General features: G+C 70.1%; 217 protein-coding genes, 4 tRNA genes, 1 other RNA gene and 2 riboswitches (2 of these 224 running past the window's edge). Of the genes, 136 read left to right on the top strand and 86 right to left on the bottom strand.

All coding sequences use genetic code 11. The features are described from left to right. On the bottom strand, window positions 1-616 hold the 5' portion of the coding sequence (locus tag IEX69_RS07190) for a Ppx/GppA family phosphatase (protein WP_085020369.1). 311 nt of this gene lie to the left of the window's left edge; 616 of the gene's 927 nt are visible here — the first part of the coding sequence; its start codon is at window positions 614-616; its stop codon lies beyond the left edge, outside the window. Between the two features lie 40 nt (window positions 617-656). On the opposite strand from IEX69_RS07190, the gene IEX69_RS07185 reads away from it, so the two are divergent. The 5 genes from IEX69_RS07185 to IEX69_RS07165 all read left to right on the top strand — a co-directional run bounded on the left by IEX69_RS07185 (window position 657) and on the right by IEX69_RS07165 (window position 4,558). Continuing rightward, on the top strand, window positions 657-1,100 hold the full coding sequence (locus tag IEX69_RS07185) for an FAS1-like dehydratase domain-containing protein (RefSeq protein WP_085020368.1): 444 nt from the start codon (window positions 657-659) through the stop codon (window positions 1,098-1,100). Then, window positions 1,097-1,549 carry a MaoC family dehydratase gene (locus tag IEX69_RS07180; protein ID WP_373284436.1) on the top strand — a complete coding sequence of 151 codons (453 nt, stop codon included), beginning with the start codon at window positions 1,097-1,099 and terminating at the stop codon, window positions 1,547-1,549. Before IEX69_RS07185 ends, IEX69_RS07180 begins: the two co-directional genes overlap by 4 nt. Further along, entirely contained in the window at window positions 1,549-2,691 is a 1,143-nt protein-coding gene (locus IEX69_RS07175) for a UDP-N-acetylmuramate dehydrogenase (protein WP_085020367.1), read from the top strand. Before IEX69_RS07180 ends, IEX69_RS07175 begins: the two co-directional genes overlap by 1 nt. Window positions 2,692-2,807: 116 nt before the next feature. Next, window positions 2,808-3,803: an ATP-binding cassette domain-containing protein gene (locus IEX69_RS07170; protein ID WP_229756265.1), complete on the top strand. Its 996-nt coding sequence runs from the start codon at window positions 2,808-2,810 to the stop codon at window positions 3,801-3,803. A gap of 2 nt (window positions 3,804-3,805) precedes the next feature. Further along, a complete protein-coding gene (locus IEX69_RS07165; RefSeq protein ID WP_085020366.1) occupies window positions 3,806-4,558 on the top strand; it encodes an ABC transporter permease in 753 nt (250 codons plus the stop codon). A 40-nt stretch (window positions 4,559-4,598) separates the two neighbouring features. On the opposite strand, the gene IEX69_RS07160 is transcribed toward IEX69_RS07165, so the two are convergent. Together IEX69_RS07160 and IEX69_RS07155 are read right to left on the bottom strand one after the other, a co-directional pair. Then, the gene (locus IEX69_RS07160) at window positions 4,599-5,435 is read right to left on the bottom strand and encodes an ABC transporter permease (RefSeq protein WP_085021535.1); all 837 of its coding nucleotides are present in this window, start codon (window positions 5,433-5,435) and stop codon (window positions 4,599-4,601) included. A 68-nt stretch (window positions 5,436-5,503) separates the two neighbouring features. Continuing rightward, on the bottom strand, window positions 5,504-6,442 hold the full coding sequence (locus IEX69_RS07155) for an ABC transporter ATP-binding protein (RefSeq protein WP_085020365.1): 939 nt from the start codon (window positions 6,440-6,442) through the stop codon (window positions 5,504-5,506). 113 nt (window positions 6,443-6,555) lie between these two features. On the opposite strand from IEX69_RS07155, the gene IEX69_RS07150 reads away from it, so the two are divergent. After that, window positions 6,556-7,338 (top strand): alpha/beta fold hydrolase, encoded by a 783-nt coding sequence (locus IEX69_RS07150; RefSeq protein WP_174604480.1) that lies wholly within the window; start codon window positions 6,556-6,558, stop codon window positions 7,336-7,338. An 830-nt stretch (window positions 7,339-8,168) separates the two neighbouring features. Here IEX69_RS07150 and IEX69_RS07145 read toward each other — a convergent pair. From IEX69_RS07145 to IEX69_RS07130, 4 genes are all read right to left on the bottom strand, one after another. After that, entirely contained in the window at window positions 8,169-10,349 is a 2,181-nt protein-coding gene (locus IEX69_RS07145; protein WP_157127243.1) for a hypothetical protein, read from the bottom strand. 52 nt (window positions 10,350-10,401) lie between these two features. Then, on the bottom strand, window positions 10,402-11,601 hold the full coding sequence (locus IEX69_RS07140) for a pyridoxal phosphate-dependent aminotransferase (protein ID WP_085020361.1): 1,200 nt from the start codon (window positions 11,599-11,601) through the stop codon (window positions 10,402-10,404). A gap of 89 nt (window positions 11,602-11,690) precedes the next feature. Beyond that, window positions 11,691-12,323 carry a MarC family protein gene (locus IEX69_RS07135; protein WP_085020360.1) on the bottom strand — a complete coding sequence of 211 codons (633 nt, stop codon included), beginning with the start codon at window positions 12,321-12,323 and terminating at the stop codon, window positions 11,691-11,693. Next, the gene (locus tag IEX69_RS07130) at window positions 12,320-13,354 is read right to left on the bottom strand and encodes an AI-2E family transporter (RefSeq protein ID WP_085020359.1); all 1,035 of its coding nucleotides are present in this window, start codon (window positions 13,352-13,354) and stop codon (window positions 12,320-12,322) included. Before IEX69_RS07130 ends, IEX69_RS07135 begins: the two co-directional genes overlap by 4 nt. A 148-nt stretch (window positions 13,355-13,502) precedes the next feature. Between IEX69_RS07130 and IEX69_RS07125 the strand changes: the two genes are divergently transcribed. The 6 genes from IEX69_RS07125 (at window position 13,503) to IEX69_RS07100 (ending at window position 17,289) form a co-directional block, all read left to right on the top strand. Next, window positions 13,503-13,575: transfer RNA gene (locus IEX69_RS07125), tRNA-Trp, on the top strand. A gap of 27 nt (window positions 13,576-13,602) precedes the next feature. After that, window positions 13,603-13,881, top strand: a complete 279-nt coding sequence (secE, locus tag IEX69_RS07120) for a preprotein translocase subunit SecE (RefSeq protein ID WP_085020358.1) — start codon at window positions 13,603-13,605, stop codon at window positions 13,879-13,881. Next, the gene (nusG, locus tag IEX69_RS07115) at window positions 13,839-14,786 is read left to right on the top strand and encodes a transcription termination/antitermination protein NusG (protein ID WP_085020357.1); all 948 of its coding nucleotides are present in this window, start codon (window positions 13,839-13,841) and stop codon (window positions 14,784-14,786) included. Before secE ends, nusG begins: the two co-directional genes overlap by 43 nt. A gap of 273 nt (window positions 14,787-15,059) precedes the next feature. Further along, a complete protein-coding gene (gene rplK / locus IEX69_RS07110) occupies window positions 15,060-15,491 on the top strand; it encodes a 50S ribosomal protein L11 (protein ID WP_085020356.1) in 432 nt (143 codons plus the stop codon). Window positions 15,492-15,504: 13 nt separating this feature from the next. Further along, complete coding sequence (gene rplA, locus IEX69_RS07105; RefSeq protein WP_085020355.1) at window positions 15,505-16,194, top strand: 50S ribosomal protein L1; 690 nt, start codon at window positions 15,505-15,507, stop codon at window positions 16,192-16,194. Between the two features lie 189 nt (window positions 16,195-16,383). Then, complete coding sequence (locus IEX69_RS07100; protein WP_085020354.1) at window positions 16,384-17,289, top strand: hypothetical protein; 906 nt, start codon at window positions 16,384-16,386, stop codon at window positions 17,287-17,289. A gap of 1,031 nt (window positions 17,290-18,320) precedes the next feature. Here IEX69_RS07100 and IEX69_RS07095 read toward each other — a convergent pair. After that, window positions 18,321-19,706 (bottom strand): L-serine ammonia-lyase, encoded by a 1,386-nt coding sequence (locus IEX69_RS07095; protein WP_085020353.1) that lies wholly within the window; start codon window positions 19,704-19,706, stop codon window positions 18,321-18,323. Window positions 19,707-19,846: 140 nt separating this feature from the next. Continuing rightward, window positions 19,847-19,937: riboswitch (glycine riboswitch) on the bottom strand. Between the two features lie 69 nt (window positions 19,938-20,006). Between IEX69_RS07095 and IEX69_RS07090 the strand changes: the two genes are divergently transcribed. Further along, window positions 20,007-20,543: a GNAT family N-acetyltransferase gene (locus tag IEX69_RS07090; RefSeq protein WP_085020352.1), complete on the top strand. Its 537-nt coding sequence runs from the start codon at window positions 20,007-20,009 to the stop codon at window positions 20,541-20,543. Between the two features lie 275 nt (window positions 20,544-20,818). Here the strand turns inward: IEX69_RS07090 and IEX69_RS07085 are convergent, their stop codons facing one another. After that, on the bottom strand, window positions 20,819-21,847 hold the full coding sequence (locus IEX69_RS07085) for an NADP-dependent oxidoreductase (protein ID WP_373284435.1): 1,029 nt from the start codon (window positions 21,845-21,847) through the stop codon (window positions 20,819-20,821). 139 nt (window positions 21,848-21,986) lie between these two features. On the opposite strand from IEX69_RS07085, the gene IEX69_RS07080 reads away from it, so the two are divergent. The 7 genes from IEX69_RS07080 (at window position 21,987) to rplL (ending at window position 27,265) form a co-directional block, all read left to right on the top strand. Then, window positions 21,987-22,706, top strand: a complete 720-nt coding sequence (locus tag IEX69_RS07080; RefSeq protein ID WP_085020350.1) for a DUF998 domain-containing protein — start codon at window positions 21,987-21,989, stop codon at window positions 22,704-22,706. A gap of 83 nt (window positions 22,707-22,789) precedes the next feature. Beyond that, entirely contained in the window at window positions 22,790-23,431 is a 642-nt protein-coding gene (locus tag IEX69_RS07075) for a YqaJ viral recombinase family protein (protein ID WP_085021534.1), read from the top strand. A 76-nt stretch (window positions 23,432-23,507) separates the two neighbouring features. Further along, entirely contained in the window at window positions 23,508-24,275 is a 768-nt protein-coding gene (locus IEX69_RS07070) for a response regulator transcription factor (protein ID WP_085020349.1), read from the top strand. Beyond that, the gene (locus IEX69_RS07065; protein ID WP_217348614.1) at window positions 24,272-25,762 is read left to right on the top strand and encodes a sensor histidine kinase; all 1,491 of its coding nucleotides are present in this window, start codon (window positions 24,272-24,274) and stop codon (window positions 25,760-25,762) included. The genes IEX69_RS07070 and IEX69_RS07065 overlap by 4 nt, the downstream gene beginning before the upstream one ends. Window positions 25,763-25,845: 83 nt before the next feature. Continuing rightward, complete coding sequence (locus tag IEX69_RS07060; RefSeq protein WP_174604479.1) at window positions 25,846-26,010, top strand: hypothetical protein; 165 nt, start codon at window positions 25,846-25,848, stop codon at window positions 26,008-26,010. Window positions 26,011-26,318: 308 nt separating this feature from the next. Beyond that, a complete protein-coding gene (gene rplJ / locus IEX69_RS07055; protein ID WP_085020348.1) occupies window positions 26,319-26,834 on the top strand; it encodes a 50S ribosomal protein L10 in 516 nt (171 codons plus the stop codon). A gap of 41 nt (window positions 26,835-26,875) precedes the next feature. Beyond that, window positions 26,876-27,265 carry a 50S ribosomal protein L7/L12 gene (gene rplL, locus IEX69_RS07050; protein ID WP_085020347.1) on the top strand — a complete coding sequence of 130 codons (390 nt, stop codon included), beginning with the start codon at window positions 26,876-26,878 and terminating at the stop codon, window positions 27,263-27,265. 113 nt (window positions 27,266-27,378) lie between these two features. Here the strand turns inward: rplL and IEX69_RS07045 are convergent, their stop codons facing one another. Beyond that, a complete protein-coding gene (locus IEX69_RS07045; protein WP_085021532.1) occupies window positions 27,379-28,398 on the bottom strand; it encodes a LacI family DNA-binding transcriptional regulator in 1,020 nt (339 codons plus the stop codon). Between the two features lie 282 nt (window positions 28,399-28,680). On the opposite strand from IEX69_RS07045, the gene IEX69_RS07040 reads away from it, so the two are divergent. The 7 genes from IEX69_RS07040 (at window position 28,681) to IEX69_RS07010 (ending at window position 37,750) form a co-directional block, all read left to right on the top strand. After that, window positions 28,681-30,012 carry an ABC transporter substrate-binding protein gene (locus IEX69_RS07040; protein WP_085020346.1) on the top strand — a complete coding sequence of 444 codons (1,332 nt, stop codon included), beginning with the start codon at window positions 28,681-28,683 and terminating at the stop codon, window positions 30,010-30,012. Between the two features lie 138 nt (window positions 30,013-30,150). After that, a complete protein-coding gene (locus IEX69_RS07035; RefSeq protein ID WP_085020345.1) occupies window positions 30,151-31,281 on the top strand; it encodes a carbohydrate ABC transporter permease in 1,131 nt (376 codons plus the stop codon). Next, complete coding sequence (locus IEX69_RS07030; RefSeq protein WP_085020344.1) at window positions 31,278-32,261, top strand: carbohydrate ABC transporter permease; 984 nt, start codon at window positions 31,278-31,280, stop codon at window positions 32,259-32,261. Before IEX69_RS07035 ends, IEX69_RS07030 begins: the two co-directional genes overlap by 4 nt. A gap of 74 nt (window positions 32,262-32,335) precedes the next feature. Then, entirely contained in the window at window positions 32,336-32,965 is a 630-nt protein-coding gene (locus IEX69_RS07025) for a DUF4232 domain-containing protein (RefSeq protein WP_085020343.1), read from the top strand. 190 nt (window positions 32,966-33,155) lie between these two features. Continuing rightward, window positions 33,156-35,042 carry an ABC transporter ATP-binding protein gene (locus IEX69_RS07020; protein WP_229756415.1) on the top strand — a complete coding sequence of 629 codons (1,887 nt, stop codon included), beginning with the start codon at window positions 33,156-33,158 and terminating at the stop codon, window positions 35,040-35,042. 141 nt (window positions 35,043-35,183) lie between these two features. Beyond that, window positions 35,184-36,554: a cystathionine beta-synthase gene (locus tag IEX69_RS07015; protein ID WP_085020341.1), complete on the top strand. Its 1,371-nt coding sequence runs from the start codon at window positions 35,184-35,186 to the stop codon at window positions 36,552-36,554. A gap of 41 nt (window positions 36,555-36,595) precedes the next feature. Further along, window positions 36,596-37,750 (top strand): cystathionine gamma-synthase, encoded by a 1,155-nt coding sequence (locus IEX69_RS07010; RefSeq protein ID WP_085020340.1) that lies wholly within the window; start codon window positions 36,596-36,598, stop codon window positions 37,748-37,750. A gap of 92 nt (window positions 37,751-37,842) precedes the next feature. Here the strand turns inward: IEX69_RS07010 and IEX69_RS07005 are convergent, their stop codons facing one another. Beyond that, complete coding sequence (locus IEX69_RS07005; RefSeq protein WP_217348613.1) at window positions 37,843-39,540, bottom strand: M1 family metallopeptidase; 1,698 nt, start codon at window positions 39,538-39,540, stop codon at window positions 37,843-37,845. Window positions 39,541-39,923: 383 nt separating this feature from the next. Between IEX69_RS07005 and nrdH the strand changes: the two genes are divergently transcribed. From nrdH to IEX69_RS06965, 8 genes are all read left to right on the top strand, one after another. Next, window positions 39,924-40,160: a glutaredoxin-like protein NrdH gene (gene nrdH, locus IEX69_RS07000; RefSeq protein ID WP_085020339.1), complete on the top strand. Its 237-nt coding sequence runs from the start codon at window positions 39,924-39,926 to the stop codon at window positions 40,158-40,160. Between the two features lie 48 nt (window positions 40,161-40,208). Continuing rightward, window positions 40,209-40,643 (top strand): class Ib ribonucleoside-diphosphate reductase assembly flavoprotein NrdI, encoded by a 435-nt coding sequence (gene nrdI, locus IEX69_RS06995; protein WP_229756262.1) that lies wholly within the window; start codon window positions 40,209-40,211, stop codon window positions 40,641-40,643. Then, complete coding sequence (nrdE, locus tag IEX69_RS06990; protein WP_268235385.1) at window positions 40,628-42,775, top strand: class 1b ribonucleoside-diphosphate reductase subunit alpha; 2,148 nt, start codon at window positions 40,628-40,630, stop codon at window positions 42,773-42,775. Before nrdI ends, nrdE begins: the two co-directional genes overlap by 16 nt. A 39-nt stretch (window positions 42,776-42,814) precedes the next feature. Beyond that, entirely contained in the window at window positions 42,815-43,795 is a 981-nt protein-coding gene (gene nrdF / locus IEX69_RS06985) for a class 1b ribonucleoside-diphosphate reductase subunit beta (protein WP_085020337.1), read from the top strand. Between the two features lie 217 nt (window positions 43,796-44,012). After that, window positions 44,013-44,579, top strand: a complete 567-nt coding sequence (locus tag IEX69_RS06980) for a hypothetical protein (RefSeq protein WP_085020336.1) — start codon at window positions 44,013-44,015, stop codon at window positions 44,577-44,579. Between the two features lie 263 nt (window positions 44,580-44,842). After that, window positions 44,843-47,068: a S8 family serine peptidase gene (locus IEX69_RS06975; RefSeq protein WP_157127242.1), complete on the top strand. Its 2,226-nt coding sequence runs from the start codon at window positions 44,843-44,845 to the stop codon at window positions 47,066-47,068. 5 nt (window positions 47,069-47,073) lie between these two features. Next, entirely contained in the window at window positions 47,074-49,272 is a 2,199-nt protein-coding gene (locus IEX69_RS06970; protein WP_157127241.1) for a S8 family serine peptidase, read from the top strand. A gap of 66 nt (window positions 49,273-49,338) precedes the next feature. Continuing rightward, entirely contained in the window at window positions 49,339-49,725 is a 387-nt protein-coding gene (locus IEX69_RS06965; protein WP_229756261.1) for a four-helix bundle copper-binding protein, read from the top strand. Between the two features lie 122 nt (window positions 49,726-49,847). Here IEX69_RS06965 and IEX69_RS06960 read toward each other — a convergent pair whose 3' ends face one another. The 4 genes from IEX69_RS06960 to IEX69_RS06945 all read right to left on the bottom strand — a co-directional run bounded on the left by IEX69_RS06960 (window position 49,848) and on the right by IEX69_RS06945 (window position 52,890). Next, a complete protein-coding gene (locus IEX69_RS06960; protein ID WP_085020332.1) occupies window positions 49,848-50,249 on the bottom strand; it encodes a ChaB family protein in 402 nt (133 codons plus the stop codon). Window positions 50,250-50,294: 45 nt separating this feature from the next. Then, window positions 50,295-51,488: a baeRF2 domain-containing protein gene (locus IEX69_RS06955; protein ID WP_085020331.1), complete on the bottom strand. Its 1,194-nt coding sequence runs from the start codon at window positions 51,486-51,488 to the stop codon at window positions 50,295-50,297. Further along, window positions 51,475-51,801, bottom strand: coding sequence for a hypothetical protein (locus IEX69_RS06950; RefSeq protein WP_085020330.1), 327 nt, complete (start codon window positions 51,799-51,801; stop codon window positions 51,475-51,477). Before IEX69_RS06950 ends, IEX69_RS06955 begins: the two co-directional genes overlap by 14 nt. Window positions 51,802-51,915: 114 nt before the next feature. Further along, window positions 51,916-52,890 carry a 2-hydroxyacid dehydrogenase gene (locus IEX69_RS06945; RefSeq protein ID WP_085020329.1) on the bottom strand — a complete coding sequence of 325 codons (975 nt, stop codon included), beginning with the start codon at window positions 52,888-52,890 and terminating at the stop codon, window positions 51,916-51,918. Between the two features lie 36 nt (window positions 52,891-52,926). Between IEX69_RS06945 and IEX69_RS06940 the strand changes: the two genes are divergently transcribed. Then, complete coding sequence (locus tag IEX69_RS06940; RefSeq protein WP_085020328.1) at window positions 52,927-54,042, top strand: glycerate kinase; 1,116 nt, start codon at window positions 52,927-52,929, stop codon at window positions 54,040-54,042. A gap of 1 nt (window position 54,043) precedes the next feature. On the opposite strand, the gene IEX69_RS06935 is transcribed toward IEX69_RS06940, so the two are convergent. The 7 genes from IEX69_RS06935 to IEX69_RS06905 all read right to left on the bottom strand — a co-directional run bounded on the left by IEX69_RS06935 (window position 54,044) and on the right by IEX69_RS06905 (window position 61,020). Further along, window positions 54,044-55,129 carry an alpha/beta fold hydrolase gene (locus IEX69_RS06935; RefSeq protein WP_085020327.1) on the bottom strand — a complete coding sequence of 362 codons (1,086 nt, stop codon included), beginning with the start codon at window positions 55,127-55,129 and terminating at the stop codon, window positions 54,044-54,046. A 40-nt stretch (window positions 55,130-55,169) separates the two neighbouring features. Continuing rightward, window positions 55,170-56,057: an alpha/beta fold hydrolase gene (locus tag IEX69_RS06930; RefSeq protein ID WP_174604478.1), complete on the bottom strand. Its 888-nt coding sequence runs from the start codon at window positions 56,055-56,057 to the stop codon at window positions 55,170-55,172. Further along, window positions 56,054-56,800, bottom strand: coding sequence for a 3-hydroxybutyrate dehydrogenase (locus tag IEX69_RS06925; protein WP_085020325.1), 747 nt, complete (start codon window positions 56,798-56,800; stop codon window positions 56,054-56,056). Before IEX69_RS06925 ends, IEX69_RS06930 begins: the two co-directional genes overlap by 4 nt. Then, window positions 56,797-57,432, bottom strand: coding sequence for a TetR/AcrR family transcriptional regulator (locus IEX69_RS06920; RefSeq protein WP_085020324.1), 636 nt, complete (start codon window positions 57,430-57,432; stop codon window positions 56,797-56,799). The genes IEX69_RS06925 and IEX69_RS06920 overlap by 4 nt, the downstream gene beginning before the upstream one ends. Then, on the bottom strand, window positions 57,429-58,781 hold the full coding sequence (locus IEX69_RS06915) for a class I adenylate-forming enzyme family protein (RefSeq protein ID WP_085020323.1): 1,353 nt from the start codon (window positions 58,779-58,781) through the stop codon (window positions 57,429-57,431). The genes IEX69_RS06920 and IEX69_RS06915 overlap by 4 nt, the downstream gene beginning before the upstream one ends. A gap of 133 nt (window positions 58,782-58,914) precedes the next feature. Continuing rightward, the gene (locus IEX69_RS06910) at window positions 58,915-59,862 is read right to left on the bottom strand and encodes an isopenicillin N synthase family dioxygenase (RefSeq protein ID WP_085020322.1); all 948 of its coding nucleotides are present in this window, start codon (window positions 59,860-59,862) and stop codon (window positions 58,915-58,917) included. 135 nt (window positions 59,863-59,997) lie between these two features. Continuing rightward, window positions 59,998-61,020: a LacI family DNA-binding transcriptional regulator gene (locus IEX69_RS06905; RefSeq protein WP_085020321.1), complete on the bottom strand. Its 1,023-nt coding sequence runs from the start codon at window positions 61,018-61,020 to the stop codon at window positions 59,998-60,000. 379 nt (window positions 61,021-61,399) lie between these two features. Here IEX69_RS06905 and mmsA point away from each other — a divergent pair, with 379 nt between their 5' ends. The 10 genes from mmsA (at window position 61,400) to menC (ending at window position 72,876) form a co-directional block, all read left to right on the top strand. Next, window positions 61,400-62,920: a multiple monosaccharide ABC transporter ATP-binding protein gene (gene mmsA / locus IEX69_RS06900; RefSeq protein ID WP_276328900.1), complete on the top strand. Its 1,521-nt coding sequence runs from the start codon at window positions 61,400-61,402 to the stop codon at window positions 62,918-62,920. Next, window positions 62,917-64,269, top strand: a complete 1,353-nt coding sequence (gene mmsB, locus IEX69_RS06895; RefSeq protein WP_085020319.1) for a multiple monosaccharide ABC transporter permease — start codon at window positions 62,917-62,919, stop codon at window positions 64,267-64,269. The genes mmsA and mmsB overlap by 4 nt, the downstream gene beginning before the upstream one ends. 51 nt (window positions 64,270-64,320) lie before the next feature. Continuing rightward, window positions 64,321-65,442: a substrate-binding domain-containing protein gene (locus tag IEX69_RS06890; RefSeq protein WP_085020318.1), complete on the top strand. Its 1,122-nt coding sequence runs from the start codon at window positions 64,321-64,323 to the stop codon at window positions 65,440-65,442. Window positions 65,443-65,578: 136 nt separating this feature from the next. After that, window positions 65,579-66,136 (top strand): PadR family transcriptional regulator, encoded by a 558-nt coding sequence (locus IEX69_RS06885; RefSeq protein WP_085020317.1) that lies wholly within the window; start codon window positions 65,579-65,581, stop codon window positions 66,134-66,136. 41 nt (window positions 66,137-66,177) lie between these two features. After that, window positions 66,178-67,770: a DHA2 family efflux MFS transporter permease subunit gene (locus IEX69_RS06880; protein WP_085020316.1), complete on the top strand. Its 1,593-nt coding sequence runs from the start codon at window positions 66,178-66,180 to the stop codon at window positions 67,768-67,770. Between the two features lie 300 nt (window positions 67,771-68,070). Further along, the gene (locus IEX69_RS06875; RefSeq protein WP_085020315.1) at window positions 68,071-68,604 is read left to right on the top strand and encodes a hypothetical protein; all 534 of its coding nucleotides are present in this window, start codon (window positions 68,071-68,073) and stop codon (window positions 68,602-68,604) included. A 17-nt stretch (window positions 68,605-68,621) separates the two neighbouring features. Continuing rightward, window positions 68,622-69,413 carry a CPBP family intramembrane glutamic endopeptidase gene (locus IEX69_RS06870; RefSeq protein WP_157127240.1) on the top strand — a complete coding sequence of 264 codons (792 nt, stop codon included), beginning with the start codon at window positions 68,622-68,624 and terminating at the stop codon, window positions 69,411-69,413. Window positions 69,414-69,649: 236 nt separating this feature from the next. Then, on the top strand, window positions 69,650-70,426 hold the full coding sequence (locus IEX69_RS06865; RefSeq protein ID WP_085020313.1) for a phosphatase PAP2 family protein: 777 nt from the start codon (window positions 69,650-69,652) through the stop codon (window positions 70,424-70,426). Window positions 70,427-70,465: 39 nt separating this feature from the next. Continuing rightward, window positions 70,466-71,740, top strand: coding sequence for a saccharopine dehydrogenase family protein (locus tag IEX69_RS06860; RefSeq protein ID WP_085020312.1), 1,275 nt, complete (start codon window positions 70,466-70,468; stop codon window positions 71,738-71,740). Between the two features lie 68 nt (window positions 71,741-71,808). Further along, complete coding sequence (gene menC / locus IEX69_RS06855; protein ID WP_217348710.1) at window positions 71,809-72,876, top strand: o-succinylbenzoate synthase; 1,068 nt, start codon at window positions 71,809-71,811, stop codon at window positions 72,874-72,876. Window positions 72,877-72,924: 48 nt separating this feature from the next. On the opposite strand, the gene IEX69_RS06850 is transcribed toward menC, so the two are convergent. The 5 genes from IEX69_RS06850 to IEX69_RS06830 form a co-directional block, all read right to left on the bottom strand. Further along, on the bottom strand, window positions 72,925-73,593 hold the full coding sequence (locus tag IEX69_RS06850; RefSeq protein ID WP_157127239.1) for a hypothetical protein: 669 nt from the start codon (window positions 73,591-73,593) through the stop codon (window positions 72,925-72,927). A gap of 98 nt (window positions 73,594-73,691) precedes the next feature. Continuing rightward, entirely contained in the window at window positions 73,692-74,027 is a 336-nt protein-coding gene (locus tag IEX69_RS06845) for a PRC-barrel domain-containing protein (RefSeq protein ID WP_085020310.1), read from the bottom strand. Continuing rightward, the gene (locus IEX69_RS06840) at window positions 74,014-74,439 is read right to left on the bottom strand and encodes a hypothetical protein (RefSeq protein WP_085020309.1); all 426 of its coding nucleotides are present in this window, start codon (window positions 74,437-74,439) and stop codon (window positions 74,014-74,016) included. Before IEX69_RS06840 ends, IEX69_RS06845 begins: the two co-directional genes overlap by 14 nt. Next, window positions 74,436-75,665 carry an Nramp family divalent metal transporter gene (locus IEX69_RS06835; protein ID WP_085020308.1) on the bottom strand — a complete coding sequence of 410 codons (1,230 nt, stop codon included), beginning with the start codon at window positions 75,663-75,665 and terminating at the stop codon, window positions 74,436-74,438. The genes IEX69_RS06840 and IEX69_RS06835 overlap by 4 nt, the downstream gene beginning before the upstream one ends. Continuing rightward, the gene (locus IEX69_RS06830; RefSeq protein ID WP_157127238.1) at window positions 75,662-76,117 is read right to left on the bottom strand and encodes a hypothetical protein; all 456 of its coding nucleotides are present in this window, start codon (window positions 76,115-76,117) and stop codon (window positions 75,662-75,664) included. Before IEX69_RS06830 ends, IEX69_RS06835 begins: the two co-directional genes overlap by 4 nt. Before the next feature lie 189 nt (window positions 76,118-76,306). Between IEX69_RS06830 and IEX69_RS06825 the strand changes: the two genes are divergently transcribed. Further along, the gene (locus IEX69_RS06825) at window positions 76,307-78,157 is read left to right on the top strand and encodes an amidase (protein ID WP_085020306.1); all 1,851 of its coding nucleotides are present in this window, start codon (window positions 76,307-76,309) and stop codon (window positions 78,155-78,157) included. 94 nt (window positions 78,158-78,251) lie between these two features. Here IEX69_RS06825 and IEX69_RS06820 read toward each other — a convergent pair whose 3' ends face one another. Both IEX69_RS06820 and IEX69_RS06815 read right to left on the bottom strand, forming a co-directional pair. Further along, window positions 78,252-78,497 carry a hypothetical protein gene (locus tag IEX69_RS06820; RefSeq protein WP_157127237.1) on the bottom strand — a complete coding sequence of 82 codons (246 nt, stop codon included), beginning with the start codon at window positions 78,495-78,497 and terminating at the stop codon, window positions 78,252-78,254. 64 nt (window positions 78,498-78,561) lie between these two features. Continuing rightward, on the bottom strand, window positions 78,562-78,819 hold the full coding sequence (locus tag IEX69_RS06815; protein WP_085020304.1) for a hypothetical protein: 258 nt from the start codon (window positions 78,817-78,819) through the stop codon (window positions 78,562-78,564). Window positions 78,820-79,038: 219 nt separating this feature from the next. Between IEX69_RS06815 and IEX69_RS06810 the strand changes: the two genes are divergently transcribed. Then, window positions 79,039-79,311, top strand: a complete 273-nt coding sequence (locus IEX69_RS06810) for a hypothetical protein (protein ID WP_085020303.1) — start codon at window positions 79,039-79,041, stop codon at window positions 79,309-79,311. A 44-nt stretch (window positions 79,312-79,355) separates the two neighbouring features. On the opposite strand, the gene IEX69_RS06805 is transcribed toward IEX69_RS06810, so the two are convergent. Next, on the bottom strand, window positions 79,356-79,511 hold the full coding sequence (locus IEX69_RS06805) for a hypothetical protein (RefSeq protein ID WP_157127236.1): 156 nt from the start codon (window positions 79,509-79,511) through the stop codon (window positions 79,356-79,358). Window positions 79,512-79,718: 207 nt separating this feature from the next. Between IEX69_RS06805 and IEX69_RS06800 the strand changes: the two genes are divergently transcribed. Further along, window positions 79,719-81,212, top strand: coding sequence for an MFS transporter (locus IEX69_RS06800; RefSeq protein WP_085020302.1), 1,494 nt, complete (start codon window positions 79,719-79,721; stop codon window positions 81,210-81,212). A gap of 38 nt (window positions 81,213-81,250) precedes the next feature. Here the strand turns inward: IEX69_RS06800 and IEX69_RS06795 are convergent, their stop codons facing one another. Beyond that, window positions 81,251-81,457, bottom strand: a complete 207-nt coding sequence (locus IEX69_RS06795; protein WP_085020301.1) for a hypothetical protein — start codon at window positions 81,455-81,457, stop codon at window positions 81,251-81,253. 200 nt (window positions 81,458-81,657) lie between these two features. Here IEX69_RS06795 and IEX69_RS06790 point away from each other — a divergent pair, with 200 nt between their 5' ends. Then, window positions 81,658-83,787 (top strand): glycoside hydrolase family 3 protein, encoded by a 2,130-nt coding sequence (locus IEX69_RS06790; RefSeq protein WP_085020300.1) that lies wholly within the window; start codon window positions 81,658-81,660, stop codon window positions 83,785-83,787. Window positions 83,788-84,799: 1,012 nt separating this feature from the next. Here the strand turns inward: IEX69_RS06790 and dacB are convergent. The 3 genes from dacB to IEX69_RS06775 all read right to left on the bottom strand — a co-directional run bounded on the left by dacB (window position 84,800) and on the right by IEX69_RS06775 (window position 87,452). After that, window positions 84,800-86,398, bottom strand: a complete 1,599-nt coding sequence (dacB, locus tag IEX69_RS06785) for a D-alanyl-D-alanine carboxypeptidase/D-alanyl-D-alanine endopeptidase (RefSeq protein ID WP_174604477.1) — start codon at window positions 86,396-86,398, stop codon at window positions 84,800-84,802. Window positions 86,399-86,522: 124 nt separating this feature from the next. Beyond that, window positions 86,523-86,610 (bottom strand) — tRNA-Ser (locus IEX69_RS06780). Window positions 86,611-86,798: 188 nt separating this feature from the next. Further along, complete coding sequence (locus IEX69_RS06775; protein ID WP_085020298.1) at window positions 86,799-87,452, bottom strand: SDR family oxidoreductase; 654 nt, start codon at window positions 87,450-87,452, stop codon at window positions 86,799-86,801. Between the two features lie 72 nt (window positions 87,453-87,524). On the opposite strand from IEX69_RS06775, the gene ffs reads away from it, so the two are divergent. The 5 genes from ffs to IEX69_RS06750 all read left to right on the top strand — a co-directional run bounded on the left by ffs (window position 87,525) and on the right by IEX69_RS06750 (window position 92,624). Next, window positions 87,525-87,621: signal recognition particle sRNA small type (ffs, locus tag IEX69_RS06770), an RNA gene on the top strand. Window positions 87,622-87,668: 47 nt separating this feature from the next. Further along, on the top strand, window positions 87,669-88,376 hold the full coding sequence (locus IEX69_RS06765) for a hypothetical protein (RefSeq protein WP_157127235.1): 708 nt from the start codon (window positions 87,669-87,671) through the stop codon (window positions 88,374-88,376). After that, window positions 88,376-89,101, top strand: coding sequence for a hypothetical protein (locus IEX69_RS06760; RefSeq protein WP_085020296.1), 726 nt, complete (start codon window positions 88,376-88,378; stop codon window positions 89,099-89,101). The genes IEX69_RS06765 and IEX69_RS06760 overlap by 1 nt, the downstream gene beginning before the upstream one ends. A 125-nt stretch (window positions 89,102-89,226) precedes the next feature. Beyond that, on the top strand, window positions 89,227-91,437 hold the full coding sequence (gene pta / locus IEX69_RS06755; protein ID WP_229756260.1) for a phosphate acetyltransferase: 2,211 nt from the start codon (window positions 89,227-89,229) through the stop codon (window positions 91,435-91,437). Beyond that, the gene (locus tag IEX69_RS06750; protein WP_085020295.1) at window positions 91,434-92,624 is read left to right on the top strand and encodes an acetate/propionate family kinase; all 1,191 of its coding nucleotides are present in this window, start codon (window positions 91,434-91,436) and stop codon (window positions 92,622-92,624) included. The genes pta and IEX69_RS06750 overlap by 4 nt, the downstream gene beginning before the upstream one ends. Before the next feature lie 171 nt (window positions 92,625-92,795). Here the strand turns inward: IEX69_RS06750 and IEX69_RS06745 are convergent, their stop codons facing one another. Further along, window positions 92,796-93,218: a GNAT family acetyltransferase gene (locus IEX69_RS06745; RefSeq protein WP_085020294.1), complete on the bottom strand. Its 423-nt coding sequence runs from the start codon at window positions 93,216-93,218 to the stop codon at window positions 92,796-92,798. 84 nt (window positions 93,219-93,302) lie between these two features. Here IEX69_RS06745 and IEX69_RS06740 point away from each other — a divergent pair, with 84 nt between their 5' ends. The 9 genes from IEX69_RS06740 (at window position 93,303) to IEX69_RS06700 (ending at window position 108,438) form a co-directional block, all read left to right on the top strand. After that, on the top strand, window positions 93,303-96,917 hold the full coding sequence (locus IEX69_RS06740) for a DNA polymerase III subunit gamma and tau (RefSeq protein WP_188760940.1): 3,615 nt from the start codon (window positions 93,303-93,305) through the stop codon (window positions 96,915-96,917). A 3-nt stretch (window positions 96,918-96,920) separates the two neighbouring features. Continuing rightward, window positions 96,921-97,520, top strand: a complete 600-nt coding sequence (recR, locus tag IEX69_RS06735; protein WP_085020293.1) for a recombination mediator RecR — start codon at window positions 96,921-96,923, stop codon at window positions 97,518-97,520. A gap of 11 nt (window positions 97,521-97,531) precedes the next feature. Beyond that, window positions 97,532-99,634, top strand: a complete 2,103-nt coding sequence (locus tag IEX69_RS06730) for a bifunctional 3'-5' exonuclease/DNA polymerase (protein WP_373284431.1) — start codon at window positions 97,532-97,534, stop codon at window positions 99,632-99,634. A 117-nt stretch (window positions 99,635-99,751) separates the two neighbouring features. Then, on the top strand, window positions 99,752-101,086 hold the full coding sequence (locus IEX69_RS06725; protein ID WP_085020292.1) for an aspartate kinase: 1,335 nt from the start codon (window positions 99,752-99,754) through the stop codon (window positions 101,084-101,086). Between the two features lie 346 nt (window positions 101,087-101,432). Further along, complete coding sequence (locus IEX69_RS06720; RefSeq protein ID WP_268235384.1) at window positions 101,433-102,521, top strand: aspartate-semialdehyde dehydrogenase; 1,089 nt, start codon at window positions 101,433-101,435, stop codon at window positions 102,519-102,521. A gap of 514 nt (window positions 102,522-103,035) precedes the next feature. After that, entirely contained in the window at window positions 103,036-103,758 is a 723-nt protein-coding gene (locus IEX69_RS06715) for an SGNH/GDSL hydrolase family protein (protein ID WP_229756259.1), read from the top strand. A 127-nt stretch (window positions 103,759-103,885) separates the two neighbouring features. After that, complete coding sequence (locus IEX69_RS06710; RefSeq protein WP_085020290.1) at window positions 103,886-106,357, top strand: putative bifunctional diguanylate cyclase/phosphodiesterase; 2,472 nt, start codon at window positions 103,886-103,888, stop codon at window positions 106,355-106,357. Between the two features lie 4 nt (window positions 106,358-106,361). Continuing rightward, a complete protein-coding gene (locus IEX69_RS06705; protein WP_188760938.1) occupies window positions 106,362-107,351 on the top strand; it encodes a glycoside hydrolase family 6 protein in 990 nt (329 codons plus the stop codon). A gap of 55 nt (window positions 107,352-107,406) precedes the next feature. Then, window positions 107,407-108,438 carry a response regulator transcription factor gene (locus IEX69_RS06700; RefSeq protein ID WP_085020289.1) on the top strand — a complete coding sequence of 344 codons (1,032 nt, stop codon included), beginning with the start codon at window positions 107,407-107,409 and terminating at the stop codon, window positions 108,436-108,438. Between the two features lie 12 nt (window positions 108,439-108,450). Here the strand turns inward: IEX69_RS06700 and IEX69_RS06695 are convergent, their stop codons facing one another. Both IEX69_RS06695 and IEX69_RS06690 read right to left on the bottom strand, forming a co-directional pair. Then, window positions 108,451-108,849, bottom strand: a complete 399-nt coding sequence (locus IEX69_RS06695) for a hypothetical protein (protein WP_085020288.1) — start codon at window positions 108,847-108,849, stop codon at window positions 108,451-108,453. Beyond that, window positions 108,846-110,294 (bottom strand): glycosyltransferase family 2 protein, encoded by a 1,449-nt coding sequence (locus tag IEX69_RS06690; RefSeq protein ID WP_085020287.1) that lies wholly within the window; start codon window positions 110,292-110,294, stop codon window positions 108,846-108,848. The genes IEX69_RS06695 and IEX69_RS06690 overlap by 4 nt, the downstream gene beginning before the upstream one ends. A gap of 190 nt (window positions 110,295-110,484) precedes the next feature. Here IEX69_RS06690 and IEX69_RS06685 point away from each other — a divergent pair, with 190 nt between their 5' ends. Next, window positions 110,485-111,132 (top strand): hypothetical protein, encoded by a 648-nt coding sequence (locus IEX69_RS06685; protein WP_229756258.1) that lies wholly within the window; start codon window positions 110,485-110,487, stop codon window positions 111,130-111,132. 24 nt (window positions 111,133-111,156) lie between these two features. Here the strand turns inward: IEX69_RS06685 and IEX69_RS06680 are convergent, their stop codons facing one another. Both IEX69_RS06680 and IEX69_RS06675 read right to left on the bottom strand, forming a co-directional pair. Next, window positions 111,157-112,347, bottom strand: a complete 1,191-nt coding sequence (locus IEX69_RS06680) for a GGDEF domain-containing protein (protein ID WP_085020285.1) — start codon at window positions 112,345-112,347, stop codon at window positions 111,157-111,159. Between the two features lie 73 nt (window positions 112,348-112,420). Beyond that, window positions 112,421-114,085, bottom strand: a complete 1,665-nt coding sequence (locus IEX69_RS06675) for a sensor histidine kinase (RefSeq protein ID WP_085020284.1) — start codon at window positions 114,083-114,085, stop codon at window positions 112,421-112,423. A 78-nt stretch (window positions 114,086-114,163) separates the two neighbouring features. On the opposite strand from IEX69_RS06675, the gene IEX69_RS06670 reads away from it, so the two are divergent. The 6 genes from IEX69_RS06670 to IEX69_RS06645 all read left to right on the top strand — a co-directional run bounded on the left by IEX69_RS06670 (window position 114,164) and on the right by IEX69_RS06645 (window position 119,661). Next, window positions 114,164-115,363: an ATP-binding protein gene (locus tag IEX69_RS06670; protein WP_157127233.1), complete on the top strand. Its 1,200-nt coding sequence runs from the start codon at window positions 114,164-114,166 to the stop codon at window positions 115,361-115,363. Continuing rightward, the gene (locus tag IEX69_RS06665) at window positions 115,360-116,526 is read left to right on the top strand and encodes a KEOPS complex subunit Pcc1 (protein WP_157127232.1); all 1,167 of its coding nucleotides are present in this window, start codon (window positions 115,360-115,362) and stop codon (window positions 116,524-116,526) included. Before IEX69_RS06670 ends, IEX69_RS06665 begins: the two co-directional genes overlap by 4 nt. A 108-nt stretch (window positions 116,527-116,634) precedes the next feature. Further along, on the top strand, window positions 116,635-117,465 hold the full coding sequence (locus tag IEX69_RS06660; RefSeq protein WP_085020279.1) for a TetR/AcrR family transcriptional regulator: 831 nt from the start codon (window positions 116,635-116,637) through the stop codon (window positions 117,463-117,465). A 94-nt stretch (window positions 117,466-117,559) separates the two neighbouring features. Then, a complete protein-coding gene (locus IEX69_RS06655; RefSeq protein WP_174604579.1) occupies window positions 117,560-118,264 on the top strand; it encodes a DedA family protein in 705 nt (234 codons plus the stop codon). 34 nt (window positions 118,265-118,298) lie between these two features. Then, window positions 118,299-118,868 carry a VOC family protein gene (locus IEX69_RS06650; RefSeq protein WP_085021525.1) on the top strand — a complete coding sequence of 190 codons (570 nt, stop codon included), beginning with the start codon at window positions 118,299-118,301 and terminating at the stop codon, window positions 118,866-118,868. Further along, window positions 118,858-119,661: a MerR family transcriptional regulator gene (locus IEX69_RS06645; protein ID WP_085020277.1), complete on the top strand. Its 804-nt coding sequence runs from the start codon at window positions 118,858-118,860 to the stop codon at window positions 119,659-119,661. Before IEX69_RS06650 ends, IEX69_RS06645 begins: the two co-directional genes overlap by 11 nt. 10 nt (window positions 119,662-119,671) lie before the next feature. On the opposite strand, the gene IEX69_RS06640 is transcribed toward IEX69_RS06645, so the two are convergent. After that, complete coding sequence (locus IEX69_RS06640; protein ID WP_085020276.1) at window positions 119,672-119,923, bottom strand: hypothetical protein; 252 nt, start codon at window positions 119,921-119,923, stop codon at window positions 119,672-119,674. A 91-nt stretch (window positions 119,924-120,014) separates the two neighbouring features. On the opposite strand from IEX69_RS06640, the gene IEX69_RS06635 reads away from it, so the two are divergent. From IEX69_RS06635 to IEX69_RS06625, 3 genes are read left to right on the top strand one after another with little or no spacing between them, the layout of a single operon-like run. After that, the gene (locus IEX69_RS06635; RefSeq protein ID WP_157127231.1) at window positions 120,015-120,893 is read left to right on the top strand and encodes a putative protein N(5)-glutamine methyltransferase; all 879 of its coding nucleotides are present in this window, start codon (window positions 120,015-120,017) and stop codon (window positions 120,891-120,893) included. Then, on the top strand, window positions 120,890-122,161 hold the full coding sequence (locus IEX69_RS06630) for an MFS transporter (RefSeq protein WP_229756257.1): 1,272 nt from the start codon (window positions 120,890-120,892) through the stop codon (window positions 122,159-122,161). Before IEX69_RS06635 ends, IEX69_RS06630 begins: the two co-directional genes overlap by 4 nt. After that, window positions 122,154-123,194: a BtrH N-terminal domain-containing protein gene (locus IEX69_RS06625; RefSeq protein ID WP_085020274.1), complete on the top strand. Its 1,041-nt coding sequence runs from the start codon at window positions 122,154-122,156 to the stop codon at window positions 123,192-123,194. Before IEX69_RS06630 ends, IEX69_RS06625 begins: the two co-directional genes overlap by 8 nt. 3 nt (window positions 123,195-123,197) lie before the next feature. On the opposite strand, the gene IEX69_RS06620 is transcribed toward IEX69_RS06625, so the two are convergent. Beyond that, on the bottom strand, window positions 123,198-123,905 hold the full coding sequence (locus IEX69_RS06620; RefSeq protein ID WP_085020273.1) for a TetR/AcrR family transcriptional regulator: 708 nt from the start codon (window positions 123,903-123,905) through the stop codon (window positions 123,198-123,200). A 124-nt stretch (window positions 123,906-124,029) separates the two neighbouring features. Between IEX69_RS06620 and IEX69_RS06615 the strand changes: the two genes are divergently transcribed. Further along, a complete protein-coding gene (locus IEX69_RS06615; protein ID WP_085020272.1) occupies window positions 124,030-124,989 on the top strand; it encodes an NAD-dependent epimerase/dehydratase family protein in 960 nt (319 codons plus the stop codon). Window positions 124,990-125,325: 336 nt separating this feature from the next. Here the strand turns inward: IEX69_RS06615 and IEX69_RS06610 are convergent, their stop codons facing one another. The 5 genes from IEX69_RS06610 to IEX69_RS06590 all read right to left on the bottom strand — a co-directional run bounded on the left by IEX69_RS06610 (window position 125,326) and on the right by IEX69_RS06590 (window position 129,105). Beyond that, window positions 125,326-126,639: a hypothetical protein gene (locus IEX69_RS06610; RefSeq protein WP_085020271.1), complete on the bottom strand. Its 1,314-nt coding sequence runs from the start codon at window positions 126,637-126,639 to the stop codon at window positions 125,326-125,328. 136 nt (window positions 126,640-126,775) lie between these two features. After that, the gene (locus IEX69_RS06605; protein ID WP_085020270.1) at window positions 126,776-127,159 is read right to left on the bottom strand and encodes a hypothetical protein; all 384 of its coding nucleotides are present in this window, start codon (window positions 127,157-127,159) and stop codon (window positions 126,776-126,778) included. A 276-nt stretch (window positions 127,160-127,435) separates the two neighbouring features. Next, complete coding sequence (locus IEX69_RS06600; protein WP_157127230.1) at window positions 127,436-127,666, bottom strand: hypothetical protein; 231 nt, start codon at window positions 127,664-127,666, stop codon at window positions 127,436-127,438. Between the two features lie 99 nt (window positions 127,667-127,765). After that, window positions 127,766-128,581 (bottom strand): mycofactocin-coupled SDR family oxidoreductase, encoded by an 816-nt coding sequence (locus IEX69_RS06595; RefSeq protein WP_085020268.1) that lies wholly within the window; start codon window positions 128,579-128,581, stop codon window positions 127,766-127,768. 170 nt (window positions 128,582-128,751) lie between these two features. Next, window positions 128,752-129,105 carry a DUF7882 family protein gene (locus tag IEX69_RS06590; protein ID WP_085020267.1) on the bottom strand — a complete coding sequence of 118 codons (354 nt, stop codon included), beginning with the start codon at window positions 129,103-129,105 and terminating at the stop codon, window positions 128,752-128,754. 137 nt (window positions 129,106-129,242) lie between these two features. Here IEX69_RS06590 and IEX69_RS06585 point away from each other — a divergent pair, with 137 nt between their 5' ends. Further along, a complete protein-coding gene (locus IEX69_RS06585; protein WP_174604476.1) occupies window positions 129,243-129,773 on the top strand; it encodes a MarR family winged helix-turn-helix transcriptional regulator in 531 nt (176 codons plus the stop codon). Between the two features lie 13 nt (window positions 129,774-129,786). On the opposite strand, the gene IEX69_RS06580 is transcribed toward IEX69_RS06585, so the two are convergent. Together IEX69_RS06580 and IEX69_RS06575 are read right to left on the bottom strand one after the other, a co-directional pair. After that, window positions 129,787-130,554: an SDR family NAD(P)-dependent oxidoreductase gene (locus IEX69_RS06580; RefSeq protein ID WP_229756256.1), complete on the bottom strand. Its 768-nt coding sequence runs from the start codon at window positions 130,552-130,554 to the stop codon at window positions 129,787-129,789. Next, the gene (locus IEX69_RS06575; protein WP_085020266.1) at window positions 130,551-130,976 is read right to left on the bottom strand and encodes a nitroreductase/quinone reductase family protein; all 426 of its coding nucleotides are present in this window, start codon (window positions 130,974-130,976) and stop codon (window positions 130,551-130,553) included. Before IEX69_RS06575 ends, IEX69_RS06580 begins: the two co-directional genes overlap by 4 nt. A gap of 88 nt (window positions 130,977-131,064) precedes the next feature. Here IEX69_RS06575 and IEX69_RS06570 point away from each other — a divergent pair, with 88 nt between their 5' ends. From IEX69_RS06570 to IEX69_RS06560, 3 genes are read left to right on the top strand one after another with little or no spacing between them, the layout of a single operon-like run. Continuing rightward, complete coding sequence (locus IEX69_RS06570) at window positions 131,065-131,607, top strand: TetR/AcrR family transcriptional regulator (protein ID WP_085020265.1); 543 nt, start codon at window positions 131,065-131,067, stop codon at window positions 131,605-131,607. Window positions 131,608-131,611: 4 nt separating this feature from the next. Further along, window positions 131,612-132,091 (top strand): P-loop nucleotide/nucleoside kinase family protein, encoded by a 480-nt coding sequence (locus tag IEX69_RS06565; protein ID WP_217348612.1) that lies wholly within the window; start codon window positions 131,612-131,614, stop codon window positions 132,089-132,091. Next, window positions 132,081-132,833 (top strand): alpha/beta fold hydrolase, encoded by a 753-nt coding sequence (locus IEX69_RS06560; RefSeq protein WP_085020264.1) that lies wholly within the window; start codon window positions 132,081-132,083, stop codon window positions 132,831-132,833. The genes IEX69_RS06565 and IEX69_RS06560 overlap by 11 nt, the downstream gene beginning before the upstream one ends. Before the next feature lie 37 nt (window positions 132,834-132,870). On the opposite strand, the gene IEX69_RS06555 is transcribed toward IEX69_RS06560, so the two are convergent. The 3 genes from IEX69_RS06555 to IEX69_RS06545 all read right to left on the bottom strand — a co-directional run bounded on the left by IEX69_RS06555 (window position 132,871) and on the right by IEX69_RS06545 (window position 135,327). Further along, window positions 132,871-133,395, bottom strand: coding sequence for a hypothetical protein (locus IEX69_RS06555; protein ID WP_157127229.1), 525 nt, complete (start codon window positions 133,393-133,395; stop codon window positions 132,871-132,873). Continuing rightward, complete coding sequence (locus tag IEX69_RS06550; protein WP_229756255.1) at window positions 133,392-135,002, bottom strand: FAD-dependent monooxygenase; 1,611 nt, start codon at window positions 135,000-135,002, stop codon at window positions 133,392-133,394. Before IEX69_RS06550 ends, IEX69_RS06555 begins: the two co-directional genes overlap by 4 nt. A gap of 91 nt (window positions 135,003-135,093) precedes the next feature. Then, window positions 135,094-135,327: a hypothetical protein gene (locus tag IEX69_RS06545; protein ID WP_085020262.1), complete on the bottom strand. Its 234-nt coding sequence runs from the start codon at window positions 135,325-135,327 to the stop codon at window positions 135,094-135,096. A gap of 487 nt (window positions 135,328-135,814) precedes the next feature. On the opposite strand from IEX69_RS06545, the gene IEX69_RS06540 reads away from it, so the two are divergent. The 7 genes from IEX69_RS06540 to IEX69_RS20850 all read left to right on the top strand — a co-directional run bounded on the left by IEX69_RS06540 (window position 135,815) and on the right by IEX69_RS20850 (window position 143,673). Next, a complete protein-coding gene (locus tag IEX69_RS06540; protein WP_229756254.1) occupies window positions 135,815-136,417 on the top strand; it encodes an arsenate reductase/protein-tyrosine-phosphatase family protein in 603 nt (200 codons plus the stop codon). 159 nt (window positions 136,418-136,576) lie between these two features. Next, window positions 136,577-137,992: a tyrosine-protein kinase domain-containing protein gene (locus IEX69_RS06535; RefSeq protein WP_085020260.1), complete on the top strand. Its 1,416-nt coding sequence runs from the start codon at window positions 136,577-136,579 to the stop codon at window positions 137,990-137,992. A 377-nt stretch (window positions 137,993-138,369) separates the two neighbouring features. Next, window positions 138,370-138,924, top strand: a complete 555-nt coding sequence (locus tag IEX69_RS06530; protein WP_157127228.1) for a hypothetical protein — start codon at window positions 138,370-138,372, stop codon at window positions 138,922-138,924. A 219-nt stretch (window positions 138,925-139,143) separates the two neighbouring features. Continuing rightward, the gene (locus IEX69_RS06525; RefSeq protein WP_229756412.1) at window positions 139,144-140,541 is read left to right on the top strand and encodes a sugar transferase; all 1,398 of its coding nucleotides are present in this window, start codon (window positions 139,144-139,146) and stop codon (window positions 140,539-140,541) included. A 72-nt stretch (window positions 140,542-140,613) separates the two neighbouring features. Continuing rightward, window positions 140,614-141,354, top strand: a complete 741-nt coding sequence (locus tag IEX69_RS21205) for a WecB/TagA/CpsF family glycosyltransferase (protein ID WP_373284429.1) — start codon at window positions 140,614-140,616, stop codon at window positions 141,352-141,354. Between the two features lie 533 nt (window positions 141,355-141,887). After that, window positions 141,888-142,478: a glycosyltransferase family 4 protein gene (locus IEX69_RS06515; protein WP_174604474.1), complete on the top strand. Its 591-nt coding sequence runs from the start codon at window positions 141,888-141,890 to the stop codon at window positions 142,476-142,478. Between the two features lie 208 nt (window positions 142,479-142,686). Continuing rightward, window positions 142,687-143,673 carry a glycosyltransferase gene (locus IEX69_RS20850; protein WP_308420513.1) on the top strand — a complete coding sequence of 329 codons (987 nt, stop codon included), beginning with the start codon at window positions 142,687-142,689 and terminating at the stop codon, window positions 143,671-143,673. A 1,115-nt stretch (window positions 143,674-144,788) separates the two neighbouring features. Here the strand turns inward: IEX69_RS20850 and IEX69_RS06505 are convergent. Genes IEX69_RS06505 through IEX69_RS06490 form a run of 4 tightly spaced genes read right to left on the bottom strand, consistent with a single transcriptional unit; the run spans window position 144,789 to window position 148,433 of the window. After that, window positions 144,789-146,042, bottom strand: a complete 1,254-nt coding sequence (locus IEX69_RS06505; protein WP_085020254.1) for an O-antigen ligase family protein — start codon at window positions 146,040-146,042, stop codon at window positions 144,789-144,791. Between the two features lie 47 nt (window positions 146,043-146,089). Then, complete coding sequence (locus IEX69_RS06500) at window positions 146,090-146,611, bottom strand: serine O-acetyltransferase (RefSeq protein WP_085020253.1); 522 nt, start codon at window positions 146,609-146,611, stop codon at window positions 146,090-146,092. Between the two features lie 19 nt (window positions 146,612-146,630). Beyond that, the gene (locus tag IEX69_RS21200) at window positions 146,631-147,479 is read right to left on the bottom strand and encodes a glycosyltransferase family 2 protein (protein ID WP_085020252.1); all 849 of its coding nucleotides are present in this window, start codon (window positions 147,477-147,479) and stop codon (window positions 146,631-146,633) included. Between the two features lie 27 nt (window positions 147,480-147,506). Next, window positions 147,507-148,433: a polysaccharide pyruvyl transferase family protein gene (locus IEX69_RS06490; RefSeq protein WP_085020251.1), complete on the bottom strand. Its 927-nt coding sequence runs from the start codon at window positions 148,431-148,433 to the stop codon at window positions 147,507-147,509. A gap of 158 nt (window positions 148,434-148,591) precedes the next feature. On the opposite strand from IEX69_RS06490, the gene gmd reads away from it, so the two are divergent. From gmd to IEX69_RS21070, 8 genes are all read left to right on the top strand, one after another. Continuing rightward, window positions 148,592-149,629, top strand: a complete 1,038-nt coding sequence (gmd, locus tag IEX69_RS06485; RefSeq protein WP_085020250.1) for a GDP-mannose 4,6-dehydratase — start codon at window positions 148,592-148,594, stop codon at window positions 149,627-149,629. Beyond that, window positions 149,626-150,600, top strand: a complete 975-nt coding sequence (locus tag IEX69_RS06480; protein ID WP_085020249.1) for a GDP-L-fucose synthase family protein — start codon at window positions 149,626-149,628, stop codon at window positions 150,598-150,600. The genes gmd and IEX69_RS06480 overlap by 4 nt, the downstream gene beginning before the upstream one ends. Window positions 150,601-150,684: 84 nt before the next feature. Beyond that, window positions 150,685-151,998, top strand: a complete 1,314-nt coding sequence (locus tag IEX69_RS06475) for a UDP-glucose dehydrogenase family protein (protein WP_085020248.1) — start codon at window positions 150,685-150,687, stop codon at window positions 151,996-151,998. 251 nt (window positions 151,999-152,249) lie between these two features. Beyond that, window positions 152,250-153,959: a DUF4012 domain-containing protein gene (locus IEX69_RS06470; RefSeq protein WP_174604473.1), complete on the top strand. Its 1,710-nt coding sequence runs from the start codon at window positions 152,250-152,252 to the stop codon at window positions 153,957-153,959. A 100-nt stretch (window positions 153,960-154,059) separates the two neighbouring features. Next, window positions 154,060-154,605, top strand: coding sequence for an LPXTG cell wall anchor domain-containing protein (locus IEX69_RS06465; protein WP_157127226.1), 546 nt, complete (start codon window positions 154,060-154,062; stop codon window positions 154,603-154,605). Window positions 154,606-154,734: 129 nt separating this feature from the next. Beyond that, a complete protein-coding gene (locus IEX69_RS06460) occupies window positions 154,735-156,240 on the top strand; it encodes a malate:quinone oxidoreductase (protein WP_085021519.1) in 1,506 nt (501 codons plus the stop codon). Window positions 156,241-156,246: 6 nt separating this feature from the next. Further along, window positions 156,247-156,942, top strand: a complete 696-nt coding sequence (locus IEX69_RS06455; RefSeq protein WP_157127225.1) for a hypothetical protein — start codon at window positions 156,247-156,249, stop codon at window positions 156,940-156,942. Between the two features lie 202 nt (window positions 156,943-157,144). Next, window positions 157,145-157,270: a hypothetical protein gene (locus tag IEX69_RS21070; RefSeq protein WP_259420893.1), complete on the top strand. Its 126-nt coding sequence runs from the start codon at window positions 157,145-157,147 to the stop codon at window positions 157,268-157,270. Here the strand turns inward: IEX69_RS21070 and IEX69_RS06450 are convergent. Then, window positions 157,267-157,629, bottom strand: a complete 363-nt coding sequence (locus tag IEX69_RS06450) for an SdpI family protein (RefSeq protein ID WP_174604472.1) — start codon at window positions 157,627-157,629, stop codon at window positions 157,267-157,269. The genes IEX69_RS21070 and IEX69_RS06450 overlap by 4 nt on opposite strands. A 40-nt stretch (window positions 157,630-157,669) precedes the next feature. Here IEX69_RS06450 and IEX69_RS06445 point away from each other — a divergent pair, with 40 nt between their 5' ends. The 6 genes from IEX69_RS06445 (at window position 157,670) to IEX69_RS06420 (ending at window position 165,414) form a co-directional block, all read left to right on the top strand. After that, on the top strand, window positions 157,670-158,017 hold the full coding sequence (locus tag IEX69_RS06445) for a GntR family transcriptional regulator (protein WP_085020243.1): 348 nt from the start codon (window positions 157,670-157,672) through the stop codon (window positions 158,015-158,017). Then, window positions 158,014-158,985 carry a hypothetical protein gene (locus tag IEX69_RS06440; RefSeq protein WP_085020242.1) on the top strand — a complete coding sequence of 324 codons (972 nt, stop codon included), beginning with the start codon at window positions 158,014-158,016 and terminating at the stop codon, window positions 158,983-158,985. The genes IEX69_RS06445 and IEX69_RS06440 overlap by 4 nt, the downstream gene beginning before the upstream one ends. 117 nt (window positions 158,986-159,102) lie before the next feature. Continuing rightward, window positions 159,103-159,339, top strand: coding sequence for a DUF805 domain-containing protein (locus IEX69_RS06435; protein ID WP_157127224.1), 237 nt, complete (start codon window positions 159,103-159,105; stop codon window positions 159,337-159,339). 32 nt (window positions 159,340-159,371) lie between these two features. Continuing rightward, entirely contained in the window at window positions 159,372-160,757 is a 1,386-nt protein-coding gene (locus IEX69_RS06430; protein ID WP_174604471.1) for an HNH endonuclease signature motif containing protein, read from the top strand. Window positions 160,758-161,014: 257 nt separating this feature from the next. Next, window positions 161,015-164,398, top strand: a complete 3,384-nt coding sequence (locus IEX69_RS06425; protein ID WP_157127223.1) for an Ig-like domain repeat protein — start codon at window positions 161,015-161,017, stop codon at window positions 164,396-164,398. Window positions 164,399-164,553: 155 nt separating this feature from the next. Continuing rightward, window positions 164,554-165,414 (top strand): DUF2510 domain-containing protein, encoded by an 861-nt coding sequence (locus IEX69_RS06420; RefSeq protein WP_157127222.1) that lies wholly within the window; start codon window positions 164,554-164,556, stop codon window positions 165,412-165,414. 19 nt (window positions 165,415-165,433) lie between these two features. On the opposite strand, the gene IEX69_RS06415 is transcribed toward IEX69_RS06420, so the two are convergent. Continuing rightward, window positions 165,434-166,018 (bottom strand): hypothetical protein, encoded by a 585-nt coding sequence (locus IEX69_RS06415; protein ID WP_157127221.1) that lies wholly within the window; start codon window positions 166,016-166,018, stop codon window positions 165,434-165,436. A gap of 133 nt (window positions 166,019-166,151) precedes the next feature. Here IEX69_RS06415 and IEX69_RS06410 point away from each other — a divergent pair, with 133 nt between their 5' ends. The 3 genes from IEX69_RS06410 to IEX69_RS06400 all read left to right on the top strand — a co-directional run bounded on the left by IEX69_RS06410 (window position 166,152) and on the right by IEX69_RS06400 (window position 167,272). Beyond that, on the top strand, window positions 166,152-166,601 hold the full coding sequence (locus IEX69_RS06410; protein ID WP_085020236.1) for a hypothetical protein: 450 nt from the start codon (window positions 166,152-166,154) through the stop codon (window positions 166,599-166,601). Window positions 166,602-166,707: 106 nt separating this feature from the next. Continuing rightward, window positions 166,708-167,010, top strand: a complete 303-nt coding sequence (locus IEX69_RS06405; RefSeq protein ID WP_085020235.1) for a hypothetical protein — start codon at window positions 166,708-166,710, stop codon at window positions 167,008-167,010. Window positions 167,011-167,041: 31 nt separating this feature from the next. Next, window positions 167,042-167,272: a hypothetical protein gene (locus IEX69_RS06400; protein WP_157127220.1), complete on the top strand. Its 231-nt coding sequence runs from the start codon at window positions 167,042-167,044 to the stop codon at window positions 167,270-167,272. On the opposite strand, the gene IEX69_RS06395 is transcribed toward IEX69_RS06400, so the two are convergent. Beyond that, on the bottom strand, window positions 167,232-167,759 hold the full coding sequence (locus tag IEX69_RS06395) for a VanZ family protein (RefSeq protein ID WP_085020233.1): 528 nt from the start codon (window positions 167,757-167,759) through the stop codon (window positions 167,232-167,234). The two genes, IEX69_RS06400 and IEX69_RS06395, sit on opposite strands and share 41 nt — an antisense overlap. 416 nt (window positions 167,760-168,175) lie before the next feature. Here IEX69_RS06395 and IEX69_RS06390 point away from each other — a divergent pair, with 416 nt between their 5' ends. Next, window positions 168,176-168,643 carry an acetyltransferase gene (locus IEX69_RS06390; RefSeq protein ID WP_085020232.1) on the top strand — a complete coding sequence of 156 codons (468 nt, stop codon included), beginning with the start codon at window positions 168,176-168,178 and terminating at the stop codon, window positions 168,641-168,643. A gap of 10 nt (window positions 168,644-168,653) precedes the next feature. Here the strand turns inward: IEX69_RS06390 and IEX69_RS06385 are convergent, their stop codons facing one another. Both IEX69_RS06385 and IEX69_RS06380 read right to left on the bottom strand, forming a co-directional pair. After that, window positions 168,654-169,835 (bottom strand): sensor histidine kinase, encoded by a 1,182-nt coding sequence (locus IEX69_RS06385; RefSeq protein ID WP_085020231.1) that lies wholly within the window; start codon window positions 169,833-169,835, stop codon window positions 168,654-168,656. Then, on the bottom strand, window positions 169,832-170,482 hold the full coding sequence (locus IEX69_RS06380; protein ID WP_085020230.1) for a response regulator: 651 nt from the start codon (window positions 170,480-170,482) through the stop codon (window positions 169,832-169,834). Before IEX69_RS06380 ends, IEX69_RS06385 begins: the two co-directional genes overlap by 4 nt. Window positions 170,483-170,632: 150 nt before the next feature. Here IEX69_RS06380 and IEX69_RS06375 point away from each other — a divergent pair, with 150 nt between their 5' ends. Then, window positions 170,633-172,915, top strand: coding sequence for a glycosyl hydrolase family 18 protein (locus tag IEX69_RS06375; protein WP_085020229.1), 2,283 nt, complete (start codon window positions 170,633-170,635; stop codon window positions 172,913-172,915). A 68-nt stretch (window positions 172,916-172,983) separates the two neighbouring features. Here IEX69_RS06375 and IEX69_RS06370 read toward each other — a convergent pair whose 3' ends face one another. The 6 genes from IEX69_RS06370 to IEX69_RS06345 all read right to left on the bottom strand — a co-directional run bounded on the left by IEX69_RS06370 (window position 172,984) and on the right by IEX69_RS06345 (window position 179,874). Further along, entirely contained in the window at window positions 172,984-173,187 is a 204-nt protein-coding gene (locus IEX69_RS06370; protein WP_085020228.1) for a cold-shock protein, read from the bottom strand. Window positions 173,188-173,302: 115 nt separating this feature from the next. Continuing rightward, window positions 173,303-174,271 (bottom strand): DUF8686 domain-containing protein, encoded by a 969-nt coding sequence (locus IEX69_RS06365; RefSeq protein ID WP_085020227.1) that lies wholly within the window; start codon window positions 174,269-174,271, stop codon window positions 173,303-173,305. Between the two features lie 2 nt (window positions 174,272-174,273). Next, window positions 174,274-175,776 carry a flavin-containing monooxygenase gene (locus IEX69_RS06360; RefSeq protein WP_085020226.1) on the bottom strand — a complete coding sequence of 501 codons (1,503 nt, stop codon included), beginning with the start codon at window positions 175,774-175,776 and terminating at the stop codon, window positions 174,274-174,276. After that, window positions 175,773-176,429, bottom strand: coding sequence for an alpha/beta fold hydrolase (locus IEX69_RS06355; protein WP_157127219.1), 657 nt, complete (start codon window positions 176,427-176,429; stop codon window positions 175,773-175,775). Before IEX69_RS06355 ends, IEX69_RS06360 begins: the two co-directional genes overlap by 4 nt. Window positions 176,430-176,433: 4 nt before the next feature. Then, complete coding sequence (cofG, locus tag IEX69_RS06350; RefSeq protein ID WP_157127218.1) at window positions 176,434-178,854, bottom strand: 7,8-didemethyl-8-hydroxy-5-deazariboflavin synthase CofG; 2,421 nt, start codon at window positions 178,852-178,854, stop codon at window positions 176,434-176,436. 159 nt (window positions 178,855-179,013) lie between these two features. Next, on the bottom strand, window positions 179,014-179,874 hold the full coding sequence (locus tag IEX69_RS06345; protein WP_162818521.1) for a TetR/AcrR family transcriptional regulator: 861 nt from the start codon (window positions 179,872-179,874) through the stop codon (window positions 179,014-179,016). 250 nt (window positions 179,875-180,124) lie between these two features. Between IEX69_RS06345 and IEX69_RS06340 the strand changes: the two genes are divergently transcribed. After that, window positions 180,125-180,892 carry a hypothetical protein gene (locus tag IEX69_RS06340; RefSeq protein ID WP_085020223.1) on the top strand — a complete coding sequence of 256 codons (768 nt, stop codon included), beginning with the start codon at window positions 180,125-180,127 and terminating at the stop codon, window positions 180,890-180,892. 11 nt (window positions 180,893-180,903) lie between these two features. Further along, window positions 180,904-181,860 (top strand): ThiF family adenylyltransferase, encoded by a 957-nt coding sequence (locus IEX69_RS06335; RefSeq protein WP_085020222.1) that lies wholly within the window; start codon window positions 180,904-180,906, stop codon window positions 181,858-181,860. Between the two features lie 3 nt (window positions 181,861-181,863). Here the strand turns inward: IEX69_RS06335 and IEX69_RS06330 are convergent, their stop codons facing one another. Then, on the bottom strand, window positions 181,864-182,070 hold the full coding sequence (locus tag IEX69_RS06330) for a hypothetical protein (protein ID WP_157127217.1): 207 nt from the start codon (window positions 182,068-182,070) through the stop codon (window positions 181,864-181,866). Window positions 182,071-182,338: 268 nt separating this feature from the next. Between IEX69_RS06330 and IEX69_RS06325 the strand changes: the two genes are divergently transcribed. From IEX69_RS06325 to IEX69_RS06310, 4 genes are all read left to right on the top strand, one after another. After that, window positions 182,339-182,725 carry a VOC family protein gene (locus IEX69_RS06325; RefSeq protein WP_085020220.1) on the top strand — a complete coding sequence of 129 codons (387 nt, stop codon included), beginning with the start codon at window positions 182,339-182,341 and terminating at the stop codon, window positions 182,723-182,725. 54 nt (window positions 182,726-182,779) lie between these two features. After that, entirely contained in the window at window positions 182,780-183,898 is a 1,119-nt protein-coding gene (locus IEX69_RS06320; protein ID WP_085020219.1) for an Rv2578c family radical SAM protein, read from the top strand. Window positions 183,899-183,923: 25 nt separating this feature from the next. Further along, window positions 183,924-184,532, top strand: a complete 609-nt coding sequence (locus tag IEX69_RS06315) for a thymidine kinase (RefSeq protein WP_085020218.1) — start codon at window positions 183,924-183,926, stop codon at window positions 184,530-184,532. A gap of 134 nt (window positions 184,533-184,666) precedes the next feature. Then, the gene (locus IEX69_RS06310) at window positions 184,667-185,092 is read left to right on the top strand and encodes a hypothetical protein (protein WP_085020217.1); all 426 of its coding nucleotides are present in this window, start codon (window positions 184,667-184,669) and stop codon (window positions 185,090-185,092) included. Between the two features lie 76 nt (window positions 185,093-185,168). On the opposite strand, the gene IEX69_RS06305 is transcribed toward IEX69_RS06310, so the two are convergent. The 3 genes from IEX69_RS06305 to IEX69_RS06295 all read right to left on the bottom strand — a co-directional run bounded on the left by IEX69_RS06305 (window position 185,169) and on the right by IEX69_RS06295 (window position 188,744). Beyond that, a tRNA-Pro gene (locus IEX69_RS06305) sits at window positions 185,169-185,242 on the bottom strand. A gap of 68 nt (window positions 185,243-185,310) precedes the next feature. Beyond that, window positions 185,311-186,240, bottom strand: coding sequence for a metallophosphoesterase (locus IEX69_RS06300; RefSeq protein WP_085020216.1), 930 nt, complete (start codon window positions 186,238-186,240; stop codon window positions 185,311-185,313). Beyond that, on the bottom strand, window positions 186,237-188,744 hold the full coding sequence (locus IEX69_RS06295; protein WP_229756253.1) for a transglycosylase domain-containing protein: 2,508 nt from the start codon (window positions 188,742-188,744) through the stop codon (window positions 186,237-186,239). The genes IEX69_RS06300 and IEX69_RS06295 overlap by 4 nt, the downstream gene beginning before the upstream one ends. 52 nt (window positions 188,745-188,796) lie before the next feature. On the opposite strand from IEX69_RS06295, the gene sp36 reads away from it, so the two are divergent. Together sp36 and IEX69_RS06290 are read left to right on the top strand one after the other, a co-directional pair. Beyond that, complete coding sequence (sp36, locus tag IEX69_RS20845; protein ID WP_229756252.1) at window positions 188,797-188,961, top strand: Sp36 family protein; 165 nt, start codon at window positions 188,797-188,799, stop codon at window positions 188,959-188,961. A 2-nt stretch (window positions 188,962-188,963) separates the two neighbouring features. Continuing rightward, a complete protein-coding gene (locus tag IEX69_RS06290; RefSeq protein ID WP_229756251.1) occupies window positions 188,964-189,431 on the top strand; it encodes a RidA family protein in 468 nt (155 codons plus the stop codon). Window positions 189,432-189,453: 22 nt separating this feature from the next. Here the strand turns inward: IEX69_RS06290 and IEX69_RS06285 are convergent, their stop codons facing one another. Then, window positions 189,454-190,284, bottom strand: coding sequence for a DNA-formamidopyrimidine glycosylase family protein (locus tag IEX69_RS06285; RefSeq protein WP_085020213.1), 831 nt, complete (start codon window positions 190,282-190,284; stop codon window positions 189,454-189,456). Window positions 190,285-190,708: 424 nt separating this feature from the next. On the opposite strand from IEX69_RS06285, the gene IEX69_RS06280 reads away from it, so the two are divergent. From IEX69_RS06280 to IEX69_RS06260, 5 genes are all read left to right on the top strand, one after another. Continuing rightward, window positions 190,709-191,689: a TadA family conjugal transfer-associated ATPase gene (locus IEX69_RS06280; protein WP_085020212.1), complete on the top strand. Its 981-nt coding sequence runs from the start codon at window positions 190,709-190,711 to the stop codon at window positions 191,687-191,689. Continuing rightward, window positions 191,686-192,699 (top strand): type II secretion system F family protein, encoded by a 1,014-nt coding sequence (locus IEX69_RS06275; RefSeq protein ID WP_085020211.1) that lies wholly within the window; start codon window positions 191,686-191,688, stop codon window positions 192,697-192,699. The genes IEX69_RS06280 and IEX69_RS06275 overlap by 4 nt, the downstream gene beginning before the upstream one ends. Window positions 192,700-192,922: 223 nt before the next feature. Continuing rightward, window positions 192,923-193,153: a DUF4244 domain-containing protein gene (locus IEX69_RS06270; RefSeq protein WP_085020210.1), complete on the top strand. Its 231-nt coding sequence runs from the start codon at window positions 192,923-192,925 to the stop codon at window positions 193,151-193,153. Then, window positions 193,134-193,508: a TadE family type IV pilus minor pilin gene (locus IEX69_RS06265; RefSeq protein WP_085020209.1), complete on the top strand. Its 375-nt coding sequence runs from the start codon at window positions 193,134-193,136 to the stop codon at window positions 193,506-193,508. Before IEX69_RS06270 ends, IEX69_RS06265 begins: the two co-directional genes overlap by 20 nt. Beyond that, window positions 193,505-193,963, top strand: coding sequence for an Rv3654c family TadE-like protein (locus tag IEX69_RS06260; protein WP_229756250.1), 459 nt, complete (start codon window positions 193,505-193,507; stop codon window positions 193,961-193,963). Before IEX69_RS06265 ends, IEX69_RS06260 begins: the two co-directional genes overlap by 4 nt. Here the strand turns inward: IEX69_RS06260 and IEX69_RS06255 are convergent. Then, the gene (locus IEX69_RS06255) at window positions 193,939-194,169 is read right to left on the bottom strand and encodes a DUF8847 domain-containing protein (RefSeq protein ID WP_085020208.1); all 231 of its coding nucleotides are present in this window, start codon (window positions 194,167-194,169) and stop codon (window positions 193,939-193,941) included. The genes IEX69_RS06260 and IEX69_RS06255 overlap by 25 nt on opposite strands. A 218-nt stretch (window positions 194,170-194,387) precedes the next feature. Here IEX69_RS06255 and topA point away from each other — a divergent pair, with 218 nt between their 5' ends. The 9 genes from topA to IEX69_RS06210 all read left to right on the top strand — a co-directional run bounded on the left by topA (window position 194,388) and on the right by IEX69_RS06210 (window position 204,515). Further along, the gene (gene topA / locus IEX69_RS06250) at window positions 194,388-197,153 is read left to right on the top strand and encodes a type I DNA topoisomerase (RefSeq protein ID WP_085020207.1); all 2,766 of its coding nucleotides are present in this window, start codon (window positions 194,388-194,390) and stop codon (window positions 197,151-197,153) included. Then, on the top strand, window positions 197,150-197,785 hold the full coding sequence (gene tmk, locus IEX69_RS06245; RefSeq protein WP_085020206.1) for a dTMP kinase: 636 nt from the start codon (window positions 197,150-197,152) through the stop codon (window positions 197,783-197,785). The genes topA and tmk overlap by 4 nt, the downstream gene beginning before the upstream one ends. A 50-nt stretch (window positions 197,786-197,835) precedes the next feature. Continuing rightward, complete coding sequence (locus IEX69_RS06240) at window positions 197,836-199,053, top strand: DNA polymerase III subunit delta' (RefSeq protein WP_085020205.1); 1,218 nt, start codon at window positions 197,836-197,838, stop codon at window positions 199,051-199,053. Then, the gene (locus IEX69_RS06235; RefSeq protein WP_085020204.1) at window positions 199,050-200,609 is read left to right on the top strand and encodes an alpha/beta hydrolase; all 1,560 of its coding nucleotides are present in this window, start codon (window positions 199,050-199,052) and stop codon (window positions 200,607-200,609) included. The genes IEX69_RS06240 and IEX69_RS06235 overlap by 4 nt, the downstream gene beginning before the upstream one ends. After that, the gene (locus IEX69_RS06230; RefSeq protein ID WP_174604470.1) at window positions 200,597-201,247 is read left to right on the top strand and encodes a TetR family transcriptional regulator; all 651 of its coding nucleotides are present in this window, start codon (window positions 200,597-200,599) and stop codon (window positions 201,245-201,247) included. Before IEX69_RS06235 ends, IEX69_RS06230 begins: the two co-directional genes overlap by 13 nt. Before the next feature lie 81 nt (window positions 201,248-201,328). Next, window positions 201,329-201,404, top strand: a tRNA-Thr gene (locus tag IEX69_RS06225). Window positions 201,405-201,493: 89 nt separating this feature from the next. Continuing rightward, a complete protein-coding gene (locus IEX69_RS06220; protein ID WP_085020202.1) occupies window positions 201,494-202,492 on the top strand; it encodes a Gfo/Idh/MocA family protein in 999 nt (332 codons plus the stop codon). After that, window positions 202,492-203,907 carry a D-alanyl-D-alanine carboxypeptidase/D-alanyl-D-alanine-endopeptidase gene (locus tag IEX69_RS06215; RefSeq protein WP_085020201.1) on the top strand — a complete coding sequence of 472 codons (1,416 nt, stop codon included), beginning with the start codon at window positions 202,492-202,494 and terminating at the stop codon, window positions 203,905-203,907. Before IEX69_RS06220 ends, IEX69_RS06215 begins: the two co-directional genes overlap by 1 nt. A gap of 20 nt (window positions 203,908-203,927) precedes the next feature. Continuing rightward, a complete protein-coding gene (locus IEX69_RS06210) occupies window positions 203,928-204,515 on the top strand; it encodes an isochorismatase family protein (protein WP_085020200.1) in 588 nt (195 codons plus the stop codon). A 36-nt stretch (window positions 204,516-204,551) separates the two neighbouring features. Here IEX69_RS06210 and trpS read toward each other — a convergent pair whose 3' ends face one another. Together trpS and IEX69_RS06200 are read right to left on the bottom strand one after the other, a co-directional pair. Continuing rightward, complete coding sequence (gene trpS / locus IEX69_RS06205; RefSeq protein WP_085020199.1) at window positions 204,552-205,568, bottom strand: tryptophan--tRNA ligase; 1,017 nt, start codon at window positions 205,566-205,568, stop codon at window positions 204,552-204,554. 44 nt (window positions 205,569-205,612) lie between these two features. Further along, complete coding sequence (locus IEX69_RS06200) at window positions 205,613-206,449, bottom strand: exodeoxyribonuclease III (RefSeq protein ID WP_085020198.1); 837 nt, start codon at window positions 206,447-206,449, stop codon at window positions 205,613-205,615. Window positions 206,450-206,541: 92 nt separating this feature from the next. Here IEX69_RS06200 and IEX69_RS06195 point away from each other — a divergent pair, with 92 nt between their 5' ends. Next, a complete protein-coding gene (locus IEX69_RS06195; protein ID WP_085021516.1) occupies window positions 206,542-207,795 on the top strand; it encodes a YihY/virulence factor BrkB family protein in 1,254 nt (417 codons plus the stop codon). A 1-nt stretch (window position 207,796) separates the two neighbouring features. Here IEX69_RS06195 and IEX69_RS06190 read toward each other — a convergent pair whose 3' ends face one another. After that, the gene (locus IEX69_RS06190; RefSeq protein ID WP_229756249.1) at window positions 207,797-208,921 is read right to left on the bottom strand and encodes an FUSC family protein; all 1,125 of its coding nucleotides are present in this window, start codon (window positions 208,919-208,921) and stop codon (window positions 207,797-207,799) included. A 16-nt stretch (window positions 208,922-208,937) separates the two neighbouring features. Next, a complete protein-coding gene (locus tag IEX69_RS06185; protein WP_229756248.1) occupies window positions 208,938-209,444 on the bottom strand; it encodes a GtrA family protein in 507 nt (168 codons plus the stop codon). A 196-nt stretch (window positions 209,445-209,640) separates the two neighbouring features. Between IEX69_RS06185 and IEX69_RS06180 the strand changes: the two genes are divergently transcribed. The 5 genes from IEX69_RS06180 (at window position 209,641) to ribH (ending at window position 214,209) form a co-directional block, all read left to right on the top strand. Next, window positions 209,641-210,399, top strand: coding sequence for a polyprenol monophosphomannose synthase (locus tag IEX69_RS06180; RefSeq protein ID WP_085020197.1), 759 nt, complete (start codon window positions 209,641-209,643; stop codon window positions 210,397-210,399). 117 nt (window positions 210,400-210,516) lie between these two features. Next, a riboswitch (FMN riboswitch) is annotated at window positions 210,517-210,672 on the top strand. Window positions 210,673-210,740: 68 nt separating this feature from the next. Then, window positions 210,741-211,817 carry a bifunctional diaminohydroxyphosphoribosylaminopyrimidine deaminase/5-amino-6-(5-phosphoribosylamino)uracil reductase RibD gene (ribD, locus tag IEX69_RS06175; RefSeq protein WP_085020196.1) on the top strand — a complete coding sequence of 359 codons (1,077 nt, stop codon included), beginning with the start codon at window positions 210,741-210,743 and terminating at the stop codon, window positions 211,815-211,817. After that, window positions 211,817-212,449 carry a riboflavin synthase gene (locus IEX69_RS06170; protein ID WP_085020195.1) on the top strand — a complete coding sequence of 211 codons (633 nt, stop codon included), beginning with the start codon at window positions 211,817-211,819 and terminating at the stop codon, window positions 212,447-212,449. Before ribD ends, IEX69_RS06170 begins: the two co-directional genes overlap by 1 nt. After that, on the top strand, window positions 212,446-213,675 hold the full coding sequence (ribA, locus tag IEX69_RS06165; RefSeq protein ID WP_085020194.1) for a GTP cyclohydrolase II: 1,230 nt from the start codon (window positions 212,446-212,448) through the stop codon (window positions 213,673-213,675). Before IEX69_RS06170 ends, ribA begins: the two co-directional genes overlap by 4 nt. 27 nt (window positions 213,676-213,702) lie before the next feature. Beyond that, window positions 213,703-214,209 carry a 6,7-dimethyl-8-ribityllumazine synthase gene (ribH, locus tag IEX69_RS06160; RefSeq protein ID WP_085020193.1) on the top strand — a complete coding sequence of 169 codons (507 nt, stop codon included), beginning with the start codon at window positions 213,703-213,705 and terminating at the stop codon, window positions 214,207-214,209. Window positions 214,210-214,302: 93 nt separating this feature from the next. On the opposite strand, the gene IEX69_RS06155 is transcribed toward ribH, so the two are convergent. Next, window positions 214,303-215,115 (bottom strand): ribokinase, encoded by an 813-nt coding sequence (locus IEX69_RS06155; protein ID WP_085020192.1) that lies wholly within the window; start codon window positions 215,113-215,115, stop codon window positions 214,303-214,305. Between the two features lie 171 nt (window positions 215,116-215,286). Here IEX69_RS06155 and IEX69_RS06150 point away from each other — a divergent pair, with 171 nt between their 5' ends. Continuing rightward, the gene (locus IEX69_RS06150) at window positions 215,287-216,636 is read left to right on the top strand and encodes an MFS transporter (RefSeq protein WP_085020191.1); all 1,350 of its coding nucleotides are present in this window, start codon (window positions 215,287-215,289) and stop codon (window positions 216,634-216,636) included. A 115-nt stretch (window positions 216,637-216,751) separates the two neighbouring features. Beyond that, complete coding sequence (locus IEX69_RS06145) at window positions 216,752-218,617, top strand: ABC transporter ATP-binding protein (protein WP_085020190.1); 1,866 nt, start codon at window positions 216,752-216,754, stop codon at window positions 218,615-218,617. A gap of 10 nt (window positions 218,618-218,627) precedes the next feature. Here the strand turns inward: IEX69_RS06145 and IEX69_RS06140 are convergent, their stop codons facing one another. From IEX69_RS06140 to IEX69_RS06100, 9 genes are all read right to left on the bottom strand, one after another. Beyond that, window positions 218,628-219,404 carry a hypothetical protein gene (locus IEX69_RS06140; protein WP_085020189.1) on the bottom strand — a complete coding sequence of 259 codons (777 nt, stop codon included), beginning with the start codon at window positions 219,402-219,404 and terminating at the stop codon, window positions 218,628-218,630. Then, entirely contained in the window at window positions 219,401-220,312 is a 912-nt protein-coding gene (locus IEX69_RS06135; protein WP_085020188.1) for an ABC transporter ATP-binding protein, read from the bottom strand. The genes IEX69_RS06140 and IEX69_RS06135 overlap by 4 nt, the downstream gene beginning before the upstream one ends. Beyond that, window positions 220,309-220,689, bottom strand: a complete 381-nt coding sequence (locus IEX69_RS06130) for a GntR family transcriptional regulator (protein ID WP_085020187.1) — start codon at window positions 220,687-220,689, stop codon at window positions 220,309-220,311. The genes IEX69_RS06135 and IEX69_RS06130 overlap by 4 nt, the downstream gene beginning before the upstream one ends. Window positions 220,690-220,692: 3 nt before the next feature. Then, window positions 220,693-221,568 carry a type IV toxin-antitoxin system AbiEi family antitoxin domain-containing protein gene (locus tag IEX69_RS06125; protein ID WP_157127215.1) on the bottom strand — a complete coding sequence of 292 codons (876 nt, stop codon included), beginning with the start codon at window positions 221,566-221,568 and terminating at the stop codon, window positions 220,693-220,695. A 275-nt stretch (window positions 221,569-221,843) separates the two neighbouring features. Beyond that, complete coding sequence (locus IEX69_RS06120; protein WP_085020185.1) at window positions 221,844-222,611, bottom strand: succinate dehydrogenase iron-sulfur subunit; 768 nt, start codon at window positions 222,609-222,611, stop codon at window positions 221,844-221,846. Continuing rightward, window positions 222,611-224,410 (bottom strand): succinate dehydrogenase flavoprotein subunit, encoded by a 1,800-nt coding sequence (sdhA, locus tag IEX69_RS06115; RefSeq protein ID WP_114704282.1) that lies wholly within the window; start codon window positions 224,408-224,410, stop codon window positions 222,611-222,613. Before sdhA ends, IEX69_RS06120 begins: the two co-directional genes overlap by 1 nt. A 41-nt stretch (window positions 224,411-224,451) precedes the next feature. Then, a complete protein-coding gene (locus tag IEX69_RS06110) occupies window positions 224,452-224,904 on the bottom strand; it encodes a succinate dehydrogenase hydrophobic membrane anchor subunit (protein ID WP_085020183.1) in 453 nt (150 codons plus the stop codon). A gap of 1 nt (window position 224,905) precedes the next feature. Further along, window positions 224,906-225,319 (bottom strand): succinate dehydrogenase, cytochrome b556 subunit, encoded by a 414-nt coding sequence (gene sdhC, locus IEX69_RS06105; protein WP_085020182.1) that lies wholly within the window; start codon window positions 225,317-225,319, stop codon window positions 224,906-224,908. Window positions 225,320-225,515: 196 nt separating this feature from the next. Further along, the gene (locus IEX69_RS06100; protein ID WP_085020181.1) at window positions 225,516-226,670 is read right to left on the bottom strand and encodes a glycosyltransferase family 4 protein; all 1,155 of its coding nucleotides are present in this window, start codon (window positions 226,668-226,670) and stop codon (window positions 225,516-225,518) included. A 101-nt stretch (window positions 226,671-226,771) separates the two neighbouring features. On the opposite strand from IEX69_RS06100, the gene IEX69_RS06095 reads away from it, so the two are divergent. Beyond that, window positions 226,772-227,508: the 5' portion of a mannose-1-phosphate guanylyltransferase gene (locus IEX69_RS06095; RefSeq protein ID WP_085020180.1), read on the top strand. It continues 385 nt past the right edge of the window; the window shows 737 of its 1,122 coding nt (coding positions 1-737); its start codon is at window positions 226,772-226,774; its stop codon lies off the right edge, out of view.

Below are 227,508 nucleotides of genomic sequence, written 5' to 3'. Positions count from 1 at the left end.
GGTCGTAGGGCCCTGTGCCCTCGAACAGCGGGAGCGCATCCGCTCGCATGACCTGCCGCGAGTGCGCCCGCAGCTCGAGCATCTGCTCCGGCGTCGGCGGGTCGGTGGGGAAGAACTGCACGGTCGTGCGCCCGGCGCCGAGCGGCAGCGACACCGCGACCTCGGGGATCTCGTCGCGTCCGGCGGCGATCTCGAGCGATCCGCCGCCGATGTCGAAGAGCAGGATGTTGCCGCTCGACCAGCCGAACCAGCGGCGGATGGCCAGGAACGTCAGTCGCCCCTCGTCGGCGCCCGAGAGCACCCGCAGCTCCACGCCGGTCTCCTCCTGGATGCGCGCCAGCACGGACTCCCCGTTCGCCGCCTCGCGCAGCGCGGACGTCGCCATGGGCAGCAGCTCCTCGATGCCCTCGCGCTCCGCGACCGCGACCGCGTCGGCGATCGCCGCGACGATGGCGGCGACGCCCTCCTCGCTGATCGCGCCGTCGGGCTGCAGGTACCGCATGAGTCGCAGCACGGACTTGTGCTCCGCCGCCGGGACGGGCCGGGCTCCGGGATGGGCGTCGACCACGATGAGGTGGACGGTGTTGGATCCGACGTCGAGGACTCCGAGGCGCACGCTCCGACCGTACCGCAGCGCGCATCCGTAGACTGGACCCGTGCCAGTGAACCCCGATCTGGTCGGTCGCGCCTTCGAGCCGGTCGGCCCCTACCTCGTCGGACGCGAGAAGGTGCGGGAGTTCGCTCGCGCCGTGTTCGCGTCGAACCCCGTTCATGACGACGTCGTCGCGGCCCAGGATGCGGGCTACCGCGACCTGGTCGCACCGCCGACGTTCGCCGTGGTGCTGCAGCAGCTCACGCTCGACCAGCTGCTCGCGAGCGACGACACCGGCATCGACTTCGAGCGCGTCGTGCACGGCGAGCAGCGCTTCACCTCGACCCGGCCGATCGTCGCCGGCGACGAGCTGACGGCGACGCTGGCCGTGACGAGCGTCAAGACGCTCGGCGGCAACGCGATGGTGACGAGCGAGTCCGAGATCCGCGACGCCGACGGCGAGCACGTCGTGACCGCGATCTCGACGCTCGTGGTGCGAGGGGAGTGACTGTGGCCGACGAGATCATCGTGCACCCGTACGGCGTGGGAGACGTCGTCGCGCAGGCGACGTACGAGCTCACCCGCGACTCCCTGGTGCGGTACGCGGGCGCCTCGGGCGACTTCAACGACATCCACTACCGCGACGACGTCGCCGAGCGCGTCGGGCTGCCGGGCGTGATCGCGCAGGGCATGCTCACGATGGGGATCAGCATCCAGCCCGTCGTCGACTGGCTCGGCGACCCCGCGAAGGTGACCGACTACCAGGTGCGGTTCACCCGGCCCGTGGTCGTGCCTGCCGAGGGCGCGGCGATCGTGGAGGTCGTCGCGACCATCAAGGAGATCGACGAGGCCGCGGGCACCGCCCGGGTCGACCTCACCACGACGTTCGACTCCGCCACCGTGCTGGGCAAGGCGCAGGTGCGTGTCGTGCTCCCCGTCGGGCCGTCCCTGTCCTGATGCGGTCGGCCGACGACGCCCCTCTCGCTCCTCTGACCACGATGCGGGTCGGTGGGCCCGCCGCTCGTCTCCTCGAGCCCGAGACCGAGCAGGAGCTGCTCGACGCGGCGCGCGAGGTCTGGGACACGGGGCTCGACTGGTTCGTGCTCGGCGGCGGCTCGAACGTCGTCGCGGGCGACGACGGGTTCGACGGCACGGTCATCCGGGTGGCGACGACCGGCATCGCCCCGGTGATGTCGAAGGTCGGCTCTGTCCGCCTCCGGGTGCAGGCCGGCCACTCGTGGGACGACCTCGTCCGTCACACCGTCGAGCAGGGCCTGGCCGGCATGGAGGCGCTCTCGGGCATCCCGGGATCGGTGGGCGCCTCGCCCATCCAGAACATCGGCGCGTACGGCCAGGAGGTCGAGTCGTCCATCGTCTCGCTCGACTTCCTCGACGCTGCGACCGGCGCGGTGCGACGCATGCAGCGCGACGAGCTCGAGCTCTCGTACCGATCCAGCGTGTTCAAGCGCGGGCTCGAGGGCGTGGTCCTCTCGGTCACCTTCGAGGTGGCGGATGCGGGCGACGGCCTCTCCGGCCCGGTGCAGTACGCGCAGCTGGCGTCGGCGCTCGGCGTGCAGGTGGGCGACCGGGCGCCGCTGTCCGAGGTGCGTGCGGCCGTGCTGGCCCTGCGTGCGTCGAAGGGGATGGTGCTCGATGCCTCCGACCCCGACTCCGTCAGCGCGGGCTCGTTCTTCACGAACCCCATCGTGACCGAGCGGTTCGCCCGGACCCTCCCCGGCGACGCCCCGCGCTGGCAGGTCGAGCCCGAGGAGCCCGCGGTGGTGGTCCCGCTCGGCGAGCTCGTCGACGGGATGGAGATCCCCTCCGTCGACGACCGCTCCGCCGCACCGCCACCGGCGGAGTACCACGTCAAGCTCAGCGCCGCGTGGCTGATCGAGCACGCCGGCATCCGCCGCGGCTTCTCGCTCCCGGGGTCGCGTGCGGCCGTCTCGTCGAAGCACACCCTCGCCCTGGTGAACCGCGGCGGTGCGAGCGGGGACGAGATCGGACAGCTGGCGCGGTACGTGCAGGGCCGGGTGCTCGCCGAGTTCGGCGTGCTGCTGCAGCCGGAGCCGCTGTTCGTGGGGCACTCGCTCTAAGCGTCCTCTCCCTCGCTCTCACGTTCGCACCATCAGGACCGAAACGGACCTGTTGGCGCGACAGGATGTCGGATGTCGGCGGAGACCGACATGATGTCGACGATGAGAGGAGCGCCATGACGTCCGCATCCACGGGGATGATCAGTGCTAGAGGCCTCGCCCGCACCTTCGCGGGTCGGGGGAAGGACAAGACGCCGGTCCAGGCCGTCGTGGGGGTCGATCTCGACGTCGCCGACGGCGAGATCGTCGGCTTCCTCGGCCCGAACGGGGCGGGGAAGACCACCACGCTGCGCATGCTCACCACGCTGCTGAAGCCCACCGCGGGCACGGCGACGGTGGCGGGCTACGACGTCGCCACGCAATCGCACCAGGTGCGCCGCAGCATCGGCTACGTCTCGCAGAGCGGCTCCACCTCGCCCGAGGCGCGAGCCGGCGAGGAGGTCGTCGACCACGGCATGCTCTACGGCATCAGCCAGAGGCAGGCGGAGGCGCGGGGGCGCGAGCTCTTCGATCAGCTCGACCTCGAGGGGCTCTGGGATCGCCAGCCGCGCGCCATGTCGGGCGGCCAGCGGCGTCGCCTCGACATCGCGATGGGGCTCGTGCACGACCCCCGCCTGGTGTTCCTCGACGAGCCCACGACCGGGCTCGACCCGCAGGCGCGGGCCAACCTGTGGACGCACATCTCCGCACTCCGCACCGAGCGCGGGTCCACCGTGTTCCTCACCACCCACTACCTCGACGAAGCCGACGCGCTCTGCGACCGCATCCTCGTGATCGACCACGGCGCGATCGTGGCCAGCGACACCCCGGATGCGTTGAAGCGGCAGGTCTCGGGCGATCTGGTGGTGCTCGCCCCCACCGATCCGGGCCGCGCGGCGGAGGTCGCGGCGCTCATCGACGCCGTCGCCGACGGCGAGGTCGAGGTCGCCGGGGTGCAGGGCGGTACGCACGTCAGCGGCCGCGTGCGCGACGCGGGCCACCAGGTGCCCGGGCTGCTCCGCGCGCTCGACGCCGCCGGCATCGCCCTGGAGTCGATCGAGGTCAAGCGGCCGACCCTCGACGACGTCTTCCTCTCCCTCACCGGTCGATCCCTCCGAGAGGAGAACTCGTAGTCATGTTCTGGAGAGACACCTTCATCGTCTTCCGTCGTCAGCTCCGCATGGCGGTGCGCAACCCGGCCTGGGTGATCATCGGGCTGATGCAGCCCATCCTCTACCTGGTCCTGTTCGGCCCCCTGCTCGAGCCCCTCGCCGGTACGCTCGGCACGCAGAACGCCTACACGCTCTTCGTGCCGGGGCTGCTGGTGCAGCTGAGCATCTTCGGGTCGCTGTTCGCGGGCTTCAGCCTCATCTCGGAGTGGCGCTCCGGGGTGATCGAGGCGGAACGCGTCACGCCCGCCTCGCGTACCGCGCTGCTGCTCGGGCGCATCCTGCGCGATGTGCTGCAGCTGCTCGTGCAGTCGGTCGTGCTGGTCGCGCTCGCGTTCGCGTTCGGGCTCACCGGGTCGGTGCCGGGCATGATCGTCGGGCTCATCCTGGCGGTGCTGCTCGGCGGCGCGTGCGCGGCGGCATCGAACGCGCTCGCTCTCACCACCAAGAGCGAGGATGTGATGGCCCCGCTGCTCAACAGCATCGCCCTGCCCGTGCTGCTGCTGTCGGGCATCCTCCTGCCGATGACGATCGGGCCGCAGTGGCTGCAGACGGTCAGCGACTTCATCCCCACCAAGTACATCGTCGATGCCGTGCGCTCCCTGTTCGTGGGCGACGTCTTCACGCTGACCACGCTGTGGGGTGTGGTGTGGACGGTGATCCTGGTCGTGCTCGGGCTCTGGGTGGGCACGCGGACGTTCCGCAAGGAGAACGCCTAGCGGCCCGCTCGGGCTCGTTGCGCTCGGCGGCGCTTCGTCGTCAGCCGTCCTTGCGGATCCATCGGAACGTGAGGCGGCTGACGACGAGGCCGGCCACCAGCCAGATGCCGAGTGCGATGGCCACGCCCGCCAGGTTCCACGACCCGCCCGCCTCGGCCGACTCGAACGTCTCCGGGAGGAAGACGGCGCGCATCCCCTGGGCGATCCACTTGAGCGGGAAGACACTCGCGACGGTCTGCAGCCAGTCGGGCAGGTTGTTGAAGGGCAGGTAGACGCCCGAGATGAACTGCAGCACGAGCAGCGGTGGGATGACCACCGCGGTGGCGCTCTTCCCGGAGCGGGGGAGCCGCGAGATCGCGATGCCGAGGATCGCCGACGTGACGATGCCGAGGAGGTAGATCCAGGCGAAGGTGAGCCACGCCTCCGCCGTGGTCGGCAGCTCGACGCCGAACGCGAAGCGCGCCAGCAGCAGCAGGATGAGGATCTGCGCCGCCGAGGTGACGAGCACCTGTCCCATCTTCCCGATGAAGTACGACAGCACGGGGAGCGGTGTGCCTCCCAGTCGCTTGAGGGTGCCGTCCCCGCGCTCGACCGCGATGTCGACGCCGAGGTTCTGCACGCCGCTCAGCAGGATGCCCGCCGAGATCATGCCGGGCAGGTAGTACGCCGCCTGGCTGATGCCGCCCGACCCGTCGGGCCCGGCGCCGACGTTCCCCATGCCCTGGAAGGCGACGGAGAAGATCCCGAGCAGCACCACAGGGAACAGGAAGGTGAAGAAGATGGTGTCGCCCTGGCGGAAGTACACCCGCGTCTCGTAGGCGATGCGGGAGGCGCCGAGTCGGAGTGCGTAGCCGAGCCCGAACGACCCGCGCTTCACGGGGGCGGTGGCTCGTGCGCCGGGCTCGCGGGCGTTCCGGACGTCGGCGCCGTTCGTGTTCGTCGTGCTCACGAGCGCGTCTCCTCGGGGCCGTGGTGATGCCGATGGGCGCGTCCTGCTCCCGAGTCGGCCGCGTCGTCGGCCGACCGCTCGGCGTCGTCGGCCTCGGCCTTCTCGACGAGGTCGAGGTAGATGTCCTCGAGCGACGGCCGGATCACCTCGAGATCCTCCGGCTCGCCGGCCGCGGCGAGCCTCGCCACGAGCGTCCCCGGCTCCGTGGTGCGTTCCTCGTGCGCCCCCGAGGCGTCGCGCCAGCGCACGATCGGCACCCGCGCATCCGGCGGCCCGAGCCTGTCGACGGGGCCCATGTCGATCACACGGCCGCGGGCGATCACCGCGGCGCGGTCGCTGAGCTGCGCCGCCTCGTCGAGGTAGTGCGTGGTGAGGAGGATCGTGGTGCCCTCCTTCGCCAGCGAGCGGATGAGCTCCCAGAACTGGCGCCGCGCCTCCGGGTCGAAGCCGGTGGTGGGCTCGTCGAGGAACAGCAGCTCAGGGCGCCCGATCACGCCGAGCGCCACGTCGACGCGGCGGCGCTGCCCGCCGGAGAGGGCGCGGATGCGAGTGTCGGCCTTCTCGGTGAGGCCCACGGCGGCGATCACCTCGTCGACGTCGCGGGGGTTCGGGTAGAAGCCGGCGAAGTGGCGCAGCTGCTCCCGGACGGTGACGTTGCCGCTCTCCCCGGTCTGCTGCAGCACGATGCCGAGGCGCGCCTTCCATTCGAGCCTGCCGTGGTGCGGATCCTCCCCGAGGACCGAGACCTCGCCCGCGGTGCGATCGCGGTAGCCCTCCAGGATCTCGACCGTCGTGCTCTTGCCCGCGCCGTTCGGCCCGAGGAGCGCGAAGGTCTCCCCGCGCTCGATGTCGAAGTCGATCCCGTCGACGGCGGTGAAGGAGCCGTAGCCCTTCACCAGACCGCGCACGGACACTGCGGTGTCGGATGCCCCCATGGGTCCATGGTCTCAGTCCCGAGGCGTTGGCGCGACGGGGAGTTTGCCTGGTCTCCGGCGCTTCGATGGGTCTGCGCTGGATGAGTGATCCTCGGTTCTGCGATACTGTCGTCATGAGGCTGTTCGGGCGGACCCTGCGCGACGCCGCTCCCCGGCTGCACGTCGCGGTCGACGAGGGGGAGGGGCCGGTCGTGGTGCTCGTCCACGGCATCGCGTCCTCGTCGGCCAGCTGGGAGGCGACGATCCCGCTGCTCACCCCGCTCTATCGCGTGATCGCCATCGACGTCCTCGGGTTCGGCGCGTCGGTCGCCCGCCCCGAGACGATGTTCACCCTCGACGAGCATGTCGCGGCCCTGCATCGCACCCTGGTCGGCCTCCACCTGCCAGGGCGCTTCACCCTCATCGGTCACAGCCTGGGAGCGCTGATCTCGGCCCGCTATGCGGCCGTGCACCGGCGTTCCGTCGAGCACCTCATCCTCGCCTCGCCGCCCATCTACCCGCACGCCCGCTACATCCAGGAGAGGGTCGCGCGGATGCGCGTAGGCGGCTACCTGGCGTTCTACCGCTACGTGCGGGAGGACAAGGGTCGCGCGCTCGGCACGCTGGGGCGGGTGCGCGAGCTGCTCCACGTGCGGGGCCCGCAGCTCGACGACGTCACGTGGCAGGCGTTCGCGCTCTCGATGCAGAACTGCATCGAGCAGCAGACGACGATGACCGACGTCGCCCAGGTCGCCGTGCCGGTGGAGATCGTCTACGGCTCGCGCGACCAGGTCATCGTCCCCGGACCGGTCCAGGCGCTGGGCGTGATGCACCACGTCACCCTCCACGAGGTCCGCGGCGCCGACCACTTCGTGCGTCCACCCCTCGCCCGCGAGATCGCCCGCCTCGTCCGCTGACGCTCGCGCTCCGCGGTGTGGTCGTCCTTCCTCGAGCGGCGAGATCCCGCCCTCCCGCGGCGCATCTCAGGGCGCATTCTCTCGACTCGAGGTCGTCCCCATCGAGGCCCTCGTCGAGGCGACATCCTGAGCTCACTTTCGGCGCGGTCTGCCAGCGAACGCGCGCCGAACGTGAGCTCTCGATCCCGCGCCCCCGCGTGCGCAGGTGCCCCCTCGAGTCGCGGGATCCTGCCCTTCGAGGGCCCATCTCAGGGCAGATCCTCGCGACTCGAGGGCGCGTACGCTGCGTGGCCCTCGTCGTCCCTGCATCCTGTGCCCACTTTCGGCGCGATCTGCGCGCGACCGTGTGCCGAAAGTGAGCTCTCGATCCCGCGCCCCCCGCGTGCGGAGGTCCCCCACGAGTCGCGGGATCCTGCCCTTCGGGGGCGCATCTCAGGGCGGATCCTCGCGACTCGCGGGCACGTACGGGGCGTGGTCCTCGTCGTCGCTGCATCCTGTGCTCACTTTCGGCGCGATCTTGGCGCGGATGAATAACGAAAGTGAGCGTTCGAGCCCGCGAGCCTGGGTGCGGACATGTATCCCCCGAGTAGCGAGATTTGGCCCCTCCATGGCGCATTTCAGGGCTGGATCTCGCCACGCGAGGACGGAGGGGGCGTGGTCCACGTCGTTGCAGCATCCTGTGCTCACTTTCGGCGCGATCTGCGCGCGAACGTGTGCTGAAAGTGAGCTCTCGATCCCGCCACCCCTAGGCGCGGGTGGGACCCTCGAGTCGCGAGATCCCGCCCTTCCTCGGCGCATCTCAGGGCGGAAACCCGCCACTCGAGGTCGGGTCAGTGGGCGGGGCGGTGGCGCGGGGTGCGGTGGCGGCCCGCGGGAGCGGTGGTGCGCTCCGGGACGAAGCGGAACCAGCACCACACCGCGGCGGTGAGCGCGGTGACGGCGGCGAACGCGAGGAGCCAGCGCGCGGTGTCGCCGCCCACCGCGTTCCAGGCGGAGGGCAGGGGCGCCAGCGCCGCCATCGCGGCCGCAGCGGTGAGCGCGGCCAGCGCCGCCCACGCCGTGCGCGCCCCGCGCCAGAGCTCCGCTCCGGCGAAGAACCGCAGCGGGATCATCGCGACGACCGCTCCCGTCAGGGCCTCGATTGTCATCGCCGTGAGCACGTCGACTCCGAACGAGCCCCATCCGCCAGCGGCGCTCCCGGCGGGATCCGCGGACTCACCCGCACCCACCGCCGCCAGGAGCGCGGCGTGCGCGAACCACGCTCCCACTCCGGCCACGAGCAGCCCCACGACCCCAGCGGCGGCGACGAGCCTCGACGTGCGCGGGCGCCGGTCGGTCGCCTCTGCTCCGATCGCGACCCCGAAGACGAAGCCCGGCTGCAGCAGCGCGGCTCGCGAGAGGAGCACCGTCAGCGCCGTCACGAACACGGAGCGGCCGTTCGCCGTCACCTCCAGGCGGCTCCCGCTCGCCCGGGCCGCCGCCGCCATCAGGCCGAGCGCCAGCCCGTTCACCCCGAGCGAGGCCAGGACGAAGGCGCCGGCGAGGCGCAGGAAGCCGCCCTCGCTCCCGGCGTCGGGAGCCACGAACGCGCCCAACGCGGCTGTCGCCGTCACGACCAGAGCGACCGAGACCACCGTCCCGGCGCGCCCTCGCGACGGCAGGCGGGGGACGCGGGGGAGGCGCTTCAGCCAGCGCAGCGCGGCACTGCGGCGGAGGCGCTCGGAGTTCGCCTCCAGAGTGGACTCCAGCATCCCCGCGGGCACCATGACCAGGAGGACGAGGCCCAGCGCCGCCGCTCCGGTGAACACGAAGGCCGGTCCGCCGGCCTCGACGAACGCAGCGGGGCCGTGGAGCGAGGAGCCGAAGGTCGTCGCACCTCCGGATTCCGCGGAGAAGGGGCTCTGCACGGGGTTCGCGACCGACGAGGGAGTGGATGCGGACGTCCGCGCCCCGGACGCCCCCGCCCCGAAGGCCCCCGCATTCGAACCCGCACCCGCGATCCGATCACCCGCTGCGCCCCCTGTCGCCGAGGCGGGTGGAGGCACATCGGCGGCCGGGACAGGCGTGAGCCGAACAGCATCGCCGCTGTCGGAGACCCCCGAGGAGGGCGCACCCTCCGCTCCGGGCCCGGCGGCCGGGCTCCCCTCATCGGCCGCTCCGGACTCCCCTCCGTCCGAGACCCCGCCGAGACCTCCCACGGCACCCGCATCCCCACCGGTCGCCGAACCCACCCCGGGATCGCCCCCAGTCCCGGCAGGGCCAGGCGTCTCCGGGTCGCCCGGCGCACCGACCACGGTGCTCACCCCGCTCACCAGCGACACCGGCGTACCCCACGCGATCGTCGCGGGGTCGAGCGCCCAGCTCTGTCCCGCCCGCACGGTCCGGCCCGCAGGCGCCGCACCCGTGGCGAGGTCGCACCCCCAGGCGCCGGATGCGTCGACGGCGGTCGCGCATCCGTCGCCATCGCTCACGTCGACGACCACGGTCGCACCAGGGGTGCCCGATCCGCTCACCCAGGGGGCGAGAGGATCGATCGTCAGCCTCGACGGATCGTCGGCGTCGGCGAGCAGGGACGGTGACGAGATCACGCCAATCGTGACGCTGCCGAAGACGCCGCCGTCGGCCGAGAGCTCGAGCGTCCCGACCAGGTCGGGGAGGGCGGGGAGGTCATCGCACGCCCAGGTGCCGTCGGGCGCGGCGAACACCGCGCACAGCTCGAGTTCGCCGCCCGGCCATGTCAGGCTCGCGTCGATCACGTCGCCCGGTTCGGCGGTGCCGGTCAGCGTCAGCGGGACCGACCCGTCCGACCCGCGTACCAGCACGGTCCCGTCGATAGGACCGGCGCTCGTCGGAGGAGCGGCGGCCGCGGCCGGGACCGCCCCGACGCCGATCGCCGCCACGACACCCGCGCAGAGCAGCAGCGCGGCCAGCAGCGGCGCGCCCAGTGACGGCGCGGCCGCGCCGCCGGACCACCCCGGACGGAGCGGCGACGACCTGAGCCTTCCTCGCATGGCGGAATGCTACGCGAGAACGGCCCTTCTGTGAAGGATCCTCAGGAACGGATCAGGCGAACAGCTGCTGCAGCCGAGCCACGCCCGCGGCGAGGTTCTCGTCGCTCAGCGCGTACGAGAAGCGCAGGAACCCGCTCGGCCCGAACGCCTCACCGGGCACGGCCGCGACCTCGGCCTGGTCGAGGATGAGGTCGGCCAGCTCCAACGAGGTCGTCGGGGTCACGCCGCCCCAGGTGCGCCCGAGCAGGCCCGACACGTCGGGGTACACGTAGAAGGCGCCCTGCGGCGTGGGGGTGACGACCCCGTCGATCGCGTTGAGGCCCGCGACGATCTCGTCGCGACGCCGCGCGTACGTCTGACGCATCGTCTCGACCGTGTCCTGGGGGCCGTTCAGCGCGGCGATGGCCGCCCGCTGCGACACGTTCGACACGTTCGACGACAGGTGCGACTGCAGGTTCGCGGCGCCCTTGATCGCGTCGGCGGGGCCGACCATCCAGCCCACCCGCCATCCGGTCATGGCGTAGGTCTTGGCCACGCCGTTCACCAGGATGGTGCGGTCGGCGAGCGCGGGGACCGCCTCGACGATCGACACCGCGCGCACGCCGTCGTAGACGAGGTTCTGGTAGATCTCGTCGGTGATGACCCAGAGCCCGTGCTCCTCGGCCCAGGCGCCGATCTCCGCGGTCTGCTCGGGGGAGTAGACGGCACCGGTCGGGTTCGAGGGCGAGACGAACAGCAGCACCTTGGTGCGCTCGGTGCGCGCCGCCTCGAGCTGCTCGACCGTGACCAGGTACCCCTGGTCGGCGCCCGCGAACACGTCGACGGGCACGCCGCCGGCGAGGCGGATGGCCTCGGGGTACGTGGTCCAGTAGGGGGTGGGCACCAGGACCTCGTCGCCCGGGTCGAGCAGGGTCGCGAACGACTGGTAGACCGCCTGCTTGCCGCCGTTGGTCACGATGATCTGCGCGGGGGAGACCTCGAGGCCCGAGTCGCGCAGCGTCTTCGCGGCGATCGCCTCGCGCAGCTCGGGGAGCCCGGCGGCCGGCGTGTAGCGGTGGTTCTTCGGATCGTGCACGGCCTCCGCCGCGGCCTCCACGATGTGCGGAGGCGTCGGGAAGTCGGGCTCGCCCGCCGCGAAGCTGATCACGGGGCGTCCGGCGGCCTGGAGCGACTTCGCCTTCGCGTCGACCTTGAGGGTCGCCGACTCGGCGATGGAGGCGATGCGGTGGGAGATCCTGGAGTGCTCGGTCACGCCTCCACCCTAGCGAGCGGATGCTGTGCGCCAGGCTGCGGATGCGGGCGCGGCTGCGATCACGGCACCGAGCTCGCGACGAGGTCGGATCAGGAGGCCGCGGGCGTCCCGGTGAGGACGGGGAACGCATCGCCGAGGGCGGAGAGGATCGACTGGATCGCGATCGAGAGCAGCAGCAGCCCGAACACGCGGGTGACGATGCTCATCGCCGTCGGCTTCACGACCTTCGTGACCTCGGGCGAGAAGTACAGCACCACCGCGATGGCGAGTGAGACCACGAGGATCATGACCACCCCCATCAGCAGGTCGACGAGGCTCGAGTAGGACTCGGAGAACGTGATGATCAGGCTGATCGCCCCGGGTCCGGCGATGATCGGAATCGCGAGCGGCACGACGACGGGGGAGGAGGACGCATCCGTCGTGACGATGTTCTGCTTGGCGGTGAGCATCGCCCACCCGATGCTGGCGACGAGGAGGTTGCCCGCGATGCGGAACGAGGTGATGTCGATGCCGAAGGCCTGCAGGATGTACTTCCCGGCGAACAGCGACACCACGAGCACCGCGAACACGGCGACGCCGACCCAGATCCCGATGCGGCGCTGCCGCTGCGCCGGGAGGTCCTTGGTGAGGTTGAGGAAGATCGGCAGGCTGCCGATCGGGTTGGTGATGGTGAGCAGCGCGATGCCGCTGGCGACCAAGGCGGGGGTCGAGATGTCGCTCACAGCTGCTGCTGCCTCGGCACGACGACCTGCTTGACCACGATGAGCACCGACGCCACGACGGGCACGGCGATGAGGGCGCCCAACACCCCGAGGAGCGTCCCGCCCACGAGCGCGCCGATCACGACCAGGAGGCCCGGCACGTCCACCGCCTTGCTCATGATCCGCGGGCTGAAGACGTAGGCCTCGACCTGCATGTACACGAGGTAGTAGATGCCGATGCCGATCGCCGCCGCCGGGCTCACCGTCAGCGCGACGATGGTGATGATGATCGCGCTGATCACCGTGCCGATCAGCGGGATGAGCGCGAGCAGGAACGCCATCACCGCCAGCGCTCCTGCGTAGGGGACGCCGGCGATGAGCATCGCGATGAAGCCGAACACACCGTTCGTCCCCGCGAGGATCACCTGCCCGCTCACGTACTTGCCGATCGAGCGGACGATCTGCTCCGAGATCGACTCGACCCCCTCGCGGCGCGAGGCGGGGACGAGCACGTACAGGCTGCGCTTGACCTGATCCAGCGAGCCGAGGAAGAACAGCGTGAGGATCACCACCAGGAGGCCTCCGGAGAGCCCGTTCACGATGGCGATGCCCACCTTGAGCACCCCGCCGCTGATGGTGGCGATGTTGCTCGGATCCGACAGGAAGCTCTCGAGGTTCGCCACCAGCGCCTTGGTGTCGACCGAGCCGCCCGTGAGCCGCGTGAACCACTCCTGCTGCGTGATGGTCCGCGCGAACTGCGGGATGTTCGCCACCAGCTGGCTGGTCTGGTCGACCACGGCGGGGATGATGAGGAAGAAGACGCCGACCGCGAAGGCGATGACGAGCACGAACGTGATGACGATCGCCCAGCCCCGGGGGATGCGCCTGCGCTCCAGCCATCGGACGAGCGGATCGAGGCCGAGGGCCAGGAACAGCGAGGCCAGGATGCAGATCATCACGGTCGACAGCTGCGTGAAGGCGAAGCCGAGGGCTATGGCGAGCAGGCCGCCCAGCGTGGCCAGGAACCCGATCCGAAAGGGGTGACCGCGCATCGTGTGAGCCCCCTCGTCCTTTGCGGTGTCCTGGGATGTGACCTACACTGTCTCACGGTGGTCGAATCCGCCAAGCTTTTCTATGCCCGTCGATAGGGCACGTCCTCTGTGAAGTGAGTGTAGCGAAGCCGTGTGATTCGCGATCCATAGGGCGGTGGCTCAAGTGGTAGAGCAGCGGTCTCCAAAACCGCAGGTTGCAGGTTCGAGTCCTGTCCGCCCTGCGCCGGCTTTGTGAAAGGTACGATCCCGTGGCACGAAAAGTGATCGACGAGCCCTCCGAGGACGTCGTCGAGAATGCGAAGAAGGAGCGCGCCGCTCGGCGCAACCCGTTCGCGCGGATCGTGCTCTTCATCAAGCAGGTCTTCACCGAGCTCCGGAAGGTCGTCACGCCGACCAGGCGCGAGCTGATCAACTACTCGCTCGTCGTGCTGGTCTTCGTGGTCATCGTGATGGCCATCGTGGTCGGCCTCGACCAGCTGTTCGGATGGCTCGCCCTCCTCGTCTTCGGAGACGCGAGCGGTTCATAGCGGCCGCGGGCTCACCTCCCGGCCGACGAACGCCGACACCCCCAGAAGAAGGAATCCATCCCGTGTCTGACCCCAAGCCCGACCAGGCCGGCGCTCCCGCCGACCTCGACGCGCTGCTCGACGCGATCGACGCGCCCGCCGACCCCGAGGCCGACGCCGTCATCGACGAGGCGCTCACCATCGACGACTTCGATGAGGCCGCCGCCGTGCTCGACGTGATCGAGGACCCCGACGCAGACAAGGCGAACGAGCCCCTCGACGCCGACGAGGCCGAGGCGGAGGTCGACCCGTACGACGCGTTCCGCAAGGAGCTCCGCGCCCTCCCGGGCAAGTGGTACGTCATCCACTCCTACGCCGGGTTCGAGAAGCGTGTGAAGTCGAACATCGAGAGCCGCAAGGTCTCGATGGGCATGGAGGACTTCATCTTCCAGGTCGAGGTCCCGATGGAGGACGTCGTCGAGATCAAGAACGGCCAGCGCAAGCTCGTCACCCGCGTGCGCATCCCGGGTTACGTGCTCGTGCGCATGTTCCTCAACGAGGACAGCTGGTCGGTCGTGCGCCACACGCCCGGCGTGACGGGCTTCGTGGGCAACGCCCACAACCCCACGCCGCTGCGCTTCGACGAGGCGTTCAACATGCTGAAGAGCCTGGTCGAGGTGCCCGAGGCTCCGGCTGCCGCGAAGGGCGGAGCCGCCAAGGGCGGCAAGGCCGTGGCGCGCTCGCTTCCTGCCGAGGTCGACTTCGAGATCGGCGAGACCATCACCATCAAGGAGGGCTCGTTCGCGGGCCTGCCCGGCTCGATCAGCGAGATCAAGCCCGAGAGCGGCAAGCTCACGGTCCTCGTCTCCCTCTTCGAGCGCGAGACCCCCGTCGAGCTGTCGTTCGACCAGGTCACGAAGCTCTGACCTTTCTGCCGCGCCGCCGCCTCTGCGGCGCGGGTCGTCCGTGCTGGACCACGACGCGGTCGCGGCCCAGCCCGGCAACGGCTTGACGAGACACGTCATCGGCTCGGTCGCACTGCCAACCGGATGCGGACCCCCACCTTCGGGTGCGGGTCCGCTTCCGTTTGGTAAGCTAGTGCGGTTGCCTTTCAGGCGACGTGCCCCACACACCGATTCAGGGATCAGCCCTGCGTCGGGAGCGCTGTCCATCCGGGCGGCTCGAAGAGAGAAGAGAACATGGCACCGAAGAAGAAGGTCACAGGTCTGATCAAGCTTCAGATCCAGGCCGGCGCCGCCAACCCCGCCCCGCCCATCGGCCCGGCGCTGGGTCAGCACGGCGTCAACATCATGGAGTTCTGCAAGGCGTACAACGCCGCGACCGAGTCGCAGCGCGGCAACGTCATCCCGGTCGAGATCACCGTCTACGAGGACCGTTCGTTCACGTTCATCCTCAAGACCCCGCCGGCCGCCGAGCTCATCAAGAAGGCCGCGGGCGTGCAGAAGGGGTCGTCGACCCCGCACACGGTGAAGGTCGCGAAGCTCACCCGTGAGCAGGTCCGCGCCATCGCCGAGCAGAAGCAGGTCGACCTCAACGCGAACGACATCGAGGCCGCAGAGAAGATCATCGCCGGTACCGCCCGTTCCATGGGCATCACGGTCGAGGCATAAGGAGGAGGCTGACATGGCACAGAAGTCGAAGGCCTACCGCGCCGCGGCCGAGAAGATCGAAGCCGGCAAGTACTACACGCCCACCGAGGCCGTCGAGCTCGCTCGCGAGACCGGCTCCAAGAAGTTCGACAGCACCGTCGAGGTCGCGCTGAAGCTCGGCGTCGACCCCCGCAAGGCGGACCAGATGGTGCGCGGCACCGTCATCCTGCCCCACGGCACCGGCAAGACCGCGCGCGTCATCGTGTTCGCGACCGGCCCGGCCGCTGAGGCCGCGATCGCCGCGGGCGCCGACGAGGTCGGCGGCGACGAGCTCATCGAGAAGGTCGCGGGCGGGTACACCTCGTTCGACGCCGCCGTCTCGACCCCCGAGCTCATGGGCAAGGTCGGTCGTCTCGGAAAGGTGCTCGGCCCCCGCGGCCTCATGCCCAACCCGAAGACCGGCACCGTCACCCCGAACGTCGCGAAGGCGGTCGAGGACATCAAGGGCGGCAAGATCGAGTTCCGCGTCGACAAGCACGCCAACGTCCACTTCGTGGTCGGCAAGGCGGGCTTCTCGCAGGAGCAGCTCGACGAGAACATGAAGGCCGCGCTGGAGGAGATCCTCCGCCAGAAGCCGAGCGCCGCCAAGGGCCGCTACATCCAGAAGGGCGCGGTCTCGACCACGTTCGGCCCGGGCATCCCGCTCGACGTCAACGCGATCTGACGCACGCGCCACTCGCGCACTCGCGCCGAAAGGGCTCGAATCCTCCGGGAGCCGGGCCCTTTCCCGTTCTCGGAGTGCTGTCACATCCGTGTTGGGCACTTGTCCTGCACAAGCCGCACGTCGGCCGGCCCGGTCCACGGATGCGCTCACCACCACCCGAGGACACCACCGGTCGTCGACCATGGGCTCATGACCCGGTACCTCGCCCTCCCTCGGCGGCTCGCCGCCCGGCCGTTCCGCGCCTCGACGTCGGGGTTGTCGCGCAGCCGGCTCCGCGCTTCCGATCTCGCGGCGCCCCACCGCGACGTCCGTGTGCCGGCCGCACTCGCCGACGACCTGCTGATGCGCTGTGTCGCGCTCTCGACGGTCCTCCCCGAGGGTGCGTGCTTCAGCCACCGTACCGCGGCGCTCCTCTGGGGGTTGCCGATGCCCGCCTCCGACGGCGACGACCTGCACGTGACGGTGCCTGCACCGGTCCGCGCCCCGCGCATCCGCGGTGTCGTCGGGCATCAGTCGCGCGCGGTCGAGCGCGTGCGGGTACCCGCGGGCCTCTGGGTCAGCACTCCCGGACGCACGATCTGCGACTCCGCACCCGACCTCGACCGGGTGCAGCTCGTGAGCGTCGTCGACCACCTGCTGAGCACGCGCACCGCCGCCGACCTGTCGGAGTCCATCGCCGCGCATCCGCATCCCCAGGCTGCACGGCTCGCCCGTGCGCTCGCCGAGGCGCGTCCCGGTGTCGACTCGCCCCGCGAGACCGCGCTGCGGCTCGCCATCGTCGATGCCGGGTTCCCCGAGCCGGTCGTGAACGGGTACGTCCAGTCGGCCGAGGGCTTCATCGTGGCGAAGGCCGACCTCTCCTATCCCCGGTACCGGGTGGCGATCGAGTACGAGGGCGACCACCACCGCACCGACCGCCGTCAGTGGTTCCGTGACGTCGCCCGCTACCGCGAGCTCGAGTCGCTCGACTGGATCGCCCTCCGTGTCACGACCGCCGACCTCACCCCGAGCCCTCGCGACCTCCTCGCCCAGCTCGCCCTGCACCTCCGCCGCCGCGGCTGCCCTCTCCCCACCCTCCGCCTCCCGCCCCGCTGACCACCCCCGCCCTGCGCCGGGTCTCGGAAGGTCGCCACGAGTGAGGTGGCCGGGCGCCATGGGGGCGAGTAAATCTGACAGTCGTGGTGGGTCCATCGGTCGGCAGGTCGCCACGAGTGTCAGATCGGTGGGGTGTTCTGGTGAGGGTGGGTGTCGCGAGGTTACCGGGCTGGCGGATCTGACAGTTGTGGTGGGTTCATGGGCGGGGACGTCGCCACGAGTGTCAGATCCGTGGCCTGCGCTGGTGGGAAGCGCATCGTGAGGTGATCGGCTGGGCCGGCCTCTTAGATCTGACAGTTGTGGTGGGTTCATGGGCCGGGAGGTCGTCACGAGTGTCAGATCCGTGGGCTTAGCTGGTGGGGGAGCGCGTCGTGAGGTGATCGGCTGGCCCGCCTTCGTGGCTTTGGCAGTTGTGGTGGGTTCATGGGCCGGGAGTCGTCACGAGTGTCAGATCCGTGGGCTGCCCTGGTGGGGGAGTGCGTCCTGGGGTGGTCGGGCCGGAGCGACTTCGTGGATCTGGCAGTTGTGGCGGGTTCACGGGGCGGTAGGTCGCCACGAGTGTCAGATTCGTGAGCTGCCATCGTCCGAGAGGGCGCACGCGGCGCCAGTCGGACAGTGGATCTGACAGTCGTGGTGGCCTCTTTGAGCGCAAGGTCGCCACCAGTGTCATATCCGTGCCCTAGTCGGTCAGGGCGCAGGCGGCGCCAGCCGGGCCGCTGATCTGACAGTAGTGGTGGCCTCCTTGAGTGTGAGGTCGCCACGAGTGTCAGATCCATGGCCTGCCCTGGTGAGGCGCGTCGAGAGGTGGCCGCGTGGGATCGGGCTGTTGGATCTGGCAGTTGTGGTGGGGTCGTCGGGCGGGAGGTCACCACGCGTGCCAGATCCGTTGCTGCTCTCGTGCGAGAGAGCGCAGGGGGTGCCACTCAGGCCGCGGATATGACAGTTGTGGTGGCCTCCGCCAGCGCGAGGCCGCCACGAGTGTCAGATCGGCACTCGCGCCCGCGGACCGCGCCCGCGGGCCGCGGAGGGGGTCAGCACTCGACGACGTGGACGCCGACGGTGAGGGCGAGGCCGCCGCGGGCGGTCTCCTTGTACTTCGAGTGCATGTCCGCGCCGGTGAGGCGCATGGTCTCGATCACCTGGTCGAGCGACACGTGGTGGGCGCCGTCGCCGCGCAGGGCCATGCGCGCGGCGTTGACGGCCTTGCCCGCCGAGATGGCGTTGCGCTCGATGCACGGGATCTGCACGAGTCCGCCGATGGGGTCGCAGGTGAGCCCGAGGCTGTGCTCCATGGCGATCTCGGCCGCGTTCTCGACCTGCGCGGGCGTGCCCCCGAGCACGGCGGCGAGACCCGCCGCCGCCATGGACGCGGCCGATCCGACCTCGCCCTGACAGCCGACCTCGGCGCCCGAGATCGACGCGCACTCCTTGATGATCGAGCCGATGGCGGCCGCGGTGAGCAGGAAGCGGACGGCCGCATCGTCGGGCGAGGCGAGGCCCGCCGGCGTGTAGTGGAGCGCGTAGTCGAGCACCGCGGGGATGATGCCCGCGGCGCCGTTGGTGGGGGCGGTGACGACCCGTCCGCCGGAGGCGTTCTCCTCGTTGACGGCCAGGGCGACGAGGTCGACCCAGTCGAGGGCGAAGGCCGGATCGCGTCCGGGATCCTCCTCCCGCAGCCGGGCGAACCACTCGGCGGCTCGGCGGCGCACCTCGAGCCCTCCGGGCAGCGTCCCCGATCGGGTCATGCCACGCTCGGCCGAGCCGCGCATCGCGTCGCGGATCGCCAGCAGTCGCGCTCGCACAGCGGAGGCGGTGCGCCCGCCCGCGACCTCGACGCCCATCATGACCCCGGCGATCCCGTCGGCGTCCTCCGACGCGCGATCGAGCAACTCCGCGGCCGAGTGGAACCCGACGCCCGTGCTACCGGACGTCACGCCCCGCAGCGGCGCCGCACCGTCCTCGACCACGAAGCCGCCGCCGACGGAGTAGTACGTGCGCGAGGCGAGCATCTCGCCCGACGCGTCGAGCGCCGTGAGCGTGAGCGCGTTCGGATGCTCCGGGAGCATCCGGTGCGTGAGGACGATGTCGCCCTCCGCCAGCGGGAGCGTCGGCCCGCCGGCGAGCCGGATCCGCCCCGACGCCCGCCAGCGAGCGACCCGGTCGTCCTTCTCGTCGGGATCGATCGTCTCGACGTCGTGCCCCTCGAGCCCGAGCATCACCGCGGGCAGCGTCCCGTGACCGCGCCCCGTGGCCGCGAGCGAGCCGAACAGCTCCACGCGGATGCGCGCCACGCGCGACAGCAGCTCCTCCTCGGCGAGGAGGGCCGAGAAGCGCGCCGCGGCCCGCCAGGGCCCGACGGTGTGCGAGCTCGAGGGGCCGATGCCGATCGAGAAGAGGTCGAACGCGCTGATGGTCACGGAGGCTCCTTGATCGGGCCCGGTGTGGCCGGGCGTCGTCGCCTCCCCGCTCTGTCCTGTGACCTGAGAGCCCCGGAGCCCGGGGGCTCCTTCCACCTTCGGTAAGCGCCGTGTCGAACGCCGCTGTTCTCCAGAGTCGCCTCGCCGCCGCGGTGTGGGGCCTGAGAGATTCCCGGGGAGGGTTTGCTCCTACGGCACCTTCTCGGGAGAAGGATCTCCCGCGGCAGGTCGTCAGCGCTCTCAGCTTACTCCGCCGTCCGGCGTGACGAGGGGTCGGATGCGCGCCGCTAGGGTGGAGAGGTGGTCGAGGTCAGGCGTGCGGTGGCGAACGATTCAGCGGCTCTGGCGAGGGTGGCGGCCGCCACGTTCCCGCTGGCCTGCCCGCCCGGATCCGACCCCGCCGACATCGCCGACTTCATCGCCGCGAACCTCACGGAGGAGCGCTTCGCCGAGTACCTCGCCGACCCGGCCAGGGTCATCACGGTCGCCGAGGGGGAGGCCGATCGCTCCGAGTTCGCGGGCTACACGATGCTCGTCGAGGGTGATCCGTCGGATGCGGATGTCGCGTCCGCGCTGCGCCTGCGACCCACGATCGAGCTGAGCAAGGTGTACGTACGCGAGCAGTACCACGGGGCCGGGGTGTCCCGGCGGCTCGTCGACGCGACGATCGCCGCCGCCCTCGACACGACCGCGAAGGGCGTCTGGCTCGGGGTGAACGACCGGAACGCCCGCGCGGTGCGCTTCTACGAGAAGTCGGGGTTCGAGCGGGTCGGCCGCAAGACCTTCCGGCTCGGCTCCACCCTGGAGAGCGACTTCGTGATGGAGCGCCCGCTCTGACCCGGCCGTCCGAGCGGCACGGGCAGCCCGCGCGGCACGGGCAGCGCGAGCGGCGGGGGCATCGCGGTCAGCGCGGAGGCCGCGGAGACGCCGCGAGCGCCTGAGCTCCGCGGGTTCCGCCCGCCGCGAGCACGAACGACTGCGCTCACGCCGTCCTCCCCGCTCGGAGCGGGCGCAACCCGCACCAGGCCGGCGGCGAGCGGCCCACGGCGGCGGCGCGAGCGGCCCGCGGCGGCGCGAGCGGCGCGAAGCCCCGGGACGGCCGCAGCCCGCCCCTAGAGGGGCAGGGCGCCGACCTGCAACACGACCTTGCCGCGCGTGTGACCCGACTCGATCGCCCGGTGCGCGTCCGCGGCCCGGTCGAGCGGGAAGACCTCCTCGACGTGCACTCGCACGTCTCCGGAGTCGAGCAGCCGGGCGATCACGGCGAGCGTCGACGCATCCGGGATGAACTTGTAGGTGGACGAGCGCACCCCGGCGGCCGCCGCGTCCGCGGCGAGCGTGTCCCAGCTCCCCGTGGGCGCGTTGACCAGGAGCCCGCCGGGACGCAGCACGGTGAGCGACCGGGTGCCGGTCTCGTCGTGCACGTTGCCGATGAGGTCGATCACCACGTCGATGCCGGACAGCACCTCGTCGAACCGGGTGCTGGTGTGGTCGATGACCTCCGCGGCGCCCAGCCCGCGGAGGAACGAGAGGTTCCGCGGCGACCCCGTCGCGATGACGTGGGCTCCGAAGTACGCGGCGAACTGGACCGCGAAGTGCCCGACGCCCCCGGCGCCCGCGTGCACGAGCATCCGCTGGCCCTCGTGGGCCTTCGCGACGTCGACGACCATGCCCCACGCGGTGAGCGCCGCGAGCGGCACCCCCGCCGCCTCGACGAGGGTCAGCGCCTTCGGCGCCTTCGTCACCTGCAGCGAGGGCACGGACACGTACTCGGCGTAGGACCCCTGACCTCGCGGCACCGACATCACGCCGAAGACCTCATCGCCCACGCTGAGCGGATGCGCGGCGTAGGGCGTCTCGACGACCACGCCCGCGAAGTCGTAGCCGAGCACGTACGGGTAGCCCTCGATCGCGGCGGACACTCCGCGCCCCGACCGCGTCTTGGCGTCGATCGGGTTCACGCCCGCGGCGGCGACGTGCACCAGCACCTCGGAGTTGATCCGCAGCGGGACGGCGACCTCGGCGACCTCGAGCACCTCGGCGTCGCCCGCATGCGGCATGACGGCGGCGCGCATGGTGGTGGGGACTTCCGGGGCAGGGCTCGGGGCGAGTGTTCCCGATGCGGTCCACTGGTCGAGCATGTGGTGCCTTTCTGGTCGAGCGGTGGCGCGATGGGGCTCGGGCGACCCGCGTCGCTGCGTTGAAGGCCACCGTAACCGGCCAATGATTCGCCGGTGTTACACCGATGTCACTGCGGTGGAAACTCGATAGCCTGGCCCGATGACCCGCACGAGCCTCCGTACCGCGGCGCTCGTGATCGCGGCGGGGGCCGCGCTGACCGGGCTCGTGCTCATCTGGGTGGCGCGACTCAGCGCGACCCGGTTCCTCTACGTCAGCGAGCTCGGCGCCGACGGCGAGCCCACGGCGGTCGTCTTCCGCTGGGCGATGACGCTGGTCGCGGCCTCGGCGGCGATCACGGCCGTCTGGGCGGGCAGCATCCGGCCCGGGGTGCGCTGGATGGCCTCGGTGGCTCCGCCCGTCGTGCTTGCCGTCGCCGCGGTGAGCTTCGGCGTGGCCTCGCAGGTGACGTGCACGAGGTACTGCCCGATCCCGTACGGACCGTCCTTCACCTGGCAGGACTTCACTCACACCTCCTTCGCGGTCGTGGGCTTCGCCGCCGGGTGCTTCGTGATGCTCCAGGTCGCGGTCGACCGCGCGCACCGCACGCTCGCGCGGTTCTCGATCGCGTCCGCGGTCGCGGTGGGCGCCATCGCCGCGACCGGGGGGCTGCTGTCGCTGGCCCGCTTCGCCGTGGAGCTCGGCGGGGTGCTGGAGCTGATCGCCACCACGATCGCTCTCCTCTGGCTGGTGGGGCTCGCCGTGCTCCTGGCCCGCGCGCCCGCTCGCGAGGTCATCCCGGATGCCGAGGCGCGAGGACCGGTGACCGACCGGAGGACGACGGTCACCCGCCGCGACATCCCGCCCGCCGTGTTCGACTGACGGCAGACCGAGCCGACTCTCCGTCCACCGCGCCCCTCATGTCGTCGGCATCGACGACAATGTCAGATGTGAACACGTCGCTGATGCTCTCCTTCCCGTGGGAGGAGGAGGCCGAGCCGGCGACCACCGCGCCCGACGTGCCCCCGCACCTCACGCGGCTCGTGGCACGCAGCTCCGACCGCCGCGGCTGGCTGCGTGCTCGCGCTCGCGGCGTGACGGGCACCGACGTCGCCCGCCTCTCGAGCCGCGACGCCGTGAACTCGGTGGCGTACGAGAAGCTCAACGGCACCGGCTTCTCGGGCAACGTGTTCACCGAGCACGGGAAGGCGCGGGAGCCCGAGATCGCGGCCTGGGTGCTTCAGGAGCACGGCATCGCGGCGAGCGACGGGCTCTTCCACGCCGAGCGCGACGCGCGGCACCTCGCGACGCCCGACGGCATCCGGGTCGACCCGGATGGGGCCCTCTCCCTCTGCGAGATCAAGACGACCAGCAAGTCCTGGCGCAGCATCCCGCGCAGCTACCTCCGTCAGGTGTGGTGGCAGCAGTACGTGCTGGGCGCCGAGCGCACGCTCGTGGTGTGGGAGCAGCACGAGGCGTTCGTGCCGGTGGGTGCGGTGCCGATGTGCCGCTGGGTCGAGCGCGACGAGTCGGAGATCGAGGTGCTGGTCCGCCGCGCCGACGAGCTGCTCGCCGCCATGCGCGAGACGTGGGTGCGCCGCCGCTGACGCGGCTCAGAGCACGCACGGCGGACGTGTGGCGCGTTCATAGGCTTCTCATAGCAGAGCGCGGATACTCGTAGTCGTGACCCTCAACCGCGATCTCCTCGCCGCCTCCGGCACCACGGTGAAGCAGCCCAAGCTCCGCCGGGCCGACGGCACCGCCGTGCGCGCCCTCGTCGTCGACGACGAGAGCACCCTCACCGACCTGCTGTCCATGGCGCTCCGCTACGAGGGCTGGGAGGTGCGCACCGCCTCCGAGGGGCGCGCGGCCATCCAGGTCGCCCGCGAGTTCCGGCCCGACGTCATCGTGCTCGACGTGATGCTCCCCGACATCGACGGTCTCCAGGTGCTGCAGCGGGTCCGCAACGACGGGCACGAGACGCCTGTGCTGTTCCTCACGGCGAAGGATGCGCTCGACGACCGGATCGCCGGGCTCACGGCGGGCGGCGACGACTACGTCACCAAGCCGTTCAGCCTCGAGGAGCTCGTGGCGCGTCTGCGCGGCCTCATCCGCCGATCGACCCTCGTGGTCGCCGACGCCGATGACCCCGTCGTCACCGTGGGCGACCTCCAGCTCGACGAGGACAGCCACGAGGTGTTCCGCGACGGCGTCTCGATCGAGCTCACGGCCACCGAGTTCGAGCTCCTGCGCTACCTCATGCGCAACCCGCGGCGTGTGCTGAGCAAGGCGCAGATCCTCGACCGGGTGTGGAGCTACGACTTCGGGGGCAAGTCGAGCGTCGTCGAGATCTACATCTCCTACCTGCGCAAGAAGATCGATGCGGGCCGGCCGCCCATGATCCACACGGTGCGCGGCGCCGGCTACATGCTGAAGCCCGCCTCCCTGTGACCCTCCGGCGCACGCTGATCCTGAGCGTGCTCGGGCTGATCGCGCTCGCGGGCGTGATCATCGGCGTCACGAGCACCCTCGTGCTCAACGACTTCCTCGTCGACCGGCTCGACAGCCAGCTCAGTGACAGCGCGGTGCGCACCGAGCAGTTCATCCGCGGTCAGGACGGCAACGGCGGCCCGGCCCCGGGCATCCCGCTCGGGCAGGGCGAGGGCACCCTCGCGGCCATCGCCGCGGGCGGCGTGGTCGATAACGGGCTCGTCCTGACCGCGGACGGCCGCTATCAGTACCTCTCCGCGCCCCAGCTCGCGGCGCTCGACGCCACGATCTCCTCCGTCGACGCGGAGAGCGTCGACATCCCGGGGATCGGCGAGTACCGGGTGCTCAGCCGCACCATCGTCGGCGACAGTGCGGTGATCATCGGCCTCCCGCTCGACGACGTGAACGCCACCGTCACGCAGCTCGTGGTGGTGATCGTGATCGTGACGGCGGCCGCGATGGTGGTCGCCGGCCTGATCGGCCTCGTCGTGGTGCGTCTGAGCACGAGACCGCTCGAGCGGATGGCCGCCACCGCGTCGCGGGTCGCCCGGATGCGGCTCGACCGCGGCGAGGTCGCGCTCGCTGAGCGCGTCCCCTCCCGCGACACCGACACGCGCACCGAGGTGGGGCGCGTGGGCGCGGCCCTCAACGGGATGCTCGAGCACGTCGCCGCCGCGCTCACCTCGCGTCAGCGCAGCGAGAACAAGGTGCGCCAGTTCGTGGCCGACGCCAGCCACGAGCTGCGGACGCCGCTGGCCTCCATCCGCGGCTACGCCGAGCTCACCCGGCGGGCCGACGTGGAGCTGCCCGACGACATCCGCTACTCCCTCGGACGCATCGAGTCGGAGGCGACGAGGATGACGACGCTGGTCGAGGACCTCCTGCTGCTCGCCCGCCTCGACTCCAGGCCCGAGCTGGCGATGAGCGACGTCGACCTCTCGCTCGTGCTGGTGGACGCGGTGAGCGACGCCCACGCGGCCGGTCCCGATCACCACTGGGACCTCGACCTCCCGGAGGAGCCGCTCGAGGTCTCCGCCGACCGCCACCGGTTGCACCAGGTGTTCGCGAACCTGCTCGCGAACGCCCGGGTGCACACGCCCCCGGGGACGACCGTGACCGTGGCCGCGCGGGAGGGGCGCGCCGACGACGGCTCGCGCCACGCGGTTGTGACCATCGGAGACGACGGCCCCGGCATCGAACCGGACATGCTGCCGACGCTGTTCGAGCGCTTCGTGCGCGGCGACGCGTCGCGCTCGCGGCACGCGGGGAGCACCGGCCTGGGGCTCGCGATCGTCAAGGCGGTGACGGAGGCGCACGAGGGCACCGTCTCGGTGGAGTCCGCGCCCGGCAGCACGGTGTTCACCCTCACCCTCCCGCTTGCGGGCGATCACTCTACTCCGGTTGAGCAATCGGGACGACCCCTCGCCGAGGGTGACGGCCCGGCGTAGGTTCGAGGGCGGTCGGGACCGCCACGCAATCCGAGTGGCGTCCTGCCAGGATCACCCGATCCCTGAGTGAGGAGAACGACACCATGAACATCCTGCTGATCATCATCGCCGTCATCGCGGTGATCCTCCTGTTCACCGGCGGCTTCGTGAGCTCGCTGAACTTCCTGCTGTGGGTGGGCCTGATCCTCCTGGTCCTCGCCGTCATCGTGTTCCTCGTGCGACTGCTCACCGGGAGCCGCCGCGTCTGACGCGGCCTCTCGGCAGAGCCCTCGACAGGCGGTCGCCGCCTCCGGTTTGCATCGGAGGCGGCGACCGCCTAGTCTTGTCTGAGCCAAAGACCGCCGGTCATCGGTGTGCCCAGAAGGATCCGTCCCGAAGGAAGCACCGATCGAAGGTTCGTGAGAACGACGACCTGCGCAGGTGACGAAGTGAAGACCAAGCGCCTCCGTGCGTGTGTTCTGACAAGCTCCGGCATCTGCGCCGGAGCTTTTTTCATGCGACCTGGCCGCTCCGCGAGGGGCGGGGCCTGCGGCGACAACCACTAATGAGGAGCGCCATGGCGAACAAGGAAGCTTCGGTCGCCGAGCTCACGGACAAGTTCCAGAGCTCGACCGCCGTACTGCTGACCGAGTACCGCGGTCTCACTGTTGCTCAGCTCAAGCAGCTGCGCAAGTCGATCAGTGCAGACGCGACGTACGCCGTGGTGAAGAACACGCTGACCAAGATCGCGGCCAACAACGCGGGCATCACCGTCTTCGACGACGAGCTCGCCGGTCCCTCCGCGATCGCCTTCGTCCACGGTGACCCCGTGGCCGTCGCCAAGTCGCTGCGTGACTTCGCCAAGGCAAACCCTCTTCTCGTGGTGAAGGGCGGGTACTTCGACGGTAACCCGCTCTCGCCCGAAGAGGTCACCAAGCTGGCCGACCTCGAGAGCCGTGAGGTCCTGCTTGCCAAGCTGGCAGGCGCCTTCAAGGCTTCGCTGTTCGGTGCCGCCTATCTCTTCAACGCTCCGCTCTCGAAGGCCGTTCGCACGGTCGAGGCGCTGCGTGAGAAGCAGGAGTCCGCGAACTGACGTTCGCGGTGAGATCAGAAACCACACACAAGGAGAACATCATGGCAAAGCTTTCCACCGAGGAACTGCTTGAGGCGTTCAAGGAGCTCACGCTCATCGAGCTGAGCGAGTTCGTCAAGGCGTTCGAGGAGACCTTCGAGGTCACCGCCGCCGCTCCCGTCGCCGTCGCCGGCCCCGCCGCTGTCGGCGGTGGCGCTGCCGCCGAGGAGGTCGAGGAGAAGGACTCGTTCGACGTCATCCTCGAGGCTGCCGGCGACAAGAAGATCCAGGTCATCAAGGAGGTGCGCGCGCTCACCAGCCTCGGCCTCGGTGAAGCGAAGGCTCTCGTCGACGGCGCCCCCAAGCCCGTCCTCGAGGGTGCCAACAAGGAGACCGCCGAGAAGGCCAAGGCCCAGCTCGAAGAGGCCGGCGCGACCGTCACCCTCAAGTAGTCTCAGCTTCCGCTGAATTCCGGAAGCCCCGGGCCCCTGCGGGCCCGGGGCTTCCTGCGTCCACGGTCCGCGAACGGCGGGCGGGGGCGTCAGCGGACGCGCGGGTGGCCGCGTCAGCGGACGCGCGGGCGGGCGGTCGAGGAGCGCGTCACGAGCGACGCGGGCACGTCGGTGTGGCGCGGGGGAGGGGCCCACCCCGGCTCCTCGAGCTGACGGATGACGAACTCCACCGCCTGAGCCCCCTGCTCCCCGGGACGCTGCCGGATCGAGGTGAGCCCGAACAGCTCGGCCAGCGGATGGTCGTCGATGCCGATGACGGAGAGGTCGTCGGGCACCGAGATGCCGAGCTCCCGCGCGGCGAGGATGATCCCGATCGCGATCTCGTCGGCGGCGGCGAAGATCGCCGTCGGCCGTCGTCGGGGGTCGCCCAACACCTGCTTGCCCACGTGGTATCCGCCGGGGATGTCGAACGCGGTCGCCACGAACGTCGTCTCCGCGGCGGGGATGCCCGCCGCCTCCATCGCCTCGAGATAGCCGGTCAGGCGCTTGGAGTGGACGTGGAAGTCCATCTGCTCGGCGAGGTCGCCGCCGACGTGGAGGATGTCGCGGTGCCCGAGCATCAGCAGGTGCTCGGTCGCGAGCCGGGCCGCGGCCACGTCGTCGATGCTGATCGTCGGGATGCCCTCCAGCGGGCCGCCGATGCCCGCGATCGGCTTGCCCAGGGCGAGCAGCGACCTGGCCTCCTCGGGCGTGATCTCGAGCGTGACCGCGATGATCGCGTCCACGCGCTTGCGCACCAGGAAGTACTCGAAGACGCGGCTGCGCTCCTCGCCGCTCTTGGAGACGTTGTAGAGCATCAGGTCGTAGCCGCGTTCGAGGAGGGCCCGTTCGACCCCGTCGAGGATGCTGCCGAAGAACCACTGGTTGATGATCGGGATGATCACCCCGACGTTGTTGGATCTGCCGGTGACCAGGCTCGAGGCGCTCGACGACACGACGTAGCCCAGGCTCGCGGCGGCCTCGGAGACCCGGTCCCGCGTGGCGGGGGACACGTAGCCTCGTCCGCTCAGCGCCCTCGACACGGTCGCCTTCGAGACCCCGGCGAGCGCCGCGACGTCCTCGATGCCCGTCACCACAGCCTCCTCAAGCCGAGCCTCGTCGCTCGCGCTCGCCAGGCTACCCAATGTGGAAACGCTTGCACAATCACGATTTCGTAACGGTCGTGGGAGCGCTCTCTCGTGATCACCCGGTCGGATGCCCGAAAATCCGTGGGAGCGCTCTCTCGGCGTGGTTCATCACGATCGGATACCGATGCACAGAGTTCTTGTGCTCTCCTGAGACTTATGGAAAGGTTTCCCTAAAGCTCGCACGGCACCACGTTGCGAGAGATCACATTCACTCAATGAGGAGGAGAAATGCGGGCAACACTGCCTCGCCGAATCGGAGTCCCGATCGCGATCGCTGCGGGACTCGGACTCGCTCTCGCCGGCTGCTCCGGCAACGCCGGTGGCGGCAACGCCAGTGGCGGCGGCAACACCGTCGGCGAGGCCGACGGCGTCGTCACGGTCTACGGCACCATCGCCGACACCGAGGCCGAGCTTCTCGAGCAGTCGTGGGCCGACTGGGAGAAGGCCAACAACATCGACATCCAGTACGAGTCGTCGAAGGAGTTCGAGTCGCAGATCGGCATCCGGGCTCAGGGTGGCAACCCGCCGGACCTCGCGATCTTCCCGCAGCCCGGCCTCCTCTCCGACCTCGCCTCGCGCGGCTTCCTGCAGCCGGCACCCGAGGGCGTCGCGAAGAACGTCGACGACAACTGGTCGAGCGACTGGAAGGCGTACGGCACCGTCGACGACACCCTCTACGGCGCGCCGCTGATGGCGAGCGTCAAGGGCTTCGTCTGGTACTCGCCCAAGCAGTTCGCCGACAACGGCTGGAAGGTCCCGGAGACCTGGGACGAGATGCTGACCCTGACCAAGGACATGCAGGCCAAGACCGGCAGCGCCCCCTGGTGCGCCGGCTTCGGCTCCGGTGACGCCACCGGCTGGCCGGGCACCGACTGGGTCGAGGACCTGGTGCTCCGCCAGTCCGGCCCCGACGTGTACGACCAGTGGGTCAAGAACGAGGTCAAGTTCACCGACCAGCCCATCTCCGACGCGTTCACCTCGGTGGGCGACATCCTCCTCAACCCGCAGTACGTGAACGCGGGCTACGGCGATGTCTCGTCGATCAACTCCACCGCCTTCGGCGACGTGGCCACCGCGATGGCGCAGGGCAAGTGCTCGCTGACGCACCAGGCCTCGTTCTTCGACGGCTTCCTCACCGACGCCGGCGCCACCGTCGGCCCCGACGCCGACATCTGGGCCTTCGTGACCCCGCCGGTGACGTCCGGTGAGACCGCTGTCACCGGTGGTGGCGAGATCGTCGGCGCGTTCTCGAACGACGCCGACACCGTCAAGGTGCAGGAGTACCTCTCGAGCGCCGACTGGGCCAACAGCCGCGTCTCGCTCGGTGGTGTCATCTCCGCGAACAAGGGCCTCGACCCCGCGAACGCGAAGAGCCCGATCCTGCAGCAGGCCATCGGCATCCTCCAGGACCCGAACACCACGTTCCGGTTCGACGCCTCCGACCTGATGCCCGGTGCTGTCGGCGCCGGCACCTTCTGGAAGGGCATGGTCGACTGGATCAACGGCACCCCGCAGCCGCAGGTGCTCGAGCAGATCGAGGGCGGTTGGCCGACCGAGTAGGTCGAGCCCGCCGCTGAAGGCGGAGGCCGTCCGGAATCACCGGGCGGCCTCCGCTTCAGTCTCACGGCCTGCTAGGTTCTCCCTACGACGCCGACGCGTCGGGCCGGTTGAGTTCAACGAAGCACTCGAAAGGTTGTCATGTCGGATTTCCTCCTGTGGGTGGGCAAGCTGCCGCCGCTGGCACAGATCCCGATCGTCGTGGTGGCGTTCGCGATCGTCGTCGCCCTCATCCTCTTCTTCATCGAGATCGCCCCGCGCTCGGGTCGGAAGTACACGATCATCCGCCTCGCGGCGTGCGTCGTGTTCCCGGCGCTCGCCTTCTACCTCATCGGATCGGTGTGGTGGGCGATCATCATCGCCGCGGTCCTGGGCGGCCTGTTCTTCATCCTCGACTTCCGGTCCAGGCAGGGGCAGGGCTACCTCTTCCAGCTGGTGGGCTTCCTCGCCCCGGCGCTGATCCTGCTGATCGTCGGCCTGGTCTACCCCACGGTCAAGACCTTCATCGACTCCTTCTTCTCGAGCCGCGGCTCGTTCGTCGCCATCGACAACTACATCTGGATCTTCACGCAGCCGCAGGGCCTTCGCACCGTGATCAACACGATCATCTGGGTGCTGGTCGTGCCCGTCGCGTCCACGATCTTCGGACTCGCCTACGCGGTGTTCATCGACAAGAGCCGCGGTGAGAAGTTCTTCAAGATCCTCGTCTTCATGCCGATGGCGATCTCATTCGTCGGCGCCTCGATCATCTGGCGGTTCGTGTACACGTACCGTCCCGTGGAGGAGAACCAGATCGGCCTGCTCAACCAGGTCGTCGTCTGGCTCGGCGGGCAGCCCGTGCAGTGGCTGCAGGAGGATCCGTGGAACACGTTCTTCCTCATCGTCGTGCTCATCTGGATCCAGACCGGATTCGCGATGGTCGTCCTCTCCGCCGCCATCAAGGGCGTGCCCACCGAGCACATCGAGGCCGCGCAGCTCGACGGCGCCAACGCCTGGCAGCGGTTCATCAACGTGACGGTGCCCGGCATCCGCGCCTCGCTCATCGTCGTGATCACCACGATCTCGATCGCCTCGCTGAAGGTGTTCGACATCGTGCGCACGATGACCGCCGGCGCCAACGACACCAGCGTCATCGCGAACGAGATGTACAGCCAGTTCAAGAACTTCGAGTACGGGCGGTCGGCGGCCTTCGCGGTCGTGCTGTTCCTGCTCGTGCTGCCGATCGTCATCTACAACGCCAGGCAGATCAAGAAGCAGAGGGAGATCCGATGAGCGCCGTCCAGCCGATCGACCTGCCGGTCGACCCGTCCACCCGCAGCCAGCTCCGCGGGGGAGAGGCGGAGATCGAGCGCGAGGAGACGATGGCGAAGCGCACCAAGCGCCGCCTGACCTCGCGCGGGGCCACCATCGCGGCGCTCATCATCGCCGTGCTGTGGACGATCCCCACCTTCGGACTGCTCGTCTCGTCGTTCCGGCCCAACCAGGACATCCAGACCAGCGGCTGGTGGACGATCTTCTCGAACTGGGGCTTCACGCTCGACAACTACTCGGCCGTGCTCGGGGCGGGCAACTCGCAGGTCACGATCGCCTCGTCGTTCATCAACTCGATCGCGATCACCATCCCGGCCACGCTCATCCCGCTGGCCATCGCCTCGCTGGCCGCCTACGCCTTCGCCTGGATCGACTTCAAGGGCAAGGACTGGCTGTTCATCGGCGTCTTCGCGCTGCAGATCGTGCCGATCCAGATGGCGCTGGTGCCGCTGCTCAGCCTGTTCTCGCGCGGTGTGGTCGTCGGCAACGACTTCATCTTCGCGGGCGTGCCCTCCAACGGGACGTTCTCGCAGGTGTGGATCGCGCACTCGATCTTCGCGCTCCCGCTGGCGATCTTCCTGCTGCACAACTTCGTCTCGGAGATCCCGCGCGAGGTCATCGAGGCGGCACGCGTCGACGGCGCCGGTCACGGGCAGATCTTCTTCCGCATCATCCTGCCGCTGACCATGCCGGCCCTGGCGTCGTTCGCGATCTTCCAGTTCCTGTGGGTCTGGAACGACCTGCTGGTGGCGCTGATCTTCGCCGACGGCTCGATCGCTCCGATCACGAAACTCCTCGCGGAGATCACCGGGTCGCGCGGGCAGGAATGGTACCTTCTCACCGCCGGTGCGTTCGTCGCCATCATCGTCCCGCTCATCGTGTTCTTCGCGCTGCAGCGGTTCTTCGTGCGAGGGCTCCTCGCCGGTTCGACGAAGGGCTGATGCTCCTCGGCCGACGCCGCATCTTCATCTGACGCAGGGGGACGATCGTGACCGATCCGCGCACATCCGGGTCCATGCCACAGGGCAACGGGTGGCGGATCGCCACGATCGTCCTCGCGATCGTCGTCGGCCTGGGGATCGTGGTCGCCGCCGTGGGGCTCGTCGTGGTCTCCCTCCAGGGCGGGTCCGCGGCTCCCACGCCGGCGCCCACGACCGCGACTCCGACGCCGTCCGCGACGCCGACACCGACCCCGACTCCGACGCCGACCTCGACCCCCACGGCGGGCGGGGCCTGCACGCCGGAGCAGTTGGCGGTGCGCGCCTCCGACCCGCAGGGCACGGCGGGGTCGACCGTGCTGCAGCTGGTCTTCTCCAACACGTCCTCCACGACGTGCACCATGAGCGGATACCCTCAGGTCATGTTCGTCGGCGACCAGAACGGCACCCAGATCGGCGCCGCGGCGATCCCCGACCCGACCGTCCGGGTCGAGACCCTCACGCTGAACCCCGGCGACTCGGCGTACTCGCTGCTCACGATCGGCGAGGCGGGCAACTACGACGGATGCACCCCGACCGTCGTCGACGGCTTCCGCGTCTACCCGCCCGACGCCTCCGGCGCCCTCTACCTCCCCGACGCCTCCTACGGCGCCTGCGCCGAGTCCGGCATCCAGCAGCTCCGCGTCGGAGCCGTGCAGCAGAACTGACCCCCCCCGGGTTTCGCTGCCTCTCTGACCTTTCGCGCGGTCAGTGGACGCGCGAAAGGTCAGAAAGGCCGCGAAAGCGCGGGGGCCTGTCAGCCCTCGGCGGACAGGGGCCGGGCCGTCGGCGGCGCGGCGTAGGGTGAGCGGCGTGAGTGGCATGGGACGGATGGGCGACATCGCCGCCGCGGGCGGGATGCGCGGCGGATCGCGCCCCGCAGGCGGTGGCGCCGGTGGTGGCGGCGGAGGCCGTGTGTCGAGCGGCGACGCGGCTGCTCAGCGCGCCGCGAACGCCGACGCCCCGCACATCCCGCATCTCTTCCGCCGGATCTCCGAGCTCTTCACCCCCTACCGCGGCGAGCTCATCGTCACGGGCATCCTCGTGCTCGTCACCGCCGGGCTCACGGTGATCCCGCCGCTCCTGACCGAGCAGGCCTTCGACGTGGGGCTCTTCCCCGCGGAGGGCGGTCCCAACCTGCCCGTCCTGCTCGAGCTCGTGGGTCTCATGGTCCTCATCTGGATCGTCGGGGCCGCGCTCGGTGTGTGGCAGACCTTCCTCACCGCGAAGGTCGGCAACCACGTGATGGGCGACCTCCGCGTGCGTCTGTTCACCCACCTGCAGCGGATGGAGCTCGCCTTCTTCACCCGCACGAAGACGGGTGTCATCCAGTCGCGCCTGCAGAACGACGTGGGCGGCGTGGCCAACGTGCTCACCAACACGGTCGCGAGCGTCCTCGGCAACACCGTCACCGTGATCGCGGCCCTGGTCGCCATGCTCCTCCTCAGCTGGCAGCTCACGCTCGTGGCCGTGATCCTGATGCCGCTGCTGGTCTGGGTGCAGCGCCGCGTCGGTCAGGTGCGCGCTCGCATCGCCGGGCAGACGCAGGAGTCGCTGTCGGAGATGACGGCGATCACGCAGGAGACGCTGAGCGTCTCGGGCATCCTCCTGGCCAAGAGCTTCAACCGGCAGAGCGCCGAGATCGGCCGCTACGCCGACGAGAACCGCAATCAGATCGGGCTGGCCATCCGTCAGCAGATGACGGGCCAGTGGTTCTTCGCGATGGTGCAGATCATCCTCAGCATCGTGCCCGCCATCGTCTACGTGGTGTCGGCCTACCTCATCGTCGGCGGCGTCGACATCACCGCGGGCACCATCGTCGCGTTCACCACGGTGCAGGCGCGGCTGATGTGGCCGCTGCTCGGCCTGATGCGCGTGGGGCTCGACCTCCAGACGTCCGGGGCGCTCTTCGCCCGCATCTTCGAGTACCTCGACCTCCGACCGGCGATCGTCGACAAGCCCGACGCGCGCGCCCTGCCGCCAGCCGACGCCGGGCGCGTGGAGCTCCGCGACGTCACGTTCGTGTACCCCGACGGCGAGCGCGAGCATCCCACCCTCGACCGCGTCTCGCTCACCATCGAGCCCGGGCAGTTCGCCGCGTTCGTCGGTCCGTCGGGGGCGGGGAAGACCACCGTCTCCTACCTCGTGCCCCGCCTGTACGACGTGACCGAGGGGGCGGTGCTCGTCGACGGCGAGGACGTCCGCGACGTCACGCACGAGTCGCTCATCGCGCAGCTCGGGGTGGTGAGCCAGGAGACGTACCTCTTCCACGCGACCATCGGCGAGAACCTGCGGTACGCCCGGCCCGACGCCACCGACGCCGAGCTGATCGACGCGGCGACGCGGGCGAACATCCACGAGCGCATCATGAGCTTCCCCGACGGGTACGACACCGTGGTGGGGGAGCGCGGCTACCGGCTCTCCGGCGGCGAGAAGCAGCGGATCGCGATCGCGCGGGTGCTGCTGAAGGACCCGGCCATCCTCATCCTCGACGAGGCGACCAGCGCCCTCGACTCGATCTCCGAGCGGGTGGTGCAGGATGCGCTCGACAACGCCAGCCACGGCCGCACGACCATCGCGATCGCCCACCGGCTCTCGACCATCGTCGGGGCCGACGTGATCTTCGTCGTCGACGGCGGCCGCATCGTCGAGAGCGGCACGCACGGCGAGCTCCTGGAGCGAGGCGGCGCCTACGCGGCGCTGTATGCGCAGCAGCTCGATGTGGTCTCGCCCGCCGTCCGCTAGACTCGACGTCATGTTCGCAGGGTTCCGGTGTTGTCGTCGCTGAGCGACGACCACTCCGACGACCCCGTCACGACCAGCCGCCGCCTCGCAGCCTTCGACGCCGCTTGAGCGTCGCCGCGGCTGCGTGCACCGAAGGACATCATGGAATACGCAGAGAGCGTCATCGACCTGGTGGGCAACACCCCCCTGGTCAAACTGAACCGCGTCACGGACGGGATCGCCGCCACCGTGCTCGTGAAGGTCGAGTACCTGAACCCGGGAGGCTCGTCCAAGGACCGCATCGCGACCCGCATCATCGACGCCGCTGAGCGGGAGGGCAAGCTGAAGCCCGGCGGGACGATCGTCGAGCCCACCTCGGGCAACACCGGGGTGGGCCTCGCGCTCGTCGCGCAGCAGCGCGGCTACCGCTGCGTGTTCGTCCTCCCCGACAAGGTGGGCGAGGACAAGCGCAACGTGCTCACCGCCTACGGCGCCGAGATCGTGGTCACCCCGACCGCCGTCGCGCCCGAGGACCCGGACTCCTACTACTCGGTGTCCGACCGCCTCGCGCGGGAGATCCCCGGCGCGTTCAAGCCCAACCAGTACGCCAACCAGAACGGGCCGCTCAGCCACTACGAGACCACCGGTCCCGAGATCTGGCGCGACACCGACGGCCGCGTCACCCACTTCGTGGCGGGCGTCGGCACGGGCGGCACCATCAGCGGTACCGGTCGGTACCTCAAGGAGGTGTCCGACGGACGCGTCCAGATCATCGGCGCCGACCCGGAGGGCTCCGTCTACTCCGGCGGCACCGGGCGCCCGTACCTCACCGAGGGCGTGGGCGAGGACTTCTGGCCGAGCGCCTACGACCCGAGCGTCGTCGACCAGGTCATCGCCTCCAGCGACGCCGAGTCGTTCGAGATGACCCGCCGGCTCGCCCGCGAGGAGGGCCTCCTCGTCGGCGGATCCTCGGGCCTCGCGGTCTCCGTCGCGCTCAAGGCGGCTGCCGACCTCCCCGCCGACGCGATCGTCGTCGTGCTGCTGCCCGACGGCGGCCGCGGATACCTCGGCAAGATCTTCAACGACAAGTGGATGCGCTCCTACGGCTTCGCACCCGCCTCCGAGGGCGCCACCGTGCGCGACGTCCTCGCGGGCAAGAACGGGGCGCTCCCGGATCTGGTGCACACGCATCCGAGCGAGACCGTGCACGACGCGATCGGCATCATGTCGACCTACGGCGTCTCGCAGCTGCCCGTGCTCTCGGCCGAGCCGCCCGTCGTGCTCGGCGAGGTCGTCGGCGCGCTCTCGGAGGACACGCTGCTCGGACACCTGTTCGCGGGCCGCGCGTCGATGTCCGACAAGGTGGGCGACTTCGTCGACGCCGCGTTCCCGACGATCGGCGCCAACGAGCCCGTCCAGTCGGCCTGGGAGCAGCTCGGCGAGGCCAGCGCGCTCCTCGTCACCGATGACGGCAAGCCCGTCACCGTCATCACCCGACAGGACCTCCTCACCTTCCTCAGCGAAGCGTCCTGACCCCTCCCGACTCTCCGACCTTCAGACCCAGGAGCACGACCATGGCTTCCCCCCAGGGCTTCGAGACCGCGGCGATCCACGCCGGACAGGCCTTCGACCCCACCACCGGCGCGATCATCCCGCCGATCTACCAGACCTCCACCTTCGTCCAGGACGGAATCGGGGGCCTTCGCGGCGGATACGAGTACAACCGCAGCGGAAACCCGACGCGCACGGCGCTCGAGCAGCAGCTCGCCGCGATCGAGGGCGCCGCGCACGCCATCAGCTTCTCGTCGGGCCTCGCGGCCGAGGATGCACTGATCCGCTCCGCGCTGAAGCCCGGCGACCGTGTCGTGCTCGGCAACGACGCGTACGGCGGCACCCACCGGCTGATCGAGCGCGTCCACGGCGCCTGGGGCGTCGAGAACGTGACCGTCGAGATGAGCGACCTCTCGGCCGTGGCGAAGGCGGTGGCAGACTCGAGCGCGAAGGTGCTCTGGGTCGAGACGCCGTCGAACCCGCTGATGAAGATCAGCGACATCGCCGAGCTCGCCGAGATCGGGCACGCCGCGGGCGCGCTCGTCGTCGTCGACAACACCTTCGCCTCGCCGTACCTGCAGCAGCCGCTGGCGCTCGGCGCCGACGTGGTGGTGCACTCGACGACGAAGTACCTGGGCGGTCACTCCGACGTGCTCGGCGGAGCCATCGTGCTGAACGACGACGAGCTCGCGAAGGCCGTGGCGTTCCAGCAGTTCGCGGTGGGCGCGGTGTCGTCGCCGATGGACGCCTGGCTCACCACCCGCGGCATCAAGACCCTCGCGGTGCGCATGGACCGCCACTCCGAGAACGCGCAGGCGATCGCAGAGCACCTGGTCGGCCACCCCGCCGTCGAGGCGGTGTACTACCCGGGCCTGTCCACGCATCCCGGACACGAGCTCGCCGCGCGTCAGATGCGGTCGTTCGGCGGCATGATCTCGGTCGCGCTCCGCGGCGGCCCGAAGGCCGCCCGGCGGTTCGCCGAGTCGACGGAGCTGTTCTCGCTCGCCGAGTCGCTCGGAGGTGTGGAGTCGCTCATCGGCTACCCGACCGAGATGACGCACGCATCGGTGGTCGGCACCCCGCTCGAGGTGCCGGCGAACCTGGTGCGGCTCTCGGTGGGCATCGAGTCGCTCTCCGACCTGCTCGCCGACCTCGATCGAGCCCTCCCGCGCCGCTGACGCGCCGATCGTCGTCGCTTCGACACCGAATACGGCAAAGCCCCGCGATATACGCGGGGCTTTGCCGTATTCGGTGATGAAGCGCGGCCGACTCAGTCCAGGGCGGGCTTCGACGGGGTGTACAGCCACGCGGTGAAGAGGTCGCCGAGGTCCTGCCCCGACACCTGCTCCGCGTAGGCGATGAACTCCTCCGTGGTGCCGTTGCCGCCCGCGTTGCCCGACGCCCAGCCCTGGAGGATGGCGAAGAACGCGTCGTCACCGACCTCGAGGCGCAGCGCGTGCAGCGTCATGGCTCCGCGGTTGTACGTGTAGCCGTCGAAGATCCCTGCCGGACCGGGGTCGGCGACCTCGTGGGCCCAGAAGGAGGAGCTCGCCGACCGCGAGTACTGCTGGTCGAACAGCTGCTGCGCGGTGGAGCCGCCGGTGTGCTCGCTCCACATCCACTCCGCGTAGGTCGCGAAGCCCTCGTTGAGCCAGATGTCCGACCAGCGGGACAGAGACACGTCATCGCCGTACCACTGGTGTGCCAGCTCGTGGACGACCGTGGACTCGTCAGGTGCTCCGGGGTAGATCGGTCTGGTCTGGTTCTCGAGCGCGAAGTAGAGGTTCGGTACGTCCACGGCCAGGCCGCCCGACTCCGCGAAGGGGTAGGGGCCGAACAGCGTCGAGAGGTAGGACACGATCTCCGGCTCCTTCGCGAACACGGCGGCGGCATCAGTCCCCGCCTGGGTGCCCACGAGCGAGTCTGCGATCGCGTCGACGTAGGTGATGCCGTCGACGGTCGTCGTGGTCGTCGTGTAGGCGCCCACGGTCGCGGTGGCGAGGTAGGGCGCCATCGGCTGATCCATCCGCCACTCCCACGTCGAGGTTCCCGCTGCCGCCGGGGTGACTCCGACGAGTCGGCCGTTGCCGACCACCTCGAGCCCGTCGGCGACGGTCATCCGCAGGGTCATGGTCGCCTTGTCGGCCGGGTGGTCGTTCGACGGGAACCAGGTCGCGGCGACGCGCGGCTCACCGACGACGACCATGCCGTCGGCGGTGTGGAAGACGCCCGCTGGTCCGAATGCGTCGTCGATCGTGATCGGGACGCCGGAGTACGCGACCGTGGTGGTGATCGTCGTGCCGATGTCGAGGCCGGCGGAGGGGATCACGGTGAGCTCCGTACGGGGCGGGGTGGCTCCGTCTGCGGGGTCGAGCGCGGGGTCGGGCTGCGCCGTGTCCAGGCTCACCGGAGTGGTGGCCAGGCTCCAGTCGGCGTCCGCGCCGTTCACGGTGATGGCGGAGATGTCGATGGCCTCGCTGCCGTCGTTCGCGATGACGTCGAAGTCGAGGTTGAACGTCGACAGGTTCTGCGTCGCGGTGGCGGTGATGGTTGCCGTGCCGGAGAGCACGTCGGTCGCCGGGTCGTAGGCGAGATCGAGCGCGTAGTCCTGGACGTCGTAGCCGCCGTTGCCGTCGAGCGGATAGTAGGAGTCGCCGATCCCGGCGGCGCCCGGCTGGTAGTCGACGGGCGTCGTGGTCGGGCTGCTCGTGGGCTGCGGCATCGGGGCCGGGGATGCGGTGGTGCCGGCCGGGCACGGCTCGGCAGCGAAGCTCGCGGTCGGCGTGGAGGCGGTGGACAGCACGAGCGCCATGAGGAGGAGCGGGATGAGCGCGAAGGTCGCCGCTCCTCTCCTCCCTCGTCTGATGAAGAGCCATGCCGTGCCCGCGCCGATGGCGAGGAGGCCGGCGGAGGCCAGGATCGGTGCCGCGTCGAATCCGGTCGCGGCGAGAACGCAGGTCGTGTCCACGTTTCCCCCAGGTCGGTGTGCGAGGTCCGTTCCCCGCACGATTGCCTGGACCCTACTAGAGGGACGGCGGGATGACCCAGCCGGACATCTGGTCGAAACACGGCGGCAATCTCGAGCTCGGCGACGTCGGTGGTCGAGGTTATCCTCAGCCGTGGAAAGCCGGTTCTCCACAGTTTCGGGCCCCTGCGCGGAACGGCGCGGAAGTGCATGGGGAGAACCTGTGGAGACACGCCGTGGAATGTGCTCGGGTTGTGGATGACGTGTGGATAATTACACGCGTGTAACACTTGATATAGTGTTCTCCGCGACAGGCCACCCCTAGATGTTGTGTCAGGGCCATTGAGCGACGTAGAATGATATCCCCACGAGAAAGGCGCACCGACATGGCGATCACGGTCTACACGAAGCCCTCCTGCGTTCAATGCAACGCCACGTACCGCGCCCTCGAGAACAAGGGCCTCGAGTACGAGATCTTCGACCTCTCGGTCGACGAGAAGGCACTCGAGACGGTCAAGGAGCTCGGCTACCTGCAGGCTCCCGTCGTCATCACCGACAACGACTCCTGGTCGGGCTTCCGTCCCGACAAGATCGAGGAGCTGGCCCGCCTCGCCGCGAGCTGACCACCGATGCCCGCTCCTGACACACTGACAGGGAGTGCGCGGGCAGGGGTGTCCGAGCCGGACCCGATCGTCGAGACGACGTCTGCAGACCTCATCTACTTCTCGAGCGCATCCGGCAACACCCACCGATTCATCGAACGCCTGGGTCGCCCCGCAGCCCGCATCCCGCTCTTCTCTAAGCGGGAGCGGCTGCGGGCCACCCGGCCCTTCGTGCTCACGCTCCCGACGTACGGCGGGGGAGGGCTCGGCGGAGCGGTGCCCAAACAGGTCATCGCCTTCCTCAACGACCCGGCCAACCGTGCACTCCTCCGCGGCGTCATCGCCGCAGGCAACACCAATTTCGGAGACGCGTACTGTCTCGCGGGCGACATCGTCGCGCGCAAGACCGGCGCTCCCGTCCTCTATCGATTCGAGATATTCGGAACCCAGGACGACCTCGAGGCCGTTCGGAACGGATTGGACACACTGTGGAAGCAACCCTGATCGAGGCGCCGACGGCGGCCCCGGCGCTCGACTACCACTCGCTGAACGCGATGCTGAACCTCTACGACGACGAGGGGAACATCCAGTTCGACAAGGACCGTGAGGCGGCGAAGCAGTACTTCCTGCAGCACGTCAACCAGAACACGGTCTTCTTCCACAACCTCAAGGAGCGCCTCGACTACCTGGTCGAGAAGCAGTACTACGAGCCCGAGGTGCTCGACCAGTACTCGTTCGAGTTCATCCAGAAGCTCAACGACCTGGCGTACTCGAAGAAGTTCCGCTTCGACACCTTCCTCGGCGCGTTCAAGTACTACACGTCGTACACGCTGAAGACCTTCGACGGTAAGCGCTACCTCGAGCGCTTCGAGGACCGCGTCGTCATGACCGCCCTCGGTCTCGCGCAGGGCGACGAGCAGCTCGCGATCAACCTCGTCGAGGAGATCATCGGCGGCCGCTTCCAGCCCGCGACCCCCACCTTCCTCAACACGGGCAAGGCGCAGCGCGGCGAGCTGGTCTCCTGCTTCCTCCTCCGCATCGAGGACAACATGGAGTCGATCGCCCGCGGCATCAACTCCGCGCTGCAGCTGTCGAAGCGCGGTGGCGGCGTGGCGCTGTCGCTGTCGAACATCCGCGAGGCCGGCGCGCCGATCAAGCAGATCGAGAACCAGTCCTCCGGCGTCATCCCCGTGATGAAGCTCCTCGAGGACAGCTTCTCCTACGCCAACCAGCTCGGCGCACGCCAGGGCGCGGGTGCGGTGTATCTCAGCGCGCACCACCCCGACATCCTCCGCTTCCTCGACACCAAGCGCGAGAACGCCGACGAGAAGATCCGCATCAAGACGCTCTCCCTCGGCGTCGTCGTGCCCGACATCACGTTCGAGCTGGCGAAGAACAAGGAGGACATGTACCTCTTCTCGCCGTACGACGTCGAGCGCGTCTACGGCGTGCCCTTCGGCGACATCTCGATCAGCGAGAAGTACCGCGAGATGGTCGACGACCCGCGCATCCGCAAGACCAAGATCGACGCGCGCGAGTTCTTCCAGACGCTCGCAGAGATCCAGTTCGAGTCGGGCTACCCGTACATCGTGTACGAGGACACCGTCAACAAGGCGAACCCGATCAAGGGCCGCATCAACATGTCGAACCTGTGCTCCGAGATCCTGCAGGTGAACACGCCGACCACCTACAACGAGGACCTCTCGTACAAGGAGATCGGCAAGGACATCAGCTGCAACCTCGGATCGCTGAACATCGCCCTCACGATGGACTCGCCCGACCTCGGCCGTACGGTCGAGACCGCCATCCGCGGACTCACCTCGGTGTCGCAGCAGTCGCACATCTCGTCGGTGCGCTCCATCGAGGAGGGCAACGACAAGTCGCACGCCATCGGCCTCGGCCAGATGAACCTCCACGGCTACCTGGCACGCGAGCGCGTGCACTACGGCAGCGAGGAGGGCATCGACTTCACGAACATCTACTTCTACACGGTGCTCTACCACGCGATCCGTGCGTCGAACCTCATCGCGATCGAGCAGGGCTCGGCGTTCGAGGGCTTCGCCGACTCCACCTACGCGTCGGGCGAGTTCTTCGACAAGTACACCGACCAGGAGTGGGTGCCCTCGACGGCACGCGTCGCGTCGCTGTTCGAGGATGCGGGAGTCCACATCCCCACGCAGGACGACTGGCGTGCGCTGAAGGCCTCGGTGCAGGAGCACGGCATCTACAACCAGAACCTGCAGGCCGTGCCGCCGACCGGGTCGATCTCGTACATCAACAACTCGACGTCGTCGATCCACCCGATCGCGTCGAAGATCGAGATCCGCAAGGAGGGCAAGATCGGCCGCGTCTACTACCCGGCGCCGTTCATGACGAACGACAACCTGGAGTACTACGAGGACGCGTACGAGATCGGCCCCGAGAAGATCATCGACACCTACGCCGCTGCCACCCAGCACGTCGACCAGGGCCTGTCGCTGACGCTGTTCTTCAAGGACACCGCCACCACGCGCGACATCAACAAGGCCCAGATCTACGCCTGGAAGAAGGGCATCAAGACGATCTACTACATCCGCCTCCGTCAGCTCGCCCTCGAGGGTACCGAGGTCGACGGCTGCGTCAGCTGCATGCTGTGATGCGGCTCCCTTCATCGGATTCGAACTCGAGAGACTGACATGACCCCTCCGCAGAGCCTCAAGCTCGTCGATCGCGTCCAGGCGATCAACTGGAACCGCATCCAGGATGAGAAGGACGTCGAGGTGTGGAACCGCCTCGTCAACAACTTCTGGCTGCCCGAGAAGGTGCCGCTGTCGAACGACGTGCAGTCGTGGGCCACGCTCACGGCTGCCGAGCAGCAGCTCACCATGCGCGTGTTCACCGGGCTGACGCTGCTCGACACCATCCAGGGCACGGTCGGCGCGGTATCGCTCATCCCCGATGCGCTCACCCCGCACGAGGAGGCCGTCTACACGAACATCGCGTTCATGGAGTCGGTGCACGCGAAGTCGTACTCATCGATCTTCTCGACGCTCTCGTCGACCCGCGAGATCGACGAGGCGTTCCGCTGGTCGGTCGAGAACCCGAACCTGCAGAAGAAGGCGCAGATCGTCCTCGACTACTACCACGGCGACGAGCCGCTCAAGCGGAAGGTGGCCTCGACCCTGCTCGAGAGCTTCCTCTTCTACTCGGGCTTCTACCTGCCGATGTACTGGTCGAGCCGGGCGAAGCTGACCAACACGGCAGACCTCATCCGCCTCATCATCCGCGACGAGGCCGTGCACGGGTACTACATCGGCTACAAGTTCCAGCGCGGACTCGAGCTGGTCGACCAGGCCAAGCGCGACGAGATCAAGGACTACGCGTTCTCGCTGCTCTACGACCTGTACGACAACGAGATCCAGTACACGCAGGATCTCTACGACGAGGTCGGCCTGTCGGAGGACGTCAAGAAGTTCCTCCACTACAACGCCAACAAGGCCCTCATGAACCTCGGCTACGAGCCGATGTTCCCGAAGGCCGTCACCGACGTGAACCCCGCCATCCTCTCGGCGCTGTCCCCCAACGCGGATGAGAACCACGACTTCTTCTCCGGGTCGGGCTCCTCGTACGTGATCGGCAAGGCCGTGAACACCGAGGACGAGGACTGGGAGTTCTAGGGATCCCTGGTCGGGCGCTGATCGCAGCGACGACCTGAACCGACGAGCCCCCGGCTCCGTCGCTCCTCCGAGCGACGAGACCGGGGGCTCGTGCGTGTGCACCCATGCCTCGGTGAAGTCTCGCCGTGGAGTGCGGCGCTACACTCGTTCCCAGAGCACCGGGGGGTGCGCAGTGGGGCTCATCACGAGCAGCACGACCGGCACAGACGGGGGAAGCATGACGATCGACGATGCGGGCACACCTGAGCCGACGCAGCCCGGACCCGACCCGGCTGCGCCAGATGCTCCCGCGGTCACGGATGGAGCTGCTGCCTCGACGCCACGGCTCTCGGCCACCGCGCGCCCGCGACCCTGGCTGCTCCCTCTCCTCACCTGGGTCGGCGGGCTGGTCGTCGGCGCGGCGATCGGAGTCGGTGTCATGGGTGCCGTCGCCGCCGGTGGAACGAACGCAGCAGCGACGCCCACTTCGACCGCCAATCCCGCCGTGTTCGACAACGCCGTGAAGGCCTGTGTCAGTGGGAACAACCGCGGTTCCGCAGAGGTCTCTGACCAGGGTGAGACCCTCACCATCGACAACAAGGGTGAAGAGGACTTCGCCGGCGTCTCCTATACGGAGCTGTCCTGCCTGCTCGAAGCTCTCCACGCTCCCCAGGCCGTCGTCTCGCACATCGAGCAGACCACCTCCATGGACGGCCGCCAGACCGAGGAGTGGGACGACGTCGAGATGCAGTTCACCTACCACCCTGACCGAGGGCTCGACGCCGTCCTGACGCTCAGCGACTAGCCGAGCAGCTGCGATCCCGCGGCTCCACCTGCCTCGCCACGCCATCTCAGTCGGTAGGCGTTCCGGCTGTCTCCGCGGCGTGCCTGGATGTCTTCGCGGATCGCTCGAACATGATGTCCACGCGGTGCCGAGGGCTGGGAGTTCTAGGGATCCCTCCTGAAGCGCCCCGCGTGAGCAGAAGTGCTCGTGCGGGGCGCTTCCGTGGTCGCGGCGCCGATAGCCTTGCCCGGCGGCGCGTGCCGCGTGATGCGAGGGGGCCCGTGGTGGGGACGACGAGGGTGTGGACGGCTGCCGGTGTGGCCGCGCTGGTGATGGCGGCGATGCTGGCGGCAGGGGCCTCCGCGCGAGCGGACGACGGCGGGGCCGAGGAGGACGGCAGCGCCCTCTCGGGGCGGCTGCAGTACATCGCCGAGCTGCCCGACGGGGGTGACGTGGCGGAGCAGATCGCCGCAGCATCCGACGTGCTCGGGACGGTGGCCGACGGGCCGGGCAGCATCGCCGAGTCGGGTGGGCGCCTCTCCGTCACGGTGACCTTCGCGACCCGCCCGGATGCGGCGGCCTTCGACGCGCTCAGGGCCTACGGCGAGGTGACGGCCGCGAGCGAGCTGTTCTCGATGGCGACCGTCCGCGTCGCTCCGGCAGACCTCGAGGCGCTTGCCTCGGTCCCCGGTGTGAGCAGCGTGCGCGAGGACATCGTGCCGCGCACGACCGGCTCGTGGCCGGCAGCGGCCGCCACGCCCGCGGCCGCGACCGGCTCGTGGCCGGCAGCGGCCGCCACGCCCGCGGCCGCCGCCGCCACCACCTCCGCCGCCACCACCTCCGCCGCCGCACCGGCGGCCGACGCCGACGACTGCCGCAGCATCCCCGCCAATCTGCTCGCTCCGCTGAACGTCGAGGGAGCCCGGGACGCCTTCGGCGTGGACGGCATGGGAGTGACCGTGGGGATCATCTCCGACTCGTATGCGAGGCTCCCGGACGCGGCGACGCAGATCGCCGGTTCCGTCGCCCACGGCCTCCTCCCCGGAGCCGGCAACCCCTGCGGCTACGAGACCCCGGTGGAGGTGCTGCGCGAGTCGACCCTCCGCTCCGGCAGCGACGAGGGCCGGGCGATGGCGCAGCTCGTGCACCAGATCGCCCCCGGTGCGCGGCTGATGTTCGCGACCGCGGGCGCGGGCCAGCTCGAGTACTCCGAGTCGATCACCGCGCTCACGGATGCGGGCGCCGACGTCATCGTCGACGACGTCCTGAGCAACGAGCCCTGGTTCCAGGACGGGCCGATCAGCTATCAGGTCCAGCAGGTGACCGACCGGGGCATCCCGTACCTCGCGGCGGCAGGCAACTTCAGCTCCATCGGGGCCCGCGGCTACCCGAGCGCGGGGTATTCGATCAGCGGATGGGAGACGGCGGCCTACCGGCCCGCCGAGTGCCCTCAGGCCGTGCAGGACGAGTTCAGGACGCAGGGTGTCACCGCCGAGATCTCCTGCATGGACTTTGATCCCGGGACGGGAGTCGACACCCTCGATCAGATGGTGTCCAACGCCGGACCCACCCCCTCGTCGAGGCCCACCACCTACGCGCTCCAGTGGGCGGAGCCGTTCGGAGCGGCGACCACCGACATCCGCTTCGGCCTGATCGAGCCGAACGGGAACGTCGCCACGACGCTCGCCCCAGCGCCGGGGATACCTAGTCAGGAGATGGCGGTCCCCATGGTGAGCGGCGACTACCAGTACTTCATCGCGCGCATCGGCTCGGGTGACTCGACTCCTCGCATCAAGACCTGGTTCTACGGACCTGACACCGTCGCCGTCGAGTACTTCCGATCGGCGGGCGACGATGTCGTCGGTCACACGCTGTCGGCCCACGAGGGCGCCCCGCAGACCATCGCGGTCGCGGCCGTCTCGGCCCAGGACACGAGCACCCCGGAGACCTTCACCTCCGCCGGACCCGCCTCGTACTGGTTCGACTGGGACCCGACCGTGTCGCCCATCGCGACCCCTCGGACGACGCCGATCGTGACGGAGGGGCCGGTCATCGCCGGTGTCGACCGTGGCTACACGGACTTCTTCGGAGGCGAGATCTCCACCGGCCTCTACTCCTTCGCCGGCACCTCGGCCGCGGCACCCTCGGCCGCCGCGGTGGTGGCGCTCGGGCTGCAGCGGAACCCGGACGCGACGCCCGCCCAGGTGCGGTCGGCCCTGTCCTCGACGGCGTCGCCGCTGCCCAGCATCTCGCCCGTGTCGCTGACGCCCGAGCAGGTCGCCGGCGCGGGTCTGATCGATGCGCAGGCATTCGTGGGCGCGCTCGCCCCGGCGCCCCAGCCGGTCCCGGTCCCGGTGCCCGTGCCGGCCTCCGTGCCGACCGCGCAGTCCCCGCAGCTCGCGGCCACGGGGGCGAGCGAGGTGCCCTTCCTCGCGCTGATCGCGCTGGGCGTGGCCTCGTTGGGACTCGGCGTCGTCGTGAGGCGACGCGGGAAGGGCCGCCACTCATGATCAGGATGCGGGGACGACAGGGCCGGGTCGCGCTCGTTGCCGTGCTCTGCGTGGTCGGAGGACTCGTCCTGCCCGCCGCCGGAGCGCAGGCTGTCGAGACGGGGTCAGGACACGCCCTGTCCGATCGGTTGGAGCTCATCGCCGGGCTGCCGCTCGCCTCGCGCGCATCCGATGGCGACGGGGCCGATGCGGCGGACGTGGAGACGCAGCTCGACGCGCACGCGGACGACCTCGGGGTCGCCGTCGACGGGCCCGGCAGCCTGCAGGTCATCGACGGGCGGATCGCCGTCACCGTGCGGTACTCCGCTGGTCCCGGCGACACCGACATCCAGCGTCTCAGCGCACTGGCCGAGGTCCAGGCGTCGTCGTCGCTGTTCGGTCTGGCGAGCGCGCTGGTCGCGCCCTCCGACCTCCGCGCCGTGGCCGACCTGCCGGGTGTGGTGGGCGTGGACGAGTCGCCCGAGGCGAATGTGGGATCCACGGAGGCCCCGCTCACCGCGAGGCCCGCGGAGGCCCCGCTCACCGCGGGGCCCGCGCAGTCCGCAGCTGCAGCCGCAGCCGCTGCCGCCGCCGACTGCCGCAGCGTCCCGGCGAACCTCCGCGCCCCGCTGAACGTCGACCTGGCGGCGAGCCTGCACGGCGTCGACGGCACCGGCGTCGTGGTGGGCGTGATCTCGGACTCCTTCGCCACCAGCACGACGGCCGTCACCACCCCGGAGGAGGACGTGCGAAACGGCGTGCTCCCCGGCCCGGGCAACCCCTGTGGATACGAGCAGCCCGTGCGGGTGCTCGCCGACTCGAAGACCCCTCGGTCCGACGAGGGTCGGGCGATGGTGCAGCTCGTGCACCAGATCGCCCCGGGCGCCACGGTCCTGTTCGCCACGGACGGGACCGATGAGATGACCTTCGCGCAGGCCATGAACGACCTCGCCGCGGCGGGGGCCACCGTCATCGTCGACGACGTGATGCAGTTCGGCGACCCGGTGTTCCAGAACGGTCCGCTCGGCTGGACGGTCGACCGTCTCGCGGCGCAGGGCGTGACCTATCTCTCCTCGGCCGGCAACTACACCATCACGGGCGCGGCAGGCACCCCGAGCGCCGGCTACTCCATCGGCAGCTGGGAGGGCGATTACCGGCCCACCCCCTGCCCGGCGGAGGTCGCGGCGGTGTTCCCCGGCCAGGGCATCAGCTCGGGAGACTGCCTGGACTTCGACCCCGGTGACGGCACCGACGCCTACGACCGCCTGCAGTTCTCGGCACCCGACTCGCCGGAGCGCTACGCCACGTTCATCATGAACTGGAGCGAGCCCTACCAGAGCGCCCGAGGGGCGTTCCGGTTCGGTGTGGTCACGCCGGACGGAAAGGCGGACCTCGTCCCCGCGGGCACGCCCGGGATCCCCATCGTCTACGTGACCGATGTCGTCCAGAAGGGCGAGCTGCGGTTCTTCGTGATCCGTGACACCTCGGCGGGCTCCACGGCCGAGGTGACCCCGCGCGTCCGGCTGCTCTATGACGCACGGACTCAGCTGCAGGATGCGCAATGGTTCCTGTCGCAGGGCGGCGACGTCGTCGGCGCCACGCTGGGTGGTCACGCCGCCGCCGCGGGTGCGCTCGCGGTCGCGGCGGCGCCTGCATCGGCGCCCTCGGCGGTGGAGCCGTTCTCGTCGACCGGGCCGACGACGGTGTACTCCGACTACGACCCGACGCGCATCCCCACGTCGGTGCCGTTGCCGGTCCCCGAGCTGCGGCCCAAGCCGGATGTGACGAGCGTGGACGCCGGGTACACCGACTTCTTCGACGACCAGGTCGCGGAGGGGCGCTACGTGTTCTCCGGAACGAGTGCCGCTGCACCCGCCGCTGCCGGTGTGATCGCGCTCGGACGGCAGGCGGCGCCGGGCGCCGACGCAGCCGCGCTCCGCTCGGCGCTGCTCGAGACCGCGCGACCGCTCGACGGGACCCTGCCGGGATTCCGCGCGACCGACCTGTCGGGAGCCGGGCTCATCGACGCGGCCGCCTTCCTCGACACCCTCCTGGCCGACACGCCCTCGCCTTCACCCACTCCGACGGTGAACCCGGTCGCGACGGCGGAGCTCGCCGCGACGGGATCGACGGCCACGCTGCCCGCCCTCGTCTCGACCGGGCTCGCGCTCGCCGCGATCGCGCTCGGGACGATCGGACTCCGGCGGCGCCGTTCGGCGAAATGAGTGCGCTGGAGCCCCCGACCGAATACAAAGGAAGGGGAAGGGAGCACGATGTCGCGAGCCGCTGACATGTTCGACACTCACCCGGGGCATCAGGAAGGGCCCGATCGGGCGCTGATCCTCGAGGTGATCGAGGCCGCGGGGGAGTGCGCTCAGGCGTGCACGGCCTGCGCCGACGCCTGCCTGTCGGAGGAGTCGGTCGACTCGCTCGTGGCGTGCATCCGGTCGGATCTCGACTGCGCCGACGTCTGCGCGGCGACCGCGTCGGTGCTGTCGCGGCAGACCGCCACCGACGAGGCGATCATCCGCGCCGTGGTGGAGGCCTGCCGTGTCGTCTGCGAGCGCTGCGGCGACGAGTGCGAGCGGCACGCCGACATGCACGCGCACTGCCGCGTCTGCGCGGAAGCCTGTCGGCGCACGCAGCGCGCCTGCGACGCTCTCCTCGCCGCGTTCTGATCGAGCCGTCGTCCCTCGACTGCTCACCTTCCGCGCCTGATCCCGAGGGATGGCGCCGAAAGTGAGCAGTCGACGGGCAGAGCGACGAGCGGCGAGCGACGAGCAGTGAGCAGTGAGGCGGGCTAGGAGCGGCGGGCGCGGGCGGTCTCGCGGCGGTTGGCCTTCTTGATGGCCTCGACGAGCTCGTCCTTCGTCATCGTCGAGCGACCGTGGACGTCGAGCCGCCGAGCCACCTGGAGCAGGTGCTCCTTCGTGGCGTTGGCATCGACGCCCTCCTCCGTGCGGCCGGGCGAGTCGACACCGCCCGCCGCCTTCCGATCGCTCGGGCCGGAGGACTCTTTCTCCTCCCAGTGGTCGCCGACCTTCTCGTACTCGTGCTTGACGGCGGCGAAGGCCGTGCGACGGGCTCGCTCGCCGTCGCCGTCGTAGGTCTCCCTCGCGGAGTCGAGGGTCTTCTCGAAGATCTCCTGCGCGTGCTTCGGCGAGCGCTTCAGCGTCGACGGGATCTCGTCACGGGCGGGCATGTCCGCTCCTCTCGATGGTTCAGACGGTGATGGACCGGATGCGCATCACGGATGCGTCGGCTCGGACGACCAGCGGAGCACCGCCGCCACGCCGTCCGCGTGAGCGGGCAGCGGATCGGCGGCCGGGTCGGTCTCGGGGTTCGTCCCGATCTCGAGCACCTCGTCGGACGTGACGGGCACGTCGGCGAAGACCACCTCCGCGTCGGTCATTAGTGCGGCACGGAGGAGCGCCTGCGCGGCGCCGACCGTGACGGGCTCGACACCCTCGCTCAGCGCATCCGACGCGGTCGCGACCCAGGGAGCCTCGCCGAGGGCGAGGACCGTGCGGCCCTCGAGCACGCGGGAGTCGACGAGCAGCGTCTCGACCTGCGCCTGCTGGAGGGCGGAGACCGTCGCGCCCAGACCGACGGCGGCGCGGCCGTCCGCCTCGCCGTCGAACTGCCGCAGGCGCTCGAGTGCACTCGCGCGACGGCTCTCGGCGAGAGCGGCCACGGCCCGCGCCACGCCCGCCGCGAGGGTCTGCTGCGACGCCCCGGGGGCGCCGGCGTTCTCGTCGATCTGGGTCAGGAGGGCGCGGGACTCCTTCGAGAGCGCGTCGACCAGGAGCTCCCTGGCGCGCACGTCACCCGAGACGATGACGAGGTCGGGCCGACGATCGAGCACGAGCCGGTCGACGAACGAGGCGACCTCCGTCTCGTTCTGCTTCCAGATCTCCTCGGTGCGGTGCTGATAGTCGATCTCCGACCATCCGCCCGCGCGGACCTTCGTGAGGTCCTCCTGCCGGCCCTCGATCGTCTCCGACTGCTCCGGAGCGGCGTCGCCGAGGCGGCGCAGGGTGACGGAGGCGGTCCCCCGCTCCGCCTCGACCAGCACGTACGTCGCGGCGTGGGCGAGGTGGGCCAGCAGCGGCACCAGGTCGGGGACCGGTCCGTACGTGTGCACGTCGGGTCGGACCGCGGCCTCCTCGACGACCTGCCGCACGACGACCTGGCCCTCGCGCACGAGGGCGAAGAGCGTCGTCGGGCTCGGCAGGTGGGTCGGCTCCGCGAGCAGAGCCTCGACAGCGGCGACGTCCGCTTCCGGGGCGCCCGCCTGACGGACGCCGTCGACCACGGCGCGGCGACGGAGCGCCTCGGTGCGGCTGGGATCCCCGGTGTCGACGGAGAGGTCGGTGTAGACCGTCGTCCATCCGCCGAGCTGCTCGAGCTCCCGCGCGAGCGCCGACTCAGCGGCCGCCATCGTCGGTCTCCTCGCCGATCGTCTCGCTCAGCGGCGTCTCCTCGGTCGACCCCGCAGCGACGATCTCGCCGTCGAGGTCGTCGACGTCGTCGTCACCGGTCCTGGTCTCGAAGACGACCTCATCGTCGACGAGCGCGCCCGACATCCCCGCGGCCTCGTCGACCTCCTCGGGATCCGTGTCGTCGGGAAAGCCCTCCGTCTGCCTGAACTCCTCCACATGACTGGGGGAGGGATGTCCCTGCACGAAGGCGCGGTCCTCCTTCTCGAGCTCGTCGTCGACGCGTGCGCCGTGGGTGGTGTTTCCCCGTTCCATGAGCGATGCTCCTTCCGGACGGCGGGCACTCACCCGCCTCGGGGGTGAACCTACGCTCGACGTCCGGCGGAGACCACCCCTGTCGGTGACCCCGACGGTCCCCTTGACCGCGCCTCAGCCGACGGGGGTCAGCGCCTGCCCGCCCCCGACGACGGCGACCGCGTTCCGCACGGCCAGGAGGCCCATGTTCGCGCGTGTGGCGCCGCCCGCGCTCCCGATGTGCGGCACGGCCACGACGTTCGGCAGGGTCAGCAGGCCCGGGGTGACGTGCGGCTCCCACTCGAACACGTCGAGCGCCGCGCCCCCGAGTCGACCGTCCTCGAGCGCCTCGAGCAGCGCGAGCTCGTCCACGATGGGTCCGCGCGCGGTGTTGACGAGGAGGGCGCCCGGTTTCATCGCCGCGAACTGCGCCGGGCCGAAGAGGTGGCGGGTCGCCGGCGTGAGCGGGCAGTGGATCGAGATCGCATCGCTCTCGGCGAGCAGCTCCTCGAAGGAGACCGGTCGCACCCCGAGGGCCGCCGCCTCGGGGGAGGAGGCCCGGGAGCCCGTCGCGACGATCCGCATCCCGAAGGCCGCCGCCCGAGTGGCCACGGCCATCCCGATGCGCCCCAGCCCCACGATGCCGAGCGTCGCGCCGGCGCTGACGTCCAGTCCGAGGAAGAGGTCCGGCTCCCACCGCCATTCAGCCCCCGTCCGGAGGAACCGATCCGCCTCGCTCACTCGCCTCGACAGGTCGAGCAGCAGCGCCATGGCGAGGTCGGCGGTGGCCTCGTCGAGCACTCCCGGGGTGTTCGTCACGATCACGCCGCGCTCCGTCGCCGCGGCCACGTCCACGTTGTCGTACCCGACCGCGAAGTTCGCGACCACCTTCAGCGAGGCTCCCGCCGCATCCAGCAGCTCGGCGTCGACCCGGTCGCTCAGCAGGGTGATGAGCCCGGACGCGCCGGCCGCGTCGGCCAGCAGCGACTCGCGCGGCTGCCCGGTCTGCTCGGTGTACGCGGTGACGAGCAGTCCCGAGGCGGCGAGCTCGTCGGCCGCCGGTCCGGGCAGGGCGAAGCTGACGTGGATGCGGGTCTCCGGTGTGTCCATACCGCTACTGTGGCGCATCCGTGGCTGGATGGTCGAGTGGCTCGACGCATCGTCATCGCACCGGACTCCTTCAAGGGCACGATCGACGCCGCGGACGCCGCGCGAGCGCTCGAGGAGGGCTGGCGCACGATCCGTCCGGACGACGACGTCCTCCTGCGGCCCATGGCCGACGGAGGCGAGGGGACGGTCGACGCGTTCGCCGTCGCGCGCGAGGGCGCGGAGCGGCGGCGCGTCACCGTCACGGGCCCCGACGACCGACCGGTCGAGGCGGACTGGCTCCTCTACCGCGACCCCGCCGGACGGCTGACGGGCCTCGTCGAGCTGGCCAACACCAGCGGGATCACCCTGCTCGATCCGCTCCGGCCCTTCACCGCCCACACGCGCGGCTTCGGGCAGGCGATCGCCGCCGCGCTCGCGGCCGGGATCGATCGGCTCGCGCTCGCGATCGGCGGCAGCTCGTCGACCGACGGCGGGGCCGGTGCGCTCGCCGAGCTGGGCGCGAGGCTGCGGGATGCCGATGGCCGACCCGTCCCGGACGGCGCGGGCGGGCTGGGGCTCCTGGCGTCCGTCGACCTCGAGGGGCTCGCGGGGCTGCCGCCCGCGGGGGCGAGCGTGCTCACCGATGTGACCAACCCGCTGCTCGGGCCGCTCGGCGCTGTCGCGGTCTTCGGCCGTCAGAAGGGCATCCTCGACGGCGACGCGCCGCGGGCCGAGGCCGCCCTCGCCCGGTGGGGCGAGCTGCTCGCGGAGGCGACCGGCGTCGACCCCTCGACGCCCGGTGCGGGCGCCGCGGGAGGCACCGGCTTCGGCCTCCTCGCGTGGGGCGCGGAGCTCGAGCGCGGGTCCGCCGCCGTCGGGGCCGAGCTGGGGCTCCCGGATGCGGTGGCCGACGCGGACGTCGTCATCACGGGAGAGGGGCGGTACGACGGCCAGTCCGAGGCCGGGAAGGTGCCCGCCTACGTCCGTGGCCTCGCACAGGCGGCCGGGGCGAGGACGGCGCTGGTCGCCGGCGCGATCGCGGCCGACGCCTCCGCGTTCGACGCGCACGCCTCGCTCACGGCCCTGGCCGGCTCCACCGAGGAGGCGCTGGCCCGCCCCCGCGAGCACCTGGTCGCCGCGGGCGTGGCCCTCGCCCGGTCGCTCGCGAGCTGACTCAGCCCACGGGCCTCGCCGCGAGCTGGGCCTCGAGCACGCGGCGGAAGTCGTCCGGGTGCTCGAGGTGGGGGGAGTGACCGCACGAGGCCCACGCCTCCTCGACGACCTCGCCGCCCGCGGCCTCGTAGCGCCCGAGCACCGCGCGGATCTGCGCCTTCATCGGCTGCGCGGGTGCCTCCTCCTCGCCGGGCCAGCCCGGGATGACCCCGAGCTGTCCGAGGTGGTTGAGGTCGAAGAAGGAGGTGTCGGACACGATGGCGTCGTCGAGACCGTGCACCCACGCGATCCGCGGCTTCGGGTCGACGTCGACGATGCCGGTGAGGTCGAGGTTCTGCGGCGCCATCGTGTTCAGCACGCCGGTGCGGCCGGGCGCGAAGCCGGGCCAGTTCTCGGAGGCGACCGAGTCGCCGGGGTAGTTCCCCTCGGACGTCGACGTCGAGAGCATCGACTCCACCCAGAGGTCCTCGAGAGGACTCCGGTACGCGGCGTGCACGTAGGACGACCGGAACACCGACCGGGGTGACGTCGGCGCCTCCGCGGTGCGATCCCCGGCCTGGAGCCGGGCGACGAAGTCGGGGTTGGCCCCGCCGCCGCCGGAGCCCGCGGCGTCCGGCGTCGTCAGGGACCCGTCGAGCCTCGTGGCCCCGAACCCGTAGGGTGACACGGGGGAGACGAGCGTGAGCGACCGGACGAGCGTCGGCCGGTCGAGCAGCATCTGCATGGCCACGCCGCCGCCCATGCTCCAGCCGACGAGGTGGGCCTCGTCGATCCCGAGCGTGTCGAGCACGCTCTCGACGTCCTCCGCGAAGTCGCGGAGGCCCCGGGTGGCGTCGACGGGCAGCGTCTCGCTGTCGCCGAACCCCCGCAGGTCGACGGCCACCGCGCGGACCCCGGACTCGAGGGCCAACATGGCGGGCTGCCAGAACAGCGACGACGAGACGTTGCCGTGCACGAAGACCACCGGGGTCCCGGTGCCGGGGCGCTCGAGCACGGCGGCGCGGAGCCTCGGCGTCTCGACGGTGTGCTGCACGATGCCGGGCAGGAGGCGCTCGGCGGGGGTCGTGGCGGGGTTCTCGACGGTCATGGGCGATGTCCTCTCGACGGTGAAGGGATCGGGTACGCGGTCAGGATGCGGTGGGGATCGGGGCGTCTCGGACGACGCGAGCGACGAGGGCGGCGCCCGCGGGAGCCATGACGACGGTGTAGTGGTTGGCGTCGTCGGCCTCGACGATCCGCCACCCGGGGAGCTCGCGCCGCCAGGCGTCCACGACGTCGGGGGAGTACAGCGCCTCCGGCTGGTCCAGGAGGCCACGGGGTGCCCGGATGAACGTGACGGGCTGCTCCGCCAGGGATCGCAGGGCGGAGGCGTGCCCGGCATGGCCCAGCAGCTCACGAGCGCTCACGGCGATGGCCTCGGGGTTCGAGCCCGGCCGGAGGTCCGGCCCCTCCCCGACCAGGTCGGCATCGGCGTAGGCCGCGATCGCGTCGCTCCAGGAACCGGCGAACGCGGGATGCGTGCGCCAGAAGTCGTGGTACGCCTCGCGATCGGAGAACGTCATGTCGAGTCGCGCCAGGGCGGGCCCGAGCGTCGCCTGCACCCGCTCCTCCTCGCTTCCCGGGCCGGGAGGGAAGGGGAGCCCGCCGTCGACGAGGACGAGGCTGCGCACCAGATCGGGTCGCCTGGCCGCGGCGAGGACGGCGACGAAGGCGCCCATGGAGTGGCCGACGAGCGTCACGGGAGCGGCGGATGCCGCGGTGATCACGGCGAGGACGTCCTCGGCGTGCTGGTCGAGAGTGTACGGGCCGGGCAGCGCCCGGCTCGACCCGCGTCCGCGCAGGTCGGGGGCGATCAGCCTGACGTCCGGGAGCGCCTCCGCGAGGGCGTGGAACGCCGCGTGGTTCGCGGTGATGCCGTGCACGGCGACCACCGCATCCGGCCCGTTCCCCGGCCACTCGTGGACGGCGAGCGAGCCTCCGTCGACCTCGACCGAGGATCGTCGCGGAGACCTCATCGCGCCGTCCATCCGCCGTCGATCGTGTACGAGGCCCCGGTCACGGAGCGGGCGTGGTCGCTGCAGAGCCACGTCACCAGGGAGGCCACCTCGTCGGGCTCGACGAGCCGCTTGATCGCCTGCTCCGCGAGCATGACCCGTTCGATCACCTCGTCCTCGGGGATGCCGTGGTGCGCGGCCTGATCGGCGATCTGCTTCTCCATGAGGGGAGTGCGGACGTAGGCCGGGTTGACGCAGTTGCTCGTCACGCCGTGCGGGCCGCCCTCGAGCGCGATCGTCTTCGAGAGCCCCTCGAGACCGTGCTTGGCGGTGACGTACGCGGACTTGAAGGCCGAGGCCCGCAGCCCGTGCGCGGACGAGATGTTGACGACGCGACCCCATCCCCGGCGGTACATGCCGGGGAGGGCCGCACGGACGAGGAGGAACGGGGCCTCGACCATGATCGCCATGATCCGGCGGAAGACGTCGGGCTCGAACTCGTGGAGGGGCGCCACCCGCTGGATCCCGGCGTTGTTGACGAGCACGTCGACGTCGAGCGTGAGGTCGTCGAGGTCCCTCGTCGCCGAGAGGTCGACCTCCCACGACTCGCCCCCGATCTCCTCGGCGACGGCGGCCGCGGCGGTGCCGTCCAGGTCCGCGACGACGACGTGCGCCCCCGCCTCCGCCAGCGCGGTCGCGCAGGCCCGCCCGATGCCGCTCGCGCCGCCCGTGACCAGGGCTCGGCGTCCTGATAGATCGCTCATGATCCGTTCTCCTCTCTCGTCGTCGCCGGTGCCGTCCGGCGCCCGATCGCGCCGTCGACCAGCAGGGCCACCTGGTCGAGGACGTGGTCGGGGACCCCGCCCTCCGCATCCCTCTCCCAGAGCACCCAGCGCATCCCGACCAGCTCACCGATGCCCATGAGGGCCCACGCCGCGACGTCCGGGTCGAGGTCGGGGCGCACCTCGCCGTGGCGCTGCGCCTCGGCCAGACCCTCGGCGTAGCCCTCGACGATGCGGTCGTAGTGCCGATGCAGGGCCCGGGGCGAGACGAACTCGGCCGCCCTGATGATCCGGTACAGGGCCGGATGCTCGGCGGTGAAGGCGAAGAAGGCACGGAACCCGGCACGCTCCGCCGACAGGCGGTCGGGTGCCGCCGCGGACGCCTCGCTCATGGCGCGGCGGACCCGGCGGTTGAGGTCGTCGACGAGCTCGTCGAAGAGGTCGAGCTTGCTGTCGAAGTAGAGGTAGAACGTGCCCTGCGCGACGCCCGCGCGCTCGGTGATCCGGACGACACTGGCGTCGGCGTAGCCGAGCTCGGCGAAGACGTGCTCGGCCGCCTCGAGGAGGGCGGCGCGCGTCCTGGCGCCTCGGGCCGTGCGCGGTGCCGAGGTCATCGTCGATCCTCCCTCAGCGCCCGGCGGTCGACCTTGCCCACCGGCGTCCGCGGCAGGGACGGCACGACGTGGAGCCGAGCGGGGAGAGCGTGCCGGGGGAGCTCGTCGGCGAGCCGGGCCCGGACGGTCGCGAGCGAGGGCTCCGCGCCGTGCGCGGCGACCACGAAGGCCGCGCCGACGGACCCGAGGTCGGGATCGGGCACACCGATGACGGCGGCCTCGAGGACACCGGGCAGTCGCAGCATCGCGCGCTCGACGGACGCGGGGACGACGCTCTCGCCGCCCGTGGAGAACACGTCGTCGATCCGGCCCACGATCGAGAACCCGCCGCCCGCCCGCTCCTCGGCGAGGTCACCGGTGTGCAGCCATCCGCCGCGGAACGTGTCGCGCGTGGCCGCCTCATCGTCGAGGTAGCCGGCCGCGAGCGAGGGCGACGAGACGAGGACCTCGCCGTCGTCCGCGAGCCTCACCGTGACGCCGTCGTAGGGATGGAGCGGGCCGCCGGGAACCCGGGCGGCGGCCACGTTGGGCCCCGCCTCGGTCAGGCCGTAGCCCTCGATCAGGCGGATGCCGTGGCACGCCGCCCGCGCGACCAGATCCGGCGGCACGGGGGCGCCGCCCACCACCGCGTGCCGGAGCGCGGGAAAGGGCGCCTCGCCGGGTCTGAGCACCGCGAGGAGACGCGACCAGTGCGTCGGGACGCCCATCATCGCGGTCACGCCGTGCTCGACGAGAGCCTCGCGCGCGGCCGTCGGGTCGAACCGATCCCTCACGATCAGGCGGGCGCCGGACTCGAGCGCGGCGAGCGGGAAGACCGTCCAGCCCCCGGTGTGGTGCTGTGGCATCACGGAGAGCACGGTGTCGGATGAGTCGAGAGGGAAGCGGGACAGCAGGGCCGCATCCGTGGCGGCCACGGCGCGACCGTCGAGGACGACGGCCTTGGGGTCGGCGGTCGTGCCCGACGTGAGGAAGACGAACTCGGCTCCGTCGGGGAGAGGGCGGGTCGCGGTGGCGGCGGCGGGGAACGGGCCGCCGAGGGAGCCGACCGGGGTGCCGCTCGTCGTGGAGTCGCGGGCCGCGGACTCGACCAGGAGCAGCGAGGGCCTGAGCGCATCGACGGCGGAGGAGAGCAGCGCCGGGGGGAGGGCGGGCGACAGCGGGGCCAGCGCCGCGCCGATCCGACGCAACGCCCGGTGGAGGGCGAGGTGCTCCGCTCCGCTGCGCATCGCCGTCGCGATCAGGGCACCTCGGGACACCCCTGCGGTGCGGAGGGCGAGCTCGTGGGCGTCGGCGGCGTCCTCGATGTCGTCGAGCCGCAGCGGTCGCCCGCTCCTCAGCACCGTCTGCATGCCACCGCCTCACCGCGATCCCGCGCCGACCTGACAGGTGATTCAGGTTTCAGCGAGGACCACGGTAGGCCCGCATCCGGACGTCGTCAAGAGCGTCGGGCGGACGAGGGTGGGTCACCGGGCTCGGGTCGGGCTAGGCGACGGCCTTGCGGGTCTTGCCGGCGAGGTGGGGGCCGGCCAGGACGGGCTCGTATCGCGCGCCGTCGCCCACGCAGGTGGGGAGGCACTCGATCACCTGCGAGTAGTCGGCGTTGAAGAAGAACGGCATGCTCTGGCGACGGGCGGACACGGCGGATCCCGCATCCGGATCGATCACCCGGTGGAGGGTCGAGGTCCAGCGGTCGTTCGTCCAGCGCGCCATGAGGTCGCCGATGTTGATGACGTAGGCGCCCTCGACGGGTGGGATGTCGATCCACGAGTCGGTGGCGGCGTCGTGCACCTGGAGGCCCGCGCGGCCGAGCTGCTGCCTGAGGATCGTGAGCGTGCCGTAGTCGGTGTGGGCTCCGGCCCGCAGCTGGCCGTCCTCCGGCGGCGCGGCCTGCTCGGGGTAGTCGATCACGCGGAGCGCGGCCGGGCTCCGGCTCGTCTTGTCGGCGAAGTAGCCGGCGTCGAGCCCGAGCCCCAGGGCGAAGATCGAGAGCAGCCGGTGCGACAGGCGCTGCATCTCGCCGAAGTGCGCCTCGGTGGCGGGGCGCAGCTCAGGCAGCGCGCTCGGCCAGATGTTCGGGGCGAAGAGCGCCGCCTCGGTCTCGTCGGCGTACGGCCCGGGCGGGGGCGTGGGCCATCCGACGTTGATCGACTCCTTGAGGTCGCCCGGCCCCATCCCGTCGAGGGAGTTGGCCAGCGACTCCACTGCCATCGGGAAGTACCCGTAGAGGCCCCCTGGCGCCCGCTCGATCTCCCGCTTGGCCTCCAGGGGCAGGTCGAAGAACGCCCGGGCGGTGTCCCAGCATCCGTCCGCGATCTCGGTCGGCACGCCGTGGCCAACGATCTGGAAGAAGCCCACGCTGCGCAGGGTCTCGTCGATCTCGCGGCCGACGGCGGCGGGATCCCGGTCGATGTCGATGACAGGCACGTCCATCACCCCACGCTAGCGCCCGCCGCCCGCCCCGTGGCGGCGCTGGTTGCGTCCGCGGGGAGGGCGGACGACGCCGCTGAGGCGACGACGGCGCGCGGCGGGGGCGGAACCCGCGGGGTGTCGACCGGCGCGGGTGGCTCAGACCTGGACGGGGATCTCGCCCGAGCCGCGGTGGACCAGGCGGGTGGGGACCTCGATGCGCTGGGTGGGGCCGTCGGGGTACTCGATCCGATCGAGCGCGAGCCGGGCGGCGGCGCGCCCGAGCTCGAGGGTGTCGTACGCGACGACCGAGATGCCCAGCACGTCGGCGAGGTCGAAGTCGTCGAACCCGATCAGGGCGATCGACTCCCGACGGCGCTGGAGCTCGTGGAGGGCGCCGGCCGTCGCGCGGTTGTTGCCCGTGACGATCGCCGTCGGCGGATCGGGGGAGTCGAGCAGCGACCGCACGGACTCCTGCACGTCGACCGACGGGTCGTCGTAGACCCGTTCCCAGCACTGCGTCTCGGTGACGCCGACCTCTCTCAGCGCCTCGCGGTACCCCTCGAGCCGCTCGTCCACCGTGTGGAAGGCCGAGGGGTTGCTGACGAATCCGATGCGGCGGTGGCCCAGCGCCGTGAGCGAGCGCACGGCCTCGGCCATGCCGCTGCGGTTGGCCAGCACCACCGTGTCGGCCACGAGGTCGCGCGGGGGTCGGTCGACGCCGATGATGGGCGTGCCGAGCTGCCGTTCGCCCTCGAGGTAGGACTGGTCGTCGGCGACCGGGATGAGCAGGAGCGCCCGCACCCGCTGGGCGAGGAGCGAGTCGACCACCCGGGCCTCGCTGTCGGCCGAGTCGGCGGTGGTGGCGAGCAGCATGGTGAAGCCGTGCTGCGACAGCTCGCGTTCGATGCCCGCGGCGACGTGGAAGTAGAACGGGTTCTGGATGTCGCCGATGATGAACGCGATCGTGCTGCTGACGCCCCCGCGGCGGAGGTCCCGCGCGAGCACGTTGGGCCGGAAGCGCAGCCGCTTCGCCGCCTCCATGACCTTCTGCTGGGTCTGAGGGGAGACCTTGGACGAATCCGAGAACACGCGTGATACCGTCTTCGCGCTCACACCGGAGAGTCGGGCCACGTCCTCCAGCCGTGCCCTGGCGTGTCGGGTGACGTCTCTGCCATCCATGTCAGCGTTGGAACTCTCTCTTCGTCGAGGTCGCGTCGGCGGTGTCGGGCAGGTCGTCAGAGGTGCCCGAGCGGCGGAAGCGAGCGGATGCGGGGGTGCGACGGTGCTGTCGTCCGCTCTCGCGATCGAGCATCGAGACTAGCAACGATGACGCGGAAGTCAACGTGGGACACATGCCCTTCCGGCACGGCCGCTCAGATCGTGTTCTATTCGTTACCAGCGGATGCTGTCTCAGCTTGACGATGTGACCTAACGTTGCGATACTCGATCCTCGTCGTGCATGACATCGTTGACACGACAGCTCGAGTGGGAAGACCTCCCACCGCGCGCAGGCAAAGGAGCAGATATGCGCCCTGATGGCACGCCGCCCATTCTGGAGATGCGGTCCATCACCAAGGAGTTCCCCGGGGTCAAGGCCCTGGAGGATGTCTCCATCACCGTCCAGGCGGGCGAGATCCACGCCATCTGCGGTGAGAACGGTGCCGGGAAGTCGACCTTGATGAAGGTGCTTTCCGGCGTGTACCCCGCGGGGTCGTTCTCGGGTCAGATCTTCTTCCAGGGGCAGGCTGTGGCGTTCCGCGACATCCGTGCCAGCGAGGATGCGGGGATCGCGATCATCCATCAGGAGCTCGCGCTGATCCCGGAGCTGTCGATCACCGAGAACATCTTCCTCGGCAACGAGGTCACGCGTTTCGGGCGCATCGATTGGGTGGAGCAGAAGGCGCGTGCGATCGAGCTGCTGGCCCGCGTCGGCCTCGAGGACGACCCGGACACGCAGATCAAGAACCTGGGTGTGGGCAAGCAGCAGCTGGTCGAGATCGCCAAGGCGCTGTCGAAGAACGTGAAGCTCCTCATCCTCGACGAGCCGACCGCGGCGCTGAACGAGGACGACTCGCAGCACCTGCTCGACCTCATCCTCGGCCTCAAGGGCCGCGGGATCGCGTCGATCATGATCAGTCACAAGCTGAACGAGATCGAGCGGATCGCCGACTCGATCACGATCATCCGCGACGGCAAGACGGTCGAGACGCTCGACGTCCACGCCGGCGGTGTGGATGAGGACCGCATCATCCGCGGCATGGTGGGTCGTTCGTTGGCGTCGCGATACCCGGAGCGCCACGCCACGATCGGCGAGGTGTTCTTCGAGGTGCGCGACTGGACGGTCCAGCACCCCCTCATCGCCGAGCGTCTGGTCGCGAAGCACTCCAACCTCTACGTCCGCCGCGGCGAGGTGGTCGGGCTCGCCGGTCTGATGGGTGCGGGCCGGACCGAGCTGGCGATGAGCCTGTTCGGCCGCTCCTACGGCACCTACCTCGAGGGCGAGGTGATCAAGGACGGCAAGCCGATCGTCATGCGCGACGTGCCGTCCGCGATCCGCCACGGTCTGGCGTATGTGAGCGAGGACCGGAAGGTGCTCGGCCTCAACCTGCTCGACACGATCGAGCGCTCCATCGTCTCGGCGAAGCTGTCGAAGATCGCCCCGCACGGCGTGGTCGACGCCTACAAGGAGCACGAGGTCGCGGAGGACTACCGCGGCAAGCTCCGGATCAAGACGCCCAGCGTCGAGGTCGGCGTCTCCAAGCTCTCCGGTGGCAACCAGCAGAAGGTCGTGCTGGCGAAGTGGATGTTCACCGACCCCGACCTGCTCATCCTCGACGAGCCCACCCGCGGCATCGACGTCGGCGCCAAGTACGAGATCTACACGATCATCCAGGAGCTGGCCGCGCAGGGTAAGGGCATCATCCTCATCTCGAGCGAGCTGCCGGAGCTGCTCGGCATGGCGGACCGGATCTACACGGTCTTCGAGGGCAGCATCACCGACGAGATCACCGCGTCCGACGCGACTCCTGAGAACCTCATGCGCAGCATGACGAGCGAGAAGAAGAAGGCACAGGCATGACCACCACCACCGACACGTCCGCGCCGAAGAAGTCGGGCGGTCTGGCCGACATCAAGAAGGTGTTCGGCCGCAGCCAGTCCACGGCTCGCCAGTTCGGCATCCTCGGGTCGCTGATCGTCATCATCCTGCTGTTCGAGGTCCTGACCGGCGGACTGACGCTGTCGTCGACGAACCTCATCAACGTCGTGCAGCAGTACTCCTACATCCTGATCCTCGCGATCGGGATGGTGATGGTCATCATCATGGGTCACATCGACCTGTCGGTGGGATCGGTGGCGGCGTTCGTCGGCATCGTGGTCGCCAAGTCGATGGCCGACTGGAACCTCCCCTGGCCGCTTGCCATCGTGCTCGGCCTCGTGGTCGGTGCCCTGATCGGTGCATGGCAGGGCTTCTGGGTGGCGTACGTCGGGGTCCCGGCGTTCATCGTGACCCTGGCCGGCATGCTCATCTTCCGTGGCGCGAACCAGGTCGTCGGTCAGTCGACCACCACCCCGGTGCCGCAGGACTTCGGCAAGATCGGCGCCGGCTACCTGCCGGAGCTGCCCATCGCGCTGCCGTTCAACTTCCTCACCATGGTCCTCGGCCTCCTCGGCGTGGTCTGGGTCGTGTTCAACGAGATCCGCCTGCGCCGCCGCCAGCACAAGACCGGGTCAGACTCGGCGCCGCTGTGGGTGTCGATCGTCAAGGTCGTCATCATCTCGGCGATCATCCTCGCCGCGGCGTACCTGTTCGCGACGGGCCGTGTGGGCACGAGCTTCCCGATCTCCGGCATCATCCTCGTGGTGCTCGTGATCATCTACACGTTCATCACGAACAACACCACCTTCGGTCGCCGCATCTACGCGGTCGGTGGCAACCGTCTCGCCGCGACCCTGTCGGGCGTGAAGGACCGCCGGGTCGACTTCTTCGTGATGATGAACATGTCGGTGCTCGCCGCTCTGGCCGGGATGATCTTCATCGCCCGCTCCACCGCCTCCGGTCCGCAGGACGGCAACGGCTGGGAGCTCGACGCGATCGCCGCGGTCTTCATCGGCGGCGCCGCGGTCTCCGGCGGCATCGGCACCGTGATCGGGTCGATCATCGGTGGTCTGGTCATGGCGTTCCTGAACAACGGCCTGCAGCTGCTGGGTGTCGGCGCCGACTACGTGTCCATCATCAAGGGCCTGGTGCTCCTGCTCGCCGTCGGTGTCGACGTGCTCAGCAAGGCCAGCGGGCGTCCGTCCATCCTGGGCATCTGGTCCTCGCGCCGCCGGGCGCGCGCGGCCGATGGCCCCACCGAGCCCCCGACCGTTCTGCCAACGGCCGGAACGAACGAGACGAGTCAGCCGGCCGACGTGACGCGCTCCTAGCGCCACGCCACCGAATCCGTCTCACCACCACCAAGAGAGAGTGATCAATCAATGAAGAGAATCGCTTTGGCAGCGACCGCCCTCGCGGCGGCCGCAGCGCTGACGCTGGCCGGTTGCTCGAGCAACGACCGCGGCGGCTCGACCGACAGCACCGACGCGGCGAGCGCGGGCTTCCCGGCCGACTCGACCATCGGCGTCGCGCTGCCCGACAAGACCTCGGAGAACTGGGTTCTCGCCGGTGACCTGTTCACCAAGGGCCTCGAGGATGCCGGCTTCAAGGCCGACGTGCAGTACGCCCCCGCCTCGAACACCGTCGCGGAGCAGCAGAACCAGATCTCGGCCATGGTCACCAACGGCGCCAAGGTCATCGTCATCGGCGCGAAGGACGGCAAGCAGCTGGGCACCCAGCTCCAGCAGGCCGCCGACGCGGGCGTGAAGATCATCGCCTACGACCGCCTGATCGAGAACACCCCGAACGTGGACTACTACGTCGCGTTCGACAACTACAAGGTCGGTGAGCTGCAGGGCCAGGCCCTCCTGGATGGTCTCGCGGCCCGCTCCGGTCACGGCGCCCCGTGGAACATCGAACTGTTCTCCGGCTCGCCCGACGACGCCAACTCGGCCGTGTTCTTCAACGGCGCGATGAGCGTGCTGCAGCCCAAGATCGATGACGGCACCCTCGTCGTCGGCTCGGGCCAGACCGACATCAACCAGACCGCGACCCAGGGCTGGAAGGCCGAGAACGCACAGTCCCGCATGGACTCGCTGCTGACCTCGACCTACGGCTCGAAGACCCTGGACGGCGTCCTGTCCCCGAACGACACCCTCGCCCGCGCCATCCTCACCTCGGTGCAGCAGGCCGGCAAGGACGTCAAGACCTTCACCGTCACCGGTCAGGACTCCGAGGCCGAGTCGGTGAAGTCGATCATGGCCGGAGACCAGTACTCCACCATCAACAAGGACACCACCCTCCTGGTCGACCAGACCATCAAGATGATCCAGGACCTCCAGAAGGGCACCGACCCCGAGGTCAACGACACCGAGCAGTACGACAACGGCGTGAAGGTCGTTCCCGCGTACCTGCTGCCCCCGGTGATCGTCACCAAGGAGAACGCGGCCGAGGCGTACGCCAACAGCCCCTCGCTCCTGGCGATCGTCAACGGCCAGGGCTGATCTCCAGCACCTCGCACCACGGAAGCCCCTCGTCCTCCGGGACGGGGGGCTTCCTCGTGCTCCGGGCGACGACGCGGCTTGCGTTCGGGTAGTCCATCCCGTATATTCCATGTGGAATAGTCGACGGGGAGGAACGATGGCCGAGCTCACCACGCTCGCGGTGGCGGCGCTGTCCCTGCTCGTCGAGAGCCCGATGCATCCGTACGAGATGTTCCAGACGATGACCCTGCGCCAGACCGACCAGCTCGTGAAGGTGCGCCCGGGGTCGCTGTACCACACGGTGGCTCGCCTCGAGCGCGAGGGCTACGCCCGCGAGGTCGGCACCTCGCGCGAGGGCAACCGCCCGGAGCGCACGACCTACGAGGTCACCGAGGCGGGCAGGCAGGCGCTCCAGGAGCGCCTCACCGCCATGCTCGCCTCCCCGGTGCCCGCCTACCCCGAGTTCGCCCTCGCGCTGGCCGAGGCCCACAACCTCCCGCTGGATCAGGTGCGCGCCCTCCTCGAGCGTCGCGTCGACAGCCTCCGTGCGGAACTGGTGGGCGTCGACGGCGGGGTGGGCCGTGTGCTCGCGAAGGACCTGCCCCGCCGGTTCTGGATCGAGGCGCAGTACCGCCGCACGCTGCTCGAGAGCGAGATCGACTGGATCGACGCGCTCCTGGCCGACCTGGCCGACGGCTCCCTCCCCTGGGACTGACCGGCCCCTCCGACCCCCCCCTGCACAGAGAGAGATCCCTCGTGGACACCACCGTCAAGCCCTGGCCCGCCCTCTGGTCGCTGGTCATCGGGTTCTTCATGATCCTCATCGACACGACCATCGTGTCGGTGGCGAACCCCGCCATCATGGAGGGCCTCGCGACCGACATCAACGCGGTCATCTGGGTCACCAGCGCGTACCTGCTGGCATACGCCGTGCCCCTGCTCATCACGGGCCGCCTCGGTGACCGCTTCGGTCCGAAGAACATCTACCTCACGGGCCTGGTGGTGTTCACGGCCGCCTCGGCCTGGTGCGGGCTCTCCACGAGCATCGGCATGCTGATCGTGGCCCGCGCCGTGCAGGGACTCGGCGCAGCCCTGATGGCACCGCAGACCCTCTCGGTCATCACCCGCATCTTCCCGCCCGAGCGCCGCGGTGCGGCCATGGGTCTCTGGGGTTCCGTGGCCGGTGTCGCCATGCTCGTCGGCCCGGTCGCCGGCGGCCTCCTCGTCGACGGACTGGGCTGGGAGTGGATCTTCTTCATCAACGTGCCCGTCGGCATCATCGGCTTCGTCCTCGCCGCGATCTACGTGCCGAAGCTCAAGACCCACTCGCACCGCTTCGACATCCCCGGCGTCATCCTGAGCGCGATCGGCATGTTCCTCCTCGTGTTCGGCATCCAGGAGGGGGAGACCTACGACTGGGGCACCATCGTCGGGCCGATCAGCGTCTGGTCGCTCATCATCGCCGGGGTCGTCGTGCTGGCGCTCTTCGTGGTCTGGCAGGCCGTGCAGAAGCGGAGCGAGCCGCTGCTGCCGCTCGGACTGTTCCGCGACCGCAACTTCTCGCTGGCCAACACGGCGATCTCGCTCGTCGGCTTCACGGTCACCTGCATGTCGCTGCCGCTCGTGTTCTACTTCCAGATCGTGCGCGGCTTCACGCCGACCCAGTCGGCGCTGATGCTGGTGCCGATGGCCGTCATCGCCGGTGGCCTGGCACCCGTGGTGGGTCGCGCCCTCAACCGCATCGACCCCCGGCCGATCGCGGTGCTCGCGCTGGTGTTCCTGTCCGCGGGACTGGTCTGGTACGCGCTCCTGCTGCACGCCGACACCCCCGTGTGGATGCTGCTCCTGCCCTCCGCGCTGCTCGGTCTGGCCAACGCCGGGATGTGGGCCCCGATCTCCAACACCGCCACCCGGAACCTGGCTCCGAAGGATGCGGGAGCCGGATCCGGCGTCTTCAACACGACCCGCCAGATCGGGGCCGTGCTCGGCAGCGCCTCCATCGCCGTGCTGATCCAGGCGCGCCTGTCGGCCGAGCTGCCGGGGATGGGCGAGTTCTCCGGATCGGAGGCGTCGGCGGGCCAGTCCCTGCCCGCACAGCTGCAGGACGGCTTCTCGACCGCGATGGCCCAGTCGCTCATCCTGCCGGCGGCGGTGGCGCTGGTCGCGGCCGTGGTGGTGTTCTTCTTCGCCCGCCGCAAGGCGGCGACGGGGTGGTCGGCGCCGCAGGCCGCCGGGGGCGCGCCCACGAGTGCGGTGCCCGCCTCGCCTGCTTCGCCTGCTGCGTCCGCCTCGCCTGCTGACGCGGCGGCGGCTCCTGTCGCGAGCGTGGAGACCGCCCCCGAGCGCTGATCCCACGACCCCTCTTGCGCTGCGACCTCCGACACGTGTAACGTCGGGGGTCGCAGCGCTCTGCTGCACCGACGAACGGAAGAGGTGAGCTCCATGACCCCAGTGATCATCGCGCTTCCCCCGTTCGCTCCGAAGCACTGAGTCGACTCCGTCCTCAGTCGCTTCCCGTTCCGGGAGACCGATCGGCTCCGCCGCGTCCTCTGACGCGCTGACGCGCCGACCCGTCCTCTCCAGGACGAACGCCAGGAAGCGCCTTCCCTCACCTTCTCCTCCTCACATCCACGCCCGGAAGGCTCTCTCATGTTCAGATCATCGAACCGATCCGACGACGTGTCGTTGATCGGATTCGCGTCCGTCGACCCCGTCTCGTGGGTCGACGCCTCACGGCTCCGCGACGGATTCGCGACCGGCAGCTACCGCCGGGAGTGGACGTGGCTCGCCGAGATCGACGACCGTCCCGTCGCCCGCGCCGTCTGGTGGGGGCCGTCGGGCGCCGTGCACCCGCTGGCGCTGCACTGCGTGATCGTCGACCCCACCGTCCCGAACCCCGAGCTGTGGGCTGCGGCGCTCATCCGCTCGGCCCACCGGGCCTACCTCGCCGCCGGCGCGGTGCTCGAGCCCGACGTGGTGATCCACGCCCGGCCCGGGTGGCGCGACGACCCGGTGGCGACAGCCGCCGTGTCGTGGCGGATGCGCGCCGCGCTCGACGCGGGCCTCGCGCTCGCGTCCGAGGCGGAGACCGCCGACGGACGCACTCGCATCGTGCTCTCGTCGGTGCCCGGCGTCGCGGCCGTGCACCCGGTCCCGGTCCCGTCCGGTCCGGCGTCCTCCTGACCGGTAGCGTGGGTGGGGTGAGCGATCGCCCATCCCACCCACGTTGGGGCCTCGTCGACGCCGCGGCCGGTGTGGTCGCCTTCGCGGCGGTGTCGCTGATCGTCCTCTCGATCGACACGCTGCCGGGCATCGCGAACGACCCCCGGCTCCAGTGGGCCGTCGACCAGGTCGTCGCCGGATGGCTGCCCATCCTCACCGTCGTCCTCGTGGCCTCGTACCTCCGCGGACGGCGCAGCCTCGGGGCGGACTTCGGGCTGGCCCTCCGTCCGCTCGACCTCGCGATCGGGCTGCTCGCCGGGATCCTCCTGCGCTTCGGCGCGGTGGGCGTCGCCGAGCTGGTGCGCGTCGCGACCGGCGGACCGCCGGTGCCGTTCTCGCAGAGCGCCGGCAGCGACTTGGGGTGGTTCCTCCTCACCTCGGTGCTCGCCGCCTCGATCGTGACGCCGGTGATCGAGGAGCTCTACTTCCGCGGACTCGTCCTCGGTGCGCTCCGCAACGCCGTGCTCGGGCGGGCGGCCCTCGCTCCCGGAGAGGTCCCGTCGGGGGCGTCGACCGCGCGGGTCCGTGTCGCCGGGGTGGTCGCGGTGCTCGGCTCGGCGGTCCTCTTCACCGCGTTCCACCTCGAGGGGCTGCCCACCACCTCGGAGGGGGTGTCGCGGCTCGTCATCCTCTTCCTCGTGGGCGTCGTCCTCGGCTGCCTCGCGCTCCTCACCCGCCGCCTCGGCCCCTCGATCATCGCCCACGCGGTGTTCAACGTCTCGGTCGCGGTGCTCGCCCTCCTGACCCCCGCCGCCCCCGGCCTCTCCTGACCCGCGACCCCGCTCCCGCGTCCCGCGTGGGCGGCGCGAATATGGCACTAGTGGTGACCTAGCGCGGCGGAAGGCCGCCACAAGTGTCAGATCCGGAAAGCCCCGGCCCGCCCGGGCCGCGCATCCGGCAGTCGTGGTGGCTTCCCGGCGCGGGAGGTCGCCACGAGTGTCACATCCGCACATCCGCCGGGAGGGAGCTGGGGGCGGCGGGAGCGGGGGCGTGCCAGGGTGAGGGGATGGCAGAACAGGAGGCGGACGCGCCGCACTCGCACGAGGAGCCGCACCCCACGGTGCGGGAGGACGCCCACGCGCTGGCGACGGGCAAGCCGGAGGACGTCGTCCCCGTCGTGGTGGCTCGGCGGTGGCCGGTGGTGTCGGCGATCGTGGCGGTGCTGCTCGTGCTCCTCCTCGGCGGACTCCTCCTGCTGCGGCAGGGCGCGGCGCCCTTCGAGATCGACACCGAGTGGATGGACGAGATCATCGCGCATCGCTCGCCCGTCTGGGAGGCGCCGTCGCTCGTGATGAACACGCTCGGCGGCGGCTGGATCGCGATCATCCTCGTGCCCGTCCTCGCGATCGCGGCTCTGCTGGTCTTCCGGCGCCGCTGGGCCGCGCTGTACCTGGCCCTCGCGCTCGCCGTGAGCGCGGGGGTGGTGCAGATCCTGAAGAACGTCGTCGGGCGCACGAGGCCGCCGGACATGCTGGTCACGAGCGACTACGGTTCATTCCCCTCGGGGCATACGGCGAACGCCGCCACCCTCACCGTCGTCTTCGGGCTCGTGTTCTGGCGGCTCTGGGTCTGGCTGGCCGGGGTCGCCTACACGATCCTCATGCTCCTGAGCCGCACGTACCTCGGCGCCCACTGGCTCACCGACACCCTCGGCGGCATGGTCCTGGGGGCGGGCCTGGCGATCCTGATCTGGGCTCCGTTCGCGCTCCGCCTGAGACGAGAACGCGACGGCGACCATCGCCCGATCTGGATCCGCTCCCGAGAGACGACGGGTTCTCACTGAAGGGATGCGCGCATCGAGCCGCACCGCTACCGTTCAGACATGAGGATCCTGCTCGTCGGTGCCGGGGGCGTGGGAGACGCGATCGCGAAGATCGCCGCACGCCGTGACTTCTACGACCTGCTGGTGGTGACCGACTACGACCTCGCGCGGGCGGAGCGCACGGTCGCGTGGGTGCGCGACCGGCACGGGGACGAGGTGGCGGCGCGGTTCGCGGCGGACCGCATCGACGCCTCCTCGGCCGACAGCGTCGCCGACCTCGCGCGACGCTACGAGGCGACGCACGTGATGAACGCGGTCGAACCCTCGTTCGTCGACACTATCTTCGCCGGCGCGTTCGCCGCGGGCGCCGACTACCTCGACATGGCGATGAGCCTGTCGCATCCGCACCCGGAGCATCCGTACTCGGAGACGGGCGTGAAGCTCGGCGACGCGCAGTTCGCCCGGGCCGAGGAATGGGAGGGCGCGGGGCGGCTCGCCCTCGTGGGCATGGGCGTCGAGCCCGGGCTCTCCGACGTGTTCGCGCGCTACGCCGCCGACGAGCTGTTCGACAGCATCGACGAGCTCGGCACCCGCGACGGGGCGAACCTGGTGGTGCGCGACGAGGACGGCGAGGAGGTCTTCGCTCCGAGCTTCAGCATCTGGACGACGATCGAGGAGTGCCTCAACCCTCCCGTGATCTGGGAGAAGGACCGCGGGTGGTACACCACCGCGCCGTTCTCGGAGCCCGAGGTGTTCGACTTCCCCGAGGGGATCGGTCCCGTCGAGTGCGTCAACGTCGAGCACGAGGAGGTGCTGCTCATGCCGCGCTGGGTCGACGCCCGGCGGGTGACGTTCAAGTACGGACTGGGCGAGCAGTTCATCGGGATCCTGAAGACCCTGCACACGCTGGGGCTCGACAGGACCGAGCCGGTGCGCGTGCGCAGCGCGAACGGCCCGGTCGAGGTGGCGCCGCGCGACGTGGTCGCCGCGGGATTGCCGGATCCGGCGACGCTGGGCCCGCGGATGACGGGCAAGACCTGCGCCGGACTGTACGTCACGGGCACGGGCAAGGACGGCGCGCCGCGAGCGGTGTACCTCTACCACGTCAGCGACAACGAGTGGACGATGCGCGAGTACGAGAGCCAGGCCGTGGTCTGGCAGACCGCGCTGAACCCCGTGGTCGCGCTGGAGCTGCTGGCCGCCGGGACCTGGCGGGGTGCGGGGGTGCTCGGGCCGGAAGCGTTCCCGGCCGCTCCCTTCCTCGAGCTGATGGCCCGGCCGGAGGCCGACGGCGGGTATGGGCAGGCCTGGGGCCTCGAGGAGCGCTCCGCGTGACCGACCCGGCGCGTCCGGAGGCCGGGGTCCCGCTGAGCGTCGACGCGGTCGAGCTGCATCGGATCGCGATGCCGCTGGTGCGTCCGTTCCAGACCAGCTTCGGCACGCAGACCGCGCGGGACGTGCTGCTCGTCCGGGTCATGGCGGACGCGGGGGAGGGCTGGGCCGAGTGCGTCGCGATGGAGCACCCGGTGTACTCGAGCGAGTACGTCGAGGGCGCCCACGCCGTGCTGCGCGACTACCTCGCGCCCGCGGTGCTGCGCGCCGGCGCGGTGCGCGCCGAGGACGTCGCCCCGCTCACACGCTTCGTCATCGGTCACCGCATGGCCAAGGCCGCCCTCGAGACGGCCGTGCTCGACGCGACGACGCGCGCGGCGGGCATGTCGTTCGCGCAGCGCTTCGGCGCCACCGCCTCCGAGGTCGACTGCGGCGTCTCGGTGGGCATCGCCTCGAGCATCCCCGAGCTGCTCGAGGAGGTGGCGGGCTACGTCGACGCCGGCTATCGGCGCATCAAGCTCAAGGTCAAGCCGGGGTGGGACCTCGAGCCGGTGGCCGCCGTCCGCGACCTCATCGGCGAGCTCCCCCTGCAGGTCGACGCGAACACCGCCTACACGGCCGACGACATCGATCACCTCCGCGAGCTCGACCGCTTCGGGCTGCTCCTCATCGAGCAGCCGTTCGTCGAGGAGGACATCGCCACCCACGTGCGCCTGGCTCGGGCGATCGACACCCCGGTCTGCCTCGACGAGTCGATCGTGTCGTGCGAGGTCGCGATCGACGCGATCGAGCGCGACGCCACCAGCGTCATCAACATCAAGGCCGGCCGCGTCGGCGGATACCTCGAGTCGCTCCGCATCCACGACGCCTGCCGCGACCGCGACGTCCCGGTGTGGTGCGGCGGGATGCTCGAGACCGGCGTCGGACGCGCCGCGAACGTCGCGCTCGCGGCGCTTCCGGGGTTCACCCTCCCGGGAGACACCTCGGCCTCCGACCGCTACTTCGCCGAGGACCTCACCGAGCCGTTCGTGCTCGACGAGGGCAGGCTGACGGTGCCGACGGGTCCGGGAAGCGGTGTCGACGTCCGGACGGACCTGGTCCGTGCCTGGGCGACGCGATCACCCGAGCTCGTCCGCTGACCTCGCGTCCGGCGGAGGACCCGCGGCGTGGACCGGGCCCGGCGGTGATCAGCGGAGGACGAACACCTCGGGCGACATGAGCAGGATGAGCACCAGCGCGAGCAGGGCCAGGAACCCCGCGACGGAGAGTCCGCCCGCGAGCGGGAAGCGCTCGAACCAGTAGAGCAGCTCCGGCGACTGCGTGCGCAGTCCCCGCCAGGTCACGGGATCCTCGGAGCGGCGCACGGGGACGCCGAACGCCGCTGAGACGGTGTCCATGTCCTCGACGCTCCAGAACTGACCGCGCATCCGCAGGAGGAGGTCGCCCGCCGCGTCGACGACGAACAGCTGCCGATCGGTCTCCGCGGTGCTGCCGCGGTAGACGTCGACGATGAGCACGGCCGCGATCCGCTTCGCCGGGACGCGGTTGTCGCGTCGGAAGACGCCGCGCTCGATCAGGCCGTCGTGGGAGATGCAGATCTGGGCGCTGCGGACGAGGTACCAGCCGAGGAGGTAGATCGCCAGCACGAAGGCGAGCGCCACGACCACGCGGGGCCAGGTGCCCCGGGGGATGGAGAACCAGAGCATCGCCGCGAGGATGGGGACGGTGAGGGCGGCTCCGACGAGCCTCGCCTGGGCGAGGATCTGAGCGCGGGGGCGGAGCACGATCTGTCCGTGCCCGGCGACGTCGCCGCGTCGGCGGCGGGGGACTGGCGGTGCCACGGTCTGCTCGCTCACGGGCACGAGCGTAGGGGAGCCTCGCGCGCCGCGGTAGCGGCCATCCGGGGGACAAACGCGACCCCGCGGCGCCTGCCGGCCGCGCTGCTGACCTGCGCTCAGCCCTCGAGCGAGGGCGAGCGGCGGAGGAAGCCGGGACGCAGCTCCACGCGGTCGTCGTCGAGCCGGGCGATGTCGTCCCACGCGACGAAGAAGCTGCCGCGATGCCGGCGGCGGAGGAGGTCGGCGATCAGCCACGGTCTGCGGTCGGAGGTCCGCTCGTAGCCGAGGAAGGACGAGCTCGTGTGCGGACTCACCACGAGGCCCGCGAGCCGCGCGTCGGCGAGGAGCTCGCCCGGCGCGCCGTCGACGACGAAGCGGACGTCGATGACGTGTCCGAGCATCCGCCCGTCGGAGTCGCGGACCTCGTTCTTCAGCAGGTCAGTCAGGATCATGGCGACCTCCCGGGATCCGGGCGATGACGTGATCGCGCAGCCAGCGCTCCGTCCAGGTGACGTCGAGGCCGGAGCCGCGCACGCCCAGGCGGATCACCGTGCCGACGTCGGAGACGTGCAGCCACACCACGCGGTGCAGGCGGGAGGCGGGCGGCCGGCCGCCGAAGATGCGGGTCCCGAGCACGGGGCCGTTGAGGAGCGCCGTGATGACCGGCGGCGGCGTCCCCTCGGGGATCGGCTCGCCCCACGGGGCATCGGTGAGCTCGACGTCGTCGACCACGCTGACCGGCACCTCGTCGACGTCGAGCACCTGACGGTCGAGCAGATGCAGCTGCGCCTCCAGCACCTGGCCGTCGTACCGTTCCGGAGGGGACAGCGGGTCGTCGACCCCCTCCACCCTGCGGCGCCTCATGACCCCATCCCCGTGATGATCATCAGCGGGATCGCCGCCACCGCCGCGACGACGATGAGGGCGAGGTAGACCAGCCCCACCGCGTTCGTGAGCCGCCCGTTCACGTCCTTCCCCATGTACTGCCGGTCGTTCGCGACGATGAGGATGGGCAGGTAGGTCAACGGCAGCGCGATGGCCGAGAAGACCACCGAGAACTCCGTCACCGCGACGGGGTCGACCCCGGTGGCGAGGATCGCGATCCCCACCAGGAGGCACACGATCATCGCGACGTGGAACCGGGCCGCCTGCGCCGGGCGCCGGAACTTGCCCCACGACCAGCCGAAGAACTGGGCGAGCGTGTATCCGCTCGACAGCGTGGTCTCGAGGGCGGCGCCGAACGTGGCCGCCACGATGCCGACGAGCACGAAGGCCAGCGCGACCTTGCCGCCCGCCTCGGCGACGGGCAGGACCACCTGGGACAGCGACGTCACCTCGATCGCCCGCGGCAGGAGGACGATCGCGGCGCACGCGGCGATCGAGACCGACAGGAGCCCGCCGAGGGGGAAGCCGACGAGGACGTTGATGCGCGACTGGGCGATGTCCTTCCTGCCCCACTTCTCCTCGACCGCGCCCGAGGAGAAGAAGAACACCTCGTACGGCGTCATCGCCGCGCCGAACAGCGCGATGGCGTAGTACCAGTAGGTCGTGCTCTCCTCGCTCGCGGGCACCGCGGGGGCCAGCGCCTGTCCGGCGAGCTGGTTCCAGTCGGGGTGCAGGAGGAAGACCGCCACGGCGAAGACGATGAGCGCGAGGCCGAGGAGCCCCGTCACGTTCTCCATGATCGAGAACTTCACCCGCCAGATCACGAGCCACACGGCGAAGGCGGCCACCGGGATCCACAGCATCGGCGAGACGCTCGACGCCAGCTGCAGGGCCAGGGCCACGCCGCCCACCTCGGCGGTCAACGTGAGGAGGTTGATGAGGAACGACGCCCCGAGGTTCGCCAGTCCCGCGCGGGGACCGAGGCGCTCGCGGATGATCTCGAACGTCGCGCGGCCGCTCACCGCGGCGACTCGCCCCGACATCTGCGCGAACAGGCAGATCCCGATGACGCCGACGGCCACGACCCAGACCAGGGAGAGGCCGAAGCGGGATCCGACGACCGCGTTCGTGACGAGGTCTCCGATGTCGACGAACCCGCCGATCGCGGTGAGCACGCCGAGGGCCACCCCGAGGAGGCGCTTCACCGCTGCAGCCCCTTCGACTCGGTGCTGAGGGCGGATGCGGCGTCCGCCGCGGCCTGCAGCTGCTGCACGGCCGCGTCCAGGCCCGCGTCGTCCGTGGCGAGGCTCTCACGCACCGCGTCGATCGCGTCCGCCACGTCCTGTGTCGTCTCGATCACACGGTCGCGGAGGGCCGCCTCGTCTCCCTGGTGCGCCTCCGACTCCAGCACCTGGGTCTGGGCGTCGGTCACCTCGGTGAGCGAGTCCTCGAGCGTCGTCTCCGTCACCGTGGTCATCGTCTTCTCCGCCTGCAGCTGCTGCGCGGAGAGCAGAGCGCTCTGCGCGGCGGAGGCGACCTGGTCGGTGGACCGGGCGAGGTCGCCCTTCACGCCGCCCGACGTGGTCGTGCAGGCCGCGAGGAGGGCTCCGACGGCGATGATCACCGCCGCCGTCGCGAGGGAGCGCCGGACGTGCATGATCACCACCGTGGCCCCGGCCGCTCGGGTCGGCAACGCCCTTGCGCGAGGGCCGCTCCGGCCCGGATCGTCGCGCCGACGTCACGGCACCGACATCGCCGCGAAACATCCATCGGATGGGATGGACTCACACAGATCACCCTCCTTCAGGGGACGTGCAGTCCACAGGGTGGCCAGGGAAGAGAAGAGATGGCACTCTCACGCGCTCGCTCCACCGCTCTGTTCACCGCCTCCCTCGTCGCCGCCCTCGCGGTGGGCGCGCCCGGCGCCGCCGTCGCCGACGTCCCCGATGGGGGGTTGGCGCCCGTCGATGCCGACACCGTCGGGACACTGGGCGTGCAGGCGATCCTCTCGGGGCTCCGGGACGGATCCTTCAGCTGCACCGACCTCGTCGGCGCCTACCTCGACCGCATCGCGGCGTACGACCGCGAGGGGCCGTCCCTGAACGCCGTGATCAGTCTCGCCCCGGATGCGCTGAGCCGGGCCGCGGAGATCGATGCGGCTCTGGCCACCGGCGCCGATGTCGGCGCCGCGCCGTGCATCCCCGTCGTGGTGAAGGACGTCATCGACACGACCTCGACGGTGACCACGTACGGGTCGCCGCTCTTCGCCGAGTGGACGCCGCCCGCCGACGCCGCCGTCGTGTCCGACCTGGAGGAGGCGGGCGCCATCGTGCTCGCCAAGACCAACCTCGACGACTTCGCGGCCGCCGTGTACGGCATCTCGAGCATCACCGGCGCGATGAGGAACCCGTACGACACCGCCCGCACGGTGGGCGGATCCTCGGGCGGCAGCGCGGCGGCCGTCGCCGCCGGCTACGCGCCGCTCGCGATCGGCACCGACACCGGAGGCTCTCTCCGCATCCCGGCCGCGCTGACCGGCGTCGTCACCATCCGCCCGACGCTCGGGCTCGTGAGCCGGACCGGCATCTTCCCCCGCGCGCTCACGCAGGACACCGCGGGACCCCTCGCGGCGACGGTGGAGGACGCCGCGTTCGGCCTGGACCTCATCGCCGGATACGACCCGAGCGACCCCGTCACCGCCCGTGGGGTGGGGGAGGTGCCGGCTGAGGGATACGCGTCCTACGCGGTCGGGGGCGACCTGCAGGGCGTGTCGATCGGGCTCGTCACCGGTGGTCTGGCGATCTGGGGCGACGACCCGGACGGGCCCGTCGTCGCGCTCCTGGAGCAGGCTGCAGCCGAGCTCGAGGCGCTCGGGGCCACCGTGGTGCCGCTCAGCGCCCCGCCGTCCGACCTCCTCGGGTCGACGAGCGTCATCACGCCCGAGTCGGCCCACGACGTGAACGAGTTCCTCGCCGCGCAGGGGCCCGGCGTCCCGGTCTCGACCTTCCAGCAGCTCTACGACTCTGGGGCGTACACGTCGTACGCGAAGGAGTCGTTCGATCGGGAGGTCCAGGTGGATCCCGACACGCTCGACGAGAACATCTCCTACCAGCACGCGCTGGCGACCCGCGTGGACCTGCAGGACTGGACGCTCGACCAGATGGCGCAGAACGACCTGTCCGCGATCGTGTACCCGACGTCGGCGCAGCTCGCCGACCTGATCGGCGCCGAGCAGGCGGGGCTCTTCTCCCGGTGGAGTGAGAACACGGGCTTCCCCGCCATCAGCGTGCCGATGGGCTACGCGGAGTCGGACACGGGCACCATGCTGCCCGCCAACATCGAGTTCCTCGGTCGCGCGTTCTCCGAGCCGGAGCTGATCTCACTCGCCGACGCCTACGAGGACGCCTCGGCCGCCCGCGTCGCCCCACCGCTCCCGGCGATCGACGTGGCGCCCGCCCAGCCGGGGCAGCCGGGCGAGCCGGGGCAGCCGGGGTCGCCCTCGGAGCCGAGCCCGGCGCCCACCGAGGGCGCTGCCGTCGGCGCCGCGGGGCCCGGCAGCGGCGGAGGAGGAACGGGGCTCGCGAACACCGGCCTGAGCGCCGTGGCGCTCGGTGCGCTCGCGGTCCTCGTGCTGGGGGCCGGGTTCGCGGTGAGACGGATGCGCGCCCGACGCGACCCGTTCGTCGTGCGGCGCTGAGGACGACCCCGCGCGCGAGGGCCCCGCGGGCCGCGGGGCCTCGAGGACCGCGGACCCCCCCCCGTCGATCGCGGGGTCCGCATCCGCGACGACGTCAGGGGCGGCCGCGCTCCGCGATGCGGGTGCGGATCTCCTCGACGTCGACCTCGATGTCGCCCACGTCGTCCGGTCCACCCTCGCCGGGGAGGCTCTTCACCGCATCCTGGTCGATGTCGTCGTCGTCGAGCGCCTTCGAGTCGGCGGGATCCGCCTGAGCGCGTTCCGTCTCGCGTCCGCTCGACGGACTGTAGGACATGTCCTTCTCGACGGTTCCCTCGTCGTTTCCGCTCTGTACAGCCATATCGGCGACGCTACGACCATTCGGCGACGGCGCAACCGCCTTGCGGCGAACCATGCCGCGAGGCTCAGCGACGGCGGGCGGCACGCTCCACGGACTGCTCGAGGGCGCGGCGGGCGGCGTCGACCGAGTCGAAGCGTCCGAGGTTGGCGCCGGTGACCGACGTCGTGACGAAGCCGTCGCGCCACCGCTCGCTCACGATTCCCAGCGGACGGCCGTCGTCGCCCGTGGCCACCCAGAGTCCGGCCTGGGCGCAGCGCCACGAGACGAGCGATTGACCTGTGCGCTCGGCGAGTTCGGGGGCGGATGAGTCGATGACGGTCATGGTGGTGCTCCTTGCAGCTCTCCGGCCGACGGGCTCGGGGGTCTCGCGACGCGACTGTGCGTCTGCGTCCATTAAGACCCCCGTCACGTACCCCGTGCTGGGGGTTGACTTCCCAGTGAACTCCAGGTGTCCTTCCGTGACGAGGCTGAGCATCCGCAGAGGATGGATGCACGAGCCGCGGTCCCAGCGGATGCTGGGACACGAGACCGAGGAGGCACTATGGCACTCGAGGCAGGCGACTTCACGCTGGCGCACCAGGACCACACCTACCGCATCGCGGGGGAGGCCCCGCGGTGGGCGGTCTCCCGGGGAGACCGCGTGCTGGGATACCTGGTCACCACGTCCCGGGCGGGCGAGGAGGGGGAGGACGTCTACGAGATGGAGACGCCGGACGGCGAGCGGGGCAACGTCGAGGGCACGGACTGGGAGTCGATCGTGAGGTCGTACCTCAACTCCGTCGACCCGGTGACGATCGACCCGGTCGATCCCTGAGACGTCCCGGCCGCTCGGCGGCGGCGGCGGCGGAGCCCGGGCGACTACGGCAGCTCGGTCACCGTGGCGAGGTGGAAGAACACGATCCCGTAGGTGACGAGGCCCACGCTGGCGCAGACGGCGAGCGAGGCGATCGAGACGTGGAGGCGGTGCCGACGGGCATCGTCGAGTGGCTCGTGATGGGTACGGAACGTCGCCATGAGAGTCATCCTTCCGGGTCTGACCACCGGCACTGCGTCGTGTCGGTAGCGCCACAGTAGACCTCCTCCCCGCACCGGAGCAATTCTCCGTCCGAGTGTCGGGCGAACCCTGGCCCAACCGGGCGGATTCCGCACCGGTGCGGGGATCCCGACCCGGGCGTAGCGTCGGTGAAGCCGCGGCGTTCGCGGGAGTTTGGGGAGGTTGAGATGTCACAGTCGACGGAGCGTCCGAGAGGGGTCAGGAGCCTCGTCCCGGCCCGGATGGACCGGTTGCCGTGGACACGGTTCCACTGGATGGTCGTGTTCGGGCTCGGGGTCTCCTGGATCCTCGACGGCCTCGAGATCCAGATCATCGCGTCGAACGGGTTCCAGAAGGAGCTCGGGATGGACTCGGCGCAGGTCGGGCTCGCCGGGACGATCTATCTCGTCGGTCAGGTCGTCGGGGCACTCGTGTTCGGGCGGCTCGCCGACAAGTGGGGCCGCAAGAAGCTCTTCATCATCACGCTGGCGATCTACCTGGTCGGGTCGGCGGCGGCGGGTCTGTCTCCGAACATGGAGTTCCTCTTCGCGATGCGCTTCATCGCCGGACTCGGCATCGGCGGCGAGTACGCGGCCATCAACTCCGCGATCGACGAGCTCATCCCGAGCCACTACCGCGGTCGCGTCGACATCGCGATCAACGGCACCTACTGGGGAGGCGCGGCGCTCGGCTCCGTGGCGAACCTGTTCTTCCTGAACCCCGACAACTTCGCCGAGAACATCGGATGGCGTCTCGCGTTCTTCATCGGACCCATCCTCGGGCTCGTGATGATCTACATGCGGCGGCACATCCCGGAGAGCCCGCGGTGGCTGATGACGCACGGCAAGGAGGATCAGGCCGAGAAGACCGTCGACGAGATCGAGGCCAAGGTCGAGAAGGACACCGGCAAGAAGCTCGACCCGGTGCCGCAGGACCAGGCCATCGAGGTGGTCCCGCTCGACCGGGTCCCGTTCAAGAAGATCGCGTCCGTCCTCATCCGCGACTATCCCAACCGCACCGTGGTCGGGCTGACCATGATGATCACCCAGTCGTTCCTCTACAACGCGATCTTCTTCACGTACGCCCTGGCGCTGCAGAACTTCTACGGGGTCGAGAACGACGCGGTGCAGTACTTCTTCTTCCCGTTCGCGATCGGCAACCTGGTCGGGCCCCTCGTGCTCGGACACCTCTTCGACACCTGGGGCCGGCGGAAGATGATCCTGCTCACCTACGGGCTGTCGGGCATCATCCTGACCGTGTCCGGGTTCCTCTTCCAGGCCGAGGTGCTGAACGCGACGACGCAGACCGTGTTCTGGTGCGTGGCGTTCTTCTTCGCCAGCGCCGGTGCGTCGTCCGCCTACCTGACGGTGAGCGAGCTGTTCCCGCTCGAGATGCGGTCGCAGGTGATCTCGTACTTCTTCTCGATCGCGCAGATCTGCGGATCCGTCGCGCCGCTGCTGTTCGGTGTGCTCATCGGCGACGGGGCCGACCGGGGCCCGATCACGATCGGGTACGTCGGGGCCGGCCTCATCATGGTGCTCGGCGGGATCATCGCGTTCGTGTTCGGCGTGAACTCCGAACGGAAGTCGCTCGAGGCGGTCACCAATCCGCTGTCCCTCGTCGAGGGCGGCGAGAAGAAGACCGTGGAGGGGGAGCGCACGACGAAGGCGCGGCGCGGGTAGCGTCCGCGATCTCGCTCGTTCGTCGCCGCCGGCGGGGCTCAGGCCTCGTCGGCGGTGGCGTGTCGGCTGCGGAGGGTGGAGGCGAGGGAGCCGATGCCGAACGCCAGGAGCCCACCCGCGATGTAGGTGAGGAAGTGCAGCCAGTCCGGGCCGTCATCGAGGACGGAGATGATGACGACGGCCGACATCGCGAGCGAGATCACGATGATGACGATGGACAGGGTCAGGCGAGCGGCGAAGGACACCGGGCCATGCTAGGGCCCTCGGAGCGAGGCGGTCTGTCCCGCGAAGACGGGCTGGCGCCGACGTGACTCGTCGGTCGATGATCCCGCGTCGACCATCCCCTATGGTCGACACGTGAAGGATAGGGCTTGACGTAGGGAGGACGTCCCCCATTAGGGTGACAGCAGCCGATCGCCGACGACCGGCCGAGAAGGAGTCACCCGTGGTCCGACGAAGAGTCACCCTCCGAGCTGCCGGCGGCCTCGCCGCGGCACTCACCGCCACCCTGGCCGTGGGCGCCGCCGTGCCCGCATCCGCGGCCCCCGGCGACGCAGCCCAGCCCGTGCTGGGCACCCGCACCGCCGACATCATCACCGTCGACGGACTGCAGTTCCGAGACCTCGACGGCAGCGGCGACCTCACGCCCTACGAGGACTGGCGGCTGTCCGCCTCCGACCGCGCCGCCGACCTCGTGTCGCGGCTCGACCTCGAGCAGAAGGCGGGCCTGCTCATGCACGCCTCCCTCACCGGTCAGGGCACGTACGACCTCGGCGCGTTCACCCCGCTCCTCGCGGATCGGCACATCACCACCTACATCTCGCGCCTCGGCGTCGACGCCGTGACCCTCGCCGAGCAGCACAACCAGCTGCAGGAGCTGGCCGAGTCGCAGCCCTTCGGCATCCCGCTGCTCATCAGCACGGACCCGCGCTCGGGCTTCACCGTCACCGAGGGGCAGACCGTGTCGAACGGCGACTTCACGCCGTTCCCCGACGCCATCGGCATGGGCGCCGTGAACGACCCCGCCCTCACCCTCGAGATGGGCGACATCATCCGCGAGGAGTACGCCGCCGTGGGGATCCGCGAGGCGCTGTCCCCGCAGGCGGACATCGCGACGGAGCCGCGCTGGACCCGCATCAACGGCACGTTCGGATCCGTCGGCGCCGACGTCGAGCCCCAGGTGGCCGCCTACGTGCAGGGGCTGCAGGGCGGATCCGACGGGCTCACGACCGACAGCGTCGCGACGGTCGTCAAGCACTGGGTCGGCTACGGCGCCCAGCAGAACGGCTACGACAGCCACTACTACTACGGCCGGTACGCGGTGTTCCCGGGGGGCAACTTCCAGGAGCACATCACGCCCTACCTCGGCGCGTTCTCCTCGAACGCCGCCGGGATCATGCCGACCTACTCCATCCTCAAGGACCTCCAGGTGGACGGCCAGACCATCGAGCAGGTGGGCGCCGGGCACAACGAGTACCTCCTCCAGGACCTCCTGAAGGGCCAGTACGGCTTCGACGGCGTCATCACCTCCGACTGGGGCATCGCCAACGACTGCCCGCAGGAGTGCCTCGACCGCCGCCCGCCGGCCTCCTTCGTCGGGCCGTGGGGCGCCGGGATGCCGTGGGGCGTCGAGGACCTCACCCTCCCCGAGCGCTACGCCAGCGCCGTCAACGCCGGAGTCGACATCATCGGCGGCAGCGACCAGCCGCAGAACATCGTCGACGCGGTCGACCTCGGCTACCTCTCGCTCGACCGGGTCACGCAGGCCGCCGCCTCCGTGCTGACGCAGAAGTTCCAGCTCGGGCTCTTCGAGAACCCCTACGTCGATCCCGCCGTGGCGGACCAGGTCGTCGGATCGGACGAGCACCGCGCCGTCGGGCTCGAGGCGCAGCAGCGGTCGCTCACCCTGCTGTCGAACGACTCCTCGCTCCTGCCCGTCGCCCCGGCGGCCCAGCGGGTCTACGCGTACGGGATCCAGGCCTCGGCTCTCGAGGCGGCAGGGTTCACCGCCGTCGACGACCCCGCCTCCGCCGACCTCGCCATCGTGCGCCTCACCGACCCGCGCGGCGGCGACGACCTCACCGACCTCGACTTCACCGGAGCCGAGGAGGACTTCTCGGCGCTCGCGGCCGCCCACGCCGCGGGCGTGCCGACGATCGCGGTGCCGCAGCTCTCGCGCCCGCTGGTCCTCGGGGCGGTGCTCGAGCAGTCGGATGCGGTCCTCGCCTCCTACGGGGTGTCCGACGAGGCGCTCCTGTCGGTGATCACCGGTGCGGCCTCGCCCGCCGGGACCCTGCCGTTCGAGCTGCCGTCCTCCATGGAGGCGGTCGCCGCGCAGCTGGCCGACGTGCCGAACGACAGCGCGGATCCGCTCTTCCCGTACCGGTTCGGGCTCGCCTACGGCGCCGACCCGGGGGCTGGTGCTGGGGCTGGGGCTGGTGCTGGGGCTGGTGCGGGGTCGGCGTCGGGTGGGTCGCTCGCGGCCACGGGTGGGGCGCCGTGGGCGCTGCTCGTGCTCGCGGCCGGCGCGGTCGCGGCCGGCGCGTTCCTGCGCCGCCGCCGCGCCGCGCGCTGATGCTGATGCGCTGATCCGCTGGCGCTGATGCGCTCGCACGAAGGGCCCCGCGGTTCGCCGCGGGGCCCTTCGTCGTGCCTCCCCTCCGTCCGCCCGTGCGCCCATCCCGCCATCGCGGGGCGGATCTGACAGTCGTGGTGGCCCGGCCGGCGCCAAGGTCGCCACGACTGTCATATCCGGGATCGACGTGCGGCGCTCCAGCCAGCCACCCCGTGCGTCCATCCAGCCGTCGTGGGGCGGATCTGACAGTCGTGGTGGCTTCGTGGTCCCCGTGGTCGCCATGACTGTCAGATCCGGGATCGGCGTGCGGTGCTCCAGCCGGCCGCCTGTGCGTCCATCCGGCCGTTGCCGGAGCTGGATCTGGCAGTCGTGGTGGCTTCGTGGGCGCTGAGGTCGCCATGACTGTCATATCCGGGATCGGCGCGCGGTGCTCCATCCGTCCGTCCAGCCGTCGCCGGGGCTGGATCTGGCAGTCGTGGTGGCCCGGCCGGCGCTGAGGTCGCCATGACTGTCATATCCGGGATCGGCGTGCCGTGCTCCATCCGTCCGCCCGCGCGTCCATCCAGCCGTCGCGGGGCTGGATCTGGCAGTCGTGGTGGCTTCGTGGGCGCTGAGGTCGCCAGGACTGTCATATCCGGGGATCGGCGTGCGGTGCTCTGGCGGGCGCTCACTCGGCCCGAGGTCGCGGGGTGGATCTGGCAGTCGTGGTGGCTTCGTGGGTGCTGGGATCGCCACGAATGTCACATCCGGATCGGCGTACGGCGCTCCAGCCGACCACCTGTGCGCCCATTCAATCGTCGCTGGGCGGATCTGGCAGTCGTGGTGGCTTCGTGGGCGCGGTGGTCGCCACGACTGTCACATCCGGGTCGGCATGCGGTGCTCCGGCCGGCCACCCGGGCGCCCGCTCGGCCGGGGCCGTGCGGATCTGGCAGTCGTGGTGGCTTCGTGGGCGTCGACGTCGCCACGAGTGCCTCATCCGGCCGGCCGGCGGACGCCGGGCGCGAAGGCGCGCTCAGTAGGTGCTGTAGAGGGCGGAGGCGATGGCGCCGAGGTCGCTGTTGGCCTGGAAGACGCCCTGGACGGAGTCCATCGGGACGTCGTTCACGAAGACGGCGAAGGCCAGCCGGTGCCCGCTCTCGGCGTCGATGTACCCGGCGAGCGCCTTCGTCACGAGCGTGTAGCCGCCTCCGGGCCGCGGCTCCACGAGGGTGCCCGTCTTGGCGTGCCCGTGTCCGGTCGCGGGGTCGCCCTTCGGCAGGACGGACGCGAGCGATCCGTCGACGCCGAGGATGGGCGTGGAGTCGAAGAAGGTGTCGAACGTCTCCGTGGTGGTCAGGTGGTCGAGGTATCCCGTCATCCCGGCGGGCGTGATGACGTTGCCCGGCAGGCCCTGTCCGTCGAGGACCGTGGCATCGGCGCTCGTGAGCCCGCCCTTCTGCATCTGCACCCACTGCAGGGCGAGCCCGTTGTCGAGGGTGCGCTGCCCGGCCTGGGCGGCGAGCAGGAGGGGCAGCTGGTTGGCTCCGAGGTTGTGGCTCACCTTGTTGATGAGCTTCGCCGTCTCCGAGAACGGGGGAGACGCGAGGACCGCGACCGGGGCGGTCGCGCCGAGCGCGCTGGTGGGCGGGAGCGCGTAGGCGTCGTTCGCCGCCGTCGCCGACGCGTCGACCTCCACCCCCGCCCGCTGGAGCGCCTCGATGAACAGCGTCCGCGCCCAGGTCGCGGGATCCGGGACCTGGTAGGTGTGCACGATCGGCGCCGCTCCGGCCGGGACCGATCCGGACAGGGTGAGCGATCCCTGACCGTCGTCGGTCACGTCGAGGTCGATCTGACTGTCGGGGGCGCCCGTCGTGACGTCGACCGTCACCCGGTAGGCCGAGGTCTGCGGACGCGAGGTCGCCGTCGCCGGCGAGCCCTCGGCGCCCGGGGTCACGAGGAGGTCGAGGAGGTTGTCGTTCACCACGATCGGCGTGATCGGGACCTCGTCGAGGACCACCGGATCCCACAGCCTGTCGTCGACGAGCACGTCGCCGCCGACCCGCGAGATGCCGGAAGCGGCCACCTGGCGGGCGAGCTCGTCGAGGCCCGCCACCGGATCCTCGGGCGTGAGCGTGGCGACGCCGGGCAGCGCGTTGGCGTCGTAGTGGTCGAAGATCGGGATGTCGATGGTGCCGTCGGCCTTCGTCCGCCCGCCCAGGGTGAGGTCTCCGGCGCCCTGCAGGACGAGGTCGCCGTCGAGGACGCCCCCGCCCGACACCTCGCCGAGGGCGTAGACGGGAGTGTCGATGCGGTGGTCCGGCCCGAGGTCGGCGAGCGCGGCGGTCACCGAGAGGATCTTCGCCGTCGAGCCGGTCTGGAACTCGTCGTGGGGGTTCTGCTCCAGGAGCGTCTGGCCCGAGTCGAGGTCGACCACGCTGAGGCCCCATCGGCCCTCGGCGTAGCGGGGGTCGTCGAGGATGCTCTGGATCGCTGCGGGCATCGCCCCCGTCGTGTGCGTCGTGCTCTCGTCGGGTGCGGATCCCGGCGCGGTGCAGCCCGCCGCGACGAGTGCCGTGCCCGCGAGGACGGCGGCGAGGACGGCTGGGCGGGTGATCCTGCGTGTGTGCTCCACGCCGCCAGCATGACGCATGACGCCGCCGGGCGATAGCGCGACCTCGGCGCGGAACGTCGAGGTGCCGAGAAAGGGGACCGGAACCCCGGCTGTGGGCGCTGTGCGTCACCCGCAGGCATCTGTTTGGCGGAGGATGGGGGATTCGAACCCCCGAGGGCTTTCACCCAACACGCTTTCCAAGCGTGCGCCATAGGCCACTAGGCGAATCCTCCTGGCGAGTCGCGCGCCGGAGCAGCACGACCTCCAGCATCCTACCCTGCCGCGCAGCGCCTCGCTGACCGGCCCACGGATCGGGCGGGAACCCGGCGCTCATCACGGAATACGGCAAAGCCCCCGGCTATGACGCACCGCTTGCACGTATTCCGTGATGGGCGACGCGTGCCCGCGCCCGCGGGACCCCTCAGAGGTCGCGGAGGGCCTCCGCGATGGGGGTGGATCCGGAGATCGCCTCGAACTGGGCACGCACGGCGGCGTCGGTGGTGAAGAGCGTGGCGACGATCCACGCCACGTCGGCTCGCGGGATGGTGCCCCGCCCGGTGGAGGCGGCGAGGGTGACGAGCCCGGTCGCAGGCTCGTCGGTGAGGCCGCCCGGGCGCACGATCGTCCAGTCGAGCTCGCTGGCGCGGACCGCCGCATCCGCCTCGCTCTTGGCTCGGAGGTACACCTGGAACACGTCGTCGCTGGTGGGGTCGTAGTCGTCGGCGGACATCGCCGACACGAGGACGTAGCGCTTGACGTCGGCTCGCCAGGCGGCATCGGCGAGGAGGATCGCGCCGTCGCGGTCGACGGTGAGCTTCCGGTCGGCGCTGCTGCCCGGGCCGGCGCCGGCGGCGAACACGACGGCGTCGATCTCGCGCTGCGAGAGCTCGTGCGCCAGCGCCTCCGAGTCGCTCGCCTCGAGGTCGAAGACGAGCGCTTCGCCGCCCGCGGCCTCGACGTCGCCGGCATGGTCCGGGTTCCGGACGATGCCCACCACCTCGTGGCCGGATGCGCTCAGCAGCTTGGTGGTCTGCAGCGCGATCTTCCCGTGTCCTCCGGCGATGGCGATCCTCATGCCCACCATCCTGGCCCGATCCGCCCGGAAGCTGCATGGGTCGGATGCGCTGCCGGGCTTGATACACTGATCCCCGGCTCCCCGCGTGGCGCCATCCAGGCCAACTCCCCCAGGGCGGAGACGCAGCAAGGGTAACCGGGCTCTGGCGGGTGCGCGGGGAGTCCTCATCTCCACTCGGTCCGGGGGGACCGATCGATCGTCTCGGGGGAGGCAATCATGAATGGTCGTATCGCCGCGCGTGCGGCATGGGTTGCGGCGCTGGCCGCTGTTCTGGGGCTGTCGGGGTGTGTGGCGGAGCCCGCACCGACTCCGTCGCCCACGGTGTCGACGGCGAGCCCGACGCGCACAGCGACACCGACACCGTCGATCTCGCCGAGCCCGGACGGCCCGCAGCCGGGCACTCCGAGCCCGACCGCGGGTGCGGATCCGTCCTGGCCTGCGTACGACCCCGCCGATCCGAGCACGTGGACCATCGACTTCACGGGCATCGGCCCCTTCGCAGTCGGCCGTCCGATGGAGGAGCAGGCTGCGGCGTTCGCCGGGATATCGCGCGACGACTGCGGGAACACCGGCGTTGCGTCGTACTTGCCTCCGGGCTTGTGGATCGCGGCGGCGGCCGACAACGGGGGCCAGGTCTGGCTCGTCTCGTCCTCGATCCGGCCCGATCAGCCCGGTGGCATCGGGCCGCACACGGTGGAGGGCATCCGTCCGGGCAGCACTGTCGGCGATCTGCTCGCGGCGTACCCGGGCATCCAGGCGCACATGGGGTCGCTGAGCCCGAGCTACTTCCTCACCGACGGCACCACGTGGATCAACTTCACGGTCTGGCGGAGCGACTCGCCCGAGGCTCTCCAGCCAGCGGACACGATCGATGCGATCTCCGTGGGCTCGCACGAGTTCCCGCCGAAGGAGATCTGCGGCTGATGAGGCGATCCCTGGGTGGTGGTCTCGCCGCGCGTGCGGCGTGGGGCGCGGCGCTGGCCGCGGTCCTGGTCCTGTCGGGGTGCGTGGCGGAGCCCGCACCGACTCCGTCGCCCACGGCGAGCCCGTTGCGCACGCCCTCTGCGACGCCGACGCCGACGAGCACACCGACGCCGGACGGCCCGCAGCCGGGCACTCCGACCCCGAGCCCCACCGCGGGAGCGGATCCGTCGTGGCCCGCGTACGATCCCGCCGATCCCGGCACGTGGACGATCGACTTCTCCGGCATCGGTCCCTTCACGGTGGGCCGATCGATGGAGGAGCAGGTCGCCGCGTTCACCGGGCTGGCCCGCGACGACTGCGGGGGCAACCCCGGGGTCGCGTCGTACCACGCTCCGGGCACGTGGCTCGCCGCGGTGGAGTTCAACGGCGGCGACGTCGGACTCGTGTCCGCCGCCGCCCGAGGCGGCGGGGAGCCGGCTGTGCGCCCGCACACCGCCGAGGGCATCCGTCCCGGGGACAGCGTGGCCGCCGTCCTCGCGGCCTATCCGGGCATCCAGGCGCACGTCCATTCGTCGAGCGCGAGCTACTTCCTCACCGACGGCACGACGTGGATCAACTTCGTCGTGGAGGGAGCCGACTCGGTCGACGCCCTCCATCCGGATGACGTGGTCGGGCTGATCACGGTGGGAACGCTGGAGTTCGCTCCCAAGGAGATCTGCGGCTGATCCTTCGCGGGGGATCCTGCACAGGTGCGGGTGAGGGCGGAGTTCCTCCACAGTTCATGCACGACCCCGGGCGGGTCGGGCGCCGTCACTAGGCTTGGGGACGGACGAACACGTAAGGAAGGCCCGTGCCAGACACCATCCCCGCCGCCCCCTCCGCGACGACCCCTGCCACGTCGTTCAAGAGCATCTACATCACCTCCGCCGAGGGGCACACCGGGAAGTCGACGGTCGCCCTGGGGGTGCTCGACACGCTGCGACGGAGCATCCAGCGCGTGGGCGTGTTCCGGCCGGTCGCGAGGTCGGTGTCGGCGCGCGACTACGTGCTCGAGATGCTGCTCGAGCACGACGGCGTCGACCTGGAGTACGAGCGCGCCGTGGGCGTCACGTACGACGACGTGCACGCCGACCCGGAGGCCGCGCTCAGCCGCATCGTGCAGCGCTACAAGGATGTCGAGCGCGAGTGCGACGCCGTCGTCATCCTCGGGTCCGACTACACCGACGTCGGCAGTCCCACCGAGCTGAGCTTCAACGCCCGCATCGCCGCCAACCTCGGTGCGCCGGTGCTGCTGGTCCTGGGTGGACGCAAGGGGCAGGGGTCCGACGAGCTGCTCGGGCAGGCGGAGGCGCGCAGCGCCGACGACATGCGGCAGATCGCCGAGCTGGCCATGGTCGAGCTGCGCAAGGCCCACGCCACGCTCGTCGGGGTCGTGGCCAACCGCTCCGACCCCTACAACCTCGAGAAGATCCGCGATGCGATCAGCGCCGCCGCGCGCGACGCCCGCGACGGGCTCGCCGAGGTGAGCACCACGTCGCAGCCGCGCCGCATCCCCGTCTGGGCCATCCCCGAGGACCGTGTGCTCGTCGCTCCGAGCATGTCCGGCATCCTCGAGTCGATCAACGGCACGCTGCTGCTGGGCGACGAGCGCCTGCTGGCCCGCGAGGCGCTCGGCGTCGTCGTGGCCGCGATGTCGATGAACAACGTCCTGCCCCGGCTGACGGAGGGGGCCGTGGTGATCGTGCCCGGCGACCGTGCGGAGCTCATCCTCGCCGTGCTCACCGCCAACGCCTCCGGCACGTTCCCGTCGCTCGCGGGGCTCGTGCTGAACGGCGGGTTCGAGCTGTCCGATCCCGTGATGCGGCTCATCACGGGTCTCGATCCGAGGCTGCCGATCATCACCACGCCGCTCGACACGTACGAGACGGCCGTGCGCATCACGTCGACGCGTGGGCGCTTCGCCGCCGACTCGCAGGTGAAGTACGACAACGCGCTGGCCCTCTTCGAGCAGTACGTCGACGCCCGGCAGCTCGTCGACCTGCTCGACGTCGGCGCCTCCGACGTCGTCACCCCGCTCATGTTCGAGTACGGGCTCCTCGACCGTGCGCGCCTGGCCGGCAGGCACATCGTCCTGCCCGAGGGGGAGGACGACCGCATCCTCCGCGCGGCGAACACCGTGCTGCGCCGCGGGGTGGCCCGCCTCACCATCCTCGGCGAGGAGGATGCCGTCCGGGGTCGCGCGGCCGAGCTCGGCCTCGACCTCGACGCGGCCGCGGTCGTCAGCCCGTACGACCCCGAGCTCCGCCAGCGCTTCGCCGAGGAGTATCAGCGACTGCGCTCGCACAAGGGCATCTCGTTCGACCTCGCCTACGACACCGTCACCGACGTGTCGTACTTCGGCACGCTGATGGTCCACCTGGGCCTCGCCGACGGGATGGTGTCGGGCGCGGCGCACACCACGGCCCACACCATCCGCCCGGCGTTCGAGATCATCAAGACCAAGCCGGATGTGTCCGTCGTCTCGAGCGTGTTCCTCATGGCGCTCGCCGACCGGGTGCTGGTCTACGGCGACTGCGCCGTGATCCCCGACCCCACGAGCGAGCAGCTCGCCGACATCGCCATCTCCTCCTCGGAGACGGCGCTCCAGTTCGGCATCGCACCGCGGGTGGCGATGCTGTCGTACTCGACGGGCGAGTCGGGATCGGGCGCCGACGTCGAGAAGGTCCGCGCCGCGACGGCCCTCGTGCACGAGCGCCGCCCCGACCTCCTCGTCGAGGGGCCGATGCAGTACGACGCCGCGGCGGATGCGGTGGTCGGCGCCGCGAAGCTGCCGGGGTCGCAGGTGGCCGGCCGGGCGACGGTGTTCATCTTCCCCGACCTCAACACGGGCAACAACACCTACAAGGCGGTCCAGCGCAGCGCGGGGGCCGTGGCCATCGGCCCGGTGCTGCAGGGCCTGAACAAGCCGATCAACGACCTGTCGAGAGGGGCTCTCGTGGCCGACATCGTCAACACGATCGCCATCACCGCGATCCAGGCGGCGACGGAGGCCGGCGCATGAGCGCCGTGCTGGTCGTCAACAGCGGCTCCTCGAGCATCAAGTACCAGCTCGTGGAGATGAGCGACGAGAGCGTCCTCGCGTCGGGGCTCATCGAGCGGATCGGCGAGTCCTCCGGGCACTCCCGCCACACCACGCCGTCGGGGGAGTGGGAGAAGGACGTCCCCGTCCCCGACCACGACGCCGGGTTCCGGGTCATGATCGACGCGTTCGAGGCGCACGGTCCGTCGTTCGACGAGCATCCGCTCGGCGCGGTCGGACACCGTGTCGTGCACGGCGGCAAGCGGTTCTTCGAGGCCACGGTGGTCGACCATCTGGTCGAGATCAACATCGAAGACCTCAGCGACCTGGCGCCGCTCCACAACCCCGCGAACCTCTCGGGCATCCGGGCAGCGCGCAAGACGTTCCCCGACGTCCCGCAGGTGGCGGTGTTCGACACGGCCTTCCATCAGACCCTCCCGCCCGCGGCGTACACGTACGCCATCGACAAGTCGCTGGCCGACGCCAACCGCGTCCGCCGGTACGGGTTCCACGGCACCTCGTACAAGTACGTCTCGGGCGCCACGGCCGAGTACCTCGGCCGCCCCGTCGACGAGCTCAAGCTCATCGTGCTGCACCTCGGGAACGGCGCGTCGGCGTGCGCCATCGACGGCGGCCGTTCGGTCGAGACGTCGATGGGCATGACCCCGCTCGAGGGTCTCGTCATGGGCACGCGTTCGGGCGACATCGACCCCGCCGTGCTCTTCCATCTGCACCGCAAGACCGATGCGTCGTTCAGCGAGCTCGACGGGCTGCTCAACAAGCGCTCGGGTCTCCTGGGGCTCGCGGGCCGCTCCGACATGCGCGACGTCATCGCGGGCGCCGACTCGGGCGAGGCGGAGGCACAGCTCGCGTTCGACGTGTACACCCACCGCATCCGCGGCTACGTCGGGGAGTACCTCGCGCAGCTCGGGTCGGTCGATGCGATCGTGTTCACCGCCGGTGTGGGCGAGAACAGCGCGCCCGTCCGGGCCGCGGCGCTCGCCGGGCTGGCGGGCCTGGGCATCGAGGTCGATCCGGCGCGCAACGAGGAGCGGTCGCGGCAGGCGCGCACGATCTCGCCCGAGGGCGCACGCGTCGCGGTCCTCGTGGTGCCCACCGACGAGGAGCTCGAGATCGCCCGCCAGTCCCTCGCTGCCGTCTCCGCGTAGCACGCCGCCCCGGACTCGCGCGCTCACGTGCAGCGCGCCCATCCGGCGGTTCCACCTGGTGTCGCTGCCTTTTTGGCGTTTCGCGTGCCCAATGACCCGGCGAAACGCCAAAGAGGCCGCGAAAACGGGCCGGCCTGGCGCCGAGCGGGCTCGACCGGAGCGGGCGGGCGGCTACTCGTCCGCGATGAGGCGCTTGCCGAACGAGACGGCGCCGTCCTCGGCGTAGCCGAGCGCGCGGTAGAACGCCATGACGCGCTCGTTCCCGGCGCGGATCTGCAGGTTGAGCTTGGGGCACCCGCGGTCCACGAGCATCCGCTCGGCCTCGGCCATCAGCGCCCGGCCCAGCCCTTCACCCTGCGCGGACGGCGCCACCGCGAGGTAGTTCACCCAGCCGCGATGACCGTCGTAGCCGACCATCGCCGACGCCAGCACCGCATCCGCCTCGTCGACGCCGACGAGGAACATCTCGGGCTGCACGGTGAGCTTCCGGGCGATGTCCTTCCGCGGATCGTTCCACGGCCGCACGAGGCCGCAGGCCTCCCAGAGGGCCACCACGGGCTCGGTGTCGCGAGGGTCGAAGGGGCGGATGAGCATCCGCCCATCCTTGCACCGTCGACTTGGCGTAGGCGGCTCTCCACAGCCCGCCACGATGTCATCGGTCACGGGTACGATCGGGTGGTGGTCACAGCCCTCTATCGCCGGTACCGGCCCGAGAACTTCGCCGAGATGATCGGCCAGTCGCAGGTGACCGATCCGCTCATGACGGCGCTGCGCACCGATCGCGTGAACCACGCCTACCTGTTCAGCGGCCCGCGCGGCTGCGGCAAGACGACGTCGGCGCGCATCCTCGCCCGCTGCCTCAACTGCGCCGAGGGGCCGACGCCGACTCCCTGCGGCGTCTGCGCGAGCTGCGTCGAGCTCAGCCGCGACGGGTCGGGCTCGCTCGACGTCGTCGAGATCGACGCCGCCTCGCACGGTGGCGTCGACGACGCCCGCGACCTCCGCGAGCGGGCGATCTTCGCCCCGGCCAGGGACCGCTTCAAGATCTTCATCATCGACGAGGCGCACATGGTCACGTCGGGCGGCTTCAACGCGCTGCTGAAGATCGTGGAGGAGCCGCCGGAGCACGTGAAGTTCATCTTCGCGACGACCGAGCCCGACAAGGTCATCGGCACGATCCGGTCCCGCACGCACCACTACCCCTTCCGTCTCATCCCGCCCGCGCAGCTGCTCGAGTACGTGCAGCAGCTGTGCGACTCCGAGGGTGTGTCCGTCGCGCCGGGCGTGCTGCCTCTCGTGGTGCGCGCGGGCGGCGGCTCCGCACGCGACACGCTGTCGCTGCTCGACCAGCTCATCGCAGGGTCGGAGGGCGACCGCGTCGAGTACGAGCGCGCCGTCGCCCTGCTCGGCTACACGCACGGAGCCCTGCTCGACGAGGTCGTCGACGCGCTCGCGGCGGCGGATGGGCGGGCCGCGTTCGAGGCGGTCGACCGCGTCATCCAGACCGGGCAGGATCCGCGCCGCTTCGTCGAAGACCTCCTCGAGCGCCTCCGCGACGTCATCGTGGTCGCGGCCACCCGAGAGCACGCAGCGCACGTGCTGCGCGGGGTGCCCGCCGACGAGATCGAGGGGATGCGCCGCCAGGCCGCCCAGTTCGGCCACGCCGAGCTGTCGCGGGTGGCCGACATCGTCAACGAGGCCCTCACCGAGATGACGGGGGCGACCTCGCCCCGCCTTCACCTCGAGCTCATGGTCGCACGGGCGCTGGTGCCCGCCGCCGACGAGACCGCGCGTGGCGCGCTCGCCCGCGTCGAGCGGCTCGAGCGCCGCGTGGGCGTCGAGGGCGGAAGCGCCGCCGAGGGGCTGCGCGCCCCCGCCGAGCGCGCCGGGGCGACCGGGCGGGATGCGGTGGCGGCGTCGCCCGCGCCGGGTTCCGACCGGGTGACAGCGCCGGTCACCGAGTCGCGCGAGCCCGTGTCGGCGCGCGAGGTGATCGCCGAGGTGCCCGTGGGCCGCGTCGAGATGCCGCGGGCACAGGCGGTGGCGTCGGTCGACGAGACGGCGGCGCCGGCTGCTCCGCGCGACGTGGCCGCGGAGGCGGCGGCCTCGTGGAGTGTGACGGTGCCCGGGTCCGGTGCGGGGTCGGGTGCTGGGTCCGGTGCGTCCTCCGCCTCTCCGGCTGAGCAGGCGGCATCGGGTGCGGGGGGCTCCTCGCGCTCCGATGGTGAGGCACCGCGGACGGATGCGCCTCGGGAGTCGATGACGTCCGGTGCCGAGAGCGTGCCGGGTGCCGCCGAGTCGGCCCCTTCGGCCGAGCCCGCGGTGGCGTCTGCGCCTGCGGCCGCTCCTGCGAGTGGGGCTGCTCCTGCGGGTGGGGCCGCTCCTGAACGTGGGACGGAACCCGCGGCCTCGAGGGCCGCGGGACCGGTGACGCTGCAGCAGCTGCGCGATGCGTGGCCCGAGATCCTCGACGTCGTCCAGAACGCGAAGCGCTCGGCGTGGCTCGTGGTGTACACCGCGCAGGTGCGGGCGCTGGAGGGCGACATCCTGACCCTCGCGTTCCCGAGCGAGGCCGATGTCGCGAGCTTCAAGCAGCGCACCGCGGGCGAGGGCGTCAGCGAGTACCTGCGTCAGGCGATCGTCGACGTGCTCGGCCTCCGCGTGAAGTACATCGCGCGCGTCGACAGCTCCCTCCGCCCCGCCGAGGTCGGCCTCGACGGCGGCGTCACCGACCTCCAGTCCTCGAGTCCCGCAGATGCGGAACCTCAGCCCCCGGTGCAGTCCGCCCCCGCCGCGCCGGAGTCCGCGCCGTCCGCTGCGCCGACTGGGCCTGCGCCCGCGTCGGCGCAGTCCGCGCCTGCGCCGGCTGGGCCTGCTCCCGCGTCGGCTGGGCCCGCGCCTGCGCCGGCTGGGCCCACGCCTGCGTCGGTTGGGACCGCGCCCGCGTCTGCTCAGTCCGCGCCGACAGCATCCGCGTCGGCTCCCTCCGTGGGTCCCTCCTCAGTCCAGCCTGCGGCCGCCCCTGCGCGGGCCGCCGAGTCCTCGGGCGCGCCCGCCTCCCCGCAGGGGTCGACCGCCGCTGCCGCTCGCCCGGCTTCGGCGGGCGATCTCGGAACGGGCGGATGGACGGTCCCCGGCGTCTCCCCGGGCGGCACCGCCGCCGAGCCGGAGCCCGACGACGAGCCCCTCGCCGACGAGCCTCCGGCCGCCCCGATGCTTCGCGAGCCCACCCCACAGTCCGACGCCGCATTGCGCAGCCTGCTCAGCCCGGCCTCCGCATTGAAGGCTCCGCCGCGCCCCGCCGACCGCGAGGTGGGGGAGCCCGCGCCGGAGTCGGCGCAGGATGCCGAGCGCGCGGATGCACCGGCGCCCGAGTCCGCCGCGCAGCGTCCCGCCGAGCCGCGGAAGCCGGACCTCGCCCCACAGCAGGAGCCCCCCACGCAGCAGGCGCGCCCGGCCGAGCCGCAGCGTCCGTCCCAGGAGCGTCCGGCCGAGCAGGCGCGCCCCGAGCAGGAGCATCCGACTCAGCCGCAGCGTCCCGACCAGCAGGAGCGCCCTGCTCAGCAGCGCCCCCCTCAGCAGGATCGCCCGGCGCAGCAGCGTCCCGTCCAGCAGGATCGCCCGGTGCAGCAGTCTCCTGCCCAGCAGAATCGCCCGGCGCAGCAGGAGCGTCCCGCCCAACAGGAGCGCTCCCAGCAGGAGCGTCCCGCCCAGCAGGCGCGCCCGCAGCAGCAGCGCCCGCAGCAGGAGCGTCCGGCCCAGCAGCAGCGCCCTCCGCAGACGCAGCAGCGCCCGCAGCAGGAGTCGTCCGCGGGAGACCGTCGCCCTGCGGGGCAGAATGCCCCGCAGGCTCGCCCTACGCAGGCGTCCACCACGACGTGGGACGTCGTCGCGATCCCCTCCGGGCCGGACGACGACGGCTACTCGTATCCCGACGAGCCGATGCCGTCCGACGAGCCCGACCTGCCCGCCGACCTCGGCTACCGCGACGGATCGCGTGCAGACACCCCATCTCAGCGCCCGGGCCAGCCGCAGTCCGGCTCCGCCCAGCCCCCGCGCCCCGCCCAGCCGCAGTCCGGGGCCGCCCAGCCGCAGCCCTCCGCATCCGCGCCCTCGGCCGCGCCCCAGGGCGCCGCACAGGCGCACGGCGCCGCGGTGCGCGCATCCGGCAGCCCCGTGTCACCCCCGCGCGGCCCGGCCGCGAGCCGCAACCGCTATGGAGAGTCGGTGGTGCGAGAGATACTCCAGGCGAACTTCATCGAGGAGCAGCCGCTGCCAGGGAAGGAGGGCTGACGCATGTACGAGGGCATCGTCCAGGAGCTGATCGACGAGCTGGGCCGTCTCCCGGGCATCGGGCCGAAGTCCGCGCAGCGCATCGCGTTCCACATCGTGCAGACCGAGTCGTTCGACGTGTCGCGGCTCGCCGAGATCCTCACCGACGTGCGCGACAAGGTGCGGTTCTGCAGCATCTGCGGCAACGTCAGCGAGGCCGACGTATGCGGCATCTGCAGCGATCCGCGTCGCTCCCGCAACGTGATCTGCGTGGTGGAGGAGGCGAAGGACGTCGCCGCCATCGAGCGCACCCGCGAGTTCCGCGGGCTCTACCACGTGCTCGGCGGCGCGATCAGCCCGATCGACGGGGTGGGCCCCGACGATCTGCGCATCCGCGAGCTCATGCAGCGCCTCGCCGACGGTGAGGTCGTCGAGGTCATCATCGCCACCGACCCCAACCTCGAGGGCGAGGCGACGGCCACCTACCTCTCGCGCCTGCTGACGACGCTCGAGATCCGCGTCACGCGCCTCGCGTCCGGTCTGCCCGTGGGCGGCGACCTCGAGTACGCCGACGAGGTCACCCTGGGCCGCGCGTTCGAGGGCCGCCGCCTCGTCGAGCGCTGAACGGCGAGCGGATGCACGGAGCCGCGGCCGTCGTGGTCACGGCCCTGGCGGAGGCGCGTCGCTTCGAGCTGCAGCCGGTCGACGCCGCGGGTGAGCCGGTCGGCGAGCCCGAGGTGCACGGCGTCGAGGCGTTCGCCGAGCGGGTGCGGATGCTCGAGGCGACTCCCGGCCCGCGGCTGCGGTGGGTGTGGGATGACACGGCGCTCCGCTATCCGCTCCTCCTCGAGCGCGGCGTGCGGGTCGATCGCTGCGTGGATCTCCGCCTGACCCACACGATCCTCCGGGCCTCCGCGATCACCTCGGCGACGGCGTTCGCGCTCGCGTCCCCATCCGAGTGGGATGCGCCGCGTCCCGCCGCCCTCGCCCCCGCGCTGCAGAGCCCCGCGCCCCGCCCCCCGCAGCCCGACGCCCTCTTCGACCTCGACTTCGGCTCCACCTCCGCCCCTGTCGCCCCGGTCGCCTCCGCCCCCGCTCCCGACGGGCCCGCCAGCGACGGAGCCGCCCGCGCCTCCAGCGACGGGGCCCCCAGCGCCGCCAGCGAGCCAACTCCGGATTCCGCGCGCCTGGCGAGCCAACTCAGGAATCCCGGCGGCGTGTCGCCCGAGATCTCCGGAGTTGGCTCCTCCGACCCCGACCCCGGCCCATCCGACAGGGACACGCCCCATCCACCCGTCTCCGGCACATCGCACGCCGGCTCCGCCAGCACCAAAGGAACCGCGCCCCGCCCGGCCCCCACCGCCGCACCCACGCCCCGCCCGGCCCCCACCGCCGCACCCGCGCTCGACCCCCTCACCGAGCACCGGGCGCAGCTCGCCGCGGTCGCTGCCGCCGCGCCGCACGACGCTGCGCGCCTCCGTCTCCTCCTCGCCGCCGAGTCGGCGGGTGCGCTCGCCGCCGCCGAGCTGCGCCACGTCGGCATCCCGTGGCGCGCCGACCGCCACGACGCCCTGCTCACCGCGGCCCTCGGCCCCCGTCCGACCCGACCCGGCGAGCGGCCGGCGCGTCTGGAGGAGCTGCTCGTCCGCATCCGCACCGCCCTCGACGACCCCGCCGCCAACCCCGACTCGCCCGCTGAGCTGGTGAAGTCGCTGCAGCGAGCGGGCCTCCGCGTGCGGACGACGCGGCAGTGGGAGCTCGAGCGGATCGAGCATCCGGTCATCGAGCCCCTCCTGCAGTACAAGAAGCTCTCGCGGCTGATGACGGCGAACGGATGGGCGTGGCTCGACGCCTGGATCGCCGACGGCCGCTTCCGCCCCGTCTACCTGCCGGGTGGCGTCGTCACGGGCCGGTGGGCGTCGGAGGGCGGCGGCGCGCTGCAGCTCCCGCACCAGGTGCGCAGCGCCGTGGTGGCCGACGAGGGCTGGTGCTTCGTGGTGGCGGATGCGTCGCAGCTCGAGCCCCGCATCCTGGCGGCCCTCTCCGGCGACGCCGCGATGGCCGCGGCCGGACGGGGCCGCGACCTCTACGACGGCATCGTCGCCTCGGGCGCGATCGACACCCGCGCGCATGCGAAGGTCGGCATGCTCGGAGCGATGTACGGCGCCACGCAGGGCGACGGAGGGCGCATGCTGCCGCGGCTCGCCCGTGCCTTCCCCGCCGCGGTGTCCTACGTCGAGACGGCGGCCCGCGCGGGGGAGCGCGGCGACCGCGTCTCCACCCGCCTCGGCCGCACGTCGCCGCGCCCGGCCGACGACTGGCTCGACCTCCAGGACGCCTCCCGCGCCGACGGCGCCGGCGAGCACGTCCACACCCGCGCGCGCACCGAGGCGCGCAGCTGGGGTCGGTTCACCCGCAACTTCGTGGTCCAGGGCACCGCCGCGGAGTGGGCGCTCTGCTGGCTCGCCGAGCTCCGCCGCCGGCTCTGGGCCCTGCCGACGACTACGCCGAGCGCCCCGGGCGCCGACCCCTCGGATGCGCGTCTCGAGCAGCGGCCGCACCTCGCGTTCTTCCTGCACGACGAGGTGATGATCCACACCCCCGTCGCGCTGGCCGAGGCCGTCGCCGCCGAGGTGCGGGAGGCCGCCGCGGCGGCGGGCCGCATCCTCTTCCCCGGCGCCGACGTCGACTTCCCCGTCACCGTCGCCACCGTCAACTCATACGACCGCGCGAAGTAGCCCGCCCGCCCCCGCCCGCTCGCGCGAAGCCCGAACGCCTCCGTCACGCGGCTCGTCCGCACGAGGCGGGCAGCCGCCGTCCGATAGACTCGATCCCCGAAACCCCAGGAGTGGCCCGTGAGCTTGATCGTGCAGAAATTCGGCGGATCGTCCGTCGCCGACGCTGAGAGCATCAAGCGCGTGGCGAAGCGCATCGTCGAGACGCGCAAGGCCGGCAACGAGGTGGTCGTCGCCGTCTCCGCGATGGGCGACACCACCGACGAGCTGCTCGACCTCGCGCACGAGGTCGCTCCCATCCCGGCCCCGCGCGAGCTCGACATGCTCATGTCGGCGGGCGAGCGCATCTCGATGGCGCTCCTCGCCATGGCGATCGAGTCGATGGGGCACACCGCGCGCTCCTTCACGGGCAGCCAGGCGGGCATGATCACGGATGCGCAGCACGGCGCCGCGCGCATCGTCGACGTCACGCCGGTGCGACTGCGCGAGGCGCTCGACGAGGGCGCGATCGTGATCGTCGCGGGCTTCCAGGGCTTCAACCGCGACACCAAGGACATCACCACCCTCGGCCGAGGCGGGTCCGACACCACCGCGGTGGCGCTCGCCGCCGCGCTCGACGCCGACGTCTGCGAGATCTACACCGACGTCGACGGCATCTTCACGATGGACCCTCGCGTCGTGCCGAAGGCGAAGAAGCTCGACGTCATCTCCAGCGAGGAGATGCTCGAGCTGGCGGCGAACGGCGCGAAGGTGCTCTACATCCGCGCGGTCGAGTACGCCCGCCGGCACGGAGTCACCCTGCACGTCCGCTCGTCGTTCAACAACAACCTCGGCACGATCGTCTACGACCCCGAGAACCCCGCCGCCGCCGCGTTCGCCGCGGCGCACCTGAAGTCCATCCGCAGCGCATCCGCGCAGGGAACCGAGAGCGAGTCCGCCATGGAAGAGCCGATGATCGCCGGGGTCGCGACCGACCTCAGCGAGGCGAAGATCACCGTCGTCGGGGTGCCGGATGTGCCGGGCAAGGCCGCGCAGATCTTCACCATCGTCGCGAAGTCGGGCGCGAACATCGACATGATCGTGCAGAACGTGTCGTCCTCGACGGGTCTCACCGACATCTCGTTCACGCTGCCGAAGTCCGACGGCCAGGCTGCCCTCACCGCCCTGCGCGCCGAGCAGGAGGCCGTGGCCTTCAAGTCCCTCGCCTACGACGACCAGATCGGCAAGCTCGCGCTCGTGGGCGCCGGGATGCGCACCAACGCGGGCGTCTCCGCGAAGCTCTTCACCGCGCTCTACGAGTCGGGCATCAACATCGAGATGATCTCCACCAGCGAGATCCGCATCTCGGTCGTGACCCGCGCCGACACCATCAACGACGCCGTCCGCGCCATCCACACCGCCTTCGGCCTCGACGGCGACGCCGACGCGGTCGTCCACGCCGGAACCGGCCGCTAGCCTCGCGACTCCGCTCGCCCGCTGGGGCGTCGCTCGCCCGCTGGGCGTCGCCCGCCCGCGGGGCGTCGTCCACTCGCGACATCCCGCCCTCCGTGGCGGGTGGGAGGGGCGCCTTCTCGCCATTCGGCGTGTGTGATGGCCCGTGCCGCAGGCCGCGGTATCACCCGAGGGCCGCTCGCGTGGTCGTGCCCGCGTCCTTCGCCGAGCGGCGAGTTCCCACCCTCCGCGGCGCGTAGAAGGGGCATCTTCTCGCCGTTCGGCGAGGGGAAGAGGGCCGCGGCCGCGCGGGGGAGGACCCGCGGGCGCCCGCGGTACGATGGGGCTTCGCGATCGGGAGGCAGAGGCAGTGGCAGGCGCAGTGAAGAAGTACAACGTCGGAGTCGTGGGCGCGACGGGGCAGGTGGGCGCCGTGATGCGTCGACTCCTGGAGGAGCGCGACTTCCCGATCGAGAGCATCCGCTTCTTCGCCACCGCCCGTTCGGCCGGCACGACGCTCCCGTTCAAGGGCGAGGACGTCCTCGTCGAGGACGTCGAGACCGCCGACCCCACGGGTCTCGACATCGCGCTCTTCTCGGCCGGCGCCACCGGCAGCCGCGCCCAGGCCCCGCGCTTCGCCGCGGCGGGCGTGACGGTGATCGACAACTCGAGCGCCTGGCGCATGGACCCGGAGGTGCCCCTCGTGGTCTCCGAGGTGAACCCGCACGCCATCGCGGATGCGCACAAGGGCATCATCGCGAACCCCAACTGCACCACGATGGCCGCGATGCCGGTGCTGAAGGTCCTCCACGAGGAGGCCGGCCTCGAGCGCATCATCGTCTCCACGTACCAGGCCGTAAGCGGGGCGGGCCTCGCCGGCGCCGCCGAGCTCGCCGACCAGGCCAAGGCGGCCACCGCCGACGAGCACCTCCTCGACCTGGTCCACGACGGATCCGCGGTGCGATTCCCCGCGCACGCCAAGTTCCCCGAGACCATCGCCTTCGACGTCATCCCGCTCGCCGGCTCGATCGTCGACGACGGCCTCGAGGAGACCGACGAGGAGAAGAAGCTCCGCAACGAGAGCCGCAAGATCCTCGAGCTCCCCGAGCTGCTGGTCAGCGGCACCTGCGTGCGTGTGCCCGTCTTCACGGGGCACTCGCTGTCGATCAACGCCGAGTTCGGCGCCGAGCTCACCCCGACCCGCGCCCGCGAGCTGCTGGAGGATGCGCCGGGCGTCGAGCTCGCCGACGTCCCGACCCCGCTCAAGGCCGCGGGCATCGACCCGAGTCTCGTCGGCCGCATCCGCCAGGACCCGGGCGTCCCCGGCAACCGCGGCCTCGCGCTCTTCATCTCGAACGACAACCTCCGCAAGGGCGCCGCCCTGAACGCGGTGCAGATCGCCGAGGTCATCGCCTCGGGCGCCCACGTGCCGCCCGTCGCCGCCCCCGCCGCGGTCTGACGCCCCGCTGACCCGCGCGCGCCGGCCCCGGCCGGGGCCCGGGTCGGGCTCGACGCCATCCCGGCCCACGCGTTCCTCGCCCAGCCCGAGCCAACTCCGGACTTTCGGCGGGACACGCCGCCCGTATTCCGGAGTTGGCTCCGGTGGGCCCGGATCTCCGGAGTTAGCCCCTGACGGCACTGCCCGGGTGTGAGGCGTCGTCCTCGCCACCTGCGTCGGGCCAACTCCGGAGTTTCGGCGGGACACGCCGTGCGGATTCCGGAGTTGGCTCGGGCGGCACCGGATTTCCGGAGTTAGCTCGTGGCAGCACGCCCCTGGTGTGAGGCGCCGTCCTCGCCACCGCGCCGAGGGCCGGCGAACACGAAGGCGGGTGACCGCGAAAAGGGAGCGTGAGAGGGAGCACGGGACGGCATACGCGGGCGCCTTCGCTCTGGCCGTACCTTTCGACGGCGAATTCGCCCCGAGTCCCGGATCCGGACCCATCCGGTGGGCGGGGGCGCGCCGAATCCCCTCCGTGCGTACCCGGACCGCTCTCGCCATCATCGTCGTCGCGGCGCTCGCCGTGTCGGCGCTGGTGTTCGCCCTCGGGAGCGCGTTCGGGCCACGCGCGAACCGCCCGAACGCGAACGAGCCCGCGCCCGCCCCCGGCAGCGCAGCAGCGACCGCGCCGGTGGTCGCGTTCTACGGCGACTCCTACACCCTCGGCACCGGCGCCTCCGATCCCGCGAACCGCTGGTCCACCGTGATCTGCGCCGAACGCGGCTGGACCGAGGTCAACCCGAGCACCAACGGACTGGGCTTCGTGAACCACCGCGATCCGCTGCCGCCCGCGTATCCGCCGAGCGACGAGGTCAGCGAGGTCATCGCCGCGCAGCCGGACATCGTCGTCATCACGATGGGCCTGAACGACAACTTCTCGATGCCCGGGCGTGCCGACGCCATCCAGGCCGCGATCACAGCGGACTTCGACCGGCTCCGGACGCAGCTCCCGGATGCCCGCCTCATCGCGGTGGAGCCGTTCTGGTACACCGACGAGCGCCCGGACTCGGTGGAGCAGATCATCGGATGGGTGCACGCCGCCGCGGACCGCGTCGGGGCGGACTGGATCCCCGGCGCGAGCCGGTGGATCGAGCACCACCCGGAGTGGATGGCGGACGACGGCCTGCATCCGAACGACGAGGGATACGCGCAGATGTCGTCGCGGATGGACGCAGCCCTCCGCGACCTCGGGCTCTGACTAGAATCGGCTCACAGCACCCCGCGAGGCGCTCACAGCACCCCGCGAGGCGCTCACAGCACCCCGCGAGGCGCGCACGGCGCTCCGAGAGGCGCAGCAGTCGGTCCACACAGCAGAGGCGGCAGGCATGACGCAGACCCCGCCGACCCAGGCGGCGGCTCTCGCCCGCGAGGGCGACCCGGTGCTCGCCGCGGTCCTCGTGGCCATCGGCGCGGCCACGGCCGTGACCGGGGTGATCGAGGGTCTCCTGGCGCCGCCGGCGTTCCCCGTCCTCGCCGTGGTCTTCGTGGTCAGCGTCGGCGTCACCGCGGTGTACCAGATCCCCTCCGGCCGCGCTCCGGGCCCGCCCGCCCTGGGGGTGGCGGCGGCCCTGCTCGTGATCGCCGTGCCCGGGACGAACCCGCTCTTCGACGTGGGCCTCTGGGTGGTGGCGTTCTTCGTGTCGAAGCTCGTCGTGACGCGCTCGCCGTGGATGGCGGCGCAGTGGTCGGGGCAGGCGGCCGTCGCCGCGCTCGCGTTCGTCTTCGGTGCTCGCGCCCTCGCGGCGTCGGGTGTCCCGGGCTGGATCGCCGTGCCGCTCGGACTGGCGGCCTACTTCGCCGTCGTGCTGGCGATCGACTTCATCCGGTCGAAGGGGCAGTGGAGCAGGACCGGCCGGGGCGTCGGGCTCGGGGCGCTCAGCCCCGCGCGTCTCGCGCTCGTCTGGGGCGTCGCCACCCTCGTCGCGCTCGTGGACTGGGCGATCTCGGAGGGCTACCTCCAGGTGCTCGTGGGCGCCGACGACGAGCTCGAGCTCGCGCGTCAGACCATCCCGCTGCTGATCGTCGCCCTGGTGTTCTACGCCCTCGCCAAGCGGCGGGAGACGCGGGTCAGCGAGAGGCGTCTGAACGGGATCGTCGACGCCGCCCGCGCGCTGCCGTGGAACCCCGAGGACGACCTCACGAACACCATGAAGTCCTTCGCGGAGCGCGCCGTCGACGCCGCGGTCTTCACGGTGCGGCGCACCCCGCCCGGCCGCAACGAGATCGGCGCGAAGTTCACGCGGACGGGCGCGCTCGTCGACCCCCAGCTCGACGAGACGCCCTACGACGACGAGGACGGCGTCCCCGGCGAGCACGAGCAGGATGCGGTCGAGCCGGTCGAGTACCTCGTCGCGATGCGGAAGGACGGCGGCGTCCCGTTCAGCCAGGAGGACGAGCGCGCTCTCGACGCGATCGGGCACATCGCCTCGGAGACCGCCCGCGTCCGCGGCGCGTACGACCTCCTGCTCGACCGCGTCGACCGCGACTCGCTCACCGGCCTGCCGAACTACAACGCCTTCCAGCGCAGCCTCGTGCGCCTCAACGAGGACAGGCAGTACGCCTCCGGGCTCGCCGTGCTCTTCATCGACCTCGACCAGTTCAAGCGGCTGAACGACACCGAGGGCCACCACGTCGGCGACGAGATGCTCGCCACCGTGGCCACCCGGCTGCGGGCGAGCGTGCGGCCGCACGACTTCGTCGCGCGGGTGGGCGGCGACGAGTTCGTCGTCATCCTCACCAAGCTGCAGTCGCTCGCCGAGTCGAAGGCCATCGCCGACCGCATCGTCGCGAACCTCTCGAAGCCCGTGCTCCTCGACGGCCGCGAGTACCGTCCGCTGGTCAGCGTGGGTCTGGCGTTCTCCGCGGCGCAGGAGACCGATCCGCGCTCGATCGTGGTCGACGCCGACCACAGCATGCTCTCCATCAAGCGCTCCCGACGCCAGGGCGGGCCGAGCTTCGAGTCGAGCATCGGCATCTCGCCCCACCGCTCCAGCCGCATCAACGAGATCGTCGCCAAGGCGATCGACGACGGCACGCTCAACGTGGTCTACCAGCCCATCGTCAACATGGCGGAGGACCGCATCTGGGCGTTCGAGTCGCTCGTGCGCTACACGCACCCGGAGCTCGGCCGCATCTCCACCTCCTCCCTGATCGAGAAGGCGAAGGGGCTGGGACGGATGGACCAGCTGACGAAGCTGGTCATCGCCGCGTCGCTGAAGTCGGCGCGCGAGTTCCAGCGCGTGGTGCCGTCGGTGCGCACGATGACGATCAACCTCGAGGTGGAGCAGATCCGCGACGAGCACGTGGGCGGGTTCCTGAAGGAGATCGTCCCGCAGTACCCCGAGGTCACGCTCTGCCTCGAGCTCAACGAGCGCTCCACCAAGGACATCGACGACGAGCTGCGCGCTCAGGCCGAGGTGTTCCGCGAGATGGGCATGCTCATCGCGCTCGACGACTACGGCAGCGAGGCGTCGAGCGTCGGCGCGCTCGTCAGCATCCCGATGGACATCCTCAAGATCGACCGGAGCCTCGCCGGCAACCTCGACGACACGAGGCAGCGCGAGGTGGTCCGAGCGCTCCAGGGCTTCAGCGACGCGTTCGAGTACTCGACCATCGTCGAGGGGGTCGAGGCGCAGGAGCAGGCCGAGATCCTCCTGCAGATCGGGGTGAAGCACGCGCAGGGCTTCTTCTACGGCCGCCCGGTGCCGTTCGCGCAGACCATGTCCCGGCTGAAGAACTCCGGCGACGCCGGCACGCTGGGCCGACCCAGGCTCGCCGAGCGCGGCAGGCTAGGCTGATGCCGTGTCGTCCCCTGCCTCCCGCGTCGGTGTCGCGGCTGCGATCGTGGCGCTCTTCGTGCCGGTCATCGCCTCGGTCCTGGTCGTGCTGAGCGTCCTCGGGCAGGGCGGCGTCGCCCCCGACAACCCCTTCGCCGGCAAGCCGCTGTTCTCCGACCCGGGCTCGAAGGCGGCGACGGCCGCGAACGCTGCCCGGGTCTCGGGCGACGAGGCGGATGCCGACACCTTCGGCAAGATCGCCGCCGTCCCGACCGCGGTCTGGCTGGTCCCCGAGAAGCACCCGATCGGCAAGGTCGGACCCTACGTGTCCGACATCGTGTCCCAGGCCGAGAACATGGGTCAGATGCCCGTCTTCGTCGTGTACGGCATCCCGAACCGCGACTGCGGCAACTTCTCGGGCGGCGGTCTCACCCCCGAGGAGTACCCGGAGTGGGTGAGCGAGATCGCGTCGTCGCTCGCGGGGAAGAGCTCCGTGGTCATCCTCGAGCCGGATGCGCTGGCCCTCGCCCACGAGTGCGCCAACGTCGACGAGCGACTCGGCGAGATCAACGCCTCCGTCGACACCCTCGTGCCCTCGGGGGCGACGATCTACATCGACGCGGGGCACTCCAACTGGGGCCCGGCGGCCGACATGGCCGACCTGCTGAACCGCGCGGGGGTCGCCAAGGTGCGCGGCTTCTCGACGAACGTCTCGAACTACAACACGACCGATCGGGAGATCGAGTACGCCTCCACCATCTCGGGCCTGACCGGCGGCGCCCACTTCGTCATCGACACCGGGCGCAACGGGAACGGCTCCAACGGCGAGTGGTGCAACCCCTCGGGCCGCGCGCTCGGCACCACGCCGACCCCGGCCCAGTCCGGATCCGCGCAGGACGCCGATCTCTGGATCAAGCCCCCGGGCGAGAGCGACGGCACGTGCAACGGGGGTCCGGCCGCGGGGGAGTGGTGGGACAAGGGAGCCCGAGAGCTCGCCACCGGAGCGGGCTGGTAGATCCCCCCTCGGACGCGTCACGCCCCGGGCGGCGACCGTTGGTACGATCATCGCAATGGAAACCAACGGGGAGCGCCGGGTCGCCGTCATCATCGAGGACGACGCCGACATCCGTCATCTGCTCGAGACGGTGCTGATGCAGGCCGGCTTCGAGGTCATCGCCACGGGCAACGGGCTCGACGGGGTCCAAGCCGTGCGTGCCTACGACCCCATCGTCACCACGCTCGACGTCAGCATGCCCGGCATCGACGGGTTCGAGGCGGCGAAGCGCATCCGCACCTTCAGCAACACCTACCTCGTCATGCTGACCGCCCGTGACGAGGAGATCGACACCCTCCAGGGCCTCGAGGCGGGTGCCGACGACTACCTCACCAAGCCGTTCCGCCCGCGTGAGCTCCGTGCCCGCGTCGAGGCGATGATGCGCAGGCCTCGCCAGGCTCTCGCCCCCGACGGATCGGGTCAGCCCGTGGCACCGCTGCCGCCCGGCCAGCAGGGCCCGGCCACGCCGTACCCCGCTGCGCAGCCGGGGTACGCCGCGCCCGCTCAGCCGACGGCTCCGCAGCAGCCCTACCCCGTGCAGTACCCGCCCCAGCAGCCGATGTACCAGGTGCCGCAGCAGGCGGGCCCGTACACGCCCTCCGGGGTCCCGGTGCAGCAGCCCGGCCAGCCGGTGGCGCCGCCGGTGTCCGAGCCCGTGGTCGCGCCCGAGCCCGTGGCGGAGGCGCCCGCTGCGCCGCACAGCTACGACATGGAGGACGGCTGGCTCCACCACAACGGGCTCTACGTCAACTCCGAGATGCGGCTGGCCGAGAAGGACGGCAAGCCCATCGACCTCACCCGCAGCGAGTTCGACCTGCTCAACGCGCTCATGGAGAGCCAGCGCCGAGTGCGCAGCAAGGCCGACCTGGCTCTCCTGCTGCGCGGCGAGAGCTACGTCACGGCCCACTTCGTCAGCGAGGCCGACAAGCGCGCCATCGAGGTGCACATGGCGAACCTCCGCCGGAAGCTCGCCGACAGCATCACGCAGCCGCGCTGGATCGAGACCGTGCGCGGTGTCGGCTACCGGCTGGCCGCCGCAGACGACTGATCCCGGGTCTCCTCAGTCGAGGATGACCCCGCGCCGCTCGGCGCCGCTGTGCTCCTCGACGTAGGCGACGAGCTCGGCGCAGGTGTGCTGACCCACCTCGTGCAGCCGCGCCAGGTGGCTCATGCAGCCGGCGATGTCCTGCTGCTTGACAGCCGTGTGCACCATGCCGGCGATGGCCTCGAGGGTCCACGCGCCGAGCATGGTGCTGGAGGAGCGGATCGACAGGCACACGACGTCCGCGTCCTCGAAGTCGCGGCTCCCCAGCGCTTTCATCAACCTCTGGGATCGGGTCTCCCAGAGGTTGATGAAGTCATGGATGAACCGCTCTCTCGCCGGCCCGTCGGTTGCGATCGTGTTGAGCAGCGACCGGAGGGTGGAGAGCTCGACGAACCTCCCTGCGGTCGTCGTCACACCTTGTACCCGCGGTAGCGGCGGAGGACACGACCGATCATGGTGAGGGTCTGCAGGATGGTGATGACACCGAGGATGGGCCATCCGATCCAGAGGATGGTCGACTGCACGAACGGGTCGAGCTGGAACCAGACCAGCACGAGGACCGCGACCACCAGGGCGATGATGATGAACGGCACGAGGTAGCTGTTGCCGCGACCGCGCTCGGCCTTGGCCTGCGCCGCCCAGTTGTCGGTCTGCTTGCGGGAGAGGAACTTGGTCCACGCCCGGATGAAGTGCCCGAGCCTGACCCACATGTAGATCTCGGCGGGGAACAGCGCCAGTGCGAAGAACAGGTCTCGGCCGCTGCGGTCGTGCATCGACAGCGCGGTGCGCGTGTTCAGCAGGATCGCGACCGCCGGCGGCACGAGCCAGATCGGCGAGAAGACGAACGCGCCGATCGAGAGCGAGGCGGCGAGGAGAATGAAGAACAGCACGCGCGTCACGAGGTTCGTGAGCATCGAGAAGTTCTCGAGCCACCGCAGACGCAGGTTGGGGTGGAACGGCTGACCCTTGGTGTCGCCGCGCTGACCGGGCCACATGAGCTCGATCGCGCCGAAGTTCCACTTCACCTGCTGGCCGTCGAGGCCGCGGAGGGTGGTCATGCCGCCCACGTCGGCGCGGGCCTGGGCGGAGATCTTGGTGAGGTAGCCCGCGCTCTTGATCTGCAGCGAGAGCAGCGAGTCCTCCACCTCCGAGTCCTTGACCCACGGGGTGTTCTGGTGGTTCTCGACCATGATCTGGCGGAGCGCCTTGGTGGAGAAGATGGAGAACTGGCCGCCGAGCACCGCCATGTTGCGGCCCTTCAGCATGTTCTGCATGTTGAACGCGGCGAACTGGAAGCGCTGACCGGTGATGAGGAACTTCGCGATGAAGCCCTTGATCGGCTTCTCGTCGATCGAGAAGATCGCGGAGATGCCGCGGATGCGGGAGTCGGACTGGATCTCCTCGGCCAGGCGCTCCACCGCATCCGGGGCCGCCGTGGTGTCGCCGTCGACGCCGAGCAGGAAGTCGCAGCCCTCGACGAGCTGGTACCCGTAGTTCAGGGCGCCGACCTTCTTGTCCTTGTTCTTGCCGATGTCGTGGACGTAGACCTCGGTGAACTGCTCGATCCCGTCGACCTCCTTGAGGTGCGGGCCGGCGTACTGGGCCGCGATCTTCACGGTGTCGTCGGTGGTGTTGTTGACGACGACGTGGATGACGTCGGGGAGGCGGGTCTGCGCGAGGAGCGACTCGATCACCTCGCCGATCGACTCCGCCTCGTTGTAGGCGGGGATGATGCAGCCGATGGTCGGCCGGTAGCTGGGGAGGGACTCGACCGACTCGATGAAGTCGTTCGCGAACTCGTCGGTGACGTCGGCGAGGTCGCTGCGGTCCGTCACGTACGGGTTGCTGTTGTCTGCCATGGGTCCAGTGTGACGCACGCACCGCGGGTTCGTCTCGGATGCGGGCAAGGTTCCGATCAGGATCGGCTCAAGAATCGAGGGGCTCGCCTTGAGGTGATCCTGAGCATCGTCCGCCGGACGGGCAACTGACCTAGGCTGGTGGCGACAGGTGGCTGCAGACCACCGGTGCGTCGAGAACGGAAGGCCGTCGATGAGACGTCGGATCAGCTCACCACGGGCGCGGGTGGCGCGCGCCGTCGCCGCGGCGGCCCTCGCCGTCGCCTCCACGGTCGCGCTGGCCGGCTGCGGCACCGCCCCGTGGGACCAGACGCAGTTCAACACGAACGCCGCGGGTCCGTCCGCGAGTCCGGTCATCCCGAGCACGGCCCCGGCCACGATCACGCCGATCGTGAACGAGCTGGCCACGGGGTCGACGCAGCACCAGCTGCAGGCGGGCGACATCTCGCTCACCGTCAACTACTGGTCGACGCTCAACATGGGGGAGTGGACCCCGGAGGCGAACAAGCCGATCAGCTTCTCCATGGTGGGGTCGCTCGGCTCCGACCAGGGGCAGCAGATCTACCTCTCGCGCGTGACCCTCACGCCGTCGGTGGACGGCGCCGACGGGGCGCTCAGCGCACCGCAGGCCCTCTCCGATCAGGCCCCCATCGCTCCCGGGTACCTGGTGAAGAACCCGTACAGCTACAGCCAGACCTTCATCATCCCCGCGGTCGACCCGGCGGCGACCTCGATGACCCTGTCCTTCACGTACGAGATCCTGCTGCAGTCGACGCCCACCTCGTCGGAGTACGCGAAGCAGACGGCGTACGACCAGCTCACCATCGCGCTCGCGACCTGATCGCCCGACCCGCTCGCGGGCGGCTCAGGATCGCGGCAGCGCTCCGGGGTGCGTGACGTCGGTGCTGCCGAGCACGATGCGGTTGCCGCCCTGGGCGCGGGCCTTCTCCGTGGCCTCGTCGAGGGCCTTGCGCAGCACGGGCAGGCTGTAGCCGAACATGTCGGTGTCGACCACGCCGAAGCTCGCGGTGGCGCGGAGAGAGCGCTCGGGGTCGATCGGCTCGTCGACGAGCGCCGTCTGCAGCCGGATGGCGAGCCGCTCCGCGTCGCTGGCCGCGGTCGTGACCATGACGATGACGAACCGTCCCGCGCCGGGGTGGCCCAGCAGGGCCGTGGTCGGGGTGTGGTGCCTGATCATCTGCGCCACCGAGCGGATGGCGGTGTCACCGAAGTTCCGGCCGAACGCGGTGTTCATCTGCGGCAGGTTGTCGACGTCCATCGCCACCATGGCCAGCCGGTCCCGGTTGAACGCCGCCCGCTCCACCTGGTCGGCCCACTGCTGCATGAACGAGGAGGCGGAGAGGACGCCGACCGTCGAGTAGACGCCGACGGTCACGTCCCCCAGCGCTCGAGCGCCTGAGCGCTCGGCCTGCATCACGGAGACGGCGACCGTGCCGAGGACCACGAGGATCACCGTGACGATCGTCGCGACCGGGGTGCCGAAGTAGGTCTGGAACGTCGGCGAGTCGGGTCCCGCCGCGATGAAGAGCACGAGGCGGGCCAGGGTGAAGAGAGCGAAGAACAGCATGCCGATGCCGAGCACGCGTGCGTTCAGGTTGCGCCGCATCCTCGACCTCAGGGTCTCGAGGCCCGTGAGGACGGCGAACGCGGCGACGCCGGTGAACAGCGGGATCGATCCGGCCCAGATCCCGTTCGGGCCCTCGAGCGCGGTGAGCACGAGCTCGAGGGCGGCCGCGGCGAACGCGATCCACAGCAGGCTCCGGTGTCGCCCGTTGAAGAGCCGGCTGCCCGACCAGATCGCCGCGATCGACAGGAGGTAGGTCGCGTTGGCGATCGCGTTGATCCACCACTGCTCGGGGGCGACCGCCCACATCGAGTAGCAGATCGCCGAGAGCATCCCGCTGATGAATCCCAGGCTCCAGACCCTGCCGGAGGGATCGTTGCGCCGCATCGCCGTGTTCAGCACGAAGATGAGGCCGCAGAGCACGATGACGAGGCCGCTGACGAGGAGCACGCTGGCGAGGTCGACCTTCACAGCCCGGGCCTCCTCTCGGTCGCGGGGCCGATCCGCGGACGGGGGGCGCTGCTTCGGATTCTACTGCGGAGCGTCACGCCTGCACCGTGTCCTCGAGGCCCTGGTCACGTCGACGCGGGAGAGTCGCGGTGAACACCGTGCCCACGCCGAGGGTGCTCGACACCGTCAGCTCTCCGCCGTGCCTGCGGATGATGTCCCGGCTGATCGACAGGCCCAGCCCCGATCCGTGGATGGTCGAGTTGCGCACGCCCTCCGCTCGGAAGAAGCGGTCGAAGAGCTTCGTCTGCTCGACGTCCGACAGCCCGATGCCGGTGTCCTTCACAGTGAGGCTGACGCTGTCCTCGGTGGTCTCGGCCGCCACGACGACACGGCCGTTCTCCCGGTTGTACTTGATGGCGTTGCTCAGCAGGTTGTCGATCACCTGACGGAGGCGGAAGCCGTCGGCCTCCAGCATGATGGGCCCCTCGACGTCGTCGACGAGCCGGATGCCGCGCTCGTCCGCGGCCGGGCTCTGGGCCTGGATGGCCTGGCTCACGATCTCGGCGAGCTCGCACCGATGGAACGACATCGCGATCTGCTGCTCGGTGCGGCTCGCCGCCGTGAGGAGGTCCGCGACGAGCGCGAGCAGGCGGTCGGCGTTCGACGACGCCACCTGCAGCATCGACCGCGTCGACGGGTCGAGGGTCTCGTCGTCGAGCGCGAGCTCGAGATAGCCCAGGATGCTCGTCAGCGGTGTCCGCAGCTCGTGCGACACCGAGGCCACCAGGTCGTCACGAGCCTGGATGGCGTTGAGCTCGCTCGTGACGTCGCGGGAGATCACCACGGCGCCGTCCAGGTCGCCGTCGAAGGTGGTGAGCCGCCGACCGGCGACCGAGAGCGCGATGCGGTGGCCGCCGGGCTCGCCCAGCCACATGATCAGGTCGTCGAAGCGCTCGCCGCGCATCGCGCGCTCCGTCGGCAGCTCCCGCGCCTCGAGAGGACTGGTGCGGTCGGCCCCGTACGCTCGGAGGTCGCTCGCGGGGCCCTCGAGGACCTGGAACTCCGCGCGCAGCCGCCGCGCCGACGTGTTGGAGATGGTCTCCTTGCCGTCCTTGTCGAACGCCACGACGCCGAACGTCACGGCGTTCAGCACCTCGTCGAGGGTCTGCTCCTGTCGGCGCGCCCGCCGGAGGGCCACCTCGAGGAGGTCGGCCTGCTGGCGCAGCAGCCCTCGCTGGGCGTCCATGCGGCTCGTCGTCCCGAACGTCGCCGCCGCGACGAACGTCAGCGTCACCGGCAGCACGAGCAGCGCGGGGATGCTCGCGATGGAGACCGTGGTCCCCATGAAGAAGGTGCTGACCCACAGGGCGAGCGACGACGTCGCCACGCTGACGACCGCGCCCACCACGCCGAAGTAGCTCGAGAGCCAGATCACGGGTAAGACCAGCAGCAGCCCGGCCCCCAGGGACATGTTCCCGGACCGGACCAGGATCACGGCGAAGATGTCGATCAGGGGCAGCAGCGCGATCCAGTACCGGTGGAGGCTCGCCCACGGCACCAGCGCCGCGACGCCGGTGAGCACGAAGACGGTGGCCATCCCCGCGAAGAACACGGGGTTGAGGATCGACTCGGGCTGGAACAGGAACGCCGCCACCACGACCAGCAGAAGTGCGCCCGCAACCAGGAGCTGCGACTGGAAGACCGCCCGCTCCATCCGGGACCGGCGGGCGGCCTCGGTGGAGTCGCTCCCCTGGCTCATGGCATGAGCGTACAAGACAGCTCCTCTACACTGGAGCGGGGTGCTCTGGACGCGCCCGGCATGCGGGGGGTCATGCACATGTCAGCGCAGATCGCCACCGATCCCGACGCCCTCGCCACCAGCAGAGCGATCGGCCGTGCGGCGCTGTGGTTCTCCTCCTCGATGCTCGGCGTGACGGCGCTCATCGACCTGGCGTTCATCCCCTTCACCGGTCGCGTCGACATCCTTCTCGCAGTGGCCGCGCTCGTGGTGATCGCGCTCGCGGTCGCGGCGGCGCTGTCGAGCCGGTCCGTCCGGCGCGCGCTCTGCTGGACCGTCGTCGCCGCGGTCGCGCTGTTCGGCTACGCCTCGATCGTGACCAACGTGTCGGTCGTCTTCCCGGGTTCCACCCCCTCGAGCGACTACGTCCTGGTCTCGATGCCCACGCTGGCCGTGCTGCTGTGCGGGGTGGCGATCCGCTCGCTGAAGGGCGCGCTGCTCGTGGGCACGGTCGCCTTCGTCCTCGGGCACGGCCTCGTCCTAGTCGCGGCCACCCTGCAGGGCATGCCGCTCGCGCTCGACGTCCCGGTCGTGGCGTCGTGGGTCGGGCTGGCGCTGCTCGTCATCGCGTTCTGGCACGCCCGGGGCATCACCGTCCGCGGCGCCGCCGTGATGGGTGCGGCGGGATACGACGAGATCGCCTCGGCCACCGCCGGGCGCTTCGCCGGAGCCGCCGCGGAATGGCTCCGCGAGACCGTCCTCGAGGATCTCCGCGCCCTCGCCGCCGCCACGCCCGGCCCGCTCGGTCCGGACCGCGCCGCGGCACTCCGCCGGCACCTCGCCGACCTCGACGACATCGGCCCCATCCTCGAGGAGTCGACGCTCGCCGTCGTCCCGCCCGCCGCGGTGACCCCGGCGATGCTGGTCGAGGTGCGGGAGCACGCGGCCCGGCGCGGGGTCCGCGTCGCGCTGGTGGGACAGCTCTCGGCGGTGACGGAGCTGTCGTCGGCGGCGTCGCGGCGCCTCCAGGCCACGATCGAGGAGTGCCTCGACAACGTCGCGCAGCACTCGGGCGTCGACGAGGCGGAGATCGCCGTGATGGACGGCGAGTCCGAGATCAGCGTCATGGTGTCGGATGCGGGAGCCGGCTTCGAGCCCGAGCCGGCCGTCCTCGACGGACCGGCCGGACTCCGTTCGCGCCTGCTCGAGCGACTCGGCGATGCACGCGCGTCGGTGCAGATCTGGGCCCGGCCGAGCGCCGGCACGGCCGTCTTCCTCACGGTGGGTGTGCGGTCGTGAGCCGCCCGAGCACCGCTCGTCCCGTCGAGCCGACGTCGTCCCTGCGCAGACCGCCGTGGACCGTGAAGGCGGTCGACCTCGATCCGCTCGGGTCGGTCACGGCGAGCCGTTTCGCCATCATGGTGGGCGCGGTGTCCCTGCTCTGCGCGGTCGGGCTCACCCTCACGACCACCGAGCAGATCTCCTCCTGGCCGCTGGCCGTGCTGGCGGTCCTGATCCTCGCCGGCGGCTACGTCTGGCTGGTGCTGCGGGCCTTCGGCGACGGGGTCGGTCTCACGACGGTGGAGGCGGCGGTCGGCTACGGCCTGGTGGCGGCGTCCGCGGTGCTCTCCTCGGTCGGTCAGCTCGGATCGAACGTGCACATCCGGGACGACTGGGGGCTCATGGCCGTCGGTCTGGTGCTGGTGGCGCTGGCTCCCTTCCGATCGCCGCGCGAGATCCTCGGATACACGGTGCTGTCGGTGGCGCTGGCGACGGGGCTCGCCGTCGTCAGCTCCCTGACCGGGCTCGCGACCGTCGATCTCGTGCCGTCGCTGCCCATCGTCCTCATCGCCGTGGCGCCCGCGGTGGGCTTGGGCGCCGGGTCGGTGGCGTACGCCCGGACGCTGGCGAGCAGCCTCTACGAGGAGACGCGCACGCAGGAGACCCTGCGCGTGACGTCGACCGCCGACGCGCGCCGCGCCTTCGCCGCCGACGACGTCATCGGTGGGATCGGCGCCCTCCGGGAGAGTGTCGTCCCGTTCCTGGCCCGCCTCGACCGGACCGGGGTGGTCGAGGCGGACGACGTGCGTCTGGCCGGCGAGCTCGCGAAGGCCTTCTCCCTCTCGTTGAGCGCCCCGCGCGGCCCCGAGCCGCTCTCGATCAACGTGGGCACGCTCGAGGATCCCGACGGCCTCCTGGCCGCCGTGCCCGAGAACGCCCGGGCCGCTCTGCGCGCCCTCCTCGTGGCTGCCGCGGTGTCCGCGCACGGGACGCGCGAGGGCATCCGCCTCGAGGCCAGCGCGGCGACGGGGAGCGTGGCCGTGACGATCGAGAGCCCCGATGCCCGTGCCCTCCGCGCGGAGCTCATGCCGTACATCCGGCTCATGAAGCTGGTGCTGCCCGGCACCGACCACGCCGTGGTCGACGGGGAGCTGCGTGTCGCCTGTCCTCTCGGCGGGTAGGATGCTTCGGCCGGGCACGGGAGGGGGACGCAGCGTCCCTGATCTCACGATGGCGGCCGTCGCGAGCGATCGTGGTGGCCTCGCTCGGCGCCAGGAGACGGGGGTCGGGTGAGCGGCTACGGTGATCACGAGGTGCAGAGGCGCACGCGACTGCGTGCCCCCGAGGTGCGTCAGCGCGTGCTCGACGTCGCGCTGGACCGGGTGGGCAGCCTCGGCATGACGGTGGGCTTCGAGCACATCATGATGGACGACCTCATCCGCGAGGCGGACGTGTCGCGGTCGTCCACGTATCGGCTCTGGGACTCCAAGGAGGCCTTCGTTGCCGACCTGATGGTCGAGATCGCTCGGAAGGCCGCGACCAGTCTCGTCGACGAGAGCACGATGGAGATCTGCGTGCGGATCCTGCTCGAGAACGTCGAGCTGGTGGCCACCGCCGACGGTCGTCACCGGATCGTCCTCGAGACCATCCGGGTCGCCCTGCAGCACAACTACGCGTCCGTCGTGTCGTCGGTGGAGTGGCAGTCGTACGTGTCGCTCACGGCGGCCCTGCTCGGGCGGGTCGACAACGCCGCCCGCGAGGAGATCACCGACGCGCTCCGGTCGGGGAGCGACGCGTTCGTGGAGCAGATGGCGGCGTTCCACAAGTGGTTCGCCGAGCTCCTCGGGTTCCGGATCCGCCCCGAGTGGGCGGGCGACTACCGGCCCTACGCGGCTCTGGTCTCGGCGATCGTCGAGGGCCTCGGCATCCGCCAGATCGCCAACCCCGCGATCGTGCTCGCCACCTACCGCGGGCCGGCCACCGTGCGCCCCGATCCCGAGTGGACCCTCGCCAGCACGGGGCTGCTCGCGGTGTTCGAGAGGTTCATGGAGACGGACCCCGACTTCGACCTCGCGGTGGCGCTGGCCGAGATCGACGCTCTCCGAGACTCCGCGGCCTGACCCGACCGGACCGCCCCGGGTGCGGCCGGCGACGAGGATCCCGGCCGCCCGGGTTCCGTGGAGGTTCGCTCGATAGCGTCGAGGGGTGACGACCATCGCCGCCACCCTATCCGCCCCCCGATCCGCGGGATCCGTCGCGAACGCCGTCGCCGCGGAAGGGGAGGAGCTCGGCGGGCTGGTCGGCTTCGCCGCCGGGGTGATCGACGCGATCGGCGAGGTGGGCGTCGGAGCGCTGACGTTCGCCGAGACGGTCTTCCCGCCGCTGCCGAGCGAGGTCATCCTGCCGTTGGCCGGCTTCCTCTCGCAGACCGGCCGCCTCAACCTGGTGTGGGTGATGGTGGCGGCGACCCTCGGCGCGTACCTGGGCGCCCTGCTGCTGTACTGGCTCGGAGCGATCGTGGGGGAGGAGCGCTCCATCCGCCTGCTCTCGAAGCTGCCCCTGGTCGACCGCGACGACTTCGAGAAGGCGAGCGGATGGCTCGCCCGCCACGGCAGGTCCTCGATCTTCTTCGGGCGGCTGATCCCGGGCGTCCGCAGTCTCATCTCGCTCCCGGCGGGCGCCCAGCGGATGAACCTCGTCGTGTTCAGCGTCTTCACCCTCCTCGGCACGGTGCTCTGGAACGGGCTGCTCGTGGGCCTCGGCGCAGCGCTCGGCACGCAGTACGAGCTGATCGACCGCTACTCGCAGTGGCTCGACATCGCCGTCTACACGGCCATCGGAGCGGTGATCGTGTGGCTGGTCGTGCGCCGCATCCGCCGGGGGCGCCGCGAGCGGGCGGGCGCCGAGCGACGGACTTGACCCTCACGTAGCGTGAGGCGCGATCGTGGTGGTCATGACCGACTACTACGACGCCTTCGAGGTGAGCCCCGTCCCCGTTCCCGGACCCGACGTGGTCGCCCCCGAGCTGTTCCGCGGCATCTACGGGATGCCCTCCTTCGTCACCGCCCCGTCCGCCGACCTCGAGGCGTCGATCGGGTTCTGGACCGGCGGCCTCGGCTTCTTCGTGCTCTTCAGCGTGCCCGGCCGCCTCGTGCACCTGCGCCGATGGATGTTCCAGGACGTGCTCCTCGTCCCGGCCGACCCGACGTCGGCGGCCCCTGCCCCCTCCGCAGCGGCCACCTCCACGGTCAGCTTCGCGGGCCTGCTCGGCCAGATCGACGAGCTGGCGGAGGCGTGCCGAACGATCGACGCCGACTCCGTCGTCGCCGTGCGCGACACCCCCTGGAACACGCGCGACCTCGAGGTGAGGACGCCGGAGGGGCTGCGTGTGGTCGTCACCGCCGCGAAGCCGTTCGATCCCGCAGGGGAGGCGGCGGCGGGCCTGGCGGCCATCGGCATCACCCCGCCGGGCGAGGGTGGGAGGACGCGCGGCCGGCGTGAGAATAGAGAGCATGTCCGATGACGCCGCCGAGGCCCAGCTCACCGTCGGCGAGGCGGCGGCTCGGCTCGGCGTCACGGTGCGGACCCTCCACCACTGGGACGAGGTCGGCCTGGCCGGCCCGTCGTCGCGGTCGGCGACCGGGTACCGGCTCTACACCTCCGCCGACCTGGAGCGCCTGCGTCGCATCGTCGTCTACCGCGAGCTCGGACTCGGGCTCGACGCGATCCGTGCGCTGCTCGACGATCCGGACTCCGACGTGGTGGCCTCCCTGCGGGCGCAGCGCGCCGACCTCAGGGCGAGGGTCGAGCGCCTCACCGCGCTCGACGGCGACCTCGCCCTCATGATCGACGCCCACGAGCGCGGCCCGCTGCTCGACCCCGCCCAGCAGACTGCGCTCTTCGGCAGCGAGTGGGACCCGCGCTGGCCCGCGCAGGCGCGCCGCCGGTACGGCGCGACGACCCAGTGGCAGCAGTTCGCCGAGCGCTCGGCGCGACGGGACGCCGCCGAGTGGGAGGTGATCGCGCAGAGCACCCGGGAGCTCGACCACGAGCTCGCCGCGGCGATGCGCTCGGGCGTCGCGCCCGGCAGCCCCGAGGCGCAGGCCCTCGTCGAGCGTCATCGCGAGGTGTTCTCCGCGTACTTCCCGATCACACGCTCGATGCAGGTGTGCCTCGCCCGGCGCTACGAGGCGGATCCCGCGTTCGCGGCGCACTACGCCCGACTCGAGCCGGGACTCGCCTCCTGGTTCCGTCTCCTCGTCGACGCCTCCGCTCGCGCCCACGGGATCGATCCCGAGACGGCCACCTGGGAGTGAGGGCGACGGGTCAGCGGTAGGTCTTCACCACCGACCAGAGCTGCCCGTTCTGCACCACGTCGACCACGAGGCTGTCGCCCGACTCGTCGGTCGCCTGGAAGCGCCACGCCACCACCCGGGGCGGATGCGTGGACCAGTAGAACCAGTCGGGCTCGGTCGGGGTGTCGGAGACGCGCCAGCGCCGCCGGCGCCACAGCATCCGCACCGGCACCTCGTCCTCGAACCAGATCGTCGCTGCACTGTCGGTGTCGATCAGGGTCATCGTTCCCCTCCCTCGTCTCGAACGTGTGTTCGAATGTACGACGCTCGCGCGCGACACGCCAAAGGCTCGGGGCCGCGAGAGAATGGGGCCGATGGATGAGCGACGTGTCGACGAGGTGGCCTCCCGCCTCCGTGCCGCCGGATGCGTCTTCGCCGAGGACGAGGCGGCGCTCCTCCTCGATGCCGCGACGGTCGCTGCCGGCGAGGAGATGGAGAGAGCGCGCCTCGACGAGCCGGCACTCGAGCGGATGGTCGCGGAGCGCGTCGCGGGCAGGCCGCTCGAGGCGATCCTGGGCTGGGCGGAGTTCGCCGGCCTCAGGGTGCTCGTCGACGACGGCGTCTTCGTGCCCCGCCGCCGGACCGAGGTGCTCGCCCGAGCGGCCGCGCGAGGGCTCCGCGACGGGGGCGTCATCGTCGACCTGTGCTGCGGCACGGGGGCCGTGGGGGCCGCGCTCGCGGAGTCCGCTCGGCGTGACGGCCTGGCGGTGACCCTCGTCGCCTCCGATCTCGATCCCGCCGCGGTCGCGAACGCCCGCCGCAACCTCGAGTCCCTGGGGGCCACCGTCGTCGAGGGCGACCTCTTCGGGGCGCTGCCCGCGGAGCTGCGGGGAGGGATCGACGTGCTCGCGGTGAACGCACCGTACGTGCCCACCGCGGGCATCTCCACCATGCCGCCGGAGGCGCGCGACCACGAGCCGCTGCTCGCTCTCGACGGCGGATCCGATGGGCTCGACGTCCACCGGCGGGTGGCCGCCGGGGTCGCCGAGTGGCTCGCTCCGGGCGGACTCGTCGCGATCGAGACCAGCGAGTCGCAGGCCGAGGGGACCGCCGCCCTGCTCGCCGCCGCCGGCCTCGAGGTCTCCGTCGTCCACGACGACGACCTCGACGGCACCGCCGTCCTCGGGCGTCGGGTCGGCTCCGTCGCGGCGGCCACCGCCGGTCCCACCCCACGGGGAACGGGGCCCCGGTGACGCGGATCGGAGCCTCGGAGCCGTCCGCCGTGCCTCCGCCATGGCGAGGGTTCGAGCGAGGGGAGCGGGAGTACCGGCGCATCGTCGTGGCCCTGTTCGCCGCCGGATTCGCCACCTTCGTGCAGGTCTTCGACGCGCAGGCGGTGCTGCCGAGCGTGCGCGCCGACTTCGGGGTCTCGACCGCGCAGTCGGCGCTGATGGTGTCGGCGACCACGATCGGGCTGGCGCTCTCGGTGCTCCCGTGGTCGTGGCTCGCCGACCGCATCGGCCGCACCACCGCGATGCGACTGTCGCTGACCGTCGCGACGGCGCTGTCGCTGCTCGTGCCCGCCATGCCGGGCTACGAGGAGGTGCTCGCCCTGCGGCTGCTCGTGGGTGTGGCGCTCGGCGCGGTGCCGGCGCTCGCCGTCGCCTACCTCGCCGAGGAGCTCCACGTCTCCTGGGTCGCGGTGGCGGCCGCGACCTACGTGTCGGGCAACACGATCGGCGGCATCGTGGGCAGGCTGGTGGCCGGCCCGCTCTCCGAGACGGTGGGCTGGCGACTCGGCACGCTCGCCGTCGCCCTCATCGGGGTGATCGCCGCGGTCGCGTTCTGGGTCCTCGTGCCGCCCGCGCGCGGCTTCTCGCGGCAGGCGGCGGGCGCGCATCCATTCGTCAGGCGTGTGCTGACCCAGCTCGGGGATCCGGTGATGGTCACCCTGTACGTGCTCGGCTTCGCCATCATGGGCACGTTCGCGGCGGTCTACAACTACCTCGGGTTCCACCTCATCGGCCCGCCGTTCGGCGTGCCGGAGGTGCTCGTCAGCCTCCTCTTCGTCGCCTACCTCGCGGGGACGGCGGCGAGCCGGATGGCGGGCGCGCTCGTGCGCCGGGTCGGGCCGCTCGTGCCCGTGCTCGGCGGATTCGGGGTCATGCTGGCCGGGCTCGGTCTGCTGGCGGTGCCGGTGCTCTGGGTGGAGATCGTCGGGCTCGTGGTGTTCACGGTGGGGACCTTCACGGCGCATCCCGTGGCCTCGGGGCTCAGCGGGCAGCTCGCGCGCATCGGCCGGGCTCAGAGCACCGCGCTCTACCAGCTGGCGTGGCTGGCGGGCACCGCCTTCTTCGGCTGGGCGATCGGCCTCGTCTTCGACGCCGACGGATGGGGGATCGTGCTGCTCGTGCTCGCCGGCGTCTGCGTCGTCTCGGCGCCCCTGGCCGCCGTCGGGCTCGGGGTGCTGCTCCGTCGCCGCTCGCCCGTCGGCGGAGGGGAGGGGTCCCGCGATGACTGACGAGACCGTGCCGGGAGGTGCTGTCGTGGTGGAGGGCGTGCCCCTCGAGGGTGGCGTGCACTGCGAGACGACGACCGCGGGCGTGCTGCTCGGGCATGCGGGGCTGAGCCTGTCGGAACCCCTGCTGTTCGGTCTGGCCGGGGGCCTCTCCTTCGTCTACTGGGACTCGAAGCGTCAGGATGTGCCGTTCCTCGGTGGACGGGTGAAGCCGTTCCTGCTCACGCAGAACCTGGCCGCGCGGCTCGGGGTGACGCTCCGCGTGCAGGAGACCGCCTCGGCCCGGAAGGCGTGGGATGAGGTGCGCGCGTCGATCGACGAGGGCGTCCCGGTCGGTCTGCAGCTCGACAGCCACGACCTGGAGTACTTCTCCTCCCGCGTGCACTTCGCCGGTCACATCGTCGCCCTGTACGGCTACGACGCGGCTGAGGCGTACCTGGTCGACACCGCCCAGCAGGGCGGCGCCGTCCGGACCAGCCTCGACAGCCTCGCGAGAGCGCGCGCCGCCCGCGGGCCGATGTCGGCCCGTCATCGGATGTTCTCGATCGATCTCGGCGATCGGGATGAGGTCGGCGACCGCGTCGCGTCGGCCATCGTCCCGGCCATCGCCGACTGTGCGGCCGAGTTCCTCGACCCGCCCATCGCGAACGTGGGCCACCGGGGCATCCGCACGGCGGCGCGGCGGGCGCCGACCTGGCTCGATCGGGTGGCGGATCCGGGCCGGGACCTGCCGAGGATGTCGATGATGATGGAGCGCGCCGGGACCGGCGGCGCGCTGTTCCGCAACCTCTATCGGGACTTCCTGACCGAGTGCCTCGACCGGCTGGAGAAGCCTGCGCTCGCCGACGCCGTCGAGCGCGGCCGCGATCTCGTCGCCCGATCCGCCGAGCTCTGGGCGACGACCGCGCACCTCATCGACCGCGCCGGTACGACCCTGGCTCGGGAGGATCTCGCCGAGGCGGCGGCCACCCTCGACCGCATCGCCGACGTCGAGACCGAGGCGATGACCGTCCTGAGCACGCTGCGCCGCGCCTGAGGGTCAGGGCACGCGCATCTGGGTCGCGAACTCGTCGATGAGGAACTCGTAGTACGCCGGGGCGTCGGAGACCACGTTGACGAACTGACCGCCGAGCTCGAACGACACCGCGCCGAAGAGGTGCAGCCACATGTCGACGCCGACCACGAGCTGCTCCGCCAGCTCGGGCGCGCCGAGCGCCGCCGCCACGCCCTCCATCGCGTGGGCGGCCGCCGCCGAGCCCGCGGTGGCCGGAGGGCCGTATCCGGCCGCGATCACATCGACCAGGAGCCGGGTGAGCACGAGACCGACCATGCTCGCGGGGGCGATGGTGTCGGGCGGGGCGGCGTATCCGGGCACCGGGGTGCCGTAGATGAGCGAGTAGCGCTGGGGGTTCGCCAGGGCCCAGGCGCGCACGGTGAGCACCACCGAGCGGAGTCGGCCGCGCAGGTCGTCGCGGGGCACCTCGGCCTCGGCGGTCTCGACGCTGGTGCCGAGGTCGGTGTAGGCGTCGATGATGAGCATCGTGAGCAGCGCGTCGCGGCTGGGGCAGTAGCGGTACACCGCCGACGAGACCACCCCGAGCTCGCGCGCGATCGCCCGCAGCGACAGGCCGGCCGCGCCCACCTCGCCGAGCTGGCGCAGGGCGATGGTGCGGATGCGGTCGAGCGTCTCGACGCGCGCCCTGGCCCGAGGCCCCAGCGGCGCCTCGGCGGATGCGGTGTCGACCATGCGGGGGAGTCTATCCGAGACCGGGTGACACAAGAGAGAGCACTGCTCTTGTTCTTTCCGACGCGGAACACTACGCTCGGCGATACCGAGAGCACCGCTCTCGATCTACTCGAGAGGACAGGACATGAAGCTCGTCATCGGAGCCGGTCTCATCGGCACCCGCGTCGCCCGCCGGCTCGCCGCGCAGGGTGAGGACGTCGTCGTCGCCACCCGTTCCGGCACCGCCGTCCCGGTCGAAGGCGGTGCGGGCGCGATCCGCTCGGTGCGGGCCGATGCCGCGGATGCGGAAGCCCTCATCCGCGCGGCCTCGGGCGTCACCACGATCGTCCTCGCCTCGAACCCGGCGCAGTACCACCGCTGGCCGGAGCTCTGGCCGCCGGTCTTCGATGCCACGCTCGCCGCGGCGACCCGCTCCGGTGCGGACCTCGTCGTCATGGGCAACCTCTACGCCTACGGCGAGGGCGCTCGGATGCCGATGGCCGAGCACGACCCGCTCCTCACCACCGAGCAGAAGGGGCTGGTGAGGAAGGCGGGGTGGGAGCGCATCCTCGAGGCGCACCGGCGCGGCGACCTCCGCGCGGTCGAGGTGCGGGCGAGCGACTACTTCGGCCCCGGCAGCGGCGCGACCGCGCAGCTGGGCGAGCGCTTCTTCGGACCGCTCCTGGCGGGACGGCGCCCACGTGTGGTGGGCGACCCGCGGATGCCGCACAGCTGGGCCTACCTCGACGACATCGCCGACACCGTGGTCGCCGCCTCGACCTACGCGGGGGAGTGGGGGCGGGCGTGGCACGTGCCGAGCGCCGAGCCGCTCAGCCGGGTGGAGATCGCCGCCCGCGTCGCCGCTTTCACCGGCCGGGACGTGGGGGTTGCCTCGTGGTCGCCGACGACGCTCCGGGCGCTCGGTCTCGTCTCCCCGTTCCTCCGCGCGGTCGTCGACTCCTCGTACCAGTTCACGGCCCCGTTTGTCGTCGACGCCCGCGAGACGGAGCGCGAGCTCGGCGTCAGCGCGACCCCGTGGGACGTGGCGCTCCCCGCCACCCTCGCCTCCCTCGCCCCGTCCCTCCCCGCCCCCGTCACGCGCTGAGCCCCCCGCCCGCCCGCCCGCCTTCCGGGGTTTCGCGGCCTGTTTGGCGTTTCGCGCGCCCATTGACCACGCGAAACGCCAAACAGGCAGCGAAACCCCGGCGGCGGTGGTGCCGCGCACGTCCCTCGCCCGGCCTGCGTGGCCCGGCCGGCCCGGCTGGAAGGCCCGGTCTGCGCGGACCGCCGGCCCGTGTGGACCTCCCGGCCCGCGTGGACCGCCCTGCCCGCGGGGACCGCCCGGCCCGCGTGGACCGCCCTGCCTGCGTGGACCGCCCGGCCTGCGTCGGCCGCCCGGCCTGCGTGGACCGCCCGGCCTGCGTCAGGCGACCGGCGGGCGTCAGCCGACCGGTCGGATGAGATCACTACCGTCGGGGGAGCCGCGGAGGGAGACGCCGACGGCTTCGTCGGGCCGCACCACGGCGATCCAGTCGATCTCGTCGGTCCGTCGCCGCTCGAACTCCGCCTCCGCCGCGGCGAGCGCCTCCCCCTCCGTGAGCGCCCCGCGCTCGGTGAGCGCCTCCCGCTCGGCGAGTGCGGCGGCACCAGCCACCGCCGCCACACCAGCCACCGCGGCGACGGCGGCGGGCAGCACCACGACCGCGCTCACCGTCGGCCGCCCCTCGGGGAGGGCCGCGCGTGCCGCGAACTCGCTGCGCACGCGCCCGACCACCGCGCGGACGCCGGACTCGGTGGACAGCACGCCCGGCGCCCTCCGCACGACGAACCGTCCCTCCGGCAGACGCCACACCTCGGCCGGCGCCACAGCCCCCGTGCGCGCCCCGGCCCCGGGCCCACGCGCGTCCGTCTCCTCGAGCGTCACGGCGATCGCGCGAGCGAGGTGGAGCGACAGATCGTTCGCGAGGTCGACGCCGTACGCCCGGCGCAGCGGGATCCACAGATCGACGCCGATCACCAGGAACGGTCCGTCCAGCCTCCGCCCCTCGTGCCCGCGGGGGATGGCGTCCGGATACGGCCGGAACCCCGACCCGGTGGGCATTCTGCGGCGGTGCTGCGCCTGGATCCCGAGCATCGCGGCCTCGACGATCACCGTGAAGACCACGTTCATGCCCGTCGTGATGGCGGTGTTGAAGACCGTGGCGAAGACCTCGGAGGTGGGTCCGAGGGCGAGGTACACGACGCTGCGCGGGGCGAGGTAGGCCAGGTGGAGTCCGAAGACCACCGCCATGACCCTGGCGCCGACGTAGCTGCGCAGCGGCCCCCGCAAGCACTCGATCAGAGCGAGCAGCGAGAAGGCGGCGAGCGCCGTCCCCTTCTCGACGGCGCCGGCGTACTTGGTCCCGTACTCCGAAGGCAGCACGGAGATCACGCCGATGGCGAGGGAGCCGCCGATCACCAGCACCGAGCTCAGCACCCTCGGCGGGGCGCGTCGACCGTTGAACACGACGCAGCCGGCCCACGCGGCCCCGAGCGTGAAGACCATCGTGGCGTTGCCGACCGACACCGTCCATCCGGCGTCGCCCGTGCGCTGGCCGATGAAGTACGCCGTGGCGCACAGCACCCCGGAGAGGAACGCGAGCTCCCACCACGGCCCGGCCTGAGGGCTCGGATGCAGGATGCGATTGACGACGAAGACGACGGCCATCCCCGCCATCGCCAGGACCGAGACGGTGTAGACGAGCAGTGGATCCACGACACCACCCTCCGGGAGCCCAGCTGACTGCGGTGCCACCGTATCCGACACCGGCTGCGCCCGGTAGGACCCCGCATGGGGGCCGTCGCGCGGGGGCGCCGAGGGCGTCCCAGGGGCCGCCCGGGGTCCGCGGGGATCAGTGGACCGCGGCGTCCCAGCTCTCGAGCAGGTCGGCGGCCTCGTCGAGGGAGTGGGCGATCACGATCGACGTGACGTCTCTCGCGGACTCGGCGTCCTCGCCGTCGGCGTCGACGATCGCGAGCACCGACGCATCCACGATGCGGCACACCCTCGCCTCGTAGGGCAGCGAGACGCGGTCATCCGGACGCGGCCGCAGCACCACGATGTCCGGCGGGAACGCCGCATCCGTGAGCAGCTCGCCCCAGGACGACGCCGCGATCACCACGGAGACCGAGGGAGCCCGCTGCTCCAGAGCGGACCGCGCCGCTTCCAGGCCCGCCGAATCGCTGTCGAAGAGGCCGACGGTGGCTCTCGACGCTGAGGTCTGTGAAGCGTCCATGTGATGACAACCTTGCCATCTTCCGAGCTCGCGCGGTGGGGCTTGCCTGGATCGCCATGCTGTGTCCTGGCTGCGTACTCACTTCGGATGGGCTGCGCCTCCCACACCTTGAGCCGCGGACGACTACAGTGGACCTCAGATCAACGCCAGTAGCAAGACTCGACGCTGGTCAGGACCCCCGCCCGATCCCCCCCCACCCAGGCGGGGGTTCTTCTTTGCCCGGATGCGCCCGGCTTCAGGGTCCAGGCATCACCCGGATGCGCCGGCGCCGCGCTCTCATCCCCCGAGATAGCGCCGCAGCATGACCTCGACCGTGCGCATCCGCCACCGGACCCGCACCATCGTCACGCCGTCGCCGCGCAGCTGCTCGGCCGTCTCGACCGTCAGCCGCTCAGGGCCGTCGTCGAGCGGATGCCAGCCGCCTGCGCCCGCGTACACCTCGCGGATGCGGGGCCGTCCATCGCGCCCGAACTTGTGCACGCCGTAACTCGAGACCGTTCCGTCCACGCTGTCCACCTCTGATCGTGTCGATGCGGAGCATCCTCGATCCGGTGCGGATACGGTACCGCTCCCCGCCCGGGAAGGACAGGGAGCGGACCGAGAAGGTCAGCGTGCGCTGAACCCCGCATCCACCGGCAGGGTCACCCCGGTGATGTACCGGGCGTCGTCGCTGACCAGGAACGCGATCGCGTTCGAGATGTCGACGGGCTCCACCCAGGGCACGGGGATGATGTTGGTCACCGCGTCCATGCTCCCCTCGAAGTCGGCGAAGAGCTTCTCGATCACCGGGTTCTGGATCATCGGCGTCGCGACACCGGTCGGATGCACGGAGTTGACGCGGATCCCCAGGGGCCCCAGCCAGTGCGTGAAGGAGCGCATGAGGCCCACCACGCCGTGCTTGGCGGCCGTGTACCCCGTGGTGCCGGCGGATCCGTTGCCGCCCACACCCTTCAGGCCCTGCGTCGACGACGTGAGCACGATGGCGCCGGCCTTCTTCTCGATCATCGACGGCACCGCCGCGATCACGGTGTTGTAGACGCCCGTCAGGTTCACGTCGACCACGTCGCGGAAGGGAGCGACCGGATCGCCGTCGAGCCCGAGCGGAGCGATGCCGGCGTTGGCGAGGATGATGTCGATCGGCCCGAGGGCGGCCTCGCCGGCCGACACCGCCTCCTGCAGCTGGGCGAGGTCGCGCACGTCCGCCTTCTGGGCGTGGATGCGCCGGTCCAGCGCCTCCACCTGTCGCACGGTCTCCTCGAGATCGCTCTCACGAGCCATCTCGTACTCGACCGTGGGGATCTGCTCGCAGATGTCGACCGCGATGATGTCGGCCCCCTCCTGCGCGAGCCTCACCGCGTGACTGCGTCCCTGTCCGCGTGCCGCCCCCGTGATGAACGCCACCTTGCCGTCGAGCTTGCCCATGTCGCTGACTCCTTCGTCATCGTCGCCTCGACCGCGCGTCGTCGCGCCGTCGACCGCGGCGCCGGCCTCGACGCCGCACGGGCAGCAGGCTACTCGCTCAGCGACGCAGGGTGCTCAGCGACGCAGCGGTGCTGCTCAATGGCGCAGGAGTGCTCGGGTGCGCAGGATGCTCAGCGACGAAGGGTGCGCTTCGCCGCGCCGGACAGCACGGCGGTGGCGGGCACGCCGTCGGGCTCGGGCACGGGGTGGAGATCGCCCTGGGCGGCCGTCGCGGCGAGCGCCTCGACCCACGCCCGGTTGAGGGGGCCGCCGCGGTCGAGGCTGTCGTAGACGAAGCGCATCGGGATCGCCGGGTTGATCCAGATGGTCTCCCGTGTGGAGGAGCCGCCGTCCTCGCGGGTGTAGGTCAGCCCGCAGGACTCGCCCCGACGGAGTCGACCGAGGATGACGAGCTGCAGGTGGGCGAGAGTCCTGTCGTCGAGAGGGATGGAGTCCTGGCTCGATCCGTACAGCAGAGCTCCCATGACATCCTCTTCTCCCGATGAGACAGCTAGGCTGCTGAATCATTAGACAGACTAGCAATAAGCCGCGATCGTGCAAATCGCATCACAAGTCCATCTACCTCGATGGTCGAGTTATCAGACCGTCGTAGAATGAGAGGATGGTGACGGAGCGAACCGACGGATCGCACTACTGGTACGGGCAGACCGACCAGGAGCGCGGTCGACGTGTGCTCGAAGCCATGCGTGCCTATCGCGCCGCCGACTCCGCCATGCGCCGTCGCACGCAGGAGGCGATGGGCATGGGCGAGAACGACCTCCTCGCGATGCGCTACCTCCTCCGGTCGCAGCAGCAGGGGAAGGACGTCGCCCCCAAGGAGCTGGCCCAGTACCTCGGCATCTCCTCGGCGTCGGTCACCGCCCTGCTCGATCGGCTCGAGCGCAGCGGACACCTGCGTCGCGAGCCGAGCCCCTTCGACCGCCGCGGACTCATCGTGGTGCCCACGGTCTCCAGCGATGAAGAGGTGCGGAAGACCCTCGGCGACATGCACGAGCGCATGATCGCCGTCGCCAGCGAGCTCGACCCCGACACCGCGCTCGCGGTGGTCGATTTCCTCGACCGCCTCCGCGAGTCGGTCGACACCATCTACGCCCCCGACGGCGCTCCCGAGCACGCCGATCGCGACCGCTGACGAGCGCCCGACCCTAGAGCAGGCTCCCGCCGGAGACCTCGATCCGTTCAGCGGTGACCCACCGCATCTCGTCTGAGGCGAGGGCGGCGATCGCGTCGGCGATCTCGTCGGGCTGCCCGACGCGGCCCAGCGCCGTCCGACCGGCGAGGTCGTCCCTCAGGTCGGCGTCGTCGCGCATCGCGCCGCCGTTGAAGTCGGTGGCCGTCGGTCCTGGCGCGATGCTGTTCGCGCGGATGCCCCGGGTGCCCAGCTCCATGGCCAGAGTGCGGGTGATCGCCTCGAGGGCGGCCTTCGACGCCGTATAGAGGGACGTGCCCGGACTGACGTGGCGGGTCAGGGAGCTGGACACCGTGATGATCCGGCCCCCGTCGGCCAGGTGCGGCGCGAGTGCCTGGATGAGGAAGAACGTGCCGCGGAGGTTCGTGCCGATGACGGCGTCGAAGTCGTCGAGCGTGACGTCCTCGAGCGACCCGAAGAGCCCGATCCCGGCGTTGTTCACCAGGACGTCGATGGTCGTCCGGCCCCAGCGCTCGCGCACGTTCTTCTGCAGATCCTGGGCGAAGCGGCGGAACGAGCCGACGTCGTCGAGGTCGAGCCGCATCGCGAGAGCCTCGCTGCCGGCGGCACGGATCTCCTCGACCGCGGTCGTCGTCTCGTCGGACGCGGCCCGGTGGGTGAGGACGACATGCAGGCCGTGACCCGAGAGCGTCCGGGCGGTCGCAAGACCGAGTCCGCGGTTCGCTCCCGTCACCACGGCGATGCGGGGGATGCTCTCGCTCACGCCGACGCCTCGGCGACGAACTGGACCGCGATGAGCGGGCTGCCGTGCATCCATGCCTCGAGCGGCTCGACGGGCTGGGGGATGCCGGCCGGGTTCCAGGGCTGGTTGAGGTCGGCGATGATCGAGGAGAAGACGGCACGGCGCTGGGCGGGGTCGCGGACGGGGGTGCCGAGGGCGGGCAGGTCGGCGCGCACTCCGTGTTTGAGGTGGAACACGAAGTCGGGGTGGGCGACGATGTTGGCGTACCAGCTCCTCCTCGCGGGCGAGGAGGAGAGGTAGATGCGACCGTCGACGCGGTAGAACCAGACCTCGATGCGCCGCTGCCGCCCCGTGCGGGCGCCGGTCGTGGTGATGTCGATCGTGCGCTCCCGCGCACTCGACGACGGGGTGATGGCCAAGGCCTTCTCGATGCGGGGATCCACCGTGCTCCTAAGTAAGTAGCTATTTACTTATACGCTAGACACGGCACCGGCGCGTGTCAATCGAGAGCACGAGACGAGCGGGAGCGGCATGGCGCAGCGGGATGCGGGGGCGACACGAGCCCGGATCCTCTCGGCCGCCGTCACGGAGTTCGCCGCCCACGGTTACGCCGGCGGCAGGATCGACCGCATCGCGAACGACGCCGAGTCGAACGTGCGGATGATCTACGCGTACTTCGGCAACAAGAGCAGCCTCTTCGACGCGGCGCTCACCGAGGCGATCGTCCGCATGGCGAGCGAGGTCCCTCCGACACCGGACGATCTGCCCGGTTGGGTGGGCGAGCTCTACGACTTCCACCGGCGTCGTCCGGAGACGCTCCGCCTCTGTCTCTGGGCGCAGCTGGAGCGCCCGGAGGCGGCCTCCGAGCCGCTCGAGACCTACCTGGCGAAGGTGGAGTCTGTCCGGCCGCAGGCGTCCCCCTCGCTGGGTGCCGTCGATCTCCTGGTCATCGTCTACGCCATCGCCCAGGCGTGGCAGCTCGCTCCCGCCGGCCTCCTGGCGGCGGACGGCGGCCCCGACGAGGACCGGATGCGCGCTGCCGCGATCGAGTCCGTCACCCGGATCCTCGGCTGATCCGATGGATGCGACGAGCCGACCCCGGGTCGTGATGATGTGCGGGCCAGGGGGCGCCGGCAAGTCCACGTACGCAAAGCGCCTGGAGCGCGAGGGATGGACGCGACTGTCGTTCGAGGTGGAGTTCTGGCAGCGGGGCATCACGGGGATGCCCTCGGCCGAGGCGGTCACCGAGGTCGCGACGGAGCTGAAGGCGCGCCTGCTGCGGCTCGTCGGCGAGGGCGAGGATGTGGTGCTCGACTTCGGCTTCTGGTTCCGGCGACAGCGTGACGAGTATCGAGCGCTGCTGGCACCGCACGGGATCGTCCCCGAGACGGTCTACATCGCGACGAGCCTCGAGACCATCCTGAGCCGGATCGGCGCCCGCCATGGAGTGGGCCCCGATGACTGGCCTCTCACGGTGGAGACCGCAACCGAGTACTTCGCCCGCTTCGAGCCTCCCACCCCCGACGAGGGTCCCCTCGAGGTGATCCGTGAGGTCTGACGTTCCCGTTGTCTTCGTCCATGGCCTGTTCGGCCCCTTCAACGACGCCGTCGCGTTCCGTCGACTCTACCGGGTGGAGTGCTCCGCCCCCGATCTCGACGGCTATGGCCGATTCGCCGGGCGGAGGGTCACGTTCGAGGGGCAGGTGCAGGCGCTCCGGGAGCATGTTCAGTCCCGACACCCTGGATCGCGCGTGCACCTCGTGGCGCATTCCATCGGAGCCGTGTACGCGTTCGCACTGGCCGACCGATATCCTGAGCTCGTCGACGCGGTGATCACCGTCGAGGGGAACTTCTCTCTCGCAGACGCCTTCTGGTCCCGCTCCATCGCCGCGCTCGACGAGATCCAGGCGCACACCGTCGTCGAGCAACGGCTCAGCGATCCCGAAGCGTTCCTGGCCTCAGACGGGATCCCGGTCACCCCTGAGAACCTCTCCAAGGCAGAAGAGGCTCTCGGGTACCAGCCCTGGCGGACTGTGTGGGAATCGGCATCGGCGATCGTGGAGACGACCGGGAGCGCGGAGTACGAGGCGATGCTGAAGAGGGTCTTCGCTGACCGTCGGGTTCATCTGATCGCGGGCGAGCGCAGCGCTGCCGGATGGAACATCCCTGAGTGGGCTCGACAGGCTGCAGTATCGTCCACGGTCATCCCCGGCGTCGGACACATGATGATGCTGGAGCAGCCCGCGACGTTCGGTGCCTCGATCAGCGCGTCGCTGCAGCCGGGTATCGATCTCGTCTAGCTCTCGCCGGCCCGGGCCCCAGCCGCAGGCCGCACGGTCAGGGGGCGGGTGGCGCGATCGGCAGCACCACCGGGTCCGCCTGCATCGGCCCACCGCACTCGGCGCTCCCACCCACGCGTACCCACTGCAGCGTGGCCGACACCTCGCCGAGCACTGCCCCCTGGGCGTCGAACGCCCGCACCTCCGCCGTCTCGGGTGCCGACATGCCCACGTCGACCATCCACGAGTCGCGTCCGGAGGCGTACGCGTTGTAGTACAGCGGTCCGCCCGGCACGGACGTGGGCTGTGGCCAGGTGCTCGGATCGTCCACGTCGACACCGGGCGGCACCGTGGTGAGCGGCTCGAGGGGGAGCGGGGTCGACAGGAGCGGCGCGGAGCAGCCGACCTCGTCGCAGAGCTGCACCTCGGCGACTCGGGCGAGGGCGTTGTCGTCCCCCTCGAGCTGAACGGTGACGGTGTTGATCCATCCGATGTCCGGGCACGCCTTCACGAGCGGTGCGCACCCGACGAGCACGACCGCCGCCGTGGCCGTCGCGGCGACGGCACCCGCGCGCATCCTCATGCCTCGACCGTAGCGTGCCCTCCCTCGGCGGGCCCGAACCAGCGCGTCAGCGCGGCCTCGAGCGGCTCGACCCCATCGCCCACCCAGGCGACGTGCCCGTCCGGTCGCACGAGCACCGCCGTCGGCGCGGCGACCTCGCCGAGCACCGGCAGCCTCCACGCTCCCGAGTACGCAGCCTCGACGCGATCGACCCGCCCGCCCCAGGCCCCGAGCTGGGCTCCGGCCCCGAGGTCGACCAGCACGGGCCGTGCGCGATGCAGCAGCGAGTACATCCGCACGAGGTCCCCGTCGACGAGCAGGTCGAGGTCGGGCATCCGACGACCCACGAGCGGATGCGCCCCCTCCGGTGCCGCGTACGCCACGTCGAGCCCGTGGATCAGCGCCGCCACCCGCACCCTCGCCCCGTCACGCAGCGCGCCCGCCCCCGCGCCCGCGGCAGCCGCGGCCGCGCCACCCGCAGCGCCCCCTTCTCCGAACACCTCGCGCTCGAGCACCGCGTTGAGCGCGGCGGTCCGCGCATCCACCCGCTGCAGCACCGTCTGCGCCATCGAGAGCTCGAGCGCCCGCGCATCCGCCGCATGCCGTTCGGAGTGGTACGTGTCGAGCAGCGCGGGCGGCGCGTCCCCGCGCACCACGGCGGCGAGCTTCCATCCGAGGTTCACCGCGTCCTGGATCCCGAGTCCGATGCCCTGCCCGCCGGCCGGATAGTGCACGTGGGCGGCGTCTCCCGCCACGAGGATGCGTCCCGCCCGGTACTCGGACGCCTGGCGCGTCGCGTCGGTGAACCGCGAGACCCAGGTGGGGGAGTGCACGGCGAAGTCGCTCCCGTATGCGGCGGTGAGGGAGGCGCGCAGGTCGTCGAGCGTCGCGGGCGCCCCTCCGCTCACGAGCTCGCGCTCGGAGGTCACGACGCGGTAGGTCCCTCCGCCGAGCGGCGTCATCCCGTGGTTCCCCGCCTCGTCCTGCAGCAGCCCGACCGGCGCGGTCACCCCGTCGCCGATCGACACCTCGGCGATGAGCGTGCTGCTGCTGGCCTCGACACCCGGGAACCCGATCCCCGCGGCCTTCCGCACGGCACTGCGGCCGCCATCGGCGCCCACGACCCACCGCGCGCGGAGCTCCTCCCCGGAGTCCAGGGCCACGGTCACGCCTGCTTCGTCCTGCACGATCCCCGTCACGGTCACCCCGTGTACCGTCCGCACCCCGAGCGACGAGACCCAGGAAGCGAGCAGCGGCTCGATCCGGTTCTGCCACAGCCCGAGCCCATAGGGGTGCCGGGTGGGGAAGTCGCTGATGTCGAGCGTCGTCCCCCCGAACCGTGCCGTCTGCAGGGTGGTCCCCTCGTCGAGGAAGGGCCCGACGATGCCGCGCTGGTCGAGGATCTCGATGGTCCGCGAGTGGATCCCGCCCGCCCGCGATCCCTCGAGCTGCCCGTCCTCGCGCCGTTCGAGCACCACCGCCTCGACGCCGGCGAGCGCCAGCTCCCCGGCGAGCATCATGCCCGTCGGCCCTGCCCCCACGATCAGCACGTCCACGATCTCGCCCATACCCACGTCCATCGACTCCGCCTCTCGCCGCGCGGCGCCGCGTCCTGCCGCGACTGCCACGACGGAGCATCGTAGGTCGGGCCCCCTCTCTTGCGGCAAGCCCCCGACCCGGCCTTATCCTGGAGATGCAGGCAGACGCGAGTGGTGGCCCCTACCCTCCGAGGTAGCGCAGCAGGCTGATCTCGACGGTCTTGAGCCGCCATCGCACGCGCACCATCGTGATCCCCTCCGCGCGAAGCTCCGTCGCCGTGCCGCGGTTGAGCTTGAGCCCCGCCTCGCGGAAGTCCTTCCATCCGCCCGCCCCGGCGTACACCTCGCGGATGACCGGCATCGCCGTGTCGCTCCCGAACTTGTACCGCCCGTACCGGGTGACGGAGTCGGACACGATGGGACATCCCTTCACGCTCGGCCGGCTCGCCGACGCCGAACGCGCGGATGCGCGAGGCACGACGCGAGACCGGGGTCATCCCGCGGGGCGTGCTGGGTGCCGGGCGGGTGGGGTAGGCATCGTCGCGCCGGGCGGAAGCCCCGTTGCGCTGACCTGCTCAGGCTACGTCCGCGCCTCCCGCGCGCTCTCGTCCCCGTTCAAGGCACAGCCCCTGTGGTTCGCCTCAGATGCGGGGCGGCGGCGTGTTGTTGCTCCCGGGCAGCTGGGTGGGGCCCGCCGCCCGGGAGCGAAGTGCCGCTGGGACCGCCGGTTCGGGGAACTCGGCGTCACGCTGACGGCACGTCCTCAATCTAGGGGACACCTGTCCTCCCTGCGGATCCCCCACTTCGTGGGTCGATCTCATGAGATGCTGCCGCTGAGAGGTCGACGAACACGCAGAGAAGAAGGACCCAGCCTGAGCGTGACTGACCTAGAGTCGAGTCTCGTGGCCGAGTTCTCCGTTCTCACCGTTTGTACCGGGAACATCTGCCGCTCGCCGATGGCGGAGCAGATCCTGCGGGCGCGCCTTGCGGACCTCCCTGAGCTGGAGTTCTCGAGCGCCGGAACGTACGCCGGCGACGGCGATGTGATGCCCGAACAGGCGGCCGCGCTGTCGCTTCGTCACGGAGGAGATCCCACCAGCCATCGCGCCCGCTATCTGACCGAACCGATCCTGGGTAGTGCGGACCTGGTTCTGGGCATGTCTCGAAACCATCGACGAGAGATCGTCGAGCTGCTGCCCAAGAAGATCTCGGTCACGTTCACCTTGCGCGAGTTCGCACGGCTCTCCGCGGATGTGACCGACGGGGAGATCCGTCACGCCGCGTCCATGGGGCTCACCGTCAAGGCCTCCCTCGCGGAGGTCGTCGCACTCGTGGCTTCGCGGAAGGGCCAGTTCGGCCTGGTGACGAGCGCGGAGGACGACGACGTGGTCGACCCGTACAAGAGGAGCGACGAGACCTACGAACGGTCAGCCCAGCAACTCGTCCCTGCGGCCGAGCAGGTGGCTCGAGTTCTGCGCGTGGCGGTCGAAGCCTCCCGGGCTTGAGACGCACGCCGCGCGGTTCCGGTCAGCGGGCGATCCTCAGCAAATCGTTGCTTGCCGGTAACACGAACCCGAGCCGGTTCTTGGTGCGTGTGAGAACATTGTGACGCACGTGAGGGTGATCTCTGCTCTCACGGCTGAGGGTGGGGAAGGGCGTATCGCGTGGAGCTTCGGGACTACATACGCGTCCTGCGCAAGGGCTGGATCTTCATTGTCGCGCTGACTCTGGTTGGTGTCGCCATCGGTGCTGTCTACTCGATCCTGCAGACCCCGAAGTACCAGTCCACCTCGAAGGTCTTCGTGTCGTTGTCTGCCGCGGGCTCCGTGAGCGACCTCACCCAGGGCGGGAACTTCGCCCAGAATCAGGTGAAGTCCTACGCCGACGTCGTCACCACGCCGGTCGTGCTGCAGCCCGTCATCGCGACTCTCGGTCTGAACGAGTCGGTCGAGTCGCTGGCAAGCCGTGTCTCGGCGTCCTCGCCGCTCGACACCGTGATCGTCCAGATCACGGTCACCGATACGGATGCTCGTCAGTCTGCGGAGATCGCGAACGCGATCGCCTCGAGCTTCGGCAACACGGTCACCAACCTCGTTCCGGAGACGGCCGAGGGAACGGCGCCCGTGAAGATCACGCTTCTGCAGCAGGCCACCATTCCGGCTTCGCCGTCCAGCCCGAACGTCCCGCTGAACATCGCGCTCGGTGGCATCATCGGTCTCGCGCTCGGAGTCGGCGTCGCGATCCTCCGTGAAGCGCTTGACACCCGTATCCGCAATGAGCGCGACGTCGAGCTCATCACGGAGGCGCCGATCATCGGCGGCATCGCGTACGACCCTCGAACCCCACAGAACCCTCTTGTGGTGAAGGACGACCCGCGCAGCCCGCGCTCTGAGTCTTTCCGAACGCTCCGCACGAACCTGCAGTTCCTGAACATCGGAGACACCGCGCGCAGCTTCGTCATCAGCTCCTCCGTTCCGGGTGAGGGAAAGAGCACGTCGTCGGCAAACCTGGCGATCGTCGTGGCGCTCTCCGGTCAGCGGACGATCTACGTCGACGCCGATCTTCGCAAGCCGAAGGTGGCCGAGTACCTCGGGCTCGAGGGTGGTGCCGGCCTCACCGACGTCCTGGTCGGCCGCGCGCAGCCGAACGACGTCATCCAGCGGTGGGGTGACACCAACCTCTATGTCCTCCCTGCGGGGAAGATCCCCCCGAACCCGAGCGAGCTGCTCGGCTCGGCGACGATGACCCAACTCATCCGCACGCTCGAGGCCAACTTCGACGTCGTCATCTTCGACGCTCCTCCGCTCCTCCCGGTCACCGATGCCGCCGTACTCGCGAAGAGCACCACGGGCGTTCTGCTCATGGTCGCCGCGGGCCGAGTGCACAAGGGCCAGGTCAAGGGCGCGGTCCAGGCCATCCAGAATGTGGGCGCGCGCCTTGCGGGTGTGGTGCTCACCATGCTTCCCACGAAGGGCCCCGACTCCTACGGCTACGGCCGATACGGCTACGGCTATGGATACGGCTACGGGGACACCGGCGACGAGAAGCTCAACAAGAAGCAGAAGTCCCTGGTCAAGTGAGCCCCAGACGATCGTCGCGGAGTACCGGCGGTCTCGTCGTTACTCTCGTCGTCGGCGTGCTCGCCGTCACGGCTGTGCTTCTCGCGGTGTTTGCGCTACGTGTCCCGTCTAACCCAGACGCAGGTGAGATACCTGGTCCGATCCCTACGTGGGGTGGGGGAGCGAACCCGGGTGCGACGCCGACATCGACGCCTACGCCCACCGGTGTCGACGAGCCGGTCAGTCCGAGTCCGCAGTTCCTCAGCATGTACGACGGCAATTTAGGGATCCGGGCCACTGCGGGTAGCTGTACGGGTGCGCCAGCAGTGGTGCAACGCACAAGCGACGGTGGGGCCACATGGACGGCCGTGACTTTCGATGGCGCGGATGTTCGCCAGGTGCTCGCTCTCGACTATGTGTCCGATTCGCAGATTAACGTCGTAGCTGCGGCTGCTGACTGCACGCAGACTGTGGTCTCCTCTTTCACCGGGGGTGAGTTCTGGCAGGCATACCCCGAGCAGATCGGGTCAGCTACCTATATTCAGCCGACCGATCAGAACACAGTTCGCGTCGAGGGAACGAACATCACGGCGCCCTGCACGGTCCGAGAGGTTCAGTCGGTCACGCAAACCGTCGTTGTCCTCTGCTCTGATGGCTCGGTTCAGGTCCGTAGCAGCGCAGGGGCTTGGGCGCCTGTGGACGTGACTCGCGCATTGGCGATGGCGTCGACCGGGCCGTCCAGCCTCATTCTGGCTGTCTCCGAACCAACGTGCTCTGGAGTGCTCATCCGGAGCATCGACGTGAGCTCGAGCGCGTCGACCGATCTGTCGTGCCTGGCAGCAGACCAGGCAAACGCCACGATCGATCTCGTATCCAGTTCCGTCTTCTACTGGTCCGGAGCGGACTTCTTCACCTCGAAGACGGGAGGGGCCTCGTGGTCTTCCGCAGGTTGACGAACCGCTCGCACGACGGACTGCGGGGCGCACGAACGGGGGATGGAGCGCCGCAGTTGGGCTATGCCACACTTGCTTCGTTGACTGACAGACAACGGTGTCTCGAGAGATCGGTGGGGACTGCGGGTGTCTGTGATGTGGGATAAGCGTGGTGATACGTCGTCTGGCGCAAGCCCGCGCGGCCTTGACTGGCGCAAGGGGTACGCGCGCCGCTTGATCGTGACGGACTTCCTGGTCCTAGCTTGGGTCATCTTCGGTGTCCAAATTGCCTGGTTCGGTTTGGACTCTGCGGATGTTGCCTTCCAGGGCAACGAAGGGGAACTCGCTGTCAGCTATACAGCGATCTCCGTCATTCTTCTCGTGGCATGGATGACTGCGTTGAGTGTCTACGGAACCCGCGAACCTCGGGCAATCGGTACTGGGAGTCAGGAGTACCGGCTTATAGCTGACGGAGCACTTCGTCTGTTCGGTCTCCTGGCCATCGTGGCGTTTCTCTTCCAGATCAATCTCGCGCGTGGATACGTCTTGATAGCGTTCCCGCTCGGGTTGGTTGTACTCGTGTTCTCGCGCTGGATGTGGCGGCAATGGCTTGGGGTTCAGCGCGCGAGAGGGCACTATACATCGCGTGTGCTACTTGTCGGCTCGCCTACCTCGGTCGACTACTTCGCCAGGGAACTTAACCGTCAACCGGAAGCTGGATATCTCGTGGTCGGGGCATGCGTTCCGGCGGGATTAGGAACAGCCTCGCCGACCGCAGGATTTGTGCCGATCTTCGGGGATCTGAGCGAAGTCACTCAAGCAATGGTCGGCAGTGATGCCGACACCATCGTTATCACGAGCTCAGACGATTTGCCGCCCGACCGCGTCAGGCAGTTGAGCTGGTCTCTAGAGCCAGGTAGACAGCACTTAGTGGTTGCTCCCAGTCTCGTTGATATCGGCGGGCCGCGCATCCATACCCGGCCAGTGGCGGGACTGCCACTCATACACGTCGAGACCCCCCGTTACGAGGGGAGCAAGCGGTTCGCGAAGCGAGCCTTTGATATTGCAGCATCGGCTTTCGGACTGTTCCTGCTGGCGCCTCTCCTCGTCACAATCGCCATGACCGTGCGTCTTGGTAGTGCCGGCCCCGTCTTCTTTCGGCAGGAGCGCGTCGGATACAACGGCAGGCGTTTCGAGATGCTCAAATTTCGGTCAATGGTCGTAGATGCGGAGCAGCGTTTGATCTACCTGCGTGATCAACACAGATCGGAAGGCAACACAGTCCTCTTCAAGATGAAGGATGACCCTCGAGTGACGAAAGCAGGCAAGTTCCTCCGGCGATACAGTCTCGATGAACTTCCGCAACTCATTAATGTCTTCAATGGAACGATGTCGCTCGTCGGTCCTCGGCCTCCACTTGCTCGAGAAGTTCAGCAATATGAGCAACATGTGCACCGCCGGTTTCTCGTCAAGCCCGGGATCACCGGTCTATGGCAAGTAAGCGGCCGCTCCAACCTGTCTTGGGAGGAGTCGGTGCGGCTCGATCTCTATTACGTCGAGAATTGGTCGTTGACGGGAGATCTGGTCATTCTCTGGCGAACCTTGCGCGCTGTGTTCGCGCGTGAGGGCGCCTACTAGGTCGACGTCGTAAATGAACCGGATCAAAGGGACCACCCCAGTAGGAGGTATCAACTATTGAATCCCTCATTTGTGAGTCATCGTGTGGGCGGCGTGAGGTTTGTAGCCGCGTCACCTGAAGACGCGGCGCTCCAGACCGTTGCGCTTACAGCAGCTCGGGCGCCACATCACGTGCATCTCGCTAACGCATACTCGATCACACTAGCTTCGCGTGACGAGCGTTTGTCTTACGTCTATTCGCAAGGGATCTGTTACCCGGACGGAAAACCTCTGAGCTGGGTCTCGCGTCTGCGACGTGACAAACCTGCGCTCGAGCAGACCAGAGGTCCGCAGTTCTTTCTGGATGTATTTCGTTTGGGCCAGGCAGATGGTGTCAAGCACTTTCTGCTCGGCAGCGCTCCCGAAACTCTGGAGATGCTCGAGAAGAAGCTCCATGACCGTTTCCCAGACGCCGAGATCGTCGGCGCATACAGCCCACCGTTCCGTGCGCTCAGTAGCGGAGAATTGGCTGTCCAAGACGATCTAATTCGGAGCAGCGGAGCAAGCATCGTTTGGGTAGGACTGGGAACGCCAAAGCAAGACATTGAGGCTCAGCGAATCACCCACTCGGTAGGTGTGACCGCAGTTGCTGTCGGTGCGGCCTTTGACTACGCGGCAGGAACACTTCGCGAGGCGCCGCCGGTTCTTCGCCGAGCGGGCTTGGAGTGGGCCTTTCGACTTGCCATGGAACCTAGGAGGCTTTGGCGGCGGTACCTGATCGGCAACGTACAGTTCGTAGTGCTGGTCGCTCGCCTGTGGCGGAGTCGAACATGACCTCAGCCCGGACTGTCGCCGTGATCAGTCAAATTCCACCTCCGGTCCATGGGTCAACGATGATGACCCTGACCCTTCTGGAGGCACTGCGGGCTAACAAGTGGGTGCCGATCCTAATTGAACGGCGGTTCAGCAGAACGGTGGGGGAAGTAGGCAGGATCAAGATTTCGAAAGTATTGCGTATCGGCGTCCTGCTCGCTCGTCTAGCCTCCGTCTGGTTGGTGAGCAGACCTCCGGTAGTCGTGTTCTTCATCACAAATCGACCTGGGTCGTTCTTGGTTGACGTCCTTCTAATGTCGCTGCTGCGACTTCGGCGTCGTCCAATTATTGGGTACGTCCACACTCTCGGCTTTCACGACCTTGCAGAGCGCAATGGTGTATGGCGTCTATTGGTTGGGTACCTCCTCGGGAGTTTGAGCAGCTGTATTTGCCTTTCTCCCGCCCTCGAGGCTGACGTCTCTCCATGGGTGCGTGGCTCTCTACTTTCGATACCTAACGCGCTTGCAGTCGAAGCGGAGGAAAGAGCTTCGTCTGTGCCCATTGACGACGGAGCTGTGCGTCCTTTCACCGTTCTCTTCCTATCGAATATGTTGCGCGAAAAAGGCGTCGCGGACTTCATCGATATCGCAGGAAAGGTCAGTTCCGAGCACACTGATAGCCAGTTTGTTGTCGCGGGAGCTGAAAGTGCTGAGTACACGGTTGCCATCGTTGAGGAACTCGCTCTCACTGCCGAACTGGGACCAAGCACGCGAGTTTTGGGACCGATCGGTCAAGACGATAAGTGGCGACTGTTAGCCCAGGCCGATCTGCTTATCTTTCCGAGCAAATACAAGTACGAGGCGCAACCGCTTACCATCCTCGAGAGTCTGGCTTCTGGTACCCCGGTGGTCGCTTACGCAATCGGAGGAATAGTTGACGTACTCGGCAACCAGGACGGAAGCCACATCGTTCCGATCGGTGACACCCGGGCCGCTGCAGACTTCGCGATTTCCCTCGCAAAGGATCCGCTGCGCAGAATGAGCGCTAGTAACTCGGCACGCTTCCGCTACAAAAAGACGTACTCCTTTGCTACGTACTCTGCTCGATGGGATCAGGCGTTAAGAGAGAGTCTTGCGAGTGATTGACAAGAAGCCAGCTATTGATCGCGTCATTTTCGCGATCGCTTTCGCAGCCGAGCCACACCGCGGTAGCGAGCCGGGCGCTGGATACAGCTTTGCGAAGGCGCTCTCGCTATTTCAGATCGCCACCGGACGCGACGTGGTCTTCGTCACGCGGCCACACCGGGTCGAGAAGTTGCGCCAAGCTCTCGCACGCGAGGGTATCGACTCGAAGATGCGATTCATGGCTGTATCCCTCCCTAGATTCTTGGTTGCCGCTACTAAGCGAGATCGAGTGCGCGCGGCATATGTAGCTTGGCAGTTACATGCGGTTTGGCAAGTCCGAAAAGCCATAGCGCGGAGCCACCGCGGGGCGATAGTTCACCACCTTACGTTCGCCACCGACAATCTTCCTACCTTCGAATGGTTAGTCGGTCGGGGGGTACTTAGAGTCTTCGGGCCGGCTGGTAGTTCATCGATACAAGCTGATGGCTCTCTACTCACCCGTGTTGCAACTAAACTTCGACTCCGGGTGGCTCGTATGAACCTTCAAGGCGTGGAGCTGGGGCTAGCGCAGAATGAAAATGTCGCAGACCAATGGTCCAGATGGGGCGTGCCGCATCGCATAGAGCCAAACATTCTGCTCGATAGGGACGAGATCGAACAGGCGCGACAATCCGTCGGCGGGCGAGACAGTTCTTTGCTGCTAAGCGTGGGACGCCTAATCTCACGCAAACGATTCGATCATTCCATTCGTGTCTTGGCCGAACTTCCAGAGTTTGTGAGGTTGAGGATCGTGGGCGGCGGACCCTTGGCCGGCGAACTCCATGATCTCGCGCGAGAGCTCGGGGTGTCGGATAGAGTCGAGCTAGTCGGAAAGCAGGACAGATTCGAGACGCTGAGGCTAATGGCCGAGGGCGCGGTGCTGCTGCACCCGTCTAAGCGAGAAGGCGCGCCTTGGGTGATCGGGGAGGCCCAGGCGCTCGGTCTCACGCCAGTCGTCTACCCGGATTCCGGAGCCGATAGCATCGTTCGAATAGCTCGCCTCGGAATCGTCGCTGAAGGGACACGCCTCGAAGACTTGGTTGAGAGCACTAGATCGGCCATAAGTTCCGGGATTCAACCAGCAACAGATCGCTGGTTCGCGGACCGCGTGCCCGAGATGCTCGCCGCGACCTATGAGCTCATTGAGCGGCGAGCCGATGCTCGGCTCCCTGTTTGAGAATGAAGCGGACTGCATTTGGTATAGCTGACGCCGGATCATCTGCGTTAGCTACTTTCGTCATCGGAGTTCTCGCCGTGCGCTTCTTGCACCCGAATGAACTCGCGCTCTACAGCTTGTTGTTTGCGGGCGCTCTAATCACGATGCTCCTTCCCCAGCAGTTGATAATGCTGCCAGCGCGGCTCGCTGTGAACATGAGCGGAGGTGTCGCAGCGCCAAAGCCGTTCCTCGTACTGCGGTCGGCCGCTTGGGTTATCGTCGTCGCCGGGGTCATCACGCTTGTCCTAGGCGTCCCCCAGCTGCCTAATGTTGGATGGAACTCGTGGGTGACCATGAGCCTCTCAGCTGTTGCTCTCGTGTGCGTGTCCCCCTTCCAAGATCATGTTCGGGCATCTCTGCACCTAGTCAATTTTCATGGATCCGCGGCAGTCTGCTCAGGCGTCAATCTCCTGATTTGCGTGCTGTCGGTAGGGGCGGTCCTCTCGTCCCACGCGGAGAGTATTGATGGGGCGGTTCCTCTAGCTGCACTGGCCGCCGGTAACCTCATCTCCGCTGCCTTCGGGGTTGGGCAGTTGCGGCGGGCTGAGCTTCGGACGTTTCGACTGCCACGCGTTACACAGCGAGTTTGGTATCTCGGTTCAGACGGCGTGATCCAACTCACATGGTATGTGGCGACCGTCCTCGTTCTAACTTCTCTGGGCTCCGGTGCAGTTGCTCATCTCGAAGCAGCTCGAGTTGCGGCCTCACCGGTGTTCGTAGTGGCATCAGCGTTTGGGACCTTCTTGGTCCCCGCGGCTATCAGAGCAAGGGGAACCCGGCGCTACAAGAGACTGCGGACCGTACTCGCGTGGGCAATCGGTGGGGCGGGGATCTTGTACAGCGCTGCAACCTTCTTTGCGAGTAGTGCACTGTCCTCACTCACTGGCCGGACTATTTCAGCGGGACTTGCTAGCGCGCGAGCTCTGGCTTTCACAGCCGAAGGTTTATCGAACTCAATCTCGTCATTCATGTATGCGGATGGGAAGGCAGTGCGATGGGTCATTCAGACGGCTTGCTGTTGCATTCTCTCGCTGACGGCGACATGGTTGCTCATGCCTCTCATCGGTGAAGCTGCATTACCGGCCGGACAGCTGGGCGGTATGGCTCTGCGATTCGCTCTGGGAAACTTCAGCCTCCGACAAGCTCGGGGTTCCGGGCCAAGCTAAAGAGAGACCCACAAGCACACCCAACGGAACCATCACGAAGGGGTAGACAAAGGCGTTGTCCGTCAATCCGCTGAGGCCTACCCCGAGTAGAGCAATAGTGGCACTCCAGTGGATAGGAGCGCGGAATGCAATCGCGCGTCGTAGTGTCCAGAAAATGATCGTGCAGTAGCCGATCACAAAGAGAGCTAGGCCGATCCAACCAAAATCAAAAAGAATTCGGATGTAGTCATTATGTGGATGACCAATCTGTGGGTAGCGCGCGATAATCGTCGCGGATGCCGCACCCGGTCCATGGCCAAACACTGGTGCGTCGGGAACCCCGCGGAGCAGTAGATCCCATATCGCTGTGCGGCCGGAGGTGTTGATGGCTACTCCGCCATAAGTCACAGCGTTGTCGCCCACGAGGAATCGATCGCGAAAGGGCGGGTACAAGGTCACCAACAGCACCGTCGAAGTTGCGGCAACTAGAAGCAGCAGTATCGCGCGGATGAGTTTTCCTCGCCTCTTTCCACGTAGGACGACGAAGACCAGCATCCCAATAGCTATGACGGTCGCTGTCCGGGAGAGACTGAGCGCGATTGCGGCCGTTAATACGTACGGCGCAAGGCGTACAAGGACGTTATTGCTGCGCTCGGGAATGACAATTGAAAGAAGAACGAGCCCCTCAAGCGCGAAAGCCCGCGCATCGTACAGGTGCAGATCGAGCAAAAACGTGACGAGAGCAATGACTCCGACGGCGCTCGCTAAGACACGAGCGAGACGAAGGAAAAGATCTGCAGAACCAAGTGAACTGGAGGAGGCAACAACTACTGCCGCAATCGCGAAGCTTGAGTACACTGCAACGTTCTGCAATCCTTCAACCGAGAAATCGAGCGCTAGCCGCGCGCACGCTGCAACGACAAACAACCCGAAAGCCAACGGAAGCCATGGATGGCCGAAGCGGCTTTTCATGAGCGGTTGAAGGTTCCCGTTGCGGTCGGACCAGGAGTCTGAAGCCGTACGCGCGTTGTCGGACATGGCCTTGAGAGCAACGGTGAACGGGAGGGCCACGAGAAGGAGCACAAAGGTGAAGATGGTGAGAATGCCCGACCCGGAGATCGGCCCGAGAGACCAGAGAGTCGGAGCACTGACTAGCGCCAGCCAGAGGAGAGCCAAAAGGGACACCCAGGAAAGCCTTGCGCGAGGCGCTTTGACCGCCCCAACTAGCCGACTCAATGGGTCTCGTTTACGCGAATGATGCGAGCGGGGTTGCCAACAGCCACTGCGTGGGGCGGGAGCGACTTCGTAAGTACCGCGTTTGCGCCTACAATGCAGTGCGCTCCGACGTCGATGTCCCCGATTATGGCCGCGTTGGCGCCGACTTCGACGCCTTCGCCTAGACGCGGCGAGGGGCCGCCAGCGTACTGATGGCCGATCGTCACGCCGTTTCGCAGTTTCACGTCTCTCCCCAAGACGGCGTGATCGTTAACTACAAGTCCAAAGCCATGAAAGATGCTCAGGCCAGGTCCGACAGCGGTCTTGGGTCTCAACTCGATTCCCAAGACAAGTTCGGTCACCGCCCGGTAGACGATGACTGCAGGTATCGATATCGCACGTGGCCGGCTGATGTCTCCGATCAAGAGCTGACAAACACGAAACCAAAACAGCACCGAGCGAGCCTTCGGGTCGCGTGGATTTGCCCGTCGGTCGTCCCGGACTGTTTCCCAGAAGCCGTGATCTCCGTAGCCCCTCATTCAATCCTCCGTGAGCCCTCTACTCATGAGGGTAGGTCCGTTTGGCTCGTGACAGCAAAATGCTGCGTTCGATGGTCGTCAAATTGAGCGAGCGCGAGACGTCATCGACCCAACGAAAACCCGAATCGTTCTTTAGGTCCGCGCGTCTCAGTGCATGGTCTGTCCAACGTGGATACACGATTGCGGCAAGACTCCGTCTTGCGTCTTCAATCATGGGTTCCGATTCTGCTCTCTCGGACCAATTTGACGCCGAAGTGACCTGGCCTGCGTGATGCCTATACGCCAAGAAGGGAACGGCACTTCGCTCGAGACGGTGGCCGGAGGCTGCAAGGCGAAGCCATAGATCGTAGTCTTCAGCCATGCATTCTCTATAGCCCCCGCTCTGTTCCAAAACATCGCGGCGGCACATCATCGTCGAGTGAGCGACAGGATTCGAAGTCAGCAGCAAGGAGGCGATTAGTGAAGTTTTGAGCTGCACTGGGAGTGACGGGCGCGGTAGCCCGACACCGAAATGCAAAGTGTTTGTAAACGATACGTCGACGCCCCGCTTGATGCGGCTCATCTGATACTTCAACCGTCCAGGCAAGCAAATGTCATCGGCATCCATGCGAGCGACTAGGTCGCTGTCTGAAGCACGAATGAGCGCGTTCAAAGCCCCTGCTACTCCGATCGACGAGCTACTGTCGCCAAGGACACGCAGGCTAGTCGAGTTGAAGGCCGACAGAAGCTGCATTGTATTGTCGGACGAACCGTCGTTAAATACGACTAGCTCACCATCGGAAGGCAAAGCTCTCAGGGTAGATTTCACCGCGTCTACGATTGTTCTTTCACCGTTACGCACCGGCATCAGAACCACCAGCTGAGGCATTAATCGACTTCGCTTTCGATGGATTAGCTACGAATGCACCCGAGCACGGGCGTCAGTGAAGCTTTCGGCGAACTCCAGACTTGGCTCGGTCGAGAGCCATGTTGCAGCGTACTCACTGAGTTTCCCGTTCGAGTTGTCCACAGCGATTACCCTCCTGCCTAGCTTCAAAGCCAGGATCATTGCATGCAGTCGGTCGGTGATTACAACCTCCGCATCAAGCATCCGAAGTCCACGCTGAAGCCTCCCCTCCGCCACCCTCGTCCAATAGGCCTCTGACCGCATAAATTTTGGGGGCCTACGGGTGAAGCGAGTGATCTTTCGGGCTTTGGTGGCCATCGCAGTACTTGGGGTATCTCGAAGCCAATCTGCTCCTTCGGGCACGACCGCTCGATCTCTGCTCTCGAAGTCCGAGCGCTGGAGTATGGAGAGCGCACGTGTTGGGGGACGGGGCGGGAGACGTAGAAGGTGGGCCGAGTCGGGAGACAAAACAGCGGGGATGCCCCACCGGTCCACCCTCTGTCCCGACACCGCGTCGCGCACCGCGAGGCGGAAGTTCGTCGTTGCGGCGAGCACGGTCATTAGATCGATCTCAGCCTGATCTGTTGAGAAATGCACAGACTGAGGAGCCTGTATCAAGATTGCGTCAGAGCGCTTGGCCTGCGCTATCGCGACTCTGTTTCTGTCAGCGATGGGGTACAAGCCCCCGAAGCTTCCACCGCCATTGATTACGAGAGCGCGAGCGGCACCTACGCTTCCCCGATCCAAAGAGTCAATACTGTACACACTCGATACAACAATCCGTCGCTGCTTGAGGTAAGCAAGGACGCCCAGCGCAATTGCTGAATCACCTACGTTCGCATAATCAGGGAAATCCGTGAAGATGACTTCTGTTACATCCTTGAAAAGGACATCAAATCGATCCTGGACGAGCGCGGACAAGAAACCTTCGGTCACAGTGAGTCTCCGTCAAGTTGAGGGACGACACCTAGACACCGGTGCCGCGACGGCTTAGCGCCAAGCTCGACGCGGATGCGATTGAATGTACGAGACATCAGGCCTGTTGGCAATGCGGCGAGGGGCCACATCCTCTAGAACGACCGAATGGCGGACAAGTGAACCAAAAGCGCGCACTGATCACAGGAATCACCGGTCAAGACGGCTCCTATCTCGCAGAACTTCTCATTGGGAAGGGTTACGAGGTGCATGGATTAATCCGACGGGCGTCAACGTTCAATACGTCCCGGATCGATCATCTCTACGTTGACCCCCACGTTCCGGGAGCCTCACTTTTTCTACACTACGGCGATCTGACTGACGGTTCACGGCTGGTGACTCTGTTAGCCGAAATTAGGCCGAGTGAGGTGTATAACCTTGGAGCCCAGTCCCATGTCAGAGTCTCTTTCGATGCGCCCGAGTACACGGCCGACGCAACCGGAGTAGGGTCAGTCCGGCTGCTGGAAGCCGTGCGTCTAGCGGGGATCGAAACACGGTTCTATCAGGCCTCTTCCTCTGAACTTTACGGCGCGACTCCTCCGCCGCAAAACGAGACCACTCCTTTCTATCCTCGGTCACCATACGGCGCCGCAAAGCTCTACAGCTTTTGGATAACGAAGAACTACCGCGAGGCTTATGGCATGTTCGCGACGAACGGAATCCTCTTCAATCACGAGTCACCCCGCCGGGGCGAGACCTTTGTTACCCGCAAGATCACTCGTGCGGTGGCCGCAATCAAGGCCGGCCAGCAGGATTACGTCTACCTCGGCAACCTGGACGCGGTTCGCGACTGGGGCTACGCACCTGAATATGTCGAGGGCATGTGGCGGATGCTGCAGGCTGACGAACCGGACGACTTCGTTCTCGCGACCGGCGGCAACTTCACCGTTCGCGACTTCCTGGAGACCGCTTTTGCGCACGCGGGCCTGAACTGGGAGGACCACGTTCGATTCGACGAGCGCTACCTTCGCCCCACGGAGGTCGACGCCCTGATCGGCGACGCGTCGAAGGCTCGCGAGAAGCTGGGGTGGGAGGCGACTGTGGATACGGCGCAGCTGGCCCGCATCATGGTCGACGCCGACATCGAGGCGTTGGAGCATGAAGGTCGCCACTGGATCGACAAGGTGAAGCTCGCGAGTTGGGGGACCGCCGAGTGACTGACGCCAAGGAGTTCTCACCGCGGCCTCTCGATCGCGACGCCACCTTCTACGTGGCCGGACACCGAGGTCTCGTGGGGTCTGCCATCTGGCGGAAGCTCGAGTCTGAGGGCTTCACGGGTCTCACCGGTCAGTCGTCGAAGGAGCTCGACCTGCGAGACCGCAAGGCCGTGTTCGACTACTTCCGCGAGGCCAAGCCGACCTACGTCGTTCTCGCGGCGGCGAAGGTAGGCGGCATTCTCGCGAACAGCACCTATCCGGTCGACTTCCTCAGCGAGAACCTGCAGATCCAGACCAACGTGCTCGACGCCGCGGTTGAAGCCGACGTCGATCGCCTGCTGTTCCTGGGTTCGTCCTGCATATACCCGAAGTTCGCGGCGCAGCCGATCAGGGAGGACTCGCTTCTCACCGGGCATCTCGAGCCGACCAACGACGCTTATGCGATCGCGAAGATCGCTGGAATTTTGCAGATCCAGGCTGTGCGCCGCCAGTACGGCAAGCACTGGATCTCGGCCATGCCTACGAACCTCTACGGTCCTGGAGACAACTTCTCCCCGAAGGGGTCGCACGTCCTGCCAGCGTTGATCAGGCGGTACGACGAGGCCGCCAAGTCCGGCGCCGAGACCGTCACGAACTGGGGGACGGGCACGCCGCGACGGGAGTTCCTCCACGTCGATGACATGGCTGCCGCGTGTCTTCATCTCCTCGAGAACTACGACGGGCCTGAACAGGTCAACGTGGGGACCGGGTCGGACGTCACCATCCGTGAGATCGCAGAGTCGGTCGCCAAGGTCGTCGGGTTCGAGGGCCGCACTGAGTGGGATACGACCAAGCCCGACGGAACGCCCCAGAAGCTTCTCGATGTGTCCAAGCTCGCGGACGCAGGATGGACATCGAGCATCGGCCTGGAGGACGGTCTTCGATCGACCGTCGAGTGGTACCGCGAGCACGCCGCGGCGATCCGAGAGTGACGAGTCACCCGGCCGCAACGTTGTCGTGATAGGAATCGGCGCGGGTGCCGTACTCTGTCGCACCCACAGGTGAGATGGAGAACGGTGAAGATTTCGGTTATCGGTTGTGGCTACCTGGGCGCGGTGCACGCGGCGTCGATGGCGGAACTTGGTCATGAGGTCGTCGGAATCGACGTGGACGCGGCGAAGATTGATTCCCTGTCGAGCGGCCGGGCGCCATTCTTTGAGCCCGGTCTTCCCGAGACTCTGAAGTCGGCGCTCGCGACCGGTCGGCTATCGTTTTCGACGGAGTTCGCGGCGGCCGCTGGTGCCAAGGTCCACTTCGTCGCCGTCGGAACTCCTCAGAAGCCCGGCGAGTACGCGGCTGACCTAAGCCATGTGCATGCTGCCGTGGACGCGTTGATTCCTCACCTCGAGGATGGTGACCTCGTCGTGGGAAAATCCACTGTTCCGGTGGGGACTGCGGCCGCCCTCGCGACTCGGATGAGCGTGCATAGCGAATCGGTGTTGCTGGCCTGGAACCCAGAGTTTCTGCGGGAGGGGTTCGCCATCAAGGACACCATCTCCCCGGACCGCCTCGTCTACGGAGTGCCTGCGGCCGAAGCTGGCGAGCGCGCCACCGCGCTCCTCGATGAGGTCTACGCCACCGCGCTCAGCAACGACACGCCCCGGATCGTCACCGACTACGCCACGGCGGAGCTTGTGAAGGTCGCCGCGAACGCTTTCCTCGCTACGAAGATCTCGTTTATCAATGCGATGGCTGAGATCGCAGAGGTCAGCGGAGCGGACGTCACGAGCCTTGCTGACGCGATCGGTTATGACGCTCGAATCGGTCGGCGCTTCCTCAACGCCGGGGTGGGGTTCGGGGGCGGCTGCCTGCCGAAGGACATCCGAGCCTTCTCCGCTCGCGCGGAGGAACTCGGCCGAGGGGAGTCCGTGGCCTTCCTCAAAGAGGTCGATGCGATCAACCTCCGGCGTCGGCAACGGGTGGTCGACCTGGTCAAGGAGGAGTTCGGCGGCCAGGTCTACAAGAAGAAGGTCGCCGTCCTGGGGCTTGCCTTCAAGCCCGATTCCGACGACATCCGCGACTCGCCGGCGCTCGACGTGGCCGTGCAGCTCCACGGGCTGGGTGCCGAGGTCGTCGCGACCGACCCGGAGGCGATCGATAACTCACGCAAGCGCCACCCGCAGCTCCTCTTCACGGAGAACGTCGACACGGCCGTGAACCGAGCTGATGCGGTCGTGGTGTTGACGGAATGGAAGCAGTTCCGCTCGCTCGACCCCGTCGAGCTCGGTGAGAAGGTCGACAACAAGCTGATCATCGACGGACGCAACTGCCTCGACCCCGCCGCATGGCGAGCCGCGGGCTGGACGTACCGCGGCATGGGGCGCCCCTGACGCCGCACGGGCGGAGCCCAGGCGGCTACGAGGTTCGTGCTGATTGAATGGCGTCCGTGGGTGGGGAGAACGCAGACGACGCGAAGCCGGCGGACGGCGCAGCGTCCGGCCATGCCCGTTCCCGGCGAGACGCCCGACACTCGAGGTCGGCCTCCCGTTCACGTCGGACGCGGAGGATAGTCGGCTGGTCGATCGCCGGAGTCTTTCTCGTCCTGATCGGCTGTGTGATCTGGGTCGGCGTGCGTGGCCTGATGGCGAAGGATCATCTCGAGGCCGCCATCCCCCTCGCCAAGAGCACGCAAGACCAGATCGTGGACGGCTCCACTGAGGGCGCCTCGGCCGACGCGCAGGAGCTCGCCGATCACGCCCGCGCCGCCGCGGACCTGACCAGCGACCCGATCTGGCGTGCCGGTGAGCTCGTGCCGTGGGTCGGCCCCAATCTTCGTGCTGTTCGGCAGGCCGCACAGGCGACTGATCTCGTCGCCTCGGGAGTGGTGCTGCCCCTCGCGTCCAGCGTTCAGCAGATCGGTCTGTCGAGCTTCCAGCCGGTCGACGGGAAGATCGCGCTGCAGCCGCTTCTCGACGTGCAGCAGACGGTGTCGGGGGCGCGCCAGGCCGTGGGCTCGGCCGCCGACATCGTGGACGACATCGACCCCGACGACCTCATCCCTCAGGTGTCGAGCGCCGTTGAGCTGCTTCGGGCCTCCGTCGATCAAGCGAACGGTGTCCTGATCGGAGTCGACAACGCCACGCAGCTCATCCCCGCGATGCTCGGAGCAGAGGGCCCACGCAACTATCTCCTCGCGTTCCAGAACCCCGCTGAGCTCCGTGCGGGTGGTGGCATCACGAGCGCCCTCGCGCTCATCCACACAGAAGGCGGGAGCGTCAGCCTGGTGCAGCAGGCGTCGAGTAGCGACTTCACGAAGTTCGATACGCCTGTGGTCCAGCTGCCGGACGAGACTCGGGGGCTGTTCCAGGACAAGGCAGCGCAGTTCGTTCAGAACACGACGCTCGTGCCCCAGTTCGACCTCAGCGGTCAGATCGCCTCGAAGATGTGGACCGACCGGTTCGGCGGGAGCATCGACGGCGTCATCACCTTCGATCCCGTGGCGCTGAGCTACTTGCTCGCGGCGACAGGCCCCATCCAGCTGACCGGTATCGACGAGCAGCTCGACTCGTCCAACGCCGTGGAGTTCCTCCTCAGCGGCGTGTATGAGCGCTACCCGGATCCGAACGTGCAGGACGCGGCATTCGCCGAGGTCGCGAAGGCGGTCTTCGACCGTATCTCCGCGGGGAGCATCGACCAGAAGAAGCTGCTCGACGCCATGATGCGCGCGGGTCAGGAGCAGCGGTTCAAGCTCTGGAGCGCACATGCTGAAGAGCAGGCCGTCTTGGATCAGACCACTCTGGCGGGGCCGCTTCCCGTGACGACTGACGATTCGACCGGAGTCGGGCTGTACCTGAACGACGCGACCGGCGCGAAGATGGACTACTACCTCACAGCCTCGACGGCGACGACATCACAGTCCTGTCGTGCCGACGGTCGCCCGATCATCCGAGTCCAGACGACGCTGACGAACACCGCGCCCGCGGACGCGGCAAATTCGCTCCCGCGATACGTCACCGGCGGTGGGGACTACGGCGTAACCCCAGGTAACGTCTCCACCTACGTCTACATCTATGGCCCAGACGGCCCGGCCGACCCCGTGAACGCCTCCATCTCGCTGGGCATCAACGCGGGAATCGAGGGCGGGCAGGCGCGCACCGCGATCGACCAGAACCACACCGTCGCGGAGTTCAAGGTGGAACTGGCGCCCGGCGAGAGCCGCACGGTGACCGCCGATTTCCTCGCTCAGCCAGGTGATCCTCTCGATGTCTCGCTGCAGCAGACCCCCATGGTGACCCCCAGTGTTTACACGAACGAAATATTGCCGGAGTCCTCAACCTGCGAGTTCGGGTAGTATCGACCGTGATTCATCTGCATCATCGGCTCTACGAACAGTGATCTGGGCGTAGGGCTCGTGCACTGAAACTCAACAAACAAGGGTGGGGAACTCCTTCATGATCAAGAAAGTACTGGCGGGCATGGCCATTGCGGCCGCCGCTCTCTTCGTGGCTCCTGCTGCAGCGCAGGCCTACATTCCGACCGGTGACATCACCGGACCCGCGACGATCGCTCCTGGCGGCTCCGGGACCTTCTCCTTCGACGGCTTCGACCCCAACGAGTCGGTCAGCTTCACGCTGACCGGTGAGAACGGTGCGGGCGCGAGCCTCGCCTCGGTCGTCTCGGCTGTCTCGAGCGCCAACATCGTCAAGGCGGCAGACGCGTCCGGCGCGGCTTCGGTCACCGTGACGCTCCCGTCGAACGCGACCGGCGCGTACACGCTGACCGGCACCGGGCTCTCGTCCGGCGCGATCGGCTCGATCGTCTTCTCGGCCGGCTCGTCGACCGGTGGCTCGGCCTCCGGTGGTTCGACCGGTGGTCTGCCCAACACGGGTGCGACCATCCCGACCCTCGGCCTCTGGGCCGGTGGCGGACTGCTCGCCCTCGGTGCGGCCTTCGTGATCGTGCTCACGATCGTCCGTCGCCAGAAGACCTCTCACTGACAGTCACCCGACTGAACTCGGGCGGTTGATCCGCACCCGATAGCGAAGACCCCTCGTCGAAAGGCGAGGGGTCTTTGCTGTTCCTGTGGACGGTTCCTGCCCCGTCTTCTCGCTGTATACACTGTGTTGGTGAGCACAAAGAGCGTGGATGTCATCCTGATCGGCGGCGGCATCATGAGTGCCACCCTGGGCACGATGATCAAGCAGTTGCAGCCCGACTGGTCGATCGTCCTCTTCGAGCGGCTGAACGACGTCGCCCTTGAGAGCTCGAACCCGTGGAACAACGCCGGCACCGGTCACGCAGCGCTCGCCGAGCTCAACTACATGCCCGAGGCGGCCGACGGCACGATGGAGCCGTCGAAGGCCATCAACATCAACGAGCAGTTCCAGGTGAGCCGTCAGTTCTGGGCCTCCCTCGTCGAGTTCGGCGTGCTCGATGCGCCCACCACCTTCATCAACCCCACGCCCCACATGACGTTCGTGCGCGGCGCCGACAACGTCGACTACCTCCGTCGGCGCTGGGAGATCCTGAAGGACGAGCCGCTCTTCGAGGGCATCGAGTTCAGCGACGACCCCCGCCAGATCTACAAGTGGGCGCCGCTGCTCATGCGCCACCGTCAGAAGGACGAGAAGATCGCGGCGACCCGCATCACCAGCGGAACGGACGTCGACTTCGGTTCGCTCACGCACCAGCTCGTTGACTACCTCCGTGCCAACGGCGTCGACTACCGCAGCGAGACGACCGTCAAGGGCCTCAAGAAGCAGAAGGACGGGTCCTGGACCGTCCGTGTGCGCGAGCGCATCGGCGGCACGCCCTACTCGATCAATGGCAAGTTCGTCTTCGTCGGTGCGGGCGGAGGGGCGCTGTCGCTCCTTCAGAAGTCCGGCATCCCCGAGATCAAGGGGTTCGGCGGGTTCCCGATCAGCGGCAAGTTCTTCCGCACCGACAACCCCGAGATCGTCGCGCAGCACCAGGCGAAGGTGTACGGCAAGGCCTCCGTGGGCGCCCCGCCCATGTCGGTGCCGCACCTCGACACCCGCGTGGTCGACGGCCAGGCGTCCCTGCTCTTCGGCCCGTACGCGGGCTTCAGCCCCAAGTTCCTCAAGTCGGGCTCGTGGTTCGACCTGCCCGGGTCCATCCGCCTGCACAACCTCGGGCCGATGCTCGCCGTCGCCCGCGACAACTTCGACTTGGTGAAGTACCTCGTCGGCGAGCTGCTCGCGAGCCGCAGCAAGAAGCTCGAGGCGCTCCGCGAGTTCATGCCGACGGCCCAGTCCAAGGACTGGCGCCTCATCACGGCCGGCCAGCGCGTCCAGGTCATGAAGAAGGACCCGAAGCGCGGCGGGGTGCTGCAGTTTGGCACCGAGGTGGTCACCTCCGCCGACGGCACGATCGCCGGCCTGCTCGGTGCGTCGCCCGGTGCGTCCACCGCCGTGCCGATCATGATCGACCTCATCCGCAAGTGCTTCCCGGCCGAGTCGGCCGCGTGGGAGCCGAAGCTCAAGCAGCTCGTCCCGTCGCTCGGCACCAAGCTCAACGCCGATCCGGCAGCCGCAGAGCAGTCGCTCGACGAGACCGCCAAGGTCCTCGACCTCACGCGGTCCGACGAGAGGGCCGTGGCCACGGCGAGCTGATCCGACATGAGCGCGCGCGGGGGAGTGCGGCGGGGAGTGGGGCTCGCCGCGATGGTGGCGGCGGGGATGCTCGCCCTCACCGGATGCTTCGTGGTGCCTGTCGCGGACGGCCGCTCGCCGTTCGACGATCCCGGCGGCGCGAGCTTCGACCAGGTCGAAGCGCAGGTGAGCCCGGTCCAGACACTCGTCGACGAGACTCTTCAGTCGACGGGGTGGGCGGCGACGGTCTCGACCGCGCAGGACAACTGCGAAGGCCCGTGCAACCTGCGACTCGGCATCGACATCGTGCCCGAGGTGCAGGCCATCGAGGCCGCGGAGAGGTTCGGGCTCGAGGAGAACCGCGGCGGGTCGTTCGTGATCCCGCTGCCGCCTGAGACATTGAAGGCGCTCATGGAGAAGATCCTGCCGGCGGCGTCGGCCGCGAAGCTCGACGTGAGCTTCATCGGCGAGTGCGCCGACGAGGCGGTCCTCAGGGCCGCCGAGATCTACACCGGCGCCTGCACCGGCCTGATCCCGTCGGCTCAGGCCCTCCTCGGCACGACGGACGACTTCTACCGCGACAGCGTCTTCGACCTGCGGGGGAGCGGCAGCTGGCTCGACGAAGAGCTCATCGTCCAGTCCGGCAGCTACAGCGCCGACGACATCCTCGGCCGGCTGCAGGATGTGCCCAGCGGCACCGAGTCCGGCAGGGCGTTCAGCTAGGAGTGCTTCCGCTCGATCTCCTGCGCGATCGGCTTGATCAGCAGGAAGGCGAGAGCGGCGGTGGCGACGGCGAACCCGATCGCCCGGATGTAGGTCTCGGTGCGGGACATGGCCCCCACGCTATCGAACCGCGCGGGCCCGCCTGTGTAGTACGTCACTGTGCCCGGTGCGGCGTGCGCGGCATCCGGGTATGTTCCGGGCCATGAACGGCGTGGATCTCGACCTGCGGGTGAAGTGTCCTGTGTGCCTGGACGGGTGGGTGTGGGTACGCGACGGCGACGTCGTCTGCGACCACTGCGACGCCGAGTGGGGCGGCAGCGACCACTAGGGCCCCGTCGGGCTCTGCCCTTGCGCCGCGCGACCCTGCGCTCGCGCCGCCCGGCTCGCGGTGACCAGGGTCGCGACGATCGTCGCAATGAACGCGGCGACCACGATGGCCGCCCATGCGGCGGCCGTGGTGCCCGTCGACATCGAGGACCCCACCCCGGCGACGGCGCCGACCGCGAAGCCCGCCCACGCCCATGGCGCAGCAGCCCGGTGGCCGGCCGCCCAGGCCTCCGGGGAGCTCAGCGTCGACCCGATCCGGATGCCGACGACTCGGTTCTTGCTGATCACGCCGCCGGCCGCGAGCTGGAAGAGCACGGCGGCGAGCAGCAGGAGTGCGGGGAACACCACGACGCCGATCATGGTCTCCAGGCTAGTGCATTGTTCTAGTAGCATTGCAAACATGTTCTTTCGGGTGGATCACGCATCCCCGGTCTCGCTGGCCGACCAGATCGCGGTGCAGGTGCGGGCGGGGATCGCATCCGGCGAGCTCAGCCCGGGTGAACGGCTCCCGACCGCCCGCGACCTCGCAGAGGGTCTCCGGGTGAACATGCACACCGTCCTCCGCGCGTACGGGCGGCTGCGCGACGAGGGGACGATCGAGATGCGTCAGGGCCGAGGTGCATGGGTCCGCCCTGAGGCCAACGCCGCCATGGTGCGCATCACGGAGCTGGCCGCGCAGCTCGCGGCCGAGGGTCGCAAGCTCGGCCTCTCTGCACAGGAGCTGACTCGACTGGTGGAGCTGTCGTGAACGCTCGACTGCGGTGGGTGGGCGCTGTCGTCGCCCTCGCCGTGCCCGCTCTGGCGATCGGTGCGACCGGCTTGCTCTGGAGCAGCGCTCTGCGCGGTGATGTCGCGTCCCACTGGTCCGACCTGGGCCCCGCCGACGGCAGTCTTCCCGGCGTCGCCGTCTTCTCCGTCACGTTCGGGGTGGCGATCGCGGCGGTGATCGTCGGTGTGGTCGCCGTGGCTCTTCCGCGCGTCAGCGTGCGCTCCACGCGAGCGGCCCTGTTCTGGATGGGGTCCGTCGGCGCCGTCGCGGCAGGAGGCTGGCTCATCCCGGCCGGGCTCACCGTGCAGGCCGGATCCGCAGAGGGGGCCGTCCTCGGTGGCTGGGTCATCGCGCTGGCCCTGGCGGTCCTCTACGGGGCCGTCCCGTACCTCGTCGCGCCGCGGGACGGACGCCACGACGAGCGCCGGCCCGCCACGCTTGCGACGCCGCTGCGAGCGACCGAGACCGGTGCATGGAGTCGTACGATCACGGCGAAGGTGTTCGTCTACGTCACCGTCCTCGTCGTCGCGATCGCCGCCGCGGTCGAGATCCCGCTCGTGCTCCTCGGCGATCCCGGCGCCGGTGCGGTCTCGCTCGCGATCCTCCTCGCGGCGGCCGTCGTGCTCGCGTCCTTCATCCGGGTGAGGATCACGGTCGACTGGCGCGGACTGCGGATCGTGTCGCTGCTGCTGCGGCTCCCGCTGAAGCGCATCCCGCTCGACATGATCCGCCGCGCCGACGCCGCGGAGCTCAGGGTGGGAGAGTGGGGCGGCTGGGGCTACCGCATCATGCCGGGTCGATCCGCCCTCATCCTCCGCGATGGTCCGGGCCTCGTCGTCACGACGACCGACGACAGGGAGTTCGCCGTCTCGGTGAGCGATCCCGAGGTCCCGGCGGCCCTCCTCAACAGCCTCCGCTCCACCTCTGTCGGTGAGGCCAGGAGCTGACCCGAGCCTGTCCCGCGTCCGTGCCGCTCGGTTGCATCTCGCGCCGAGACGGTGCATCCTGCACGGAGGGGATGGCGACCGGCTACCGCGTCGCCGGAGGATCGGGGGAATGCCGTCGTGGGATCGTTATTGGTGCACCTGCCGTTGATCATCACCATGGCCGTCCTGGCGCTGATCGTCGGGAGCATGATCGCCCTCACCGTCCGGGCCGGCATCGCCGTCCACCGCTCGCGGCGGCTCACGGATGCGGAGCGGACGCTCTGGTACTTCATCCTCGTGTTCGTGCCGGTGGTGGGTGTCATCATCTGGAATGCGGTGGATTCTCGGTCGGGAGACACCTCAGACCTGAGTTGAGCAATGCTCGAATCTGTGTTTGAATGGTACTCATGACCGGTCCTGAGTTCGTCGCCGAGGGTGACCTCGACGACATCGCGGCGCTCGAGGGTGTCTGCGACTCGGGGCGGGAGGTGAGTGCGGCACAGGCTGCTCACCTTCTCCGGCTCGCGCGGTTCGCCCGGCGGCGGTTGACCCACATCCTCGAGACCACCGTCGACACGCCCGAGGCGCAGGAGCGCGCGTGGCGCAATCTCGTGGCCGAGACGGCATGCGCCCTCCATCTGGGCGAGGGGCAGGCGCGCAATCAGATCGATCTCGCCTGGGCGCTCACCTCGCAGCTCACCGCGACGTTCGACGGGCTCACGGTGGGGCGCATCACGCTCGAGCACGCCGAGGTCATCGTCGATCAGTCCGCCACCGTGCCTGAGGTGGCGCGGAGGGAGTTCGAGGCCCGACTCCTCGAGGCCGCGGCGGTCATGTCCCCGCGGCGGCTGCGCGAGGCGGCGAAGCGGCTCCGCGAGCGGCTCCACCCCGAGACGATCGAGGCGCGTCACAGGAAGGCTCGTCAGGAGCGCTCGGTCTGGGTCGACGCCGAGCTCGATGGCATGGCCGTCATCCATCACGTCCTGTCCGCAGAAGACGCGCGGGCCATCCTCGACGCTGTCGAGACCAAGGTCGACCGAGTCCATCGCGGGGGCGACATCCGCTCCGTGGCCGCGCTGCGCAGCGATGTCCTGCGCGACTTCGTGCTCCGCGGCGAGACCTCCCCGGCGGGCGCCAACGACGTGGTGCCCACGGTGGTGGTCACCATCCCGGTCGAGACGCTGATCGGGCTCGACGACCGGCCGGCCGACCTCTCCGGCTACGGCGCGATCGATGCCGAGACCGCGAGGCGGCTGGCCGCGAAGGCGCCGAGCTTCGCGCGGCTCTTCGTCGATCCGATCGACGGCAGTCCTCTGGCGCTCGGTCGCGAGAAGTACCGGCCCACGGCCGACATGCGGCGTGTGGTCGTCCTCGGCGACGAGACCTGCCGCTTCCCGAACTGCGGCCGGCCGGCAATGTACTGCGAGCTCGATCACACCGAGGCCTGGGCCGACGGCGGGCGCACCGATCTCGACAACCTCGCCGCGCTCTGCTCCCGGCACCACCACATCAAGCATGAGGACGGCTGGTCGCTCGAGCAGCTCGAGGGAGGCGTCCTGCGGTGGGTGTCGCCGCTCGGCCGCGTCTACGAGACGGTGCCGAAGGCGCTGTTCGATGCCCAGTACTTCGGGGTCGAGGCGCGTCCGACGCTCGCGACACTTCTCGATGGGGCGCCGGAGTTCGAAGAGGTGCTGCTCGATCCGCTGCCGCCCCCGCTGGTGAGCTTCGACGAGTTCGAGCTCGCCCTCTGCGGCGCCCCTCCGGGCGCGGTCTTCGTCGACGAAACCGCCTGATCGCCGGCGCTCGGGCGCGCGCCGACCCTTTACCCCCGGATGCGGGTCACGGGAAGACCGTGTAGCAGAGATCGATGTTTAGTGCGCGTGAACCTTCTGTTTCGGGTGTGTTTCCGGCTCACCCAAACCCTGTGCAAATTCATAGTCTCGCTGGAGCCGGTTCTCGGCTGCATGCTCCAAGCGCCCCACCTGTCGGTCCACAGCACCTCCGCGGCCGACTGGGCGTCGACTCTGTCTGAACGATCTCGAGGAGAACTGTGTCTACACGCACACACGCGAGGCGGTGGATCGTGGGAGCGGTCGCCGTCGCGCTCGCGCCCGGAATGGCGCTCTCGGCGGCATCCGTCGCCGTGGCCGCTCCGGCGCCCGACCCGGTCGTCGCCTCCGGCAGCGACTGGTCTGTGACCACCACCCCCGGTGGATACCTGGTCGACCTGAAGCTCGACGAGCCGCTTCCCATGGTGAACGACGCGCCGACGATCATCGTCGACGGCGAGCCCCTCGGTCTGGCGCAGGAGTCCGAGGACGGCCTCTCGCTCAGCATCGTCACGAACGACCCTTCGGTCGCCGACGCCACCGACGTGAGCAAGGGCTGGTCGAGCGGTGAGGAGGACAAGGCCTCCGAGACGACGGAGACCCCCGTCACCGAGGAGTCCCCGCAGAGCCGCATCATGACCGAGCAGCTCGACGCGCTCGCTCAGGCCGCCGCCGTGCCCGACCCGTCGACGCTCGGGCAGTACGGCGTCACCGAGGCCGAGTACGACTTCGGAGACCAGGCCATCGCGCTCGCCGCGATCGGCGGCATCCGCGGTGAGATGACCGGCAAGATGTACCTCACCGACGCCACCGGCGAGCGCCCCACCATCGTGCTGCTGCACGGCCGCCACACCTCCTGCTCCGGCCAGGGCGCCAACCCGCTGCGCTGGCCCTGTGGCCCGACGCAGATGAACGTCCGCTCCTACCTCGGCTACGAGGGCACCGCTCGGGCGCTCGCGTCGAACGGCTACAACGTGCTGTCGATCGCGGCCAACTCGGTCAACTCGAACGACAACCAGCTCGCCCTCGACTACGGCGCACAGGCCCGCGGTCAGCTCATCCTCGACACCCTCTCGATGCTCGAGAAGGCCAACGCCGGCGCCGCCGTCTCCTACGACGACATCACGACCGCGACCGACACCGTCCCGAGCGTCACCACCACCCGCACGCTCGACGAGGCGCTCGTCCGCGCCACGACGCGCACCGACCAGCCGGCGGCGCCCTCGGGCGTCACCGCGGCGTCGCTGAAGGGCCGCTTCGACCTCGACCACGTCGGCATCATGGGCCACTCGCGTGGTGGCGAGGGCGTCGTCTCCGCGGCGACCCTCAACCAGGGCCTCGCGAAGCCGTTCGGCATCGAGTCGGTCCTGCCGCTCGCACCGGTCGACTTCGGCCGCATGACGCTGCCGGACGTGCCCACCGCCGTGTTCCTGCCCTACTGCGACGGCGACGTCTCCAACCAGCAGGGCCAGCACTTCATCGACGACTCGCGTCACGCGTTCGACGACAACGTGCTGCGCTCCGCCGTCTGGGTGATGGGTGCGAACCACAACTTCTTCAACACGGTCTGGACGCCCGGTCTCTACCCGGCGGCGACCAGTGACGACTGGTCCACCCGCGACACCACCTCGAGCTGCTCCACCCGCGACTCCACCCGTCTCACCGCGGCACAGCAGTACCAGGTCGGCGTCAGCTACATGACCGGCTTCTTCCGCCTCACGATGGGCGGCGAGACGCAGTTCCAGTCGCTGTTCGACGGATCGGTCAAGCCCTCCACCACGGCGACCTCCTACGCCGACGTGCGCGTGATGGCGACCCAGCCGGCGTCGAGCACCTCGCTCGTGACCGACTTCACCACGAACAACTCGCTCATCCGGGTGTCGGGTGGAGCGACCGCGGCGGTGTGCACCAACCTCTCCGGCCGCACCGTGTCGCAGTCGCTGCCGTTCTGCGCCACCACCAAGGGCTCGTCGCAGGTCCCGCACTGGACGCCCGGCTCGTTCGCTCCGAACGTGCCCGAGTTCCCGACCACGCGGTTCCTGTGGACCGGCGCCTCGACGACCGACCCGTCGGTGCCCAGCACCGGCCAGCTGCGGATCACCGTGCCCGCCGACTACCGCGATCTCAGCACCCGGTCGCAGATCACGCTGAAGACCGCCCCCGACGAGTCCGTGCCCAGCGGCACCGACTTCACCATCACGGTGGTCGACGGAACGGGTGCGACCTACCAGGTCGCCGCATCCGCTCTGAACCCCCTGGCGATCAACCGGATGCCCGGAGGCACCAACACCACGCTGAACAAGATCGTGCTGCAGCAGCTCACGATCCCCACGTCGACCATCACCGGGATCGACCTGCGCGACGTCCGCGAGATCCGTCTCACGGCGGGCGTGGGTGCCGACGGCACGGGCACCGGTGGGGTCTACCTGTCGGATCTCGCCTTCGACACCCCGTCGGTCGGCACCCCCGTGGTGCAGACGCGGACCACGGTGAACATCGCGCCGACCGCGGTCGAGGAGGGCTCGGGCCCGGGCTCCGCCGAGGTCGCGGCCTACCTCAGCCGTGCCGACACGAAGCCGGTCACCGGGTACGTCAGCGTGCTCGGATCGGCCTCGGGAGCGGTCGGCATCGGGATGGAGAAGGTCACCTTCCAGCCCGGCGAGACCTGCAAGACCGTCACGGTCGCCACCCTCGGCAACAGCGCCGCCTCCGACAAGGGCAGCACCAACTTCAAGGTGAGCGCCACGAACACGAGCAACGCGGTGATGGGGGCCCAGGCCTTCAACAACCTCACGGTTCGCGAGGACGACGGCACGACGGGCACCGAGATCCCGCCGGTCGGCATCCAGGGCGACGCGTGCGCCGAGTACGAGGCCTCGCTCGCTCCGGTGCCCCTCGCCGTCGACAAGGAGGCCGTCGCACCCGGTGACTCGTTCACCGTGACCGCGTCCGGCTTCCGCGTCGGAGAGGCCGTCCTGTTCGGCTTCGCGGGTGCCGACCTCGGAGTCGTGATCGCCGACGACGCCGGCGCGGCCACCTGGACCGTCAACGTCCCGGTGAACTCGACGCTCGGTGCAGCGGACGTGACCGCTCTCGGCGCCGGCTCCAAGCGCGACGCACGGGCTGCGGTGTCGGTGCTCGCACCGACGACCACCGTCCTCGCCGCGCCGACGTCGTCCACCGAGGGTGACGAGGTCGCCTTCGCGGCCACCGTGACCGGCGCCGACGTCGAGGGCACCGTCTCCTTCACCGAGGGCGACACCGTGCTCGGCACGGCGGACGTGGTCGACGGCGTCGCGACGTTCCGCTACGCGGGGCTCGCGGTCGGTGAGCACACCGTGGTCGCCTCCTTCGGGCAGACGGCCACCGCGTTCGCGTCGGTCTCCGACCCGGTCGTGATCACCGTCGCCGCCGCGCCGGTGCCGTCGCCCACCGCCTCGCCCACCCCCGGGGGGAACGCGGTCCCGGCCGGCACGGGTTCGTCGTCGGGCGACCTCGCCTCGACCGGACTCAACGTGTCGCTGTGGATCCTTGGCTCGATCCTGGTCCTCGGAGCCGGCGCCTCCATCCTCGTGATGGTCCGCCGCCGTCGGGTGACCGAGTAGCGACGATACGGCGGGCCTGACCCGCCGACACGAGGGGCCGCGACCCCGCTCGAGCTCCCACGGCTCGAGCGGGGCGCGGCCCCTTCGTGCGTCCCCGGTCCGACTCCGGGCCGATCACGCTACGGTCGAAGGGACGGTTCATGGGGAGGTCGCGGATGGGCGCAGCGCCTGGGTGGTACGACGCAGGGACGCCGGGGCGTCTCCGCTGGTGGGACGGCACGCAGTGGAGCGAGCACGAGCGCGACGCTGCCGCGGTCGCTCCGGCGCCCACCCCGGCGTCGGGGCAGGGCGCTCAGACGGGGCCGGTGATGGGCTGGTACCAGCCCGCCTCCGGGCCCGTACGCTGGTGGGACGGCCAGAAGTGGACCGGCATGCGCTTCCGGAAGGACGGTCGGCCCGGGGTCGACTGGGCCAACTCCGAGCAGCCCGGCGCGGCCTGGGCGTTCGCGATCATCTTCCTCGGCCTCGCCGTCTTCCAGTTCGTCCTCGGAACGCTCGCGCAGTCCGTGAACTTCAGCGGCGCGGGGACGATGCTGCTCGCCATCCTGTGGCTCTCCATCGCGATCACGAGCAGTGCGGTGCGGCGCATCCCGGCGCCGACCGGTGCGCCGCTGGTGACCGACATCGTGCGTCCGCTGCCCGGCGAGCAGGAGGGGCCCGGGGCCGGCTGGTATCAGGTGGCATCCACCACGAGTCGCTGGTGGACCGGAGCCCGCTGGAGCCAGTACGTCCAGAGTCGGTTCGGCGTGCGACCCACCTTCCACGGGCCGCGGTCGTACCGCGTCTACGTCTGGCTCTCGTGGGGGATGGTCGTGTTCGGTGTGCTCCTGCTCATTGTCGGGATCGTCCTGATGTCCCTCGGCGCGGGCGCGTCGGACTACGGTCTCACCACTGTGGTCGGCGTGGTCGCGCTCCTCGGCGGGATCCTGTTCGGCGTGCTCGGGGGAGTCCTGCTCGCCTTCTCCCCGATGCAGCGGCGGATGCTCCTGGTCCCTGCCGCCCCGCCCGCGGCCTGAGCGGCCTGAGCCGGATCGGTCACGTGCTCCAGGTCAGGGGTGCGTAGCCCTCGAGGGTGTAGCCGTCGCACCCCGGCTCCCGGTCGTCGACGGTCTCGGGCACGGTGTAGATCGCGGCGGTGACGTAGGAGTCGAGCGGCGCGATCGGTGGAACGTGTTCGATCGGGGTGAGGCCCACATCCTGGTCGCCGGCCGCTTGGATCTCCGGCGAGGCCATCGCGAGGCTCGGGCCGAAGCAGGTGGAGCCGTCCTCGACGGTGTCGACGATGATGGCCGCGTAGATGCCCCCGAACGTCGGGGCGGCGTCAGTGGCGAAGTCCCTCAGCTCGAGCGTGAGCCAGCCGTCGTCGTGGATCACGATGTCGACCGTCCCACTCGTCGCGCCTGCGGCGGAGTGCCAGGTCCCGGAGGCGTGATCGGTCGGTACCGGTGTGGGCGTCGGCGTGAGGTCAGGGTCGGCGGTCGCGGTCGCGGTCGCGGTCGTGGTCGCTGCCGTGCTGTCGGAGTCCTGTGCTGCGTCACCGCCCGTACCAACGCATCCGAAGAGCGACATCGCCACGAGACCTGCTGCGACGATCCCCCCGAACCGGGTCTGCCTCCTCATGTCCCCACGCTAGGTCAGCGCCCGCACGGGCACAGTTCCCCGGTCACCCGACATGTGGGCCGTTGGGAGGACTGTGCGGAGGCGAGCTTCTTCCTAGGGTGAGGGGATGTGACCGACTCCTCGTCCCGCGATCATGGCCGGGATCGTCCTCACCCTCGTCGTCGGTCTCGCCGGGTGCACGGCGAGCGGGGCTGCGGAGCAGTCCGGCCCGAGGCCGCTGCCGGACGGCGGCTTCTTCACGACGATCCCGCAGACGACGAACCAGCCCAGCGACCCGCCGCTCCCGAGCGACTACGACCAGTCGACGAACAGTGCCCTCACCCCGGAGGAGGCCTCGCTCAACCAGCTGTGGTCGGCGGCGAACTGGGAGGTGGGCGCCGACGCCGAGCCCAGCGACATCGGACATGCGGGCGGCCTACGGGACTTCGCGGCGGCCATCACCGCCCGCTGCTATCCGGTCCGCTCGGCCGATCAGGTCGCCGAGCTGGAGGACCTCCGCACCCACTACGAGTCCCTCACCGGCGACGAGGCCTTCCGCGCCGCGCAGGCCTACTTCGCCCGCGCCACCGCCCTCTGCATGTGACCCGGGGTCAGCGCTCCAGCCGCCGGATCGAGCGAGCGCGCGCAGCCGAAGCGACGACACACCGCTCACGTTTCCACATTCGAACATGTGTTCTATTCTCGTGCGCATGGGATGGCATCCGCGACAAGACCTCCGGCCCACGGAGTACCTCTACAACCTGCCCGGCACCACGCGGCCGTACGCCATCATCCGGCTCGTCGAGGTGCGGGCGGGGGAGCAGCGGGTGACGCGGTGGCGCGCCGTCACCTATGAGGAGCCGCGCGTCCTGATCGGGGAGGGGTACTGGCCGGGGCTCGACACCTGCGTCGAGGTCGTGCACCGCTTCGCGGTCCGGGAGGGGGCGCACGCGCCCGACATCCGTTCTGTGCATCCGGATGCACACGGCCGGCCGCCCGGTGGCGGTCGCTGACGTGGCGCACTGGAGCCCGCGGAGGCAGCTCGTGCGCACGGGAGAGCACGAGTGGCTCATGCGCGACGGCGCCGATCGCATCGCGATCGTCCGGGCGGTGCGGATGCGCGGTCGCGTCCACTTCCGCGCGGTCACCTGGGCGGCCGAATCGGAGGGTCGGCACCTGCTCGGCTACTTCCCCGACCTCGACTCGCTCGCCGCGATCGTGTGGCGCGAGTGGCTCATCGCCCACGGGAGGTCGACGGACCTGCCCCCTCGATGACCTCGCGCCGCGGTCCATCGCCCGGCGGCGATGCGGAGCCCGGAGAGCCCTTCTCGAGAGCGCGTACCCGCAGCGTCTGCAGGATCACGGCACCGATGAGCGACCCGATGACCCCACCGGTCGTGTTCGCGATGACGTCGTCGAAGGTGGCGTAGCGGCTGGGCAGGAACAGGCCCTGGAACGTCTCGATCGTCCCGGAGAGGGCGAAGCAGGCGGCCATCGCCACCCACCACCAGCGCCGGCCGAGCCACAGGGCGAGCAGGATGCCGAGGGGGATGAACATCGCGATGTTCGCGGTGTACTCGATGTGGCCGTACTTCACGAACGTGAAGAGGTCGCGGTCGTGGAGGGCGCGGAGGACGTTCTGGATGGTGCCCCGCGAATCGCGATCGACCGGGGTGGGCCACGTGACGATCACCAGCACGGCGACGATGTACCCGAGGAGCGCGACGAGAGCGAAGCGCTGTGTGCGGGGGAACTCTCGCATCCTGCGGCCTCTCGTCGCTCGTCCCGGTCATGACGGTCGGAGGCATCGCTGCCCGCGTGGGTCCTGCGAGTCTAACCATCCGTCGTGCGATCGGCCGAGGAAATCCCCGGGTAGGGCCTGTAAGCGGACTGACAGCATGCCTGCGGGCGGGATCTCCGCTCTCGCAGTACGCTGAGCCCACCTGCTCCACCTCGATGACGATGTGACCCGGAGGAGTGCCCCGTGCCGCTCTCGACCCGACTCCGCTTGATCATGCTGACCGCCGCCGGTGCGGTGGGCTCCGCCGCCGTCCTCGGCGGGATCGCACTGCTGCGCGCCTTCTGACGCGACGGCACTGCGCCGGACGGTGAGGCCGCCTCGCCGTCCCGATACGATGGTCGGCTCGCCCCATCCGAACCTTCCTCAGGAGCGTCATCGTGTCCGGACCCCGAATCCGCCCATCGACCGGGCCCGCAGAGCTCCCCGAGCTCGTGGCCATCTGGCGCACCGCCGTCGCGGCCACGCATCACTTCCTCTCCGATCCCGACCGAGCCGAGATCGAGTCCAGGCTCGAGTCGGACTACCTGCCCGCGGTCGATCTGTCGGTGGCGGAGCGCGACGGCCACCCGGTCGGATTCTCCGGCGTGCTCGACGGTCGGCTGGAGATGCTCTTCGTGGCTGCGGACGAGCGCGGGAGCGGCGTCGGCACCGCCTTGCTGCGCCATGCGATCCACGAGAGGAGCGTCACCGAGGTCGACGTCAACGAGCAGAACGCCTCCGCGACCGGGTTCTACCTCAGCCGCGGTTTCGACGTCGTCGGTCGCAGCGAGACCGACGACGCAGGTCGTCCCTACCCGCTGCTCCACCTGCGTCTCAGGGACTCGCAGGGGGCGACCGAGGGCTGAGCGGCAGGGCTCACGGTGCGGTGGCGGGCTCCACGTCGACCGGGACGACGGCGGTGAGCGTCGCACCGCCGAGACCCGTCGACCGGGTCAGCACGAGCGATCCGCCGAGCAGGTCGAGGTGCCGGCGCAGGCGATCCAGACCCGACCACGAGGCCTCGGCGGCCGGCCCCGATCCGTCGTCGTCGACCACCAGTCGCGCCCGGGTCGGGGTCTCGAACTCAAGGTCCACCGTCACCGACGACGCACCGCCGTGGCGGAGCGCGTTGCTCAGAGCCTCCTCGGCCGTCCGCACCAGCAGCAGTCGCGTGCTCGGCGGCAGGGTCGCCCGCGCGTCGAGGGCTCGGGCGCTGTCGTGGAAGCGGGTCTCCACCGCGATGTGAGCGGGAAGCCGCATGACGAGCGCGGTGAGCGCGGGATCGAGGCCGCGATCGAGGTCGACCGGGTAGAGCACGCCGCTGAGGCTGCGCAGCTCGCGTTCCCGCAGGTCGCGCACCGTGCCCGACGCGCGCCGGATGCGGGCGGCCTCGCTCGGCTCGACGCGGGTCGCCACGTCGTCGAGCTCGGCCTCGAGCATCACGAAGACGCTCTGGACGCTGCCGTGGATGCCCTGGGCCACCTCGCGGCGCACGCGCAGCTCCTCCTCCTGCAGCTCCCGATAGGCGAGGACGGTCTCGAGCTGGCTCTGCACACGCTCCCGCTCGCCCGCACGCAGGCGACGCCACACGCCCACCATCGCAAAGCCGATGAGCATGGTGACCAGGCACGCGGCGCTGGTCGTGACGATCTCCGCGAACGCCACCCATGCGGTCCGATCGGCATAGACCCCGGTCGCCAGCTGGACCAGAGCCCGCACGAGAGCGCACCCGACCACGATGAGGACGCTCTGCAGGACCGCGATCGGAAGGGAGCGCCGCTCGGGTCGCAGGGTCGCGACGAGCGCGAGCATGAGGCCCACGGTCGTCACGTTGATCAGGCCGCGCACCAGGAGCTCCGCCACGGGAGCCGACGGCACTCCCCGGAGCGTCGCCGAGTACACGCCCATCGCGAGCACGGACTGCACCGAGGTCGCGACGGCGAAGAGGAGCCCGATGGTCGCCGTGACGGTGAGCATCACGCGCGCGTCCTGGCGAGAGTCGCGGTCGGCCCAGGCCCTCCTCACGCCCGACGTCCAGGCGAACGCGTGGACGGTCACCGTGAGTGCTCGACGAACATCAGAGCCGCCTGCACCCGGGGGTTGCGCTGATCGGTGGCCGCGAGCCCGAGCGCGCCGTAGATCGCGTTGACATGGTTGTCGGCGGAGCGGCTCGCGATGCCGAGCTGCTCCGCGATCGCCATGTTCGTCATGCCCGACGCGAGCAGTGACAGCACCTCGCGCTGCCGGTCGGTGAGCGACTCGAGCGGGCTGCCGGCCCTCGGTTCCCGGACGGCGGCGAGCGACGGGTCGATGACCGTGCGTCCGGCGTGCGAGGCCTGGAGCGAGGCGACCAGCGACCCCGCCGAGAGCGCCGACGTCTTCGACAGGTAGCTCCACCCGGCGGCATCGCGTCGATCGAGCTGCAGCATCCGGTGGAGAGCGTCGACCGCCGAGAGGATCACGATGCCCACGCTGGGGTTCGCCGCCCGGAAGGCGGACCCGACGTCGAACCCGTCGCCGTCGCCGAGGTCGAGGTCGACGAGCGCCACGTCGAAGCCGTGGGGGTCGAGCGTACGCGCATCCTGAGCGGTCGCGGCGGAGCCGACGACCGCGATGCCGGGGGCGGCGTGGAGCAGCCCGACGAGCATCTGCCGGTACAGCGGCTGATCCTCGACCACGACGACACGCACGCCTCTGCCGCTCATGCCCTCATCCTCTCACTCGACGGGTGTCGTTCTCCACGCCCAAACGGGTGGTATTACTCGGATGTGGTGCGCGATCCGCCGATCTAGGCCAGGATGCCGTCGAGGTGCGCTCCGCTTCGTGAGCCACCCGCTCCGCGAGAGAGGGGACTCGTGAACCGACGACTTCTACCCGCCGGCGTCATCGCTGCGGCGGCGCTGCTCATCCCGACCCTGGCCTCGGCGCCGGCCTCGGCGCTCGCCCCGGCCGCTCCGGCGGCTCCGACTGCCGTGCCGGCCGACGCCTCCTCGCTGCAGCCCCTCGCGCGCTGCCAGATGCCCACCCCGCCCGACGTCGACTTCAGCGAGGGCTATAGCCTGGGGCGCGAGGCCATGCCCGCCACCGGCACGGGGAGGATCACCACCCTCTACGTCGACTTCCCGGACGCTCCGGGCGACGACGCGGCGCTCGCCGGCTACGAGGACGCCCTCGACGGCGGACAGCAGAGCGTCTCCGAGCTCTCGGAGGGCAAGCTCCAGCTCGACCGCACGGCCGACGAGGCGTGGGCGGAGATGCCGTACCCGACCGCCCACTACGGCATCGGCACCGATGACGAGCTCTCGGACGAGCTGCTTGCGGATGCGGTCGCCGCGACCGACGCGGTCGTCGACTTCTCCCAGACGGATGCGATCTGGCTGGTCTTCGAGTCCAGCGCCGTGACCGGCGACGTCCGCAGCCACGCGATGAACGACGCCACCGTCACCGCCGACGGACGGACGCTCAACCGTGCCGTGCTCTTCTCGACCGCCGACCTCGGCCCCACGGCCGAGCTCAGCCCTGCCTGGGTCGTGGCGCACGAGAACGGGCACACCCTCGGGCTCGCCGACCTCTACTTCAACGACACGAGCGCGGGTGACGCCTCCCGCGGCACCGGCCCGTTCGACCTCATGGGCTACCTCGACGACGACGGCTCCCGCGAGCTGCTCGCCTGGAACCAGTGGCGGCTCGGCTGGCTCGCGGACGACGCCGTGTCGTGCCTCCGTCCCGGGAAGACGACCACGCTGGAGCTCGGCGCCGTCGAGGACTCGGCGACGGCGGGCGTCGCGCTGATCCGCCTGTCGGCCAGCACCGTCCTCGCGGTGGAGTCGCGCCGGTCCGTCGGCATCGACGCCGCCAGCACGGCTGCCGAGGGCGCGCTCGTGTACCGGATCGACGCCTCGGTGCCCTCCGGCGACGGGCCCGTCGAGGTCCAGTTCGCCGACGGCGCCGCACCGCAGGTCCGAGACGCAGCGACGATCTCGGCCGCACCGCTCCAGCCCGGCGACACCTACACCGACGAGTCCGGCGTGACCGTCACCGTCGACTCGGCCGACGCGGCAGGAGACACGATCACGGTCGACACGAACGCTCTCGTGCACACCGACACGAAGCGCACCATCGCGTACTACCAGACGTCGCGTGTCGACAACAACGTGAACAACCCGTACATCTCGCCGCTGCCGCTCACCACCGAGCACACCGGCACCGACTACGTCATCCTCGCCGCGATCAAGCTCAAGCCGGAAAAGGTGATCCTCAACGATCACACTCCCGACGACCCTTACTACACCCCCGTGTGGGCCGACCTCGCTGCGATGCAGCAGCAGGGCGTGCGGGTGATCGGGATGATCGGGGGTGACCAGAATCCCTCGTGGCAGACGCTCAGCACGGACTTCGACGTGCAGTACGGCCGGCTGAAGGAGCTCATCGTCAAGCACCATCTCGACGGCATCGACCTCGACGTGGAGACGCCGACGGCGATCGAGGTCGTCGAGCTCGTCATCGACTCGCTGCGCAACGACTTCGGGCCGACGTTCCTCATCACCCTGTCGCCCGTGGCGCGGGGCATGGAAGGAGAGATCGACGGTCTCTCCCAACTCGATTACGACCAGCTCTACGAGGACCGAGGCGAGGACATCGACTGGTTCAACCTGCAGACGTACTGCGGGTGGGGCGAGCCGACCGAGGAGTACTTCTCGAAGGTGATCGCCTACCAGGCCGGAGTCGGAGGCGCCCCGGCGTCGAAGCTCGTGATGGGAGTGCTCTCGAACCCGATCAACTGCCCCGGGGGCAACGGCTGGATCGGATTGCGACCCCTGCTCGAGGAGGTCGACGACCTGGCCGCCAAGCATGCGGACTTCGGGGGTGTCGCGACGTGGGAGTACTACAACTCCGACCCGGGCGGCACGTCGGCTCCCTGGCGGCTGAACGGCCTCCTGACGGACGCGATGAACGGAATCCTGCCGCCAGACCCCGGCCCGGAGCCGACACCCGTCCCCGGTGCAGGATCGAGCACGCTCGCGGCGACCGGCTCCGGATACGACCCCGGCCCCGTCGCACTGTTGGCGCTGCTGGCGCTCGCCCTGGGGGCAGGCTCGTTCGGCGCGATCACGCGGAGGCGACGCGCCCGGGGCTGAGACCCGACGACGAAGGGCCCGAGACCACCATCGCGGTGGCTCGGGCCCTCTCGTGCGAAGGACTCAGATCAGAGCGGACGGACGTTCGCGGCCTGGAGACCCTTGCGGCCCGGCTCGGTGTCGAACTCGACCTGCTGGTTCTCCTCGAGCGTTCGGAAGCCGCTCGTCGCGATCGCGGAGAAGTGCACGAACACGTCGGGCGTGCCGTCGGCCGGGGCGATGAACCCGAAGCCCTTCTCCTGGTTGAACCATTTCACAGTGCCCGTTGCCATACCGACTCCTTCAAGCGGTCTCTCGACTTCTCAGCCGCGGTGAAGAGCCGAAGCTCCAGATGACACCACCGTAGCAACGGGGGCCCTGTCGAGGGAACGCCTGAGGGGCAGAATCTCACCTGGTCTCGGGCTTGTCGTCGGAGACCGCCGCGCGCGCTCCGCGGTACTCGGAATACGGCGTGCCCCAGCGGTTCCACGCGGCCACGTAGATCGCGAGCCCGACCACCAGTCCGACGATCACCCAGAGGACCACGAGGATGTCGACCCAGGAGCCGATCGGCGGAGACCCGGGGAAGAAGTTGCGCACCGTGATGGTGGCGAACAGCATCGTCCCCATCCAGCTCGTCAACGTGGCCTCGACCCGGCGCCGGCCGATGTACGCCGAGATCGCCACGAAGAGCACGAGCACGGGCATCACCACGAGGAGGACGAGCAGCACGAGTCCGAACGTGATGATGCTCCAGTCGCGCTTGGCCGAGAGGTCGTACGTCTGGAGGTCGACGGTCGAGCCGTCGAAGTCGGGGTACATCGCGCCGCTCTCGGACAGGTCGATGTTCCACCCAGGAGGCTGTCCGATGAGCCGGAACTGCACGGGTATGGCCTGCGAGGGACCAGCGGCGGTAGGGAAGGCGAGAGCGTAGACCTCATCCGTCTCGTACTTGTCGAACGGCCAGTTCTCGACCTTGCCATCGACGATGACCGAGATCGACGTCATCGGGACCGGGGCGCCGGCCTTGAGCTGGATCGCGGGTGAACCGTCGAGGGGGTTGATGAGGATCGTGATGTCCTGGTTGACAGAGATCTTGTCCTGCAGGTACTTCTCCGGCAGCGAGAAGACGTCGACGTCGACCGAGATCCTCTCCTTCGACCCGTCCACGTTCTGAGGAGTGAGATCGAGCACGATCTTGTCGACATCGGCCTCCGGCACCTCGGTCGACTTCGCCGTTCGACCGTTCGTGGCGTAGAGCGCGACGAGCCCCACGTAGGTGACCACGATGAGGGCGGCGAGCAGCAGCGCCATCCAGAACCGCGGCGAGCGCAGCAGGCCCCGGGAGCGGGGTGCGACGGGTGCCGGCGGGGTCATGCTCAGAGCCTAAGGGATCCGGGCCGCCCCTCCCGTGCCGCCCGAACCGGCTCGTAGGCGGCGAGATCGACCGAGGAGAGGCGCTCGCGGAAGGTGTGGGCGAAGTCGGGCCAGACCAGGGTGAGCCGGTGCACGGCGGAGTCGAGGTACCAGCTCTCGCAGCCGCCGAGCATCCACACCGTCGAGGCGGCGAGCGCGTCGACCTCGTCGCGGCTCGCCCGCTCCGCGTCCGCCGTGGGCTCGAGGGCGTCGGCGTCCTGCGCATCCGTCGCCTCGAGCACCGCCAGCACGTAGTCGATCTGCGCCTCGATCATCGCGATGGCGGAGTTGTGGCCGAGGCTCGCGTTGGGTCCGTTGATGATGAACAGGCCCGGGAACCCGTGGACGGTCGTCGAGGCGTACGCCGTCATCCCGTCCGACCAGTGGTCCGCCAGGAGGAGACCGTCTCGCCCGGTGACTCGCTGGGCGAAGGGCGGACGGGTGCTGTGGAAGCCCGTGGCGAGCACGAGCACATCGACGTCGCGTTCGGTGCCGTCCTTGGCCCGCACCGTCGACCCCGACACCGACTCGAGCGCGGCAGGCACCACGGAGACGTGGGGGAGGGTGAGCGCGGGGTAGTAGTCGTCGGAGAGCAGGACGCGCTTGCAGCCCACCTCGTAGTCGGGGGTCAGCGCGGCGCGGAGGACCGGGTCGGCGATCGCCGACTCCAGATGGCCGAGCGCGGCGGAGCGGAGGCGCTCGCGATGGCCCTCGAGTCCCGGGGCGCCCGCACGGGCGGCGAACCCCTCCTCCATGCTCCAGAACAGGCCGTCGCGCAGGCGACGGAGAGCGCGGGGATCGGCGGCGAGCGCGGCCTTCTCCTCCTCGCCGAAGACGCGGTCGCCCCGCGGCATCACATACGGCGCCGAGCGCTGGAACAGCACCACCTCGGCGGCCTGCTCGGCGACGCGCGGCACGATCTGCACGGCGCTCGCCCCGGAGCCCACGACACCCACACGGGCACCGCGCAGGTCGACGTCGTCGCGCCACCGCGCCGAGTGGAACATCGGACCGGGGAACGACTCGAGGCCCGGCGTCGAGGGGATGCGCGGCTCCGACAGCCGACCGGCCGCCATCACGAGCGCCCGGGCCTCGAACTCGCCTCGCGTGGTGCTGACGCGCCATCGACCGGCGCTCTCGTCCCAGCGGGCGTCGGTCATCTCCGTGTTCAGACGGATGTGCTGCGCCACCCCCTCCTCGCGGACGCAGTCGGCGAGGTAGTCGCGGATCTCTGCCCCCGGGGCGAACGTCCGCGACCAGTCCGGCTTCACGCGGAAGGAGAAGGAGTAGAGGTGCGAGGGGACGTCGCACGCGACACCCGGGTAGGAGTTGTCCCACCAGGTGCCGCCCACCCCCGAGCTCCGCTCGAGGACCACGAAGGAGCGGACGCCCTCGCGCGCCAGCCGGATCGCGGTGCCGATGCCGGCGAAGCCCGCGCCGACGACGAGCACGTCGACCGCGGTCATGCGGCGGCCGCCCGGTAGGACGATCCGGCCGGATGCGCGTGCGGGACGTCGAGGAACCTCGCCAGGAGGGCCAGCACCTCGGCGGGCCGCTCGACGAAGACGCCGTGGCCGGAGTCGACCGAGGCGAGCCGCGCATCCGGGGCCGCCTCGACGAGGCGCAGGGCGTCGTCGGGGCCGGCGAGCGCGTCGTCGGTGCAGCGGATGACGAGCATCGGGGCGGCGGTGTCGGCCGCCCGTGCGACGAGCTCGGCCCCGTCGATCGCGGCGAGCTCCATCGCCGCGCGATCCCGGTCGATCGCGGGCTCGGCCGCCTCGGGGCGCATGAGCCGGAAGGGGGCGCTGAGGAGCGCCGCCTCGGCGGCGCCGGGGGAGAGGACGGGGGCGATGAGAGTCACGCTCGCGGGACGGTCGGCGCCGCCCGTGGCGAGGCGGAGCGCCGCCGCCGCCCCGGCGCCGTAGCCGACGAGGTGCGCGGGGGCGGGAAGGCCCCCCTCGGGGACGGCGTCGGGATCGAGGCCGATCACACGGCGCGAACGACCGAGCATCGGGCCCAGGAGTGCGAAGTCGGTCGCGACCGTGCTGCCGAAGCCGGGCAGGAGCACGACCGATTCACCGCTCTCGGGACCCCACCTCGTGACCGGGGGCGATGCCATCCGCTCAGGCCGCCTCGGTGCCGACGGCGCGGCCGGTCGGCGCCAGGGCGTCGGAGTAGTCGGTGCGGCGCAGCCGCACCGGACGACCGAGCTCGGCGGCGAGCCGGGAGACGTGCTCGAGGGTGAGCTGACGGTGCGCCTCGGCGCCGGCGAGCGGATCGACGTCGCCGTCGAGGAGGACGCCGCCCAGATCGTCGGCCCCGCCGACGAGGACGCGCTGGGCGGTGGCGGTGCCGAGCTTGGTCCAGGCCGCCTGCACGTGGTCGATGCGGCCGGCGAGCATCAGGCGTGCGACGGCGTGGAGCGCCCGCTCGTCGTCGGTGCTCGGGCCGTCGGGCACGCGGGCCGCGACCGCGGGCAGCGCCTCCCACGGCACGTACGGCATCGGGATGAACTCGGTGAAGCCGCCCGTCCGATCCTGGATCGAGGCGAGCATCCGCAGATGCGCGACGCGCTGCGCGAGCGTCTCGACGTGACCGAACACCATCGTCGACGTGGTGCGGACGCCGGCGCGATGCGCCGCGGTGATCGACGCCACCCACTGCTCGACCGTGGTCTCGGCGCCTCCGCCGAGCAGCGAGCGCACGTCGTCGTCGAGGATCCGGGCACCCGTGCCGGGCATCGTGTCGACGCCCGCGTCGCGCAGCGCCGCGACGGTCTCGTCGAGCGAGAGCCCGAGCCGCCGCGAGGCGTCGAGCACCTCGGCGGGGCGGAAGGCGTGCAGGTGCAGGTCCGGAGCGACCGCCTTGATGCGTCGCGGGATCTCGAGGTAGGACTCGGCGGGAGCGTCGGCGGGGACAGGTCCCTGCAGGCAGACCTCGGAGGCGCCCAGCTCGACGGCCTCCGCCGTGAGCGACTCGAGGAGACGGGGGTCGCGGATCACGGCGCCGGTGTCGAGGTTGCGATTGACGACCACGGAGATCGCGTCGCCGACCGCGGTGCGTCGGCGTGCGTCGGCGAGGGCGGAGAGCTCGTCGAGCTGCTCGCCGCGAGCGGAGAGGAGCGCGACGAACCCGGCGTCGTCGAGCTCGGGGCCGGCCTGCGCCACGGCGTCGAGGGCGTCGCGCACGGCCGGGTCGACGTGCGTCGACGCGGCGTGGCTCCTCGGGGTCGTGCGCGCGGCGACGGCCGGTGACGGCGACCAGGGGCGGCCCACCACGGAGGCCGACTCGTCGGCCAGGTGCGTCTCGGGGTCGACGAGGGCGTCGACGTGCTCCCACACCCGCGGGTCGATCCACTCGTCGCGCTCGGTCAGGTACTGCGGATGCGCGGTGAGGCGCTCGCGGAGCTCGTACCCGGTCGAGCGGGTCAGCGTGGCGAGATCGTCGAGGTGCGGCCAGGGGCGCTCCGGGTTGACGTGGTCGGGAGTGAGCGGGCTGACGCCGCCCCAGTCGTCGATGCCGGCGCGCACGAGCAGGTCGAGCTCCTGCTGGTCGGTGAGGTTCGGGGGAGCCTGGATGGTCGCATCCGGCCCCATGACGACACGGGCCACCGCGACGGCGGCGATGTACTCCTGCAGGGCGAGGTCGGCCTCGTTCTGCATCGCGGTGCGCGGCTTCGCGCGGAAGTTCTGGACGATCGTCTCCTGCACGTGCCCGAAGGTCTCGTGCGAGCGGCGGATCTCGAACAGCGCCTCGGCGCGCTCCGCATCCGTCTCGCCGATGCCCAGCAGGACGCCCGTCGTGAACGGCACCCGCGAGCGACCCGCGTCGTCGATCACCCGGAGGCGGAGCGCCGGATCCTTGTCGGGCGAGCCGTAGTGCACGCCGCCCTTCTCGGACCAGAGACGGGTGGCGGTGGTCTCGAGCATCATGCCCATCGACGGCGCGACCGGACGGAGCGTCTGCAGCTCGGCCCACGACATCACCCCGGGGTTCATGTGGGGCAGGAGGCCGGTCTCCTCGAGCACGGCCTGGGCCATGTCGCGCAGGTAGTCGATGGTGGAGGCGTAGCCGTGCTCGTCGAGCCAGGCGCGCGCCTGCTTCCAGCGGTCCTCCGGGCGGTCGCCCAGGGTGAAGAGCGCCTCCTTGCAGCCGAGGGCCGCGCCCTCGCGCGCGATGTCGAGGATCTCCTCGCGCGAGAGGTAGGTGGGCTCGTGGTTGCGAGCCAGACCGCCCGGCGTCTCGACGAAGATGCAGTAGTGGCAGCGGTCGCGACAGAGCTTCGTGACCGGGATGAACACCTTCTTCGAGTAGGTGATCACGCCCGGGGTGCCGCGACGCTCGAGGCCCTCGTCCCGCATCCGCGAGGCGACCTCCAGCAGCTCGTCGAGGTCCGCGCCCCTGGCGGCGAAGAGCACCTCCGCGTCGGCCTGGGTGGGCGATCCCGCGCGTGCCGCATCGAGCGCCGCGCGCATGCGTTCGGCGGGGTGCTCGATCGCCGGGGGGATGCGGGCGGTGACGGGGCTGGGCAGGGACTGGGCCATGACTCGACAAGCCTAATCCCGCGGCGATGGCGCCTCGCCCGCCGGGCGGCGAGCACGACGGGCTCCGGGCCCTCGAACGGGAGGCGTGCTACTAGTTAGCGTCGTGTGTAGTGAAGCGTGTCGCTAGCTCGACGCTCTAGGCATGTGGTCGTGCGGCGATCAGGCCTCGCCGCGGCGGCGGACCTCGACGATGGGCATCTCGTCGATCCCCGACGAGAGGCGGGCGATCGCCGCCTCGGCGTCGTACGAGGGGTCGGGCACGAGGAACGTGTTGATGATGCCGAGGTAGGCCATCGAGGCGAGCGACATCTCGGCCTGACGGCCGTCGTTGTCGACCGTGTAGTGCGTCTCGACGATGTCGGGGATCGTGGTCCGGGCGATGCCCAGGCCCTCGATGATGGCGGCCGAGGCGAGGACGAACGGACGGTAGTCGTCATCGAGGTCGGGCCGCAGCATGAAGCCCACGGTGGGCACGATGTTGCGGTAGAAGACCTCCATCGTGTCGAGGAAGGCCAGCTCGCTGTTGCGCAGCTCGGCGACGATGCGCTCGCGGAGCCGCTCATCGGGGTAGGAGAGCGCGGTGGAGGAGAGCGCGACGTACGTGCGCCACTGGATGGACGACGTCACGGTCTCGAAGTTCTGCTCGGCCGCGATGCCGGTGACGTCGAACAGGACGCGGCGACGGCCCTCGGGCGTGCGCAGCTCGTCGGCCCGGAACCCGAGGTACTCCCAGGTGGCCACGAGCGACTCCTCGTCGGCCCGGCCGGGCTGCACCTGGTTGGCCACCTCCGTGAGGAGGTCCTCGAAGAACGCCTCCTTCGACTCCCAGATCCGGTAGACGGAGCTGCGGGGGACCCCGGCCTCCTTGATCAGGTCGTCCATGAGGAGGTGCTCGAACCCGACCGTCAGCCCGTTCGTGTTGACGAGGTCGATCGCGGTCTGGAGGAGGGTCGAGCGCACCTCATCGCGGGACGCCCGTGCACGTCCGGGACCCGGCTTGGTCCAGCTGTTCTCCGACATCGCCACCCTCTCCGACATCATTTTGAGACATAATGTCCCAAGTTGCAATCGCGGGAGTGGCGCTCCTATGCTCGGGTCATCGGCGACCAGCTTATTACGGCGCGTCACCGGGTATCCACGAACGGTGACTCGATGGGGGCTGGATGCTGTACGCCATGTCGTTGACGCCCGCCCCCGCGCTGCCGGGATCAGCCCTCGCGCCGGCGGGGTCAGCCCTCGCGCCGGCCGGATCAGAGGGAGACGCCCGCCCGTGACGCGCGTCGACCGCTCCGTCTCGAACTCCGCCGTCATCCCGGTCGTCACGTCCTCGACCGCGTTCGACACCGAGCGCTCCGCGCGACTGGCCACCGGCATCATCGCGATCAACGGCGTCGCCGTGCCGGGCATGGAGGCGGTGTACCGCTCGCACTTCGACTTCCGTCGCCGTGTCTACGTCGATCAGACCGGGCAGCTCGATCCGAGCGACCTCTCCGAGGACGGCACCGACCGCGATCCGGACGACGCGCGCTCCGTCACCTTCGCGGTGCTCGAGAACGCACCCGACGGGGTCAGGATCGTCGGGGTGGCCCGTACCATCATCAAGGGGGCCGACGGCGTCGACCGGCCGCTTCCCGTGGAGGACTTCTGTCCCGAGCTGTTCGCCGACGACCCGCTGCCCGCCGGCAGCGTCGAGGTGTCGCGGGTGATCGCCCGCCACGAGCGCGTCGCGATGCAGGAGCTCATCCAGTGGCACCTCTTCGCCCTCATGTCCGCCTACTTCTCCGGGCATGACGTCGGGCGCACCTTCGCGATCATCGAGCCCTGGCTCGAGCGTCTGCTCGCCGGAGTGCTGGCGATCAGCCGGATCGGCGAGCCGCGGTACATCGAGCATTACCTCGACTACAACCTGCCCGTCGAGTTCGACCTCACCGGCTCGGCCGAGCGCATCACCGAGCGGAACGCCACCATCCTGCAGCAGCTGATGGACGCCGACGGCGCCCTGGAGTACTTCGGCCGCGTCTCCCGCTCGGAAGGCTGACCGGGAGCGACATGAGGTCGACCTCCTCGCCGGAGTTCTCGCGCAACTACGGATTCTGGAGCGAGGCGGAGCAGCAGGCGCTCCTCGAAGCACGGGTCGCCATCGCCGGGGTCGGGGGTGTGGGCTTCCAGCTCGGGACCAAGCTGGCCCGGATGGGTGTGGGGAGCTTCGCGATCGCCGACCCGGAGGTGTTCGAGCCGCAGAACGCGAACCGTGTGCCCGGCGCGGCCGCCTCCACCTACGGCCGGATGAAGGCCGACGTCTTCCGCGAGCACGTGCGCGACATCAACCCCCGCGCCGTCGTCCACGTCTACCGGGAGGGCGTGACGGTCGACAGCGTGGCCGAGTTCCTGGACGGCGCCACCCTCGTCTTCGACGAGTCGGAGTCGACGCAGCCCGAGATCGGCACAGGGATCGCGCGCGAGGCCCGACGCCTCGGCATCCCCGACGTGCTCGTCGTCAACGTCGGGTTCGCCGCGACCGTCACGTCGTTCCTGCCGCGCTCGCGGTGGACCTTCGAGCGCTTCCTCGGGCTGTCGGAGACGGCGCCCCTCGACGAGATCGCCCAGGCCACGCTCGACTACACGAGGTTCCTGCCCTACATCCCGCCGTACAGCGATCTGCGGGCTCTCGTGACGCTGACGACCGCGGCTCCCGACGGCTCGTCGGCCTCGCTCCCGTCGATCGCCCCCGGCGTGGATCTCGCCAGCGCGCTCGGGTCGACCCAGGCCTTCCTCCACATCCTGGCTGCGGCGGGCCTCGGGTCGCGTCGCAGGGCTCCGGTCGCCGCACCGGACATCGCCTACCTCGACGCGTACACGATGCGAGCGCGCACCGTCCGTCTCGGTCGCGCCACCCACCGCAGGCATCTGCTCGCGGCGTATGCCCGGCAGAGGCTCGGGCTCAACCCCGGCGTCAGCTACTCGCACGCCGAGATCGCGGCCCGGCGCGACGGCGAGGAGAGGTAGGGCTCAGACCGCGATGCGCGGGATGGGCCCGGTGGCCTCGATCGGCGTGTAGTGCTCCGCCGCCTCCTCGGGGGAGTCGTACGGCCCCACCCAGGCGAACCTGTCATGTCGGCGGGCGTGCTTCAGATGCCACCCGTCGCGAAGCCGGTACGCCGTGCCCACCGGCATGTCCCTGTCGACATCGGCGCCCTCCTCGAAGAGGTGAGCCACCGTGTCCGATGCTCGAACAACCACGATCCCCATCACGAGACCGAGATTACCTCGCCTCCCCGCCGCAGTGTGTTACAGGAAGGAAAAATCTCGGCCGACGAGGGAGCAGGACGGCTTCCGTGTACTCTGTGTGGCACGGGGCGCGCCATCAGCGCGGCTGCTCGTGGCCGTAAGGGTAACGGCAACTCACGACTGCGGCGCGGGGCGTCCTTGCGGGATGAGAGTATCGGGTCCTCTCATCCCGCTAAACACTTAAAGGAGACGGTTCGTGCAGATCCTCCGTGTGCACCACATCGCGATCATCGCGACCGACTACGAGCGCTCGAAGGCGTTCTACCTCGACGTGCTCGGCTGCAAGCTCCTCGTCGAGCACCACCGCGCCGAGCGCGACTCCTGGAAGGGCGATCTCGCGCTGAACGGCGAGTACCTCATCGAGCTGTTCTCGTTCCCGTCTCCGCCCCCACGCAGGTCGTGGCCGGAGTCGACGGGCCTGCGCCACCTCGCGTTCGCCGTCCCCTCGGTGGAGCAGGCGCGTGCCGAGCTGCTGGACAAGGGCGTGCGCTGCGAGGACGTCCGCATCGACCCGTACACGCAGAAGCGCATGATGTTCTTCTTCGACCCCGACGACCAGCCCCTCGAGATCTACGAGGTCTGACGACGCTCGGGCGGCGTGCTTGCCGGATGTTCGAAACTGTGTTCGAATGTCGGCATGAGATGGGATGCGCAGCAGCTCACGACCGACACGCCCTCGGCCCTGCCGGGGCTGGCGAAGCTCAACCAGCTCGTGCGGTCGGTGACGACCCCGGAGTTCGCCGGCGTCACCTTCCACGAGGTCCTCGCCAAGAGCGCGCTGAACCACGTGCCGGGCACCAGCAGTGCGATGCCGAACGCGTGGACCATCAATCCGTACCGCGGCTGCTCCCACGCCTGCGTCTACTGCTTCGCCCGTCCCACCCACGACTACCTCGAGCTGGGTGCGGGCGACGGCTTCGACCGCGAGATCGTGGTCAAGGTCAACGTCGCCGAGGTCCTGGCCGCGGAGCTGCGGCGTCCGCGCTGGGCCAAGGCGACCACCGAGGCCGGGGGAGTGCCCGCGGTGGCGCTCGGCACCAACACCGACCCGTACCAGCGGGCCGAGGGTCGATACTCGCTCATGCCCGGCATCCTCCGCGAGCTCACCACCGCGGGAGCGCCGTTCTCCATCCTCACCAAGGGCTCGCTGCTCCGACGTGACCTCGATCTCATCGCCGACGCGGCCGAGGAGGTGCCCGTGAGCCTGGCGATGTCGATCGCGGTCTACGACGACGAGCTGCAGGCCTCGGTCGAGCCCGGGACGCCCTCGACGAAGGCCCGGCTCGCCACGGTGCGGGCGGTGCGCGAGAAGGGGCTGCCGTGCCAGGTGTTCCTCATGCCGATCCTGCCGCTCCTCACCGACACGGTCGAGCACCTCGACCGCGCCCTCGGCATGGTCGCCGAGTCCGGGGCCACATCCGTGGTGTGGACGCCGCTCCACCTCAAGCCCGGTGTGAAGCAGTGGTACCTGGCCTGGCTCGGCCGCGAGCATCCGGAGCTCATGCCCGCCTACGCACGGTTGTACTCCCGGGGCGCCTACGCTCCCGCCGAGTACCGTCGGTGGCTGGAGGAGCGGATGCGGCCGCTGCTCCGCAAGCACCGGCTCACCCGCGGGGCCGAGGCGAGCGGCACGGGAGGGCCCGTCGTCACCCGGGGGTCGAGCGACCTGCGGGTTCCGGTGACCGGCCGTCGCGGCGGTGCGGGCCCGGCCTTCCCGCCGGCGTCCGCGGTCGACCAGCAGCTCGCCCTGTTCTGAGGGCGCCCCGCCTAGGATCTCTTAGGTGGCGAAACTGTACTTCCGGTTCGGGGCGATGAATAGCGGCAAGAGCACCGCGCTGCTGCAGGCCGCGTTCAACTACGAGGAACGCGGTCAGCACGTCCTCCTCGCGAAGCCCTCGGTCGACACCAAGGGCGACACTCTGATCGTGTCGCGCCTCGGCGTCGACCGCGAGGTCGACTTCGTGATCGCCCCCGACACCGACGTCCGCGAGGAGTTCGGCCGACGCCGAGACGAGCAGGTCGCCCTCACCGGGATCGACGTCAGCTGCCTTCTCGTCGACGAGGCGCAGTTCCTCACCGCCGAGCAGGTCGACGACATGCTGCGCATCGCCATCATGGATGCGGTCCCGGTGCTCGCCTACGGCATCCGCAACGACTTCCAGACCAACGGGTTCCCCGGCAGCATCAGACTGCTCGAGATCGCGCACAGCCTCGAGGAGCTCAAGACGATCTGCCGGTGCGGCCGCAAGGCGATCTTCAACGCGCGCAGGATCGGCGACTCGTTCGTGTTCGACGGCGATCAGGTCGCCATCGACGGCGAGGACGTCACGTACGAGTCGCTCTGCGGCCAGTGCTACCTCGAGGAGTCGCACGGGCGCCTCGCGCGCTGAGTCGCACGGGTGCCTCGCCCGCTGAGTCGTGGGCGCGCCGCCCGCTGAGTCGGGCGCGCCCGAGCGGCGGGGTTTGGTAGCCTCGCGCTACCGGACGCATCCCGCGCTCCCGGCCCGACCCTGGGGGAACACCGATGTCTCACCACCGCCGCCCTGCCCTCCGCCTCGCCGTCGCCGCCGCTCTCCTCCTCGCCGCTTCCGGCGGGCTCGCGGCGTGCTCGTCGTCCTCGTCGACGCCCGCGCCCTCTCCGACGTCCAGCGCGAGCTCGTCGGCCGGAGTGGTGGCGCCGATCATCGTGGCCGTGTCCGACGTCGACGGCACCACGGTCGAGGTCCCGCTCGGCAACGCCCTGGTGCTCACCTCCGACACCGAGCCGCTCGCCGACTGGACCGCCGAGGTGTCCGACCCCTCCGTGCTCCGCTTCGAGCCCGGCTCGTCCTCGGGCAGCGCCCAGTTCAACCCCGGCTTCGAGGCGCTCGCCACCGGCTCCACCGAGGTCACGATGAGCAACTCGTCCACGGGCACGACCGTGACGTTCACGGTCGACGTCACATCCTGAACCGAGAGGGCCTTCGGAGAGGCACGACCAGGAGACGAGAGAAGCCGGCCAGCTGTTCGCTGACCGGCTTCGCCTGTCGGGGTGGCGGGATTCGAACCCACGGCCTCCTCGTCCCGAACGAGGCGCGCTACCAAGCTGCGCCACACCCCGAAGGATTCAGCGCTGTCGCGCCGAGGCCTCATCAAGGATAGCCGATAAATCGGCGCTCGCACGCCACCTCACGCCGGGGCCGCGGTGAGGGTGATCAGCGACGCCTCCGGACGGCAGGCGAAGCGGAAGGGTGCGTAGATCGACGTCCCGAGTCCGGCGGAGACGTTGAGGTCCGCGCTGCGTCCGGCGTGGGCCCAGCTGCTGAGCCCCTTGACCTGACGGCGGGGGATGTCGCAGTTGGTGACCAGGGCGCCGAACCCGGGCACGCAGACCTGCCCGCCGTGCGTGTGGCCGGCGAAGATCGCGGACGACCCGAGATCGACGAACGCGTCGAGGACCCGCTGGTACGGCGCGTGGGCGACACCGACGAGGACGCCCTCGCCCTCCGCAGACCCACGCCGCACCTCGTCGAGGGCGCGGGTCGCCAGGTCGAGCTGGTCGTAGTGGCGGTGGGGATCGTCGACACCGGCGAAGTCGAGCACGGTGCCATTGACGGTGAGTCGGCCGGCGCGATTGTCGAGGTCGAGCCAGCCGAACGACTCGAACACGGCGGTGAGCGCGGCCGTGTCGAGGAGCTCGACGGAACCGTGGAGCTTCGACGGGCCGGTGAAGTAGCGCAGCGGGTTCTTGAACGACGGACCGAAGTAGTCGTTGGATCCGTGCACGAACACCCCGGGGATCCCGCGGAAGACCTCGAGCGCCTCCCGCACCGCGGGGATCGCGTCGCGGTGCCCGAGGTTGTCGCCCGTGTCGATCATCAAATCGGGCTCGAGCCGGGCGAGTCCGCGGATCCAGCGCTGCTTGTCACGCTGCCAGGGCGCCATGTGCAGGTCGGACAGGTGCAGCACCCGGATCGGAGCAGCGCCGGCCGGGAGGATCGGCATGGTCCCGCGGCGCAGCGTGTAGAGCTTGCGCTCGACGAAGGTCCCGTAGGCGAACGCGCCCGCGCCGGCGGCCGCGACCACCCCGAGGGCGGTCGCGGCCGAACGGGCGGTCATCGACCGGGTAGGGCGGCGCCGACGGTCAGTGCCACCGCCGTGCCACGAGGCACCTCGGAGTCTGCCGGCGGGTTCTGCGCCGAGACGACCCCTTGCTGGTTGTTCGAGGGGATGCCCGTGGGGGTCAGCCCTGCTCCGATCAGCTGTGCGGCCGCATCCGACGCCTTCTGACCCACCACGTTCGGCACCTTCACGAGCGTGCCGTTCGAGGTGTTGACCGTGATGGTGGAGCCACGCGAGGCGCTGCCGGTCGGGTTCGTCGAGACGACGGTGCCCGCCGGGGCCGACGAGTCGATCGGACCGCCGTCCTGCATCTCGAACCCGGCACCCGCCAGAGCTGCCTTCGCGGCATCGATGGTCATGCCCACGACGTTCGGGATGGCGACCTGCACGCCGTTGAGGAGCGTCGAGTCGGGGCTCGGGAAGTCGTCACCGCCGTACTTGCCGTCGGCCGCCGTCATGTACTGCTTCCAGATGTAGTGGCGCAGGTTTCCGCCGCTGTTGCCCCTGATGGTGGAGTTGCGGATGGAGACCGTGCCGACCGTGTTCCCGACCCAGACCGCGGTGGCCAGCTTCGAGCTGCCGCCGACGAACCAGGTGTCCTTCTCGGAGTCCGTCGTTCCGGTCTTGCCGAAGTGGGCGATGCCGTCGCGGGGATTCGAGGCCGTGGCCGTTCCGTTGTTGATGACGCCCTGCAGCGCGTAGAGCATGGTCGCGGCGACCTTGGGCTCGACGGCCTGGGTGCAGGTCGACTTGGGGACCTCGATGCCGTTGCCCTGCGAGTCGGTGATGCTGTCGATCGCGATCGGGGTGCAGTACACGCCGTTGTTGGCGACGCCGGCGAAAGCGGCAGCCATCGTGAGCGGGGCGATCTCGTTGGTGCCGAGGATCGCCGCGACGTTCTGATCCAGAGGGTTGCCGTCGGCGCGGTGCACACCGAAGGCCTCGGCGGTCTTGGTGATCTCGCACATGTCGAGCTTCTGCGCCATGGCGATGAACGCGTTGTTCACCGACTGGGCGGTGGCGCTCAGGACGGAGATGTTGCCCGGAGCCGCGCCGCCGTCGTTCGCCGGCGAGTACGTGCCGCCGTAGCCGCCGTTGCAGGAGTTCCGGAAGTTCGACAGGTTGAACGTGGTCTTGTTGCCGTTCACGACGTCGTTCAGCGAATGGCCGGTCGTCAGCCAGTCCGCCAGGGTGAAGATCTTGTACGTCGATCCGACCTGGAAGCCCGTCGAGCCGCCGTACTCGAAGTCGGTGCTGTAGTTCACCGCGCTCGCGCTGGGTGTGACCGCCAGGACGTCGGGGTCGGCGGAGAAGTCCTTGTTCTGCGCCATCGCCAGCACCTTCCCGGTGCCGGGCTGGACGGTCACGAGCGACGACCCGAGGTCGAAGTCCCAGTTGTACGGGACGTAGTCCTGGATGGCGGCCGTGGCCTGCGTCTGCAGGTCGACGTCCAGCGTGGTGTAGACCTGGTAGCCGCCGCGCTTGAAGTTCTCCCAGCGCGTGTCCTGGTCGGCGCCGAACACCGAGTCGTTCTGGATGATGTGCAGGACGTAGTCGCAGAAGAAGCCCGCTCCGAGGCCGTTGGCCGTCGTGCACCCGGTCGAGGGCTGCGTGATGGCGGGGGTCACCGGCGTCGCGATGGCCTCGTCGTACTGGGCCTGCGTGATCTTGTTCTCGCGCAGCATCGACGCGAGCACGTCCTTGTCGCGACGCGCCTGGTTGGCGGGGATGTTGTCGGGCACGTCGATGCGGAGGCCGTTGGGCTCGTTCACGATCGCGACGAGGCTCGCGGCCTGCGCGAGCGTGAGGTCGGAGGCGTTGACGCCGTAGTAGTACCGCGCCGCCGACTGGATGCCGTACACCCGCCCACCGAACGAGGCGATGTTGAGGTAGCCCGAGAGGATCTGGTCCTTCGTGAACTCCTTCTCGAGGCCGATCGCGAGCTTCATCTCCTTGAGCTTGCGGTCGATCGAGGTCTGCGTGGCCTCCTCGTAGGCCTGGTCGCGCTGGGTCGGGTCGGTGATCGCGTCGGCCCGCTGCACGAGGATGTTCTTCACGTACTGCATCGAGATGGTCGACGCACCCGACTCCACGCCGCCGGACGCCGCGTTCCCGACCGCCGCGCGGAGCGTGGACGCGATGTCGACGCCGCCGTGCTGGTAGAAGCGCGGATCCTCGGTGGCGACCACCGCGTCCTTCACGTACTGCGAGATCTGGTCCCAGCCGACCTCTTCGCGGTCCTGGTCGAAGACCGACGCGAGCAGCACGGGGTTCCCGGCGCTGTCCTTGGCGAAGATGTTCGTCTTCTCGGCCAGCTGGTCGGGCTTGATGTAGCTCGGGAGGTTCTCGAACATCCCGATGGAGTTGTTCGCGGCGATGCCGGTGACGGCGAGGGCGGGCGTGACCATGGCGGTGACCAGGACGCCGGCGATGACGCTCATCCCCACGATCCCCAGGACTGCACCGATCACGCCGCCGGCCGAGGCTTTCGGGGCAGACATGATGAGTAGGGTAAACGACGAAGCTGTTAAATGAGCGATGGGAGAGACGTTCGTGCCTGCTTGGGAGTATGTGACGACGCCGCTGATGATCCACAACACCGCTGCCATCCTCAACACGTGGGGCTCCGACGGGTGGGAGCTCGTCCAGGTGGTGACCGGACCCGAGGGCGGGCTGGTCGCCTACTTCAAGCGTCCGGTCGCGTCGTCGGAGGCGTGAGCGTGTCGATCGATCAGCGCCTCGTCGAGCTCGGCATCGAGCTGCCCACCACCCCGGCGCCCGCCGGGGCCTACGTCCCCGCGGTGGTGTCGGGGAACCTCGTCTTCACGGCCGGACAGCTGCCGTTCGTGGGCGGCGTCCTGCCGGCCACCGGCAAGGTGGGGGAGGGCGACGGGCTCGTCGACCCCGCCGAGGCGAAGGCGTTCGCCGCGACGGCCGCTCTCAACGCCCTCGCCGCGATCGAGGCCGAGCTCGGCTCGCTCGACCGGGTGACCCGCGTCGTCAAGGTCAACGGGTTCGTCGCGTCCGACCCGTCGTTCGTGGGGCAGCCCGGCGTGATCAACGGGGCGAGCGAGTTCCTGCACGACGTCTTCGGTGAGATCGGCGTGCACGCGCGGGCGGCCGTCGGTGTCGCCGTGCTCCCGCTCGACTCGCCCGTCGAGGTGGAGCTCGTCGTCGAGTTCGAGTAGCGCGGGCTCCTCAGCCGGCTCCTCAGCGGGTCTGGCGGGCGGGGCAGTACTGCCCCGCCCCCTTCGTCCCCGGGACGTCGACCACCACCCCGTCCCCCTCGGGACAGGGCTCGCCCGCGCGGCCGTGCACCCGCATCCGCGCCGCCTTCTCCGCCTTCTGCCGGTCGATCGGGACGCCCACGCAGGCCGCGAACGCCTCGGCGAGCACCTGGCGCAGCGCGACGAAGAGACGTGCGCGCTCGCCCTCGGTCAGATCGGACGCGTGCATCAGCGGATCGAGTCGCGCGGCGAAGAGGATCTCGTCGGAGTAGGCGCCGCCGATCCCCGCGAGCGACTCCTGCTCCTGCAGGAGAGCGCGGAGCTGCTTCCTCCGGCCGACCAGGACGGCGTCGAGGTCGGCCTGCGAGTAGCCTCGGGCGCTCGGATCCGGGCCCAGCTTCGCGATGGACGACACCTCCGTGGGGTCGTCGACCACCGAGAGCCCGAGCGAGAGCCAGTCACCGGCGTCGGTGACGGCCAGCTCCCTGCCGCCGTCGAAGCGGAGGCGCGCGAGGACCGCGGGGCCGTCCGCCTGCCCGCTGCCGGCGTCGTCCGTGGGCGCCGTGCCGTCGCTCCACGTCGCCCAGCCGGCCCGGCCGAAGGAGATCACGAGATCGGCCCCCGTCGTGTCGAGCGAGAGGTGCTTCCCGAACCGTCGCACCGCCGTGACGGTCTCTCCGACGAGCTCGTCGAGCGGACGCGCACGGGTCTTCAGAGCACGGAACTCGATGAGCTCGACCGCCTCGATGCGCGCTCCGACGGCGTTCTCACGCAGGAAGCCCGCGAGGGCGTCGACCTCAGGCGATTCGGGCACCTCCCCATCCTGCCCCAGGGCGGTGGATGTGCGGCCGGATCAGCCGAAGACGCCCCGCGGGATCGCGATCGGGTGTGACGGGAGAGCACTGTGACAGTCGGTCAGTGGTGTGCCTATGGTTACGCTGAGAAAAGGCCGCCCTGGTTTGCGTGCCGCATCGCGCCGAGTAAACTCCAAGTACCAAACTTCGTGTTTGGATGCAGCGCAGTAGTGATTCCCCCCAATCCAGCGTTGCTGCGGCGGCACCCTTCCCCCCAATGGGTGCCGCCCCTTTACTTTTAACGCCCCGTCTCCGTGTCTCGACGTCGAGCTCCTGACGGTGCGCAGGGCCCGCGGATCCTCCACAGGCGCCGCGCAGCGCTCGTCGCTCCACAGATCCTCTCCGGGCCGACCGCCGGCCCCGCATCCTTCGTAGCGTCGGTGCATGCTCAGCCCCTTCTCCTCCCCGCCCGACTCCGGCACCCCGCCGTCCCGCGCTCTCGCCGCAGCGCTGCGTCCCCTCGAGCGGCAGCTCGCCGATCCACGTGTGACCGACGTCCTGGTCAACGGGCATCGCGGTCTCTGGGTCGACCGGGGTGCGGGGCTCGAGTCCGAGGAGTGGGACTGCCCCGACGAGCGCAGGCTCCGCGAGTGGGCGACCCATCTGGTGTCGCTCGGAGGTCGTCATGTCGACGAGGCGGCGCCCTGCGTCGACGTGCGGCTCGGCGAGCTCAGGGTGCACGTCGTGCTGCCGCCCGTGGCGGGGGACCAGACCCACGTCTCGATCCGGGTCGCCCGATCCCGCGTCCTCGACCTCGACGAGCTCGACGCGGCGGGGATGCTCGCGGGCCGTCGGGAGCAGCTCGAGGCGGCGGTGAGGTCCCGGTCGGGCCTCCTCATCACCGGAGCCGCGGGATCGGGGAAGACCACGTTGCTCGCGGCGCTGCTGTCGCGCTGTGCCGTCGACGAGCGGATCGTGGTGGTGGAGGATGTCCGCGAGCTGCGCATCCCCCATCCCCACGTGGTCTCCCTGGAGGCCCGCCAGCCGAACCTCGAGGGAGCGGGCGGCATCAGCACGGCCGAGCTCGTCCGCCAGTCGCTCCGCATGCGACCGGACCGCCTCGTGGTCGGGGAGTGCCGCGGCGCCGAGATCCGCGACCTGCTCACCGCCCTCAACACCGGGCACGAGGGCGGCGCGGGAACGCTGCACGCCAACGCCCTCGACGACGTCCCCGCCCGGCTGGAGGCGATGGCGGCGCTCGCCGGCCTCGAGCCCCGCGCCCTGGCGCGGCAGGCCGTCAGCGCCTTCGACCTCGTGGTGCACCTCGAACGTCGGGGTGGCTCGCGTTCGATCGCCGCCGTCGGGCGGCTGATCGTCGACGACCGCGGCATGCTGGACGCACGGCCCGAGCCGGTGCGGTCATGAGAGCGCGCACGGGCCCTGTCGCGGCGCCGCGCGAGACACCGGCCGCGGGGGCCGCGCGGAGCGGTCGGCGGCCCGAGGACGACGACATCGCCGCGGTGCTCGAGAGACTGGCCGCCCTGGTCGGCGCCGGAGTCGCCCCGGTGCGAGCCTGGGAGTACGTCGCCGGCGCGCTCGCTCCCGGCGCCGCGCCGAGCACGGCCTCCACCACGGGTCGCTCCGGCTCGAGCCCCCGCGCGCGGTCGACCGCCGACGTGGTGCGGGCGGTCGCGGAGGCGGTGGCGCTCGGAGCGCCGGTGCCGGAGGCGCTGCGCGCCGCGTCCGCGGGGCGCGCCTGGCGCGTGACCGGGGCCGCGTGGGCGGTGGCCGCGGAGGCGGGTGCCCCGATGGCTCCGTTCCTGTCGGCCCTGGCGGCGTCCCTCGGCACCTCGGCACGGATGGACCGCGAGATCGAGGCCGGGCTCGCCGGTCCGGTGGCGACGACGCGCCTCGTCACCGCGCTGCCGGTCGTCGCCGCCCTCGGCGGTGCGCTCTCCGGCCTCGGCACGCTCGCGGCGCTCGCCAGCCCCGCGGGACTGGTCTGCGTCGCGGGTGCGGTCCTGCTCCTGGTGATCGCGAACCGCTGGAGCCGAGCACTCGTGCGACGGGCCAGACGCGACGACGTCGAGGCCGGGCTCGCCCTCGACCTCATCGCGATCGGCCTCGCCGGAGGCGGATCGACCACGCGGGCCAGGCGCCTCGCCCGCGACGCGTGCGAGGAGTTCCGGCTCGAGTACGCCGATGCCTCGGCGCTGGCGCTGCTCGAGCTGGCGAGGGTCTCGGGCGCCCCGCCGGCCGATCTGCTGCGCTACGAGGCCCGGCGCATCCGGGCCGATGCGGCGGCGGCCGCCGCTCGGCGCACGGCCGCACTCGGGACGTGGCTCATGCTGCCGCTCGGGCTCTGCACCCTGCCCGCGTTCCTCCTGCTCGCCGTCGCGCCGGTCCTCCTCGCCCTCCTCGCGTCCGCGACGTGACGACGCCTCCGCCTCCGCCCCCGTATCCCACGTCGCCGCACCCCTTCTCGCCCTCCTCGCGTCAGCGACGTGACGACATCTCCCGCACCCGTATCCACGTCGCCGCACCCCCTTCTCGCTCTTCTCACCCTCCTCGCGTCCGCGACATGACGGCGCCTCCGCCTCCGCTTCCGTACTCCACATCGCCGCACCCCTCCTCGCCACCCCACGAAAGGACGACACCGTGATTCCGACACGACGAACCCCCACGCTCCGCACTGGAACCGCCACGTTCACCCGGCGGGCGCGCATCCGATCCGCCCTCGCCGACGAGTCGGGGGCGGCGACCGCGGAGTACGCGATCGCGACCCTCGCGGCCGTGGGACTGGCGGGCCTCCTCGTCACGATCCTGCGGGGCGACGAGGTGCGCGGCATGCTCGCCGAGCTGGTGCGCCGTGCGCTCAGTGCGGGATGACGGCCTTCGCAGCGACCGGGGCTCGGCGACGGCCGAGTTCGCGGTGGTGCTCCCCGCCGTGCTCGTGCTGGCGGTGCTCCTCGTGACCGTGGCGAGGGCGGCCCTCCTGCCCGTCGCGCTCGCCGACGCGGCGGCCGACGCGGCGCGTCTGGCGGCTCGAGGGGAGGCGGGTGCCGCGACGGCACGCACCGTCGCGGCGGCACCGGGGGCCACGATGTCGACCGAGAGAGACGGTGGCCTGCTCTGCGTCGAGGTACGCGCCCCCGTGATCGTCGCCGGGCTGGGCCGGGTGGGGGAGTCGTCGGCGCGCGGCTGCGCACTCGACGACAGCGGCGCGGAGGGCGGTGCGCCGTGATCCCGTCCCGACCGGGTCCCGCCAGGCGGGGCTGCGGAGCCCTGCGCGACGAGCGGGGGAGCGGAGCCGTGCTGGGCGTCGGCATCCTGGTGCTCGTCGCTGCGATCGTCCTCGCGGCGCTTCCGCTCGGACGGATCCTCGCCGCGCGACAGACGACGATCGGCGCGGCCGACGCCGCAGCGCTCGCGGCGGCCGACATCGCCTCGGGTCGCGTGCCCGGAGTGCCGTGCGAGGCGGCCGCGGCGATCGCCGGCCGCCTGGGCGCCGCCCTCGAGGAGTGCATCCTCGAGGGCGGCGTCGCCCGCGTGGTGGTCTCGGCGGCGATCGAGGGGCTCCCCCTCAGGGCGTCCGCCCGGGCCGGACCGCCGGCGGCGTCCGCCCGGGTGGGGCCGCCGGCGGAGGCCCCGGCGCACCGGGCCCGCGGCGCGGCTCAGCCGAACACGGCCTCGACGTAGCGGTAGTCGACCGCGCTCGGGCGGTCCGACTCGGCGTACTCGATGCCGCTGGAACGGCGGTACAGGTACGTCTTGTCGCCCGCGGTGCCGGCGGGCACGGTCAGGCGAGCTTGCGGCTCCCCGTCCGACGCGAAGTCGGTGCGGATGGTCTTGCCCTCGAGCGGGCCGTCGGTGAACTTGGCGGTGTACGATCCGGCTGCTGACATCGTCGTTCAGCTCCTCTCCGTTGAAGGCGCCGCGCCTGCGGGCGCTCGGCGCCACGACCATTGTGCCCCTCGCACCCGGTCGACGTCAGGGGCGATGACGACATCCGTCCCGACCCCCAGGTTCATCCTCAGCGAACAGGGCCCGAGGGCCCGCAGAGGCATCCACCAGGCAATCACTGTGTATCGTGTGCCTGGTCGCATATATAAGGAGAAACACGTTGGCATCGCGCAAGCTCGTGATCGTCGAGTCGCCCACCAAGGTCAAGTCCATCGCCCAGTACCTCGGCGAGGGCTTCGACGTGCTGGCCTCGGTGGGGCACATCCGCGATCTCATCGAGCCGAAGAACCTTCCCGCCGAGCTCAAGAAGGGCTCGCTCGGAAAGTTCTCCGTCGACGTCGAGAACGGCTTCGAGCCCTACTACGTCGTGAGCGACGCGAAGAAGAAGACCGTGTCCGAGCTCAAGAAGGCCCTGGCGGGCGCCGACGAGCTCTACCTCGCCACTGATGAGGATCGCGAGGGCGAGGCCATCGCCTGGCACCTGCTCCAGGTGCTGAAGCCGAAGGTGCCGGTCAAGCGCATGGTGTTCCACGAGATCACCCGCGAGGCGATCGAGGCGGCGCGCGACAACACCCGCCAGATCGACGACGCCCTGGTCGACGCCCAGGAGACCCGACGCATCCTCGACCGGCTCTACGGCTACGAGGTGTCGCCCGTGCTCTGGCGCAAGGTCGGCCCCGGTCTCTCGGCCGGCCGCGTGCAGTCGGCGGCCACGCGACTCGTGGTCGACCGTGAGCGCGAGCGCCTCGCGTTCACCTCCGCGAACTACTGGGACCTCACCGCCACCCTCGCGGCGGCCGACGCTGCCACCGCGGCCGACACCGACTCGTTCCAGGCGCGCATCTCACGCCTCAACGGGGAGCGTGTCGCCAGCGGTCGCGACTTCGACGAGTCGGGTGCGCTCAAGGGCAAGGCCGTGCTCCTCAGCGAGCCGGCCGCCCTGGCCCTGAAGGATGCGCTGAAGGCTCCCGGCGTCGACATCACGGTGTCGTCGGTCGAGTCGAAGCCCTACACCCGCAGGCCGGCTGCGCCGTTCACCACCTCGACGCTGCAGCAGGAGGCGGCCCGCAAGCTCCGCTTCTCCGCACGGCAGACGATGAGCGTGGCGCAGTCGCTCTACGAGAACGGCTACATCACCTACATGCGCACCGACTCGCCGTCGCTCTCGCAGCAGGCGATCAAGGCGGCCCGCAGCCAGGCGGCCGCGCTCTACGGCGCCGACACGGTGCCCGACAAGCCGCGCCTGTACGCCGGGAAGAGCAAGAACGCCCAGGAGGCCCACGAGGCCATCCGTCCCGCCGGAGAGGTGTTCCGCACCCCGTCCGAGCTCTCCAGCTCCCTGCGCGGCAACGACTTCCGCCTCTACGACCTCATCTGGAAGCGCACCGTCGCCTCTCAGATGGCCGACGCGAAGGGCTCGACCGCGACCGTGACCATCTCGGCCGGCCCGGTCGAGGTCGCCGAGCTCGGCGGCACGACCACGGGGGAGTTCACCGCGTCCGGGACGGTCATCACCTTCCGAGGCTTCCTGAACGCCTACGAGGAGGGCCGCGACGAGGAGCGGAACGCCTCGACCGAGCCGGCCGAGGCCAAGCTGCCGAACCTCGCCGAGGGCCAGGCGCTGGCCGCCCGCGAGATCGAGGCCGCCGGACACGACACGACCCCGCCGCCGCGCTACACGGAGGCGAGCCTCGTGAAGGCGCTGGACGAGCTGGGCATCGGACGCCCGTCGACGTACGCGTCCATCATCTCGACCATCATCGACCGCGGCTACGTCACTCCCCGCGGCCAGGCGCTCGTCCCGAGCTGGACCGCGTTCTCGGTCGTGCGCCTCCTGGAGGACTTCTTCACCGAGCTGGTCGACTACGACTTCACCGCGGCGCTCGAGGCGGACCTCGACAAGATCGCCGACGGCGACGAGGACCGGGTCGACTGGCTGAACGGCTTCTACTTCGGCAGCGACGACCACCCGGGTCTGCGCCGCGTCATCGACAACCTGGGCGACATCGACGCCCGGGCGGTCAACTCGATCTCCATCACCGACGACATCACCCTGAGGATCGGCAAGTACGGCCCCTACCTCGAGGTCGTCGACCCCTCCGGCGACCTCGATGCGCCGCCGCGGCGGGTCAACCTCCCTCAGGACCTCGCCCCCGACGAGCTCACGCCCGAGAAGGCGCGCGAGCTGGTCGACGCGCCGGTGGTCACCGACCGGGTGATCGGGATCAACCCCGAGAACGGCAAGCAGATCCTCGCGAAGGACGGCCGTTTCGGTCCGTACGTCACTGAGGCCGATCCCGAGCCGGAGACCGACGCCGCCGCTGCGGCGAGCGTCGAGCCGGTCGCCGAGGAGAAGCCCAAGCGCGGGGCCAAGAAGGCTCCCGCCGCTCCGAAGCCGCGGACGGCGTCGCTCTTCAAGTCGATGGACCTGGCGACGATCGACCTCGACACGGCGCTCAAGCTGCTCGACCTCCCGCGCACGGTCGGCGCCGACCCCGAGTCGGGCGAGCCGATCACCGCGCAGAACGGCCGATACGGTCCGTACCTCAAGAAGGGCAGCGACACCCGCTCGCTCGACTCCGAGGACCTCATCTTCGAGGTCGACCTCGACAAGGCGCTCGAGCTGTTCGCCCAGCCGAAGTACGGCGCCCGGCGCGCCTCGAGTGCGTTGAAGGAGTTCGCCGAGGATCCGGTGAGCGGCAAGCCGATCAAGGTGAAGGACGGCCGGTTCGGTCCGTACGTCACCGACGGCACCACCAACGCCACGATCCCCCGCGGCGAGGACGTGGAGGACGTCGACTTCGAGCGTGCCGTGCAGCTCCTCGCCGACAAGCGGGCGAAGGGGCCGGCGAAGCCCAAGGGCCGGGCGAAGTCGACGACCACGTCGACCCGGAAGACGACGACCCGATCGACCTCGAAGAAGTGACCCAGGGGCTCTTCATCACCCTCGAGGGCGGCGACGGCTCGGGCAAGACCACCCAGGCGGCGCTGCTCCAGGAATGGCTCGAGTCGGAGGGGCGCACCGTCGTGCGCACCCGGGAGCCGGGCGGCACGCCGTTCGGCGTCGAGGTGCGCGAGATCGTGCTGCACAGCCGCGAGCACATCACGCCGCGCGCCGAGGCCCTGCTGTACGCCGCCGACCGGGCCCACCACGTCGCCACCGTCGTCCGGCCCGCCCTGGAGCGCGGCGAGGTCGTCCTCCAGGACCGCTACCTCGACTCGTCGGTGGCCTACCAGGGCGCCGGGCGGGTGCTCGACGCGGCCGAGGTCCGCGACCTGTCGCTCTGGGCGGCGGAGGGGCTCCTCCCCGACCTCACGATCCTGCTCGACCTCGACGAGGATGCCGCGCGCCGGCGCCTCGACGCGGCGAACAAGCGCTTCGACCGGCTGGAGGCGGAGAAGGCCGAGTTCCACCGGCGCGTGCGCGAGGCGTACCTGGGGCTTGCCGAGGCGGAGGCCGACCGGTTCCTGGTCGTGGACGCCTCGCTCCCGCCCGAGGAGATCGCGAAGGTCATCCGCGAGCGGCTCGCCGCCGCGGGTGTCGGCAGGACCGCCTAGATTCGAAGCACGACCGAGAGAGCCGTGGAGCAGCCGAGGGAGGGCGAGCGATGAGCGTGTGGGACGATCTCACGGGGCAGCCTGCCGCCGTCGACGTGTTCCGGGCGGCCGCGGGCTCCGGCAGTGCGCCGGGGGAGCGCGGCGCCGGCTCCGCTCCCGACTCGATGACGCACGCGTGGCTCATCACCGGCCCGCCCGGGTCGGGTCGCTCGAACCTCGCCTACGCGTTCGCGTCGGCCCTGCTGTGCACGCGGGGCGGATGCGGCGAGTGCGCCGACTGCCGCCAGGTCGCGGCCCGCACGCATCCCGACCTGTCCGTGCTGGCCACCGAGCGGGTGATCATCTCGATCGACGAGGTGCGCTCGCTCGTCTCGTCGTCGCAGTTCTCCCCGTCGGTGTCGCGCTACCGCGTCGTGGTCATCGAGGATGCCGACCGCATGGTCGAGCGCACCTCCAACGTCCTGCTGAAGGCGCTCGAGGAGCCGCCCGAGCGCACGGTGTGGATCCTGTGCGCCCCGAGCGAGGCCGATCTCCTGCCGACGATCCGCTCGCGGGTGCGGTCCGTGCGGCTGCGGGTGCCGTCGGTGTCCGACGTCGCCGCGCTGCTGGAGCGCCGCGACGGCGTCGACCCTGAGGTCGCCCTCGTGGCCGCTCGCGAGGCCCAGAGCCACATCGGCATGGCGCACCGGCTCGCCACCGACGAGGAGGCACGTCGTCGTCGGGCCGAGACGGTCGATCTCGCGCTGTCGGTCTCGACGGTGGGTGAGGCGGTCGCGGGAGCCGCGCGTCTGCTCGAGATCGCCGGTGCCGACGCGAAGGCGATCACCGAGCAGCGCGATGCGGAGGAGCGCGAGCACGCCCTCCGGTCGCTCGGGGTCGAGCCGGGCCAGGCCGTCCCCATGGCCCTGCGGGGCCAGATCAAGGCGCTGGAGGACGACCAGAAGCGGCGGGCCACACGCAGCCTCCGCGACGGCCTCGACCGCATCCTCACCGACCTCCAGTCGCTCTACCGCGATCTGGTGCTGCTGCAGCTCGGCGCCGAGGTGGAGCTGGTCAACGCCAGCATCGAGGATCGGCTCCGCGCTCTCGCCGAGGCGCTCGATCCGGTCTCCGTGCTGTCCGCTCTCGACGCGCTCACAGACGCGCGTCGGAGGATACAGGCCAACGTCGCCCCCACCCTGGCCCTCGAGGCCATGCTGGTGACGCTCGCCCAGTCGAGGGCGCAGGCCCACGTCCCGTCCCGTCCGTCACGAAAGGCCTCCGTGTGATCCGCCCCGCCCGCCGCCGACCGCTCGTCGCTCTCGCCGTCGGCGCCCTCGCCGTCACCGTCCTCGCCGGATGCTCGCCCTGGCTCTTCCCCTCGCCCGACGCCGCGTCGACCGTCGAGCCCACGTCGACGCCCACCGGCGAGACGGTCGATCCGTCGCTCGAGGGCTACTACTCGCAGTCGCTGACGTGGGACGACTGCGGCCAGGGCTTCGTGTGCTCCACCGCCACCGCACCCCTCGACTGGTCGAACCCGGATGACGGGCAGACCATCGACCTCGCCCTCGTGAGGCACCCGGCCAGCGGTTCCAAGGTTGGGTCGCTGCTGGTCAATCCCGGTGGCCCGGGCGCTTCGGCGTTCGACTTCGTGCGCCAGTCGGTCGACTTCGCCGCCCACCCCGACCTCCAGCAGGAGTACGACATCGTCGGGGTCGACCCCCGCGGCGTCGGCCGCTCGAGCGCGATCTCGTGCCTCGACGACAAGCAGGCCGATGCGTTCTTCTTCGACATCCTGCCCGGCCAGCGGGGCTCGCAGGAGTGGCAGGATGCGCTGCGGCAGAGCTCGAAGACCTTCGCCGACGCCTGCGCCGCGAACACGGGGCCGCTGCTGGAGTTCATCGACACCGAGTCGAGCGCACGCGACATGGACATGATCCGCGCCCTCCTCGGTGACGACAAGCTCAACTACCTCGGCTACTCCTACGGCACGTCGCTCGGCGCGCACTACGCGGGCCTGTTCCCCGACAAGGTCGGCCGCATGGTGCTCGACGGGGCCGAGAACCCGGAGTCGACGAGCTTCGACCTGACGCTGACCCAGGCGCAGGGCTTCGAGAGCGCGCTCAAGGCGTACCTCGAGAGCTGCACGAAGGAGTCGGACTGCTGGTTCCAGGGCAGCGCCGACGACGGGCTCAAGGAGGTGCAGGGTCTCCTCGCCCAGGTCGACAAGAAGCCGATCCCCAACGAGGACGGACGACAGCTCGGATCCTCGAGCCTGCTCACCGCGATCATGGACCCGCTGTACAGCGAGTCGCTCTGGTCCGACCTCGACTACATGTTCGAGTCGGTGAAGGAGGGCGAGGCCGGTGCCGCGTTCACGCTCGTCGACGACTACTACAGCCGTTCCTCCGACGGGACGTACTACGACAACCTCATCCAGAACTTCAACGCGATCACCTGCGCCGACTACCCGGTGACCACCGACCCCGCGGTGATCGCCCAGCAGAACGAGCAGCTGATCGCGGCCTCGCCGACGGTCGGTCCGTACTGGACGTACGGAGACATCGGCTGCTCGGTCTGGCCCTACCCCAGCCGCGCTGTGCCCGGTCCCATCACCGCGGCCGGGTCGCAGCCGATCCTCGTGGTGGGCACCACCAACGACCCGGCGACCCCGTACGTCTGGGCGCAGGCGCTGGCGTCGCAGCTCGAGAACGGTCACCTGATCACCTACCAGGGCGAGGGCCACACCGCCTACAACACGTCGTCCTGCGTCGACGACGTGGTGAGCGCGTACTTCCTCGACGGCACGGTGCCGTCGAGCGATCCGCAGTGCACGTCGTGAGTCCCGCCCGGCCGGCGTCGCTCGGCCGGCGCGAGACCAAGCGTCTCGCCACACGGCGCGCGATCGAGGTGGCCGCGCTCGAGCTGGCGGCCGAGCGCGGCTTCGACGACGTCACCGTCGACGACATCAGCGCGCGCGCCGGTGTCTCCGCCCGCACGTTCTTCAACTACTTCGCCACCAAGGAGGCCTCGGTCGGCGGCGACACCCCGTTCGTGCTGACGGAGGCCTCCGTCGAGCGCTACGTCGAGCATCCGCAGGCCGACCCGCTGGCCGACCTCGTCGAGCTGATCGCCTCGAGCATGGCCGGGGTGGAGGATGCCGACCCGGAGCTGTACCGGCTGCGGCGCTCGCTCGTCGCGCAGACCCCCGCGGTGCTGTCGGTGAAGTTCGCGCAGATGCGCGAGCTCGAGGCCCAGGTGATCGACGCGGTCGCCCGACGCCTGGCATCGGATGCGCGCGCCGCGGCTGGGTCCGACGGAGGCGAGGCGGCCGACGACGACGTGGTGCCGAGGGCCCGGACGATCGCCATGGTCGCCATGGCGCTGCTGCGTTCGTCGTCGATCGCGTGGGCGGAGCATCCCGACCAGGCCCCTGCCGCGCAGCTCCTGCGCGAGAGCCTGCGGCTCCTCCGCGCCTGAGGCGACGGCGCGGATGCGTGGCACGCGCACGCCCCGCGCATCGGCTATGCTTGCATGCTGTGTCGCCCGCACGGCGGTCACGCCGCCTTAGCTCAGTCGGCAGAGCGATTCACTCGTAATGAATAGGTCAAGGGTTCGATTCCCTTAGGCGGCTCCACACGAAGGCCCCGGTTCGCCGGGGCCTTTCGCGTTCCCGAGCGCTCCCTCGAGTCGCGCGGGAGGCCCTGCGCAGGGGAGGATGGAGTCATGAGCGACAGCATCCGATGGGGGATCCTCGGCACCGGCGGGATCGCCCGCACCTTCACCACCGACCTGCGGGCCGCGGGCCTCGAGGTCGCCGCCGTGGGCTCACGCTCGACGGAGAGCGCCGAGGCGTTCGCGGCGGAGTTCGACGTGCCCCGCGCCCACGGCAGCTACGAGGAGCTGGCCGCCGACCCCGACGTCGACGTCGTCTACGTGGCCAGCCCTCACCCCTTCCACGCCGAGCACGCCCTGATGATGATCGCGGCGGGCAAGCACGTGCTCATCGAGAAGGCCTTCACGGTGAACGCGGCTCAGGCCGAGCGGATCGCCGAGGCGGCTCGGGAGGCCGGGGTCGCCGTCATCGAGGCGATGTGGACCCGCTTCCTGCCGCACATGGTGCGGATCCGCGAGATCATCGCCGCCGGGACCCTCGGCGACGTCCGGACGGTGCTCGCCGAGCACGACCAGGACCTCCCGGACGACCCGGCGCATCGGGTGAACGACCTCGCCCTGGGCGGAGGCGCGCTCCTCGACCTGGGCATCTACCCCGTCTCGTTCGCCATCGACATGCTCGGGCTGCCCACGCGCATCCTGGCGCACAGCACGATGTCCGCCACGGGCGCCGACCGCCAGACGGCGATCATCTTCGAGCACGAGGGCGGCCGGCAGAGCGTGTCGCACAGCGCCCTCGACGCCGCGGGGCGAGTAGGGGCCCAGGTCATCGGCACCGACGCCCGGATCGAGATCGACCCGTGGTGGTACGGCGCGACCGGCTTCAGGGTCGTGGCCCCCGGCGGCGAGGTGCTCGAGGAGTACACCGACACCGTCGAGTCGCGAGGCATGCAGTACGAGGCGCTCGAGATGGAGCGGGTCATCCGCGCGGGCGAGCACACCAGCCCGCTCATGCCGATCGAGCAGTCGGTGGCGATCATGCACGTGCTCGACCGCATCCGTGAGCAGATCGGGCTGGTGTACCCCGGAGAGCAGGGCTCCGTCTCCTGATGGCGGGAGGCGTCTGGGGCGTCGTGCGCCGTCATCCGCGGGCCTGGCTCGCGGGTGCGGCGACCGTCGCGTTCGTGCTCGTCGGGGGGAGCGCCTTCGCCGTGGGAACGGCGGTGGGCGGCGAGGAGTCCGCGCCGGCGCCCGCCGCGGTCGCCGCGACCGCCACGGTGACCCCTGAGCCGACGCCGACCCAGCGCCCGCAGCCCCAGGCCGCGCCGGTGGGCGGCCCCGTCCGCACGTGCTCGATCGCCGAGGAGGCGTCGGACGGCAGGCTCGGCACCTTCCTCGGCCAGGTGCGCGACGCCTCGACCGGGGAGGTGCTGTTCGACCGCAACGGCTCGACGCCGGCGAGGACCGCCAGCGTGATGAAGGTGCTGACGAGCGCCGCGGCCCTCGCGGTGCTGGGACCGGACCACCGCGTCCCGACCACCGTCGTCAAGGGATCGGCGCCCGGTCAGGTGGTGCTCGTCGGCGGCGGCGACATCACCCTGGCCAGCGGCTCCTCGAACATCTACGCCGGATCGGCCAGCATGCTCGACCTCGCCGCCCAGGTGTCGCAGGCGTGGTCCGCCGACCCGACGACGGCGGGCACCCCGATCACCTCGATCGTCCTCGACGCGAGCGTGTTCTCCGGGGATCGCTGGCAGCCGTCGTGGAACCGCAAGGAGCAGCGCGACGGCTACTCGTCGGAGGTCACCGGCCTGCAGGTCGACGGCGACCGAGCCGACCCCTCGGCGAACGTGTCGGCGCGGAGCGACGACGCCGTGGCCTCGGCCGGCCAGGCGTTCGCCGCGGCACTCGGGGTCTCGGCGTCGCTCTCCGAGGGCGTCGCACCCGCGGGCGCGCCCCAGCTGGGTCAGGTGCTGTCGGCTCCGGTGAGCACCATGATCCCGGATGCGCTGCTGCGGTCCGACAACACCGAGGCCGAGATGCTCGCGCGGCTGGTGGCGGTCGAGCTCGGGGTCGGCAACGACTTCGCGGCGCTGAACGTCGCCATCCCGCAGGCGCTGGCGACCTACGGGCTCGACACGTCCGGGCTCACGATCGTCGACGGTTCGGGCCTCTCGGACGACAACGGCGTGCCCCCCGACTTCCTCACGCGGCTGTTCACGAAGATCCAGGCCCAGGAGGGGAACCTCTCGGTGATCTACCACGGCCTGCCCGTCGCGGGGGAGACCGGCACCCTCGCCGGCCGCTTCGGCGGCGCGGCCTCGGTCGCTGCCGGCCACGTCATCGCCAAGACGGGCTGGATCGACACCGGCTACACCCTGAGCGGCATCATCCAGGCCGCCGACGGCTCCGTGCTCACCTTCGCGTTCTACGCGCTCGACGACGTCGGCGACAGCGCGAGGGCGGCACTCGACACCCTCACCGCCGCCGCGTACTCCTGCGGCGCCGGTCTCTCCAACCGCTGACCGCATCCGAAAGGCTCACCATGTCCACGGCGCTCTTCGTCATCGACGTGCAGAACGACTTCACCGAGGGAGGGGCTCTCGGCGTCCAGGGCGGTGCCGCCGTCGCCGAGGGGATCTCGCGGCTCCTCGCGGCGCATCCCGACGCCTACGACCTCGTCATCGCCTCACGAGACTGGCACGACGGCGACAACGACAACGGGGGCCACTTCTCCTCGGAGCCCGACTTCCTCGACTCGTGGCCGCCGCACTGCGTCGCCGGCACGCACGGGGCGGAGTACCACGACGACCTGACCGCGCACGCGATCGACTTCCACGTGCGCAAGGGGCAGGGACAACCGGCCTACTCGATCTACGAGGGCGTGACCGAGGAGGGCGGCACGGTCCGCGACCTCCTCGACTCCCACGGCGTGACCGACATCGACGTGGTGGGCCTCGCCACCGACTACTGCGTCCGCGCCTCGGCGCTCGACGCGCTCGCCCACGGGCGACGGGTGCGGGTCATCACCGACCTCGTCGCGGGGGTCTCAGCGGAGGGGTCGCGCGAGGCGCTCGCCGAGCTCACGCGTGCCGGAGCGGACCTCATCACCTCGGACCACGTCACGCCCTGACGCCGGGCGCGTCGTGCGCCGCCCCACCCGGTGGGCTCAGCGCGCAGCGCGCGGGAGGAAGCCGACGCGGTCGTACACGGTCGCGACCGTGGCCGAGGCCACCTCGTTGGCCCGGTCGGCGTTGATGCCGAGCAGCCGATCGAGCTCCGCCGGGTCGTCGAGCAGCTCGAGCGCTCGCTGGCGGATGGGGCCGAGCTCGGCCACGACCGCCTCGGCCAGCGCCTTCTTGAGCGTGCCGTACCCGCCCCCCGCGAACTCGTCGACCACCGAGTCGACGGTGCGACCGGTGAGGACGGCGAAGATCGTGATGAGGTTCGACAGCCCCGGCTTCGCGGCCGGGTCGTAGCGCACCTCGCCGTCGTTGTCGGTCACCGCCCGCATGATCTTCTTCGCCGTCACCGCCGGGTCGTCGAGCAGCCAGATCACGCCCGCGGCCGAGGACGCCGACTTCGACATCTTCGACTCCGGGTTCTGGAGGTCGTAGATCTTCGCGGTGTCCTTCACGATGTAGGGCTCCGGCACGGTGAAGGTCTGGCCGAAGCGCGAGTTGAAGCGGTTCGCGAGGTCGCGGGTCAGCTCGATGTGCTGGCGCTGATCCTCGCCCACCGGCACCTGGTTGGCCTGGTAGAGCAGGATGTCGCCCGCCTGGAGGATCGGATACGTGAAGAGGCCGACGGACGCGGCGTCCTGCCCCTGCTTGGCGGCCTTGTCCTTGAACTGGGTCATGCGCGACGCCTCGCCCATGCCGGTGATGGTGTTGAGCACCCAGGCGAGCTCGGCGTGCGCCGGGACCTGGGACTGCACGAAGAGGGTCGACCGAGACGGATCGATGCCGGCGGCGATGTACTGCGCGGTGGTGCGCCGGGTGTTCTCGCGCAGCACCGCGGGGTCCTGGGGAACGGTGATGGCGTGCAGGTCGGCGAGGAAGAAGAAGGCGTCGTGAGTCTCCTGAAGCGCCTTCCAGCTGAGCAGCGCGCCCACGTAGTTGCCCAGGTGGAGCGAGTCGGCGGAGGGCTGCATGCCCGAGAGGAGGCGGGGACGGGGGGATTCCATGGCTGCGAGTCCTTGTGCGGGGGAGGAAGGAGAGGGTTGTCGCGTCAGAGCGCGTAGTCGACCACGACGGGGGCGTGGTCGCTGAACCGGGCGTCGTACGACTCGGCGCGGTCGACGGTGTACGACGTCATCCGCTCGGCGAGCTCGGGAGTGGCGAGCTGGTAGTCGATCCGCCAGCCCGTGTCGTTGTCGAACGCCTGGCCGCGCCAGGACCACCACGTGTACGGACCCTCGACCTCGCCGGCGGACCGGCGACCGAGGTCGACCCAGCCGAGCCCGGCGCCGGCGTTGTACCGGTCGTCGCCCTCGGCGCCGAGGATGCGGTCGAAGTACTCCCGCTCCTTCGGCAGGAAGCCGGCGCGCTTGACGTTGCCCTTCCAGTTGCGGATGTCGAGCGTGCGGTGCCCGACGTTGAGGTCGCCGACCACGAGCGACAGGGGGTTGTGCCGCTGCAGCTCGGGCAGGTGCTCGAGCATCGCGTCGAGGAAGCGGTACTTCTCGACCTGCTTGGGGGTGTCGGCCTCGCCGGAGTGCACGTACGCCGACACGATGGTGACGGTGGTGTCGCCCACCTCGTAGTCGGCCTCGAGCCAGCGGCCGGCGCTGTCGAAGTCGTCGGGCCCGAAGGTGACGCGGTGGATCGAGGCCTTCGAGCGGCTCGCGATCGCCACACCCGCTCGGCCCTTCGCCGTGGCGGGGTCGTGCACGACATCCCACTCGTCGCCGAGCGCCGCGACGATGTCGTCGGTCGAGGCCCGCACCTCCTGCATGGCCAGCACGTCGATCCCGCGCCCGGCGAGCCAGTCGCCCATGCCCCTGCGGAACGCGGCGCGGATGCCGTTGACGTTCACACTGGCGACACGGAGGGACTTCGAGCTCATGCATCCAGCCTACCGATCACCGCCGACGGCGGTCCTCGGCGCAGGGAGGACGATCCGGGCGGAGGACGGTCCACAGTGGGATGCTGGGTCGCATGAGCCAGGTGCGTGACACGAACCGCCCCGACGGTCCCAGCGCCGACGACACCCGGTCCGTGCAACGGGCCGGAGACGCCGCCCAGACGCGGGACGACGATCAGGCGCTCACGCGGACGCAGGAGCGGGGCCGTCCCACGGTCGACGTGGACGAGAAGAAGGAGCCGCCGGAGAAGCCGAAGTCCGGCCTTCAGCGACTGATCGCCCGGGTCATGGCGCTGAAGCCCGTGCGCGTCTTCCTCCGCTTCTCGGCGTCGGGGGGCGAGCTCATGGCGTCGGGGACGGCGTTTCAGGCGGTGTTCGCCATCTTCGCGGGCATCTGGGTGGGCTTCTCCGTCTTCGGGATCGTGCTGGCGGGCAATCCGGACCTGCAGGCCGCGGTCATCGACCAGCTCGGCAAGGCCATCCCCGGCCTCATCGGCGACAGCGGCGCCATCAAGACCGACGCGCTGCAGCAGGCGGGGATCTTCGGCTGGACCGGTGCGATCGCCTTGGTCGGACTCGTGCTGACGGCGGTCGGCTGGCTCGCCACCACGCGCGACGCGATCCGCCGCATCTTCACGCTCGACCCGCCGAAGACGAACCCCATCCTCCTGAAGCTGAAGGACTTCGGCCTGGCCCTCGGGTTCGGCGTCGCGATCATCGCGTCGGCCGCGGCGAGCATCGTGTCGACCCTCGCGCTCACGTTCATCCTCGGGGTGCTCCGGATCGACGAGGCGTCGCCGGTCGCCATCATCGCCGGGCAGGTGGTGGGCATCCTCATCGTGTTCGCGTTCGACAGCTTCGTGCTGGCCGTGGCGTTCCGGGTGCTGTCGGGCATCCGCATCCCGATGCGTCGGCTCATCGCCGGGGCGATGCTCGGTGGGGCCGGCCTCGGCGTGCTGAAGATCCTCGGGTCGGCGCTCCTCGGCGGAGCCACGAACAACCCGCTGCTGGCCTCCTTCGCCGTGATCATCGGCATCATGATCTTCCTCAACCTGGTCTGCCGGGTGATCCTCCTCTCGGCGACCTGGATCGCCGTCGGCATGGAGGACGCGGGCCTGGACCCGCGGGCGCTCACGCCGGAGGAGCAGGAGGCCGAGCGCGAGCGTCGTGTGGCGGATGCGCGCGACGTGCTGCTCGCCGCCGAGCGCACGCGCCTCGAGGAGGAGCTGGCGGGGGCGCGCGGGCTGCGGCGCCGTCGGGTCCGCAAGCAGCTCGAGAAGCTCGACGAGCTGCAGGACGCCGAGCACCTGGAGCTGCGGAAGCGCTAGGTCAGGAGCGCGGGGGAGCGTCCTGGACGGCGGCGAGGATCTCCTCGCGGACCCGCCGGAGATCCTCGAGCAGCGAGCCGAGCAGCACCCAGTGGGTGGGGTCGGGCACGAGCGTGCGGAGGGGAGAGGTGAGGGCGGGCAGCTCATCGGTGAGCGCCTCGAGGTCGGCCCCGGGGATCTCGGCGTTCGCCAGCACCAGCCGCAGATCGTGCGCCGCCCGGCGCAGCTCCTCCGCGATGCCGGCGGCGGTGGGCTCCGAGTGGAGCGTCGCGTCGAAGTGGTCGTTGAGCGCCCGCGCCATCCCGGTCACCCTCGTGACGAGGATGCTGAGCATGGCCAGCAGCTCCTGGTCGCGCTCGAGGGACTCGCGGTGGGCCGACCGGCGCGGGTTGAACCGCAGGCTCTCGGTCGCGGTGTCGACGGCGGCGGTCGCCTTGGTCCGCATCGGGGTGAGCAGTCGCGCCTCCACCAGCACCTGATAGCGATTGCGCTCGGCGTCGTCGGGGGAGGAGAGCACGCGGGCGAGGCTCTCGAGCACCACCGCGATCTCCGCGCCGAGGCGACCGACCGCGTCGTCCGCCGGCTGCAGCGACACCGGCGGCACGATCAGCCAGTTGACGACCACGCCGATGATCGCCCCGATGACGGTCTCGATGATGCGATCGACCGCGTAGCCCGGGGTCGCCGAGCCGATCGAGAGGACGAGCATGGCGCTGATCGGCACCTGCACGGTCGACGACTGCGGGAAGCGGAGCGCCCAGGCGACGAGCAGCGACGCGACGATGGCCACCAGGATGAGCCAGCTGGGGGAGCCGAAGACGAGGGCGGCGAAGTAGGCGACCAGGACGCCGACGATGACACCCGCCGAGCGCTGCAGCGCGCTCGCGAACGACTGGTTCACGCTCGGCTGCACCACGATGATCGCCGCGATCGCCGCGAACACCGGGACCTGCTGCGGGATGAGCAGGATGCACACCGACCAGGCGGCGAGCGCGGCCACCGCGGTCTTCAGCACCTGCAGGATGGGAGTGCGCCGTTCGGCGCGGAGCATCCTCGTCTGCGCCGCGACGATCTCGGTCCAGCGGCGTCGCGGCGAGGGGCGGCCGGCGGGCGACGGGGAGGTCATCGGACGCCCCCTCCGGTCAGGAGAGCGAGGTGGTCTTGCCCGCGGTGTCGACGGCGGCGGGCGGGCGGACCCGAGCCTCGCCGAAGACCCACACGCGGTAGAGGACGAAGCGGAAGATCGCCCCGAGACCGAGGCCGATGACGTTCGAGGAGATGTTGTCGGCCCACAGGCTGGTCATCCCCATGACGTAGTGCGACACCCAGAGGCACAGCAGCGGGATGCCCATGCCGGCGACGCTGACGATGACGAACTCGACGCTCTCGCGGAGGACGTCGGTGCGGCGTCGGTCGCGGAAGGTCCAGAAGCGGTTGCCCAGCCAGTTGATCGCGATCGCCAGCGCGGTGGAGATGAGCTTGGCGTAGACCGGACCGCCGTGCACGTGCGAGGGGTCGAGGACCGTGACGCGCAGCAGGTTGAAGACGCCGACGTCGACGATGAACCCGACGCCTCCCACGAGGCCGAACCGGATGAACTCCATGAGGAGCACGCGGAAGCGCGACTGACTCGTGGGACTGATGCTCATGTGGTGACTGCCGTTTCTGCCGCGTGGTGACGCGCGCGGAGTGCGATCTGGCCCGAAGGGAACCTCCCGTATCCTTCAAGACGATGCTGAGCATAACTGGGGAGAACGATCAGAGAGCATGGATATGCTTTCGAGCGTCGCCGCCCCCGCGGTGCCCTGACTGCCCCCTGAGGCGCCTTGATGGATTGAGAGAACGATGCCGAGAGCCATTGTCGTCATCCCGACGTACAACGAGATCGGGTCGATCGAGAGCGTACTGGACAGGATCCGCGCCACCGACGACACCATCGATGTCCTGGTGGTCGACGACAACTCGCCCGATGGCACCGGCCACCTCATCGATCGCCTCGCGGAGGCGGACCAGCGAATCCACGTGCTTCATCGTACTGAGAAGAACGGTCTCGGCCGGGCCTACGCCGCGGGATTCAGCTGGGCGTTGGATAACGATTACGACTACATCATCGAGATGGACGCCGACGGCTCGCACCAGCCGGAGGAGCTCCCGAGGCTGCTCGCCCTGCTCGACGCCGGCTGCGACGTCGCCATCGGCACACGCTGGATCCCCGGCGGCGTCATCCGGAACTGGCCCGCCTACCGCAAGGCCATCTCGCGGACCGGCACGTTCTACTCGCGCATCATGCTGGGCTCGAAGCTGCACGACCTCACCAGCGGCTACCGCGGCTTCCGCGCCTCGGCGCTGCGCGCCATGGACTTCTCGTCGGTGAACTCCTCCGGCTACGGCTTCCAGGTCGAGCTGGCGTGGAAGTTCGAGCGCTCGGGCGCGAAGATGGGCGAGTTCCCGATCACCTTCGTGGAGCGCGAGGAGGGCGTGTCGAAGATGTCGACCGGCATCGTCGTCGAGGCGCTGGTGAACGTCACCGTCTGGGGCATCTCGAGCCGGCTCGGCCGTGGGCCGGAGCGGCTCCACCTCCCCGCGTCCGCCGACGCGGCGTGATCGTCCGTCGCCGCGCGGCGTGATCCTCCGTCGCCACGGCAGATGACGAACCGGGTCGCGACGACCTGGGAATGAAAGCACGACCGTCCTGCGTTGTGCTAAGACAGAAGCAAGCACACGTGCTCCGGGGTCAGTGAGATTCTGAACCGGCGGTGACAGTCCGCGACCCGCGGTCCTCCCAGGAGGGCGGCGGTTGACCTGGTGGAACTCCAGGACCGACGGTGATGGCGCAGCCGCAAGGCTGGCGTCGAGTCCGGATGAGAGGAAGCACAGCGGGTCGGCGCGAGCCGTCCGCAGGCGTTCGCACGCGCACCCCGGGCACCTCGACGAACGAGGACCGGATGACAGCGACAGCCCCTGAGACGGCGGCGATGCGACGCGCTCTCGAGCTCGCGCTGCTCGGCCCGCGCGCCGGGGTGAACCCGCAGGTGGGCTGCGTCCTCCTCGCCCCCGACGGGCGGGTGCTCGCCGAGGGCTGGCATCACGGCGCCGGGACGCCGCACGCCGAGGTCGACGCGCTGTCGCATCTCGCCGAGTCCGCCGACGCCCGCGGCGCCACGGCCGTCGTGACCCTCGAGCCCTGCAACCACCACGGACGGACGGGCCCGTGCAGCCAGGCGCTCATCGACGCGGGTGTCTCCCGTGTGCTCTACGCCGTCCCCGATCCCGGGGAGGCCTCCGCGGGGGGCGGCGAGCGGATGCGCGCGGCCGGGCTCGACGTCGAGAGCGGACTGCTGCGCGACGAGGCCGAGGAGGCGATCCGGCCCTGGCTGACGGCGATGCGCCTCCGGCGTCCGTTCGTCACGGTCAAGTGGGCGTCGAGCCTCGACGGTCGCGCCGCCGCCGCCGACGGATCGAGCCGGTGGATCACCGGACCGGCCGCCCGCGACGACGTCCACCGCCGCCGCAGCGAGCACGACGCCATCGTCGTCGGCACGGGCACGGTCCTCGCCGACGACCCGGCGCTCACCGCCCGGTCGGCCCGCGGGCTCCTCGAGCACCAGCCGGTCCCGGTCGTGATCGGCACCCGCCCCGTCCCGCCCGGCGCCGCCGTGCGCCGCCACCCGCATCCGCTGCGCGTCCACGCCACCCATGATCTCGGCGCGGTGCTCGCCTCGCTCTTCGACGACGGCGTGCGGAGCGTCTTCGTCGAGGGCGGCCCGACGCTCGCGAGCGCGTTCCTGCGGGCGGGGCTGGCCGACGAGATCGTCGCGTACGTCGCGCCCACCCTGCTCGGCGGACCCGTCGTGGCCCTCGGCGATCTGGGCGTCCCGACGATCGACCGGCAGAGGCGGCTGCGGCTCACCTCGGTCGACCTCCTCGGGGACGACCTCCGTCTCGTGGCGCGGCCCCGCGCATCCGACACCGACCCGCACCTCGTCGACACCACGACCACGACCACCACGAAGGAGCTGTGATGTTCACCGGCATCATCGAAGAGCTGGGCGAGGTCCTCGCCCTCGAGCGCACCGCCGACGCGGCGCGACTGACCGTGCGCGCCCCGCTCGCCGTGAGCGACGCCTCCCACGGCGACTCGATCTCGGTCTCGGGCGTGTGCCTCACCGTGGTCGACCGCACCGACGACGCCTTCACGGCCGACGTCATGCTGCAGACCCTCGCCATGTCGACCATCGGCGGCCTCGCCGAGGGGCAGCGGGTCAACCTCGAACGCGCCGCACCCGTGCACGGCCGTCTCGGCGGGCACATCGTGCAGGGTCACGTCGACGGGGTGGCCGAGGTGCTGTCGGTGACCCCGGGGGAGGCCTGGAGCGTGCTCCGCTTCACCCTCGCCGCCGATCTCGCGCCGCTCGTCGTGCAGCAGGGCTCGATCGCCGTGGCCGGCGTCTCCCTGACCGTCTCCGCGGTGGGACAGGACGACCGCGGGCACTGGTTCGAGGTGTCGCTCATCCCCGAGACCCTCGCCGCCACCACCCTCGGCGCCCTCGCCGTGGGCGACCGGGTGAACGTCGAGACCGACGTCCTCGCCCGCCACGTGCAGCGCCTGCTGCAGTTCACGACCACACCCGCGGAGGTGAGCACGCTCTCATGACGCTGAGTCCGATACCCGACATCCTCGACGAGCTCCGTCGAGGCCGCCCCGTGATCGTCGCCGACGACGACGACCGCGAGAACGAGGGCGATGCCATCCTCGCCGCCGAGCACGCCACCGCGGAGTGGATCGGCTGGATGGTCCGCCACACCTCGGGCTTCCTCTGCGCCCCGATACCCGCCGCGTACGCCGACCGTCTCGCGCTGCCGCCCATGGTGGCGTCGAACCAGGATGCACGGCGCACCGCGTACACCGTGTCGGTCGACGCAGCCCAGGGCGTCACCACGGGGATCAGCGCGAGCGATCGGGCGACCACGCTCCGCGTGCTCGCCGACCCGGCGTCGACGGCGGCCTCCCTCATCCGCCCCGGCCACGTGCTGCCGCTCCGCGCGGTCGACGGCGGGGTCCGGCAGCGCGCCGGGCACACCGAGGCCGCGGTCGACCTGATGTCCGCTGCTGGGCTCAGCCCGGTCGGCGTCATCGGCGAGCTCGTCGGCGACGACGGCGAGATGCTGCGCATGCCCGGCCTGGTGGAGCTCGCCGAGCGGGAGGGCCTCCTCGTCACGACGACGGCGGAGCTCATCCGGTGGCTCGACGAGCAGGGCGCCGACGCGCCCGCCGTCGACCCGCGCGTGGTGTTCGAGGTGGAGACCACCGTGCCCACCACGCACGGTCTGCTGCGGATGCGGGCCTACCGCGACCTCGGATCGGGCGCCGACCACGTGGCGATCCTCTCCGGAGACGTCTCGGGCCCGGACGCCCTCGTGCGGGTGCACTCCGAGTGCCTGACCGGCGAGGCCTTCGGCTCGTTGAAGTGCGAGTGCGGTCCCCAGCTCGACGCCTCGCTCGACCTCATCGCCGAGCACGGCGGCGCGGTGATCTACCTGCGCGGTCAGGAGGGGCGCGGGATCGGACTGGTCAACAAGCTGCGCGCCTACCGCCTGCAGGAGGACGGGCTCGACACCCTCGACGCCAACCTCGCCCTCGGCCTTCCCGCCGACGCCCGCGACTACACGGCGGCGAGCGCCATCCTCGACGACCTCGGCATCACGAGCGTCCGCCTGCTGACGAACAACCCCGAGAAGGTGCGGCAGCTCGAGGAGCACGGCATCGCCGTCTCCGAGCGCGTGCCGCTCGTGGTGGGCGGGTCCGCCTTCAACGAGAACTACCTCGACACCAAGCGCGATCGCATGGGGCACCTGCTGCCCGAGCACGCGCACCACTGAGCACCACCCCCCACGAAAGGACGCCTCATGGCCGGATCCGGAGCACCCACCCTCAACCTCGACGGCGCAGGGCTGCGCATCACGATCGTCAGCGCCTCGTGGCACGACGAGATCCTCGGCGGACTCAACGCGGGCGCCCGCCGCGCCCTCGAGGCGGCCGGCGTCGAGTACGACGAGATCCGGGTGGCCGGCAGCTTCGAGCTGCCCGTCGTCTGCAAGGCCGCGCTCGAGGCCGGTGCGGATGCGGTGGTCGCCCTCGGCGTGATCCTCCGCGGCGAGACCCCGCACTTCGACTACATCTCGGATGCGGCCACCTCGGGCCTGACGCAGGTCACCCTGCAGACCGGGAAGCCGGTCGGGTTCGGCGTCCTCACGATCGACACCGAGCAGCAGGGCCTCGACCGCGCCGGCCTGCCCGGCTCGAAGGAGGACGTCGGCGCCGAGGCGGCGCAGGCCGCCATCGACAGCGCCCTGACGCTGCGCGCCCTCGGCGCTCGCGGCGCCGGGGTGCCGGCGGGGTTCTCGGCGCGGTAGCGGCCGAGCGGCCTGCGGCCCCTCGGCGGGCCGCGGGGCTCGACGGGCCGCGGCCCCTCGGCGGGCCGCGGCGTCCCGTCCGCGGGCGGCAGCCTAGGGCTGCGCGCCCTGCCAGCCCACGCTGAGCGCGGCGGCGGAGCTGGCCGCCTCCATCGCGTCGTGCGGCGAGAGCCCGGCGGCGAGCCCGGCCGCGAGCGTGCCGCAGTAGGTGTCGCCGGCTCCCGTGGTGTCGATCACCTCGTCCGCGCGCGTGGCCGGGACCTCGTCGTCGCCCCAGCGCGACCCCGCCGATCCGGAGGTGACGAGCACCGAGCGCGGGGAGCGTCCGTCGGCGGCGAGCAGCTCGGCCTCGTGCTGGTTCACCACGACCGGGTCGGCGAGGTCGAGGACCTCGGGGTCGAGCGAGGCGTACGGCGCGAGGTTGAGGACGACCCGGGCGCCGGCGGCGGACGCGCGGCGCGTCGCCTCCTCGACGACGTCGAGCGGCACCTCCAGCGAGGCGAGCACCACGTCGTCGGCGGTGAGGGACGACAGCGGCGCGAGGTCGCCCACGCTCACCCTGCCGTTGGCGCCGGGCGAGACGATGATCGTGTTCTCCCCGTCGGCGGCCACGGCGATCGCGGCGTGACCGGTGGAGACGCCGGTCGAGCGGCGGCAGAAGGAGGTGTCGATCTTGAAGGACTCGAGCCGCCGGAGGTACTCGTCGCCCTGGGCGTCGTCGCCCACGCGACCGATCATCGACACCCTCGCGCCGGCTCGCGCCGCCGCGACCGCCTGATTGGCCCCCTTGCCGCCGAAGCGGGTCTCGAGGTCGCTGCCGAGCAGCGTCTCCCCGGGCGACGGATGCCGCTCCACGTGCACGATGGCGTCGATGTTCAACGACCCGACGACGATGACCCTACCCATGCCCTGATTGCTCCCTAGCTCGGTGCGACCCGCGTCACAGCATCCCATGATCGGGCGTAGACTTTCAGGTCGCGAGCGATCCTCGCCCTTCTTCCGCCACCGTCGGCACCCGCAGCGCCAGACCGGCGTGCTCGTCTCCTACGCCTCTCCTCTCGCGTGAAAGCCCCCTGCATGTCCACCCCCACCATCGACGATCCCACCGCCGCCGTGGCCGAGGCCGCACCCGTGAACACCCGCGGCCGCGTGATCCTGGCCAGCCTCATCGGCACCTCGATCGAGTTCTACGACTTCTACGTCTACGCCACCGCGGCCGTCCTCGTCTTCCCGGCGCTGTTCTTCCCGAACACCGACCCCACGACGGCGCTCCTGTCGTCGTTCGCGGCGTTCGGCGCCGCCTTCGTCGCACGACCGATCGGCTCGATCCTCTTCGGCCACTTCGGTGACCGGATCGGACGGAAGCGGACCCTCGTCGCCTCGCTGCTGACGATGGGCGTCGCCACGGTGCTGATCGGCTGCCTGCCCACCGCGCAGGTCCCGGGGTGGCAGTTCGCGGCCCCCGCGATCCTCGTGGTGCTGCGCTTCTGCCAGGGCCTCGGCCTCGGCGGCGAGTGGAGCGGCGCGGCGCTGCTGGCGACCGAGAACGCCCCGAAGGGCCGCCGCGCGATCTACGGCACGTTCCCGCAGCTGGGCGCCCCGATCGGCTTCATCATCGCGAACGTCGTGTTCCTGGTGCTCTCGACGACGCTCGACGCCGAGCACTTCCAGGCGTGGGGATGGCGCGTGCCGTTCCTCGTCTCGGCGGTCCTCGTCATCGTCGGCCTCTACGTGCGCTTCCGCCTCGTCGAGACGCCCGCCTTCCAGAAGGTCGTCGAGAAGGGCGAGGTCGCGAAGGTCCCGCTGGCGTCGGTGTTCAAGACCAGCTGGCGTCCGCTCATCCTGGGCACGTTCATCATGCTCGCCACGTACGTGCTGTTCTACCTGATGACCACGTTCACGCTCACGTACGGCACGGCGAAGACGGATGCGGCCGTGCCGGGGCTCGGATACTCGCGCAACGACTTCCTCATCATGCTCGTCGTGGGCTGCGTGTTCTTCGGCATCTTCACCCTGATCGCCGGTCCGCTCGCCGAGCGCTTCGGCCGTCGCAACACCCTGTTCTGGACCACCGTCGGCATCGTCGCGTTCGGTCTGCTGTTCGTGCCGCTGTTCTCGGCGGGCTTCGTCGGCACCATGGCCCTCCTGGTGATCGGCTTCACGCTCATGGGTCTGACCTTCGGGCCGATGGGGTCGGTGCTGCCCGAGCTCTTCCCGACGAACGTGCGTTACACCGGATCCGCGATCTCGTACAACGTCGCGAGCATCCTCGGTGCCGCGGTCGCTCCGTTCATCGCCGTGGCCCTCTGGCAGGCGGCGAACGGCAGCACCGCGCTCGTCGGCAACTACCTCAGCCTGATGGGCCTCATCACCCTCGCCGCGCTGTACATCTCGAAGGACACCCGCGACGTCGACTACCAGTCGTAGCCGGCCCCTTCCGATGCCTCCTCGGAGCCCCGTCGCACGCCTCGCGTCCGGCGGGGCTTCGGCATGGATGAGCACGGCGGACACACGGGATCAGCGGCGTTAGCCTAGGAGCAGCATGTCGACATCCACCGCCGAGCGGGCCCCGCGCTCGCGCAGTCCCTTCGCCCGCCGCACGCCCGACGACGGGCCACGGGCCCGCTTCTCGCAGCTGCTGCCGTTCCTCCTCGAGCACAAGAGGGCGCTCGCCGTCGTCATCGCGCTGAGCATCCTCGGCGCGGGCGCGAGCCTCGGGCAGCCGCTGCTCGTCAGCCAGGTGATCACCGTCGTCGAGAACGGTGATCCGCTCGGCTGGATCGTGTGGGCGCTCATCGGCCTCGTCGTCCTCTCCGGCCTCGTCAACGGGTTCCAGCACTACCTGCTGCAGCGGACCGGCACCTCCGTGGTGCTCTCCGCTCGCCGACAGCTCGTCAGACGGATGCTGCGCCTGCCGATCGCGGAGTTCGACATGCGCCGGACCGGCGACCTCGTCTCGCGCGTCGGCAGCGACACCACGCTCCTCTACGCCGTCATCACGCAGGGCCTCGTGGATGCGGTGGGCGGTGTGCTCGTGTTCGTCGGCGCCCTCATCGCCATGGCGCTCATCGACCCGGTGCTGCTCGGGCTCACCGTGCTCGTCGTGGCCGTCGCGGTGGTCACCGTCGTGCTCATCAGCGGTCGTCTGCGGGCGGCGAGCCGCCGGCAGCAGGAGAAGGTCGGCGACCTCGCCGCGTCCGTCGAGCGCGTGATCGGAGCCATCCGCACCGTCCGCGCCGCGAACGCCACGGACCGCGAGATCGCCGCGGTCGAGAAGGATGCGCAGGGCGCCTGGACCGCCGGTGTCGCGGTCGCGAAGATCTCGGCGCTCGTGGTGCCGATCTCCTTCATCGCGCTGCAGGTGTCGTTCCTCGTGGTGCTCGGGGTGGGCGGCTACCGCGTCGCCTCCGGGGCGATCACGGTCGCCAGCCTGGTGTCGTTCATCCTGTTCCTGTTCATGATGATCATGCCGCTGGGTCAGGCGTTCGGGGCCATCAACTCCGTGAACCAGGCGCTGGGAGCGCTGGGGCGCATCCAGGAGATCGTCGACCTGCCCTCGGAGGGTCAGGACGACCGCGCCCTCGCTCCGCTCGTCGCGCTCCCGGCGGCGGGGGCCTCGACGCCCGGCACACCCGCCATCGAGTTCGACGACGTGGTGTTCGCCTACGACGAGCGCAGCACCCGCGGCGCGTCCGACGACCAGGACCCGGTCGAGGAGCACATTGAGACCGGCGTGCTCCACGGCGTCTCGTTCGTCGCCGAGCGCGGCCGCCGCACAGCCATCGTCGGACCCTCCGGTGCCGGCAAGTCGACCGTCCTGGCCCTCATCGAGCGCTTCTACGACCCGCAGGGCGGCGCCGTGAGGTTCGCCGGAGTGGACGTGCGGTCGCTCGACCGCACCGAGCTGCGCTCGCAGATCGGCTACGTCGAGCAGGATGCGCCCGTGCTCGCCGGGAGCATCCGCCAGAACCTCCTCCTCGGCTCGCCCACCGCCTCCGACGACGACTGCGTCCGGGTGCTGCAGGCGGTCAACCTCGGCGAGGTCCTCTCCCGCTCGGCCGACGGGCTCGACGCCCCGGTGGGGGAGGACGGCGTCATGCTCTCGGGCGGTGAGCGGCAGCGGCTCGCGATCGCGCGGGCACTCCTCGCGGCGCCTCCCGTGCTGCTGCTCGACGAGTCGACGTCGAGCCTCGACGGGGTCAACGAGCAGATGATGCGCGAGGCGATCGACGCAGTCGCCGAGGACCGCACGCTCGTCGTCATCGCCCACCGGCTGTCGACCGTGGTCGACTCCGACCGCATCGTCGTGCTCGACCACGGCCGTGTGGTCGGCATCGGGACGCACTCGGAGCTGGTGTCGACCGTGACGCTCTACCGCGACCTGGCCAAGCACCAGCTCCTCGTGTGACGCCGGAGGGTCAGCCCCTGGGGGTCGCCCTGCTCAGGATGAAGTAGCCCGAGAGGGCGGCGATCAGCGTGGGGATGAGGAGCCAGAGCGCCATCCCGACCGCGCCGTTCGTGGCGAACCAGTCGCCGACCAGGCCCCACGAGCCGGTGAACGTGAAGAGGGCGATGAGCCCGAGCACCACGATCGCGACGGCGGCGCCGAAGACGAGCATGCCGTACACCCGCCACCGCATCCAGATCGCCGAGATGGTCGATCCGAGGAACAGGCAGAACAGGAACAGCGACAGGAAGACGAAGAACCGGACGTAGACCGGCGCATCCGGGCCGCCGAAGTAGACGGCCGTGAACATGATGCCGCCGAGGCCCCAGCCGTCGCTCAGCTGCTCGATCCACGCCAGCAGGGTCATCGCGGCGGCGTAGAGCACGCCGAGGCCGAGGAAGGCGAGGGCGGTACCCAGGTAGTAGTCGCGCCGCGTCGTCGAGAAGCCGAGTGCGAAGGGGAACGTGTACACGATCGCCTGCGCCGCGATCACAGCCATGTAGACGAACACGTAGAACGACGCGCCGGACCACTGCATGCCCTGCTGCGCATCCGCCCGATCGGCCTCGCCGACGTTCGAGAAGACGATGAGCCAGATCGCGACGTTGATGGCGAGCACGAACGCGAGGACGATCCACGGCACGACGAAGACGTTCATGCGGTTGACGTACTGCAGGCGCATCACGGCCAGGATGCGGCGGGGACTGCGGCCGGCAGTGCTCTGCCGCGCCTCGGTGACGGTGGTCATGCGCTCTTCTCCTCGAGCTGGTCGGTGAAGTCGTCGGTGGTGATCTGGGCGCGGGTGCGCTGCACGATGAGCTGCTGCAGCGACACGGGGGAGAGCTCGAGGCCGGCGCTCGCGGCCGCGGCCCGATCGCGGTCGTCGAGGCGGGTGACGGTGACGGAGGCGAGGCCGCCGATGCCGTCGCGGGCGAGCACCTCGCGGCCCTCGACGAAGGCGTCGACCGCGGCCCGCGTGCCGACGACGGTCGCCGCCGACCCGCGCAGGGACTCGGTGTCCTGATCCATGATGATCCGGCCCTGGTCGATCACGAGGACGTTCTCGAGCAGGTTCGACACCTCGTCGATCAGGTGCGTGGAGAGGATCACGGTCCGCGGGTGCTCGCCGTAGTCCTCGAGGAGGCGGTCGTAGAAGATCTGGCGTGCCACCGCATCCAGGCCCAGGTACGGCTCGTCGAAGAACGTCAGCGGAGCGCGCGACGCGAGACCCACGATGACGCCGACCGAGCTGAGCTGCCCCCGCGAGAGCTTCTTGATGCGCCGGTCGACCGGGAGCCGGAAGTCGTCGACGAGGCGTGCGGCGAGCTCGGCGTCCCAGTTCGGGAAGAACCACGGCGCGCTGGCGAAGACGTGCTTCGGACGGAAGTCGTCAGGGTACTTCTGGCTCTCCTTGATGAAGGAGAGGTTCTGCAGCACCTGGGGGTTCTCGACCGGGCTCGCACCGAAGACGCGGATGTCTCCGCGGGTGGCGAAGTCCTGACCGGTGAGCAGGTTCATCACCGTGGTCTTGCCCGCGCCGTTCCGGCCGAGCAGCCCGGTGATGGTGTTCTCCTGGATCTCGAACGACACGTCGTCGACGGCGGTGACGCTGCCGAAGCGCTTCGTGAGTCCCTGCACCTGGACGATGGCGGTCATGCGTCTGTCTCCTTGCGGATCATGTCGAGCAGTGCGGCCTCGCCGATCCCGAGCTTGGCGGCCTCGGTGATGAGCGGGCGGATGAAGTCGGTCTGGAACTGGTCGCGGCGCTTGGCCACGAGCCGATCCCGCGCCCCGGTGGCGACGAACATGCCGATGCCCCTTCTCTTGTAGAGGATGCCCTCGTCGACGAGCAGGTTCACGCCCTTCCCGGCCGTCGCCGGGTTGATGCGGTGGAACGCCGCGAACTCGTTGGTCGAGGGAACCTGGGTCTCTTCGGGCAGCTGCCCGCCGATGATGTCGTTCTCGATCAGCTCCGCGATCTGAACGAAGATCGGCCGCGAGTCATCCACGGCCGCAACCCCTCGTGGGTTCATTACTCATGTAGTTAACCAACCACGTGTACCGGCTGGTGTCAAGCCTGCATCTGCCCCAGCGGCGAAGACGGCGGCGCGCACGGTGTCCCACTCGTACATGACCTGCGCGAAGCTGAACCGGAGCGTGGGGATGCCCTCGAGGAGGACCGCGGCATCGCGCCGCCGATCGCGTTCGAACGCCCCCGGTCCGTCGTGGCCGTCCTTGCCGTCCAGCTCGATGGCCAGGCGGCCCTCGACGAGGAGGTCGAGTCGCGCCCGCCCGACGACGATCTGGGGCTCGACGGCCAGTCCGGCCGCGCGGAGCCCGACCCGGGCGATGGACTCGAGCCCGGACTCCGCGCGCGCATCACAGAGGTCGTGCCACGCTCGGATGCGGTCGGGAAGAGCCGAGACGGCATCGCGGAGTGCGACCGGCGACGCGAGGCGTTCATGCAGCACGGAGTCCATCGCGGCGACAGCGTGGGGGAGGGCGGCGTGGGCGAGGAAGTCGTCGAGGGCTTGCAACAGCGGTAGTGTCCCGACGTCGTCGCCCACGATCCCTCCGATGCGGTGCGAGGACAGCGCCGAGGTCCAGTGATGGACGACCGCCCGCCCCTCGATCGACCGCAATCGGGAGGAGTTGGCCCGGAGGGACACGTGGAGGCGCTCGTCCGGCGGCACCCAGCATCCGAACCTCCGGAGCGCGCTGGGGCCGGTGAGACGACCGCCGACCCGCACGGCGAGGACGCATTCCGAATCAGCGTCTCGCCCGGCGTAGTACCCGCGCCGGACGCGCACGAGCTGCCCGGACGCCACCGTCCCCGAGAGGCGAGCCTTCGTGAGACCGGCGGAGCGGAGCTGCGCGACGCTCCAGACGTGCGAGTGAGGAGTCCTGGACACGGACCCACGGTCGCGCACGAGAGCCGAGAGCGGGGCTCCGCCCGGCGCGCTGTGGACACAGGACGCGGACCGCCGCGCTGTGCAGGACCGCTCTCGCCTCAGCCCGCACGTCCGTTCTCAGGACGCAACACGGAAAACGCCCGTTCTCCGGACGATGTGTCCTGAGAACGGGCGTAGTTCCTGAAAACGGCCGGTGCGGGTGGGTGGGACGGCCGACCCGGCGCCCGGGGCGCGGGACGCGCGGCGCGGGTGCGCCGGAGCCGGGCCGGGGGCGGCTAGCGGCGGCCGCGGAGGACGGCCTGCTTCACCTCGGCGATGGCCTGGGTGATCTGGATGCCGCGGGGGCAGGCCTCGGTGCAGTTGAAGGTGGTGCGGCAGCGCCACACCCCCTCCTTGTCGTTGAGGATGTCGAGGCGCACGTCGGCGGCGTCGTCGCGCGAGTCGAAGATGAAGCGGTGCGCGTTGACGATGGCGGCGGGCCCGAAGTACTGGCCGTCGGTCCAGAACACCGGGCACGACGAGGTGCACGCGGCGCAGAGGATGCACTTGGTGGTGTCGTCGAAGCGGGCGCGGTCGGCGACGGACTGGATGCGCTCCTTGTCCTTCTCCGGGGCCGAGTTGGCCTGGAGGAAGGGCTGCACCTCCCGGTAGGAGGCGAAGAACGGCTCCATGTCGACGATGAGGTCCTTCTCCAGCGGCAGGCCCTTGATGGCCTCCACGTAGATGGGCTTCGTGATGTCGAGGTCCTTGATGAGGGTCTTGCAGGCCAGGCGGTTGCGCCCGTTGATGCGCATCGCATCCGACCCGCAGATGCCGTGCGCGCAGGACCGACGGAAGGTGAGCGATCCGTCCTGCTCCCACTTGATCTTGTGCAGGGCGTCGAGGATGCGGTCGGTCGCGAACATCTGGACGTCGAAGTCCTCCCAGCGCGGCTCGGAGTCCTTGTCGGGGTCGAAGCGCCGGATGATGAGCGTCACGGTGAACGCCTCGACCGGCGCCTCGGGCGTCGGAGCGGATGAGTTCTCGAGCACGGCAGTCGACATCAGTACTTCCTCTCCATCGGCTGGTAGCGCGTCACCACGACGGGCTTCCAGTCGAGCGTGATGTGGTCGGCCGCATCGGCGGAGTGGGGATCGCCGGTGAGGTAGGCCATGGTGTGCTTCATGTACTTCTCGTCGTCGCGCTTCGGGAAGTCGTCGCGCATGTGGCCGCCGCGGCTCTCCTGGCGGTTGCGCGCCGAGAAGACGACGACCTCGGCGAGGTCGAGCAGGAACCCGAGCTCGATCGCCTCGAGCAGGTCGGTGTTGAACCGCTTGCCCTTGTCCTGCACCTGGATGTTCTTGTACCGCTCGCGCAGTCCGTGGATGGTCTCGGTGACGGCGGCGAGCGATTCGTCGGTGCGGAACACCTGCGCGTTCTTGTCCATCTCGTCCTGCAGCTCCTTGCGGATGGCGGCGATCCGCTCGGTGCCGTTCGAGTCGCGCAGCGAGGCCACGAGGGACACGATCGCCTCGGCCGGGTTCGGCGGCAGCGGGGTGAAGTCGACGGTCTGGACGTACTCCGCGGCGTTGTTGCCGCTGCGCTTGCCGAAGACGTTGATGTCGAGCAGCGAGTTGGTGCCGAGGCGGTTCGAGCCGTGGACGGAGACGCAGGCGCACTCGCCGGCGGCGTAGAGGCCGGGGACGACGGTGTCGTTGTCGCTCAGCACCTCCGCCTTGATGTTCGTGGGGATGCCGCCCATCGCGTAGTGCGCAGTGGGCATGACGGGCACCGGCTCGACCACGGGGTCGACGCCGAGGTAGGTGCGTGCGAACTCCGTGATGTCGGGCAGCTTCGTCTCGAGCACCTCTGCGCCCAGGTGGGTGCAGTCGAGGAGCACGTAGTCCTTGTGCGGGCCGGCGCCGCGGCCCTCGGCCACCTCCTGCACCATGCACCGCGCGACGATGTCGCGGGGCGCGAGGTCCTTGATGGTGGGGGCGTAGCGCTCCATGAAGCGCTCACCGGACGCGTTGCGGAGGATCGCACCCTCGCCTCGGGCGCCCTCGGTGAGCAGGATGCCGAGGCCGGCGAGACCGGTGGGGTGGAACTGGAAGAACTCCATGTCCTCCAGCGGCAGGCCCTTCCGCCAGATGATGCCGACGCCGTCGCCCGTGAGGGTGTGCGCGTTCGAGGTGGTCTTGTAGATCTTGCCGAAGCCGCCGGTGGCGAAGATGATCGCCTTCGCCTGGAAGACGTGGATCTCACCGGTCGCGAGCTCGTAGGCCACGACGCCCGAGGGCTTCTTGACCCCGTCGACCTCGGTCATGACCAGGTCGAGCGCGTAGTACTCGTTGAAGAAGTTGATGCCGAGCTTGACGCAGTTCTGGAACAGCGTCTGGAGGATCATGTGGCCCGTGCGGTCGGCCGCGTAGCAGGCCCGGCGGACGGGCGCCTTGCCGTGGTCGCGGGTGTGCCCGCCGAAGCGGCGCTGGTCGATCTTGCCCTCGGGCGTGCGGTTGAACGGCAGACCCATGTTCTCGAGGTCGATGACGGCGTCGATCGCCTCCTTGGCGAGGATCTCGGCCGCGTCCTGGTCGACGAGGTAGTCGCCGCCCTTGACGGTGTCGAAGGTGTGCCACTCCCAGCTGTCCTCTTCGACGTTGGCGAGCGCGGCAGCCATGCCGCCCTGCGCCGCGCCGGTGTGGGAGCGGGTGGGGTAGAGCTTCGAGATGACGGCGGTCTTGGCCTTGGGGCCGGCCTCGATCGCCGCGCGCATCCCGGCGCCGCCGGCGCCGACGATCACGATGTCGAACTGGTGGTAGTGCACGCCGTCGACGACGGCACCGTCTGCGTATTCGGTCACTGGCTCACTCACTTGAAGTACGGGGTCCCGGGCGGAAGCGGCTAGAGCGTCGAGCAGAAGTCGGGGAGCTCGCTCGGCAGTCCGTTGGCGGGGCAGGGGTCGAAGGTGAAGACGACGAGCGTCCCGAGCACGATGAGGACGACGACCGCGACGGCGATCGCGCCCTTGAGGATGGTGCGCATCGCCGGGCGCGTGGCGTAGTCGTTGACGATCGTCCGCATGCCGTTGCCGCCGTGGATGAAGGCGAGCCAGAGCATGATGACGTCCCACCACTGCCAGAACGGGTCGCTCCACTTGCCGCCGACGAAGGCGAAGTCGATGGCCTTGATGCCGTCGCCCAGCATCAGGTTGACGAAGAGGTGGCCGAAGATGAGGATCAGCAGCACGACGCCGGAGGCGCGCATGTAGACCCATCCCCACTTCTCCCAGTTGATCCCGCGATGACGGGGAGCGGAGGAGTACGGGGCGCGAGGGGCGTCGATCGTGGTCGCCATGTCAGTGCCCCATCTCGCTGAAGACGTTGATCAGGTGGCGCGGCGCGAAGCCGAGCATCGTCACCGCCCACAGGCCGATCACGATCCAGAACATCAGGCGCTGGTGCTTCGCGCCCTTCGACCAGAGGTCGATCAGGATGATGCGGATGCCGTTGAACGCGTGGAAGACGATCGCGGCGACGAGGGCGGTCTCGCCGAGCCCCATGATCGGGTTCTTGTACGTCGAGATCACCGCGTCGTAGGCGCCCGGCGCGATCCGCACCATCGCGGTGTCGAGCACGTGCACCAACAGGAAGAAGAAGATCGCGACTCCGGTGATGCGGTGAAGCACCCACGACCACATGCCCTCGCGACCCCGATACAGGGTGCCGGCGGGCCGTCTGGGTGTCATCGTTCCTGCCGAGTTCTCAGGCATGAACAACCCTCCTTGGCTTGGGAAGACGCCGTCGTGCCGCCCTCTGGGGGAGCGGAGCCGGATCGGACGATCTCGCTCAGTGTACGCGCCCGTCGCGGGAACCGCTTGTAAGGCGTGCCTTATCTGTATACAGGGGGTCGGATGCGGGCAACCCGCGCGGATGCTGGCCGAGAGGCCCACGAATACGCCAGGGTATTCACGCCTGTGAGCGCGCCGGAGTGCGCTTCCGAGCAGCCGCTCGGCCCGCGACGGCCTCGTAGTGCCCGATCAGCTCGTCGCACACGGAGGCCCAGGAGCGGGCGATCACGGCGCGGCGGCCCGCCTCGCCCATCCTGCTCCTCATCGCCGGATCGTCCACCAGGGCGGCCACGTGCATCCGGAAGTCCGAGGGGCTCCTCGGGTCGAAGAGGTACCCGTTCACCCCGTGCTCGACGAGGTCGAGCGGGCCGCCGCTGGCGGGGGCGACGACGGGCAGGCCGGAGGCGTGGGCCTCCTGGAGCGTCTGACCGAAGGTCTCCTCGGTCCCGGTGTGGGCGAAGACGTCGAAGGCGGCGTAGGCGTCGGCGAGGTCGTCGCCCGACAGCCGGCCGAGGTAGGTGGTGGGCACGCCCTGCAGGGCGCGGCGGACCCTCTCGTCGCTCGGGCCGTCGCCCACGATCGCGACGTGCACCCCCTCCATCCCGCGCAGCGCGGCGAAGCGTTCGACCTGCTTCTCCGGCGCGATCCGGCCGACGTAGCCGACCACGACGTCCTCCTCGGCGCCCGCCAGGAGCGATGAGAGAGCGGACGCGGTCGGTCGCATCCGGTTGTTCGGGTGGTAGCGCACGAGGTCGACCCCGCGACCCCAGAGGGCGATGCGGTGCACGCCCGCCCGCTCGAGGTCGCGGCGCGAGGCCGTCGAGGGGGCGAGCGTGAGGGTCGCGCCGTCGTGGATCCACTTGATGTACCGCCAGGCCACGCGGGAGCCCGAGGCGCCGAGCCCGTTGCGCCGGGCGTAGCCGGCCATGTCCGTCTGGAAGACCGCGATCGACGGCACGCCCAGCCGGTTCGCCGCCGCGATCGCCTGGGGTCCGAGGACGAACGGGGAGGCCGCGTGCAGCACGTCGGGACGGAACCGCTCGATCGCGCGAGCGACCTGCGGGCTCGGGATGCCGACGGGGAACTGGCGGTAGGCCAGGGCCGGCACCTCGTGGACGGGGAAGCCGCGGTAGGAGGCGGGCGCGCCCGCGGCGGGGGCGATGACGATGGCCTCGTGGCCGCGGTCGGCGAGGTGGTCGAGCACCTTGCAGACGCTGTTGGTGACGCCGTTGACGGTGGGGAGGAAGCTCTCGGTCACGATCGCGACTCGCATGTCCCCGACGCTAGGAATCGGAGGTGGCGGACCGGTGGCCGCCCGGTGTCGTGTCGGTGGCCATCCGCGGACGGTCAGGCCCGATCGCTAGGCTCAGCAGCATGACCGACGCAGCAACCGCACTCGATCGCTTCTACAGCGTCATCCCTGCAGGCGGCATCGGCTCGCGCCTCTGGCCGCTCTCCCGGGCGGATGCCCCGAAGTTCCTCCACGACCTCAGCGGCTCCGGGCGGAGCCTGCTCCGCGACACCTGGGAGCGGCTCGCGCCCCTGTCCGGCGAGCAGCGGATCATGGTCGTCACGGGCCGCGCGCACCGCGCCGCCGTGGAGGAGCAGCTGCCCGAACTCACCGACTCGAACATCGTCCTCGAGAGCGATCCGCGCGACTCCACCGCCGCCATCGGCCTCGCCGCGGCGATCCTCGAGCACCGCGAGCCCGGCGTCATCATCGGATCGTTCGCCGCCGACCACGTCATCGCCAACGGACACGCCTTCCGCGAGACGGTGCGCCGAGCCGTGCTGGCGGCCGACGCGGGCTACATCGCCACCATCGGGATCGCGCCCACCGAGCCGGCCGTCGGCTTCGGCTACATCAAGACGGCCGGGACGCTCGACATCCCGGGAGCGCACGGGGCGCGACGGGTGGAGGAGTTCGTCGAGAAGCCCGACCTGGCCACCGCCAAGCGCTACCTGCGGTCGAACAAGCACCTCTGGAACGCCGGGATGTTCATCGCGCGCGCCGACCGCCTGCTCGAGCAGCTCGGGAAGTCGGAGCCGGAGCTTCTCGCCGGGCTCCAGGAGCTGGCCGCGGCGTGGGACACCCCGTCGCGCGGGGTCGT

Origin of the sequence: Cnuibacter physcomitrellae (genome assembly GCF_014640535.1) — a bacterium.
GTDB lineage: Bacteria > Actinomycetota > Actinomycetes > Actinomycetales > Microbacteriaceae > Cnuibacter > Cnuibacter physcomitrellae.
This window is presented reverse-complemented; position numbering and strand designations above follow the sequence as displayed.

Coding starts and splice junctions, on each gene's coding strand:
- IEX69_RS06310 (WP_085020217.1), top strand. CDS start 184,667: ATGTCTCACCACCGCCGCCCTGCCCTCCGCCTCGCCGTCGCCGCCGCT.
- IEX69_RS06380 (WP_085020230.1), bottom strand. CDS start 170,482: ATGAGCGGCAGAGGCGTGCGTGTCGTCGTGGTCGAGGATCAGCCGCTG.
- IEX69_RS06215 (WP_085020201.1), top strand. CDS start 202,492: ATGGCGGGAGGCGTCTGGGGCGTCGTGCGCCGTCATCCGCGGGCCTGG.
- IEX69_RS06730 (WP_373284431.1), top strand. CDS start 97,532: ATGCACGGAGCCGCGGCCGTCGTGGTCACGGCCCTGGCGGAGGCGCGT.
- IEX69_RS06955 (WP_085020331.1), bottom strand. CDS start 51,488: ATGGCGGCCGCTGAGTCGGCGCTCGCGCGGGAGCTCGAGCAGCTCGGC.
- IEX69_RS06415 (WP_157127221.1), bottom strand. CDS start 166,018: ATGAGGAGGCAGACCCGGTTCGGGGGGATCGTCGCAGCAGGTCTCGTG.
- IEX69_RS06890 (WP_085020318.1), top strand. CDS start 64,321: ATGAAGAGAATCGCTTTGGCAGCGACCGCCCTCGCGGCGGCCGCAGCG.
- IEX69_RS07150 (WP_174604480.1), top strand. CDS start 6,556: ATGAGGCTGTTCGGGCGGACCCTGCGCGACGCCGCTCCCCGGCTGCAC.
- IEX69_RS20850 (WP_308420513.1), top strand. CDS start 142,687: ATGCGATTCATGGCTGTATCCCTCCCTAGATTCTTGGTTGCCGCTACT.
- ribD (WP_085020196.1), top strand. CDS start 210,741: ATGACAGCGACAGCCCCTGAGACGGCGGCGATGCGACGCGCTCTCGAG.
- IEX69_RS06170 (WP_085020195.1), top strand. CDS start 211,817: ATGTTCACCGGCATCATCGAAGAGCTGGGCGAGGTCCTCGCCCTCGAG.
- IEX69_RS06395 (WP_085020233.1), bottom strand. CDS start 167,759: ATGCGAGAGTTCCCCCGCACACAGCGCTTCGCTCTCGTCGCGCTCCTC.
- IEX69_RS06960 (WP_085020332.1), bottom strand. CDS start 50,249: ATGCCCGCCCGTGACGAGATCCCGTCGACGCTGAAGCGCTCGCCGAAG.
- IEX69_RS07040 (WP_085020346.1), top strand. CDS start 28,681: ATGCGGGCAACACTGCCTCGCCGAATCGGAGTCCCGATCGCGATCGCT.
- IEX69_RS06815 (WP_085020304.1), bottom strand. CDS start 78,819: ATGACCGTCATCGACTCATCCGCCCCCGAACTCGCCGAGCGCACAGGT.
- IEX69_RS06775 (WP_085020298.1), bottom strand. CDS start 87,452: ATGAGGATCGCCATCGCCGGAGGACACGGGAAGATCGCGCTGCAGACC.
- IEX69_RS07035 (WP_085020345.1), top strand. CDS start 30,151: ATGTCGGATTTCCTCCTGTGGGTGGGCAAGCTGCCGCCGCTGGCACAG.
- IEX69_RS06445 (WP_085020243.1), top strand. CDS start 157,670: ATGTTCTTTCGGGTGGATCACGCATCCCCGGTCTCGCTGGCCGACCAG.
- IEX69_RS06405 (WP_085020235.1), top strand. CDS start 166,708: ATGGGATGGCATCCGCGACAAGACCTCCGGCCCACGGAGTACCTCTAC.
- IEX69_RS06905 (WP_085020321.1), bottom strand. CDS start 61,020: ATGGATGGCAGAGACGTCACCCGACACGCCAGGGCACGGCTGGAGGAC.
- rplL (WP_085020347.1), top strand. CDS start 26,876: ATGGCAAAGCTTTCCACCGAGGAACTGCTTGAGGCGTTCAAGGAGCTC.
- IEX69_RS06420 (WP_157127222.1), top strand. CDS start 164,554: ATGGGCGCAGCGCCTGGGTGGTACGACGCAGGGACGCCGGGGCGTCTC.
- IEX69_RS21200 (WP_085020252.1), bottom strand. CDS start 147,479: ATGCCTCAGCTGGTGGTTCTGATGCCGGTGCGTAACGGTGAAAGAACA.
- IEX69_RS06875 (WP_085020315.1), top strand. CDS start 68,071: ATGTTCAGATCATCGAACCGATCCGACGACGTGTCGTTGATCGGATTC.
- IEX69_RS06800 (WP_085020302.1), top strand. CDS start 79,719: ATGTCACAGTCGACGGAGCGTCCGAGAGGGGTCAGGAGCCTCGTCCCG.
- trpS (WP_085020199.1), bottom strand. CDS start 205,568: ATGGAATCCCCCCGTCCCCGCCTCCTCTCGGGCATGCAGCCCTCCGCC.
- IEX69_RS07015 (WP_085020341.1), top strand. CDS start 35,184: ATGGAATACGCAGAGAGCGTCATCGACCTGGTGGGCAACACCCCCCTG.
- IEX69_RS06155 (WP_085020192.1), bottom strand. CDS start 215,115: ATGGGTAGGGTCATCGTCGTCGGGTCGTTGAACATCGACGCCATCGTG.
- IEX69_RS06370 (WP_085020228.1), bottom strand. CDS start 173,187: ATGGCAACGGGCACTGTGAAATGGTTCAACCAGGAGAAGGGCTTCGGG.
- IEX69_RS06185 (WP_229756248.1), bottom strand. CDS start 209,444: ATGAGCATCAGTCCCACGAGTCAGTCGCGCTTCCGCGTGCTCCTCATG.
- recR (WP_085020293.1), top strand. CDS start 96,921: ATGTACGAGGGCATCGTCCAGGAGCTGATCGACGAGCTGGGCCGTCTC.
- cofG (WP_157127218.1), bottom strand. CDS start 178,854: ATGGCCCAGTCCCTGCCCAGCCCCGTCACCGCCCGCATCCCCCCGGCG.
- IEX69_RS06365 (WP_085020227.1), bottom strand. CDS start 174,271: ATGACCCCGCCGGCACCCGTCGCACCCCGCTCCCGGGGCCTGCTGCGC.
- IEX69_RS07080 (WP_085020350.1), top strand. CDS start 21,987: ATGACCCGCACGAGCCTCCGTACCGCGGCGCTCGTGATCGCGGCGGGG.
- IEX69_RS06140 (WP_085020189.1), bottom strand. CDS start 219,404: ATGACCACCGTCACCGAGGCGCGGCAGAGCACTGCCGGCCGCAGTCCC.
- IEX69_RS21070 (WP_259420893.1), top strand. CDS start 157,145: ATGAACGGCGTGGATCTCGACCTGCGGGTGAAGTGTCCTGTGTGCCTG.
- IEX69_RS07170 (WP_229756265.1), top strand. CDS start 2,808: ATGACGTCCGCATCCACGGGGATGATCAGTGCTAGAGGCCTCGCCCGC.
- IEX69_RS06360 (WP_085020226.1), bottom strand. CDS start 175,776: ATGACCGCGGTCGACGTGCTCGTCGTCGGCGCGGGCTTCGCCGGCATC.
- IEX69_RS06345 (WP_162818521.1), bottom strand. CDS start 179,874: ATGTCGGAGAACAGCTGGACCAAGCCGGGTCCCGGACGTGCACGGGCG.
- IEX69_RS06930 (WP_174604478.1), bottom strand. CDS start 56,057: ATGAGGTCTCCGCGACGATCCTCGGTCGAGGTCGACGGAGGCTCGCTC.
- IEX69_RS06945 (WP_085020329.1), bottom strand. CDS start 52,890: ATGGACACACCGGAGACCCGCATCCACGTCAGCTTCGCCCTGCCCGGA.
- IEX69_RS06830 (WP_157127238.1), bottom strand. CDS start 76,117: ATGCACGTCCGGCGCTCCCTCGCGACGGCGGCGGTGATCATCGCCGTC.
- IEX69_RS07155 (WP_085020365.1), bottom strand. CDS start 6,442: ATGGGGGCATCCGACACCGCAGTGTCCGTGCGCGGTCTGGTGAAGGGC.
- IEX69_RS06980 (WP_085020336.1), top strand. CDS start 44,013: ATGACGATCGACGATGCGGGCACACCTGAGCCGACGCAGCCCGGACCC.
- IEX69_RS06635 (WP_157127231.1), top strand. CDS start 120,015: ATGGATGAGCGACGTGTCGACGAGGTGGCCTCCCGCCTCCGTGCCGCC.
- nrdF (WP_085020337.1), top strand. CDS start 42,815: ATGACCCCTCCGCAGAGCCTCAAGCTCGTCGATCGCGTCCAGGCGATC.
- rplJ (WP_085020348.1), top strand. CDS start 26,319: ATGGCGAACAAGGAAGCTTCGGTCGCCGAGCTCACGGACAAGTTCCAG.
- IEX69_RS06300 (WP_085020216.1), bottom strand. CDS start 186,240: ATGACCGCCCGTTCGGCCGCGACCGCCCTCGGGGTGGTCGCGGCCGCC.
- IEX69_RS06915 (WP_085020323.1), bottom strand. CDS start 58,781: ATGCAGACGGTGCTGAGGAGCGGGCGACCGCTGCGGCTCGACGACATC.
- IEX69_RS06280 (WP_085020212.1), top strand. CDS start 190,709: ATGCTCAGCCCCTTCTCCTCCCCGCCCGACTCCGGCACCCCGCCGTCC.
- IEX69_RS06120 (WP_085020185.1), bottom strand. CDS start 222,611: ATGTCGACTGCCGTGCTCGAGAACTCATCCGCTCCGACGCCCGAGGCG.
- IEX69_RS06750 (WP_085020295.1), top strand. CDS start 91,434: ATGAGCGCCGTGCTGGTCGTCAACAGCGGCTCCTCGAGCATCAAGTAC.
- IEX69_RS06470 (WP_174604473.1), top strand. CDS start 152,250: ATGGCGAAGGATCATCTCGAGGCCGCCATCCCCCTCGCCAAGAGCACG.
- ribH (WP_085020193.1), top strand. CDS start 213,703: ATGGCCGGATCCGGAGCACCCACCCTCAACCTCGACGGCGCAGGGCTG.
- IEX69_RS06255 (WP_085020208.1), bottom strand. CDS start 194,169: ATGTCAGCAGCCGGATCGTACACCGCCAAGTTCACCGACGGCCCGCTC.
- IEX69_RS06935 (WP_085020327.1), bottom strand. CDS start 55,129: ATGACCGTCGAGAACCCCGCCACGACCCCCGCCGAGCGCCTCCTGCCC.
- IEX69_RS06190 (WP_229756249.1), bottom strand. CDS start 208,921: ATGACCTCCCCGTCGCCCGCCGGCCGCCCCTCGCCGCGACGCCGCTGG.
- mmsA (WP_276328900.1), top strand. CDS start 61,400: ATGCGGTCCATCACCAAGGAGTTCCCCGGGGTCAAGGCCCTGGAGGAT.
- IEX69_RS06590 (WP_085020267.1), bottom strand. CDS start 129,105: ATGGGAGCTCTGCTGTACGGATCGAGCCAGGACTCCATCCCTCTCGAC.
- IEX69_RS06595 (WP_085020268.1), bottom strand. CDS start 128,581: ATGGGCAAGCTCGACGGCAAGGTGGCGTTCATCACGGGGGCGGCACGC.
- IEX69_RS06845 (WP_085020310.1), bottom strand. CDS start 74,027: ATGATCCTGACTGACCTGCTGAAGAACGAGGTCCGCGACTCCGACGGG.
- IEX69_RS06805 (WP_157127236.1), bottom strand. CDS start 79,511: ATGGCGACGTTCCGTACCCATCACGAGCCACTCGACGATGCCCGTCGG.
- IEX69_RS06500 (WP_085020253.1), bottom strand. CDS start 146,611: ATGAGGGGCTACGGAGATCACGGCTTCTGGGAAACAGTCCGGGACGAC.
- IEX69_RS06885 (WP_085020317.1), top strand. CDS start 65,579: ATGGCCGAGCTCACCACGCTCGCGGTGGCGGCGCTGTCCCTGCTCGTC.
- IEX69_RS07020 (WP_229756415.1), top strand. CDS start 33,156: ATGCGCGGCGGATCGCGCCCCGCAGGCGGTGGCGCCGGTGGTGGCGGC.
- IEX69_RS07145 (WP_157127243.1), bottom strand. CDS start 10,349: ATGCGAGGAAGGCTCAGGTCGTCGCCGCTCCGTCCGGGGTGGTCCGGC.
- IEX69_RS06320 (WP_085020219.1), top strand. CDS start 182,780: ATGAGATGGGATGCGCAGCAGCTCACGACCGACACGCCCTCGGCCCTG.
- IEX69_RS06100 (WP_085020181.1), bottom strand. CDS start 226,670: ATGCGAGTCGCGATCGTGACCGAGAGCTTCCTCCCCACCGTCAACGGC.
- IEX69_RS07060 (WP_174604479.1), top strand. CDS start 25,846: ATGAACATCCTGCTGATCATCATCGCCGTCATCGCGGTGATCCTCCTG.
- IEX69_RS06650 (WP_085021525.1), top strand. CDS start 118,299: ATGACCGACTACTACGACGCCTTCGAGGTGAGCCCCGTCCCCGTTCCC.
- IEX69_RS07085 (WP_373284435.1), bottom strand. CDS start 21,847: ATGCTCGACCAGTGGACCGCATCGGGAACACTCGCCCCGAGCCCTGCC.
- IEX69_RS06240 (WP_085020205.1), top strand. CDS start 197,836: ATGAGCGTGTGGGACGATCTCACGGGGCAGCCTGCCGCCGTCGACGTG.
- IEX69_RS06410 (WP_085020236.1), top strand. CDS start 166,152: ATGGCCGGGATCGTCCTCACCCTCGTCGTCGGTCTCGCCGGGTGCACG.
- sdhC (WP_085020182.1), bottom strand. CDS start 225,319: ATGCCTGAGAACTCGGCAGGAACGATGACACCCAGACGGCCCGCCGGC.
- IEX69_RS06145 (WP_085020190.1), top strand. CDS start 216,752: ATGTCGACATCCACCGCCGAGCGGGCCCCGCGCTCGCGCAGTCCCTTC.
- IEX69_RS06450 (WP_174604472.1), bottom strand. CDS start 157,629: ATGATCGGCGTCGTGGTGTTCCCCGCACTCCTGCTGCTCGCCGCCGTG.
- IEX69_RS06965 (WP_229756261.1), top strand. CDS start 49,339: ATGTTCGACACTCACCCGGGGCATCAGGAAGGGCCCGATCGGGCGCTG.
- IEX69_RS06275 (WP_085020211.1), top strand. CDS start 191,686: ATGAGAGCGCGCACGGGCCCTGTCGCGGCGCCGCGCGAGACACCGGCC.
- nusG (WP_085020357.1), top strand. CDS start 13,839: ATGGCTCGCCCTCCTCGTCTTCGGAGACGCGAGCGGTTCATAGCGGCC.
- IEX69_RS06615 (WP_085020272.1), top strand. CDS start 124,030: ATGAAGCTCGTCATCGGAGCCGGTCTCATCGGCACCCGCGTCGCCCGC.
- IEX69_RS06210 (WP_085020200.1), top strand. CDS start 203,928: ATGTCCACGGCGCTCTTCGTCATCGACGTGCAGAACGACTTCACCGAG.
- IEX69_RS06195 (WP_085021516.1), top strand. CDS start 206,542: ATGAGCCAGGTGCGTGACACGAACCGCCCCGACGGTCCCAGCGCCGAC.
- IEX69_RS06465 (WP_157127226.1), top strand. CDS start 154,060: ATGATCAAGAAAGTACTGGCGGGCATGGCCATTGCGGCCGCCGCTCTC.
- IEX69_RS07075 (WP_085021534.1), top strand. CDS start 22,790: ATGCTCTCCTTCCCGTGGGAGGAGGAGGCCGAGCCGGCGACCACCGCG.
- rplK (WP_085020356.1), top strand. CDS start 15,060: ATGGCACCGAAGAAGAAGGTCACAGGTCTGATCAAGCTTCAGATCCAG.
- IEX69_RS06825 (WP_085020306.1), top strand. CDS start 76,307: ATGGCACTCTCACGCGCTCGCTCCACCGCTCTGTTCACCGCCTCCCTC.
- IEX69_RS06620 (WP_085020273.1), bottom strand. CDS start 123,905: ATGGTCGACACCGCATCCGCCGAGGCGCCGCTGGGGCCTCGGGCCAGG.
- IEX69_RS06335 (WP_085020222.1), top strand. CDS start 180,904: ATGAGGTCGACCTCCTCGCCGGAGTTCTCGCGCAACTACGGATTCTGG.
- IEX69_RS06685 (WP_229756258.1), top strand. CDS start 110,485: ATGAGACGTCGGATCAGCTCACCACGGGCGCGGGTGGCGCGCGCCGTC.
- IEX69_RS06625 (WP_085020274.1), top strand. CDS start 122,154: ATGACTGACGAGACCGTGCCGGGAGGTGCTGTCGTGGTGGAGGGCGTG.
- ribA (WP_085020194.1), top strand. CDS start 212,446: ATGACGCTGAGTCCGATACCCGACATCCTCGACGAGCTCCGTCGAGGC.
- IEX69_RS06840 (WP_085020309.1), bottom strand. CDS start 74,439: ATGAGGCGCCGCAGGGTGGAGGGGGTCGACGACCCGCTGTCCCCTCCG.
- IEX69_RS06180 (WP_085020197.1), top strand. CDS start 209,641: ATGCCGAGAGCCATTGTCGTCATCCCGACGTACAACGAGATCGGGTCG.
- IEX69_RS06920 (WP_085020324.1), bottom strand. CDS start 57,432: ATGACCTCGGCACCGCGCACGGCCCGAGGCGCCAGGACGCGCGCCGCC.
- IEX69_RS06200 (WP_085020198.1), bottom strand. CDS start 206,449: ATGAGCTCGAAGTCCCTCCGTGTCGCCAGTGTGAACGTCAACGGCATC.
- IEX69_RS06220 (WP_085020202.1), top strand. CDS start 201,494: ATGAGCGACAGCATCCGATGGGGGATCCTCGGCACCGGCGGGATCGCC.
- IEX69_RS07030 (WP_085020344.1), top strand. CDS start 31,278: ATGAGCGCCGTCCAGCCGATCGACCTGCCGGTCGACCCGTCCACCCGC.
- menC (WP_217348710.1), top strand. CDS start 71,809: ATGCCGCTGGTGCGTCCGTTCCAGACCAGCTTCGGCACGCAGACCGCG.
- IEX69_RS07100 (WP_085020354.1), top strand. CDS start 16,384: ATGACCCGGTACCTCGCCCTCCCTCGGCGGCTCGCCGCCCGGCCGTTC.
- IEX69_RS06585 (WP_174604476.1), top strand. CDS start 129,243: ATGGTGACGGAGCGAACCGACGGATCGCACTACTGGTACGGGCAGACC.
- IEX69_RS06760 (WP_085020296.1), top strand. CDS start 88,376: ATGAGGCGATCCCTGGGTGGTGGTCTCGCCGCGCGTGCGGCGTGGGGC.
- IEX69_RS06135 (WP_085020188.1), bottom strand. CDS start 220,312: ATGACCGCCATCGTCCAGGTGCAGGGACTCACGAAGCGCTTCGGCAGC.
- IEX69_RS06910 (WP_085020322.1), bottom strand. CDS start 59,862: ATGGACGTGCCTGTCATCGACATCGACCGGGATCCCGCCGCCGTCGGC.
- IEX69_RS06570 (WP_085020265.1), top strand. CDS start 131,065: ATGGCGCAGCGGGATGCGGGGGCGACACGAGCCCGGATCCTCTCGGCC.
- IEX69_RS06970 (WP_157127241.1), top strand. CDS start 47,074: ATGCGGGGACGACAGGGCCGGGTCGCGCTCGTTGCCGTGCTCTGCGTG.
- IEX69_RS06860 (WP_085020312.1), top strand. CDS start 70,466: ATGAGGATCCTGCTCGTCGGTGCCGGGGGCGTGGGAGACGCGATCGCG.
- rplA (WP_085020355.1), top strand. CDS start 15,505: ATGGCACAGAAGTCGAAGGCCTACCGCGCCGCGGCCGAGAAGATCGAA.
- IEX69_RS07165 (WP_085020366.1), top strand. CDS start 3,806: ATGTTCTGGAGAGACACCTTCATCGTCTTCCGTCGTCAGCTCCGCATG.
- IEX69_RS06605 (WP_085020270.1), bottom strand. CDS start 127,159: ATGGACGCTTCACAGACCTCAGCGTCGAGAGCCACCGTCGGCCTCTTC.
- IEX69_RS06645 (WP_085020277.1), top strand. CDS start 118,858: ATGTCCGATGACGCCGCCGAGGCCCAGCTCACCGTCGGCGAGGCGGCG.
- IEX69_RS06565 (WP_217348612.1), top strand. CDS start 131,612: ATGGATGCGACGAGCCGACCCCGGGTCGTGATGATGTGCGGGCCAGGG.
- IEX69_RS07175 (WP_085020367.1), top strand. CDS start 1,549: ATGCGGTCGGCCGACGACGCCCCTCTCGCTCCTCTGACCACGATGCGG.
- IEX69_RS06150 (WP_085020191.1), top strand. CDS start 215,287: ATGTCCACCCCCACCATCGACGATCCCACCGCCGCCGTGGCCGAGGCC.
- IEX69_RS06700 (WP_085020289.1), top strand. CDS start 107,407: ATGGAAACCAACGGGGAGCGCCGGGTCGCCGTCATCATCGAGGACGAC.
- IEX69_RS06745 (WP_085020294.1), bottom strand. CDS start 93,218: ATGCTCATCCGCCCCTTCGACCCTCGCGACACCGAGCCCGTGGTGGCC.
- IEX69_RS06865 (WP_085020313.1), top strand. CDS start 69,650: ATGGCAGAACAGGAGGCGGACGCGCCGCACTCGCACGAGGAGCCGCAC.
- IEX69_RS06925 (WP_085020325.1), bottom strand. CDS start 56,800: ATGAGCGATCTATCAGGACGCCGAGCCCTGGTCACGGGCGGCGCGAGC.
- IEX69_RS06765 (WP_157127235.1), top strand. CDS start 87,669: ATGAATGGTCGTATCGCCGCGCGTGCGGCATGGGTTGCGGCGCTGGCC.
- IEX69_RS07025 (WP_085020343.1), top strand. CDS start 32,336: ATGCCACAGGGCAACGGGTGGCGGATCGCCACGATCGTCCTCGCGATC.
- IEX69_RS06355 (WP_157127219.1), bottom strand. CDS start 176,429: ATGGCATCGCCCCCGGTCACGAGGTGGGGTCCCGAGAGCGGTGAATCG.
- nrdH (WP_085020339.1), top strand. CDS start 39,924: ATGGCGATCACGGTCTACACGAAGCCCTCCTGCGTTCAATGCAACGCC.
- IEX69_RS06950 (WP_085020330.1), bottom strand. CDS start 51,801: ATGGAACGGGGAAACACCACCCACGGCGCACGCGTCGACGACGAGCTC.
- IEX69_RS06675 (WP_085020284.1), bottom strand. CDS start 114,085: ATGAGCCAGGGGAGCGACTCCACCGAGGCCGCCCGCCGGTCCCGGATG.
- IEX69_RS06690 (WP_085020287.1), bottom strand. CDS start 110,294: ATGGCAGACAACAGCAACCCGTACGTGACGGACCGCAGCGACCTCGCC.
- IEX69_RS06110 (WP_085020183.1), bottom strand. CDS start 224,904: ATGGCGACCACGATCGACGCCCCTCGCGCCCCGTACTCCTCCGCTCCC.
- IEX69_RS06810 (WP_085020303.1), top strand. CDS start 79,039: ATGGCACTCGAGGCAGGCGACTTCACGCTGGCGCACCAGGACCACACC.
- IEX69_RS06710 (WP_085020290.1), top strand. CDS start 103,886: ATGACGCAGACCCCGCCGACCCAGGCGGCGGCTCTCGCCCGCGAGGGC.
- IEX69_RS06295 (WP_229756253.1), bottom strand. CDS start 188,744: ATGTCTGCCCCGAAAGCCTCGGCCGGCGGCGTGATCGGTGCAGTCCTG.
- IEX69_RS06670 (WP_157127233.1), top strand. CDS start 114,164: ATGTCAGCGCAGATCGCCACCGATCCCGACGCCCTCGCCACCAGCAGA.
- IEX69_RS06430 (WP_174604471.1), top strand. CDS start 159,372: ATGACCGGTCCTGAGTTCGTCGCCGAGGGTGACCTCGACGACATCGCG.
- IEX69_RS06455 (WP_157127225.1), top strand. CDS start 156,247: ATGAGCGCGCGCGGGGGAGTGCGGCGGGGAGTGGGGCTCGCCGCGATG.
- IEX69_RS06820 (WP_157127237.1), bottom strand. CDS start 78,497: ATGGCTGTACAGAGCGGAAACGACGAGGGAACCGTCGAGAAGGACATG.
- IEX69_RS06555 (WP_157127229.1), bottom strand. CDS start 133,395: ATGAGGATGCGCGCGGGTGCCGTCGCCGCGACGGCCACGGCGGCGGTC.
- mmsB (WP_085020319.1), top strand. CDS start 62,917: ATGACCACCACCACCGACACGTCCGCGCCGAAGAAGTCGGGCGGTCTG.
- IEX69_RS06130 (WP_085020187.1), bottom strand. CDS start 220,689: ATGAACCCACGAGGGGTTGCGGCCGTGGATGACTCGCGGCCGATCTTC.
- IEX69_RS07010 (WP_085020340.1), top strand. CDS start 36,596: ATGGCTTCCCCCCAGGGCTTCGAGACCGCGGCGATCCACGCCGGACAG.
- IEX69_RS07130 (WP_085020359.1), bottom strand. CDS start 13,354: ATGCGCGGTCACCCCTTTCGGATCGGGTTCCTGGCCACGCTGGGCGGC.
- IEX69_RS06640 (WP_085020276.1), bottom strand. CDS start 119,923: ATGACCCTGATCGACACCGACAGTGCAGCGACGATCTGGTTCGAGGAC.